The 230,686-nt window shown below is 59.9% G+C and carries 166 protein-coding genes, 1 tRNA gene and 13 pseudogenes (2 of these 180 cut by a window edge); 109 read left to right on the forward strand and 71 right to left on the reverse strand.

Features of this window, described 5'->3' with window-relative positions; genetic code table 11:
- Positions 1 to 143: the 5' end (the start) of an SDR family oxidoreductase gene (locus H045_RS08675; protein WP_003230670.1), read on the reverse strand. It extends 715 nt beyond the left edge of the window; the window shows 143 of its 858 coding nt (coding positions 1-143); the start codon lies at positions 141 to 143; its stop codon lies beyond the left edge, outside the window.
- A gap of 267 nt (positions 144 to 410) precedes the next feature.
- Between H045_RS08675 and H045_RS25765 the strand changes: the two are divergent.
- The 5 genes and pseudogenes from H045_RS25765 to H045_RS08695 form a co-directional block, all read left to right on the forward strand.
- Positions 411 to 1,058, forward strand: a pseudogene (locus H045_RS25765) (MCP four helix bundle domain-containing protein); the annotation flags it as partial.
- A gap of 309 nt (positions 1,059 to 1,367) precedes the next feature.
- Positions 1,368 to 1,964, forward strand: a pseudogene (locus H045_RS25770) (methyl-accepting chemotaxis protein); the annotation flags it as partial.
- A 161-nt stretch (positions 1,965 to 2,125) separates the two neighbouring features.
- Positions 2,126 to 3,046: a ribokinase gene (gene rbsK / locus H045_RS08685; protein WP_015372084.1), complete on the forward strand. Its 921-nt coding sequence runs from the start codon at positions 2,126 to 2,128 to the stop codon at positions 3,044 to 3,046.
- Positions 3,047 to 3,074: 28 nt separating this feature from the next.
- Entirely contained in the window at positions 3,075 to 4,406 is a 1,332-nt protein-coding gene (fucP, locus tag H045_RS08690) for an L-fucose:H+ symporter permease (protein ID WP_003230664.1), read from the forward strand.
- Positions 4,403 to 5,449 carry an aldose 1-epimerase family protein gene (locus H045_RS08695; protein WP_041931471.1) on the forward strand — a complete coding sequence of 349 codons (1,047 nt, stop codon included), beginning with the start codon at positions 4,403 to 4,405 and terminating at the stop codon, positions 5,447 to 5,449. Before fucP ends, H045_RS08695 begins: the two co-directional genes overlap by 4 nt.
- Here the strand turns inward: H045_RS08695 and deoR are convergent.
- Entirely contained in the window at positions 5,446 to 6,204 is a 759-nt protein-coding gene (gene deoR, locus H045_RS08700; RefSeq protein WP_015372086.1) for a DNA-binding transcriptional repressor DeoR, read from the reverse strand. The genes H045_RS08695 and deoR overlap by 4 nt on opposite strands.
- Before the next feature lie 126 nt (positions 6,205 to 6,330).
- Here deoR and deoC point away from each other — a divergent pair, with 126 nt between their 5' ends.
- The 8 genes and pseudogenes from deoC to H045_RS08735 all read left to right on the forward strand — a co-directional run bounded on the left by deoC (position 6,331) and on the right by H045_RS08735 (position 17,066).
- Positions 6,331 to 7,014 carry a deoxyribose-phosphate aldolase gene (gene deoC, locus H045_RS08705; RefSeq protein ID WP_015372087.1) on the forward strand — a complete coding sequence of 228 codons (684 nt, stop codon included), beginning with the start codon at positions 6,331 to 6,333 and terminating at the stop codon, positions 7,012 to 7,014.
- A 762-nt stretch (positions 7,015 to 7,776) separates the two neighbouring features.
- Positions 7,777 to 9,030, forward strand: a complete 1,254-nt coding sequence (locus H045_RS08710) for a tyrosine-type recombinase/integrase (protein WP_015372088.1) — start codon at positions 7,777 to 7,779, stop codon at positions 9,028 to 9,030.
- 11 nt (positions 9,031 to 9,041) lie between these two features.
- Positions 9,042 to 10,562, forward strand: a complete 1,521-nt coding sequence (locus H045_RS25355) for a tyrosine-type recombinase/integrase (RefSeq protein WP_016980312.1) — start codon at positions 9,042 to 9,044, stop codon at positions 10,560 to 10,562.
- On the forward strand, positions 10,549 to 12,663 hold the full coding sequence (locus H045_RS08720) for a hypothetical protein (protein ID WP_015372090.1): 2,115 nt from the start codon (positions 10,549 to 10,551) through the stop codon (positions 12,661 to 12,663). Before H045_RS25355 ends, H045_RS08720 begins: the two co-directional genes overlap by 14 nt.
- A gap of 881 nt (positions 12,664 to 13,544) precedes the next feature.
- Positions 13,545 to 13,877 carry an IS66-like element accessory protein TnpA gene (gene tnpA, locus H045_RS24440; RefSeq protein WP_015372091.1) on the forward strand — a complete coding sequence of 111 codons (333 nt, stop codon included), beginning with the start codon at positions 13,545 to 13,547 and terminating at the stop codon, positions 13,875 to 13,877.
- Positions 13,874 to 14,197 carry an IS66 family insertion sequence element accessory protein TnpB gene (gene tnpB / locus H045_RS08725; RefSeq protein ID WP_015372092.1) on the forward strand — a complete coding sequence of 108 codons (324 nt, stop codon included), beginning with the start codon at positions 13,874 to 13,876 and terminating at the stop codon, positions 14,195 to 14,197. Before tnpA ends, tnpB begins: the two co-directional genes overlap by 4 nt.
- Before the next feature lie 111 nt (positions 14,198 to 14,308).
- Positions 14,309 to 14,773, forward strand: a pseudogene (locus H045_RS08730) (GNAT family N-acetyltransferase); the annotation flags it as partial.
- Positions 14,774 to 15,149: 376 nt separating this feature from the next.
- Positions 15,150 to 17,066 (forward strand): methyl-accepting chemotaxis protein, encoded by a 1,917-nt coding sequence (locus tag H045_RS08735; protein WP_015372094.1) that lies wholly within the window; start codon positions 15,150 to 15,152, stop codon positions 17,064 to 17,066.
- A 308-nt stretch (positions 17,067 to 17,374) separates the two neighbouring features.
- On the opposite strand, the gene H045_RS08740 is transcribed toward H045_RS08735, so the two are convergent.
- The 3 genes from H045_RS08740 to H045_RS24445 all read right to left on the reverse strand — a co-directional run bounded on the left by H045_RS08740 (position 17,375) and on the right by H045_RS24445 (position 20,751).
- Complete coding sequence (locus H045_RS08740; RefSeq protein ID WP_235594039.1) at positions 17,375 to 18,415, reverse strand: bifunctional transcriptional activator/DNA repair enzyme AdaA; 1,041 nt, start codon at positions 18,413 to 18,415, stop codon at positions 17,375 to 17,377.
- Between the two features lie 160 nt (positions 18,416 to 18,575).
- The gene (locus H045_RS08745) at positions 18,576 to 19,388 is read right to left on the reverse strand and encodes an isocitrate lyase/PEP mutase family protein (RefSeq protein ID WP_015372096.1); all 813 of its coding nucleotides are present in this window, start codon (positions 19,386 to 19,388) and stop codon (positions 18,576 to 18,578) included.
- Between the two features lie 143 nt (positions 19,389 to 19,531).
- Positions 19,532 to 20,751, reverse strand: a protein-coding gene (locus H045_RS24445) for an IS3 family transposase (protein WP_422394203.1) whose coding sequence is annotated in 2 segments (ribosomal slippage) — positions 19,532 to 20,406 and positions 20,406 to 20,751 — 1,221 coding nt in all. Because the reading frame shifts where the segments join, the coding sequence is not laid out codon by codon here.
- A gap of 758 nt (positions 20,752 to 21,509) precedes the next feature.
- Between H045_RS24445 and H045_RS25665 the strand changes: the two genes are divergently transcribed.
- Positions 21,510 to 21,809, forward strand: a complete 300-nt coding sequence (locus H045_RS25665; protein WP_305117495.1) for a BPSL0761 family protein — start codon at positions 21,510 to 21,512, stop codon at positions 21,807 to 21,809.
- Positions 21,810 to 21,949: 140 nt separating this feature from the next.
- Here H045_RS25665 and H045_RS08760 read toward each other — a convergent pair.
- From H045_RS08760 to H045_RS08775, 4 genes and pseudogenes are all read right to left on the reverse strand, one after another.
- Positions 21,950 to 22,537: pseudogene (locus H045_RS08760) on the reverse strand (Na+/H+ antiporter NhaA); the annotation flags it as partial.
- 314 nt (positions 22,538 to 22,851) lie between these two features.
- Positions 22,852 to 23,781 (reverse strand): catechol 1,2-dioxygenase, encoded by a 930-nt coding sequence (gene catA, locus H045_RS08765; RefSeq protein WP_015372100.1) that lies wholly within the window; start codon positions 23,779 to 23,781, stop codon positions 22,852 to 22,854.
- Positions 23,782 to 23,822: 41 nt separating this feature from the next.
- Positions 23,823 to 24,113 (reverse strand): muconolactone Delta-isomerase, encoded by a 291-nt coding sequence (gene catC, locus H045_RS08770; RefSeq protein ID WP_015372101.1) that lies wholly within the window; start codon positions 24,111 to 24,113, stop codon positions 23,823 to 23,825.
- A gap of 12 nt (positions 24,114 to 24,125) precedes the next feature.
- Positions 24,126 to 25,253, reverse strand: coding sequence for a muconate cycloisomerase family protein (locus H045_RS08775; protein ID WP_015372102.1), 1,128 nt, complete (start codon positions 25,251 to 25,253; stop codon positions 24,126 to 24,128).
- 114 nt (positions 25,254 to 25,367) lie between these two features.
- Between H045_RS08775 and H045_RS08780 the strand changes: the two genes are divergently transcribed.
- The gene (locus H045_RS08780; protein ID WP_015372103.1) at positions 25,368 to 26,243 is read left to right on the forward strand and encodes a LysR family transcriptional regulator; all 876 of its coding nucleotides are present in this window, start codon (positions 25,368 to 25,370) and stop codon (positions 26,241 to 26,243) included.
- Positions 26,244 to 26,303: 60 nt separating this feature from the next.
- Here H045_RS08780 and H045_RS08785 read toward each other — a convergent pair whose 3' ends face one another.
- The 10 genes from H045_RS08785 to H045_RS08830 form a co-directional block, all read right to left on the reverse strand.
- Entirely contained in the window at positions 26,304 to 26,801 is a 498-nt protein-coding gene (locus tag H045_RS08785) for a flavin reductase (RefSeq protein ID WP_003232688.1), read from the reverse strand.
- Between the two features lie 11 nt (positions 26,802 to 26,812).
- Positions 26,813 to 27,772, reverse strand: a complete 960-nt coding sequence (locus H045_RS08790) for a PDR/VanB family oxidoreductase (RefSeq protein ID WP_015372104.1) — start codon at positions 27,770 to 27,772, stop codon at positions 26,813 to 26,815.
- Between the two features lie 50 nt (positions 27,773 to 27,822).
- On the reverse strand, positions 27,823 to 28,563 hold the full coding sequence (locus tag H045_RS08795) for an SDR family NAD(P)-dependent oxidoreductase (protein WP_015372105.1): 741 nt from the start codon (positions 28,561 to 28,563) through the stop codon (positions 27,823 to 27,825).
- Positions 28,564 to 28,574: 11 nt separating this feature from the next.
- Positions 28,575 to 29,051: an aromatic-ring-hydroxylating dioxygenase subunit beta gene (locus H045_RS08800; protein ID WP_015372106.1), complete on the reverse strand. Its 477-nt coding sequence runs from the start codon at positions 29,049 to 29,051 to the stop codon at positions 28,575 to 28,577.
- 15 nt (positions 29,052 to 29,066) lie between these two features.
- The gene (locus H045_RS08805) at positions 29,067 to 30,341 is read right to left on the reverse strand and encodes an aromatic ring-hydroxylating oxygenase subunit alpha (RefSeq protein WP_015372107.1); all 1,275 of its coding nucleotides are present in this window, start codon (positions 30,339 to 30,341) and stop codon (positions 29,067 to 29,069) included.
- Between the two features lie 19 nt (positions 30,342 to 30,360).
- Positions 30,361 to 30,723 (reverse strand): hypothetical protein, encoded by a 363-nt coding sequence (locus tag H045_RS08810; protein ID WP_015372108.1) that lies wholly within the window; start codon positions 30,721 to 30,723, stop codon positions 30,361 to 30,363.
- 16 nt (positions 30,724 to 30,739) lie between these two features.
- The gene (gene iacA / locus H045_RS08815) at positions 30,740 to 31,912 is read right to left on the reverse strand and encodes an indole-3-acetate monooxygenase (RefSeq protein ID WP_015372109.1); all 1,173 of its coding nucleotides are present in this window, start codon (positions 31,910 to 31,912) and stop codon (positions 30,740 to 30,742) included.
- Between the two features lie 416 nt (positions 31,913 to 32,328).
- Entirely contained in the window at positions 32,329 to 32,952 is a 624-nt protein-coding gene (locus H045_RS08820; RefSeq protein ID WP_015372110.1) for an NIPSNAP family protein, read from the reverse strand.
- Positions 32,953 to 33,023: 71 nt separating this feature from the next.
- Positions 33,024 to 33,575: a nuclear transport factor 2 family protein gene (locus H045_RS08825; RefSeq protein WP_041931473.1), complete on the reverse strand. Its 552-nt coding sequence runs from the start codon at positions 33,573 to 33,575 to the stop codon at positions 33,024 to 33,026.
- A 1-nt stretch (position 33,576) separates the two neighbouring features.
- Positions 33,577 to 34,701 (reverse strand): amidase, encoded by a 1,125-nt coding sequence (locus H045_RS08830; protein WP_015372112.1) that lies wholly within the window; start codon positions 34,699 to 34,701, stop codon positions 33,577 to 33,579.
- A gap of 193 nt (positions 34,702 to 34,894) precedes the next feature.
- On the opposite strand from H045_RS08830, the gene H045_RS08835 reads away from it, so the two are divergent.
- Together H045_RS08835 and H045_RS08840 are read left to right on the forward strand one after the other, a co-directional pair.
- Entirely contained in the window at positions 34,895 to 35,371 is a 477-nt protein-coding gene (locus tag H045_RS08835; protein WP_015372113.1) for a MarR family winged helix-turn-helix transcriptional regulator, read from the forward strand.
- Between the two features lie 138 nt (positions 35,372 to 35,509).
- Positions 35,510 to 36,994: an aldehyde dehydrogenase family protein gene (locus H045_RS08840; RefSeq protein ID WP_015372114.1), complete on the forward strand. Its 1,485-nt coding sequence runs from the start codon at positions 35,510 to 35,512 to the stop codon at positions 36,992 to 36,994.
- Between the two features lie 65 nt (positions 36,995 to 37,059).
- On the opposite strand, the gene H045_RS08845 is transcribed toward H045_RS08840, so the two are convergent.
- The 12 genes and pseudogenes from H045_RS08845 to H045_RS08900 form a co-directional block, all read right to left on the reverse strand.
- The gene (locus H045_RS08845) at positions 37,060 to 37,479 is read right to left on the reverse strand and encodes a hypothetical protein (protein WP_015372115.1); all 420 of its coding nucleotides are present in this window, start codon (positions 37,477 to 37,479) and stop codon (positions 37,060 to 37,062) included.
- Between the two features lie 217 nt (positions 37,480 to 37,696).
- On the reverse strand, positions 37,697 to 38,596 hold the full coding sequence (feaR, locus tag H045_RS08850) for a transcriptional regulator FeaR (protein WP_015372116.1): 900 nt from the start codon (positions 38,594 to 38,596) through the stop codon (positions 37,697 to 37,699).
- A gap of 428 nt (positions 38,597 to 39,024) precedes the next feature.
- Positions 39,025 to 40,320, reverse strand: coding sequence for an MFS transporter (locus tag H045_RS08855; protein ID WP_244159690.1), 1,296 nt, complete (start codon positions 40,318 to 40,320; stop codon positions 39,025 to 39,027).
- A complete protein-coding gene (locus H045_RS08860) occupies positions 40,263 to 41,570 on the reverse strand; it encodes an NAD(P)/FAD-dependent oxidoreductase (RefSeq protein ID WP_015372118.1) in 1,308 nt (435 codons plus the stop codon). The genes H045_RS08855 and H045_RS08860 overlap by 58 nt, the downstream gene beginning before the upstream one ends.
- A 122-nt stretch (positions 41,571 to 41,692) precedes the next feature.
- Positions 41,693 to 42,889 carry a multidrug effflux MFS transporter gene (locus tag H045_RS08865; RefSeq protein WP_015372119.1) on the reverse strand — a complete coding sequence of 399 codons (1,197 nt, stop codon included), beginning with the start codon at positions 42,887 to 42,889 and terminating at the stop codon, positions 41,693 to 41,695.
- A pseudogene (locus H045_RS08870) lies at positions 42,886 to 43,056 on the reverse strand (alpha/beta fold hydrolase); the annotation flags it as partial. The gene H045_RS08865 and the pseudogene H045_RS08870, both read right to left, overlap by 4 nt.
- A 732-nt stretch (positions 43,057 to 43,788) precedes the next feature.
- A complete protein-coding gene (locus H045_RS08875; protein WP_041931474.1) occupies positions 43,789 to 45,114 on the reverse strand; it encodes an alginate export family protein in 1,326 nt (441 codons plus the stop codon).
- Between the two features lie 503 nt (positions 45,115 to 45,617).
- A complete protein-coding gene (locus H045_RS08880; protein ID WP_015372122.1) occupies positions 45,618 to 46,094 on the reverse strand; it encodes an aromatic-ring-hydroxylating dioxygenase subunit beta in 477 nt (158 codons plus the stop codon).
- Positions 46,095 to 47,378, reverse strand: coding sequence for an aromatic ring-hydroxylating oxygenase subunit alpha (locus H045_RS08885; protein WP_015372123.1), 1,284 nt, complete (start codon positions 47,376 to 47,378; stop codon positions 46,095 to 46,097).
- Positions 47,379 to 47,543: 165 nt separating this feature from the next.
- Positions 47,544 to 48,968: an APC family permease gene (locus H045_RS08890; RefSeq protein ID WP_015372124.1), complete on the reverse strand. Its 1,425-nt coding sequence runs from the start codon at positions 48,966 to 48,968 to the stop codon at positions 47,544 to 47,546.
- Positions 48,969 to 49,558: 590 nt separating this feature from the next.
- Positions 49,559 to 50,659: an amidase gene (locus tag H045_RS08895; RefSeq protein WP_041931475.1), complete on the reverse strand. Its 1,101-nt coding sequence runs from the start codon at positions 50,657 to 50,659 to the stop codon at positions 49,559 to 49,561.
- A complete protein-coding gene (locus H045_RS08900) occupies positions 50,656 to 51,162 on the reverse strand; it encodes a nuclear transport factor 2 family protein (protein WP_015372126.1) in 507 nt (168 codons plus the stop codon). The genes H045_RS08895 and H045_RS08900 overlap by 4 nt, the downstream gene beginning before the upstream one ends.
- A 483-nt stretch (positions 51,163 to 51,645) precedes the next feature.
- Between H045_RS08900 and H045_RS08905 the strand changes: the two genes are divergently transcribed.
- From H045_RS08905 to H045_RS08920, 4 genes are all read left to right on the forward strand, one after another.
- Positions 51,646 to 52,785 (forward strand): ornithine cyclodeaminase family protein, encoded by a 1,140-nt coding sequence (locus H045_RS08905; protein ID WP_015372127.1) that lies wholly within the window; start codon positions 51,646 to 51,648, stop codon positions 52,783 to 52,785.
- A 53-nt stretch (positions 52,786 to 52,838) separates the two neighbouring features.
- On the forward strand, positions 52,839 to 53,279 hold the full coding sequence (locus H045_RS08910; RefSeq protein ID WP_003232737.1) for a Rid family hydrolase: 441 nt from the start codon (positions 52,839 to 52,841) through the stop codon (positions 53,277 to 53,279).
- A gap of 71 nt (positions 53,280 to 53,350) precedes the next feature.
- Positions 53,351 to 54,655, forward strand: a complete 1,305-nt coding sequence (locus H045_RS08915) for an NAD(P)/FAD-dependent oxidoreductase (RefSeq protein WP_015372128.1) — start codon at positions 53,351 to 53,353, stop codon at positions 54,653 to 54,655.
- 236 nt (positions 54,656 to 54,891) lie between these two features.
- The gene (locus H045_RS08920) at positions 54,892 to 55,890 is read left to right on the forward strand and encodes a LysR family transcriptional regulator (RefSeq protein ID WP_236277690.1); all 999 of its coding nucleotides are present in this window, start codon (positions 54,892 to 54,894) and stop codon (positions 55,888 to 55,890) included.
- On the opposite strand, the gene H045_RS08925 is transcribed toward H045_RS08920, so the two are convergent.
- A complete protein-coding gene (locus H045_RS08925) occupies positions 55,874 to 56,506 on the reverse strand; it encodes a TetR/AcrR family transcriptional regulator (protein WP_015372130.1) in 633 nt (210 codons plus the stop codon). The two genes, H045_RS08920 and H045_RS08925, sit on opposite strands and share 17 nt — an antisense overlap.
- 383 nt (positions 56,507 to 56,889) lie before the next feature.
- Between H045_RS08925 and H045_RS08930 the strand changes: the two genes are divergently transcribed.
- From H045_RS08930 to H045_RS08950, 5 genes are all read left to right on the forward strand, one after another.
- Positions 56,890 to 58,410 (forward strand): aldehyde dehydrogenase family protein, encoded by a 1,521-nt coding sequence (locus H045_RS08930; protein WP_015372131.1) that lies wholly within the window; start codon positions 56,890 to 56,892, stop codon positions 58,408 to 58,410.
- A 66-nt stretch (positions 58,411 to 58,476) separates the two neighbouring features.
- Positions 58,477 to 59,430, forward strand: coding sequence for a PDR/VanB family oxidoreductase (locus H045_RS08935; RefSeq protein ID WP_015372132.1), 954 nt, complete (start codon positions 58,477 to 58,479; stop codon positions 59,428 to 59,430).
- A gap of 260 nt (positions 59,431 to 59,690) precedes the next feature.
- On the forward strand, positions 59,691 to 60,767 hold the full coding sequence (locus H045_RS08940; protein WP_041931476.1) for a catalase family peroxidase: 1,077 nt from the start codon (positions 59,691 to 59,693) through the stop codon (positions 60,765 to 60,767).
- The gene (locus H045_RS08945; protein ID WP_003232751.1) at positions 60,767 to 61,324 is read left to right on the forward strand and encodes a cytochrome b; all 558 of its coding nucleotides are present in this window, start codon (positions 60,767 to 60,769) and stop codon (positions 61,322 to 61,324) included. Before H045_RS08940 ends, H045_RS08945 begins: the two co-directional genes overlap by 1 nt.
- Positions 61,325 to 62,266, forward strand: coding sequence for a LysR family transcriptional regulator (locus tag H045_RS08950; protein WP_015372134.1), 942 nt, complete (start codon positions 61,325 to 61,327; stop codon positions 62,264 to 62,266). It begins immediately after the preceding gene.
- A 56-nt stretch (positions 62,267 to 62,322) separates the two neighbouring features.
- Here the strand turns inward: H045_RS08950 and H045_RS08955 are convergent, their stop codons facing one another.
- Positions 62,323 to 62,850 (reverse strand): flavin reductase, encoded by a 528-nt coding sequence (locus H045_RS08955; protein ID WP_041931477.1) that lies wholly within the window; start codon positions 62,848 to 62,850, stop codon positions 62,323 to 62,325.
- A gap of 259 nt (positions 62,851 to 63,109) precedes the next feature.
- Between H045_RS08955 and H045_RS08960 the strand changes: the two genes are divergently transcribed.
- The 5 genes and pseudogenes from H045_RS08960 to H045_RS08975 all read left to right on the forward strand — a co-directional run bounded on the left by H045_RS08960 (position 63,110) and on the right by H045_RS08975 (position 68,635).
- Positions 63,110 to 64,300: an acyl-CoA dehydrogenase family protein gene (locus tag H045_RS08960; protein WP_015372136.1), complete on the forward strand. Its 1,191-nt coding sequence runs from the start codon at positions 63,110 to 63,112 to the stop codon at positions 64,298 to 64,300.
- Between the two features lie 324 nt (positions 64,301 to 64,624).
- The gene (locus tag H045_RS25980) at positions 64,625 to 66,250 is read left to right on the forward strand and encodes a methyl-accepting chemotaxis protein (RefSeq protein ID WP_015372137.1); all 1,626 of its coding nucleotides are present in this window, start codon (positions 64,625 to 64,627) and stop codon (positions 66,248 to 66,250) included.
- Positions 66,251 to 66,469: 219 nt separating this feature from the next.
- Positions 66,470 to 66,574: pseudogene (locus H045_RS25475) on the forward strand (transcriptional regulator FeaR); the annotation flags it as partial.
- A gap of 217 nt (positions 66,575 to 66,791) precedes the next feature.
- Complete coding sequence (locus H045_RS08970; protein WP_015372138.1) at positions 66,792 to 68,012, forward strand: multidrug effflux MFS transporter; 1,221 nt, start codon at positions 66,792 to 66,794, stop codon at positions 68,010 to 68,012.
- A 17-nt stretch (positions 68,013 to 68,029) separates the two neighbouring features.
- Complete coding sequence (locus H045_RS08975; protein WP_015372139.1) at positions 68,030 to 68,635, forward strand: TetR/AcrR family transcriptional regulator; 606 nt, start codon at positions 68,030 to 68,032, stop codon at positions 68,633 to 68,635.
- A 392-nt stretch (positions 68,636 to 69,027) separates the two neighbouring features.
- On the opposite strand, the gene H045_RS24460 is transcribed toward H045_RS08975, so the two are convergent.
- Positions 69,028 to 69,438, reverse strand: a complete 411-nt coding sequence (locus H045_RS24460) for an NUDIX hydrolase (protein WP_015372140.1) — start codon at positions 69,436 to 69,438, stop codon at positions 69,028 to 69,030.
- A 127-nt stretch (positions 69,439 to 69,565) separates the two neighbouring features.
- Here H045_RS24460 and H045_RS24465 point away from each other — a divergent pair.
- A pseudogene (locus H045_RS24465) lies at positions 69,566 to 69,673 on the forward strand (transposase domain-containing protein); the annotation flags it as partial.
- 12 nt (positions 69,674 to 69,685) lie between these two features.
- Here the strand turns inward: H045_RS24465 and H045_RS24470 are convergent.
- The 3 genes from H045_RS24470 to H045_RS08985 form a co-directional block, all read right to left on the reverse strand.
- Entirely contained in the window at positions 69,686 to 70,426 is a 741-nt protein-coding gene (locus H045_RS24470) for a histidine phosphatase family protein (protein WP_015372141.1), read from the reverse strand.
- Between the two features lie 83 nt (positions 70,427 to 70,509).
- Positions 70,510 to 70,878 (reverse strand): hypothetical protein, encoded by a 369-nt coding sequence (locus tag H045_RS08980; protein ID WP_003230657.1) that lies wholly within the window; start codon positions 70,876 to 70,878, stop codon positions 70,510 to 70,512.
- 217 nt (positions 70,879 to 71,095) lie between these two features.
- Positions 71,096 to 71,479 carry a hypothetical protein gene (locus tag H045_RS08985; RefSeq protein WP_015372142.1) on the reverse strand — a complete coding sequence of 128 codons (384 nt, stop codon included), beginning with the start codon at positions 71,477 to 71,479 and terminating at the stop codon, positions 71,096 to 71,098.
- Positions 71,480 to 71,663: 184 nt separating this feature from the next.
- On the opposite strand from H045_RS08985, the gene H045_RS08990 reads away from it, so the two are divergent.
- Both H045_RS08990 and H045_RS08995 read left to right on the forward strand, forming a co-directional pair.
- Entirely contained in the window at positions 71,664 to 72,476 is an 813-nt protein-coding gene (locus H045_RS08990; RefSeq protein WP_015372143.1) for a DUF1206 domain-containing protein, read from the forward strand.
- Between the two features lie 55 nt (positions 72,477 to 72,531).
- The gene (locus tag H045_RS08995) at positions 72,532 to 73,110 is read left to right on the forward strand and encodes a DUF1349 domain-containing protein (RefSeq protein WP_050557251.1); all 579 of its coding nucleotides are present in this window, start codon (positions 72,532 to 72,534) and stop codon (positions 73,108 to 73,110) included.
- 8 nt (positions 73,111 to 73,118) lie between these two features.
- Here H045_RS08995 and H045_RS09000 read toward each other — a convergent pair whose 3' ends face one another.
- Positions 73,119 to 73,433, reverse strand: coding sequence for a hypothetical protein (locus tag H045_RS09000; protein WP_003230651.1), 315 nt, complete (start codon positions 73,431 to 73,433; stop codon positions 73,119 to 73,121).
- A 423-nt stretch (positions 73,434 to 73,856) separates the two neighbouring features.
- Here H045_RS09000 and cyoA point away from each other — a divergent pair, with 423 nt between their 5' ends.
- From cyoA to cyoD, 4 genes are read left to right on the forward strand one after another with little or no spacing between them, the layout of a single operon-like run.
- Positions 73,857 to 74,801 (forward strand): ubiquinol oxidase subunit II, encoded by a 945-nt coding sequence (cyoA, locus tag H045_RS09005; protein WP_032869773.1) that lies wholly within the window; start codon positions 73,857 to 73,859, stop codon positions 74,799 to 74,801.
- 2 nt (positions 74,802 to 74,803) lie between these two features.
- Positions 74,804 to 76,777, forward strand: a complete 1,974-nt coding sequence (cyoB, locus tag H045_RS09010; protein ID WP_015372145.1) for a cytochrome o ubiquinol oxidase subunit I — start codon at positions 74,804 to 74,806, stop codon at positions 76,775 to 76,777.
- Positions 76,778 to 76,780: 3 nt separating this feature from the next.
- Positions 76,781 to 77,395 (forward strand): cytochrome o ubiquinol oxidase subunit III, encoded by a 615-nt coding sequence (locus tag H045_RS09015; RefSeq protein ID WP_015372146.1) that lies wholly within the window; start codon positions 76,781 to 76,783, stop codon positions 77,393 to 77,395.
- Between the two features lies 1 nt (position 77,396).
- The gene (gene cyoD / locus H045_RS09020) at positions 77,397 to 77,735 is read left to right on the forward strand and encodes a cytochrome o ubiquinol oxidase subunit IV (protein WP_015372147.1); all 339 of its coding nucleotides are present in this window, start codon (positions 77,397 to 77,399) and stop codon (positions 77,733 to 77,735) included.
- Positions 77,736 to 77,813: 78 nt separating this feature from the next.
- Here the strand turns inward: cyoD and H045_RS09025 are convergent, their stop codons facing one another.
- Complete coding sequence (locus H045_RS09025; protein ID WP_015372148.1) at positions 77,814 to 78,740, reverse strand: NADP-dependent oxidoreductase; 927 nt, start codon at positions 78,738 to 78,740, stop codon at positions 77,814 to 77,816.
- 324 nt (positions 78,741 to 79,064) lie between these two features.
- Here H045_RS09025 and H045_RS09030 point away from each other — a divergent pair, with 324 nt between their 5' ends.
- Complete coding sequence (locus tag H045_RS09030) at positions 79,065 to 80,237, forward strand: zinc-dependent alcohol dehydrogenase (protein ID WP_015372149.1); 1,173 nt, start codon at positions 79,065 to 79,067, stop codon at positions 80,235 to 80,237.
- A 23-nt stretch (positions 80,238 to 80,260) separates the two neighbouring features.
- On the forward strand, positions 80,261 to 80,485 hold the full coding sequence (locus H045_RS09035) for a hypothetical protein (RefSeq protein ID WP_003230636.1): 225 nt from the start codon (positions 80,261 to 80,263) through the stop codon (positions 80,483 to 80,485).
- A 150-nt stretch (positions 80,486 to 80,635) separates the two neighbouring features.
- Here the strand turns inward: H045_RS09035 and H045_RS09040 are convergent, their stop codons facing one another.
- Positions 80,636 to 80,884, reverse strand: coding sequence for a CsbD family protein (locus tag H045_RS09040; protein WP_003230634.1), 249 nt, complete (start codon positions 80,882 to 80,884; stop codon positions 80,636 to 80,638).
- A gap of 327 nt (positions 80,885 to 81,211) precedes the next feature.
- On the opposite strand from H045_RS09040, the gene H045_RS09045 reads away from it, so the two are divergent.
- From H045_RS09045 to H045_RS09065, 5 genes are all read left to right on the forward strand, one after another.
- Positions 81,212 to 81,862, forward strand: a complete 651-nt coding sequence (locus tag H045_RS09045) for a response regulator (protein ID WP_003230632.1) — start codon at positions 81,212 to 81,214, stop codon at positions 81,860 to 81,862.
- Entirely contained in the window at positions 81,859 to 85,569 is a 3,711-nt protein-coding gene (locus H045_RS09050) for an ATP-binding protein (protein ID WP_015372150.1), read from the forward strand. The genes H045_RS09045 and H045_RS09050 overlap by 4 nt, the downstream gene beginning before the upstream one ends.
- A 177-nt stretch (positions 85,570 to 85,746) precedes the next feature.
- The gene (locus tag H045_RS09055) at positions 85,747 to 86,442 is read left to right on the forward strand and encodes a DUF1120 domain-containing protein (protein ID WP_169794336.1); all 696 of its coding nucleotides are present in this window, start codon (positions 85,747 to 85,749) and stop codon (positions 86,440 to 86,442) included.
- A 52-nt stretch (positions 86,443 to 86,494) separates the two neighbouring features.
- Positions 86,495 to 88,897, forward strand: a complete 2,403-nt coding sequence (locus tag H045_RS09060) for a fimbria/pilus outer membrane usher protein (RefSeq protein ID WP_015372151.1) — start codon at positions 86,495 to 86,497, stop codon at positions 88,895 to 88,897.
- On the forward strand, positions 88,833 to 89,543 hold the full coding sequence (locus H045_RS09065; RefSeq protein ID WP_003230626.1) for a fimbria/pilus periplasmic chaperone: 711 nt from the start codon (positions 88,833 to 88,835) through the stop codon (positions 89,541 to 89,543). The genes H045_RS09060 and H045_RS09065 overlap by 65 nt, the downstream gene beginning before the upstream one ends.
- Before the next feature lie 3 nt (positions 89,544 to 89,546).
- Here H045_RS09065 and H045_RS09070 read toward each other — a convergent pair whose 3' ends face one another.
- Both H045_RS09070 and H045_RS09075 read right to left on the reverse strand, forming a co-directional pair.
- On the reverse strand, positions 89,547 to 90,950 hold the full coding sequence (locus H045_RS09070; protein ID WP_015372152.1) for a diaminobutyrate--2-oxoglutarate transaminase: 1,404 nt from the start codon (positions 90,948 to 90,950) through the stop codon (positions 89,547 to 89,549).
- A gap of 87 nt (positions 90,951 to 91,037) precedes the next feature.
- Entirely contained in the window at positions 91,038 to 93,098 is a 2,061-nt protein-coding gene (locus tag H045_RS09075) for a TonB-dependent receptor (RefSeq protein WP_015372153.1), read from the reverse strand.
- A 254-nt stretch (positions 93,099 to 93,352) separates the two neighbouring features.
- On the opposite strand from H045_RS09075, the gene H045_RS09080 reads away from it, so the two are divergent.
- Genes H045_RS09080 through H045_RS09115 form a run of 8 tightly spaced genes read left to right on the forward strand, consistent with a single transcriptional unit; the run spans position 93,353 to position 131,171 of the window.
- Positions 93,353 to 94,327 (forward strand): TauD/TfdA family dioxygenase, encoded by a 975-nt coding sequence (locus H045_RS09080; RefSeq protein ID WP_015372154.1) that lies wholly within the window; start codon positions 93,353 to 93,355, stop codon positions 94,325 to 94,327.
- Positions 94,328 to 94,335: 8 nt separating this feature from the next.
- Positions 94,336 to 97,707 carry a condensation domain-containing protein gene (locus tag H045_RS09085; RefSeq protein WP_015372155.1) on the forward strand — a complete coding sequence of 1,124 codons (3,372 nt, stop codon included), beginning with the start codon at positions 94,336 to 94,338 and terminating at the stop codon, positions 97,705 to 97,707.
- A gap of 17 nt (positions 97,708 to 97,724) precedes the next feature.
- Positions 97,725 to 98,771: a TauD/TfdA family dioxygenase gene (locus H045_RS09090; RefSeq protein WP_015372156.1), complete on the forward strand. Its 1,047-nt coding sequence runs from the start codon at positions 97,725 to 97,727 to the stop codon at positions 98,769 to 98,771.
- Between the two features lie 34 nt (positions 98,772 to 98,805).
- Positions 98,806 to 101,796 (forward strand): non-ribosomal peptide synthetase, encoded by a 2,991-nt coding sequence (locus H045_RS09095; RefSeq protein WP_015372157.1) that lies wholly within the window; start codon positions 98,806 to 98,808, stop codon positions 101,794 to 101,796.
- 34 nt (positions 101,797 to 101,830) lie between these two features.
- Positions 101,831 to 115,720, forward strand: coding sequence for a non-ribosomal peptide synthase/polyketide synthase (locus tag H045_RS09100; protein ID WP_015372158.1), 13,890 nt, complete (start codon positions 101,831 to 101,833; stop codon positions 115,718 to 115,720).
- Between the two features lie 47 nt (positions 115,721 to 115,767).
- A complete protein-coding gene (locus tag H045_RS09105) occupies positions 115,768 to 125,808 on the forward strand; it encodes a non-ribosomal peptide synthetase (RefSeq protein ID WP_015372159.1) in 10,041 nt (3,346 codons plus the stop codon).
- Entirely contained in the window at positions 125,805 to 129,530 is a 3,726-nt protein-coding gene (locus tag H045_RS09110) for a non-ribosomal peptide synthetase (RefSeq protein ID WP_015372160.1), read from the forward strand. Before H045_RS09105 ends, H045_RS09110 begins: the two co-directional genes overlap by 4 nt.
- Entirely contained in the window at positions 129,531 to 131,171 is a 1,641-nt protein-coding gene (locus H045_RS09115) for a cyclic peptide export ABC transporter (RefSeq protein ID WP_015372161.1), read from the forward strand.
- Here the strand turns inward: H045_RS09115 and fhuF are convergent.
- On the reverse strand, positions 131,162 to 131,818 hold the full coding sequence (gene fhuF, locus H045_RS09120; RefSeq protein WP_015372162.1) for a siderophore-iron reductase FhuF: 657 nt from the start codon (positions 131,816 to 131,818) through the stop codon (positions 131,162 to 131,164). The two genes, H045_RS09115 and fhuF, sit on opposite strands and share 10 nt — an antisense overlap.
- A gap of 226 nt (positions 131,819 to 132,044) precedes the next feature.
- On the opposite strand from fhuF, the gene H045_RS09125 reads away from it, so the two are divergent.
- Entirely contained in the window at positions 132,045 to 133,748 is a 1,704-nt protein-coding gene (locus H045_RS09125; RefSeq protein ID WP_015372163.1) for an ABC transporter ATP-binding protein/permease, read from the forward strand.
- 22 nt (positions 133,749 to 133,770) lie between these two features.
- On the opposite strand, the gene H045_RS09130 is transcribed toward H045_RS09125, so the two are convergent.
- Positions 133,771 to 135,126 (reverse strand): methyl-accepting chemotaxis protein, encoded by a 1,356-nt coding sequence (locus tag H045_RS09130; protein WP_003230606.1) that lies wholly within the window; start codon positions 135,124 to 135,126, stop codon positions 133,771 to 133,773.
- Between the two features lie 191 nt (positions 135,127 to 135,317).
- On the opposite strand from H045_RS09130, the gene H045_RS09135 reads away from it, so the two are divergent.
- The 3 genes from H045_RS09135 to H045_RS09145 all read left to right on the forward strand — a co-directional run bounded on the left by H045_RS09135 (position 135,318) and on the right by H045_RS09145 (position 138,567).
- The gene (locus H045_RS09135) at positions 135,318 to 135,698 is read left to right on the forward strand and encodes a RidA family protein (RefSeq protein WP_015372164.1); all 381 of its coding nucleotides are present in this window, start codon (positions 135,318 to 135,320) and stop codon (positions 135,696 to 135,698) included.
- Between the two features lie 80 nt (positions 135,699 to 135,778).
- On the forward strand, positions 135,779 to 137,758 hold the full coding sequence (locus tag H045_RS09140; RefSeq protein WP_015372165.1) for a peptidase U32 family protein: 1,980 nt from the start codon (positions 135,779 to 135,781) through the stop codon (positions 137,756 to 137,758).
- 350 nt (positions 137,759 to 138,108) lie between these two features.
- The gene (locus H045_RS09145; protein ID WP_015372166.1) at positions 138,109 to 138,567 is read left to right on the forward strand and encodes an REP-associated tyrosine transposase; all 459 of its coding nucleotides are present in this window, start codon (positions 138,109 to 138,111) and stop codon (positions 138,565 to 138,567) included.
- Positions 138,568 to 138,786: 219 nt separating this feature from the next.
- Here the strand turns inward: H045_RS09145 and xylB are convergent, their stop codons facing one another.
- Genes xylB through H045_RS09170 form a run of 5 tightly spaced genes read right to left on the reverse strand, consistent with a single transcriptional unit; the run spans position 138,787 to position 144,774 of the window.
- Positions 138,787 to 140,271, reverse strand: a complete 1,485-nt coding sequence (xylB, locus tag H045_RS09150; protein ID WP_015372167.1) for a xylulokinase — start codon at positions 140,269 to 140,271, stop codon at positions 138,787 to 138,789.
- 16 nt (positions 140,272 to 140,287) lie between these two features.
- Entirely contained in the window at positions 140,288 to 141,280 is a 993-nt protein-coding gene (locus H045_RS09155; RefSeq protein ID WP_015372168.1) for a LacI family DNA-binding transcriptional regulator, read from the reverse strand.
- 21 nt (positions 141,281 to 141,301) lie between these two features.
- Positions 141,302 to 142,234: an ABC transporter substrate-binding protein gene (locus tag H045_RS09160; RefSeq protein WP_003230593.1), complete on the reverse strand. Its 933-nt coding sequence runs from the start codon at positions 142,232 to 142,234 to the stop codon at positions 141,302 to 141,304.
- Positions 142,235 to 142,268: 34 nt separating this feature from the next.
- Complete coding sequence (locus tag H045_RS09165; protein WP_003230590.1) at positions 142,269 to 143,249, reverse strand: ABC transporter permease subunit; 981 nt, start codon at positions 143,247 to 143,249, stop codon at positions 142,269 to 142,271.
- On the reverse strand, positions 143,242 to 144,774 hold the full coding sequence (locus H045_RS09170; RefSeq protein WP_015372169.1) for a sugar ABC transporter ATP-binding protein: 1,533 nt from the start codon (positions 144,772 to 144,774) through the stop codon (positions 143,242 to 143,244). Before H045_RS09170 ends, H045_RS09165 begins: the two co-directional genes overlap by 8 nt.
- A 292-nt stretch (positions 144,775 to 145,066) precedes the next feature.
- Here H045_RS09170 and H045_RS09175 point away from each other — a divergent pair, with 292 nt between their 5' ends.
- The gene (locus H045_RS09175; RefSeq protein WP_015372170.1) at positions 145,067 to 146,365 is read left to right on the forward strand and encodes an acyltransferase family protein; all 1,299 of its coding nucleotides are present in this window, start codon (positions 145,067 to 145,069) and stop codon (positions 146,363 to 146,365) included.
- 104 nt (positions 146,366 to 146,469) lie between these two features.
- Here H045_RS09175 and H045_RS25065 read toward each other — a convergent pair.
- Positions 146,470 to 146,764 (reverse strand): annotated as a pseudogene (locus tag H045_RS25065) (D-xylose ABC transporter ATP-binding protein); the annotation flags it as partial.
- A gap of 180 nt (positions 146,765 to 146,944) precedes the next feature.
- Here H045_RS25065 and H045_RS09180 point away from each other — a divergent pair.
- Entirely contained in the window at positions 146,945 to 148,501 is a 1,557-nt protein-coding gene (locus H045_RS09180; protein ID WP_422394101.1) for a methyl-accepting chemotaxis protein, read from the forward strand.
- 143 nt (positions 148,502 to 148,644) lie between these two features.
- Here the strand turns inward: H045_RS09180 and H045_RS09185 are convergent.
- Positions 148,645 to 148,718: transfer RNA gene (locus H045_RS09185), tRNA-Cys, on the reverse strand.
- Positions 148,719 to 148,958: 240 nt separating this feature from the next.
- Complete coding sequence (pvdQ, locus tag H045_RS09190; RefSeq protein ID WP_041931482.1) at positions 148,959 to 151,238, reverse strand: bifunctional acylase PvdQ; 2,280 nt, start codon at positions 151,236 to 151,238, stop codon at positions 148,959 to 148,961.
- Between the two features lie 237 nt (positions 151,239 to 151,475).
- On the opposite strand from pvdQ, the gene H045_RS09195 reads away from it, so the two are divergent.
- Positions 151,476 to 151,856: a hypothetical protein gene (locus H045_RS09195; RefSeq protein ID WP_003230583.1), complete on the forward strand. Its 381-nt coding sequence runs from the start codon at positions 151,476 to 151,478 to the stop codon at positions 151,854 to 151,856.
- Between the two features lie 6 nt (positions 151,857 to 151,862).
- Here the strand turns inward: H045_RS09195 and H045_RS09200 are convergent, their stop codons facing one another.
- The gene (locus H045_RS09200) at positions 151,863 to 152,057 is read right to left on the reverse strand and encodes a hypothetical protein (protein ID WP_003230581.1); all 195 of its coding nucleotides are present in this window, start codon (positions 152,055 to 152,057) and stop codon (positions 151,863 to 151,865) included.
- Positions 152,058 to 152,290: 233 nt separating this feature from the next.
- Between H045_RS09200 and H045_RS09205 the strand changes: the two genes are divergently transcribed.
- From H045_RS09205 to H045_RS09300, 20 genes are all read left to right on the forward strand, one after another.
- The gene (locus tag H045_RS09205; RefSeq protein WP_015372173.1) at positions 152,291 to 154,285 is read left to right on the forward strand and encodes a methyl-accepting chemotaxis protein; all 1,995 of its coding nucleotides are present in this window, start codon (positions 152,291 to 152,293) and stop codon (positions 154,283 to 154,285) included.
- Positions 154,286 to 154,369: 84 nt separating this feature from the next.
- Positions 154,370 to 154,819 (forward strand): SRPBCC family protein, encoded by a 450-nt coding sequence (locus tag H045_RS09210; RefSeq protein WP_015372174.1) that lies wholly within the window; start codon positions 154,370 to 154,372, stop codon positions 154,817 to 154,819.
- A 38-nt stretch (positions 154,820 to 154,857) separates the two neighbouring features.
- A complete protein-coding gene (locus H045_RS09215; RefSeq protein ID WP_032869791.1) occupies positions 154,858 to 155,295 on the forward strand; it encodes a YqaA family protein in 438 nt (145 codons plus the stop codon).
- Positions 155,296 to 155,340: 45 nt separating this feature from the next.
- Complete coding sequence (locus tag H045_RS09220; RefSeq protein ID WP_003230573.1) at positions 155,341 to 156,342, forward strand: alpha/beta fold hydrolase; 1,002 nt, start codon at positions 155,341 to 155,343, stop codon at positions 156,340 to 156,342.
- 24 nt (positions 156,343 to 156,366) lie between these two features.
- Positions 156,367 to 157,320, forward strand: a complete 954-nt coding sequence (locus tag H045_RS09225) for a D-2-hydroxyacid dehydrogenase family protein (RefSeq protein WP_015372175.1) — start codon at positions 156,367 to 156,369, stop codon at positions 157,318 to 157,320.
- Between the two features lie 650 nt (positions 157,321 to 157,970).
- The gene (gene glgA, locus H045_RS09230) at positions 157,971 to 159,527 is read left to right on the forward strand and encodes a glycogen synthase GlgA (protein ID WP_080627492.1); all 1,557 of its coding nucleotides are present in this window, start codon (positions 157,971 to 157,973) and stop codon (positions 159,525 to 159,527) included.
- A gap of 20 nt (positions 159,528 to 159,547) precedes the next feature.
- Positions 159,548 to 161,293, forward strand: a complete 1,746-nt coding sequence (treZ, locus tag H045_RS09235; protein ID WP_015372177.1) for a malto-oligosyltrehalose trehalohydrolase — start codon at positions 159,548 to 159,550, stop codon at positions 161,291 to 161,293.
- Positions 161,290 to 163,374, forward strand: a complete 2,085-nt coding sequence (gene malQ, locus H045_RS09240; protein WP_015372178.1) for a 4-alpha-glucanotransferase — start codon at positions 161,290 to 161,292, stop codon at positions 163,372 to 163,374. Before treZ ends, malQ begins: the two co-directional genes overlap by 4 nt.
- Positions 163,371 to 166,121 carry a malto-oligosyltrehalose synthase gene (locus H045_RS09245; protein WP_015372179.1) on the forward strand — a complete coding sequence of 917 codons (2,751 nt, stop codon included), beginning with the start codon at positions 163,371 to 163,373 and terminating at the stop codon, positions 166,119 to 166,121. The genes malQ and H045_RS09245 overlap by 4 nt, the downstream gene beginning before the upstream one ends.
- 23 nt (positions 166,122 to 166,144) lie before the next feature.
- Positions 166,145 to 166,432 (forward strand): DUF2934 domain-containing protein, encoded by a 288-nt coding sequence (locus tag H045_RS09250; RefSeq protein WP_003230559.1) that lies wholly within the window; start codon positions 166,145 to 166,147, stop codon positions 166,430 to 166,432.
- A gap of 119 nt (positions 166,433 to 166,551) precedes the next feature.
- Positions 166,552 to 168,711, forward strand: a complete 2,160-nt coding sequence (glgX, locus tag H045_RS09255; protein ID WP_015372180.1) for a glycogen debranching protein GlgX — start codon at positions 166,552 to 166,554, stop codon at positions 168,709 to 168,711.
- A gap of 1 nt (position 168,712) precedes the next feature.
- Positions 168,713 to 169,711, forward strand: coding sequence for an acyl-CoA dehydrogenase family protein (locus tag H045_RS09260; RefSeq protein WP_015372181.1), 999 nt, complete (start codon positions 168,713 to 168,715; stop codon positions 169,709 to 169,711).
- Positions 169,708 to 170,466: a PIG-L deacetylase family protein gene (locus tag H045_RS09265; protein ID WP_003230552.1), complete on the forward strand. Its 759-nt coding sequence runs from the start codon at positions 169,708 to 169,710 to the stop codon at positions 170,464 to 170,466. Before H045_RS09260 ends, H045_RS09265 begins: the two co-directional genes overlap by 4 nt.
- Positions 170,463 to 171,062: an SAM-dependent methyltransferase gene (locus H045_RS09270; protein ID WP_003230550.1), complete on the forward strand. Its 600-nt coding sequence runs from the start codon at positions 170,463 to 170,465 to the stop codon at positions 171,060 to 171,062. The genes H045_RS09265 and H045_RS09270 overlap by 4 nt, the downstream gene beginning before the upstream one ends.
- A gap of 191 nt (positions 171,063 to 171,253) precedes the next feature.
- The gene (locus H045_RS09275; protein ID WP_015372182.1) at positions 171,254 to 172,015 is read left to right on the forward strand and encodes a PIG-L deacetylase family protein; all 762 of its coding nucleotides are present in this window, start codon (positions 171,254 to 171,256) and stop codon (positions 172,013 to 172,015) included.
- A gap of 351 nt (positions 172,016 to 172,366) precedes the next feature.
- Complete coding sequence (locus H045_RS09280; RefSeq protein ID WP_015372183.1) at positions 172,367 to 174,526, forward strand: TonB-dependent siderophore receptor; 2,160 nt, start codon at positions 172,367 to 172,369, stop codon at positions 174,524 to 174,526.
- Positions 174,527 to 175,498: 972 nt separating this feature from the next.
- Positions 175,499 to 176,191 carry a methyl-accepting chemotaxis protein gene (locus H045_RS25985; RefSeq protein ID WP_262377442.1) on the forward strand — a complete coding sequence of 231 codons (693 nt, stop codon included), beginning with the start codon at positions 175,499 to 175,501 and terminating at the stop codon, positions 176,189 to 176,191.
- Positions 176,192 to 176,338: 147 nt separating this feature from the next.
- A complete protein-coding gene (locus tag H045_RS09290; RefSeq protein WP_015372185.1) occupies positions 176,339 to 177,484 on the forward strand; it encodes a sensor histidine kinase in 1,146 nt (381 codons plus the stop codon).
- Between the two features lie 266 nt (positions 177,485 to 177,750).
- On the forward strand, positions 177,751 to 178,425 hold the full coding sequence (locus H045_RS09295) for a hypothetical protein (RefSeq protein WP_015372186.1): 675 nt from the start codon (positions 177,751 to 177,753) through the stop codon (positions 178,423 to 178,425).
- A gap of 15 nt (positions 178,426 to 178,440) precedes the next feature.
- Positions 178,441 to 179,127, forward strand: coding sequence for a tetratricopeptide repeat protein (locus H045_RS09300; protein WP_041931483.1), 687 nt, complete (start codon positions 178,441 to 178,443; stop codon positions 179,125 to 179,127).
- A gap of 399 nt (positions 179,128 to 179,526) precedes the next feature.
- On the opposite strand, the gene H045_RS09305 is transcribed toward H045_RS09300, so the two are convergent.
- From H045_RS09305 to H045_RS09325, 6 genes and pseudogenes are all read right to left on the reverse strand, one after another.
- Positions 179,527 to 183,543, reverse strand: coding sequence for an NACHT domain-containing protein (locus H045_RS09305; RefSeq protein WP_041931620.1), 4,017 nt, complete (start codon positions 183,541 to 183,543; stop codon positions 179,527 to 179,529).
- A gap of 310 nt (positions 183,544 to 183,853) precedes the next feature.
- On the reverse strand, positions 183,854 to 184,096 hold the full coding sequence (locus H045_RS25785) for a transposase (RefSeq protein WP_141687557.1): 243 nt from the start codon (positions 184,094 to 184,096) through the stop codon (positions 183,854 to 183,856).
- Positions 184,020 to 184,515: pseudogene (locus H045_RS09310) on the reverse strand (transposase); the annotation flags it as partial. The gene H045_RS25785 and the pseudogene H045_RS09310, both read right to left, overlap by 77 nt.
- A gap of 166 nt (positions 184,516 to 184,681) precedes the next feature.
- Entirely contained in the window at positions 184,682 to 185,149 is a 468-nt protein-coding gene (locus H045_RS09315; RefSeq protein WP_015372189.1) for a DUF1203 domain-containing protein, read from the reverse strand.
- Positions 185,150 to 185,289: 140 nt separating this feature from the next.
- Positions 185,290 to 185,772: a GNAT family N-acetyltransferase gene (locus tag H045_RS09320; RefSeq protein WP_015372190.1), complete on the reverse strand. Its 483-nt coding sequence runs from the start codon at positions 185,770 to 185,772 to the stop codon at positions 185,290 to 185,292.
- A 236-nt stretch (positions 185,773 to 186,008) separates the two neighbouring features.
- The gene (locus H045_RS09325; RefSeq protein ID WP_015372191.1) at positions 186,009 to 186,557 is read right to left on the reverse strand and encodes a GNAT family N-acetyltransferase; all 549 of its coding nucleotides are present in this window, start codon (positions 186,555 to 186,557) and stop codon (positions 186,009 to 186,011) included.
- A 152-nt stretch (positions 186,558 to 186,709) separates the two neighbouring features.
- On the opposite strand from H045_RS09325, the gene H045_RS09330 reads away from it, so the two are divergent.
- The 4 genes and pseudogenes from H045_RS09330 (at position 186,710) to H045_RS09340 (ending at position 190,747) form a co-directional block, all read left to right on the forward strand.
- Positions 186,710 to 187,330, forward strand: a complete 621-nt coding sequence (locus H045_RS09330) for a LysE family translocator (RefSeq protein ID WP_015372192.1) — start codon at positions 186,710 to 186,712, stop codon at positions 187,328 to 187,330.
- A gap of 237 nt (positions 187,331 to 187,567) precedes the next feature.
- Positions 187,568 to 188,075: pseudogene (locus H045_RS25480) on the forward strand (hypothetical protein).
- A gap of 132 nt (positions 188,076 to 188,207) precedes the next feature.
- Positions 188,208 to 189,584: a pyridoxal-phosphate dependent enzyme gene (locus H045_RS09335; protein ID WP_015372193.1), complete on the forward strand. Its 1,377-nt coding sequence runs from the start codon at positions 188,208 to 188,210 to the stop codon at positions 189,582 to 189,584.
- Positions 189,581 to 190,747: a cystathionine gamma-synthase gene (locus H045_RS09340; protein WP_015372194.1), complete on the forward strand. Its 1,167-nt coding sequence runs from the start codon at positions 189,581 to 189,583 to the stop codon at positions 190,745 to 190,747. The genes H045_RS09335 and H045_RS09340 overlap by 4 nt, the downstream gene beginning before the upstream one ends.
- A gap of 53 nt (positions 190,748 to 190,800) precedes the next feature.
- Here the strand turns inward: H045_RS09340 and H045_RS09345 are convergent, their stop codons facing one another.
- Entirely contained in the window at positions 190,801 to 192,999 is a 2,199-nt protein-coding gene (locus tag H045_RS09345) for an OsmC domain/YcaO domain-containing protein (RefSeq protein ID WP_015372195.1), read from the reverse strand.
- 194 nt (positions 193,000 to 193,193) lie between these two features.
- Here H045_RS09345 and H045_RS09350 point away from each other — a divergent pair, with 194 nt between their 5' ends.
- From H045_RS09350 to H045_RS09360, 4 genes and pseudogenes are all read left to right on the forward strand, one after another.
- Complete coding sequence (locus H045_RS09350; RefSeq protein WP_003239222.1) at positions 193,194 to 193,868, forward strand: HAD family hydrolase; 675 nt, start codon at positions 193,194 to 193,196, stop codon at positions 193,866 to 193,868.
- A 175-nt stretch (positions 193,869 to 194,043) separates the two neighbouring features.
- Positions 194,044 to 194,232, forward strand: a pseudogene (locus H045_RS25790) (PAS domain-containing protein); the annotation flags it as partial.
- Positions 194,233 to 194,427: 195 nt separating this feature from the next.
- The gene (locus tag H045_RS09355) at positions 194,428 to 195,525 is read left to right on the forward strand and encodes a methyl-accepting chemotaxis protein (protein ID WP_413469472.1); all 1,098 of its coding nucleotides are present in this window, start codon (positions 194,428 to 194,430) and stop codon (positions 195,523 to 195,525) included.
- Positions 195,526 to 195,806: 281 nt separating this feature from the next.
- Complete coding sequence (locus H045_RS09360) at positions 195,807 to 196,391, forward strand: cysteine hydrolase family protein (RefSeq protein ID WP_015372196.1); 585 nt, start codon at positions 195,807 to 195,809, stop codon at positions 196,389 to 196,391.
- A 56-nt stretch (positions 196,392 to 196,447) separates the two neighbouring features.
- Here H045_RS09360 and H045_RS24480 read toward each other — a convergent pair.
- Positions 196,448 to 197,096: pseudogene (locus H045_RS24480) on the reverse strand (glutathione S-transferase).
- 172 nt (positions 197,097 to 197,268) lie between these two features.
- Between H045_RS24480 and H045_RS09370 the strand changes: the two are divergent.
- From H045_RS09370 to H045_RS25800, 3 genes and pseudogenes are all read left to right on the forward strand, one after another.
- On the forward strand, positions 197,269 to 197,832 hold the full coding sequence (locus H045_RS09370; protein ID WP_015372198.1) for a TetR/AcrR family transcriptional regulator: 564 nt from the start codon (positions 197,269 to 197,271) through the stop codon (positions 197,830 to 197,832).
- Between the two features lie 342 nt (positions 197,833 to 198,174).
- Positions 198,175 to 199,011: pseudogene (locus H045_RS25795) on the forward strand (cache domain-containing protein); the annotation flags it as partial.
- A gap of 201 nt (positions 199,012 to 199,212) precedes the next feature.
- Positions 199,213 to 199,917, forward strand: a complete 705-nt coding sequence (locus H045_RS25800) for a methyl-accepting chemotaxis protein (protein WP_422394102.1) — start codon at positions 199,213 to 199,215, stop codon at positions 199,915 to 199,917.
- A gap of 246 nt (positions 199,918 to 200,163) precedes the next feature.
- On the opposite strand, the gene H045_RS09380 is transcribed toward H045_RS25800, so the two are convergent.
- Positions 200,164 to 201,201: an apurinic/apyrimidinic endonuclease family protein gene (locus tag H045_RS09380; protein WP_003236499.1), complete on the reverse strand. Its 1,038-nt coding sequence runs from the start codon at positions 201,199 to 201,201 to the stop codon at positions 200,164 to 200,166.
- A 175-nt stretch (positions 201,202 to 201,376) separates the two neighbouring features.
- Between H045_RS09380 and H045_RS09385 the strand changes: the two genes are divergently transcribed.
- Positions 201,377 to 201,793: a DUF2231 domain-containing protein gene (locus H045_RS09385; protein WP_015372200.1), complete on the forward strand. Its 417-nt coding sequence runs from the start codon at positions 201,377 to 201,379 to the stop codon at positions 201,791 to 201,793.
- A complete protein-coding gene (locus tag H045_RS09390) occupies positions 201,790 to 203,082 on the forward strand; it encodes a PQQ-dependent sugar dehydrogenase (protein ID WP_003236495.1) in 1,293 nt (430 codons plus the stop codon). The genes H045_RS09385 and H045_RS09390 overlap by 4 nt, the downstream gene beginning before the upstream one ends.
- Positions 203,083 to 203,212: 130 nt before the next feature.
- Here H045_RS09390 and H045_RS09395 read toward each other — a convergent pair whose 3' ends face one another.
- On the reverse strand, positions 203,213 to 204,616 hold the full coding sequence (locus H045_RS09395; protein WP_015372201.1) for an MFS transporter: 1,404 nt from the start codon (positions 204,614 to 204,616) through the stop codon (positions 203,213 to 203,215).
- Between the two features lie 326 nt (positions 204,617 to 204,942).
- On the opposite strand from H045_RS09395, the gene proP reads away from it, so the two are divergent.
- From proP to H045_RS09415, 4 genes are all read left to right on the forward strand, one after another.
- On the forward strand, positions 204,943 to 206,445 hold the full coding sequence (gene proP / locus H045_RS09400) for a glycine betaine/L-proline transporter ProP (RefSeq protein WP_003236491.1): 1,503 nt from the start codon (positions 204,943 to 204,945) through the stop codon (positions 206,443 to 206,445).
- A 51-nt stretch (positions 206,446 to 206,496) separates the two neighbouring features.
- Positions 206,497 to 207,003: a GAF domain-containing protein gene (locus H045_RS09405; protein ID WP_003236489.1), complete on the forward strand. Its 507-nt coding sequence runs from the start codon at positions 206,497 to 206,499 to the stop codon at positions 207,001 to 207,003.
- Between the two features lie 96 nt (positions 207,004 to 207,099).
- Positions 207,100 to 208,311: an MFS transporter gene (locus H045_RS09410; RefSeq protein WP_041931485.1), complete on the forward strand. Its 1,212-nt coding sequence runs from the start codon at positions 207,100 to 207,102 to the stop codon at positions 208,309 to 208,311.
- A gap of 110 nt (positions 208,312 to 208,421) precedes the next feature.
- Positions 208,422 to 209,588 carry a GGDEF domain-containing protein gene (locus H045_RS09415; RefSeq protein ID WP_003236485.1) on the forward strand — a complete coding sequence of 389 codons (1,167 nt, stop codon included), beginning with the start codon at positions 208,422 to 208,424 and terminating at the stop codon, positions 209,586 to 209,588.
- Here H045_RS09415 and H045_RS09420 read toward each other — a convergent pair.
- A complete protein-coding gene (locus H045_RS09420; protein WP_003236482.1) occupies positions 209,585 to 209,890 on the reverse strand; it encodes a DUF2834 domain-containing protein in 306 nt (101 codons plus the stop codon). The two genes, H045_RS09415 and H045_RS09420, sit on opposite strands and share 4 nt — an antisense overlap.
- A 116-nt stretch (positions 209,891 to 210,006) precedes the next feature.
- Here H045_RS09420 and H045_RS09425 point away from each other — a divergent pair, with 116 nt between their 5' ends.
- Entirely contained in the window at positions 210,007 to 211,716 is a 1,710-nt protein-coding gene (locus H045_RS09425; RefSeq protein WP_015372203.1) for an amidase, read from the forward strand.
- 365 nt (positions 211,717 to 212,081) lie between these two features.
- Here H045_RS09425 and H045_RS09430 read toward each other — a convergent pair whose 3' ends face one another.
- Positions 212,082 to 212,294: a DUF6434 domain-containing protein gene (locus H045_RS09430; RefSeq protein WP_015372204.1), complete on the reverse strand. Its 213-nt coding sequence runs from the start codon at positions 212,292 to 212,294 to the stop codon at positions 212,082 to 212,084.
- A 152-nt stretch (positions 212,295 to 212,446) separates the two neighbouring features.
- On the opposite strand from H045_RS09430, the gene H045_RS09435 reads away from it, so the two are divergent.
- Both H045_RS09435 and yghX read left to right on the forward strand, forming a co-directional pair.
- Positions 212,447 to 212,878, forward strand: coding sequence for a nuclear transport factor 2 family protein (locus tag H045_RS09435; protein ID WP_015372205.1), 432 nt, complete (start codon positions 212,447 to 212,449; stop codon positions 212,876 to 212,878).
- Between the two features lie 51 nt (positions 212,879 to 212,929).
- A complete protein-coding gene (gene yghX, locus H045_RS09440; protein WP_015372206.1) occupies positions 212,930 to 213,817 on the forward strand; it encodes a YghX family hydrolase in 888 nt (295 codons plus the stop codon).
- Here the strand turns inward: yghX and H045_RS09445 are convergent, their stop codons facing one another.
- Positions 213,818 to 215,002 (reverse strand): DUF2252 family protein, encoded by a 1,185-nt coding sequence (locus H045_RS09445; RefSeq protein ID WP_015372207.1) that lies wholly within the window; start codon positions 215,000 to 215,002, stop codon positions 213,818 to 213,820.
- 148 nt (positions 215,003 to 215,150) lie between these two features.
- On the opposite strand from H045_RS09445, the gene ampC reads away from it, so the two are divergent.
- The gene (ampC, locus tag H045_RS09450) at positions 215,151 to 216,293 is read left to right on the forward strand and encodes a class C beta-lactamase (protein ID WP_015372208.1); all 1,143 of its coding nucleotides are present in this window, start codon (positions 215,151 to 215,153) and stop codon (positions 216,291 to 216,293) included.
- 17 nt (positions 216,294 to 216,310) lie between these two features.
- On the opposite strand, the gene H045_RS09455 is transcribed toward ampC, so the two are convergent.
- A complete protein-coding gene (locus tag H045_RS09455) occupies positions 216,311 to 216,913 on the reverse strand; it encodes a MiaE family protein (RefSeq protein WP_015372209.1) in 603 nt (200 codons plus the stop codon).
- A 148-nt stretch (positions 216,914 to 217,061) separates the two neighbouring features.
- On the opposite strand from H045_RS09455, the gene H045_RS09460 reads away from it, so the two are divergent.
- Positions 217,062 to 217,925, forward strand: coding sequence for a universal stress protein (locus H045_RS09460; protein ID WP_003236468.1), 864 nt, complete (start codon positions 217,062 to 217,064; stop codon positions 217,923 to 217,925).
- A gap of 699 nt (positions 217,926 to 218,624) precedes the next feature.
- A complete protein-coding gene (gene acnB / locus H045_RS09465) occupies positions 218,625 to 221,234 on the forward strand; it encodes a bifunctional aconitate hydratase 2/2-methylisocitrate dehydratase (RefSeq protein WP_003236466.1) in 2,610 nt (869 codons plus the stop codon).
- 153 nt (positions 221,235 to 221,387) lie between these two features.
- On the opposite strand, the gene H045_RS09470 is transcribed toward acnB, so the two are convergent.
- The gene (locus H045_RS09470; protein WP_015372210.1) at positions 221,388 to 222,665 is read right to left on the reverse strand and encodes a serine/threonine transporter; all 1,278 of its coding nucleotides are present in this window, start codon (positions 222,663 to 222,665) and stop codon (positions 221,388 to 221,390) included.
- Between the two features lie 201 nt (positions 222,666 to 222,866).
- Positions 222,867 to 223,199, reverse strand: a complete 333-nt coding sequence (locus tag H045_RS09475) for a hypothetical protein (RefSeq protein WP_015372211.1) — start codon at positions 223,197 to 223,199, stop codon at positions 222,867 to 222,869.
- 512 nt (positions 223,200 to 223,711) lie between these two features.
- Between H045_RS09475 and H045_RS09480 the strand changes: the two genes are divergently transcribed.
- The 3 genes from H045_RS09480 to H045_RS09490 all read left to right on the forward strand — a co-directional run bounded on the left by H045_RS09480 (position 223,712) and on the right by H045_RS09490 (position 226,652).
- Positions 223,712 to 224,665, forward strand: a complete 954-nt coding sequence (locus H045_RS09480) for a 2-hydroxyacid dehydrogenase (protein WP_015372212.1) — start codon at positions 223,712 to 223,714, stop codon at positions 224,663 to 224,665.
- A gap of 129 nt (positions 224,666 to 224,794) precedes the next feature.
- A complete protein-coding gene (locus H045_RS09485; protein WP_015372213.1) occupies positions 224,795 to 225,862 on the forward strand; it encodes a phosphotransferase family protein in 1,068 nt (355 codons plus the stop codon).
- 22 nt (positions 225,863 to 225,884) lie between these two features.
- Positions 225,885 to 226,652, forward strand: coding sequence for an SDR family oxidoreductase (locus tag H045_RS09490; protein ID WP_015372214.1), 768 nt, complete (start codon positions 225,885 to 225,887; stop codon positions 226,650 to 226,652).
- 79 nt (positions 226,653 to 226,731) lie between these two features.
- On the opposite strand, the gene H045_RS09495 is transcribed toward H045_RS09490, so the two are convergent.
- Positions 226,732 to 227,361 (reverse strand): DNA-3-methyladenine glycosylase I, encoded by a 630-nt coding sequence (locus H045_RS09495; RefSeq protein ID WP_003236456.1) that lies wholly within the window; start codon positions 227,359 to 227,361, stop codon positions 226,732 to 226,734.
- 231 nt (positions 227,362 to 227,592) lie between these two features.
- Between H045_RS09495 and H045_RS09500 the strand changes: the two genes are divergently transcribed.
- The 3 genes from H045_RS09500 to H045_RS09510 all read left to right on the forward strand — a co-directional run bounded on the left by H045_RS09500 (position 227,593) and on the right by H045_RS09510 (position 230,376).
- A complete protein-coding gene (locus tag H045_RS09500; protein WP_003236454.1) occupies positions 227,593 to 228,903 on the forward strand; it encodes a C4-dicarboxylate transporter DctA in 1,311 nt (436 codons plus the stop codon).
- Positions 228,904 to 228,971: 68 nt separating this feature from the next.
- Positions 228,972 to 229,673 (forward strand): FadR/GntR family transcriptional regulator, encoded by a 702-nt coding sequence (locus H045_RS09505; RefSeq protein WP_015372215.1) that lies wholly within the window; start codon positions 228,972 to 228,974, stop codon positions 229,671 to 229,673.
- A gap of 16 nt (positions 229,674 to 229,689) precedes the next feature.
- Entirely contained in the window at positions 229,690 to 230,376 is a 687-nt protein-coding gene (locus tag H045_RS09510) for a GntR family transcriptional regulator (protein ID WP_015372216.1), read from the forward strand.
- A 136-nt stretch (positions 230,377 to 230,512) separates the two neighbouring features.
- Here the strand turns inward: H045_RS09510 and H045_RS09515 are convergent, their stop codons facing one another.
- Positions 230,513 to 230,686: the 3' portion of an NAD-glutamate dehydrogenase gene (locus H045_RS09515; protein WP_015372217.1), read on the reverse strand. Its footprint extends 4,695 nt past the window's final position; 174 of the gene's 4,869 nt are visible here — the last part of the coding sequence; the start codon falls outside the window, past its right edge; the stop codon is at positions 230,513 to 230,515.

The following is a 230,686-nucleotide window of genomic DNA, read 5'->3' on the forward strand; positions in this document are numbered from 1 at the left end:
GTAATCAGCGCGATCTTGTTGGCCAGCCGACCGGAGCCTTTGTAGCTCTGTTCGCCACAGTCAGGGTACGGATCCATCTTCTTTTGAGTGCCTGGCACGGCTTGGGTTTGTGGGGCGAAGGGAGGGCGTGGGTAATCAGTCATGACAATCTCCATAGATTTCCAAGGGTGCTATGGGATTAGTAGTTTGGGCCGCGGCGATAGTTGTGATGGATGCGGCGCAGGCCCGACGAATGGTTGGCGTTCAGGCCACGGCGCGGCGCTGAAATTAACCTAAAAATCCGCTCATGGCGGCCGATAACGCTACTAGCGGTAGGACCGCCAATCGGCGGTTCGGAAAGGGGATAAGGCATGACGATCAGACTACGCTTGATGCTGTTGATTGCGACCGGACTGCTTGCGGCGTTGGTCATGAGCCTGACCGGTTACGTGGGCAACACCCGGATGGGGGATGCCGTGGCCGATAACGCGGTGAGCATGACCGTGCTGCGCAACCACATGGAAGCCGACATGATGCACGATGCCCTGCGCGCCGATGTGCTGTCGGCAATGCTGGTGGGCCTGGGCAAAAGCACCAGCACCAAGGCCGAGGTCACCCAGTCGCTGAAAGAACATGCCGAGCACTTTCGCCAGGTGCTGGGCGATAACCTCAAGCTGCCGCTGGACGACACGCTCAAGACCAGCCTGGAAAAACTCAAGCCCACCCTGGACACCTATATCAGCGCGGGCGAGCGCATCGTCGCCCTGGCGCTGGATAATCCCGAGGCCGCTCGCGGCGAGCTGAATACTTTCAACAGCGCGTTCAGTCATCTGGAAGACCAGATGGCGGCCCTGAGCGAGGTGATCGAAAGCAAAACCGAACAGAGCGGCGCAAGCACCCGGCAAACCCTCAGCAATGCCAACCTGACCCTGGGCGCAGTGTTGATTGTCAGCCTGTTGCTGCTGCTGGCGCAGGGCCGCTGGGTGATCCTCAGCATCATGGGGCCGTTGCAGGCCGCGAGCAGGATTGCCGCGAGCATCGCCAGGGGCAACTTGAGCGAGACGATCACTGAGCCGCGGCGCAAGGACGAAGCGGGCATGCTGATCACCAGCCTGGCAACGATGCAGCGCGACTTGCGCGGCATGATCGAGGTAGTGCGCAGCAACGCCCATGAGGTCAACCACATGAGCGAACAACTGAGCCATGGCTGCCATGAAGTTGCCAACAGCAGCCAGCAGCAAAGCGGCGCGGCCAGCACAATGGCGGCTGCCGCCAGCGAAATGACCGCCAGCATCGAGGAAATCACCCGGCATGCCGGGCGTGCACTGGACATGGCTAATCAGGCCGAAGCCCTGGCCAAGGACGGTGGTCGAGTGATTCACCAAGTGGTCAACGATATGGGCGGCATTGCCCGCTCGGCGCAGCAATCGGCCCAGGTCATCCGCACCCTGGATAAAGAGTCCGAGGCGATCTACAGCATTATCCAGGTGATCAAGGGCATCGCCGACCAGACGAACTTGCTGGCGCTGAATGCCGCAATCGAGGCCGCCCGTGCCGGTGAGCAAGGGCGTGGTTTCGCGGTGGTGGCTGATGAAGTGCGCAGCCTCGCAGGGCGCACCAGCGCGTCGACCCAGGAAATTGCCAACATGGTAGAGCGCATCCAACAGAGCACGCGCGAGGCGGTGACCAGCATGGAGGAGGGCGTCGCCCAAGTGGACAAAGGCATGGCCGTGACCGCCGAGGTCGAGCGGGCCATCCGCGAAATCCTGCAGGCCACCCTGAGCACCACCGAGCTGGTCAACGATATTACGCGCACCATCGGCGAGCAGAGCCTGGCCAGCAATGAAATCTCCCATCAGGTCGAGATGATCGCCGGCATGTCGCAAAACAACAGCCGGGTGATCGACGAAACCGCCTCCACTACCGACCATTTGTCCGGGCTGGCTGGCAAGCTCTCGCAATCGGTGGATCGGTTCAGCTTGTAGCGCCCGCTGCGCAACCCGCCGGCCCACAATGGGCCGGCTTTTTTTGTGCGGACTCAATGCCAGATCGCAAAAAAAGATTGAATATTCACACCATATGTTATTTAAATAACAAAAAAAGCGGTATGACCTGCCTGGCCGTGCCGCAACAAGGTGGAATAGCAATGAGCAAGATCGCAGTCATCGGCAGCAACATGGTGGATTTGATTACCTATATCGACCGCATGCCGGCCCAGGGCGAAACCCTGGAAGCGCCGGACTTCGCCCTCGGTTGCGGTGGCAAGGGCGCCAACCAGGCGGTGGCGGCTGCCAAGCTCGGGTCCCGGGTGTTGATGTTGAGCAAGGTTGGCGACGACATGTTTGCCGACAACACCCTGGCCAATTTCCAGCGCTTTGGTATCGACACCCGTTATGTGCAGCGGGTGCCTAACGTTTCCAGTGGTGTAGCGCCGATTTTTGTGCGCTCCGATTCCCACAACAGCATTCTCATCGTCAAGGGCGCCAACGCGCATCTGGCGCCGGCAGACATTGATGCGGCCGCAGCCGAGTTGCGTGAGTGCGCGCTGATCGTGCTGCAACTGGAAATCCGACTGGAGACGGTCTACTACGCCATCGAATTCGCGCGCCGGCACGGCATTGCGGTGCTGCTCAACCCGGCACCGGCCCTGGCGGGCTTGAGCCCTGAGCATCTGGCGCAACTGGATTTTCTGATCCCCAACGAATCGGAGCTGGCGCTGATCACCGGGCAGGTGGTGGACTCGCCGGCTGCCGCTCAAACCGCTGCGCGCACATTGGTTGCCAGCGGCATTCGCCACGTCATTGTCACCCTGGGCGAACAGGGTGCGCTGTACGTGGGCGAGGAGGGCGAGTTCCGCGTGCCAGGCCGCCAGGTTGCGGCCCGTGACACCACCGGCGCCGGTGATGCCTTCATCGGTTGCTTCATTCACCACTGGAACCGCGACGGCAATATTCAGCAGGCCATGGAGCAGGCAGTGGCGTACTCGGCATGCTCGGTCATGGCGCTGGGCACGCAGTCTTCCTATCCCAACAGCGAAGCGTTCGCGCGCTTCCAGCAACAGCCGTAACACCCTCAACCCAGCCCGGAGAACAATAATGAACAAACCTGCGCTGCAACAGACACCCGACGGTTTCTACCTGAACCGTACACCCTGGTTCGCCTTTATCCTGCTGTGCAGCATTTTTGCACTGTGGGCCGCTGCGGCGAGCATGAATGACGTGCTGATCGCGCACTTCAAGAAAGCGTTTTTGCTCAGTGATTTCCAGACCGCGTTCGTCCAGTCGGCGTTTTACCTGGGCTACTTTTTCGTGGCCATTCCGGCTGCGATGGTGGTGCGACGCTTCAGCTACAAGAGCACGATTCTGATCGGCCTGCTGTTGTACATGCTCGGCTGCCTGCTGTTTTTTCCGGCGGCGTCCATGGCCAAGTACGGTATGTTCCTGCTGGCGCTGTTTGTGATTGCTGCGGGCCTGTCGTTCCTGGAAACCGCCTGCAACACCTACTCGACGCTGATGGGCCCACGGGAAACCGGGACACGGCGCCTGAATATCTCGCAGACCTTCCACCCCTTTGGTGCAATGACTGGGGTGTATGTGGGCAGCTTTGTGATGTTCAAGTCCACTGACGCCACGACCGAACAGCTCGCGCAAATGAGCGCCACCGAGGCGGCGGTGCAGCAGTTGCAGATGATCCAGTCCACCTTGTTGCCCTACAAGTGGATGATTGCCGTGCTGGTGCTGATGTTTATCCTTGTCGCCATCACCCGGTTTCCCGCCTGCAAGGGCAATAAACCTGCCGATAGCAAGCCGGGCAGCCTGCGTCAGAGCCTCGGTCGCCTGTGGCGTAACCCGCGTTTTACCTTTGGCGTGCTGGCGCAGTTTCTGTATGTGGGGGCCCAGGTCGGCGTTTGGAGCTTCACCATTCGCCTGGCCATGCAAATGGGCGGCATGAACGAGCGCAGTGCTTCATGGTTTTTGATGACCACCTTTGCCGCCTATTTTGTCGGCAAGATGATCGCCAACCTGTTGATGCGACGTCTGCATCCTGCCAAGGTTCTGGCGATCTACGGGGTGCTGTGCATCGTGCTGCTGGCCTACACCATCCTGGTGCCGAATATCTCGGCGGTGTATGCGGCGGTCGGCGTGAGCATTTTCCTGGGGCCTTGCTGGCCGACCATTTATGGCCTGACCATCGATGGCCTGGGTGAAGACACCGGCGTCGGCGGCTCGCTGCTGGTGATGAGCATCGTCGGCGGCGGCGTCATCCCGATCTTTCAGGGCCTGCTGTCCGACGCCAGCGGCGGCAATATGCAACTGGCCTACAGCGTGCCGTTGCTGTGCTTTATCGTGATCGTCATCTACGCGCTCAAGTGCATGCGTCAGCCTGGCCGCGAGCCGTTGACGGCAGCCGGGGCGGTGGCCTCATGAGTACTCGTGTGCCGCTGTACCCTGCGCTGTTCGGCGAGCAGGAGAAAATCATCCTGCAGTCGCAGGCCTTCAAGGTCAGTGCCTGGACCTATCCATCCGGCGTGCAGGCCCTGAGCCTGGAGAACAGCCGTGGTCGCCTGGTGCTGCTGCCTTATCAGGGCCAGATGATCTGGTCCGCCGTCTTCGACGATTGCGACCTGACCATGCGCAACCTGTTCACGCAACCCCGGCCCAGCCCGACCATCATCGAGACTTACGGCTGCTTCATGTTTCACAGCGGCCTGCTGCGCAATGGCTGCCCGGCGCCGCAGGACACCCATGCGCTGCACGGCGAAATGCCCTGTGCGCCGATGGACACGGCCTGGCTGGAACTGGGTGAAAACCACGTGAGTGTGCACGGGTCGTACGAATACGCCAAAGGCTTCGGCGATCGCTATCGGGCGTGCCCCAGTGTGACGCTGCGTGCCGATTCGGCCCTGTTCGATATCGCTATGGCAGTGACCAACCTGGCCGGCAAGCCCATGGACCTGATGTACATGGCCCATATGAACTACGCCTATGTAGAGGGCGCGCGATTCGTCGAGCCGCTGGGCATGCAACGCCAACGCCTGCGCATGAGCGTGCCGGACCACGTCAAACCGACTCCGGCCTGGAGCGCCTACATGGCGCAACTGGAAGAAGATCCGGCGCAATTGGCCAGTCTCGATCAGCCGTCGCTGTACGACCCGGAAGTCGTGTTTTTCTTCGACGGAGTGGGCACGGACGCCGCAGGCCAGGCGCATTTTCTGCTGGATCATCCTGACGGTGCCGCGTTTTACACCCGTTATCGTCCCGAACAGTTCGAGCATGCCGTGCGTTGGATTCTCTACACGCCGGATCAACAGGTGGCGGCGTTCGTGCTGCCGTCCACCTGCGAACCCGAGGGTTATAACGCGGAAAAAGCCAAGGGCAACGTCCGGGTACTGGCCGCCGGCGCCAGCGCTTCGTTCAGCCTGACCACCGGCTACCTGAGTGCACAGGAGCGGCAAGCGCTGCGGGCTTAAACCAGCAATTGCGCGCCGCTGGCGAGGATGGATTCTGTGTAGCTGCGGGGGATTTTCTTGTCGCTGATCACGTACTGAAAATCTTCCAGGGTGGCGAAGTGAGCGGTGCGCACCGTGTCGAACTTGCTGAAGTCGGCAAGCAGCACCCGTTGCTGGGCCTGGCGTATGACCTTTTGCTTGACCTCGACTTCATTGAAGTTGAAGCAGGTCACACCGAATGCCTGGCTGACGCCGGCGGCGGTCACGAAGGCCCATGTCAGGCGCACGCTGTCGAGGATGCTGCTTTCGGCGCTGCTTTCGAAGACCTGGTTCTTGCGGTGAAAGGTGCCGCCACACAACACGATGTGGCAATTGGGCTTGTTCTGCAGCTTGAGCAGCACGTTCAGCGAACTGCACACCGCCGTGAATTCCAGCTGATCGGGGATGAAATCAATCACAAACGGCGAGGTGGTGCCGCAGTCGAAAAACACCGTGTCACCAGACTGGATCAACTGCGCGGCGAGCTTGCCGATGCGGCGTTTTTCCTCCACATGGCGGGTGTCCTGATCGGCCACGCGGTAATCACCGACCTCGTTTCCTACCCGGGTTATATAGCCGCCCAGCAGGCGCACGTGGTCGGTGAAGTGGGCGAGATCGCGACGCAGGGTCATCTCGGAAACGTCCAACAGGGCCGCCATTTCCCTCAAGTGAATGGCGTTCTGGTCCTGCAGGGCTTGCTGGATAAGCTTGAGTCGCTCGGCTTTTCTACTGTCCACGCGTGTTCCAGGGCTTGATTGTTGATGTTAAATAAGAAACATTTTATGTTAGTATTTTAACGTATTATGTGAGCACTGTGACAGCGCTGCACACTTATTGGAAACATACAGGCAAGGGGCCATTAAATGAACAGTCTTCCACCCGCCGCATTGGCCAAGTACATCGATCACACATTGCTGGCTCCCGACGCCTGCGTTGATCAGATCAAGACCCTGTGCGACGAAGCGCGGGAACATGGCTTTTATTCGGTATGCGTCAATTCCGGGCAGGTGCCCTACGTGGCTTCGTGCCTGACCGACAAGAGCGTGGTTATCTGCGCGGTAGTTGGCTTCCCCCTCGGCGCCGGCCTGAGCGACAGCAAGGCCTTCGAAGCGGAACGAGCCATTGCCGCCGGGGCAGGGGAGATCGACATGGTGCTCAACATCGGCTGGCTGAAGGACGGACTGCTGGACGCCGTGCGCGACGATATTGCACAGGTCCAAAAAGCCTGTGGCGCCGTGCCATTGAAAGTCATCCTGGAAACCTGCCTGCTCAATGACGCACAGAAGGTTCAGGCATGCGAGATCTGTCGCGACCTGGGCGTGGCATTCGTCAAGACATCCACCGGGTTCAGTCGCAGCGGCGCTACCGCTGAAGACGTGGCCCTGATGCGCAAGACCGTGGGCGCCGACATTGGGGTAAAGGCATCCGGTGGTGTGCGCGATTATCCGACCGCCGTGAAGATGATCGAGGCTGGGGCGACAAGGTTGGGCAGCAGCTCGGGGATTGCGATCGTAGGTGGAGCGGTGACGGCAGCGAGTGGCTACTGAGGGCTTTTTTGGTTCTGAATGTGACTTAACTCTACTAAATAGTCATTTAGTTGAGTTGGGACTAAGAGCTGAGGATTCAGGGCAGGGAAAGAGCAAGCGTCGGTGTTCACTGACGCTCGACTGTCTATGTATGTTCCATGCGTGGTACGCCATTAAGGCGGTCTCATCTTCCCTCAACAGGCAGAGCCTCACCAGGCTCCTAGCCTGATCGGTCGTCGAGCCAGCGTCCAGCCACAGGGCGCTGTGTCAAGCCGGCAGGCGCGGTACCGAGTCTTCAGCCGCTGCAATGGTGCTGGATGCTGAATCTCAAATGCACGTATGAGTCAGTATAGTTTTCACTTGGCTGGATATCGATATGCGGGCTGAGTGAGCGCGACGAGTAATCGGGGTCAGGACGACATCGACAGGAACGATATTGGTGAAGCAGCTGCTACTGGAACGAGTCGGCAGGTAATGACTGCAGCATTGTTCCTAGCGATGGATGAAGAGCTGCTTCATGAGATGGAACGAGATAATCGTGATGCAGGGCTTGCCATGGTTTGAAACGTAGAGGGGGTTTTGTGTTGTAAACCGATGTGGAACGGCCCTGATTACGTAACATGGTATTACGCATAATGTATATTATGTTAAATCAGGTGCTATGTCAGATATGTTCATAAGACACGTAAGTCATTGATTCGACGAATTCGTATTTGACGTCTACTCTCTCAACGGGCCATGTCCATAGTGTTCATGACGATTCCTTGAATGAGGTGGCTGTCGATGAAACTGATCCAGTGCAGGTTCTCTTCAGGTCAACGACTACCGCTGCTTGTACAAACTGGTGATGCGACGCCGTTGCCCATACTCATTCCGTTCATCTACGTCCAACTCAAACTCAGGCACCGGGCTTACAACACGGCTGCGGCGCACCTGCGCGCGATCCAGGCTTTCTACGCCTATGCCAAAAGCCGAGATCTGGATATCGATGAGGCCATCTTGGCCTGCCACTTTGAGGCGATTCTGGCTTTGCTGGACGGTTACGCTATTTGGCTCCAAAGTGGCCGTCATGCCGATAATCTGATCGCCCGAATCGGCAAAGCTGGCACTGTACTTTTTCAGCAGATCAGTTCACGAACACGTGACCAGTACCTGCGCCTGCTGAAGAAATACCTGTCTTGGTGCGTCACCCGTTACATCCCGCGCGCCCGTCAGAGTTCAGCCACACAGGCTGACATCAACGTGGTATTTGCCGATGTTGCCGACGTCATTGAGCGGCGCTTTGAGAGCCATATCATCAATGCTCGTCCCGATCGCACTCGTTACCGCAGCCTGACAGATACGCAACTACAGATCGTTCGCACACTGATTCGCCCTGGCGCTGTGGAGAATCCGTTCCCGGAACGTTTGCAACTGCGTAATTGGCTAATGATCGAATTGCTCTTGGAGACCGGCATCCGTCGCGGAGAGCTTCTGAAGCTCTACTCCACGGATATCAATAAAGGGTCTCAGCATGCCTATGTCAGCATCAATGATCGAGAACATGATCCCCGCGATCCGCGCGTTGAAGAGCCTGCGCTCAAAACACATGGGCGAACCGTAGGTATCTCCGCACAGTTGTATGAGGTCTACGAACGCTATATCCAGAGCGATCGGCGCCCTTTGCGTGACGGCAAACCGATGAAATTGCTGTATCGCTATTTGTTCATCTCGGATCGGGGCCGCCCGCTGTCGATCCGCGCGTTGTCTAACGTTCTTGACCGGCTGTTTCTGACCATTGAGCTGGCTCATCCAGGATTGTTGCCTACACTTTCTGCGCATGACTTTCGCCACACCTTTGCAGACCACTTTTTGGCTTACCTGGTCGAAAAGCGTGGGCATGACCTCGAGCGGGCCACGGACGAACTACGGCGAGTCTGCGGTTGGTCTGAGACCTCGACTATGCCACGTCGTTACGCAGGTCGTTATCTAGCCGAGTCGGCCAACCTCCACAATGCCCAGCGCACCTCGGCAGCCTGGAGCCGACTTGACAGTTAAGGAGATTCGCCGTGACCAAATCAGCCGCTCAAGAACACGCGTCACCGCCCTCCTCTTTGCCAGCTTACGTGTTCAGGGGGCCCGCTTACGTTACGATTCGGACTCGCACTAATGACCAACCAAAGTATGTCGATACTCGATTGAACGTCTGGACGTGGTACGACGGCGGAACGGCAATGAATATTGATTGGTCTGGTCTAAAGTTGAGCTCGGAGTTTGTCGAAATAGCAAAGGCATTTATGGCCCATATGTTAGAGAAATACTCCCCTTCAACTGCATATAGGGCCGCCAGAATGCTCCATCGGGTTTCGGAAAGTGATATTTCCTTGAAATTCCCTTGGGCAGCCGAGGAAATTATTAGTGCATTCAATAGTTGGAACAGCTCAAGAGAGTACGTAGTCGTCTTTCGCACGCTTTATCGCTGGGTAATGGATAGAGGAATTGCCGGATTTAGTAACGATATTTATCTAAAGATCAAGGACTTCAAAACCGAACGCTCATCTCCCTACTCTCGAATTTTTCTCTCTCAGTCAGGCTTGGAGCTCGACGAGGAAATTCTATTGCTTAAACGCATTGAACGACAATCTTTGACTGACTCTTGGGAGGATGTCCAGTTTAATATCGTACTTCACTTAGGTTTCGAACTCGCACCTCGATCGATTCAATTTCATTCGCTAGACATTGCTGATTTTGAGTTTATTGAAAGCGCTGATCACGAGAAGTACTACACCCTATGGCTACCCATGGCCAAAAAAGTTGGCCAACGCAAACCTGAGCGGCGCCCTCGTAAAATAACCTCGCGCCTGGGGGTGAAAATCTCACGCCACATTTTAGAAATTCAACACCGTTTTGGTAGCGGCTGTGAACCATTATTTGTCAACCCTTGTGGAAGGCGTCTCTCGGTTAGCGAAATCGGTTCAGGTCTCAAACACGAGCTGGGTGAAGCTGGTATAGATAGGCCGAATCAGGTATCCATATTGTTGCGACATCACCTCGGGCAAAGCCTGGCGGATCAGGGTACTCCGGCAGACATGATTGCCGAACTGCTCGGACACAACAGCACGGTTGCGGCGCGTGCTTACGTAACTGCCACCCCAAACATTGCCCGGATCAAAGAGAAAGCTCTGGGTAAGAGCCCGGCCTATCAACGCATCATGCGCAGCTTATTAACTGGGAAAATCGTCAAACGCCGCGATACGGCTCCTGAAGCAGCCGTCCGCGGCGTCATTGATACGCAGTACATAGGCGATATTGGTGCCTGCGCCCTGCCCGTCCATACCCACTGCCCCTACAACCCTATATACGCGTGCTACACCTGCAAGAAGTTCCACCCCTTTGCTGACGGCCGCCATGAGCAGGTAAAGGATGCGCTCCAGCGGGAGGCCCAACGGTTCATTGATATGGCAGAACAAGCCGGTGATCTCAGTCAAAATCGGCCCCTCGCCCAGCATCAGATAACCATCCTGGCAGTAAGCACTACGATCGAACGCTGCCGGCAGCACACGGAGGGTGCCGCAGATGACGCTGTCTAGGGCAAGGCAGAGCCTCGAAGGTTTCATTAAACAGGAAAAAGTGATTTTTCAGTCTTTATCGATTCCAACTCCTTGGGAGTCAGCGCTATGGTCGGTCCAGCATTGGTTACCTCAGCGCTTAAAGCAGCAGACTATAACCTTTGAAACTCAACGACAATCACTTGAAAAGAATGGCTATTCTGTTCCTCCTAAAGCTGCTCTTCCCTTGGATTTCCAGGATTTTTGCAAGGCATTAATCGTATATCTACAACGCACCCGAAGCCTGAAGTTTTCGATGGTCGCCGCCTACAATATTGCGGTACGCCGGCTTTACAATCCGTTGTTTGAACGACGTGTATCCGACCCTACACAGTTGACGCGGGGCGATTTTGACCGTGTCGTAGAATTTCTCAGAGGGAGTGGCTACAAGAACCTTTACGACGCGATATCTCATCTTCAGGTAATTGCGGATACGATCGATAAACTACAATTAACCGACACCGCCATCCACTTTACACATGATGCAAAACCAGAGAAAAGCCGCCACGAGTTCATCTCATTGCACGATCCTGATCGTGCGGTAAAACAGCGTAAATCTGATGAGAGATTACCTTCTCGTGAGGCGATGGAGGCATATGCCATATGTTCGAACAACCCACTCAGTGACGGCGAAGAAATTTTGCTGCGAGTGATCGACTTATTGATAGCGACTGGGCAACGAGGTAACGAAATAGCAGTAATACCTTATGATTGTTGGGTCGAAAGGCCGATCAAAGGGACGACAGGAGAAGTGGTTGTCGATGCCCATGACAAGCCTCTCGTCGAATGCGGAATTAGGTACTTCGCGGAAAAGCAATTTCAATCCCGTGTTCATTGGCTGGCTGAAAGCGACATTCCTCTAGCCAGGCGCGCAGTAGAGCGATTAAAAACGCTAACCAATGAACAACGAGAAATTGCCGCCTGGCAAGAACTCCACCCAGGACGTATTTGGAGCTACCCCCCTCAGTCAGTGATCTCCGATGCAAAGGTCTTGGACTGGCTAGGTTTTAGCGAAGCAAGAAGCGCAAGCAGAAATCTATACCTTTTCCTCACTCGCAACGGTGTCCATCCATTTGACGATGAACCGGATGAAAAGCAAGGAAGGTCGTTAAAGCGACGTTACGTCGCCGGGGAGATTGAGCGACTGATCGTCCCGAGAATCCGTGGGCACGCGGCATTGACAGAAAATGTCGGTGGACAAGTTCGTATCGTACTTAGAACCAGCGAAACGCTTGCGATCGCTTTCGACGGCCAATTTCGTTTCGGTGGACGTGAGGCGAATGTGTTTCGTGCGGTCCCGCGTCGGGTCACCCTCGGGGATATCAATCACGCATTAGGTGACAATGAAAAATATACGTCCATTTTTTCGCGTCGTTCATTAACCGAATCCGATGGAACTCCGATTAGGCTAACAAGCCACCAACCTAGACACTGGCGGAACACAATTTACCACTTGACCGGTATGAGCGATGTTCAGCAAGCATTGGCTCTGGGGCGAAAACGCCTCGACCAGAATGTTTATTACCAACACACGAGCATTGAAGAAAACACCGCTGCCCATCATGAGTTTCTGGCGTTCAATAGCTATCACGAGCGCCTCGACTTTCTACATACAGCCATAAGAGATAAGCGCATTCATGGCGCTTTGACCGATAGTTACCATGCTTTGCTATCAGATAAAGGTACAACAACTGCGGAAGCATTCCTCACGGTACACGCCACGGCGCTGCATGTGACCCCTTTCGGAGGTTGTATCCACGATTTCTCCCAGGCCCCCTGCCCTAAGCATCTTCAATGCTGGAATGGCTGCTCGCATCTACATCTGATGGGCACTTCATCGGAGCGGCTCAACCTTGAAAAACAAGCTAAGAATCTGACGAAGGCAATATCCATCATGCGCGACGCAGGCACCGGAGAGGCAGGCAGCGATGTATGGCTAGCAGACCAGGAAAACAAGCTCAAGAATTTAAAATCTGTCCTTGCACGCGATACCAATGGAGGTGTGCAACGCGTGTTTCCAAACGGGCGTCCAATCACGGTTGTCGACTCGGACAAACGACACAGTTCGGTATCAGATGACTAGGGGCAACTATGGCACGACGACAGACATTGAGGGGCGGCACTCTTGACGAAGCAATAGACGCTCTCCTCGCCCAGATGATTAGCTCAGGAGTGGAGTTCGCTCCTATTTCCCGACCGGAGGTGCAGCGCCGGCTGGGCCTGACAAGCCGAGCTACGCTAGGAGGTGACCGTGGAGGCAGAATTGAGGCCGCCCGTATTGTTCAAATGAGGGAAAGCGGGAGAGATCCGGATGGTGCCCGCCGGCGCAGAAGTCTCGAAGAGCGTATTGCAAGTCTTCAAGCGGAGAACGCTGCGTTGGCAAGACAGCGAGACAAGCTTTTCGAGGCTCTGTCAGTGATAGCACACAACTGCCTTATGAACGGTTTGGACGTAGAGTCAGTTATGGCACCGTTGAGAAACACCCAATAGATCAGATCAGTAGTCTTCGTATCGACTACAGATTACGGCATGGTGACCTGCCCACAGTGCTAGACAGGACCGTTTCAGCTCTAACGACTACACATTACGGTACACATCCCCTGTCTACTTTTATCCCAGAAGCCAAGCGTTGACATGGGCCTCTACCGCTCGTAGAGTTTGGCGGGTCGCCCTTGAGGCACTTGAGCTTTATCTCCCCTTGAGGGATCTGCAAAGCCCGGTAACGACCGGGCTTTCGCCTTTCTGCTGTGTTGCTCTGAACGTCTCATAAGACGTTCCCTCGTATTCTCCCTTTTATCGCCGTTGTGTTTTAAGCCAGACTCGGATTGCTAAGGGCCCTCGTACTCGCCCTCAGTTTAATCGTATGCGTCCGGCCAAGTCATCTACCCAGCCCCGCTAAGCCAAGACATGGTGTGCACTTAAATTTAAGTGGGCACCAGTTCTAGCCTTTTAATCGGGTATTTCATGCAGCCAACACGCCGTTCTTATTCCAAGTCCTTCAAAGCCCAAGTCATTCAAGAGTGTGCTCAGCCCGGTGCTTCGATTGCCAGCATCGCACTCAGCCATAACCTCAACGCAAACCTCGTCCACAAATGGATTCGGCTGCAATCGCAGAAAAGCACAGCGCTGCAACCTGCATTTATTCCATTACCCGTGTCGCTGGCTGGGGCAAAATCCCATCCGTCATCATCGAACATCTGCGTTGAAATACAGCACCCGCGTGGCACCGTCAAAGTGAACTGGCCCACTGAAAATGCTGCTGCCTGCGCGACCTTTCTTCGAGACCTCCTGCGATGATTCGCATCGACTCCGTCTGGCTCGCCACCGAGCCGATGGACATGCGCGCCGGTACCGAGACGGCATTAGCCAGGGTGATCGCCGTGTTCGGTGCGGCGCAGCCGCACTGTGCTTATCTGTTCGCCAACCGCCGCGCCAATCGCATGAAAGTGCTGGTGCATGACGGCTTCGGAATATGGCTAGCGGCGCGCCGATTAAACCAAGGCAAGTTCCACTGGCCAGGCATTCGCCACGGTTCTGAGATGGAGCTGGATACCGAGCAACTTCAGGCATTAGTGCTGGCCACCGCCTTCTTGATCGTTTCGACCTCGACATCCTAGGCTGCGCAGTGACCTACCTTCTGGTCGGCTTCAGCGCTGAATCGGTGCTCAAGGCGCGGCCGCGTGCGTCGACGTTCGTCAGCCATTTTTAAGGCAGTGTGATGATCCTGCTATCGCCCTGGCCTGATCGGTCGTATGGCCGAAATGCACGCTAGCTTTTACTCTCGCCATTCAGGCTTTGGTCAGTTTTTCGAGAGTCAGGTTGCAACTGGCGTTGCGGAGTTTGCGGGACGACTGAACAATACGCGTAACGCCATCTGGGTCGCTGAGAGCGCTGGCCGGATTGTGGGATCGCTGGCTATTGACGGAGAGGATCTCGGAAACGATGAAGCCCACCTGCGCTGGTTCATCCTTGACGATGGCTGCCGTGGTGGCGGTATAGGTCGTCACCTTCTCACCGAGGCATTAGATTTCTGCGACCGGCAGAATTTCTCAGCTATACAACTTTGGACATTCAAAGGGTTGGAAGCTGCCCGGCGCCTCTACGAATCCTTGGGTTTCGAGCTAACTCATGAAGAGCAAGGCAATCAATGGGGTACGGCGGTCACTGAGCAACAGTTCACGCGTAAACGCTGAGCAGCATTCTATGAAGAGTCTGCAAACTCGCACAAAAGGCTAGAACTGGTGACCACTTAAATTTAAGTGCACACCATGTCTTGGCTTTGCGGAACTGGGTAGATGACTTGGCCGGACGGTTACAAAGATCCCACCTACTCGGTACCTAGGCCCCTATCGATACACGGGTACAGGTAAAGCTTTGCTGGTTTCAGCCGAAACATTCCGAACGGAGAAAAAACTGGCTACGGCAGGCTACTACTGAACCATCCTGGGCTCTATCAGACGTCGACTTCATAGAACGTTCGCCTTGGATAGCTTTAAACAACATCTTCAAGCCCTGAGGCCTGCCATGCTTAGAAATGCTCCTTTGAGTACAAAGCTACTGCTTATTTTGATGTTTCCCCTGTTGGGCTTTCTGGTCTTCGCCGGGATTTTTGTAGCTGACAAACGAGAGACACTGAGCGAGATGAACCGAGCGGTCACCGCTACCGGCACCGCGCAGAAACTCAGTGACGTAGTAACCACTATCCAGCGTGAGCGCGGCGCAAGCGGCGTGTTTCTGGGCAGCGGTGGTAAGACGATGCAGGACAAGTTGAAAGTCTTACGCCAAGAAACCGACCGTGCGGTGAGCGCGATGCATGCGCAATCGACCGAGGGTCTTATCGCGCCTGACAAGATGCTGCGCGCAATTGATGGTTTGGCCGGACTGCGTCAGCAGGTGGACACGCTCGCAATCAATAACGGCGAGTCCGGCACCCGATTCACCGATCTTATCAAAAATTTGATCGGCTTCTCTTACTCACTGGAAACCAGCATTGAGGATCCGGAAATCCTGCGTGGGCTGAGTTCACTCAATCAGTTCGTAGACATGAAAGAGCGCTCTGGTCGAGAGCGTGTACTGCTTGGCCTGGCATTCAACCAAAACCGTTTTGATGCGCCGCTGTTGTCAGGTTTCAGCCGCAACATGGGCGAGTTCTCCGGCTATTTCGAGGCCTTTCAACGCTGGGCTCCTGCCGTGTTCAAAAATAAGCTGGATGCGGTTCTACAACAGCCCGCATCCGTCGATGTAGCTCGCCTGCAAAAACTCGGATTTGATACGCCTCTAGGCGATCCGCTTAATATCAAACCCGAAGACTGGTTCAACCTTTCCACCAGCCGTATCGACATGATGGCTCAGGTCGAGGCTGAACTGGGCCAGACGGTCGTGAGCCTAGCCAATGTCGCGCGTACCGATGCCCAGCGCAGTCTGTATGTCGCAATAGCCACCGTCATTCTGATGTTGATTGCGGTGCTGTGGCTCGCTTCGGTGATTATTCGCAATATCAAAATCGCTGTGGTCGACGTGAACCGCACCCTTATTTCGCTATCCACGCGTGACCTAACTGCCAGAACCCGTTACACCGGCAGAGACGAGTTTGGCGAGATCTCGCGTAACCTGGATAACATGGCCATACAGATCGGTGAAGTGATCCGTGAGATCGGGAGTGCCACGGCGCAGGTCGCGACCGCCGCCGAGCAGTCTTCGGCTGTGGCCCTGCAAACTAGCAATAACGTCGTCCAGCAGCGTCAAGGCACCGATCAGGTGGTCACTGCCATCAGCGAGATGAGCGCCACGGTCAAAGACGTGGCGCGCAGCACTACCGACGCCGCAGAGATGTCGCAGCGCGTTAATGCCAGCACTATGCAGGGCAAGGCTGAAATCGAGAACACCATCAGCTTGATCAAAGGGCTTGAGGTTCAGGCCGAACAAACATCCCGAATCATTGAGGAGCTCAAGGGTGAAAGCTATTCCATCTCCTCGGTTTTGGATGTGATTCGTGGTGTAGCAGAGCAAACCAATCTGCTAGCTTTGAACGCTGCCATTGAGGCTGCCCGTGCCGGTGAGCAGGGTCGTGGATTTGCCGTGGTCGCCGATGAGGTGCGGAATCTGGCCAAAAAGACTCAGGATTCCACCGTCAGTATCCAGAAGATGATCGCCAATCTGCAATCCGGCTCCGACCGTGCCGCCACTTCCATGCAGGAAACTCTAGGGAAGGCTCAAGAAGGCGCGAGCAACGTAGTGCGCGCAGGGGAGTTGCTAGAAGAAATAGCCGAGGGCATCGCGACCATCAGCGACAGCAACATACAGGTCGCCTCGGCGGCAGAACAACAGAGTCAGGTTGCCGAGGAGATCCACCGCAACGTAAACGACATCAACACTCTGGTTATCCAGGTCAGCGCCGGTGCTGAACAAACCGCCGTCACCAGCCGCGAGTTAGCCCGCTTGGCCGAGCAACAGCAGGGGCTGGTGGGACGGTTCAAGGTGAACTGAGTTACAAGTTTTTTTACCGGATGCTCAAATGCCCGAGAGAATGACTTTCGGGTATTTGAGGATTGTTAGGTGAGAGGGTGACGCGCCTATAAGGGCTACTTTGCTCAACGCGATAAACGAGGCTTTTCATGACGCCGGATGAGGTCAGGCCATGGATTATCAGCCGTCCTACGGCTTTCTGAAGGACTGCTTATACCGTTCTGAGTCATACAAGGTGACTTTGGCAGACGCTTACCCAATAAGTGCCCACGGATCTTTAAAAAGGACGCGCTGAGAGTCGTTGTGTCTGCGTATATTTTTATTAGCAACTAATTCAACAGAAATTCGTTCTGTTGAGTCATTTGCAAAGCAGTCTTCTCCAAACGCAGTAAAAACTCTTTCCGGGGCTGTCCTCCGCCATATCCGGCGAGTGAACCATTTGTCGCTATGACACGGTGACAGGGGACAACAATAGATAAGCGATTGTGTCCATTTGCATTGCCCACTGCTTGGCTTGCACCTGGCTTACCAATGCCCCTAGCGATGGCACCGTAGGTTGAAATGGTTCCATAGTCGATTTTTAGAAGCTCTGCCCACACAAGCCTGTCAAAAGAGCTGCCTGGCATATGGAGCGGTACTGAAAACCTTTTTAGCTTTCCATCAAAATAAAGTTTTAGTTGAACTTCGATCTGCTTGATGAAGAGATGCTCGCCAGGCGCGATTGAATACCCATGCCGCCCACGCAATTCGTTTAATTCAGCGGTTAGGGCCGGGCGGTCAAGAAATTCGAGGAGTACCAAACCTCGTTCCTCTGCCATGGCAATCATTGGGCCCAACGGTGTAGTCAGATGGCGATAAAGCAGGAGCGACGTTTCAGCTGCCTTACCAGGGGGAATTTGAAATGTTTTTTTGAAAGCATCTCTAAAGCCACTCAATGACTCGTACCCTAAGTCAAATGCTGTGTTATCCAGCGTTTCGCCCGAAGAGATCCGGCCTAGGGCGACACCGAGCCTTCTAGAACGCATCCATGCATGAAAAGTCATGCCAAAATTTTGTTTGAACCACCTGCGTAAGCGGAGTGGATCGATACCACGCGTAGTTAGTTCAGCATCACTCCAGCGAGCGTCAGGTGATGCAGATATAGAAGCTAGCAGCCCCTTGACCCAATCTGGCGCGGAAGCCGCTAGATCCAATGGCTTGCATCGCAAGCAAGGCCGATAACCTGCTGCCATCGCTTCGTCGGCCTGCGAAAAAAACTCTACATTTTCGGGCTTTGGCTTACGTGCACTACATGTAGGTCGGCAAAAAATACCTGTAGTTTTGACAGCAGTGAAAAAAACGCCCTCATAGGCGGTGTCGCTGCATAGCATCGCATTCACCATCTCGCTTCTGGGCGGAAGAGAGTGATTGTAAGATCTCATAGACCGTAGCCTCGTCCTCGAATGGGAGTGAAAATCGCTTTCGAGGTGCGGGAAACAGCGGCGATTTTCATGCGAATCACAGATTGATAGAGCGAAGATTACTTTTCGCCTAGGTGGTTTTTTTTGCTGCCATAAGGCTATTCAGGTCGCTGTAGGTATATGCGTCCAATGGATACTCGAAAAGCTTCCCCGTTCGCAAGAAGCTCGTTGCTATCGCCTTGTTGGCACCGTATAGGAACTCAGCGATGCTGGATCCGGCGCTTAGCCGGTTGACGCCTAGACTCTTCAATTGATCCATACTGGGCTGGCCGTTCCAGGCAAGCAGGTTGACGGGTAGCCGCGTTGCCTCGCACAGTGTAGCAATGTCGTTTTCCTCAACCATTCCAGCTGCAAAAATGCCGTCTGCACCTGCTTGCTCGAACAGCGATGCACGGAAGAGGGTCTCTGCCAATTGTCGCGCTGGTTCTACCAAACATCGCAGATAAACGTCAGTTCGTACGTTCACGAACAGGTCGATTCCATGCTTGTTTGCTACCTTCTTTGCCATTTCGATTTTTCGCAAAATCAGATCGGTGCTGCCTGTTCCGTCCTCAATGTTTATTCCTACAGCTCCAGTGCTAACTACGCAGTCAATAACTTTAGCAACCGACTCAAGGTCATCGGAATAGCCCCCTTCGACATCGACCGTGAGGGGGACTGTAAGCACTCGAACCATTGACTCAACTGTAGTAGTCAGCAATTTTAGGGGAAGTTGATTGCCATCTTGGTAGCCATGTGCCCAAGCAACGGCGGCGCTGCTGGTCGCGACAGCCTTACTCCCTACGCTCTCGACAATACGTGCGCTGCCAGCATCGCTCACGTTGGCGAGTACCAACAAATTATCTTGGTGAAGGTTGCGAAAAACCGCACTTAGTGGCGTCATTCAGTGGTACCCCGGTGAGAAAAGACAGATGCAGAGCGCGCTATCGTAAGCTGACTACACCGACGTCTCCACCGAGAAATCGACAGTGATTTAAGAGCTAGCGAATTGGACTTGCCCCTACAAAACCGGACACCAACTCCCCGTCAAATTGATGCTGCTACCAAGCGCCTGAACTCCCTCGGTGAGCGATAGTTCAAGGCGCTGTGCGGATGCTGCTCGTTGTAATGCTCGAAGGCAATTGCCAGGTTGCGCAGCGCCGTTTCTCGATCCGGCTTGGGCATGTGCGCAACGTAGTCACGTTTGATCGTCTTCACGAAGCTCTCGGCCATGCCGTTGCTCTGCGGGCTGCGCACCGGGGTGGTCACCGGCTGCAAACCGATCTGTCGAGCAAACAGGCGTGTCTGTTCGGCGGTGTACGCCGAGCCGTTGTCGCTTAGCCATTGAACCGGCGTTGCAGGCAGTTGATCACCGAAGCGTTTCTCTACGCTCTCCAGCATCAAGTCGCGGATGTCATCGCCGCTGTACCCGGTCGGACTCGCGACCCAGCCGATGGCTTCGCGGTCACAGCAATCCAGGGCGAAGGTCACGCTCAGTTTGGCGCCGTCCTCACAGCGGAACTCAAAGCCGTCCGAGCACCAACGCGTATCACTGGTTTGCACCGCAATACGACCCTCGTGCCGACGCGGCACGCCGGGCTGTTTGATGCGCCGCGCCAACAGCAGGTCGTGATCGCGCATGACCCGGTAAACCCGTTTCACATTGATCGCCGGCAGCGACTGGGTTTCACGGGCACGACGCAGCAATCCCCAAACACGACGGTAGCCATAGCTGGGCAGTTCGCTGATCTGTTGCTGGATTTCAACCACCAGATCAGCATCGTCCACAGGCCTGCGGCGCCGTACTTTGAGCGATACCGATTGCTTGATTCGAACCGTTAATTGCGAGCGCGCCACACCGAGACATTCGCTGACCAGCTTCACTGGTCGTCCCCCGGCAACAAAGGTGAGTGCGCAATCCATTTTCGCGACCGGGCGATCTCCACGGCCTCTTTGAGGATTTCTGCTTCCATCGTTTTCTTGCCCAGCATCCGTTGCAGTTCACGGATCTGCTTGAGCGCATCGCTCAGCTCCGAGGCGGGCACAACGGATTCACCGGCACTGACCGCCGACAGACTGCCGTCCTGATATAACTTGCGCCATAGGAACAGCTGGTTGGCATTGATGCCGTTGCGTCGAGCGACCACCGAAACGCTTTGCCCTGGCTCAAGACTCTCGCGAACCATGGCCAGTTTTTGCTCCGGGCTCCAGCGGCGCCGCCGCTCCTGGCCCAAAAGCTCCCCACTCTTGTCGTTGCTATTAGTCATAAACATAACCGTTTGCCTATCCCTTATCGTAAGGGGGAAACGGTGTCCTGTCTTTCATGGGGCTCGTTCACGAATATAGTTTTTGCGGGCTAGGGAGGGCTGAATACCTTCTCAAAAGCCTGCTGAAAGACGTTGCCGTACACATTCAGCCATCGCAGGGATCGGGTAGATGACTTCCCCGGACGCTTACGTTTAATCCAACGAGGTATCTACGAAATCCGGGGCGATTCAAAAGACACTCAAGTGGAAAATGAAAGCAGATTTTGAAGAGCATGCTCAGGGCTTGCTTCGGAACAGATCTGATAAACAGAACAGGTTTCTGGACCGGGCCCTGTTAGGCGGATGCGAACTGGAACCGGGTTGAAGGCTCGCCGGCTGATCCACGCATCTAGGGATAACGTTTCAGTAAGAAATACCATAGATCTTTTGAACCCTCACCAAGTCAATGGATGTTTTCAAACACGCAACCAAGGACTGCTGATGGTGGGCGATGTTGGCTATTTGTCGGGGTTTGGTGGCTTCACTTCGGGCAGGGCTAACGTGTTCTGCACAGGAATCCGTTGCGCAGCATAACGCCGATTGATTTCGTCCAAGCACTCACGCATGGGGGCCTTAGCCTAAGGAACCTAGTAGCATGTTCTCTGTGTGGCCGATACGGCACGTCAACTAACTGTAGGTCAAGACATCATAGGAAGCACTCGCCAAGCGTGAGCACCTAATTGCGGCAGCACGATGACCAAGAGGGCTTAAACATGACCATGCCGATTGAACGTACCCGGGCAGTCATCCAAACGGGGGCGTTTCTGCTCGAGCTCTCCCGAGACTTATCGATGCCAGAAAGGGTACGCCGTGACGCCAAATTCCTCCTGCGTCACTATCCATCTCAGTTTCAGGTGCTTCTGGCAGGACGGATTGAAGAAGCGTCAGATACTGACGTGTCCCCGATGGGCCCAGTCTTCAGCTCCGCAATCGATAGCAGCTACCACACCCCGTTCGTTTGCTCTGCAGCCGACAAAGCTTCCAGAGGACATGCTGGGATCGCGCCATCAAAGCCGTGACTGACGCTCGAAAGGTTGTGTTTTTTACCGGCGCCGGCATGTCTGCTGAACGTGGAGTTCCGACTTTCCGTGACAAACTCACAGGCCTTTGAGAAAGGTACGATCCTGAGCGGTTGGGAACGGCAAAGTTTAGCCTTCAAAAGAACAGCAACACCGAGGACAGCGGAAAGAATGGAGCCCATTAGCACCCCAACCTTCACCTCATCGACCAAATGTAGGTTATCCGGGAAAGCCAGCGCCCCGATGAACAGGCTCATTGTGAAACCAATTCCGCACAGCAGCGCTACACCGTACAGCTGAGACCAATCACATTTCTCAGGCAGCTTGGCCAGCCCTGCGCGAATAGCCAGCGCAGCCAAACCAAACACGCCAATTTGCTTGCCTAGCAATAGCCCAAGCGTTACTCCCAGAGGTACCGGGTCGATCAGGTTATTGGGCGAGATACCGGCAAGAGAGACATCCGCATTGGCAAAACCGAAGATGGGTACAACGGCGAAAGCGACCCACGTGGGCATCACCAGGAACACAATAACGCTCAGTGAGGCCAGCAACATGCTGACCGACAAGCCGCTGGTGTAAAACAGGGCGATGATCAGTACAGAACCAAGGTCATCAAGAATCGCCAGCGCGGACAGAAAGATTCTCAACGAAATGGGCACACGTTTACCGAGCAGCGACAGTACGCCCAAGGCAAACGCGATACCGGTCGCTGCAGGAATAGCCGACCCTTGGCGAACAGTGCACGGTACTCAGCCGCGAAATGGCTGAGCGTCGTCTTGATGGTGATGCCAGGCTGGTTCATGTGGCTGGCAATTTTTTCTTATCAGCTAACACGTAACAGGAAGTCTAAAACCGTAGTTGAATATGCAGATCAATTCGGCTGAGTTTCTCCAAAAAAGCCTCTGCGCCAAGCCTGGCCAGCATCCGCTGACCAGGCAATGCAACTAAAGTCTGCTTGCGCCCCCGTTGCGATCTATCGGTCGATAGACTGGCCGACACACCGTAATCCCGAACAGTCAGGTACTCACCTGCCCTACCGCGCTCAATCCTCGAGCGCACGAACGCGCTGCATGCGCTTCTGCTCTACCGGTGCAGCGGCCACCTGCAGCTCAAAGTCGAAATCAATCCGCGCAAAGCGCCCTTGCACGCCTAACTCCCGCGCCAGTTGCTGATCGTCGCTGAAGCGGATTTCGGCGATCAGTTCATCGCGTGTGGCATACGCAAAATCGTCGTGCAAGTACGGGTCATCCGACAGGTTGATCTGTGTGGTCAGGTGCCGGTAACCCGGTGCCGAAATAAAGAAATGGATATGCGCCGGCCGCTGCCCGTGGCGCCCGAGTTGATCAAGCAACTGTTGGGTCGGCCCGGTCGGCGGGCAGCCATAACCCGACGGCACGATGCTGCGGAAACGATAGTTGCCCTGGGCATCGGTTTCGATGCGTCGACGCAGGTTGAACTCCGATTGCGTCGGGTCAAACCACGAATACGTGCCGCCGGTATTAGCTTGCCACACATCGACAATCGCGCCGGCTAGTGGATTGCCGTCGGTATCGCGCACCTGACCACGCATGAACAGCGGCGCGGCGGCATCGGTCCCATCATCCAGCCGCGCTTCGTACTTGGACAACGGCGCACCGGCCACGTAAAGCGGGCCTTCGATGGTACGCGGGGTGCCACCGGTCTTGCCGGCCTCGACATCGGCGGCGTCCATCAACATGTCCAGGTAATGCTCCAGCCCCAGCCCCGCGACGAGCAGCCCGGCTTCCTGGTTCTTGCCCAGTTCGTTGAGGTAGTTGACCGCCTTCCAGAATTCTTCGGGGGTCACCTCCAGGTCTTCGATGATGTTCACGGTGTCGCGCAGAATTCGGTACACCAACGCTTTGGTGCGCGGGTTGCCGCCATCGTTAAGGTTGCCGCTGGCCTCTTCAAGAAACTGTTGAGCGTGGTCGGTCTGTGACAGTCGGGTGGACATAGTGCATTCCTCATCTTGTAATTATTGGGTGAATGACAGGCTTAGCGGTCATCTTCATGGATCGACGAAGGGTGCCGGCACAAGGCGTTCACTTCGATGGCCATATAAGGGAAGAGCGGCAGTTGCATCAGCAGGTCGTGAAGGTCTTGCACGCTGTCGACATCAAACACGCTGTAGTTGGCGTAATGTCCGGCGATACGCCACAGGTGGCGCCATTTTCCTTCCTGTTGCAGACGCTGCGCCAGGGCCTTCTCATCGACCTTGAGGCTGGCCGCGCGCTCGGGGTTCATGTCCAGGGGCAGGTTCACGGTCATTTTCACATGGAACAACATGGCAGGTGCCTCTCAGTGTTTGTCACGACGAAAGAACGCCAGGCGCTCCTCATCGATGGCCAGGCCCAGGCCCGGTGCGGTGGAGACATGCAGGTGGAAATCACGGTACACCAGCGGCTCCGTGAGGATGTCCTCGGTCAGTAGCAGTGGGCCGAACAGTTCGGTGTCCCACGCCAGTTTGTTCAGCGTGAGGAATGCATGCGCCGACGCCAGGGTGCCGATACCGCCCTCGAGCATGGTGCCGCCGTACAGGCCGATGCCCGCCGCCTCGGCGATTGCCGCCGTGCGCAACACCGCGCGGGGGCCGCCGTTCTTGGCGATCTTGAGGGCGAACACCGACGCCGCGCCTTCGCGGGCCAGGTTGAAGGCGTCCTCCACAGATTCGATGGATTCATCCGCCATGATCGGTGCCGGGCTCGACAGGTTGAGCCGCGCCATACCACCGCGGTTATTGCGGGTAATCGGTTGCTCGATCAGGTCGATACCGTTGTCGCCAAGCACCTTGCACGCGCGCAATGCCACCGCCTCGTCCCACGCCTGGTTAACGTCCACGCGCACACTGGCGCGGTCGCCCAGGGCCTTTTTGATTGCGATCACGTGGGCCAGGTCGTGGTCGACCTCACCGGCGCCGATCTTCAATTTGAAGATGCGGTGGCGGCGCAGGTCGAGCATTTTCTCGGCCTCGGCAATGTCCTTTTCGGTGTCGCCGCTGGCCAGGGTCCAGGCCACCGGCAACGCATCGCGCACGCGGCCGCCGAGCAGTTCGCTGACCGGCAGGTTCAAGCGTTTGCCCAGCGCATCGAGCAAGGCGCTTTCGACGCCGGACTTGGCAAAGGTGTTGCCCCGAATACTGCGCTCCAGGCGCAACATGGCCGCATTGATATTGCTGGCGTCCTGGCCGATCAGCAGCGGCGCAAAATGGCGATCGATGTTGACCTTGATGCTGTCGGGGCTTTCATTGCCGTAGCTCAGGCCGCCAATGGTGGTGGATTCGCCGATGCCCTCGATGCCGTCGGCGCAGCGCACGCGGATGATCACCAAGATCTGGTTCTGCATCGTGTGCATCGCCAGCTTGTGCGGGCGAATGGTGGGCAGGTCGACGATGATGGTCTCGATCGACTCTATGGCGCAAATGGGCATGGCGATACCTGTTGAGTTCTTTTTAGATTTGATCCGATTCTGTTCCCTATTCTTCAGGGCATCCAATATAGAATGAGTCTCGAACAATACCCTTAGGGTATGGAGGGAGTGATCATGGAACTACGTCACCTGCGTTATTTCCAAGCGCTGGGGGCAACCCTTAACTTCACCCGCGCCGCCGAACGCCTGCACATCGCACAACCGCCCTTGAGCCGGCAGATCCAGCAACTGGAGGATGAGCTGGGGGTTGTTCTGCTCGAACGCGGCCGGCCGCTGCGGCTGACCGAGGCCGGACGGTTTTTTTATGAGCATGCCAATGTGCTGCTGGAACAGCTGAACACGGTGTGCGCCAACACGCGGCGCATCGGCCAGGGAGAGAAGACTTGGCTGGGCATCGGCTTTGCGCCGTCGACCCTGTATGGCGTGTTGCCGGAACTGATTCGCATGCTGCGCACCCACGAGGCGCTGGAGCTGGAATTGGGGCTGTCGGAGATGACCACCTTACAACAGGTCGAAGCGCTCAAGGCCGGGCGGATCGATGTGGGTTTCGGGCGAATCCGCATCGACGACTCGGCCATCGTCCAGCGCGTACTGGTGGAAGATCGACTAGTCGCCGTATTGCCCGCCCGCCACCCGTTGCTGGCCGCACCAGCCACCCTCGCCCAGTTGGCCGCAGAGCCTTTTGTGCTGTACCCCGGCAATCCGCGTCCCAGTTATGCAGACCATGTGATCGCGCTGTTCGACGCCCATGGCCTGAGCCTCAAGGTGGCGCAATGGACCAACGAATTGCAGACCGCCATCGGCCTGGTCGGCGCGGGCATGGGTGTGACGTTGGTACCGGCTTCGGTGCAGGTGCTGCACCGCGCGGACATCGGCTACACGCCTGTTGTGGAAACCACTGCGACCTCGCCGATCATTCTGAGCCGGCGGATGAATGACCAGTCGCCGGGGCTTACACATTGCCTGCAGTTGGTGGAAGAATTGATCTGAGTTCCTCCGGCCGGGTTTGTCTGAACCCGGCTACCGTTCGCTCTCCAGCGAACGTGGCATTCAGCAAGCCTTGGAGGCTTCACCCAGGCGGTGATAGGCGCGGTTGAAATATACCAGGCCCTCGTCCGCACCGCTCTGGCGAATGGTCTGCACCTCGCAGTAGAAAATACTGTGGGAACCCACTTCGTGGACCTGCGCGATCCGGCAGTCGAAGTTCACCAGCGCTTCGAGCATCACCGGCGCGCCGCTTTCCAGGGTGGTCCACCCCGTCACAGCAAAGCGCTCATCCATGCTCAGCGTGCGGTCGGCGAAAGCACCGGACAGGTGCTGATGATCGCCGCATAGGGTGTTAACACACACCACGCCATTGCGCTTGAAATGCTCGTTGGAATGAGAGGAACGGTTCATGCACACCAACAGCGTGGGCGGTGAGTCGGTCACGCTGCAGACCGCCGACGCTGTAAAGCCGAACCGTCCTGCGGCGCCATCGGTGGTGATGACCGACACGGCACCGCCCAGCATGGCCATTGCATTGCGAAAGCTGCCTACATCTATCATGGTCGTTCCCCTTAGATATCCAGCACGAGTTTTTTGGATTTGGCTCGTGAACAGCACACTAGAATTTGGTCATTGCCGGCCTTTTCATCGTCCGTGAGGTACACGTCGCGATGGTCCGGCTCTCCTTCGAGCACGTCGCACAGGCAGGTCCCGCACACCCCCTGCTCGCAGGAAATCTCGATCTTGACGCCCACCTGCGCCAGCGCGGCGAGAATGCTCTGCCCTTCGGCCACCTGCACGGTCTTGCCGCTGCGTGCGGCCACCACTTCAAAACTGCCACCCGAGTTGTCCACTTCCACCTGGAAATATTCCTTGTGGATGTGCGACTCGCTGTAGCCCTGCTTGCGCGCGCCCTGGATCACCCAGTCCATGAACCCTGCGGGGCCGCAGGTATACATGTGCACGCCGGCCTCGCCCTTGCCCAGCACCTTGGCCAGATAGAGCTTCTGCTCGGGCCCTTCGTCATCGAAGTGGGTGAACACCTGCGCGGCAAACGGTGCGCTGGCCAGTTCCGCGAGGAACGCACTGCGCTTACGCTCACGCCCGCAGTAGTGCAGTTCGAAAGTTTGGCCGGCCGCGTGCAACGCATAGGCCATGGCAATGATCGGCGTGACACCGATACCGCCACCCAACAGCACTGAACGCCGCGCATCGGCCGCCAGCGCAAACAGGTTGCGCGGCAGGCTTATCTGCACCTCGTGACCTTCGAGCAGGATGTCATGCACCCCGACCGAACCACCGCGCGAGGCCGGATCCCTGAGCACACCCAGGCGATACAGGCTCGGGTCGGCAGGGTTGCTGCACAACGAGTACTGGCGCACCAGCCCCGGCCCGATATGGATATCGACGTGCGCACCGGCATCGAACATCGGCAGCGGCGCGCCGTCACGGCGGGTCAGGTCCAGGACGACAACACCGTCCCCTTGCAGCTCGCGCTTGCGCACGACTACGTCCAACAGTTCTTCAGTCATGGCCATTATTCCATGGAGTTCGCAAAGGCCGCCGTAGCGGCCGGTATCAGTCAGCGCATGAACAGGCCGCCATTCACATCCCAAGTGGCTCCGGTAGCGAAATACGCCTCGGGGCGTGCCAACTGCACAATCAAGTCACCGAGAAAATCCGCATCGCCCAGGCGCTGCACCGGAATATTGGCCATCAGGCCCGGCAAGCGTTCGGCCGGAATCGCCGCGCGCACCGCCGCCGATTCGATAGGGCCTGGGGCAATCGCGTTGACCGTCACCCCGCGCGCGGCAAATTCCTTGGCGAAGATCTTGGTCAGCGTCACGATGCCGCCCTTGCTCGCGGCATAATGCGCGCCGGTCGCGGTGCCGCCGTTTTGCCCGGCCAGGGAGGCCATGTTGATGATGCGTCCATAGCCGGTTTCGGCCATGTGCGCGCCCAGCACCTGGCAGCCAAGGAACACACTGCGCAGGTTCAGGCCGACCACGGCGTCGAATTCCTCGGGGCTGATCTGCATCAGCGGCGTGGTCTTAGTGACGGCCGCGTTATTGACCACCACGTGCAGCGCGCCGAAACGCGCCAGCACCTGCTCCAGGCCCGCTTCGAAATCGGCCTTGCTGCCGGCGTCCAGTTGCAGCGCAAGCGTGTGCTCGCCGGCGGGATCCAACTGTTTGGCGCAGGCTTGCGCGGCGTCAAGGTTGAGGTCGGTAATGACCACCGAGTACCCGGCCCGCAGCAGGCTCGCGCAGAAATGCTGCCCCAGGCCCTGACCCGCGCCCGTCACCAATGCGATCTGGCTCATTTCGGCGCTCCTTAAAGGATGTAGCCGATACCGGCAAGGGCATCGTCACTGTTGATCAGGCTGACCACTTTGCGCTGGATCTTGAAACCACCCTCGCTGCGGATCAGTTGGTAGGTGAGGTCGGCGCTGTAGAACTTCAGGCTTTCCTTGCGGAACTCACGGATGTTCTGCGCGCAGCGCACCGTCACCTGCACGCCGTCATCGGCCAACACCCGAAACCGCGACTGCATGCGCACCGTGCGCGGTTGCGGGCTAGTGGAAATCGATTCGCCGCCGGTCAGGCGTTGCACCCGCAGCTCACGCATATGATGGTCGTCGTAGGCGTAGTTGAGGGTGTTCTCGAAGTCGGTTTCCAGAGGATCGATGGGTATGATGTAGGTGCCCTTCTCGGTCCACATCTTCAACCAGCCGTCGTATTCCCCGTGGTCGAGCATGTCGCCTTCCTGCCAGATGAAAGCGGTCACTTCGTGCAGTAATTGCAGGTTCATAAGGTTCTCCACGGGTCAGGCCGACATCATCTTTTTCCACTGCTGATAGGCCGCGCGCATGCCGGTTTCGGCACTCACATCGGATACCAGCCCGTCTGCACTGGCCTGCTCGCCGGGCAAGCCGCGGTTGAGCATGATCCACAGGCGTTCACCGGCGCTGGCGCCCTTCTGGACCCGTTCCCAGGCCTCGGAATCGTCCGGGGTGCCGAAGCCCATCGGGCCCTGGAAGTGCTCATGCAGACGCAGGCGATAACGGTTGGCCACGGCCGGGCCGCCGTCCATGGTGATCACCGAGTGGTGGATTTCGGTCTCGGTCACCGAGATCGGTTGCAGCACCCGGAAGAACGCCATCGAGCAAGCGACATTGGGGAACAGGTTGAGGTTGAAGCAGGTGCCGCCGACCGCACGCACGATCCGGCGCACCTGTTGCTCTTCGATACCTCCGTCACGCAGCTCGGCCGCGAGGCCTTCGAAGCGCTCGGGGATCGGTTTGTCCAGGTCGGCTTCGAGGTCGATCAGGTCGGGAATCATCACCATCACGCTGTGGCCGTTGCCCAGGTCCTCGACGTAGCCGGGGCCCTTGACGAAGTCGAACAGCGCCAGGGTCTGCTCGTCCACCGACGACAGAAAGCTCTTGTGCACCAACGGGAAGTGGTAGGCGTCGGTGGTGTTTTCCAGCTGGATCTTCCAGTTGCCGGGGAAACGGAAGCGGTGTTCGCCCGGAACCTTGATGCCATAGCCTGCGCCCTGTTTCATGAACAGGTCCATCCATTTTTTCGCCGCGCCGAGGTAGTCCTCCAGCGGCTCGATGTCGTCCTTGAACGTGGCGAAGATCATGCCGGCATAGCTTTCGGTGCGCAGGCTGACCAGCGGCAGCTCGGCCTTGTCGATGCAATCGCCGTAGCTTTCCGGGTGCGGAATACCGCGCAGCGAGCCATCGAGCGCGTAGCCCCAGCCGTGGTACGGGCAGACGAAGCTGTTGGTCTTGCCTTTCTTGTGTTCGCATACGGTGGCGCCACGGTGACGGCAGCGGTTGAGCAGCACGTGCACGTCTTTCTTGCGGTCACGCACCACGATCACCGGCTGCTTGCCGATATAGGTGGTCTTGTAGCTGCCGTTGTCGGGGATCTCGCTTGCGTGGGCAACCCAGATCCAGGTGCTGTAGAAAATCTTCTCCAGCTCGGCGTCGAACAGTTGCGCGTCGGTGTACATCGAGGTGTGGACGCGGTCGGCCTGCACCAGGTCGGCGGGGTCGACGTCAAGGTTTACTGCGGGAATCAGCTTGCTCATGGGAGTGTCCTCGTCGGCATCAAGTACGCTGAATGATCAGCTCGCGCCCAACCCGGGCTTCGATCTTGGTGTAGCGCCACAGCTTGTACGGGCCATCTCCCACGGGTGTTGTGCGAAACAGGTTGCAGGCGGCATGCACGGTATCGATGTCCGGCACGTCGGCCAGCAGGTAGGTGGTCCAGGGGAAGCCATCGGAAGGCCCGACCATGCTCTGGTCGTCATCCATGTTGCCCAGCACCTTGACGCCGGCGAGGTCGTGAATGCCGTTCCACATTGCACTGAACGCTGCCCACACCTGCAATTGCTCGTCGCGCGCGGCATCGAAAAAATTCTGGTTGATGCCCATGCAGAACAGCACGCGCAAGGTCTTTTTATCGCTCATTTTATTTCCTCGACGGTTAGAGGTAGCCAGGCAAAGGCTGTTTGCCGAAGAACATGGCTCCGGCGTTTTGATAGGTGATGTCGCCCATGAAGGCGTGCTGGGTCACCACTTGGGCGTCGTTGACGCAGCGGGCCAGCGGGCTGTCGTTGTACACGCCGCTCATGCCCGAGAGCATTTGCGCGGTACGCGCCACATCGGCGGCGACGCGGGTGGCATGGGTCGACGACAGCCGCAGCAGGTTAGTCGCGGTCACGGGTACCGCGTCGCCGGCCAGGACGTAGTCCCAGGCGCGGTCGATGGATTCGTAGAAAAACGCCCGTGCGGCACGCAACTCGGCTTCGGCACGGGCAATGTCGACCTGGGCCAGGGGCCGATCGGCAATCGCCGGGGCGCCAGTGACCGAGACCCGCCCACTGGCCATGTCGGCCAGGGCATCGAGTGCCGCACGGGCAACGCCCAAGCTGACCACCGAGAGCACCTGGGTGGCGAATGACAGCGATGGGTAGCGGAAGAACGGCTCGTCCAGATTCGGCAAGCCGCCACGCACGAACGTCCACTCTTCGCAGACCCGCACATGTTCGGCGACCAGGTCATGGCTACCGGTACCGAGCAGGCCGACGGTGTCCCAGGTTTCGTCGATGCGGATCGCGCTGCGCGGCATTACCGCAATGCGTGGCAGGCCGAAAGTGTCGCCGTTTTTCGGGGCGATGCCGACGCCGACAATGTCGGAGCCCAGGGAGCCGCTGGAATATTTCCAACGACCATTGACCACAAAACCGCCTTCGACCACTTCCGCCGGTTGCGGCGGGAAGATGCCACCGGCGAACACCACGTCCGGACCGTTGGCATACACCTTGGCGATGCTCTCCAGCGGCAGCGCCGCGAGGTACACCGGGCTCATGCCGAAGCTGGCAACCCAACCGGCGGAACCATCGGCCTGGGCAATACGCTCGATCACCTGGCAGAACTCGGCCGGCGAACACTCCAGGCCACCAAAGCGCTTGGGCACCAGTGCCCGGTAAACGCCGTGCTGCTTGAAGGCCTCGATCACGTCCTGGGAAATGTGGCGCTGGCAGTCGAACTCGCCGGCTCGGGCACGTTCACGCACATCGACCAGCAAGGCTTCGAAGGCGGGGCCACTGGCAAGCGAGCTCACCGTATCAACCGCTGGTTTTTTAAGCGAATGCATAGATTGACTCCGTTTTCAGGAACGGTATTGGGCTGGGCGGGAATTCAGCGTCGAGCGGGGACGCGGGGCGTAACGAGGGCGATGGATCGGCATAGTGGTTACCTTTGTTTTTGTGGGTGCCGTTGGGGTGAATTTGAGCTTGGTTACGTGAATTGTCAATTGATTTATCACGCTTAAAAACAATACTAATCACGTAATATTTTGCGTAAATATTGGATGAAATAAGTATTACTCATTGTTTTAAATGGGATTATCGTTAATAAATTAAAAATTTATTTTTAAAAAATATAAAAATTTAGGAGCGAGCTTGCCCGCTAAAAACCTCAACGATGACGTGTACCACCTGGATAAACGCGGTGTCTGAGAGTTCTTCGCTAGCAAGCTCGCTCCTACAGGGGGTGCTCTGTGCAATTTTTTCAGCGCAGCGGCGAGAACGGCGCCGGCAGATAGACCGTGGAGTGCATCTGCAACAGTTGCGGCGCGGAATTTTCCGGCGGCCAGGCGCCTTCGGCCACGGCGCGAGTGCGCACTTCAAGGCGCTGTTCCAGCGAGCTGTAGGGCCAGATGTGCAAGTAGCGCGGAATCTGCCCACTGGTGGCATAGAACGCGGCATACACCTGGGAATAGTCCGGTCCGGTGCGCCGCTCCACGGCCTTGACCCAACCACGCAACGTCGGTGCCAGCCCGCTGGGCACGAGGTTGTATTCGCGCAATTCATAGAACGGGCCATGAGCCCCGGGAGGCAGCGGTTCGACAAAATCGAAGGCGCTGTAATCATCCACTTGCTGTTCAAGCAGAAATTCGCCGATCGCAAAGCCATCGGACGCCAGCAGATAGCGCTCGCGTTCGCGTTCACGACAGCCGCCATCGTCGAACCCGCGCAGCACCGCGATAAGATTCTGCGAGCCGATTTCCGATACCCAGCAGCCCATCAAATGCACGCCCTCGCCCGCCTCGCGCAAACTCTGCTCCAGGCGTGGCAAGGCTTGCGGCACGGTGCGTACACGCAAGGTGAAGGTCAACAGTTCGAACAGTTTCAAAGCAATCTCCAGGCGCCACGCGCACAGCGCGCCCGCCGTTATCGGCAGTCGCGGAATATGAAAGTCAGGGGTTATTCGTGAGCGCTATCGCTCACCTGTGCGGCAGGCTTGGGCACCGGCAGCTCGGCGTCGCTGCTCCACGCCTGTACCGGGCGGCTGAACAGGTTTTCGGTCTGGAAATGCGCCATGCGCCACTGCCCGTCTTCCTCGGCAAAGCGCACGCTCAGACGCGCGGCGTTGAGGTGGGAGGCGCCGCTGGCGAAGGTGGACGTCTGCAACATCACCCAACTGCCGACCACGGCGGCGTCCCGCGCCTCGATAAGCTCGCTGGCGAGGAAGTGCACGTTGAGGGCAAAGTGCGCCGGGGTTTTCATGTAGCCGGCGAACATCGCGGCAATGGCTGCGCGCCCGCGATAGCCGCCGAAGCTCTGGACGTACTTGGCGCCCTTGCCCTCCCACACCGCATCTTCGGTGAACAAGCCGGCCAGTTCGTCGAGCGGCGTTTGTGCGTCGAGGGCGTCACACAACACCATGTAGCGGTTCATGCAGGCGCGGACGCTGTCCTGGATCTCAAAGCGACGCAGGCGTTGTTCCAAGTCTGCGCGGGGAATGCTTGTGCTCATTTCAGCCACCATGCCCAGCGTACAGGCTTTCAAGCAGGCGACCGGCGATGGCCAGCAGTTGCTCATCCGCGCCCTTGGCGGCCACCAGTTGCAGGCCAACCGGCAGGCCCTCGGCACTGGCTAGCGGGATGCTCAGCGCCGGATGCCCCGACAGGTTGAACGGGCGGACGAAGGCGGTCATGCCCAGCACCGCCTGGGTGTCGGTCGCCTCGGCCAGGGTCAAGGGGAAGTCCGGCATGGTTGGCAGCACCAGCACGTCGACCTGTTGCAGCGCCGCATCGACTTCGGCGGTGAAGCGCAGGCGCACCTGCTCGGCCTCGGCCAGCGCAGTGGCCGTGGTGTTGTCGGCGGCCGCCAGGCGCGCGGCGATGTCGGCGCCGACCTTGCCGGTGTCCAGCAAATGTCCGCAGGCATCGAAGGTCTCGCGGTTGATCACCACCATGCCGGCGTCATAGGCCGCCTTGAGGCTGGGCAGCGTGAGGGGTTCATTGGGCAATTGGCTGCCGGCGATGGCAGCGTCGATCACGCGCTGTACTTCCTTGCTGGCCTGCACCGTCACAATCCCCAGGCGCGGCGCGGCAGGTGTCGGCACGGGCTTGAAGGTCGTGTCGATCGCCTGCATGGCCGTGACCAGCATCGGCAGGCTCGCGGCAAACGGGCCGACACAGTCGAGGCTGCTGTGCGTCGGCATCACGCCACGGCGGCTGACCCGTCCGAACGTCGGCTTAAAACCGAACACACCACAGCAACACGCGGGGATGCGCACCGAACCGCCGGTATCCGTACCCAGGGAGAAATCCGCCAGCCCCGCAGCCACGGCAGCTGCCGAGCCGCTGGAGGAACCGCCTGGAATACGCCCCGGAAAACGCGGGTTCGGCGCGGTGCCGGCCCAGTGATTGATGCCCGTGGTGCCGAACGCCAGCTCGTGCAGACTGGTTTTCGCCGCCAGGCGACAGCCCTTGTCCAGCAAGGCCTGCACCACATCGGCGTGGGCGGTGGCCGGCGCGGCATCCGCCAGGGCCTGGCTCGACGCACGCGTTGACAGGCCGGCGATATCGATAGTGTCCTTGACCATCACGGTCGGACCATCGCCGCCAAGGGAAAGCTGTTCAATCACCAGGGTCATGTCACGTCACCTTCAGTACGAATTACGGAATACGGACGCCCGATGCGCCCTTTCCTTTTTTTCACACTCACCGAATATTACGTGAATTGTCAATTATATTTATGATTGTCGACCCAGACCGCACGGCTCAATAACCGTGCCCAATTCACGAGAAAAGTCTATGATTACTCGCCTCCTCTGACATGAGCACGCCATGACTTCTGTAAAAAAAACCGCAAACCGCTACGACCCCGGCAGCGAAAACTTTCACAAGGAAGACTTTCCGTTCTACTGGCTGGCCATGGTGCATGGCCGCTACAGCCAGTACATGGAAAAGGCGTTGAAGAAAATCGGCCTGGATATCCCGCGCTGGCGCGTGCTGCTGATCCTCAAGGAGAACGGCCAGTCGAGCATTTCTGAGATTTCCACCCACGCGATCGCCAAGCTGTCTACCATCACCAAGACGGTCTATCGCATGAAGGAAGATGGCCTGGTCGATACCGCGCCCTGCGAGGACGACGGCCGCGTCACCCAGGTGCGAATCACCCCCGAGGGCCGCGCGGCGATCGAACGCATCCAGGTGGCGACCCGCGATGTATTCAAACGCAGCTTCACCGGCATGACTGAAGCGCAGATCCAGCGCCTGAGCCGCCTGCTCGAAACGGTGTTCGACAACCTCGGCGAGCCCTAGGCCAGCCGCGACATAGCCTGTCGCGCATAGTCAACTTCCTGGCAGGCTTGAACAAGCAGCCAGGCGCGTATCGGCTTTTAATGCAGAGGTCTTTCGAGCGCCCAACGGGCGCGACGAACCTTTCACTGGAGCCCCGCCATGCACATTGCCTTATTGCCCTCAGTCGTTGCTTTCCTGGGTCGCGATCATTCCAACTTCATCGATGGCGCCGTGCACACCAGCGCGTCAGCGCAGCGCATCGGCGTGATCGACCCCGGCACCGGCGAGACCGTTGCGCAGTTGCGTGATGCGCAGGCCGAAGATGTGAACCTGGCCGTCGACAGCGCGGCTACCGCCTTCAAGGGCGCTTGGGCACAGGTCACGCCTTACCAGCGCGGCGTCCTGCTCAACCGCCTGGCAGATCTGATAGAAGCCAACGGCGAAGAACTGGCGCAATTGGAAACCCTGAGTTCCGGCAAATCGATCAACCTGTCGCGGCATATCGAAGTGGGCCAGAGCGCGGTGTTCCTGCGCTACTTCGCCGGCTGGGCGAGCAAGATCGGCGGCCAGACAATGACCCCGTCGTTTCCGGCCATGGACGGCGAGCAGTACAGCGCCTACACCCTGCGCGAACCGGTGGGCGTGGTGGCGGCCATCGTGCCGTGGAACTTCTCGTTGATGATCGGCGTATGGAAGCTCGGCGCCGCGCTGACTACCGGCTGCACCGTCGTGCTCAAACCCAGCGAATACACGCCGCTGTCTCTGCTACGCCTGGCAGAACTGGCGATTGAGGTCGGGATTCCGGCGGGCGTGATCAACGTGGTCAACGGCCGTGGCCAGGTCGGTCAGCAGTTGATCGCACACCCGCAGGTGCGCAAGGTGTCGTTCACCGGCTCGGTGCCCACCGGCATTGCCGTGGGCAAGGCCGCCATGGCCGCCGACCTGACCCGCGTCACTCTGGAACTGGGCGGCAAGAACGCGGCGGCACTACTGGCCGATGCCAATGTCGATGACGCCGTGGCGCGCTTCGTGCAGTCGGCCTATGTGCATCAGGGTCAAGTGTGCGCCTCACCGGAGCGCTTGTTCGTGCACTGCTCCCTCGTCGAGCAAGTGACGCAGAAGATGGCCGCGATGCTGTCGCAGATGGTCATCGGTTCGCCCCTGGACGAACACGCCCAGTTCGGCCCGCTGTCGAACAAGCCGCACTTCGACAAAATCCTCGGCTTTTTCGACCGCGCCCTGCAGGGCAACCAGGTGGTGTGCGGCGCACGTGCAGTGGACCGCGCCGGTTACTACGTGGAACCGACGCTGATCGTGGCCACCGGCAAGGACGACCCACTGCTGCACGAAGAAACCTTCGGCCCGGTGGTGTGCGTGCTGGGGTTCGACGATGAAGAAGAACTGGTCGAGCTAATGAACGACAGCCCGTTCGGCCTTACCGCCAGCATCTGGACCAACGACCTGTCCAAGGCCTTGCGTCTGATCCCGCGAATCGAAGCGGGCACGGTGTGGGTCAACATGCACACCTTCGTCGACCCCAGCGTGCCGTTTGGCGGGATGAAAGCGTCGGGTGTCGGGCGTGAGTTCGGCAGTGCGTTTATCGACGATTATACCGAGCTGAAATCGGTGATCATCCGCTACTGACACGAAGGAACTTGAGGGCAGATCAAAAGCAGATCTCTATCTACCTGATAGGTAGAGATCCAACATTATTTGTGAACGAGTACGGCAGACACGCATCGCCCCGCCGTACTCAACTGCTCCTCGTTGCCGGCCGGAGTCACGTCCCACGTCACCCAGGTGTAGGCCGACTCATCGTTGAGTTGCACCAACCGGTTGAGATGGATGACGGTGCTCCTGGAGCCCGCCATCAGGTGCTGAACCAGGCCGGTAAGCTGCGCCTTGCCCTGATAACGCTCCGCTACCCCTTCGCCGGTGATCTGGGTCTGCTCGGTGTAGACCTGCTCGACAACTGTCCTGGCGTCTTTCTTCGGCCGGCTGGCGGCAATACCGTTCAGCTTGTTCTCAATGGTGCTCTGCAACGGTTCGGAGGATTGCGCCTGCGCGTGTGGAAAGCCGCAGGCCAGTGCAGCCAGAAGCACAAGGGAAGACGATACTTTCTTGGTCATGAAGCACCCGTTTCAATGAATGAATGGATCAGATCGCTGTGGGCCGGTTTCTAAGCTGGTACACAGAAATTCTGATGCAGTCGGGCGCCGATTGATTGGACATGCTGGACAGCATTTTGCAAATTATTGTCAGGTTGCGCTCAAATCGCGGACAACAAAAAGCCGCGCGGATGCGACACGAAAGCAGTCATATCCGCACGGTTCGCTGAACCCGGACTCAGCGCCCGCGACTTCTGTAGGTGCTCGGTGTCAGCCCCGTCTGCTTTTTGAACGTCTTGGAAAAATGCGCCGAGTCGGCAAACCCCCAATAGCTGGCGATCTCGGTGATCGAGCGATGCGAGCAAACGGGGTCGCGCAAATCCTGCGCCGCCTTCAACAGCCGCTCACGCATAATGTACCGGCAAACACTGTCGCCACTGGCCTCGAACAGCCGGTAGAGCTGGCGGCTGGAAATGCCAAGTTCCTCGGACAACGACGCCGGCGACAGCCGCGGTGAGTCGAGCCGCTGCTGGATGACCGATTGCACTTCATGCAACTGCCACCCCGGCGAGTGGTCGCTGGCGCGGTACTCCATCACCGACTCAAGCAAGGCAACCAAGGCTCGTTGCACGCCGTCGCCATCCTGCGGGCAAGACCACTGAGCCAGCTCGCCTCCAGCGACCTGACGCACCAGCGTGCCAAGCAGTTGACCACAACCCCCCGTAGTCGACAGTTTGCCGAAGCGGGCGCGCTCCAGGTCCTTGAACAGCTCACGCGGCAGAGGGATCGACACATGGGAAAACAACCCCTGGGGGATCATTCTTACCCCCTCGGAAAAGTCGAGCAAAGCAAGGTCACCCGCCCGCAGGTCAACCACCCGGTCCCCCAGTTCAATGGCCATTGAACCCTGCTGTTGTAACACAAGGAAACACCGGCCCACTGAATCGCGCCCGCTTGACCGACTATCCATGGCAATCACATGGGCATTGCTGCGGATGTGAGCAACAGCCGTGCTGCCTATCAGTGTTTGTTTCATTTCCCCGATGAAAAGGCTCTGGCAATGGTCATAGCGCGTTTCGAAACGACCGCAAGCCGCGTTCACACTTTCGTTCCATGCCGACAACGCTTGACCATTCATCATATTCTCCCAGGGACACGCCCACTATTAGTGCGCTTTTCACGTGATTCAGGTAACAAAAAAATCTTACTTTTAATGATTAAGCACAGAGCGCGCCAACTCGCAAAAAAATCAACTGGAAGGCCGTGGTTTGCCTGCTGTTGCCAAACCTTTGTGCAAGGGCGCCAGCCCATATAGTTCGCAGACCAGGCCCGATAGCCTGTGGTGTCGACCACGCGCTGCGAAATCCAACTTCAGCGCATGACTCAAAGGCCAGTCGGCGGCGTTGTACTACTGGCTGGCGCCCAAGCGCATGATCAAGACCATGGCGCAGGCCACCGGGGAGTCTTACAAAGAGCTGAATGCCGATGCCAGCGAACGCCTGGCGGCGTTCGTCGAGGCTCAGCGCAGCAGCGCAGTGCGCGCTGAATAACAGGTGGTCGCCTGCTTCACAGTCTGGACATGACTGCGGTGTCTGAATCCCTGGCGCGATTGAACGCCAACCGAGCTCTCAACACCGCAGCACCATAGATGGCCAGGACCGCAACCGAACAGGCGCCAGAGAACACGAATACCGCTGAGTAGCCAAACGCCTCGATCAGGAACCCACCGATAGCTGGCCCGAATGCCGCACCGAGAGACAGGCACAGTGCGCCCAACGCGACAAGCTTGCCCGACAGGTCGAACTCGGCCATGACGCCAAAGGTGTAAGCCAGCACGAAGCTGATCGAAAACAGGAAGCAAATGACCCCTACGACATAGGTCGTCAGAGAGGAAAACTGCGCCAGCGCCACCAGGCCCAGCAACTCCGCGAGTATGATAACCGCCACCGGCATGAAGCGCCCCACCTTCAGGCCGATTGCCGACGCGATGAAACCACCGCCTGCATTGATCAAAAAGCCCAGGGCCAGCACCATCCCGATGGTATCGGAGCTCAGTCCGGTCTTTTTCCCCATCAGTTCGAGAAACGCCCACACCGACATGATGCCGGTCAGGAACACCAGACTCAACCACACGATGGCGCGACTCTCAGTACTGGCAATCTGGACAGCAGCATCGGACGCATCCAATTGGCGCTCGCTGCGACGCGGCACCCAAGGCAGCGGCAGAATGCCCATCACCACCATGGCAAGGGCGATGGTGATCAACATGCCTTCAAAGCCCCACACCGGCGCCACCGCCACTGGCAGCAGGATGAGCAGGAAGGCGCCCGGTACCGTCTCGATACCCAGCTTGAAACCAAACGCACGTTCGGGCCGAGAGCTGTCACCGAAAATCGTCATGGCCAGGGCATACAAGGCGCCTGTCCCGGCACCCGCCAAGGCCATGATCACCTGCAGCATTTCATAGGAAGGCTCGCGCAAAACAAACAACACCGCGCCCACCACCAGCGCCGACGACAACGCCGAAATAACCCGCCAGCTGAGCCGGTGAATCCACAGCAATGACGCCAGCCCGAACGCGCCGAATCCCAGGTTCATCGCCATGGCGAGGTTACCCAGTTGGTGCTCGCCCAGCCCGAATCGCTCGGCAAACGCTCCAAACAGGACCGGCAGCACGTTCAATAATAGTGCGCCCGCCCCCGAGACCAGCCCTGCACACAAGTAAACGGAAGTTTTATCGATCGGATTTTTTTTGTAATTTTCATTGAGGTATCCCGGCTTGATGAACAGAAGTCCACGTTTGCTTAACGACGGCCTACACGGTAGGCATTGAGTTGGCGAGAAACCTTGCCCAGAGAGCACAGCACTGCCCTGAAACGATCCTTGCCGAAAATACGCTTGCGCGGAATTGAACTCATCGCGTCCCAGGCGGGCGAGCCACCGCTCATGCCGTCGGCGATGACTCTGGCGATCACCTGGCTGGGTGTGACCCCGAACCCGGAATATCCCTGCACATAGAACACATTCGGATGCTCATCCAACGTGCCGACCTGCGGGAAGAGGTTCAACGAGCAATCCATCGGGCCGCCCCAGGCCAAATCGATTTTGGTGGTGGCAAGGTAGGGAAACAGTCTCAGCATCTTTTTATGGTTCCACGCCTTCAGGTCCAGCGGGACATACTCGAGCAGCATGCCGGCGGTGCCGTACATCAGCCGGTTATCCGCGGTGATCCGGTAATAATCAATGATCGGCGTGATATCGCTGAAGGCGCCACGGATCGGGCTGATGCGCTCGATCATTTCATTGGTCAGCGGCTCGGTGACCGTATTGATTGCGTAGACGTTGATGGTGGAGTTGTCGAGCGAGCGGTCCAGCTTGTTGAGAAAGGCCCCGCACGCAAACAGCAGTTTGTCGGCCTTGACCGACCCTTTTGCGGTTCGCGCGGGGACTTGAGTCCCATAGTTCACCTCAAGCACAGGAGACTGCTCGAAAATCCTGCTGCCATGGATTTCAGTGAATGCCTGAGCCTGCCCCGGCAGCAGGTTCAGCGAATGGATATGCCCATTGCCCATATGCTTGAGCGCGCAGGTGTAGATATCGGACCCGACGATGCTGCGCACTTCGTAACCTTCCAGGTAAGTGATTTCTTGATCCGGATTCAGGCTCTGGAAACCCTTGGCCCAGGACTGCAACAGCTTCCCCTGGCGCTTATTGAAGCCCAGGTAACCATAACCGTGCCGAAAATCTGCCTGGATGTCATACCGCGCGATGTGTTGCTTGATCAGGCTTGCACCCAGGTCGCTGATCTCGAACATTGCCTTGAGCCCCTCGGGGCCGACGTCCTTTTCGATATTCTCCAGATCATGGCCGATGCCCGCCATCTCGTGGCCGCCGTTGCGCCCCGAACCGCCGAAGCCCAAGTAATTGGCTTCCAGCATCACCACGTTGGTGATACCCCGCTCGGCCTGCTCCAGCGCCGTGTTGATACCCGAAAAACCGCCCCTGATAATCACAACCTCTGCCTCGATATCCCCTTCGAGATCCCGATAATACAGATCGTATTTACGGGTCATGGTGTAGTACGAAGAAGGGTTTTCCAGAGACAACGACATACCAGACTACCTTTTTATTATCAGGGCCTATCACGCCTACAGTGTGTAGCGGATTTGCCTGGCTGGCATGTCCAGTATTGCCGAATTCTTGGTCAGGGCTGACAACTCAACTGCCACCGGACTCAAGCTTGCATTGCGACCGCCCGAGCAGGCAGGCGACGGCTCACCGCATAAGCGACGAGACTACCCAACCCGCAACACCCCACCACCAGGCACATCGGCCACGCGGTGCCATCAGCCAACTCGCTGACCCACACACTGGCTAGCGCGCCAGTGGCAAATTGCACCGAAATCCCCAACGCCACGCTCGCGCCGGCCCGGCGTGGAAACAGCGTCATCAGGCTGGCCATGCAATTGGCGCCGATCAACCCGGTCACACCCATGTACAGCGCCATGCAACACACGATACTCGCCAGTCCACCCCATTCGGTATAGCCGACCAGCATCAGCCCCAGCCCTGCCCCGCTGACCAGCACCGCGCCCACGCCGAGCATGCGTTGTGGCCCATAACGGCCGACCCAGCGCGCATTGATGAAGGTCACCAGGATGATGCCGAGGATGTTCAAGGCGAACAATGCGCTGAATACACGAGGCGAGGCACCGAAATACACCACGTACACGAAAGGCGAAGCGGTGATAAAGGCGAACATGCCGCCAAAGCCCAAGGCCATGCACAGGATCAGTGCCACCGCCCTGGGCTGGCGGGCAATGGCAAGGTAGGCCGCGAAAGCCGCCGCCACGGACGCGCCGCGATCCTGTATCGGCAGGCTTTCCTTAAGCGTCAGGGTAACCAGCAACAGGCACAGGCTGGACAGGATGAACAAGGTCGCGAAGATCGTGCGCCAACCCTGGATCAGCACCAGCCTGGTGCCGATCATCGGCGCGACCAGTGTCGCCATCATCGTCAACACGTGCATCCACGACAGCACTTTGGCGGCCTCCACCAGGCCGACCATGTCCCTGGCAACGGCGCGCGCCAGTACCAGCGCGCCCGCGCCACCGAGCGCCTGGAAAAAGCGCCAGGCAATCAATTGTTCGACGCTGCCGGCAAACAGGCAACCCAGGGTCGCTGCCGCGTACAGCACCAGGCTGCCAAGCAGCAGAGGGCGTCGGCCATAGCGGTCGGACAACGGGCCGTAGCACAACATGCCCAGGCACAGCCCGGCGAGAAACGCGCTGATGGTGTGTTGCACCTGCGCAGTGCTGGTCGACAGGTCCTCGGCGATTTGCGGGAAGCTGGGCAGGTAAGTGTCAATCGAAAACGGCCCGAAGGCCGTCAATGATGAGAGCAATACAATCAGGCGTGCCCGCGGGTTCATCGACCGGAAATCGCGAGTCTGTGAAGAAACTCGATGACCAGGCGGTTGAGGCCCGCGCCCTGGTCGTCGTGCACATAATGGCTGGCGTCCGCGACTTCGGCGGTGCGCACCTGCGCATTGCAGTCGCGCATGGCTTGCAGGGTCGCCGCCGGCAGAAAGTCCGAGCGCAGGACATGCAGGTTCAGGCCTGCTCGAGTGGTGAAGAAACTGCTGGCTGAGTGCATAGCTTCGCTCCGCTAATCTGCGTAGGAGCGAGCAACCTCGCTCCTACAGTGGCATGAGGTTTGGGTCAAATCAGAAACGATCGAAGCGATACGCGCTCGGACAAGTAGATGAAGTCTATGTTTGTGGTAGTGGACATTATTATTCTCGACTGAAGGAGGTATCGACTGCTCCCACGCTATCGAGGTCGAGTATCGGCGTGCGGTTGGTGACGGTATTGTAAATTTCGGACATCAAGCTTCAAGCCGGCCCTCGGCGTTGGCGCGAAATGATGCTCGATGTCGCGGCGACGCTGTCAGGAAAGTCGATGGGGCTAAAATCGTGAGTGCTCCAGACGAAATAGTCTTGGGAAACGCAACGCCAGAATAAAGCGGCCAAGAACCGCTCAAAAAGAGTGGCTGTCTAAAAAGGGTGCCCTCGGGAACGAGGGCACCTCCACCAAGGAGCAAAAGTGGAAACTATTCCAGGCGCACGGATGAAACGCTCTGCCGGTTTCTAGTGCTGACTGCGTTATTTACGTCATGCTTTTCTTTGATCAAGCTAGATCTCGCAAGAAGTACAGAACGTTTGCCAGGCAAAACTCGGCGATCCGACGGTGAGCTATGGCGTGTGCAGGGATACAACTTTATCTAAACGGCGAGGAACAAAAACAGGTTACATCAGTCACCTGCCAGGTATCAAAATGTCGTAGAAAACACCAACTGGGTGTACACATTTGTATCGTTGTTACCCAACTGCGTCCCCCCCTTCTCTGCGCTCTTGTCTGGCTGGTAGATGCCTAACAACGGCAAAACGGTCAAGTGCTGATTAACGCGCCATTCGGCATACAAGTCGATTTCATGACCATCGGTGTTACTCACGTTACGATCGATGGTGTCGTAATTAAAGTACATGGCTCCGAGGGTCAGGCTTTCCAAAGGATTGACCTTGAACGTAACATTCTGGATACGAGCGTTATTGTTGAAGGGGCCGGCATAGTTACTGGCCACTTCACCCTGGAACCATGTGCCGTAGCCACGACCCGTCCCATAAAACAAGGTGTCATAACCTTCTGAAAAGCGGCTGTAGCGATAGCTGGCGCTCGGCCTCCACGGAGCATCAGCAAAGGTCCACCCTGCTTCCAGATACCAAGCGTCCTCATTCGCCGCATTCGGTTTGTTTTGCCTGGCGTATTCACCCGACAAAAACAGGTTTTCCACGCCAGCATTACCCACTGCGCGCACGCTGTAGGTCTTCATGCCTTCACGCTCAAGCTGCAGGGGCGAAGCGTACTGTTCAGCGATTTTCGTGGTGTTGATGTACGTCAGGCCAACCGTACCGGCTGCAGCCACGTGTTCCAGCGTACCGACGTACATCTCGGTATTGGCCTGAGAGGGGTTATCGGATTTAAGCCACATCAGATCGCCACGCCAGCCCTCTTTACCGCCAATGCGCAACACGGCTGTCTTATCGAACGCTTTGCGGGCAGCCACGTAGAAAGCACCTCCACGATTGTACTGTCCGTCGCCGAGGCCGCGACCTGCACTGAAGGCATCGCCCTGAATAAGGAAGCCGTCGCCCACTGCAATATTCTGTCGACCGAATGAAAAGTCGATGCCGTCTTTGCCAAGGACTTCAACCAGGTTGCCCGAGCGCCATCCCAAATAAGCATCTTCAATCTTGGTGGTGCGCTCAGATCCATCAGTGTAGCCAGCAGCGTCCCCGTCCCCCCAAGTGGCCGAACTGACCAGTGAGAAGGCACCATAGGCCGTCCCTGCGCCTCGCAATCCCTGATCGCCGCTCACGCCGTACTTGATGTAGCCCTCTCGCCATGAGGACGCCCCCTGTGTTAACCGGCCAGAGGCTGGATAACTTTCACGACTGTGGAAAACGCCAAAAACCGCATCCAAGTTAGCATTGAGATGGGTGTCATCTCGGGAAAAAAGCTCATAAGCGCCCGCGGGAGTTGTTGCATTGAACAGTGCAGCGAGGGTACAAAAGTGAAGCAGGGAATATCGACGCATGGTTGCATTTCCATTTTTTTTATTGGGTTAAGCGATACATTAAATGGGCTATTCCTCACCTGCATTTAAATGCCGCCAGGATTCTGCAGTCGTTGGGGTAGTCAATGCGAGCTACCGATTAATAGTTGCGCAGTCTATGCTTTAAACATCTGTTGCGTTTTTTTAAATCTTCACCTCCTCGCGATATCTTGCTTGAATACCTCTCTAGCAGGCCTAACATGAGCATTATTATCTGTACAACAATCGAGTCTGACGTGCTTTTTCTGTAGAGCCTGCGCCACGTATAAGAAGGGCTAAAAATTTGAGTATGCTGACCCGACAGAAAACACCCGCCTCTACAGAGACTGATATTTAAATCTATAACCGACACCCTCAGTAGACCCTGTTCAACCCCGACAAAGTGCCTTCCGATCAAAACGCTTGGCGAGTGTCAGAAGGCACCACTGTTATAGTCGGCAGAAACAGTTCGGACACTCCTCGTCTTCGGCACCCGAACTGTTAACTTAAAGTATATAACCTATCCCAGCGAGCGCGTCGTCAGCGTTGATCAAACGAATCAACTTACGCTGAATCTTGAAAGTGTCACTGACGCGTTCAAGCTCGTAGACGATGTCCGCGCTGTAATGTTTGAGCGAGTCCTTACGGAACTCGCGCACGTTTTGCGCGCAACGGACCGTCACTTTTTCATCGCTTTCGAACAGCACACGAAAACGTGACAGGGTGCGCACGGTACGCGGCTGCGGGCTGGTGGAAATCGAATCACCTCCGGTCAGACGCTGGATTCGTAACTGACGCATGTGATGATTGTCATAGGCGTAGTTGAGGGTGTTTTCGAAGTCTTCTTCCTTGGGATTGATCGGGATAATGTAAGTACCCTTTTCGTTCCACAGGCTCAACCAGGTGTCGAATTCGCCATGGTCGAGCATGTCGCCTTCAGCCCAGATAAAAGCGGTGACTTGGTTCAGTAATTGCAGGTTCATTTACTTAGTCTCTGCCGTCATCATCTTTTTCCACTGCTGGTAAGCAGCGCGCATGCCGGTCTCGGCGCTTACGTCGCTGACCAGCCCGTCTTCGGTCGGTTTCTCACCCGGCAGGCCACGGTTCAACATGATCCACAGGTCTTCGCCAGCACTGGCGCCTTTCTGCACACGCTCCCAGGCTTCGGAATCGTCCGGAGTACCAAAGCCCATCGGACCCTGGAAGTGCTCATGCAAACGCAGGCGGTAGCGGTTGGCTATAGCAGGGCCGCCGTCCATGGTGATTACCGAGTGATGAATTTCTGTTTCTGTCACCGATATCGGTTGCAGCGCGCGGAAAAACGCCATGGAACAGGCAACGTTGGGGAACAGGTTAAGATTGAAACCCGAGCCACCGACAGCACGAACAATACGGCGCACTTGCTGCTCTTCGATACCGTCTTCGCGCAATTGCGCAGCAAGCTCCTCGAAGCGCTCCGGAATCGGTTTGTCGAGATCGGCTTCAAGATCCACCAGGTCGGGGATCATCACCATTACGCTGTGCCCGTTACCAAGGTCTTCGACGTAACCCGGCCCTTCAACGAAGTCGAACAGTTTGAGGGTTTGCTCATCAACCGATGCCAGGAATGACTTGTGCACCAGAGGGAAGTGGTAAGCGTCTGTGGTATTTTCCAGCTGGATTTTCCAGTTGCCCGGAAAGCGAAAACGGTGCTCGCCTGGGACCTTGATCGGGTAACCGGCGCCCTGCTTCATGAAAAGGTCGATCCATTTCTTGGCAGGCCCGAGGAAGTCGACCAGTGGTTCGATGTCATCCTTGAGCGTGGCAAACAGCATGCCCGCGTATTCTTCAACACGCAGGCTGACCAGAGGCAGCTCGCCCTTATCCAGGCAATCACCGTAGCTTTCAGGGCTCGGCACACCACGCAGTGAACCATCCAGCGCGTAACTCCAGCCGTGATATGGGCAGACAAAGCTGTTGGTCTTGCCCTTCTTGTGTTCGCATACCGTAGCGCCGCGATGGCGGCAGCGGTTGAGGTGCACATGGACCTGTTTCTTGCGGTCGCGCACCACGATCACCGGCTGCTTGCCGATGTAGGTGCTTTTGTAGCTGCCCGCCTCCGGGATCTCGCTGACGTGCGCGACCCAGACCCAGGTACTGTAGAAAATCTTTTCCAGTTCCATGTCAAACAGCTTGGCGTCGGTGTACAACGAGGTGTGCACGCGGTCGTGCTTGACCAAGCTTGCGGGCTCCATATCAAACCCGACAACGTTAATTAAATCGCTCACAATTAATTACCTTTCTATCGCAATGTGACGAGAGTCATTTTTAAATAACCTTAAGCCCGCACCCACAGCTCATCAACCGCCGACCGCGAGAGGTTTATTGTTTTAAAGACAACAAGCGTAAGCCCACCTGGATCAAGCTTAACGGCGGTTTAGGTAAGGCCTATATCATTTGATCCCGGAGGAGTCAGCTTTCCTGAAGCGCCCCTTGATTATCCCGTAGAGAAACAAGACAACCAGAAGTAATGGAGTGCCATTGACCCAGGCAGATTCACTGCCCGTTAGCATGCCGTAATTATCGTAGATAAGATAAACGGCAGTACTAAGACCCGCCAGTGCGATGAGTGGGCAGAGTAATGTTTTAAAATACCGTTTATCGTTGGCTTTTTTGAAGTGAACGACGACCCCCAATGTGACAAATGTCTGAAGCCCTATCAATCCAAGCGTCGACAATGCCACCGTTACGGGAAACAAAAATACAAAGGCGTCATAGCCCAGGGAGGAAGAGACGATAATGGTCAGCGCAACGAGCACGGTTACAAGAAGACTAGCATTGGCTGGAGATTTTTTCGTTTCATGAACATGTGAAAGCACATTCGGCAAGTGTCTGTCTTTGGCCAAAACTTGAACATAGCGCGTCGCAGCATTATGCAGTGACAACAAACAGCAAAAGTTGCTGGTGCAGAGCATGAGGGAAACAATCGTCGCCATCGTGCTACCCAGACGAGTCGTGAACAGATTAATGACCAACCCGCCCTTCGCTATTGCTGCCTCGTCCTTGATGGAGTCAAACCCAACCTCACCGATGATCAGCCAGATAATGATCAAGTAGGCGACGCCTACCAAAACGACCGCCAAACGAGTGGCATGCGGAATGGTTTTTGCTGGCTTCCTGGCTTCCATCGCATAAAGCGCGGCGGACTCGACACCGAGGAATGATGCCAGCGCCACCATGAGCCCAACCCCCAGCCCCGGCAACATTATTGCGTCTACCGAGATGGCTTGAACCGGGAAGGCGTTAAGACCTTTATCCAAGAATATGGAAATACCCAGTAGAAAAAGCACAAAGAACTCTGCAAGCACCAAAGGCACGAGGATCTTTGCGGCAAAATCAATATTCGCCCGACCCAGGTAACAGATCGCCCCCACATATAAGACGGTCCATGCTGCCCAGCCGATATCAATACCAAACCCTTGCAGGGTCATATTCGTGTAATACCCGGACGCCACAGCAATCGCCGTGGTAATCGCCAGATAAGAGGCTAAGGCAACCCATGCCGCCCCCGCTCCTACGCCCCGTCCAAAGATCACCGTGAGGTATTTGTAAAATGCGCCGGCCCCCGGGATCGCCCGGATTAATTCGCCATACCCTATCGAGAAAAAAATCATCAGAATTCCTGCCAGCAGGAATGCTCCGGCAAGGCCAGCGCCATTACCGTGCTCAAAAGCAATAGGGGCTGCGGTGAGAACCGCCCCTAACGGTCCTGCGGCTGCAATCACCAATAACGCGATTTTATAAGCACTTAGATTACCTTCTAATTGCTGGCCGCCTGCAGGCACATCTGCAGATAGGGGCTCGGATAGCTCTGTCATCCCAATTCTCCACTCTAATTATTTTATGAATAACGGAAATAAATCGATGCAGCAGCATCCTTGCGGACCAACGCGAGCGCTCCTCAAGCGCAAGCAATACCTGCGCGCTGCCCCTGAAAACCGCAGCCTGGCTATTCTTTATATCGCTCTCCACTCGTTGCCAAGTTCACCAAACGCTTATCTTGCCAAAAGGCGGGTACTCAGGAACTTGTCTTCGATGACACGATTCATGACGCCTATTCAATGAGGCATCAATGTGCAGTGTATATTCCTGGCCGTGGCAATCGGATTGAATCTGGTTCAAGCGTATCCTTCTAATTGTCGGCGCGATGTAGATTGCGCATCACATGTCGCCGGCTTCATAGCGGTGTACGGCCTACCGGTATCCTTGCAGTACTTCGCCGCGGAAACGATGACACCGTAAGCGACATTCGTTGTACAGATTGCAACGCTGCAACCTTTTGGGTGACATCCCTGATCAGGTCCTTGGTCGCCCGAGAAGGAACTGAGTCACTTTTTGCTTGCACCGCCTGCTGATTGCACCGCCTGACCCGCGTGCTTGCTGCGCTCGATGACGAACGCTGATTTATTCAAAGGAACGCACCAGCAATGGCACACAGACGTGCATCGTCACCCTTTGCTCCGATGAGTTGCAGGCCGGTTTTAATGGAGGAACCCGGATAGGGAATTGGCACACTCAATGCAGGGTGCCCGCTCAAGTTGAACGGCCTGAGGAAGCGCGTCAGATCGATCACCGATTCACCCTTGCACACATCGACCAATAGCGGTGGCAGACGAGGCAAACTCGGAAGGACGAGTGTATCGAAGCGTTCCAGCAAATGGTCTACCTGTTCGCTGAATGCCATGCGCACCGCATTCGCTGCTTGTACGGCCACGGAATCAGTGTCGGCCGCACGCAGTAACCTCGCCTCAATATCGGCACCCAGTAAAGCCTGGCCGGTGTAATGACTATAAGCAGCCCACGTTTCAGCATTAATGACGGTCAATGCAGCTTCGAATGCCTGATCAAGAAGCGGCAGCGTGACGACTTCCCAGGCCCAGCCGCGACGATTCATCTCGTTCCGTATGGCTTGCTCAATCGCAGGATCGCAAGAGACATTGACTAAACCTACCCGAAATTTCCCGAGAGGCTTATGCGCCGAGAAAGTTGAGTCCATTGAAGTCATCGCGGCCACGAGCGTCTCGAGATCACGAGCCATGGGTCCTACAACATCAAGAGAACTGGAGGCCGGATACACACCGTGACGACTCAAACGACCGAACGATGGCTTGAGACCCAAGACCCCACAGCAAGCAGCCGGCATGCGCACAGAACCTCCTGTATCAGTACCCAATGCCACATCCACATTTCCCTGAGCAACGATGACCGCTGAGCCACTGGAAGAGCCACCAGGTATCCGATCTGGTGCCTGTGGATTAACTGGCGTTCCAGCCCACTCGTTGATACCGGTCACACCGAAAGCCAGCTCATGCAGCACAGTCTTGCCAATGATTTGCCAACCATCGTCGAGAAGCGCCTTCACAACAGTTGCATGGTTTTGGGCTGGCGGGGCGTGTTCGAAAGCACGACTCCCACACCGTGTTGGCCAACCTGCCACATCCAAAGAATCCTTGATGGCGACCGTCCGACCTGGCCCCCCGATGCAACCTTCAATGACCAGCGGGCTCACAGTGACGCCCCCTGGACATTCTCGAGACGAAAGGCATCAACGCGTTCAGTTGAAAAAGAGGAGATGCGCCAGGCGTCTGCCTCCCAGAGAAATTCCACGCTGAGGGCGGCGACAATTGATCCTGATTGGCCAGACTCGTAGCGACTGAGTTGCTGCATTATCCATCGGCCTTTGGCTTGAAAACCATCGACAGATATCTGCTCACCGGAAAGAAAGTGCATATTTGACAGAAAGTGTGGAGCCGGCGGCAGGTAACTCATGAGCATCGCCACTATCGCTTTGCGTCCGCCTACACGACCAAACTTAAGGGCATACCGAGAACCGACCCCCTGCCAAACTGCGTCCTGGCAGAACAATTGGCCCAGCTCGCTTTCACGTGTTTCAGGCCCGGGAACGTCGCACAAAAACATATACCGATTCAGTAAATGGCGAACCGCAGATTCGGCCTCAAGTACCCGAATACGCTCTTCCAGCAGGGAAATGTCAGAAATGGGGGAAATCATGAAAAGGCTCCTGTCGAATCTGCAAAAACAAGACAAGGAAATTACTGACATAGAAATCGGGCCACAATCACAGCAACCAGGGATCATGTTGCTTTTTAGGCAATGATGTTGATCGGTGCTTGACCGGAATAGCCGCTATACCCTGCTAGCGCAAGCGTTGTCATTACCACAACAAGTGTCGCCTCGAATGTCATCGAGTTCAAAAAAACGAACTGTAGGATAAGCGTGGTCTGTTACCTAGTTTAGCTTGAGCGCCAGAACTCATGCCGAATGCTCCAAGGCTGATTTGGAGCAGTTAAGCGCCGAAAAAAGCGCATAACCGTCATGGCTCACCCGATTATTCGAAGGCCCTGCGATTTGGACCGTTCGATTCAGAATGACAACGGCGTTGAAGGTTAGAGCGCAACCGGTCAGATCACGTCCCCGCTGAGAAAGGTTCGTATCAGCGGCAAGAGCAGTATTTCAAAATGAGCATCAACGACTATGCACAACTTACCAAATATTGATTTCATTTACCTCTCCGAACCGGACATGATTCAGGCGGGCGTCACCAATATGGCAGCCTGCGTTGACACGATGGAAGAAATGTTTTCCCTGATGTACCACGGCGACTACAGGATGGCAGGTCCCAATAACAACTCCCACGGATCTGTGGTGGTATTTCCCGAAGACTCACCTTTTCCGGACATGCCCAAACCTACCCCCGATCGACGCTTCATGGCGATGCCTGCGTACCTTGGCGGTCAATTTCGAACAGCCGGGATGAAATGGTACGGATCCAACATCGCGAATAGAGAGAAGGGCCTCCCTCGCTCCATCCTTCTGTTCGTACTCAACGATGCCGATACGGGCGCTCCTCTGGCAATCATGTCAGCGAATCTTCTTTCTGCTTATCGAACAGGCGCCGTGCCTGGCGTAGGCGCCCGCCATCTGGCCAAAAAGAATTCGAAGGTGGTTGGCATCCTGGGTCCAGGTGTGATGGCGAAGACCTCACTTTCGGCATTCGTTGCCGAATGTCCTGAGATTGACACAGTTAAAGTCAAAGGACGCGGCCAAAAAAATATCGATGCGTTTACATCGTGGGTTCGTGAGACTTTTCCGCAGATTGTCAACATTCATGTGGTTGACACCAACGAAGCTGTGGTACGCGACTGTGACATCGTCACATTCTGCAATTCCGGAGCAATTGGCGATGCCTCTGCCTATCCTGTGGTGAAGCGTGAATGGTTAAGCCCTGGTACGTTTCTGTCCATGCCCGCCTTGACGAGTATCGATGAAGGCATGCAGTCACCCGACATCCGCAAGGTTCTGGACAATCCTTCTCTCTACCAGGCATGGCATGAAGAAAATCCCAAGCCAGTGCACAACATCGTGCCAGTAGTGGGCATCCAATTCCTGGATCTGATAGACGAAGGAAAAATGTCACCTGACCAGCTCGAGGATCTGGGCAAGATTGTTGTCGGTGAAGCACCTGGCCGCAAAAACGACGATGAAATCATCATCATGTCCGTCGGCGGTATGCCGGTAGAAGACGTTGCGTGGGGCACCGTGATTTATCGCAATGCCTGCGAAAAAGGCATAGGCGTCAAACTTAATCTCTGGGAAACCCCAACGCTAAGTTGATCCCGCACGGCCACCGCGCCTTCTGAGTTTTCATTGAATACCGGACACTCCACATGAAAGAAGTTATCGACGTTATTAAAGTTAAAACCGGATCCAAGTTTGAGGAGCTGGGTAGCTATTCGCGCCTCATCGCCGTCGGCGATCTGATTTTCGTATCCAATACCGCCGGCCGCAATCCCGCCACAAAGGAAATGCCCGAAGACCCGGCTGAGCAGACCCTTCAAGTCTTGGCCAATATAGAACATGCCCTTTCGGCCGTTGACGCTTCGCTTGGCGATATCGTTGCCGCGCGCGTGTTCATACCGTTTGCGAAGGACATAGATATCGTAATGGCCACCTACGCAGAAAAAATGCGCGGTATTAATCCAACGCTGACGCTGACCAGCCCTCCTCTGGGATCTGAGATATACAAAGTTGAAATTGAAGTCACCGCCTATCGCGGGGTCTCAAAGGCCAATGTCAAAGAAATCACGATTACTCATAACAATACGTGACACTTAGCAGCCTCAGGGCGTAGCGATTCAGTGCACTTTCGATAACGTATACAGTATCAAGGACAAGAAACTTGGCCCCCTCTATCTCTCCCGTTCAGACTTCTGTCGTTCTTCCTGCCGCCACGACAGTGGTGGTGATCGGAGGGGGCATTATCGGACTCACTGCGGCATTGTCGCTGGCAGAACGTGGCATCCCCGTCACAGTACTTGAAAAGGGCCGAATTGCTGGCGAACAATCCTCGCGAAATCTGGGGTGGATCAGGAAAATGGGGCGGGCCAAACTGGACCTCCCTCTTTCAATCGCCGCAGAAAAACTATGGAGCACCATGGCACAACGGCTCAATGCCGATGTTGGCTACAGACAGACGGGTATTTTGTATACCGCCAGCTCAGCCGGGGAAATGGCTTCACATCAAGAATGGTTGAACTCAGTCGCTGATGCCTCGCTCGACTCACGCCTGGTCACGGCGAGAGAAATCGTTGATATTTCTCCAGGGTGCACCGTCGATTGGGCAGGCGGAATTTACACAGCCTCTGATGGCCGAGCAGAACCTACTCTTGCCAGCAGTGCCATCGCACGGGCGGCTATCGCTAAAGGCGTTATCATCGTGGAGAACTGCGCGGTGCGAACGCTATCCATGTCGGCAGGCAGAGTAAGCGGTGTTGTAACCGAGCGGGGGGAAGTGCGTTGCGATAACGTAATCCTTTCCGGCGGCATGTGGTCAAGACGCTTCCTGGCTACCTGCGGTGTTCCCCTGTTGACGTTACCGGTAGTCGCCTCAGTCCTTCGAACGGCTCCTCTGACGATAGAGGGCATGACTGAAGTCGCAGTAGGCACTCCAGATATCTCTTTTCGCAAACACCAGGACGGCGGATACATCATCACGAACCGGGGAGCTTTCATGGTGCCGATCGTACCTGACAGCTTGCTGATCGGGCATCACTACTTTTCCACACTGCGTTCCCAATGGAAAAACATGAATCTTTCCCTGGGACGAGATTTCATGACAGAACTGGCCCTGTCGCGACGCAATTCTGACCAAGGTACCTCTGCTTTCGAGCAGAGACGGACAATAGACCCAAAGGTCAATCACGGACTGAATCGGGCTGCATTACGCAATCTCACTGAAGCTTGGCCCGCTTTTAAAAAAGCCACCATAGAGCTCGAATGGGCTGGCATGATCGATGTAACGCCGGACGGCCTCCCAGTGATATCCCCCGTGGATAAAATCCCGGGCTTGACGCTTGCTTCCGGATTCTCAGGGCATGGTTTTGGCACCTCTCCAGCAGCCGGACAACTGGTCGCTGATCTCGTCACTGGCGACACACCCATAGTTAATCCCGCACCGTATCACCTCAAGCGCCAGCACAGCTGATCAAGCCAGGAAATCAGGGGTACCTCCGCAATCAAGAGCTCCATAGAACGTTAAACGTGCAACCTGGAACCGCAAATTTCGGCGCAGACAGAAACGCCCCTTAGATCAAAAAGCTATAAAAGTATTGTAGGTCACTGACCAAAAAAACTAGCCCGCAGTATTGCTTCCCGGCATTCACTAGCATAGATTCGTCAGCATAATAAAAAACTTGATGATGCGAACCGTGCGAGGCACCCATGATGAATTCCCAAACTGAGCTTCAAGATCAACGCTTCAAGTATCTGTATTTGAGCTCCAGACTGGGAACCATGCGCGCGGCGGCCGAAGAGCTGGAGCTCGCCGTCTCCTCCATCAGTCGACAGATTGCGAAACTGGAGTCCGATCTAGGTATTCAGCTCATACAAGAAGGTACTCACAGGATCTGCCTGACCGCCGCTGGTCAGGCTGCAGTTGATTATTATGTTGAGCGTATGGGTCATCACAATCAACTTTTGAAAAAACTTGGCCAACTCAAAGAAGGATATTTAAATAGAACCAGCATTGCGGTGGGCGAAGGATTACTCAGTACTCAGGCCATAGGTGAGCTTTATCAATTTTTCAAAGCTAACCGACAATCGCACACTGAGCTGTTGATTGCGCCCTCTCACGAAGTTGAGCGAATGGTCGCTGAAGACGAAGCAGACATAGGATTGGTGTTTTCCCCGACCAAGACCACCAACATCAATAGGCTCCATTCTTTCGATCAACCCATGAGAGCTATTGTCCACCCCGACCATCCGCTGGCGGGCAGATCGATACTCAGTCTTCAAGACCTGGCTGAGGAAGATATTGTTCTACCCCCGCCTGAGTACCGGATCAGAGGAATTATTGATCAGTTGCAAAGTGAAAGCAGCGCTCACTTCCAGCCTTACATTACTTCAAACTCACTGAAGATAATGTTGGACCTCACGCGCAATGGCATAGCCTCGACAATACTCAGTGACTTTCCCGTCATTGATGAGTTATGCAACGGTACATTAAAAGCTATTCCTATCGATTATCACGCATTGAATGTAACACAAGTACAAATTATTTCGCGCCAATCCAGGAAGCTGTCCCCTCTTTCGCGTGATTTGGTGCATTACTTGGCAATGGCGATAAACGCACAGATTCGGCGCATCCGTGACTGCACCAGCAGAAATCCCAATAAGATTTTCTTGGTTCGGAAAAATGCCATAGCTACGGCAGTTGACTAGCCTCTTTTTTCTGAGCGATGTTTTCCATGATTCTCCATATGATGGATTTAGCGTCTTGAACTATTCGCTCATAATTCTGCGCATCCGGCCAATCCACCATGTAAAGCACCATAATGCCATCGATGTGTAACAGCACCTGGGTTGCGACCCGCTTGATGGTCTCACGCGATGCATCAGGGTAAACCCTGGTAAGGATTGTCGAAAATTTTCGCCTATTGACTCTGTACAGTTTACGCTGAAAAAGGCGCGCCTCTACATCCCGGAGTGCCATCCCCCAGAGCTCGACGAAGATAGCTGTAACATCCAGTCGCATGAGATCGCTAAACAAATAATCCAACACAGCACACATCTGTTGTTCGGGACTATTATAGGACTCCATCATGATGAGTTTATAATTTTTCAGATAGTCATTTACGGTATACCTGACCATCTCCAAAAATAGTTGATCTTTGGTCGGAAAAAAATATTGAAGATGACTCAGCGACATATCGACTTTTTTAGCCACGCTTCTCATACTGAATCCAGCATTTCCCGAGTCGAGAAATACCATCCTTGCCTCGACCAAAATAGCCGTACGTTTCTCTTCAGTCTTTTGATTGTTTTTAGCAACCCTCATTGAGAATTTCCTTTTTACCTAAAAATTGCAGAAATTATACAACACTCTTAATTCGCCTTAAAGACCATACTTGCTTGTATTCCATACAGGCTAGATATACCTGCCCGGTCAGATGCACTACTGTTTTACCCGATATCGTCATCGTCTCAGCTTAGTGCAGTCGTGGTCCACGACCTAGGGCACGATCAGCAAAAACCAATCCGCCCTAAACGCAAGTGAGACATTGGACGCACCACCTGGATGATTCGCCTTTGTTGCAGCAAGGGCAACAATAGGTACCTCTGCTGTCATTGTCCAACTCGTGACGGTGCGGGATATTAATTTCCTTTATATTCCGCTAGTACGATAGCGGCCCCTGAAACAATAACAATGGGCATTCGATCATGACATTGGCAAATAACTACGAACACCTCACCGCTGGGGCTAAATCCAAGATAGGCAAACGTACCCAAATCTTCATTAATGGTGAGTTCAGGGACCCGCATTCAGAAAAATACTTTTCTATCGCCGATCCTAGTAACGGTCTTGAATTAGGTCAAATCGCACAGGCAGACCAATTTGACGTCGACCTGGCAGTGGCCGCTGCACGCAAGGCATTTGAAGACAGCGCCTGGTCCAGAATGAGACCCTATCAACGTGAAGCTTTGATGCTGCGGCTCGCTGATCTGATTGCGGAAAATGCTCAGGAGCTTTCTGAACTCGAGACGCTCAGCAGTGGCCGCCTTATTCGAAACACTCGCGCATTCGATGCGGACCTGTCGGTTTATACGCTGCGTTATATGGCCGGGTGGTCCACCAAAATCTCTGGAAAAACCCTGGATCTGTCCGTTCCTTACCTGCCGGATCAAAAATTCTTTGGTTTCACAAAACGATCGCCACTGGGTGTCGTCGCAGCAATTACCCCGTGGAACGTTCCGCTTTGCCAAGCGGTCTGGAAATTGGCACCTGTTCTTGCAACGGGGTGCACTGTTGTTCTCAAGCCCGCTGAGCAAACCCCTTTCACTACTTTGCGCCTGGCGGAGCTGTGTAATGAAGCTGGCATTCCACCTGGAGTTGTCAATGTCATTACCGGCCTAGGTCATGAAGTAGGTGCGGCGCTTGTTGAGCACCCTGGCGTGGACAAGATAAGTTTTACAGGCTCGACTGAGACAGGGAAACGAATCGCCGCAATAGCAGCGCCCCTGATGAAAAAATACACGCTTGAACTCGGCGGTAAGTCACCGGTCGTCATCGCCGAAGATGCCGATCTGAACATCGCTATTCCCGGCGCTGCCTGGGCTATTTTCGGCAATCATGGTCAAAACTGCTGCGCAGGTTCTCGGCTGTACGTCCACGAACGCCACTACGCCGAAGTCACTGCGGGAGTCGCTGAAATCGCACGGACCATCAAAATTGGCCCGGGTCTGGATTTAAGTTCGCAGATGGGTCCACTCGTTCATCACGCCCACCGCGACAAGGTGATGAGCATGATCCACCAGGGCCTTGAGTCCGGTGCAGAATTACTGTGTGGGGGCGAAACGATCAACAGCCCTGGCGCTTATATTCAGCCTACCATTTTGACCGACCTTACAAACAACAGCATCACATCCCAAAAGGAGATTTTTGGGCCGGTGCTAACAGCCTTTTCCTTCAAGGACGACCGTGAGGTTATCCAGCGCGCCAATGCGACCTCATTTGGTTTGGGGGCCAGTATCTGGACCAAAAACGTTGATCGGATCACGAGCTTCTTCGGCGGCGTGAAGGCAGGCACTATCTGGATCAATAACCACAATGTGCTGGATCTCAGTCTCCCCTTCGGCGGCATGAAGGATTCAGGCGCAGGTCATGAATTGGGTGAAGAAGGCTTACTCGCTCACACGTCACTCAAGGCCGGTGTTATGCGTGTTTTTGATCAGTCTGAATGAAGATTGGCGAGCTTTTTTAAACCATCAATATGAATTGTCTTCCCGCGTGCGTACAGGTATTACCCGATGAATGAACTCCTAAACGTAGTCGTGCTTAAACGAGTGCTGCAAGGTGATGATGTGGTCGTCATCGAGCTGGCGCGGGCAGACCGCGGCAATTTACCGACCTTTGAGGCCGGTGCCCATATTGATGTGCACCTACCCTCAAATGTGATCCGCCAATATTCGTTGTGCGGCGATCCCGCTGACGCAGGCATTTATCGCCTTGGGGTATTGAGAGATCCTCAATCCAGGGGTGGGTCCATTGCAGTCCATCAGGAATTACTTGAAGGCGTAAAGGTAAACATAAGCCTGCCTCGTAACCATTTCCCGCTGGACTTGAATGCCGAACGTTCAATCCTGCTCGGAGGGGGTATTGGCATCACACCGATGCTGGCCATGGCCTATGCGCTTGAAGCCAGGGGAAAGGCGTTTGAGATGCATTATTGCGCACGCTCACGTAGCCGAAGTGCGTTTCTTGAAGAGTTGGAGCTCTCCGGATTTTCCCAAGCTGTCCAGCTGCACTTCGACGATGAACCTGAAAGCCAACTGGACCTCAAACGCGTATTAGGAGGCAGCCAGGACACGGCTCACATCTATACATGTGGACCGGGAGGTTTTATGAAGTGGGTTATCAATAATGCTCTCGAACTCGGCTACCCTGATGCACACATTCACCGCGAATACTTTCAGGCCGACATTGATACCAATGGGTCTGGTTTTGAGGTTGTGGCGGCGCGCAGCGGTAAAACCGTCAATGTCATGACCGGGCAGACCATTTATCAAGCACTGGCTGAAGTAGGTATTGATATCGAAATATCCTGCGAGCAGGGTGTTTGTGGCACATGCCTCTGTGATGTTTTAGAGGGTGAACCAGACCATCGCGATGTGTATCTCACTGCTGATGAAAAAGCGGCGAACGATACGATATTGGTATGCTGTTCACGATCAAAGTCTCCACGATTGGTGCTGGACATATAACGTCAAAAGCGGTGCATCGCCGGCGTCATTTGCCTTGGCCGTCCTCAGCAATGTGATGACACACAGGCTATGGCGCAGGGATTGTCATGCGTTGCCGCTCAAGCAAACCCATTGAGCCCACCGGGATTTTTTCTTGCCGTATCGGCGGTTCAAATCCCCCTGTCTTACACATGACTACTGCTTTGCGCCGGTTAGTGTTGGCGCTAGCCATTCGGCAGTTTCAATCCAGCGCTGCCTGACAACGTGCAGCTGAGAATTTTATGCTTAAGAATAACCTTCAGGGTTTATGGAAATATCGAGTGCCGTTGTTGGGCATATTCAGTATCGCGACTGCTCTTGTGCTGGCTTTTGCCTGGGCAGGAGGATTCTTAGGCACCGGCGTTACCACAAAAGAGTTTCTGGGTGACTCCCTGGATAATTTTCCACCAGGCTATCGACGGGCCCACGGTAAGGGTATGTGTTTCAGTGGGACTTTTCATGCGAGCGGCGAGGCCGTCCCTCTGTCGACCTCACGTATTTTTCTACCGGCCAACATCCCAGCCGTCGGGCGTTTTTCAATCGGCACCGTGGACCCGCATGCGGCGGACAATTCGACGGCGACCGTCAGCATGGCACTCATGCTGGTAGGCGACGACAAGTCACAGTGGCGAATGAAGCTCAACAACGAACCCTACTTCGCGACTCGGGATGCCGAGGGTTTCCTGGCGCAGGTCGAGGCCTTTGAACCGGTGGCTGCCACTGGACAACCAGCCCCGGACAAGGTGGCCGCGTTTTTTCAAAAATATCCAGAGGCTCGCAAGTCTGTAGAGCGAGAGGCGAACGCGACTTGGCCGGCCAGTTTTGCAGGAACCGAATATAATTCCATCAACGCCTTCGTACTCATTGCAGCGGATGGAAAGCGTCAACCTGTGCGCTGGTCCATGCGCCCTCATGCGGCGGTAGAGATGTTGAGCAAAGAGGCTCATGCGCAAGCCAGTCATGACTTCCTGTTTGATGAAATAACTCAGCGTGTGGGTGTAGCACCCTTGTACTGGGATCTGGTATTCCAACTGGCCGAGGCGGGAGATCCGGTGAACGACCCTTCTCAACCATGGCCGAGCAACCGCAAGGAGGTAATCGCTGGGACGTTAGAGGTCAACCAGGTGGTAGAGCAAACTCATGGGGCATGTCGTGACATTAACTTTGACCCGACGCTTGTACCTTCAGGAATAGCGCTTTCAGACGATCCGGTGCTTGCAGCCCGTGCGGGTATTTACTCCCAGTCCTATAACGCCCGATTACGAGAAATAGGTTTTGGTAAAGCCACTGACGCGGTTGGCAAAAAGGAAATCAAATAATGCATACCCAGCAGAAGCACACCGGTGTGCAAAGTTTCAACTTCGCGGCACGGCTTCTCCATTGGCTCATGGCTGTCCTTATCCTGGCTATGCTATTTATAGGTGTAGGCATGATGTCTTCTCTGAGCCTGCGTCCCTGGCTCATTGATCTTCATAGGCCTCTGGGAATCGCCATTCTTCTTTTGGCTATCCTGCGTCTAGGCAATCGGCTTTTAAGCACCACGCCGCCATTGCCTGCCAGCGTACCGTACTGGCAGGCAATGGCGGCGCATGTTTCGCATCTATTGCTCTACTTGCTGATGCTCTGCCTGCCACTGCTCGGTTGGGCCACGCTCTCTGCCGGAAATTGGCCTGTCACCATGTTCGCGGGCTGGAACCTTCCACCCATTGCTCCTGTCAGCTCCGCGCTTTACGCTTGGTTTCGGGCCGCACATGGGTTATTCGCCTGGGTTCTGTTTCTGCTTGTGTTAGGACATCTTTGCGCAGCGCTGATACATGCTTGGATATACCGCGACGGCGTCTTTTCCAGCATCACGCGTAAGGCTCGTGGTAAATAAATGACGCACATCAACATGGCCACGATCGATCTGAATCTTCTCAGGACTTTTGTGGCTATTTGGGAATACCGCAGCCTGACAATCGCGGCCGAACGCCTACACCTCAGCCAGCCCGCCGTCAGTCACGCACTGCGTCGACTACGCGATGTGTTTGACGATCCGCTGTTCGTACGAACAGCAACGTCGATGGAGCCGACTGACGCAGCTATTCGCCTGCACGGCCCCATTGAACATGCGCTGATTATTATTCAAAGCGCATTAATGATGTTTTCGAACTTTGAACCGAAAACAGCGGATCGTACTTTTCGCATCTCCATGTCGGATATGTCGCAACTTTATGTGCTACCGACGGTGATGGAAGTGCTAGCGCGCGAGGCGCCGAAAGTACGCCTGGATGTGCGTCAAATGCCTATAGAGCAACTGGCTATGGCATTGCGCAAAGGTGATATAGATATCGCGATAGGCTATCTGGTAGAGCTTGGTGAAGAGTGCATCCACGAAAACTTGCTAGACGACGAATTCATTTGTCTGTTGCGCGACGGCCATCCTTTTCAGGAAGATGAATTGAGCGTTCAGGACATACTCGCCCTGCGCTATGTTGACGTTTCGAGCAATATTACCGGCCATGGCGTAACCGCCGATGCAGCATTCGGAAAGGCCGGCATTGCGCGCGAAATCGCTCTGAAAGTGCCTAACTTCACGATTGCCCCGAAAATCGTTGCCAACACTGATCTGGCATTGATTCTGCCGCGTGCCATTGCCATGCAGCTAAACCACGACCAGCGCTATCGGCTGCTGAGTCTGCCCATCGAATTGCCACCTATCTCGGTGGGACTTTATTGCCATAGCCGTTTCCTATCGGATGCCGGGATAACCTGGCTGCGCCGGTTAATCATTAGTCTGTTTGCCTCCGGCAGCCATACTGGAGTTCATATGAAATGAGGCGTGCGAGCATTCTTTATAAACCCTGTAACCCACGAATGGGGAACTGCAATTATTCAGGATGCCGACGTCTGTACGTTGACGGCTGCAGCCCGCCCCAGACGGTGAAAGTTTCTCCCAAAGTAAATCAGACTCTCCCCCTCTTCACGGACCTGAATTTGGTTAATTTCTACAAATAATACCGAATGCGATCCGACTTCCTTGATATCTACTATGTTTCCTTCGAGGCTTGCTAGGGCGTCGTTCAACACCGGTAGGCCCGAGGAGCCTGTCCGCCAATCCTGGCCGGCAAAACGTTCAGCAGGCGGCAGGTCGGTCATACCAGCAAACTTTCGCGCAACACCCTCCAGATCACCGGTCAGTATATTTACGCACAACGCCCTGTTGCCCAGCAACGCTTCATGAATTGAACTGTTACGGTTGATGCAAACCAATAATGTTGGGGGCGTATCAGTGACCGAACAGACCGCACTCGCAGTTAATCCGAAGCGACCATGGGGGCCATCGGTAGTAATGATATTCACCGCCGCAGACAACAATGACAGCGCTTGCCGGAAATTTTGTTTTGATTGATCGCTAACCATAACCTTCACCTGTTAATTATTGACTTGGTGAATCCATGTTGAGAGGGATTGTTCATTCGGTCAAATTCGCTTTACTCATACGCACTATTGACAGCAGGAATAGCCATCGCACTTAAACGCCCTCCCCTTTAGAGGCGCATGGCACGACAGTTAATTCCCACGGATTATTTACCTTATTCATATTTCGAATTTGATTTTTTCTTATCAGCCCACGCATTCTGAACGTGTATGCAATCACCCTAGCCAGAGAACAATAAACATGAACAGCAAAAACAATTTCGATTATCGTGACACACGTAAAGGCGCTCCAATCAGCATCAAGGCGGTTTCCCTGGATGATGTGATTGCGGAGATTGCCGAGCGTCGCAGCGAGTTTAACCAACGCTCCCATGTCCCTTTAGACATGATCGAAAAAATGAAAGCAGTGGGTATCTTCCGCGCCAGTACTCCCAAATGTTTCGGTGGCGATGCGCTGCCTCCAGCCGAGTTCCTACGCATCGTAGAGCGGGTTTCCGAAGCCGACGGTTCGGTCGGTTGGGTGACCGCGTTCGGCTCAGCCAACATCTACCTGGCGGCACTCCCCCCGGCAACCCAAGCGTTGATTTATGCCAACGGGCCAGACCAGGTCTATGCTGGCGGCCTTTACCCTCTACAACCCGCCAAAGAGACTGAAAATGGCTGGGAAGTCAGCGGGCACTGGCGGTTTGCTAGTGGGTGCAAAGGCGCCAACTGGATTGGTGTAGGCATAGGTGGCACATCGGCCAACGGTGGAGGACCGACGGCAGGCAAACCGCTGACCGCTGTGTTCCCGGCAAGCGAAGTGCAGATCGTCGACAACTGGAATGTTGTCGGGATGCAAGGGACGGGGAGCCATGACCTCAAATTGCACCAAAAGAACATCCAACGCGAGTGGACTTTCGTGCGGGGCAGTGCCTCCACAATTGACGAGCCCCTCTATCATTACCCGTCCGTTTCCTACCAGGCGCAAGTTCACGCCGCCGTTAACCTTGGGCTGGCACGCGCAGCACTGGACTTGGTGATCGCAATGTCGGGCAGCACCAAGACTGTCACCGGTGCCCCGCGCTTGGGTGATCGAGCTTATTATCGCAGCGAACTGGGTAAGGCAGAGGCGATGCTGCGAAGCGCCCAGGCGTTTTTCTACGAATCCGCCGAAGCTGTATGGGCTTCGCTCATCGCCGGTAATGCGGTGACCCTGCAGCAGACTAACTTATTACGCCTCAGCGCCACCCATGCCGCTCATACCGGAGCGGACGTAGTCATGAAGGCTTATCGACTGGCGGGGACTGCAGCCATCTTCAATGACAATCGTCTGCAATGGATCGTACGCGACTCCATGGTGGTGACACAGCATGCTTTCCTCGGCGAAGCGACTTACGACGGCGCTGGCGCGGTGTTCGCCGGCATCGAACCGACCATTCCCTATCCTTGAGTACCATTATGCACAGCATCTTCTACCACGCTGCTGCAGCCTCTAGAACTGATTCTGCAAGAGAAATATGCAACCTTGTTAGCGCGTCTCTACCAACTGAACGAACGTCGCGTCCAGGTCGTTTGGGTTGAAGATTGTCGCCATCGGGCTGCATCGGGCCACCATCAGTCGATGTCTGCAAGTTGGTGAGTGGGCAATATCAGTTTTAATATGCGGCACACAGCTGTTTTCGCTCAAGTGTGTCATCAAGCGACCGATAAAAACTTATGCGCTGGGCCATCCGCCGCTGCTTGCGGGGAGCACATTCCACGATCTGGGAAAACCATGACAATAAGAACAATGAACATTGCTCCGCGCGCATTTCTGGGGTTCTCCCTGATAGGCGCGCTCATGTTGATTCTCGGCCTCTTCGCCTTGTCTCAGATGAGCAAGATCCGAGCAGCTGGCGACGATATCGCGATAAATGGCGTCCCTAGCTTTCAGACCCTGAATGCTCTCACGGTGACGGGCGTCCGTATGCGGGTTTTATCGCATCGGCTGTTGACTGATCGCGAACCGAATATTCAGAACAGGACCATCGAATTACTTAAGGAACAAAACCAACAACTTAACAAGTCGCAGGCAGCATACGCCAAACTGATTTCATCTCCTGTAGAGCAATCCGACTACAACGACTATATGCGGCTGATGGGTGAATATCGCAAAATTGAAACGCGCCTTGTTACCCTCAGTCGGGCTGGCGATCTGCAGGAGCTAACGCGCGTGCTGAACGCCGAATCTGCGGCTAACGCTGAGCAGATCAACGTAGCGTTGAATAAGCTTACTGACTTCAATAACGCCCAGCTGGCTATCATCAATCAATCCGCTGCTGACCAGTACAGCTCTGCGTTCAACTGGGTTGTCGGCCTCCTCATTATTGCCTCGCTACTGACTATGCTGTTTGCCCGGATGCTGACCAAGAGCATCACCCAACCGATAGCGTTGGCACTTGAAGCGGCTGAAACCATCGCCGAAGGTAATCTGACCCGACCGATAAAGGTTGATGGCACTGACGAAGCGGGCCGGTTGCTGCTCGCCATGCAAAAGATGCAAGAGAAACTGCGCGATACCTTGATGCGTATTTCCGGATCCGCAACACAACTGGCTTCCGCTGCCGAGGAGCTGAACGCAGTTACCGATGAAAGCGCCCGTGGCCTTGCGCAGCAGGACAACGAAATAGAGCAAGCTGCGACTGCAGTCAACGAAATGACCAGCGCCGTCGAAGAAGTGGCGCGTAACGCAGTGAGCACTTCCGAGGCGTCAAAAAACGCGACGGCGTCAGCAGGCGATGGCCGGGATCTGGTTCACGAAACCGTCAACGCTATCGAACGCATGAGCGGGGATGTGCAAAGCACCGCCGATCTGATTGGTAATCTTGCGGAAGAGTCCCGCGACATCGGCAAGGTTCTGGACGTGATTCGTGGCTTGGCGGATCAGACCAACCTGCTGGCGCTGAACGCAGCTATCGAAGCGGCCAGGGCCGGTGAAGCCGGTCGCGGCTTCGCGGTTGTCGCCGATGAAGTACGCGCTTTGGCCCATCGCACCCAACAGTCCACCAGCGAAATTGAACGCATGGTTGGCAGCATTCAAGGCGGTACCCAAAAAGCAGTCAGTTCAATGCGTAACAGCACTGACCGTGCTGAATCTACCCTGAACATCGCGAAAGGCGCAGGCCTGGCGTTGGAAACCATCAACACCGCAGTGATCGAGATCAACGAGCGTAACCTGGTCATCGCCGCCGCTGCGGAAGAACAGGCTGCAGTCGCCCGTGAAGTGGACCGCAACTTGGTCAACATCCGGGACCTGTCGACGCAATCTTCCAACGGCGCCGCCCAGACGAGCGCCGCCAGCGGCGAGTTGACCCGCCTGGCGGTAGACCTGAACAGCATGGTGTCGAGGTTTCGCTTGTAAGAGGTATTGGGGGCCATCTGTTGGAGCAGGCTTGCCCGCGAGAGCGATGACGCGGTTTGCCTGATATACCAAGGCGCCTAGTTCGCAGGCAAGTCTGGCTCTCACGGAGTTCAATTTGAACCCTGATTCCGTCCACACAGTTACGGCCATTGGCGCTAAGTGTTCCGTTGGCGTGCGGGCCAACATGGCCACCCTCTCAGCTTTCCCATCGCTGGTGCGCAAGGTGACAGCGTCTGTCGATACATCCAGCGCACCAGGCTCGAACGCAGCGTGATCGATTTGGCCAACCCGTTTCTGCGAACTGAGTCGCTTACCTTGATCGCTTAAAAATAATGTTTCAGAAATCCCGCTCATTTTCAGCCGCTTTTTGAAAAAAACACTTTGAACTGAAGCCTAAAACACTTACGTGCGCATGCCTTGCGCGGAGCGCTGGCGATGATGCCTGGCCCCTAAGAAAATTACGGCTTGACCTTGCCTCTGGGTTCTCGTTAACTTCTCGCTACCTCCTACCTTCCGATAGGAAGCCAATCATGAGTTTGTTATGGAAAAGAGTCATTTCGGCAATCCTTCACTAAAGTTTGCCATTGCCTTGGGCGCCATCGCCGCACTGGGGCCCTCAGCCGTCGATATGTATTTGCCAAGCCTGCCCGAAATGGCGGTTGATTATTCGACCAGTGTTGCCAGCATTCAGCTGACGCTCACGGTCTTTTTGTTGGCAATGGGGCTTGGGCAATTGCTGTTCGGGCCGGTAGTTGACGCCTTTGGCCGTCGACGTCCACTGATAGCAGGCTTGTTGCTGTTCAGTTTGAGTGCGCTGGCTGCAGGAGCGGCACCAACCCTTGAGTGGCTACTCGTGGCACGATTTGCCCAAGGGATAGGCAGTGCTTTGACGTTGGTAGTCATCATGAGCATGGTGCGTGACGTCACTCAGGGTGTTCAGGCAGCAAAACTTTTTGGCCTGCTGCTGACCATTCAAGGTGTTGCTCCCATCATCGCCCCGGGGTTGGGTGGTTACATTGAGACGCATTTCGGATGGCGGGCCGTCATGCTGGTACTGGCTGTTCTCGGTGCGCTGGTGGCGGTGAATTCGATGGCTGTTTTGCCTGAAACACTACCAATGCAAAAGCGCGAGCCATTGAATATGCGACTGGCGATACGCACGTATGCGCGCATCGCAAAAGACGGTCGTTTTCTAAGGCCCGCCTTAGCGCTGTCAGCAGTGTTCTTCTTTCTCTTTGCCTATGTGGGCGGCGCTACATTTGTTTATCAGAAGGAGTACGGACTGCCTGCTGCCCAGTTCGGTACGCTGTTTGGCGCAACCGGCATCGCGATTCTCATAGGGGCGGTCGTGGCGACCAGACTGGTGGGCAAGTACGGTTTGGCCCGCATGGCAACGGCTGGAGCTTTTTGCATCTTCGCAGGTTCTGTCATGGCATACGGCGCAGCAGTATCTGGTTCTAGTTTGTACTGGCTGGCTGCCGGTGTCGCGGTAGCACTGCTTGGATTGGGGATTGCAGAAACCTCACTGATGACGCTGGTGATGTCTTCGCAAACCACTGCCCTGGGTTCAACGGCTGCATTGCTCGGCGCGTTTCAGCTTGGCATCTCGGCCTTCGCCACACCGTTGACCGGTTGGGCGAGCAGCTATGGCGCCACTGCCTGGTGCGCATTCCTGATAGTCTGCGCCGTTATGGTGGGTGCGCTGACCTGGGGCAGTGTGCGCGAAGGCAGAGCCGAGCACATCACCGCGTTAAATCATTGAATTAAAAGGTCATCCCGATGAAAGTGCTGAGCCCTTCGGCAAGCAGAATCTGTGATATCGCTCTGGTGCATTTCGCTGAGCGGGGATACGACGCCTCGTCGCTCAATGAAATCGCTGTCGTGGCAGGTATGCGCAAGCCCTCGTTATACGCGCACTTCAAGAGCAAGGATGATCTGTTCAACGCCGTGCTGAATCTGGCGCTGGCGACGGAGAGGCACTATATCGAAGAGATGTTTGCAAGCGTCCCGGCGAATGATGACGAGCCTGGCAAGCTGTACACGGACAATCTTTCAAACCGCTACGAGTCTTCCGCAGCTCTGCGTTTCCTGCTGCGCACGGCATTCTTTCCGCCTTCGGAGTTAAAGGCATCGGTTGCAAGTGGCTTTGAAGCCTATCTGGATCGTCTTCGCGAACGCTTTGGCGCAAGCCTTGAGAACAGGTATCCAGCACTGTCGGCGAACGAGATTTCGATGTTTCAGGATGCTTATATCGCGGTTATCGACAGTCTTCATGTCGAGTTGATTTACTGTAGTGAAGGCACCTACTGTCGGCGTCTTACCGCTTTGTGGCGCATTCTTGGTGATTCGCTGTCTCTGGCTGTGGGGAACGTGGCGCATGAGTAACTTATCCATGCATACGTTAGACAAAAGGGCCGCCGTTCAGGTCCTCGCCGCCAGCCACCGCTTAAGTAGTTGCCAAAGGTCGGATCGGCCAGACGAGCGGAAAACCTCGTCCATGAACATTAATCGATGAACAAGCACATTCATTTTGAGCGCATTGAGCCCAGCGAAGTGGGCTTACGAGCAGCTTGTGAACATCTGACATCGCCCACTTGTAAAATCATGTTTCACGCTGAGATGCGTCACTTCCGCTAACCCCCTGTCAGCCCCCAACTGGACACTTTTTCAAGGCCCACCATGGTGCCAGTTGTGACGGTGATTCCTTCGAATAAATCGACAAGAACGGTTTGGAAGCGCGAGATTCTCTGCGTCTTATTCGGGCTGTCACTCGATGATTAGGCTTCAGTGAGTTTTTTCCGAAGAAAGCTCAAAGCATCCTTGAAAACCTGATGCCAATTCTCAGAGGGCTCGCTCACGAGCGGATGCCAAAAGAATCTGAATTCATGGCCTCCATCATCTTCTGCAAAATGCATCCAAGTTTCTGGAAGGTTTTGGGCAGCATGACATTCATGAAATGCCCATGTGTGTCCAGTTACGATGCATCGCCGCTGCCCCAAATGTCGCCCAACTGTCGACTGAATCCCTGCTTCTTCTTTCAGCTCTCGAACCGCAGCCCGGTCGCTTGACTCACCTGGTTCGACAGTGCCTTTGACCAGCTGAAAGCCTGCTAATGGATGCTCGAACGCTAAGATTTCCAGCGTTTCTCTGCCTCGCAGAACTACAGGACAAGATTTATCTGCTTCCATGCCGTCACACCTACTCCGATCCTTACGCGTGAGTCGGGAAGCATAAGCGAAGCAAGCTGCCATCAGAACCGGGGAGGACGAGATATTCACAAGGTGTGTTTACCGTCCGCTTACGCCGCAAGGTGGGTCGGCACGTATGAATGGGCATGATCCGTATGCGTATTTGAAGGACGTGCTGACTCGTCTACCGACGCAGCGGGCAAGTGAGATTACGGAGTTGCTGCCGCAAAGCTAGCAGCAGCCCACATCACGCTATGGGTAGAGAGCGTCTCAGGGTTTCAATATCTTGTATAGGTATATTGAAGCTTTGCAAAAACAGCATGTTACCATTTGAAAGTTGCCATTCGTAAAAGTCTGAAAAGTCTCCTACGGCCAGTGCTCGGACTACTTTTGCAACAAAGCCGTGTGCTACAAGCAAAATAGTTTTGGAGGGGTATTTCGATTCCAGCTCAGCTAAACCGTCTCGCACTCGTTTCACAACGTCAGAGATCGACTCACCATCGGTCGGCCCAGCATCCCAAAGTCGAGTGATGTTCCGCGACCAGAGTTGCGGATAGCGCTTCTTGGCATCGCCTTGGGTCAACCCCTCGAAAACGCCGACATCCCGCTCTCTGAAGCAGTCCATTATTTCAGGTGAGAGCTTCAGGCGTTCGTTCAGAATACTCGCTGTTTGTACTGCCCTGAGGCGTGGAGAAACGACAAGTACATCAAGGTTTGCGGGCAATTTCTCGCAAAGCGTTTGAGCTTGCCGGCGGCCCAGCGCGGTAAGTTCTGGATCAAGAGATCCAAGGTATCGATGTTCGGCATTAGCCCAGGTTTCACCATGCCGCACGATGTATAAATGCATGAAATCCATCCCGGCGAAATAAGGGATAGATTGTACCTTTCCATCGCGGGTGGACGCACCAAGACCAGGTTTTGGGATCTGCTCGACCGCGCTCCTCTGCCACCAGACCAGCGGTAAACCCGCCAGTTGTTCAGCCAGCAATTGTGCTAGCTTTTGAAATAAAAGCGCTGTCAGCGTTAGATTCTGACGATGGCAGCGAAGCTCTACCGGCGCAACGCGCTATCTCAGTTGGTTGCTGTTGTAGTGCCGGGTGCAGGGCCTTCGCTAAATGTGTAGTTAATTACCACATCGTTGCGGATGAGCACGTCGAGTGTCTTCTGGGTGCCTGTTGTCGTGACCTTCATCGTCACCACGTAGTTCTGCGCATGCGCTGAACCGCTGGTGTAGGTGTAGATCCACTTCTCGTCTGTCTCGCTGACAGCACTCTTAGCATAGGGCTCGCCGAAGAGCGACTTCAGTTCGGATGTCGTCGTCTTGCTCTTAGTGATGCTGGCCACATTGGCCGACGAGAAATCCCGGCCTGCGGTGTAGTGCGAAGTGGCGCAACCACCGAGTACAAAACACATACCGATTACAGCGATGAGCTTTTTCATAATCGTCCTTGATGAAAGAGGAGTTAGCAGCTTAACGGCAATCAGTGTCAAAAGTCATTACGGTTACATCCAAGTACGGAAAGCCTGAACGGGTTTTCTAGGATTCTCAGCACTCATCTTCTTATCGAGTCTGGTAGGAAAACCACCACTGTAAATACCCGCCCATTCCCCAAACGCTTGTGACCTAACCCCCCTCAACTCCGAATAAACAACGCCGCTACCCCCCAGCAGCCATCCGCCGACAGATAACGCAAGCAACCCAGGACAACATCACTGCCGGGATCGAAAGCAAAATCGAATACAAAATGCCGACTGCCAGCAACGGCCCTGCCTCAGAGCTGATCATCACACACGGAATCTGCCCGAACATTACGATGGGGCCCGCCAGCCATCTGCGTTTTTGAAACAGCAGACCAAGCACCAATGTCAGTGCCAGGGACGCAGGATACAGAACAGTCAAATAACATTGCGCGTCCCACGGCTCATTCACGTCGGCGGACCATGACGCCGCCAGCCAAAAGCTCACACTGATGACGAGAGTTACGATTGTCGCCAGCCATATATTTTTCAATGACGTTCTCTCTTTTAAGCTGAGCTGCATATTCCTCATCCGGCTCGCACATGAACCTACCCTGCCCTGCACCGTTTGAGCTTCGCCGGCCGTAGAGCCCGTTACCGTACTGCACGCCGATCGCGCCATTGCCAATCAGCCTGAAAAGCAAGGAATTAGAACCCCAATCAGCATGAGGGGTCTGCTCCTGTATCACATCTCTGGAATGCATCGAATGTACACGCACCATAGCCTGGTAATACTGGCCCGGGGAGGCTACGCCGCTCGGGGACTGCTTTATTTGATCATCGGTATCTTCGCCCTGCTGGCAGCGCAGGATGCGACGAAGCCCAAGGACAGTCACAAAAGCCTGGAAGCATTGCTAAGCCAACCCTTTGGCTATTTTCTAATCGGAGTTGTGGTGGCCGGGCTGCTCGCATTTGCTGCCTGGCGCGTGCTCCAGGCTACGCGTGATGTCGATCATCACGGCAAAGCGTTCAAAGGCCTGGTCATTCGCGCGGGTCTGTTGGCCGGCGGTATGGTCAACGGCGCTTTAGCATTTTTTGCATTGGGCCTGCTCGTTAGCGGCATCAGGAGTTCGGGCGATTCCAGGGGGCAGACCAAAGACTGGCTCGCGCATTTTTTGTCCTGGGATCACTCGAATCTGTTGGTGTACCTGATCGCGCTGGTTCCTTTTGGTGTCGGTGTTGCTCATATCATCAAGGGGTGGAAGGCGTCGTTCGAGAAATACTTTGAGGCCGACGAAGACGTCATGCGGTACGTCCGCCCGGTATCTCGATTCGGACTGATTGCCCGGGGCGTCGTGTTTTTGGAAATTTCGGTGCTGCTGGCAATCAGTGGTTCTGCGTATCAGGCCATGGACCCACCGGGTATGAAGGAAGCCCTGGACGCGCTCCAGAATCTCCCAGCTGGATGGCTGATTTTGATAGTGATGGCATTGGGGCTGATTGCGTTCTCGGTTTACAGCTTCTCTGAAGCCTTCTGGCGCAGGATCAATATGGACTTGCCGGGAGTAGCGAAACATTGAGGGTAACGTAGTGGATAAAAAACAGGAAACAGTCAGCCAGAACATTGAAGGGTCAATGTGGCAAGCCGCTAAGTGGCTGAACAAACCGAGCCTTTGCCAACGCTTGGCTGACCACTCATTAGAGATTTTTACTGACTCTCAAACCGACTTTTGGCGTGAAACCCATTATGGGTTCATTCGAGACAGTGGGCATTTTCTGGGGTTCGATACCACGGGAGACTTTACCGCTCAAGTCAGAGTCAACGCCGATTTTCGCGAGCTCTATGACCAGGCGGGCATCATGGTCAGGCTCAATGAGCAGACCTGGCTCAAGGCAGGGATTGAATATAACGATGGAATGCCAATGATCAGCAGCGTGCTGACACAGGGCACGTCGGATTGGGCGCCGAGCTGTTTTTCTGGCGACCCAACCGATTTCTGGCTTCGTGTGACCGTTTCCGATGGCGTGCTGCGCTTGCAGTACTCCACAAACGGCATCACTTGGCCACTGCTCAGGCTTGCTCCATTTCCACGCGCGGAACGCTATACGGTTGGCCCTATGTGCTGCACACCGCAGCGGCAAGGGTTGAGGGTAAAGTTTTCTGAATGGTCGTTGAGCCAGCCTCTCGCGCGAGACCTGCACGACTTGAGCTAGACAGCCCGTCAATCATCGTCACGCACGTGCGCGTCAGCACAGGGCAAGCGCCCCGACTCCCCGCCGGCAATTCGTTCCGCCTGATCGATGCCGCGCTTTAGCGCGTCGTGCACGGTCCATTGCGCGCCGGGCAACTGACTGACGCGCTCGCCGACACAGTCCCCCGTGGCGGTATAGACGCAGACCAGCACTTCAATATCGTCGTCTTTGCGCTCACGGGCCCTGACTTCGATATGGCAGCCGTTTTCCACTTCCTGGGTAAAGCACTCTTCCTCGAGTGCCTTTTCGGCCCAGGCCTTGTAGGTAGTACCACGAATAAACATAACTGCTCTCCCCCGGCCGTTAGTTAGTAAGTTGGCCTTCAAGTAAGACCTGAATGATTCAGCAGGAATTCCACCTTTTTTCCAATACCGGTTACAGCACGTGCTCCCACCAGGCGAGTACCGTTTCGCTTGTTAAACCGTTCGTCAGGGGAAGTTACAAATTGTTAAACCAACCCCGGGACGTCTATTCAAAATTGTTCGGGAACGCGGTGCAGCGCGCCCCGCAGAGCGGCAGTGAAAGCCAGTAGATCCGTGCAGTGGATGCCGTTTATCCGCTGGAGGCGGCGTATTGCCTGGCGTTAAGCCGCCGACTGCACCCGCACTAACAAGCGCAGCGCCAGCGTTTCGCTTAAATAACTTTCGAACACTGGCACTACCGTGTCGGCACCGCAATAACGGACGTTTTCACTACAGGAGCACGGCATGAAACGAGCAATGGGTTATTGCCTGGTATCTATCGCCAATCTTTTCTTGTTAACCGGCTGCAACCTCGTTGTGTTCAACCCCAAGGGGCAAGTTGCGACGGATGAACGCGACCTGATTATTCTCGCCACCGGTTTGATGCTGCTGGTGGTCGTTCCGGTCATCGTGCTGACGTTCGTTTTTGCCTACCGCTACCGCGCCACCAATAAAAAGGCGCGTTACTCGCCACGCTGGGCCAGCTCGTACCCCATCGAAGCGGTGGTCTGGGGCGTGCCGCTGCTCATCATCATCGCCCTGGGATGGGTGACATGGGAAACCACCCACGCACTTGACCCTTATCGCCCGCTCGAGTCAGAGACGCCACCGATCAATGTGCAGGTGGTGGCCACTGACTGGAAATGGTTGTTCATCTACCCGGACCTGGGCATCGCCAGCGTCAATGAGCTGGCCTTGCCGGTGCATACGCCGGTGAGTTTCACCATCACCTCCGACGCGGCCATGACGTCATTCTTCATTCCTGCTCTGGGCGGGCAGATTTACGCCATGGCCGGCATGCAGACCAAATTGCACCTGATCGCCAATGAGACCGGCGAGTTCAGAGGGATCGCGGCCAACTACAACGGCGCCGGTTTTTCCGACATGCATTTCGCCACGCTGTCCCTCAGCCCTGCCGACTTCAAGACGTGGGTAACCAAGGTCAAAGGCGCCGCAACGCCCCTCGACCAGGCTCGCTACGCACAACTGGCCAAGCCCACCATCCGGCATCCGGTGACCTATTACTCGACCGTGCAGGAGCGGCTGTTTCTGGACATCGTCGATCAATACGAAGGCATGAACAAGGCCAGGAAGCCCAAGCGCGACCAGGCCCCATTGAACGGTGCTCAATCGAGCGTCACCGGCACGCGCACCGATCAACACCCCAGTCTGCTGGCCGAGGAGCAATAACCATGTTTGGAAAACTGTCATGGGACGCGATTCCAACCACTGAGCCCATTGTGATGTACACGCTGGCGGTCGTCGGGCTGATTGGCGTGGCGATGCTGGGCACGATTACCTGGAAACGCAAATGGGGCTATCTGTGGCGCGAGTGGTTCACCTCGGTGGACCACAAAAAGATCGGCTGCATGTACATCATCGTCGCGCTGGTGATGCTGCTGCGCGGTTTTTCCGATGCGATCATGATGCGCACCCAGCAAGCCATGGCCGCCAGTGGCGGGCCGGGTTATCTGCCACCGGAACACTACGACCAGATCTTCACCGCCCACGGCGTGATCATGATTTTTTTCATGGCCATGCCTTTCGTGGTCGGCTTGATGAACATCGTGGTGCCGCTGCAGATCGGCGCGCGCGATGTGGCCTACCCGTTTCTCAACGCGCTGAGCTTCTGGCTGTTCGTGGTCGGCGCCGCGCTGGTGAACATTTCACTGGGGGTCGGTGAGTTCGCGCGCACCGGTTGGGTTGCCTATCCGCCGTTATCCGGGCTGGCCTACAGCCCGGGAGTCGGGGTGGATTATTACATCTGGTCACTGCAGATATCCGGCATAGGCACGTTACTGACGGGGGTAAACTTCTTCGTCACGATCCTGAAGATGCGCACCGAAGGGATGACCCTGTTCAAGATGCCGGTGTTCACCTGGAACGCGCTGTGCACCTCGGTGCTGATCCTGGCGGCGTTTCCGATTCTCACCGCCACCCTGCTCATGCTGAGCCTGGACCGTTATCTGGGCATGCACTTCTTTACCAACGAAGCCGGCGGCAACCCGATGATGTATGTCAACCTCATCTGGGCCTGGGGGCACCCGGAGGTGTACATCCTGATCCTGCCGGCGTTCGGGGTGTTTTCCGAGATTGCCGCGACGTTCAGCAGTAAACGGCTGTTCGGCTACGTGTCGCTGGTGTGGGCAACGATCTCGATTACCGTGTTGTCGTTCATTGTGTGGCTGCATCACTTTTTCACCATGGGGGCCGGAGGCAACGTCAACGCGTTCTTCGGCATCATGACGATGATCATTGCGGTGCCGACCGGTGTGAAAATCTTCACCTGGCTGTTCACCATGTTCCGCGGGCGGGTGCGCTTCGAAACGCCGATGCTGTGGACCTTGGGCTTTATCGTGACCTTCAGCATCGGCGGCATGACCGGGGTACTGCTGGCAGTCCCTGGCGCCGACTTCCTGCTGCACAACAGCCTGTTCCTGATCGCGCACTTTCACAACGTGATCATCGGCGGCGCCCTCTTTGGTTACATGGCCGGCCTGACCTACTGGTTCCCCAAGGCCTTCGGCTTCCGGCTGAATGACCGATTGGGCCGCATCGCTTTCTGGTGCTGGCTGACCGGCTTTTATTTCGCCTTCATGCCGTCGTACGTGCTGGGCTTCATGGGCATGACGCGGCGGCTCAACCATTTCGACAACCCGCAATGGCGGCCCTGGCTCCTGCTTGAGCTGCTCGGCGTGGCAATCATTCTCTGCGGCGTGGCGGCCCAGGCACTGCAACTGTTTGTCAGTATCCGCAGGCGTCACCGGTATCGCGACCTCACCGGCGACCCGTGGGACGGACGCACGCTGGAATGGGCCACCTCCTCGCCGCCACCGCTGTACAACTTCGCCGAGCAACCCAAAGTCAGCGACCTGGACGCCTATTGGGGCATGAAGGAGCGCGGTGTGAGCACCCTCAGCCACACCGACTATCGAAGCATCCACATGCCGTGCAACACCGCCTCGGGCCTGGTGATCAGCCTGTTCACACTGATCTGCGGCTTCGCTCTGGTCTGGCACATCTGGTGGATGGCGGCGTTCGGCCTGGTGGCCTCGGTGGTCACGTTCGTGGTGCGCAGTTACGACGAAGACACGGATTACTTCGTGCCGGCGCAAGAGGTCGCGCGCATCGAAGCGACCCGTCTCAAAGACCTGGCAGAGGCTTGATCCATGTCCAACACCGTGATTGAAAAAGACGTCGCTCATACCCAGGAACATGGCCACGAGGACGCGGGCTCACTCAGCGTTTTCGGGTTCTGGATCTACCTGATGACTGACTGCATCCTGTTCGCCACGTTGTTCGCCGGCTATGCGGTGTTGCGCGACAGCGTGGCGGGCGGCCCATCGGGCGTGGACGTTTTCGAACTGCCCTATGTCCTCGCTGAAACCATGCTGCTGTTGTTGAGCAGCCTCACCTACGGCTACGCGATGCTCGCGATGAACCGTGGCCAGCAACGCCAGGTACTGCGCTGGCTGGGTATTACATTTGTACTGGGTGCCGGCTTCATCGCCATGGAAATCAATGAGTTTCACCATCTGATCGCTGAAGGCCACGGACCGGACCGCAGTGCGTTTCTCACCGCGTTCTTCACGCTGGTCGGCACCCATGGCGCGCACGTGCTGACGGGATTGATCTGGATGGCGGTGCTGATGGTCCAGGTTCATCAAAAAGGCCTCACCAGCACCAATGCCACGCGGCTCAGTTGCCTTAGCCTGTTCTGGCACTTCCTGGATGTGGTGTGGATCTGTGTGTTTACCGTGGTCTATCTGTTGGGAGTGGTGTGATATGTACAAGCAAAGCTCGCTTCACAGCAGCGCCGGAACACGCCATGGCAGCCGCCGCGCCTACCTGGTCGGATTCCTGCTTTCGGTCGCGCTGACCCTGATCCCGTTCGCCCTGGTGATATTCCCCGCGCTGCCACGTACCGGCACTGCCTGGCTGGTGGTGGCGCTGGGGGCTATCCAGGTCCTGGTCCACCTCAGGTTCTTCCTGCATCTGGATACGGCCGAGGAACAACGCTGGAACCTGGTTGCGCTGATTTTCTCGGCGGTCGTCATTCTTCTGCTGGTAGGACTCTCGCTCTGGATCATGGACAGTATTCATCACAACATGCTGGCGCACTGAGGCACTGGCTGTTGAGTGGATTGCGCCGACCAGGCGGCGGCGCAATCGTCCATGGGCTTTATGTCGAGCCTCGCGTCCTCATTCGCTGACGCGCAACACCACTTTACCGTGCACATGTTCCCCGGCCAGAAAATCCAGCGCCTGCTCGGCCTCGTTCAGCTCAAATACCTTGGCGATAAAGACCTGCACATTGCCCGCCTCGATCAAACCTGCGATCTCGGCCAATTCGTCCCCTCGGGGGACGGCGGTGAATCGTGTCCCGGTCTTGCCTGCCGCCTGCGGATGGTGAGCGTCCGGCATCGTCAGGGTGGACACCAGCCGGCCACCCTCCCCCAGTACCTGCCAGGAACGCGCCTGGGTGTCACCGCCGATCAAGTCGATCACCAGATCAAAGTCCTTGCAGATCGCCTCGAATCGCTCAGTTTTGTAATCGATCGCCCGGTCCACGCCCAGCTCGTTCAAGAACGGCAAGCTCTCGGTTGACGCCGTCGCATAGACCTCGGCGCCCTTGACCTTGGCAAATTGCACAGCGAAGTGACCAACACCTCCCGTGCCTCCGTGGATCAGCACCTTTTGCCCGTGTTCGATCCGACCATGCTCCACCAACGCCTGCCAGGCCGTGTGCCCGGCCAGTGGCACACCCGCTGCGTGAGGCCAATCGAGGCCCGCAGGTATGCGTGCCAGATGCTCAACCGGCACGCAGGAATACTCGGCGTAGGCGCCATCAGCGCCCAACATCGCAAACACCCGGTCGCCTTTCTTGAAATCACTCACGCCTTGACCGACCTCTTCGATCAGCCCGGCAACTTCCCTGCCCAACGTCAGCGGCAATTCATCGGTTGTCACTTGCGGGTATTGGCCCTCGCGAATCTTGTAATCCACCGGATTGATGCCGACGAAAAAATTCTTCACCAGCACCTCGCCCGGCTTGGGCTCCGGCACTTGCACCTGCGTCAACTGCATGACCTGCGGGCCACCGAACTGCTTGATCCTGATCGCTTTCATGCTAGGCACCTCGTTTGTCTTTTCAACACTATTTCAAAGCCCCCTTTCAGGGCGCTCATCTCAGAACACTCAGGTGTGTGGAGGACCGTCAACGTTCGCGGGTTCACTGGATATTGAGCGCCACAGACAGACGGCATCTTCCGTTCGCCATCGACCGTTCATCGAACGTTTCAGGATTTCGCAAAACATTTTCGAAAGCGTCGTTATCGCAATAGGTGTCTGCTGCATCGATGTTCGAACGTGCAGCCTGCTGCAAAACGCGAGTGGGTGTGTTCACTTCCAGGCGGCTTGACTCATCCCTCCCCTGACCACGCGAGGTGCAACATGAAAGCTATTGTGTTCCACGGTGTCGGCGACATCCGGCTGGATGACGTTGCCGAGCCCACGCTGCAAGCTCCCAACGACGCGATCATCCGCATAACGGCCTCGGCCATCTGCGGCACCGACCTTCACTTCATTCGTGGCAGTGCGCCGGATATGCAACCCGGCACGATTCTGGGCCATGAAGCCGTCGGTATCGTGGAGGCATTGGGTGATGATGTGCGCAACCTGAGGATCGGCGACCGTGTACTGGTGCCGTCGACTATCGCGTGCGGCAATTGCGCTTACTGCCGCGCCGGTTATTTTGCGCAGTGTGACGTTGCCAACCCCAACGGCAAGACTGCTGGCACATCCTTTTTTGGTGGCCCCAAGGCCACAGGCCCGTTCAATGGGCTGCAAGCGGAAAAGGCCCGAATCCCCTTCGCGAATATCGGCTTGATCAAACTGCCCGACGCCATTACTGACGACCAGGCGATTGCAATGTCGGATATTTTTCCCACCGCCTGGTTCGGCGCCAAAATGGCGGAAATAACGGACGGTGACACCGTTGCGGTGTTTGGCTGTGGGCCGGTAGGTCTGTTCGCGATCGTCAGCGCGAAGCTGCTGGGCGCCGGACGCATCTTTGCCGTCGATGGCCTGGACGACAGGTTGGAACGCGCGCGGGACCTTGGCGCTGAATGCATCAATTTCGAGAAGGAGGACCCCGTTGAGGCGCTGCATCGCCTCACGCATGATATTGGCGTGGACCGCGCGATTGATGCCGTAGGCGTCGACGCCAACCACGCTCACCACGGCCAGGCCTGCGACGGCGCGCAATGGCAACCGGGCGATAAGCCCTCACAAGCCTTGGAATGGGCCGTGCAAGGTTTGGCCAAGGCGGGCACGCTGTCGATAATTGGTGTCTATCCTGCAGGATTCGACCGTTTTCCCATCGGCGCCGCGATGAATAAAAACCTGCGAATGAACATGGGGAACTGCCATCACCGCAAGTACATCCCCAAGCTCATTGAGATGACGCTGGCAGGTCGGGTGGATCCCTCCAAAGTGCTGACACAGCATGAACCCATGGGGGACGCCATCAGCGCTTTTCAGAAGTTTGATCAGCACTTCCCGGGCTGGATCAAAGTCAAGCTGGAAACGGCCGCCAACCAACCTGGCACAACCGGCCTTGGTTGAGCACACCCTAAAGGACAGCCATCATGTTCGATAAGCCGCATTACCTTGTCAGTTTCATCCTCGACAACCAGCCGCAAAGCCGAACGCTGGAGCACGACGCTGAACACCTCGATTCCCGGCAGGCAGAAGCCCTGCTCAAACAAACGTTCAGCGAACTCAAGGACGCCCGTTTGAGTGACGTTCAGGTGCAGAAAAGAACGCGACACGAGCAAGGTAACAACATTCCCGGGCACTACCAGCAACCCTGAAGAGGCGCGGCCGCAGCCCAGGTTCTCCGAGGCTGCGAAGCGCTTGCAAACCCGCGACCCCAAAAAACAGCCAGCCCCGTGTGTTAAACGGGGCTGGCATCAGTGCGCTCGACGAGCGCTGCGGCTGTGGCGTTTATTGCTCACCCCGGTTCAGCGGCGCAGCAGACGGTCCAGCACCAGCAGCGCGACCGCACCAATTGCCAGAGCGGCAACCGGCTTCTCTTTAACGAACGTGGAAACGCTGTCAAGTGCATCACCGTAGGTCTGGGTCAGCTGACCCGCCGCCTGACGCCCGGCACCTTCAGCTTGCAGCTTCGAGTCGCCAAACAGCTTGCCGGCAGCGCTCTGAGCCTTGCCAGCGACTTTTTCTACAACACCTTCTACCTGTTCACTTTTCATAATCACAAAACCTTCGCGTGTAGTGGGCAACCCGGTGTCAATCCGGGCTGGCGGATAGCTGCACAGCGTTAGGGCGAATGACGCAGTGATTAGTTCAAGTTGAAGTACCGCACCGAGCGTTCCGATGGCAAAGGCCGGGCTGATTCAGCCACACCCCAGGGAACTGGAATTTTCCAGTCTCTTCAAACCTGCATGCCTGTATCGTTCACGTTTCTTTCGTTTCAACTAAACAGGCGCGCAGCACGGTACTCACGCTACACTTTTGCGTGCTGAGAAATCGGGCGACAGTGACGGGCCAATTTGTTCAGTTCCCCAGGAGCAGCGTTCATGATTCCTCGTATCATCATCGCCGACGATCACCCTGCCATCCTGCACGGTTGCCAGGTCGTACTGCTGAATGACAGCAGCTTCGCCAAAATCCAGGCGACCGCCACCAGCGTCCCGGAACTCTTCAGCGCGCTGGAAAGCCACGAGTGCGACGTGCTCATCGTGGACTATTCGATGCCCGGCGCGGATATGGACGGCCTGCACATGCTGGGTGTGCTCAACAGACGCTACCCGAACCTGCCCGTGCTGGTACTGACCGGTGAAGAGAACCTCGGCATTCTGCGGTTGATTCTGGAGGCGAAGGTCCGTGGCATCATTCAAAAAAACAGCGACATTCTCTGTCTGCCCAAGGCGGTGCGCACCGTGCTGCGCCGGGGCATCTACTTGAATGATTCATTGAAAAAAGCGCTGGCTGAATCGCCCCGCAGCACAGCAAAAGAAGCACAGCTGAGCCCCAGGGAGCTGGAGATCGTAAGACTGCTGGCGTCGGGCAAGTCACCCGAGGACATCGCAGAAATCCTGCATCGCAGCATCAAGACGGTGAGCTGGGGCAAGAACTCGGCCAAGCGCAAACTGGGCATACAGTCCGACGCGCAGCTGTATCAGTATTACGCCTCACTGGCCAAATCCACCGTCGAGCACACGGGGTGATCAACGCCCTGCGCAGGCTGTTATGGCTGACACTGCTGGTGTCGAGCCTGTGCGTGGCATCAACCGAAACAAACGTGGCTTCGGGCAACACTGTGGTGGTCGGTCTGCCTGTACAGACCACCCCTCCCCTGGGCTTCTGGGTGGGCGACAGCCCGGCCGGATTCAGCATCGACTACTTGCGCTACCTGGCAGACCAATTGAATCTGAAGCTGGAATTCCGCCAGTTCGCCACCTTCGAACAAGCCACCACAGCCCTGTGCGAAGGGCACATCGACATCGTGCCGGACTTGCAGACCAACGCCACGCGTCAGCGCTGCATGAACTTTTCCAGCCCATATCTGCTCTCCCCGCTGGTATTGGTTGTTCGGCACGGCAGCGCAGCGATTACGTCTGCCGAATTGACGTCACACTCATTCGTCGCCGAGCAAGGCTATACGACTGCCCAATGGCTGAGCCAACGCCTGCCGCCCGCGCAGCTGCACATCTACGCAGACACCCAGTCAGCCCTGAACGCCTTGCAGAAGGGCGAAGGTGACGCCTATCTGGGCGAGCCTTACCAGCTCGAAGCACTGTTCAGCAGCGGTCGCTACAAGTCCCTTGAGGTTCGCCAGCAGGACCTGTACGACAATGCAGGTCTGCACTTCGGCATCAGTACGCTTCGGGCCGACCTGCGCGACGCCCTTGCCGCAGAAATGGCCCGCACGCCGTCGGACTTCCTCAACGACCTGCAGTTGCGCTGGCTGGACAAGCACTCGCTCAAGCAACGCATGCAGCCCTCCTCCCACCTGACTTCCGCGCAGCGCCAATGGGTGGATGACTTGCCGATGCTGCGCGTGAGTTATGAAACCACTTTCCGTCCCATGTCGTTCCTCGACGAACACGGTCGCCCCAATGGGCTGAGCTACAGCTACCTGAAATACCTGGTGAATGCGCTGCGGCTCAAAGTGGTTGAGATCCCCGCGCGAAGCGGCACGGTGGCGTCGTCCGACGAGGCCGACCTGCGTATTCCGGTGGACCCGTCCACCGAACACCTGCCCGGCTGGCGCTACACACAGCCCTTCGTGAGGATTCCGAACGTGTTGGTGACACGGCTCGGAGAACCCGCCAAAACCGCCATCGAAGAACTCAACGGCGCGACCCTGGTCGTGCCGGACACACCGAAGTTCGCGCAACGCCTCCAGCAACGGGTGCCCGACAGCAAGCTGCTGCTGGTGACCGACCCGGCTGATGGCTTTGAGCTGGTGCGCACCGGCAAGGCCGATGGCTACGTGGGTAACCTGATAACAGTCGACCGTTTGCTGGAGAAAGGCTGGTCGGACAGCCTCAAGATTGCCGCGGCTACCGATCTGCCGCTGGAGCTGTCCATCGCGGTGACCGAGCGTCACGCTCAATTGGTGGCCCTGCTGGATCAGCTCATCCAGAGCATTCCGATAGAACAGCGCGACCTGTTTGCCCAGCAGTGGCTGCGCAATACCTATGAAGTCGGCGTCTCGCCGCAACGCCTGTGGCGCATCGTCGGCAGCATAGGGTCCGCCGCGCTGCTGATCATTGGCGTATTGCTCTATGCGCACCTGTCCCTCAAAGCCCGCCAGCGCGCCCTCAGGGAAGCGCAACAGCGCTTGTCAGCGCAATTGCGCTTCAGCCGCGAACTGCTTGAATCGTATCCGTACCCGGTCGCCATCAAAGACCGTCATCGCCGTTACCTGATGCTCAATAAAGCCTATGAGCGAACCTTCAACGTTGAAGCGGCCCAGATACTGGGGCGCTGCGTCGACGAAATCAGCTACTACCCCGCGCAGGTGCGCCAGCGCATCTCCAAGATGGTCGAACGGGCGCTGCGTGACGATGAGCGCCAACAAGGCGAGCATATTCTGGTGGGCGAGGATGGCAGCGATCAGCATTGGCTGTACATCGTTACCCCCTATCGTCTGGACGGCGACGAACCTCAGGGCGTGCTCACCACGTTCATCGACGTCACCAGCATTCGCGCCGCCGAACAACTCGCTGAACAGGCGGCCGAGGCCAAGGCGGCGTTTCTGGCCACCATGAGCCATGAAATTCGCACCCCCATGAATGGCATTCTCGGTTTGCTCGAACTGATGAGCGACCTGCACCTGCCCACGGACGCGCAGGAAATGCTGGCGATGGTCAATGAATCGACCCGCTCGCTCCTGCAGGTACTTGACGACACCCTGGATTTTTCACGCATCGACTCCGGCATGCTCGTTGTCGCGCCCGAGCCCACCGATCTGCGTCAACTGCTCGACGGCGTGCTGCGCCTGATCGGTCATCAGGCACACAGCAAAGACCTCGAGCTGCACAGTCTGATTGATCATCGCATTGCCGGGTTGCTGGAAGTCGACGGCAGCCGCCTGCGCCAAGTGCTGCTCAACCTGCTCAGCAACGCCACCAAGTTCACCCAAAGCGGGCATGTGCGCCTGGAACTGAGCGTCCAGCACGATGATGGCGAGCAGCACCTGGAGTTTCTGGTCGCGGACACCGGCATCGGCATCAGCCAGGAGCAGCAGGAGCGTCTGTTTCAACCCTTCATGCAGGCCGACAGCTCCATCACCCGGCGCTACGGGGGCTCGGGCCTGGGCCTGATGATCTCGCGTCGACTCGTGCAACTGATGGGCGGTGAGCTGTACCTGCACAGCCGCCTCAATGAAGGCACGCGCATCACCTTCACCCTGAGCCTGCCCGTGGTCGCCGCGCTTGAAAAACCGTTCACCGCGCACTCGGTGAGGCTCGCGTCCGATCTCGCGCCCTACCGAGAAGCCCTGGCAGAGCACCTGCTGGCGCTGGGGCTTCACTTCACGTCGGATCAGCAGGACCTGCTGATCACCGCCGATGAGGCATCTGCCGGCAAGCCCGGAACGCTGCTGATCACCACCGAGGCCCTGCCTGCCGGCTATGCCGTCGGCCCACCGGCCACCCGCCTGAGCGTCAACCCGCTGACCTGGGGCGGCTTGCAGGCAGCCCTTGAGCAACTGCTGCTGGGGCGCAACAGCTGCCGCCGAATTCCGTTGCCCCGTTCCAGCTACCCCAAGGGGCACAAGGTGCTCATCGTGGAAGATCACCCCACCAATCGATTGCTGCTCAAAAGGCAGATGGAACATCTGCACTGCGCCTTCGATCTGGTGGAAAACGGTCTGCAGGCACTCGAACGCCTGCAAACGCAGCAGTACACGCTGATCCTCACCGACTGCTATATGCCAGAACTGGACGGCTACGCCATGACGCGCCAGGTACGCGACTCAGCGCTCGACGCCGCGACGATCCCCATCATAGGCATGACGGCGAGCATTCACCCGCAGGAGCAGCAGCGCGCTCGAGCGGCCGGCATGGATGAACTCATCCTCAAGCCCATCGTCCTCAGTGCGTTGATTACCCTGTTCGAGCGTTACCTGTGCGCGCCGCCTGAAGACTCGGCAGTCACCAGCATGGGCGATCTGAAGGCCGTGATGTGGGACAGTTTTTGCGCAGAGAGTCGCAAGGACCTGCTGGCCATAGAGGCCGCACTGATCAGTGACGATGCCGAAACCCTCGGCCATTTGCTGCACAAACTCGCCGGAGCGTTGCAACTGGTCGAACTGACCGAACTGTCCCGTCAGGCGCAGCACTTGCACCGTGAGGCGCAGCGCCATTCAATCGTACACACAGCGATACGCGACTTCGTTGACCAACTTCGCGACGCCGGCATCTGACAGCTCGCACATAATCCACGTCTTGCTTGAACTGTCCTCGCTAACAGCAGAACTGGAATATTCCAGGCCAACACCACGTTTGACACTCCTATAATTTCGCCGCGCTTGAAAGAGGGTCGACTTCACCATCGACATTGCCCTTTCGAGCGTCTTTTAATTATTCATAGGAGTATGACCGTGAAACTTTTCAAACTGGGTGCCACGTTATCCATTGCCGGCTTCGCCACCCTCGCGCCCTTTATCGCCCACGCCGCCAGCGACATTAACGTTAAAGGTGTTATTACACCGAGCGCGTGTACGGTAAATATTCCAACTGGCAATGATCTGGACTGGGGCGAGATCCCTTGGGACTCACTGAACAAAACCGACTTCACCACACTCACCGCAAAGCCAGCCACGATCGTTATTAACTGCCCGGAAGGCACAACCACGAAAACCGCCATGTGGATTGTCGATGCGGACCCTTCCAGCGCTTTGGTCGGCAAGAATAGCGCCGGGCGCACCGACCATGGCGATTCGGGCCGTATCTTCGGTATCGGCATCGATCCGGTGACCAAGAACAAGATCGGCAACTTTGTGCTGAAGCCGGTCAGCACCACCGTCGACGGCGTCACCAACACCACCAACTTTGGTTATAACCGCGACGCGGCCAACCATATGTCTACGCCCAGCAGCCGGGCGTTGATGTCCAATTGGGCTTATTACACCGCAGAAGAATGGAGTCCTCTGGACGCCAGTAACAACCCTGCCAGCGGCACTTCGTTCACCTGGAACTTCGAGGTTGAACCGCAAATAAACAAGGCCAGCCAAATCACCGCGACCACGCAAGTTCCATGGAACGGAACGGCACAAGTCAACGTTCGTTACTACTAATTTAGTGTGAGTTCGCAAATGTCCTGCCTGACGGCGGGACATTTTTATTGCCATGAAACTTGTCCACTCCTTACTGCTGATATTTTTCATCTCGATGAACGCTCACGCACAACTCAAATTTGACAACAAGTTGCTCGGCATCAGTGGCATCAGTGACCAGCAAGTTGAGGACGCCCTTCACGACACAGAACTGTATGCTGGCGATAACGCGGTGCATCTCTACGTCAATGATCGCTTCATTGCCAAGACTGTGGTTTATCGCGCGCCCGGAGGACAAGCGGGCTATACGGCCCATGACCTTGAACGGTTCGGTCTGAAAAAAGACGCCTGGGGTAAGCGCATTCAAAACGGCGCTGCAACCTACGTGCTGCTGACTGATCGAATCAAGCCCACCTTCAGCCGAAGCGACCGCAGCCTGAAGCTCACGGTACCGCGCGCGCTGCTGGAAAACCCTGACTTCATTCAACGGCAAAAGGGTGGAACCGGCGCCTTCGTCAATTACAACACCTACTATTCGTCGTTTGACTCCGGCGGTTCGAGTAATGACTCACTGAGCGCAACCTATCAACTGGGCGCCAATGCAAACAACGCGTTACTGCGCGCCAACGGCACGTTCAGCAGCTTTACGTCCAGAACCCAGCGCTACAGCAAGAACAACGTCCAGTCGCTTTATCTGGATCGCGATTTCGACATTGGCCGCGTCAAAGCCGGCCGCCTGAACTCGCCCGATGGCGGCTTCGGCGTGGGCTACGTGGATGGCGTGGTCTACAACACCAAGGACTCGCCCTCAGGCATTGGCAGCGTTGCCTTCACCTACGACAGCGATGCGCCGGCGGTGATTGAGTTCTACCAGCGAGACCAGTTGGTCTACACCTTGAACGTCAACCGTGGCCACAACAACCTTGCCGCCATACCGGTGACTTCACTTACGTCGGATGTGGTGGTGGTGATCAAACGCGATGGCCAGGTCATCGATACCCGCCAGATTTCCCGTGCCCGCATCAGCCGCGCTACCACGCAAAGCAGTGGGCTCTACGCATTTGCCGGGCGCTCCAACACCGATACGCCCGCCGTGACAGCAGGCGCGGGTTACTCAAAACGCTACAGCGATGCCGTGAACCCCACCGTCGCGGTCGTCGCCCAACAGCGTTATCAGGGCGTCTCCGTCAGCAACACCCTCACTAAAGGCGGCCTGCAGATGACCACGTATGGCCTGTTATCGAGAAATGAGCGCAATAAATTGGGTGTCAACTTTAACGCCACGCTCAGTTACGGCGGCACCGACCTTACGTACCAGGCAATCAGCCGCAATTTCTCCTATGTCGGCCAGGTTCTTTATGATTACCAGGCCGATATAAAAAGTACCTGGGGCATCACGCACAGTTTTGTGGTGGGCGACAATAATGCGTTCAGCATCATGCTCAATCGGAATGACTTCTACAGCCGCGCCAGTTATTCGACCTGGTCGGCAGGCTATTCCACTAACTTCAAAAGAGCCTCACTCACGCTGAGTGCCGGGTCTATCCTGCAAGCGCCCGGTAATACCCAGCGCGACACAATGACGTTGAATGCCAGCCTGTCGATTCCATTCGACGTGGGCGGCCGCCATGTTTCTTACCGGTCGCAATACAACGCTTACAGTAACACCCAACGCCTGGACAACTATCTGACCACCCGGGTCAATAGCGATTACAGCGTCACGGCAGGCCATGTGCAACGCAGTGTCCAACGCACCGCCACCGCAGAAAACTATATAAGCAACGACTTCAATACACCGTACACCCATGCCGGCCTGACGGTTTCCAAGTCCGAAAGCGAGCGCCGCAGTGCAACGTCAAACAGCCTGAGCCTGTCGGGTTCAATCGCCGCCAATCACAAGGGCGTGGTGTTTACACCCGAACAACTCAAAGACACCTACGCCATTGTCGACACTCATCTCAAGGGTTTCGTCAAGGTCAGCAGCCAGCGCAGCTCGGCAAGAACAAACTATAACGGCAAAGTGGTGCTGGCCAATATCTCCGATAACAAGCCTGACTTCGTCAAAGTCAATCCCAAGGGGTTGGACGATGACGTGTACTTCCAAAACAACCAGGTGGACTTTATCAGCGACCGTGGCGCGGTTTCCTACTTCGACTTCGAGCCCACCCTTAACAACAACGTGTTGCTGCGTTGGACGAACAAGCCTGAAGCGCTCAGTTCTCGCACGGTCTTTTATGACCAGGACGGCAACTTGATCGCCAACTTCATTGACCAGAACGTGCTGCTGATCAAACAGGACAACATCAAGCAACTGCAAACGTCCGGCATGTTCAATGCGTCCGACAGCACCCAGATGTGCAAACTTCCCACTCAACTGGAGATCTCCAATGAACACATTATCGATACAACCTTTGACTGCTCTTGGCAAAAAATGCCTGTGGCTGGCCTGGCTGACAGCCCTGCCCCTGCTGGCTGAAGCCCAAGTGCAACCCAGCGCCTCTGCCGTGCTGATTCAAAAAGGGCAGAAAGAAGCCACTATCGACCTGAAAAACAACAGTGATGAGGCCGTGCTGCTCTACAGCAAAGTGAGCAAGTTGCCAGATGACGACCTCGACGGTGGCGTGCTTTATACCGTGCCGCAAACCGTGGTGGTCGCGCCCGGCAAAAACCAGACCGTGCGCGTGATCTACCGGGGCAACAAGCCTCTGGACAGGGAACACATTGCACGTGTGCTGTTTTCAGGGCTGCCCCCACAGGAGCAAGCGGCGGGAAAGGTGAAGTTCGTCATAGGCCAGGACCTGCCCGTGGTCATCGGCGTCGACCCCAATTCGTCCGAAGTCGATACCTGGAAGCAAATCAGCTTCAAGCAAGCGCAGGGCAAACTCTGCATGAGCAACCCGTCACGCAAGATCTTTCGGTTTGATCCGAACATGTCGAGCCCGCAGATCAAGGCAGGCATTACCTTCAACAAGGCTTACGTGTTACCGGGCGAAACGCTGTGCCAGGCGCTGACATCACCGCTGGCCGCCAACGCCTCGTTGACTTTCAACAGCGTGTCCAGCTTCAACTTCATGCTGCAAACCCATGTCATCCAGTTATCCGACCAGGCATCGAAGCCTTGATTATCAAACTGAACGCGCCGCCTCAAACAGGATCTGCGCCACAAAATCAATCTCCTGCTCAGTGATGATCAGCGGCGGCAGAAAACGCACCGTCGCGCCATGACGTCCGCCCAGCTCCACGATCAAACCGTGCCTGAGGCAGGCCTGCTGGAACGCCTTGGCGCGTACCGCATCGACGGGCGGATGCCCTTGCACGTCGACGACCCCCTGGGGATCGACGATTTCCATGCCCAGCATCAGGCCGCGTCCACGCACATCGCCGATCCAGGAGAATTCGCTCTGCAGTGCCTGCAACTGGTTGTGCAGGTGCGCGCCCACGGTCTCGGCGTGGGCCACCAGGTGATTGTCGCGAATAAAGCGCAAGGTCGCGGTGCCGGCCGCCATGGCCAGCTGGTTGCCACGGAATGTGCCCGCATGGGCGCCGGGCTGCCACACGTCCAGCGAATCGTTGTAGACCATCACCGACAACGGCAAGCCGCCACCGATGGCCTTGGACAAGGTGATCACGTCCGGGGTGATGCCCGACTGTTCGAAGCCGAACATGCGGCCGCTGCGCCCGATGCCGCACTGGATTTCGTCGACGATCAAGGGAATGCCGTGGGCGGCAGTCAGGCGTCGCAGCTCCTGTAACCAGCGGTCCGGCGCGGCGATCACCCCGCCCTCCCCCTGGATCGGTTCCAGAATCATCGCGCCCGGCAACGTCACGCCGCTTTCGGGGTCGTTGAGCAGGTGCTCCAGGTAACGCAGGTTGAGGGTGACGCCTTGCTCGCCGGCGACGCCGAACGGGCAACGGTAATCATGGGGGAACGGCAGGCGCTGCACGCCCGGCATCAGGGCGCCGAGGGCATTTTTGGGTGACAGGTTGCCGCTGATGGCCAGCGTCCCCAGGGTCATGCCGTGGTAGGCACCCTCGAACGCCAGCACCGAATGACGCCCAGTGGCGGTGCGGGTCAGTTTGAGCGCGGCTTCCACCGCGTCCGCCCCACTGGGGCCGCAAAACTGGATGCGCGCGTTGCGGGCGAAATCCGTCGGCAGGCAGCCGAAGATTTCCTGCACGAAGGCATCCTTGACCGGTGTCATCAGGTCCAGGGTGTGCATTGGCACGCCGGCGGTCATCAATTGCGTGATCGCTTCAATGATCACCGGGTGGTTGTGGCCCAGCGCCAGAGTGCCGGCGCCGGCCAGACAATCGACAAACACCTGGCCGCGACTGTCCTGTACGTAGATGCCGTGGGCCCGTTCGAGTACCAATGGAATACGCCGTGGGTAGCTGCGCGCATTCGACTCCTGCTGTTGCTGGCGCTCGAGCATCGGCGTCAGATCCAGGCAATAAGGCTGGGACAACCCGGTGTGCGACAGGCGTAGCTGTGCTGCACCGCCCGTGGTGGCATTCGAAACGGCGTTCATGAAGTGCTCCAGGTAGGCTGGGTTTGAAAGCGGAGTGCGCCAGGCAAAACCAGACGCCGGGAACCTGGGTCCCCGGCGTCCGGCGATTTACATGTCGTAACGCAGCACCAGGCCGAACGTGCGGGGCGCACCCACATCGATGATGTCGCCGATGCGGTTGCTGGTGACGTATTCCTTGCCGAACGCGTTTTTCAGGTAACCGGACACCGCGACGTTCTTGGTGACCTTGTATTCGGTGCTGAAGTTGGTCAGCACATAGTTGTCACTGCGACGCACCTTGCTCACATTGCCGTTGGCGTCGAACTCGAAGTCGGACGGTGCGGTGCTCTGGTAGGTCAGGTCGGTGTTGAGGGTCAGGCGCTCGTTCCAGCGGTAGGTGCCGCCCACCGACATCTTGTATTTGGGCGAGTAGAGGAACGGCTGGCCACTGCGATCGTTACCGTCACCGGTGTTGAATTCCTTGTACTTGGAATCAGTGATCGCGCCGCCGACGTTCAGGGTGAATTGCTCGCCAAAGTCTTTTTCGACGGACACTTCCAGGCCTTTTATGTCGCTGCGACCGGCGTTGTAGACCAGGAAGAAATTACCCGTTGGGTCGAGCACGCTGACCTGCTGGTCTTTCCAGTCGGTGTAGTAGAGGTTGGCGCGTGCGCGCAGGCTCTTCTCGAGGAACGACCCGCGATACGACAGCTCGTAGTTGGTGGTGTATTCCGGATCGTAGGCAACGTGACCGCCACCGGCTCGCACGTTGACACCACCGCCGCGATAGCCTTTCTGCACCATGAACCCGACGTACTGGTCTGGCATGAATTGATAGTCAACGCCAACCTTCGGCAGGAACGCGTTAAACGTCTTTTTCGCCTTGGACGGGCTGGAGAAGTCGTCCTGCTTGATATCGGTATCGTTGGTCTCGTAGTCGTAGCGCAGGCCGGTGATCAGCGTCCAGTCAGGCGCAAAGTCCCAGTTCACTTCACCAAACATCGCCGCGTTGTTGATATCCACATCGCCCTTGGCGGCGCCGCGCTGCACGTTGTTGAACAACAAGCGGTCGTGGAAGCTGTTGGTGGTATGGCCGAAATACACCCCGGCGAAGCTGCGCACCGTGTCGGACTGATAACCCAGACGCAGTTCCTGGCTGAACATGTCGCCGTTCTGCTCGCGCAGGATGACGTTGTTGGCCGTGGCGGTCTGGTCGAAGTCCTTGCGCGCTGTGTAGCCCGAGTGCGTGTAGCTGGTCATGTTGGTCAGCGTCCAGGCATCGTTGAGGCGCCAGTCGATCTTCGCGCTCAGGGTGTCCTGGTTCAGGTTGTCGTAGGCCTTGGTGTTGGACGCGATCTTGTAGTACTGCACCTTGTCGCCGATGCGGGTGATTGAGTTGTCGCCCTGGCGGTGTTCGTTGTGCGCGTAGGTCAACAGCACATCGGTATCGTCGTTCGGCGTGATCAATAGCTTGCCGCGATAGTTGCTGGTGCGGTGTGGGTTGGCGTCGTCGTTATTGGTGGTGTTGCGGATATAGCCGTCGCCGTCCTGAGTATCGATGGCGATCCGGCCGGCGACCTTGTCGTCGATGATCGAGCCACCGCCGGCCACGGCCACGCCGTGTTCACCGTAGTTGCCGATGTTGGTCTGGGCGGAGAAGGTGGGTTCGAACGTGGGGTTGCGGGTGGTGATCACCACCGCACCGGCCAGGGAGTTGCGCCCTTGCGTGGTGGACTGCGGGCCGAGGAGTACTTCGACCTGTTCGGTATCCCACAGGCCAACCGGGCTCAGCGTCAGCGCGCGGTTGGGTTGCTGGGCGCCATCTACATACACCGAAATTGCACCGTTGAGGGTTGCCGGGCCCTGGTCATCGAAACCGGACACCGGCACGCCACGAATACCCCAGTTCTCGTTGCCGGACTGGTTGTACACGCCAGGTGTGCGGGCAAACACGTCGATCAGGTTGTGATCGGCCTTGTCACGCAGTTGCTGCTCCGTGATCACGGCCACACTCGACTGGGTCTTATCCAGCGAGCGGTTCATCTTTTCGCCTGTGACGGTGACTGGAGCGATCTCCAGCGCCGCTGGCTGATCATCAGCCCATGCAGTGTTCATCAGGCAGACGGCTGATGCTACCGCCAACGCCAGTGTGTTGATTTTGTAGTTCACGCCCCGCTCCCCTACCGCAAATATTCGAATTTTTATACGTTGGCAAACGCTGTTTTTCCCCAGCGAAACGGAGTCTAAGCCAAAAAAAATATTAAAGGAATACTATTGATAATCCCTCTCATTAACACCTAGTATGCCCTTCGTACCGAGATAAACACATTTTGTTAAACGTTTTGTGAAGGCCTCTGCCCGGTTTTCAAGGCCTGCTGTCACGTTGCTGAAAAGCCAAAAGCATAAACAGGATGTGCAAGACAATGACCTCCATCGAACACCAGGACGGACGTTTCAAGCTCATGTCGATCACGGATGAAACACCCGGCGCCACCCTGCCCCGGTGCGTGCAGGCCAAGCCCGGCCAATCGATCCATGCGCTCGAGCAGTCCGTACGCGACAGCCTCGACGCCAGCTTGCGCACCGTCGGCGGCGTGCTGTTTCGCGGCTTCACGGTCGCCACCCCCATCGACTTCAAGCGCTTTGCCGCCAGCTTCGGCGCACCACTGGCCAGCTACGAGTTCGGCTCGACGCCGCGCAGCAAAGTGTTCGCCGGGGTCTACAGCTCCACCGAATACCCGGCGCACCAGTTCATCCCCTTGCACAACGAGCAGGCCTACACCCGGCCCTGGCCTTCGCGCATCTGGTTCCACTGCATCAAAGCCAGCGAAACCGGCGGCGAAACGCCGATCTGCGACAGCCGCCTGATCTACCAGCGCATGCCCGCCGACATCCGCGAGCTGTTCGCCAGCCGCGAGTTGCTCTACGTGCGCAACTACAGCGGCGCCCTCGACCTGCCCTGGCAAAAAGTGTTCAACACCGAAGACCGTGCGCAGGTCGAGCGCTACTGCCAGGACAATGGCATCGAGTGGGAATGGAAAGCCGACGGTGACCTGCGCACCCGCCAGCGCTGCCCCGCCGTGCTGCAGCACCCGGAAACCGGCGAGTGGGTCTGGTTCAACCAGGCGCACCTGTTTCACGTCTCGGCGATCGAGCCCGCCGTGCGCGCCAGCCTGCTGGCGGCCGTGGGTGAAGAAAACCTGCCGCGTCATGTGTACTTCGGCGACGGCTCGGCCATTCCCGACGCCCTGCTCGACAGCGTGCGCGCCGTGTACGACCACACCGCCGTGAGCTTCCCCTGGCAGGCCGGTGACATCATGATGCTCGACAACCGACTGGTCGCCCACGGGCGCAATCCTTATACCGGTGACCGCAAAGTCATCGTCGCCATGGCATGAACCCCACCATGTTCGCATTCAATCATTGGATAGACGTGCTGGAGGCCAACGCCCTGCACTTCCCGCAACGTGCCGCGTTGCATTTTCTGCCCGACGGCGTCGAAGTCGGCGAAACGCTCACCTTTGCCCAACTGCACGAAGAGTCCCGCTCCCTGGCCGCTGCCCTGCAAGCGCGCTACAGGCCGGGCGAGCGCGTGCTGTTGATGCTGCCCAGCAGCCTCGACTACGTGCGCACGTTCTGCGCCTGCCTGTACGCTGGCCTGATCGCCGTGCCCTTGTTCCCGCCACCGTCGCGCAAGCCACGGCATCTGGACCGCGTGCGCAACGTGGTGGTCGATGCGCAGCCGGCGCTGATCCTCGCGCCCGTCGAACATTGCGAGGCCCTGCGCGAACTGGTGGACAACCGCGTCGACGTATTGACCGTGCACGACCTCGGTACGCCGCCTGCCGGCCACTGGCAGCGTCCGTCTATCGACGCGGCCACGGTGGCATTCCTGCAATACACCTCGGGCTCCACCGGCACGCCCAAAGGCGTAGAAGTGCGCCAGCGCAACCTGATCGCCAACGTCGAGCTGATGCGCCAGGCCTACGGCTTCGATGAACATGGCGCCATGGTCAACTGGCTGCCGCTGTATCACGACATGGGCCTGATCGGCGGCGTGCTGGCGCCCCTCTACAGCGGCATGCCGTGCTACCTGATGGCGTCGCAGACCTTCGTCAATGCGCCCTCCACCTGGCTGCAGGCGCTGAGTCGCTACCGCGCCACCGCCAGTTTCGCGCCCAACTTCGCCTACGCCCTGTGCAACCGCGTGGTCAGCGACAGCCTGATCGCCCAGCTCGACCTCAGCGCCTGGCAACACGCAATCAACGGCGCCGAGCCGATCCACCCCGGCACCCTTGACGCCTTTGCCCAGCGCTTCGCCGCCTGTGGCCTCAACCCGTTGGCCATCAGTCCAGGTTACGGCCAGGCCGAAGCCACCCTGTGCGTCAGCGCCACCCCGGCCGACGCGCTGCCGGTGGTGCTGCGCCTGGACAAACAGGTGCTGGAAACCGGTCGCGTGGCCCTGGCCAGCGGTGACGCGCCAGCGGTGGAGTTCGTCGCCTGTGGCTATCCCCAGGCCCATCACAGCATCGCCATCGCCAATCCGGATACCTTCGAGCGCTGTGCTGCCGACCGTATCGGCGAAGTGTGGCTGCAAGGCCCGAGCAACGCCGAAGCCTACTGGCAGAACCCCGAGGCCAGTCGCATCGCCTTCCAGGCGCAAATCGTCGGCGAGCCCGGCCATTACCTGCGCTCAGGCGACCTGGGCTTCATGCACCAGGGCCAAGTGGTGATCTGCGGGCGCCTCAAGGACCTGCTGATTCTCAACGGTCGCAACCTCTATCCTCACGATATCGAGTTTGCGATCACCGACAGTGAGCCCGGCATCCGCACCGGGCGCATTGCCGCCTTCTCGGAAATGGACCCGGTGCTGGGCCGCGAAAAACTGGTGATCGTGGCCGAGCCGCAACGCAAGTTCGTCGACGCGATCCATCACCCGGCACTGTTCGCATCGATGCAAAACGCCGTGCGCGAAGCGGCTGACTGCGGCATCGATCAGATCGTGCTGGTGCAGGCCGGCACCATCCCCATGACCACCAGCGGCAAGATTGCCCGCCAGGGCGCCCGCACCCAGCTGGCGGCCGGCACCTTGAGCATCATCGCCCAGAGCGGCGCCACGGCCGCCGCGCCCGCAGAGCGCCTTGAAGTAACGCAATTGCGCGAGCAGCCCGACCTCGCCGCCTGCCATCAATGGCTGGCGCAGACCCTGCTCGAACTCAACCCCTACCTCACCGTGAATAGCGAACTCAGCCTGATCGGCCTGGGCCTGGACTCCATCGGCCTGGCCGATTTCGCCGCGCGTCTGCAGCGCGACCTTGGCTGGGAATTGGACACACAAAGCCTGTTCGGCGAACAGAACCTGGGGCACTGGGCACAGGCGCTGCTGATCTACCTCGGCACCCCTGCCCCATTCGTCAACCCCGCGCCCGAGGCCGACCGCAGTCACAGCCAGCAATCCTTCGCCCAACGCCGTCTGTGGTTCCTGCACCAGCTCAACCCGCAGGACACCCAGCACAACCTCGTGCTGCACCTGACGCTGCACGGCGCGCTGGACACCCAAGCCCTGTCCCGGCGGCTCGACGCGCTCGTTGACCGTCACAGCGTGCTGCGCACGGTTTACCACGACGGCGTCGACGGCCCGCAACAGCGCGTAGTGCCTGCCAGCGCTGTGCAATTGATCGTGCAGAACAACCTGCAGGATTGCCTGGCCCGGGAACACGCCACTCCCGTCGACCTGCAACACGGCCCGCTGCTGCGCGCGCATCTGATCAGTCAGGGCGAGCGGCACGACCTGCTGCTGACCGTGCATCACATCGCCTTCGACGGTCGCTCCGCGCAACTGTTGCTGGCCGAACTGGCTGCGGATACGTCGCCTCAACGCCCCCCGCAGTATCTGGATTTTGCGCGCTGGGAAGCGGCGCACTGGACACCTCAGCGCATCGCCGCGCAGCAGGACTTCTGGCGCGAGCACCTGGCCGACATCCCGCAAACCCTGGCATTGGGCGGCAACGGCACGGCGCCAGGGCAACACCGCCTGGACTTCAGCCTGCCTCAATCGCGCTGCGATGCGCTGGCCGGCCTCGCCCGTGAACAGGGCATGACCCTGTTCATGCTGCTGCTGGCCTGCTACCAACTGGTGCTCAAGCAGTTGGGTGGTCAACAGCGCTTTTTGCTCGGCACCGACGTCAGCGGCCGTCCACTGGCGGCGCATAACGAGGTGATCGGCTTCTTCGTCAACCAACTCACCCTGCGCTGCGAGGTCGAGGGCGAGTCGAGCCTCGGCGAATTTTTCCAACAGGTGCGTGAGCAGGCGCAACACGCCTACGCCCATCAGGACCTGCCATTCGACCTGGTGGTCGCCGCGCTGGCCCCCGCACGACGCCCGGGCCATGCACCACTGTTCCAGGTCAAGCTCAACTATCAACCGTCACGTTCAGCGCCGACTCTGATTGCCGACGCGCAACTGCACAGCCTGGAGGTGGCCCAGCCACCGGGGGATTTCCACCTGGTGCTGGACCTGGTGCACGGCAGCCATGGCATCGACGCCACGCTGAAATACCGTGGCGAGCACTTCGATCAGGCCCGTGCCCTGCGCCTGCAACACCTGTGGACGCGTCTGCTGGACGAGGCCGGCGAACGGCTGAGCGAGTCGCTGCCCGCACTGGGTGCGCAGCTCGACACCTGGGACCAGGCCTTCCAGCGCGAAAGTCAGCAAACCCAGGCCAGCGCCGGGCGCAGCCAGTTGTTGCACGCCAAACGACGCTCACTGACCCTTTGACAGAGGTGGATGCCTGTATGCCAGACCTACCCCCAACGCCGCGCACCCTCGGCGGCGTACGCCGCAAAGCGATGAACGTCGCCCCAAGGCAACTGGTCAGCGAACGCCTGCTCAGCGCCGACCATGCCCTGCCGCTGGTGCTCGAACCGGCCGTCGAGGGTGTCGACCTCGCGGCGTGGGCCGCCAGTGAGCGCGACGCCCTGGAACAGAAACTGCTGCAACACGGCGCCCTGCTGTTTCGTGGCTTTGGCGTCAACTCCGTGGAGCATTTCGATCAGGTCATCGCCGCGCTGTCTCCCGGCGCCCTGGAATACATGTTCCGCGCCTCGCCGCGCACCCGGGTGGGCGGCAATATCTACACCTCGACCGACTACCCGGCCGACCAGATGATCTTCCCCCACAACGAGCATTCCTACTCGCCACGGTTTCCGCTGCGGCTGTTCTTCTACTGCCAGTTGCCTTCCGAGACCGGCGGCGAAACCCCGATTGGCTCCACCCGCAGCGTCAAGTCACGTATCAGCAGCGACATCCAGGCGCGCTTTCGCGAAAAAGGCGTGCTCTACGTGCGCAACTACGGCGACGGCTTCGGCCTGCCATGGCAGAGCGTGTTCCAGTCCAGCGAACGCAGCGATGTCGAAGCCTACTGCGCCAGCGTCGGTATCGAGGTCGAGTGGAAGGCAAACAACCGCCTGCGCACCCGCCAACGCGGCCCGGCCGTGGTGCGCCATCCGCGTACCGGCGAAGAAGTCTGGTTCAACCACGCGACGTTCTTTCACATCAGCACCCTGCCGGCCGCCATCCGCGATTCGCTGCAAGGCAACTTCAGCGACCTCGACCTGCCCACCAACACCTTTTACGGCGATGGCACCCCCATCGAGCCCCAGGTGCTGGACGCCCTGCGCGCCGCCTACCTCGATTCGCTGGTGCGCTTCACCTGGCAACAGGGCGACGTGCTGTTTATCGACAACATGCTCGCGGTCCACGGCCGCGAACCCTTTACCGGCAAGCGCGCAATCATGACCGGCATGGCCGAAGCCCTGCTGTCCAGCGACGTCGCCGTGTGAGCGCTCTCCCCCCTATTCTGCAGTTGAGTTGAACATGAACGGACTTCAAGGCTTTCGCATCTCGCCGCAACAGGCTTCCCTTTACCCACATCTCAACGGCGGCAACCGCCACCCGTTCTGTTGCCAGCTGCAATGGACCGTGACCCGGCCGGTCGACGCCGACACCCTCACACAGCGCTTGCAGGCGCTGGCGGGCGGCAGCGAAATCCTGCGCACCCAGCTCACTCCGGTGCCCGGTTTGCGCCACCCGGTGCAGGTGATCCATGACACCTGCGCGCTGCGCGTCAACGTGGCGCAGCAGATCCCGTCGCTCCCCCAGGACTGGACACAGCCTCTGACGGTCACCCTCGTGCAACAGCCCGACGGCCAAGTGCTGCACTTGGCTGCCGCCGGCAGTCATCTGGACCTCGCCAGCCTCAAGCTGCTGGCGACTGCCCTGCTGCAAGACACCCCGCCGGACCTGGCCGACACCCTGCAATACGCCGATTACGCCGAATGGCGCTGGAGCCTGGTCGAAGACGCACCGGAGCATCCTGGCGCGCTGTTCTGGCACCCTGCGGCCGAGCACGAACGGCATGCCTTGCAACTGTCGCTGGAAACACCCCGTGACGGTGGATTTGCCCCGGCATGCCTCGATATCAACCTGCCCAACCACCCGTCTTTCACCGCCCATCTGATGCTGACCGCCTGGGCTGTGCTGCTCGGGCGCCTGTCCGGGCAGCAGCAAGTGCCCATCACCCTGATTCACCCCAGCCGTGGGCCAGAACTCGACAGCGCCGTGGGCCTGTTCGAGCAGCGCCTGCCCCTGCGCATCGACCTGCAGGCGCAGGCCACCTTGCTGGAACAGAGCGACCACATCGGCACCCTGGTAGATCATGCCGCCGGCTGGCAGGACTACTACACCGGCGACTTCAGCGGCGGTTATGCCTTCGCCTGGCGCGCCAGCGACCCGCGCGAACGCGCAGCCAGTGCGGTGATGAGCCCGGCCAAGGCGTGCCTGCAGGTTCATCAGGGCACCGAGCGGCTCAGCGCTCAGTTGGTCTACGACGGCACGGTATTGAGCGCCGACGCGGCGGCCTGCCTGGCCGAGCAATGGACGCAACTGCTGCAGGCGGCACTGGCCGACCCACAGCGAGCCTGGGCGCAACTGCCCATCAGCGGCCCGCAGCAAGCGCAGATCATCGCCGCACCGACACAGCAACCGGTGATCGAAGCGGTGACACTGGTGGATCTGATCACCCGCCAGGTGCAGCGCCAGCCCGATGCCGTTGCCCTCAGCGATCAACAGGGTGACCTGACATACGCGCAACTGGACGCGAGCGCCACCCAACTGGCGCACCAACTGGTGGACGCGGGCATCGCTGCCAACGTGCCGGTGGGCATTCTGTTCCCGCGCGGCAACGCCGCCATCGTCGCCATGCTCGCCGTGATGAAGGCCGGTGGCGCCTATGTGCCGGTAGACCCCACTTACCCCCAGGATCGGCGCGCCTACATGCTCGCCGACAGCGCCATCGCGCACATCGTCGTCAGCCCCGAGCTGGCCGACAGCGTCCCGGCCGGCCTGCACTGCATTGTGCTGGCGGACCTGCACGCCGCCAGCGCCTTACCGCCCCTGCCCCTGCCCCTGCCCCACAGCGACGACCTGGCCTACCTGATTTACACCTCCGGCTCCACCGGCGCGCCCAAGGCCGTGGAAATCAGCCACGGTGCCCTGAGCCATTCCACTCAGGTGCGCATGGCCGCGTATGAGGCGCCCGTGAGCGCCTACCTGCTGCTGTCATCATTTGCCTTCGACAGCTCGGTGGCCGGGATCTTCTGGACCCTGGCCCAGGGCGGCCGCCTGGCCTTGCCGGCGCCCGGCGAAGAACTGGACACGCCACGCCTGGCCCAGCTGATCGCGCACCACCGGGTCAGCCATGGCCTGTCGCTGCCGTCGCTGTACCAGGCGCTGCTGGATCAATTGGGTGGCGCCGACAGCCTGCGCTGCTGGATCGTTGCCGGTGAGGCCTGCCCGCCGTCGCTGATTGCCCAGCACCGCAACGCCCTGCCCGGCGCCTTGCTGGTCAACGAATACGGTCCCACCGAAGCCACCGTGTGGGCCACTTACGACGTGCTCGACACCGACCGCGCCCTGACCATCGGCCGCCCTATCGCCGGCATGGACCTGCGCGTACTCAATGAACACGACGTCGCCAGCGGCATCGGCGAACCCGGCGAGATCATCCTTGCCGGCCCGACCCTGGCCAGGGGTTACCGCCACAAACCCGAAGAAACCGCCAAAGCCTTCGTCACCCTCGCCGATGGCACCCGCGCCTACCGTACCGGCGACCTCGCCTGCTGGCTGGCCGACGGGCGCCTGGCGTTCCTGGGGCGCAAGGACCATCAGGTCAAGTTGCGCGGTTACCGCATCGAGCTCGGCGAGATCGAGCGCCAACTGTGCAGCCACAGTGACGTGCGCGAAGCGGCAGTGATCGTGCAGGATCAACCCGCCGGCAAACGCCTGCTCGCCTACGTGCTTGCCGCCCATGGCTATGCGCCGGATTCCGAAGCACTCAAGCGTTACCTCGGCGAACGCTTGCCGTCCTACATGGTGCCCACCCGCGTCCTCACCCTCAGCGCCTTCCCGCGCACGCCCAATGGCAAGCTCGATCTCCAGCAGTTGCCCGACCCGGACTCGCTCGACCAAAGCAGCCACGTGGCCCCGCGCACGCCAATGGAAACCACGTTGCACGCCATCGTTGCCAAGGTGCTGAAACTGCCTCGGGTGAGTGTCACCGAGAGTTTCTTCGCCATCGGCGGCGACTCGATTCTCAGCCTGCAAGTGGTGGCCCAGGCCCACGAACAAGGCATCGCGCTGTCAGCCAAGCACGTGTTCGAGCACCAGAGCATCGCCGCCATGGCCAGCGTCGCCCAGCCGCTGGACGCCAGCCCTGCACAGGCGCAAAGCGCCGAGTTCAGCGCCTCCGGGCTGTCGGATGACGAACTCAACGCGCTGATGGCCGAGCTCAACGACGCCGACCTGTAATCGCCGCCGCCCCTATTTCTGCAGGACGTTTTGAATGACCACCGACCAGACCACGCGCAATCCGATCGAAGATGTCTACCCGCTGTCACCGCTGCAACAAGGGATGTTGTTCCACTCCCTGCTGCACGAGGACTCCGGGGTGTACCTGATGCAGGATCGCTACCGAATCGGTGGGGCCATTGACGAGACCGCGTTTCTTGAAGCGTGGCGTCAGGTGGTGGCGCTGCACCCGTCACTGCGGGCCAGCTTCCAGTGGAAAACCCAGAAGCAGCCGGTGCAGGTGATCCACCGCGAGGTCAAGGTGCCCCTCGATACCCTCGACCTGCGCGAGCTGGCGCCCCACGAGCAGCAGGCGCGCATTCGTGCGCTGCTGGAAGAAGAGCAGAAAGTCGGCTTCAACCTGTCCAAGCCGCCGCTGATTCGCTTTCGCCTGGTGCGCCTGGCCGATGAGGCCTATGAGTTCATCCGCAGCTTCCACCATATCCTGATGGATGCCTGGTGCATTTCCCTGGTGACCGTGGACTTTCTCAAAGTCTACGAGGCGCTGTGCAACCAGCGCACGCCGCAGATCAGCAGCCCCCGACCGTTTCGCGACTACATCCAGTGGCTGCAACGCCAGGACGCGGGCAAGGCCGAGCAGTTCTGGCGCGACCAGTTGCAGGGGCTCAACGCGCCGACGCCGCTGACCGTGGACAACGGCGTGACGCGCGATCGCTATACCGATGCGGTGCTGGTGGACGACCAACTGATCCATCTGGACGCACAGCACACCCAGGCGCTGGCCAGCTTCTGCCGCAGCCGCCGAATCACGCCCAACACCTTCTTCCAGGGCGTGTGGTCGCTGCTGCTGGCGCGCTACAGCGGGCAGCGCGACGTGGTGTTCGGCGTCACTGTGGCCGGGCGACCGGCCGAACTCACCGGCGTTGCCGAGATGATCGGCCTGTTCATCAACACCCTGCCCTTGCGCGTCAACGTCGATCCCGAAGCGCGGCTGGGCGACTGGCTGAGTGACTTGCAGGCACTCAACGTGCAGATGCGCCACTTCGAGCACACGCCGCTTACCGATATCCAGGGCTGGAGCGACTTTCCCCGTGGCGAAACCCTGTTCGACAGCATCCTGGTGTTCGAGAACGCTCCCATCGATGAGCAGATTCTCGACGGTGGCTTTCAGTTCAGCCTCGATGGCATGGACCACAGCGTGCACACCCACTATGGCTTGACCGTGGTGATCCTGCCTGGCGAGCAACTGGGCATCCGCGTGTCGTACGACCGTGAGCGGTTCACCGCCGAGACAGTGCAGCGTCTGCTCGGCCACCTGGCCAGCCTGGTGCACGGCATGCTCGCCGCACCGGAAGCCCCGCTGGGCAGTTTCGACCTGCTGGCCGCCGATGAACGCAACCAATTGCTCGGCGACTGGGCGCTCAACCCTCACGATTTCCCGCTGGATAAAAGCTACGCCGAACTGTTTGCCGCCCAGGTCGCCGAGCGCGGCGATCAGGTGGCCGCGATCTGCGACGGCCAGTCCCTGACTTACGCCGAACTGGACCTGCGCGCCACGCGCCTGGCCCATGCCCTGCGCGCGGCCGGTGCCGCCGAGGACCAACTGGTGGCGCTGCTGGCTCCCCGTGGCCTGGCGCTGTTGACCGCGATGATCGCGGTGTTCAAGGCCGGCGCGGCGATGCTGCCGCTGGAGGTCAACCACCCGCCGGAGCGCCTGCGCGAGATCCTCAGTTTGTCCCGCGCGCCTTTGCTGGTGGCGAGCGAAGACTGCAGCGGCCTGCTCGATCAGTTGCTCAGCGGTCTGGATCACGCGCCCCAGGCGCTGTTCGCCGAAGCGGCCTGGAACATCGCCAACGATGCACCGCTGGCACCGGCCGGCACCCCGCGCAGTCTGGCCTACGTGCTGTTCACCTCGGGCTCGACCGGTACGCCCAAGGGCGTGATGATCGAACAACGCGGCATGCTCAATAACATCTTCGGCAAAGTCCCGGCCCTGGGCCTGAAGGCCGCCGACCGTATCCCCCAGACCGCTTCGGTGGCCTTCGATATCAGCGTGTGGCAATTCCTCGCCGCACCGGTACTCGGCGCCACCGTGCACATCCTGCCGGACGAGGTCGCCCACGACCCGCAACGGCTGTTGCAGGTACTCGCCAGCGAGCGTCTGAATGTGCTGGAAATCGTCCCGAGCCTGATGCGCACCCTGCTTGCGCTGTGCCCGTGCGACCTGCAACTGCCCGACCTGCGCTGGGTGCTGCCCACCGGCGAAGCGCTGCCGCCCACCGTGGCCCGCGACTGGTTTGCGCGGTTCCCCGCTATCGCCCTGATGAACGCCTACGGTCCGGCCGAATGCGCCGACGACGTGGCGTTCCAGCCGATTACCGAAGCGCCGCACGCCAGCATCAGCCACATGCCCATCGGCCGGCCCACCGCCAACAACCGCCTGTACGTGCTCGATGAAGCGCTGCGCCCGGTGCCCATCGGCGTGGTCGGGGAAATCTGCGTCGGGGGTGTCGGCGTGGGTCGCGGTTATCTGCACGACCCGCAGCGCAGCGCCGAAGCCTTCATCGAGCATGCGCAGATCGACGGTCGCCTGTACCGCACCGGCGACCTTGGCCGCTGGCGTGCCGACGGGGTGATCGAATACCTCGGCCGCCGCGACCAGCAGGTCAAGCTGCGCGGACATCGCATCGAACTGACCGAAATCGAACACCGCCTGGCCCAGCACCCGAACGTGCGCGAAGCGGCGGTGTTGCTGCGCGAAAACAGCGTGGGCGAAGCCTGGCTGGTGGCCTACTGGTCGGCCCATGACGAAAGCCTGGGCAACAGCGGCTTGAGCGAGCACCTGCGCGCGCAGTTGCCGCCCTATATGGTGCCGGCCGCCTTTGAATGCCTGGACCGCCTGCCGCTGAACAACAACGGCAAGGTTGACCGCAAGGCCCTGGCCGCGCTGCAACTGACCTGGCAGGCCGACGCCCGCGAAAGCCTCGCGCCGCGTAACGAACACGAAGCCGCCATTGCCGCCATCTGGGCCCAAGTGCTGGGCCGCGACAGCGTGGGCGTGGAAGACAACTTCTTCACCCTCGGCGGTCATTCACTGCTGGCCACCCAGATCGTCGCGCGCCTGCGCAGCACATTCAAACTCGAACTCCCGCTGCGGGTACTGTTCGAACAGCCCACCGTCGCCCTGCTGGCCGTGGCCATCGCCGCGCGTGAGGCGCAAGCCGCCGCACCGCAAGCCGCCGCCGTCAATGCGCCGCACGCCAAGCCACGCCCAGCCCTGCTGCCGCTGTCGTTCTCCCAGCAACGCCTGTGGTTTATCGAGCAACTGACGCCGGGCACCACGCTGTTCAATATCCCGTTTGCCCTGCGCCTCAGCGGGCAGCTCGACGTGGCAGCCCTGCACGCCAGCCTGAACGACCTGCTGGCGCGCCATGAAATCCTGCGCACCGGCATCCGCAGCGTGGACGGCGTGCCGAGCCAGCACATCAGCGCCGCGCTGAGCATTGAGCTGCCATTCGAAGACCTGTCGAACCTGGCCGCCACCGCCCGTGAAGGCGCGCAGTTCAACGCCCTGCAAGCCACCTTCGAACAACCCTTCGACCTGACGGCGCCACCGCTGCTGCGCGCGTGCCTGCTCAAAGTGGCGCCGGACGAACACGTGCTGGGGATTGCCCTGCATCACCTGGTGTCGGACGCCTGGTCGGCCACCATCGCCCTGCGCGAGCTGGCGCAAGGGTACGAAGCCCGATGTCACGGCAGCGCCGTGCAATTGCCGGCCCTGCCTCTGCAATACGCCGACTTCGCCCTGTGGCAGCGTGAGCACCTGCAAGGCGCTGAACTTGCGCGCCAACTCGATTACTGGACGCGCACCCTTGACCGTCGCGATCAGGATGCCAGCCCCCTGCTGGCCTTGCCCACCGACCATCCACGGCCGTCGGTGCAGAGCTATCGCGCGGGGCTGGTGCAACGCGAACTCAGCGCCGACCTCAGCGGTCGCGTGCAGGCACTCGCCAGTCGCCTGGGCACCACGCCCTTCAGCGTGCTGTTCGCAGGCTTTGCGGTGTTGATGCACCGCTTGAGCGGCGACGCCACCGTACTGATCGGCACGCCGGTCACCCACCGTGAACAACCGGGCACCGAAGGCCTGCTGGGGATCCTGCTGAACAATTTAGCGATCCGCGCCGACTTCAGCGCCCAGGCCGATTTCAGTGCAGTGGTCAGCCAGGTTGCCACGCGTTTGCGCGAAGGCCTGCAGCATCAGGACTTGCCGTTCGAACAACTGGTGGACAGCCTGCAACTGCCGCGCAGCCTCAGCCACGCGCCGTTGTATCAGGTGATGGTTGCGCAGCAATTGGGCATGGAATCGCGCCTGCAGTTTCCGGGGCTTACCTACGAAGCGCTCGACACGCCGCTTAAACAATCCGAATGCGACCTCGACCTGCACGTGCTGTGCCCGGCCGATGCGCCGATTCAGCTCGAATTGATGTTCGCCCTCGACCTCTTCACCCAGGACAGCGCGCGGCAAACCCTGGCGCGCCTGGAACACCTGCTGGAACAGCTGCTCGCCGAGCCGCAACGCGCGGTCGCCACCCTGCCCTTGCTGATGCCCGCCGAGTGGCAGCGCACGGTGGTGGAGTGGAACCGCACCGAGATGGCCGTGCCGCTGCACCTGACCTTCGCCCAACTGTTCGAGCAGCAGGCCGAGCGCACACCTGAGCGTGACGCGCTGTGCTTCGAAGGCCAATGCCTGAGCTACGCCGAACTGAACCGCCGCGCCAATCAGGTGGCCCATTACCTGCGTGGCCAGGGCGTGGTGGCCAACAGTCCGGTGGCGTTGTGCGTGGAGCGTTCGCTGGAGTTGCTGATTGGTTTGCTGGGCATTCTCAAGGCCGGTGGTGCCTATGTGCCGCTGGACCCAAGCTACCCGGCCGAGCGCCTGGCCTACATGCTCGACGACGCGCAACCGCTGTTGTTTGTCGGTCAGCACGGCCTGCTCGACTCGTTGGGCAGCCACCTGCCACGCCTGCGTCTGGACGCCGATACTGCGCTGCTCGTTTCCCAACCCGAGAGCAACCCCGCAGCGCTGGCCGGCCCCGATGACCTGGCCTACATCATGTACACCTCCGGCTCCACCGGTAAGCCCAAGGGCACGCTGGTCACCAACCAGTCGGTGGTCAACCTGGCCTGGGCGCGCATTCACGGTCTGTACCGCCGCTACACCGACCAGCCGATGCGCACCAGCTTCAACTACTCGTTCGCTTTCGACAGTTCGGTGGCCGAACTCATCCTGCTGCTCGACGGCCACAGCCTGTACCTCACCCCGGAAGACGTGCGCTACGACCCGGCGGCCCTGGCGCAGTTCTTCAAGGACACGCGCCTGGACGCCTTCGAATGCACCCCGGCGCAGCTCAAGAACCTGCTCGACACCGACGGCGTGCGCCGTGGCCAGACCTACCTGCCGCGCTTCGTGCTGTTTGGCGGCGATGCGGTGGACGCGCAGCTCTGGCAACGCCTGCCGTCCATCGCCGGCAGCCGCTTCTTCAACACCTACGGCCCCACCGAATGCACCGTGGACGCCACCGGCTGCGCGGTGGATGACTTCCCGCAACGTCCGATCATTGGCCGGCCGATTGCCAACGTGCGCACTTATGTGCTCGATGCGTTCCTCAACCCGTTGCCGGTGGGCGTGCCCGGCGAGCTGCATATCGGCGGTGCCGGGGTGACCCGTGGTTACCTCAACCGCGCCGAGCAAACGGCCAGCGTGTTCATAAACGATCCTTTCTCGCCGCTGCCAGGTGCACGGATGTACAAGTCCGGCGACCTGGTGCGCTGGCTGCCCGGTGGCCAGCTCGAATACCTGGGCCGCATGGACCATCAAGTGAAAATCCGTGGTTTTCGCGTGGAGCTGGGCGAAATCGAAGCCCTGATCGGCGCGCAACCCGGCGTGCGTCAGGCGGTGGTGCTGGCCCGTGAAGACGTGCCCGGCGACAAGCGCCTGGTGGCCTACGTCAGCTGCGACCAGCCCGACCTGAGCGCGTGGCGCAACGCCCTCGGCGCCGCGCTGCCCGACTACATGGTGCCGTCGGCCTTTGTGGTGCTGGAACAGTTGCCCCTCACCGATAACGGCAAACTCAACCGCAAGGCCCTGCCAGCGCCGCACGCACAGCCCGAGCCGGACGCCACGGACCTGCCGCGTACCGACGCCGAGCGCCAGCTCGCCGCCCTGTGGGCCGAGCTGCTGCACCTGCCGCTGAGCGCAATCGGGCGTGACAGCCAGTTCTTTTACCTGGGCGGTCATTCGCTGCTGGCGGCCGTGCTGTTTGCGCGCCTGCGCCAGCAATTTGCCACGGTGCCACCGCTGCGTGCGGTGTTCGAACACCCCACCTTGCACGCCTTGGCGGCGTTGCTCGCGCAGCCGCTGCAAACACCCCGCGACACCTTCGTGCCCGCTGCGCGGCCGGCACGCCTGCCGCTGTCATTCGAACAGCAGCGCCTGTGGTTCCTCGAACAACTGAGCGGCGCCAGTGAGTACAACGTGGTCAGCGCGGTGCAGTTCGACGGCGAGTTGCAGGTGCCGGCGCTGCAAACGGCGCTGAACAGCGTGATCCAACGCCACGAAATCCTGCGCAGCCGCATCGTGCGTGAGCCGGCCGGTGAACTGGTGCTGGTGATCGAGCCCCCTGTCGACCTGACCCTGGCCGTTACACACTGGGACGCCGTCACCGATGCGCACTGGCAGCAACTGAGCGAAGACGCGATCGAGGCCGCCACCGCGCAGCGCTTTGATCTGGCCCGTGAAGCGCCGATACGCGCCCAATTGCTCAAACGCAATACGCAGGCATTGCTGGTGCTGACCCTGCATCACTGCGTGACCGACGACGCCTCCACGCAAAATCTGCTTGACGAACTGGCCCGCTGCTACAAAGGCGAGCAGCACAGCCTGCCGACGCTGGCTCTGCAATACCCGGACTACGCGCTGTGGCAACGCGAGGCGGCGCAGCAGGCGCGATTCGACAGCCAGTTGGCCTACTGGCGAACGCAACTGGAGGATGGCAGCTACCACCTGGAATTGCCCACCGACCAGCCACGCCCGCACCTGCTCGACCCGCGTGCCGGTTCGGTGCAGCTGCAATTGCCTGCCGAGCTGACCGCACGCTTGCGTCATTTCGCCCAGCAGCGCAGCGCGACCCTGTACATGCTGCTGCTCAGCGCTGCGCAACTGCTGCTGGGGCGTTATGCCAACCAGCGCGATGTGCGCGTCGGCAGCCCAGTGGCGCAACGGCCACTGGCCGAGTTGCAACCGCTGATCGGTTGCTTCGTCAACACCCTGGTGATGCGCGCCGACCTGGCACCGGGCCTGGACTTCGCCGGCCTGCTCGACCAGGTGCGCAACACCGTGCTCGATGCCCAGCAGCATCAGGACGTGCCGTTCGATCAACTGGTCGAACACCTCGCGCCGGAACGCAGCCTCGGCCAGACGCCGTTGTTCCAAGTGCTGTTCGTCATGCAGAACGGCACTGACGACGCCAACCAGTGGCCGCACTTGCAGGTGCGTGAACGGGCAGTGACGGCCGCAGCCACCAAGTTCGACCTGAACTGGGAAGTGCATGACGGTGAGGTGCTGTCGGTGTTGCTGGAATACCGCAGCGCGCTGTTCAGCCAGGCCACCGCCCGGCGCTGGCTGACGCAATGGCAGGCACTGTTGGAAAACATGCTCGATGCACCGCAGACGCTGATCGGCCAATGGTCGCCGCTGACCGACGCCGAGCGGCTGCAACAGCAGGCGTGGAACGCCACCCAACGGCATTACCCAGGCCCGACCGATCTGCACACGGCCCTGAGCCAACAGGCTGCACTCACGCCGGATGCGCCGGCCCTGGTGTTCGGGAATCAGCGCCTGAGCTACGCCGAGCTGGACCAACGCGCCCAACATGTCGCCCGTGCGCTGCGTGCAAGCGGCATTGGCCGCGAATCGATTGTGCCGGTGTGCATGGAGCGCTCGGTGGAGATGGTCGTCGCCTTGCTCGGCATCGTGCATGCCGGCGCCGCCTGGCTGCCGCTCGATCCCGAGTTGCCGGCCGCGCGCCTGGCGTTCCTGATTGAGGATGCGGATGCCCGGGTCACCCTGACCCAGCCCCAGTGGCTGTCGCGCCTGCCGGCAGGCCACAACGCCTGGACCCTGGACTCACTGCCCGCCCACAGCGACGCTGAACCGTTGAGCGTGCAGCCCAATGACCTTGCTTACGTGCTTTACACCTCCGGTTCCACCGGCCAGCCCAAGGGCGTGATGAACGAACACGGCGCGCTGATGAACCGTCTGCACTGGATGCAGGATGCATGTCCAATTGGCCCCAATGACCGCGTGCTGCAAAAGACCCCTTACAGCTTCGACGTATCGGTGTGGGAATTTTTCTGGCCGTTGATCACCGGCGCCACCCTGGTAGTGGCCCGTCCGGACGGCCATCGTGACCCGGCCTACCTCAGCCAGTTGATCCAACAGGAACAGGTCACCACCCTGCACTTCGTGCCGTCGATGCTGCGCGCGTTTGCCGAAGAGCCGAGCCTGGCTGACTGCATCAGCCTGCGTCAGGTATTTGCCAGCGGCGAAGCCCTGCCTGTGGATCTGGTGCAGCGTTTCATGGGCCGGCACCCGGCCGCGCTGGTCAACCTGTATGGCCCGACCGAAGCGGCGATTGACGTGTCGGTATGGCGTTGTTCGGTGGATGACGCGGTGGTGCCGATCGGCAAGCCCATCGCCAACCTGCAACTGCATATTCTTGATGACCAGCAGCAGCCGTTGCCCATCGGTACGGCCGGCGAGCTGTATATCGGTGGCGTCGGTGTTGCGCGCGGCTACCTGAAGCGCGACGACCTCACCGCCGAACGCTTCCTGACAGTCAACGGCGAAAGGCTGTACCGCACCGGGGACCGCTGCCGCTTCCTCGCCGACGGCAATATCGAGTACCTCGGTCGCCTCGACCATCAGGTCAAGCTGCGCGGCCAGCGCATCGAACTCGGTGAAATCGACGCCGCCCTGCTGGCCCAGGCGCAGGTTCGCGAGGCTGCCACGCTGCTGATCGACCAACGCCTGGTGAGCTTCTGGAGCGGTGACGCCCACGAAGCCGACCTGCGCGCAGCACTCGCCCGCCAACTGCCGTCCCACCTGCTGCCAGGCCTGCTGGTGCAGCTCGATCACCTGCCGCTCAACCCCAACGGCAAGCTCGACCGCAAGGCCCTCGCCGCCATCCGCCTGCCGGAGGCAAACCGCGAGCAGCCGCACCGCGCCCCGCGCAACGCCAACGAAACACTGCTGTGCGAGCTGTTCAGCGAAGTGCTGCACTGCCCGCAGGTGGGCATTGACGACCATTTCTTCCAACTGGGCGGCCATTCCCTGCTGGCCACGCAGCTGGTCGCCCGGGTACGCGAACGCCTGGGCGTGACCTTGCCGTTGGCGCGGGTGTTTGCCCAGCCGACGGTCGCGGCCCTCGCCGCGCAACTGAGTCAGGCCTTGCCGGGTGAACAGATCACGCCTCAGCCACGTCCGGCAGTCTTGCCATTGGGCCTGGCGCAGCAGCGGTTCTGGATGCTCAGCCGACTGGTGCCGCAATCGCGCGAATATCACATGCCCTTCGCGCTGACCTTGACCGGCGCGCTGAACGTGCCCGCCTTGCGCGCAGCCTTTGACCAGCTCAGCGAGCGCCATCTGGTGCTGCGCAGCCGCATCAAGGAGATGGCCGGCCAGGCGCAGTTGCTGATTGATCCGCAAGGCCCGGCGCTGCAAGTGACTTCGGTTGCCGAGAGCGACTGGAACAGCGCGTGCAGCCGCGCGCAGACCGACTTGATGGCGCCCTTCGACCTGGCAAACGCCGCCCCATGGCGCGCGCATTTATTGCAGCGTCAGGGCAGCGACGAGCATCTGCTGCTGGTGTGCCTGCACCACAGCGCCACCGATGGCTGGGCGATGCGCCTGTTGATCGACGAGCTGGCCCAGGCCTACCGCGCCGGCCTGCATGGGCAGGCGCCCGAGTGGACGGCCCTGCCCATCGACTACGTCGACTTCAGCCTGTGGCAACAGCACCCGCACACCCAGGCCCTTCGCGAGGCCAGCCTGGCGTACTGGAAAAACCATCTGGGCCCGGACGACTACCGCCTCGAACTGCCCCTGGACCAGCCACGCGCCGCCGAAGCGGATCGGCGTGCCGGTCAACTGAATCTCAGCCTGGGCCGCGAACGTTCGGCTGCGATTCGCCACTTCGCGCAGCAGCGCGGCACCACGCCGTATGTGGTGCTCGCCAGCGCCTTGAGCGCCCTGTTGGCGCGCTACAGCGGCCAGCGCGAGATTCGTCTGGGCACCCCGGCGGACCAGCGCGACCAGCCGCAAACCCAGACCCTGCTGGCCTGCCTGGTCAACACCCTGGTGATCCGCAGCGAGGTCGACCCACAGGCGCCGGGCGCTGCCCTGCTGGACGCGGTGGAAGCCGATCTGCGCGCCGCCCAGGCCCATGCCGACCTGCCGTTCGCCAGCCTGGTCAGCGCCGTGACCCAGCGCCGCGACCTCAACCGCACGCCGCTGTTCCAGGTGCTGTTCTCCCTCAACCACGGCCATATGGACAGCCGTCAATGGCCGGGACTGGCCCTCCAAGAGCGCACCCTGCCGGCCATCGACGCCAAGTTCGAACAAAGCTGGGAGGTGCACGACGACGGCAGCGACATGACCCTGGCGCTGGAATACCAGGCCGCGCTGTTCAACGCCACGACGATGCAACGCTGGAGCGCGCAATGGTGTGCGCTGCTCGATGCCCTGGTCGCAACGCCGGAACGCGCACTGGTCGAGCTGTTCCCGCAGCAGCAGGATCAGGCGCAACTGGCGCAATGGAACGCCACCGAACGGCATTACCCCGGCCCGACCGACCTGCACACGGCCCTGAACCAACAGGCCGCACTTACGCCGAATGCGCCAGCCTTGGTGTTCGAAGGCCAGCGCCTGAGCTACGCCGAACTGGACCGGCGCGCCCACACCGTCGCCCGCGCCCTGCGCGGGGCCGGCATTGGCCGTGAGTCGATCGTGCCGGTGTGCATGGAGCGCTCGGTGGAGATGGTCGTCGCCTTGCTCGGCATCGTGCATGCCGGCGCCGCCTGGCTGCCACTCGATCCCGAGTTGCCGGCCGCGCGTCTGGCGTTTTTGATTGCCGACGCCGACGCGCCCGTGACCTTGACCCAACCCCAGTGGCTGTCGCGCCTGCCGGCAGGCCACAATGCCTGGACGCTGGAAACCCTGCCCAGCGCTGAAAATGGCGAACCGCTGAACGTGCAGGCCAGTGATCTGGCTTACGTGCTCTACACCTCCGGCTCCACCGGTCAGCCCAAGGGCGTGATGAACGAACACGGCGCGCTGATGAACCGCCTGCACTGGATGCAGGACGCGTTCCCGATTGGGCCCAATGACCGTGTATTGCAAAAGACCCCGTACAGCTTCGACGTATCGGTGTGGGAATTCTTCTGGCCGCTGATCACCGGCGCCACGCTGTTGGTGGCACGTCCCGATGGGCACCGTGACCCGGCTTACCTCAGCCAGTTGATCCAGCAGGAACAGGTCACCACCCTGCACTTCGTGCCGTCGATGCTGCGCGCATTTGCCGAAGAGCCGAGCCTGGCCGCTTGCCGCAGCCTGCGTCAGGTGTTCGCCAGCGGCGAAGCCCTGCCAGCGGATCTGGTGCAGCGTTTCATGAGTCGCCACCCGGCGGCGCTGGTCAACCTGTACGGCCCGACCGAAGCGGCGATTGACGTGTCGGTGTGGCGTTGTTCGGTGGATGACGCCGTGGTGCCGATCGGCAAGCCCATCGCCAACCTGCGCCTGCACATTCTTGATGATCAGCAGCAACCGTTGCCGATTGGCAGCATCGGCGAGTTGTACATCGCAGGTGTGGGCGTTGCCCGGGGTTACCTCAAGCGTGACGACCTTACCGCTGAGCGCTTTTTAACCATCAACGGTGAGCGAATGTATCGCACCGGTGACCGCTGCCGCTTCCTGCCGGACGGCAATATCGACTACCTCGGCCGCCTCGACCATCAGGTCAAGCTACGCGGCCAGCGTATCGAGCTGGGCGAAATCGACGCAGCGCTGCTCGGGCAGCCCGGCATCAGCGGCGCCTGCACGCTGGTGATCGACAATCGGCTGGTGGCGTTCTACAGCGGCGCTGCCGCCGAGGCGGACCTGAGCAGTGCACTCAGCGCTCAACTGCCTGCTTATATGGTGCCTGCCGTTTGGGTGCCACTGCCAAGCCTGCCACTGACCACCAATGGCAAGCTCGACCGCAAAGCGCTGACGGCGCTGCCTCTGCCGCAGCGCCAAGAGGAAGCGGTTGCGCCCCGTAATGCGCTGGAAGGCCTGGTGTGTCAGCTGTTCAGCGACCTGCTCGGCGACAGCCTCACCGGCGGCCGTGCGGTCAGCACTGCGGACAGTTTCTTTGCCCTGGGCGGTGATTCGATCCTCGGCCTCAAGCTGATTTCGCAGCTGCGCGACCAGGGTTACGCCCTCACGCCCAAAGACCTGTTCCGCGCCCAGACCCCGGCGGGCCTGGCGCAGCTGATCACGCCCCTGCGGGCCGTGGCCGAGCAAGGCGACATCAGCGGTGCGATGCCGTTGATGCCCTTGCACCAGTGGTTCTTCGACCAACAGCAACCGCAGCCTGCCTACTGGAACCAATCGGTGCTGGCTGACAGCGCGCGTCCACTGCAACCGGCGCTGGTGCAGCAAACGCTGGATAAACTGATCGCTCATCACGACGCATTGCGCCTGCGTTTCAGCGAAGTGGACGGCCAATGGCAGGCGGTTATTGCCACGGTGGAACCGGCCCGGTTAACCCTTGCAACTCAAGCGCGGCAACTGCAAGAAGTCGCGCAGAGCCTGGACCTGCAACACGGTCCGCTGTTCGCCGCAGCGCTGCTGGAAGGCACGCCGCAGCGCCTGTACCTGGTGGCCCATCACCTGGTGATCGACGCCGTGTCCTGGGGGCCGTTGCTGGAAGACTTCCAGCAGGTGTATGCCGCCCTGGAAAGCGGCGCGCCGGTGGTCATGCCGGCAAAAACCACGGCTTACCGCCAATGGGCCGAGCAGCTGCACGCCCGCGCTGCCAGCCCCGAACAGCCGTACTGGAGCCGCCAACTCGGCGTCAACCCAATGCCGCAGGCCACGGTGGCCGAGCGCCAGACCCTGTCGGCACGCTGGGATGCCACGCGCACCCAGCAATGGCTGACCGAGTCCCACGCGGCCTACCGCACCCAGCCGGAAGAACTGCTGATCGCCGCGCTGGTGGCGACCCTTGCCGAAGTCGATCAGCGCCAGGAGGTCGTGGTTGACCTGGAACGCTATGGCCGCGACGCAGGCTTTGAAGGGCTGGATGTCAGCCGCACCGTGGGTTGGTTTACCACCCTGTTCCCGCTGCGGGTGAACGCCCGAGGCAGCGTGGGCGACTGGGCGCGCCAGGCCAAGGAAGCCTTGCGCGCGGTGCCCAGTCAGGGCCTGGGCTATGGCTTGCTGCGCCTGCGCGGCGAATTGCCGGCGGGCAGCGGTGACGTGCTGTTCAATTACCTGGGCCACGAGCAACCGCCCGCCGGCTGGCTGCGCGCCAGCACCCTGGCGGCGCCGGCGGAGGTCGCGCCCGCCAACCGTGTGAGTCATGCCCGAGAAGTGGTGGCGTGGCTGGAGGACGGCGTGCTGCACCTGCATTGGCACAGCGTCAGCGCCGAGGTCGACCGCGACCTGCCCGCGCGCCTGCTGACGCACCTGCAAGCATTGCTCGAACACTGCCTCGATCCCACGGCTGGCGCGCTGATGCCGTCCGACTTTCCGTTGGCCAAGGCACTGAATCAGAAGTCCCTCGACACGCTGCTGGGCAAGCTCAAGAGCAAACCGAATTCCTGAGAACGGCGCGCCGTTCTCTCCAAGCATTTGAAATGGATCGCACAACCATGAACAACATCGAAGACATCTACTCCCTGTCGCCGACCCAGCACGGTTTGCTGTTTCACAGCGTGGTCGAGCCCGATTCGCGGGTGTACTACCAGCAACTGAGCCTGGAGATGAACGGCCCGCTACAACTGCCAGCGTTTCGCGCCGCCTGGCAGGCCCTGATGCAACGCCACGCGGTATTGCGCAGCGCGTTTCTGTGGGAAGACCTCGACGATGCTTATCAAGTGGTGCAGTCCGAGCTGAGCCTGCCCTTGAGCGAACTCGACTGGCAGGGCCGCAGCGACAGCGACACCGCGCTGCAGCAACTGGCCCTCGATCAACGCGCCGAACCGCTGGAACTGAACGACGCGCCGCTGATGCGCGTGGCCCTGGTGCGCCTCGAACCGCAGCGCTGGCACCTGATCTGGACCTTTCATCACATCATCATGGACGGCTGGAGCGTGGGCATCGCGATTCAGGAATGGCAGGCGCTCTACTACGAGCACGCCCATGGTCGTCCGGCCAATCTGCCGCCGACGCGCGCCTACCGCGACTACATTGCCTGGCTGGCCGAGCAGGACATGGCCGCCACCGAAAGTTTCTGGCGCGGGCAGTTGCAGGATGTCAGCGAACCCACCCCGCTGCCCGACTTCGGCCTGCGCCTGACAGCGCCTGCCGACGCACCCTGCGCCGAACGCGAACACCGCCTGAGCATCGAGGAAACCGAACAACTGGCGCAGTTCGCCCGTCGCCATCACCTGACCCTCAACACCCTGATCCAGGGCGCCTGGGCGCTGCTGCTGGGCCAACACGCCGGGCGCGATGACGTGATCTACGGTGTCACCGTGGCCGGTCGCCCGGAAAACCTGGCTGCCATCGACAGCACCGTCGGCCTGTTCATCAACACCCTGCCCCTGCGCGTGCAGTGGTCCGAAGGGCCGGCGCTGGTGGACTGGCTGCAACAGTTGCAGCAAGCCAACAGCGACCTGCGCCACCACGCGTATCTGCCGCTGGGCAAGCTCAAGTCGATGAGCCGCATCGCGGCCGAGCAGGCGCTGTTCGACTCGATCCTGGTGTTCGAAAACTTCCCGGTCACCGATGCGCTCAACCAGGACGCCGGTGGCCTGAGCTTCGCCGACCCGAACCGCGAGCACTCAAGCGATGGCCTGACCCTGACCCAGGGGCGCAACCATTTCCCGTTGTCGCTGATTGTGGTGCCGGGCGAGCAGCTGCATTACCTGTTCAGCTATAACCGCAGCCGTTTCAGCGACGAGGAAATCGCCCTGCTGTCGGCGCAATTGCGCACGGTGCTGCTGGCCATGGCCGCGCTGCCGCAGTGCCGGATTGCGGATATCGACTGGCTGGGCGCGCAGGAGCGCGAGCAGTTGCAAGCACTCGGTCGCGGTGCGGCGCTCGCGGTGCCGCACCTGGGCCTGCATCAGCGCTTTGAGCAACAGGTCGCCGCTGCACCGGAGCAACCGGCGCTGCGCGACCGCGACGGTGTACTGAGTTACGGCGAACTCGACCAGCGCGCCAATCGTCTCAGCCAGCACCTGTGTGCCCAGGGCATCGGCCGGCACAGCCAGGTGGCGCTGGGCCTGGAGCGCAGTGCCGATTTTGTGATCGCCCTGCTCGCCACCCTCAAAGCCGGCGCCGCCTACCTGCCGCTGGACCTCAAACAACCCGTCGGACGCCTGGCCGACGTGCTGCAGGACAGCCGCGCCGCGCTGTTGATCGGCGCCACGGCAACGCCCCTGCTGACACGCTTGGGTGAACACACACCGTTGCTGTGCCTGGACGCCCAGGCCGCAGCGATTGCCGCCCGGCCCGCCACCGCGCCGGTGGTCGAACACAGCCTGGATGACGCGGCCTACGTGATCTACACCTCCGGCTCCACCGGCACGCCGAAGGGCGTGGTGGTCGAACACCGCGCCATCGTCGATTACCTGAGCGCGGTGCACAGCGTGCTGCAGCCGCCCGCCGCCGCGCGTTATGGCCTGTTGTCGAGCATCGCCGCTGATTTGGGCCACACCCAGCTGTTCGGCGCGCTGTGCAGCGGCGCCAGCCTGTTGCTGGTGGATGACGAGAGCGCCTTCAGCCCGCTGGCCCTGGCGCAGTTGTTCAGCGAGTTCCCGGTGGACGTGCTGAAAATCACCCCGAGCCACCTCAGCGGCCTGTTGCAGGCCCTGCCGGATGCGCGGTTACTGCCCACGGCCCTGCTGGTGTTTGGCGGCGACGCCCTGAGCCCGGCGCTGCTGGCTCAGGTAAACACGCTGGCGCCCGGCCTGCGGGTGTTCAACCACTATGGGCCGAGCGAGGCGACGGTGGGCGCGATTGCCACCGAACTCACAGCGGGCCAGCCCCGCATTGCCCTTGGCCGGCCGCTGCCGAACCGCCAACTGCGCGTAGTCGACGCCCAGGATCGCGACGTGGCCACCGGCATCAGCGGCGAACTGCTGATCAGCGGCGCTCTGGCCCGTGGCTACCTGCACCGCAACGACCTGACGGCGGAACGCTTCCACCTGGATGAGCGGCAACAGCGCTGGTACCGCACGGGTGACCGCGTGCGCTGGCTGGTGGACGGGCAACTGGCGTTCCTCGGCCGCGTCGACAGCCAGGTGAAGATTCGTGGTAATCGCCTGGAATTGGGCGAAGTTGAAGCGCAGATCCGCCGCCTGTCGCCGCTGATCGAACAGGTGGTGGTGCGCGCACTCGATCTGGAGGGCAGCCTGCGTCTGGTCGCCTATCTGGTGGCCAGCCAGTCACTGTCGGCGCTCAAGCTGCGCAACGACCTGGGCAGCCGCGTGCCGGACTACATGGTGCCGGCGCACTTCATCACCCTGGATGAACTGCCCCTGACCCGCAACGGCAAGGTCGATGTGCAACGCCTGCCGTTGCCCCACGCCACCCGCGACGACAGCGCCGATTATGTGGCCCCGCGCAACGACGTCGAACGCCTGCTGGCGGCGATCTGGCAGGACGTGCTCAAGCGCGAACAGGTTGGCGTCAACGACAATTTCTTCGCCATCGGTGGCGATTCGATTCTGAACCTGCAAATCATCGCGCGGGCCAACCAGCAAGGGCTCAAGCTCACCCCACGGCAACTGTTCGAGAACCGCACCGTCGCCGATATCGCCCGCGTGCTCGGCGCCGATGCCAGCCAGGCGGTGGCGCAGCAGCAAGCCGAAGGTTATGGGTTGCCGCTTGGCGCGGGCCAGCGCGCGCGTCCGGAACAAGGCCCGCTGACCGCCACCTGGCGTTGCGTGGCCCTGGCGCAGCCGCTGGACAGCGGGTTGCTCGGCCAGGCCCTTGCCGCCTTGCAGCACCATCATCAGGCCCTGCGTCTGGGGTTCGACGCGGACTGGCAACAGCGCGTGCTGGCCGCGCCCAAGGCGGCCGCGATCAGCAGCGGCGAATACCTGCCACACCAATTGCAGGCGCTGGCCCAGGCCGCGGTCGATGAGCTGGACCTGCACGCCGGGCAAACGCTGCACGCCAGCCTGCTGGGCGACGGGCACCTGCTGCTGGCCGCGCATCCGCTGTGTGTGGACGACGCCTCGTGGCCGTTGCTGCTCACCGACCTCAACCTGGCGCTGAGCCAGTTGCGCCTGCAACGGCCGGTGCGGCTGTCCTATCACGGCGGCAACTTCACCCCCTGGGCGCGCCATCAGCAAGACCACGCCCACAGCGATGCCCTCGATGATGCGTGGGAACACTGGCTGCAATTTGCCGCGATGGACACGCTGCAACTGCCCGCCAGCGGGCAACCGAGCCAGGTAGTCGAGCACAGCCTGAGCGACGAGACTTCCGGCGCCTTGAAACGCCTGGCCGAAGTGCTGCACCTGGACTGGAACAGCCTGCTGGCCACCGCCGTGGCCGAACAGTGCGGCCACGGCCTGCTGGCGCTGGACATGTACGCCGCACGCCCGGCCGCCGAGCGCTTGCCGGTGCAGTCGCCCATCGCCTTTGCCGACCTGGAGCCGCAACGCATCATCGGCGCGCTGGACCTGCCGGTGCCGGTGTTCCTGCACACCGACGCCGGCACCGCGCTGCAACGCCTGCACGTCGTGGCCGCACAACTGCGTGCCTACCCGCAACACGGCGCCGACTATGGCGTGCTGCGCTACCTGTCGGACAACACCTACCTGCAGGAACCGTTGCTCGACTTGCCCAAGGCCGACATCGCGATCCACTGGCGCGGCGACCTCGACAGCCACCGCGAACCCCATGGCGCCCTGGCGCAGGTCACCGCCGCCGACCTGCCCGTGGCCACGGCCCATGCCTTGCACATCCAGGCCCACTGGCAGGACGGCCAACTGCACCTGCGCTGCGAAGGCCCGCTGGCCGGCCACTGGACACTGCAACTGGCCGAGCGCCTGGCAAGCCTGGCGGCGTTGGCGGCCGCGCCGGATCTGCGCCCCGACAGCGCCGCCTTCCCGCTGTGCCACAGGCAAGCCGCGACCCTCGCCGCCGAGCCGCTGGACTGGTCGAACCTGGAAGACGTGTACCCGTTGTCGTCGATGCAACAGGGCATGCTGCTGCACACCCTGCTGCAACCCCACAGCGGCATCTATCTGATGCAGCAGCGCTACAGCTGGGACGGCGTGCTGCAACGCCCGGCGATGGAAATGGCCTGGCAGGTGTTTCTCGACCGCCACCCAATGATGCGCACCGCGTTCCGCTGGCAGGATGACCACGAGCCGCTGCAATGCGTGTACCGCCACACCGCGCCGGCATTCGACTGGCAGGACCTGCGTCATCTGGATGACGCGCAGCAACGCAAGGCCATGGACCAGGCGCTGGAAGCCCAGCGCGTGCAGGGTTTCGACATGGCGGTTGCGCCGCTGACCCACCTGCGCGTGTTCCAGCTCGCTGAACGCCGATTCGCCGTGGTGCGCAGCTTCCACCATATCCTCACCGATGCCTGGTGCTTCGGCCTGCTGATGGAGGACCTGCTGGCGATCTATCAGGCGGTTGTGCATCAGGAACCGGTGGCGCGCCCGCGTTTTCGTTCGTTCCGCGGCTATATGAGCTGGCTGGAACGCCAGGACATGGCCGCTGCCCACGCCTTCTGGCAAGCGGACCTGGCCGGTTTCAGCGAGCCGACGCCGTTGCATCTGGACGGTGCCCCCGCCCGCGCGGAACAGGCGCCGGAGGCGGTCGGCGACCTCGACCAGACCCTGAGCATCAGCCAGACCCAACGCTTGCAGCAGCTGTGCCAGCACTACCAGTTGACGCCCAACACCTGGATCCAGGGCGCCTGGGCCTTGCTGTTGTCGCGCTACAGCGGCAATCGCGACGTGCTGTTCGGCGTCACCGTGGCCGGTCGCCCGACCGAGCTTGCCGGGGTCGAGGAAATGGTCGGCCTGTTTATCAACAGCCTGCCGCTGCGCCTCGACGTCGACCCCGAAGCACCGGTTGCCGGCTGGTTGCAGGCGTTGCTGTCGCATAATGCGCGACTGCGCGAACACGAAAGTGCCTCGTTGGTGGATATCCAGCGCAGCAGCGGCGTACCGCGCGGGCAACAACTGTTCGACAGCCTGGTGGTGTTCGAAAACGCGCCGCTGGACATCAGCAGCGTGCAACTGGACGCCTTCAGCATCGACATCTATGAAGACCGCGTGCACACCAACTTCCCGATGACCGTGGTGCTGTACCCCGGCGACCGCCTGGGCATTCGCCTGTCCTATGACAGCCAGCGGTTCAGCGCCGACAGCGTGCAGCGCATGCTCGGGCATCTTGTGCAATTGCTGTCGAGCATGCTGGAGGCTCCCGAGGCAACGCTGGGCAGCCTGCACATGCTGGCGCCCGCCGAGCGTCAGCAGTTGCAGGTGGAATGGAACCGCAGCGCGGTGGATTTCCCGCTGACCCAGGGTTACGCCGCGCTGTTCGCCGAGCAGGTACGTCGCCGACCGCAGCAGATCGCCGCCGTGCACCTGCAGGATTCCCTGACCTACGCAGAACTGGACCGCCGCGCCAACGCCGTCGCCCATGCCCTGCACCGCGCGGGTGCCGGCCCGGAAACCCTGGTGGCACTGTTTGCCGAGCGCGGCCTGACCTTGCTGACCCTGATGCTGGGCACGCTCAAGGCCGGTGCCGCGTTCCAGGCGCTGGATATCCAGCAGCCGGCCGCGCGCCTGGCCGAGCTGCTGAACCTGGGTGAAGCGCCGCTGTTGCTGGTGTGCGACAGCGCCAGCGGTGTGCTGGAAGGCGTACTGCCGCAGTTGCTCAAGCAGCCGACTTGCCTGGTCGCGCAGGCACTGTGGCAAGGCGAGGCCCGCCCCGCCGTGACCTACACGCACAACCCCGAGCAGTTGGCCTATGTGATTTTCACCTCCGGTTCCACCGGTACGCCCAAGGGCGTGATGGTGGAACAGCGCGGCATGCTCAATAACATCTTCGGCAAGGTACCGGCCCTGGGCCTGGGCGAACACGACCGCATCGCCCAGACCGCCTCCGCCGCCTTCGATATTTGCGTGTGGCAGTTCCTCGCCGCGCCGCTGGTGGGTGCCACCGTGCATATCCTGCCGGACGCCGAGGCCCATGACCCGCTGGCTTTGCTCGAGGCGGTGCAAACGCAGCAACTGACCCTGCTGGAAACCGTGCCCGCGCTGATTCGCGGCCTGTTGCAGGAGGCCCGCGACGAGCACCGTTTGCCCACCCTGCGCTGGCTGCTGCCCACCGGCGAGGCGTTGCCGCCGGCGTTGGCCCGAGACTGGTTTGCACGCTTCCCGACCATCCCGTTGATGAACGCTTACGGCCCTGCCGAGTGTTCGGATGACGTGGCGTTCTACCCGATCACCCAGGCACCGGACGCTGACTGCCTGCACATGCCGATTGGCCGGCCGACCGCGAACAACCAGGTGTTTGTGCTCGACAGCGCGCTGCGCAGCGTGCCCATCGGCGTGCCGGGCGAACTGTGCATCGGTGGCGCCGGCGTGGGCCGTGGCTACCTGCGCGACCCGCAGCGCACCCGCGAAGCCTTCGTCGATCATCCGTTCGAGCCAGGCGCGCGCCTGTACCGCAGCGGCGATATCGGCCGTCTGCGCGCCGATGGCGTGATCGAATACCTGGGCCGACGCGATCAGCAGGTGAAGATTCGTGGCCATCGCATCGAACTGGGCGAGATCGAAAACCGCCTGATGCAGCACCCAGCCGTGCAGAGCGCCGCAGTGCTGGCCCTGCCGGATGCCCGTGGCGCCCTGCAACTGGTGGCGTTCCCTGTGCTCGACAGCGCCTTCGACGGCGATGCGCAGTCGGTGCTGAGCGCCCATCTGGCCGCGCAACTGGCCAGCTACATGGTGCCGGCGCGCTGGGTGGCACTGGCGCAGTTGCCGTTGAATGCCAATGGCAAGGTCGACCGCCGGGCTCTCGCCGCGCTGGATATGCCCCAGGCCGCAGCGGCCGACGGCGTGTCGATTGCCCCGCGCACGCCGACGGAAAAAGTCTTGGCCGAGTTGTGGCAGGCGATTCTCGGCGTGCCCAGTGTCAGCGTGCACGATGACTTCTTCGCCATTGGCGGCCACTCGCTGCTGGCCACGCAAATGCTCTCGCGCATTCGCCGACGCTTGAACGTCAGCCTGCCGCTGCGCGTGCTGTTCGAAGGCGGCACCCTGGAGCAACTGGCGCAGGTGGTGGATCAACAGGCCCAAGTGGCCGACGAGGACGAGATCGTGCCGGTGCCCCGCAACCGTACGCTGGCGTTGTCCTACGCCCAGCAACGGCTGTGGTTCCTCGACCGTTTCGAAGGGCCGAACGCGGCCTATAACATGTCCAGCGTGGTGCGCCTGCGTGGCGCGCTGGATATCGCCGCCCTGCAGCAGGCGTTGCAGCACGTGTTGCAACGGCACGAATCGCTGCGCACCAGCTTTCATCTGGACGGCGAGCAGCCGTGCCAGGTGATTCATCCGGCGCCGACGCTCGACCTCACGCCGCTCACGGTGCAGGCGGATGCCCTGCAAACCGTGATCGATCAACAGTCCGCCCAGCCGTTTAATCTGCAACAGCCGCCGATGCTGCGCGCGCAGTTGCTGCACCTGGGCGCGGATGACCATGTGCTGCAACTGGTGCTGCACCATATCGCCACGGACGCCTGGTCCATGGGCATCCTGATTCAGGAGTTGATCACCGGCTACCAGGCCTATACCGGCGGCACCACCCCGGTGCTTGCCGCGCTGCCTATCCAGTACGCCGATTACGCGCAGTGGCAACGCAGCGAAGCGCAACAACGCCATTTGGCGCGTGCCATCGACTATTGGCGGCGCCAGCTCGACGGCGCGCCGATGCTGATCCCGTTGCCGCTGGATGCGCCGCGCCCGACGCAGCCGGACTATCAGGGCGCGTCATTGATCCAGCATTTCAACCCGGCCCAGACCCAGGTGCTCAAGGCGTATGCCCAGGCACACAAGGCGACGCTGTTCATGCTGTTGCTCAATGCGTTCAACAGCCTGTTGCAGCGGGCCACCGGCGCCCATGACTTTATCGTCGGCACCGACCTGGCCAACCGCGAGCAGGCGGCGCTGGAAAACCTGATCGGCTTCTTCGTCAACGTGCTGCCGATTCGTGCACGGCTTGATGCCAACGACACCTTCGACAGCCGCCTGCAACGCCTGCGCGAGGACTGCCTGGCCGCGTTCCAGCACCAGCAGGTGCCGTTCGACAAACTGGTGGAGACGCTGCAACCGCCGCGTATTGCGGGAGTGAACCCGTTGGTGCAGGTATTGTTCGTGATGCAGAACACGCCGCAGGGCACCGCCAGCCTGGCGGACCTGGCGGTGGAACACCTGGAACCGCAACAGCAGACCAGCAAGTTCGACCTTGCCGTGTTTGTCGAGGAAGACGACAGCGGCCTGCAGGTGCGCTGGGTCTATCGCACCAGCGTGTTGCAGGCGCAGACTGTTGAACGCCTGGAGCAAGGCTTTGCGCAACTGCTCGACAGCCTGACGTTGCAGGACTGGACCTGGCGCCTGCACGCGGATGCCCCGGCGGCCATCGATGAGACGCAAGCGCGCAGCGAGCGCAAGCAGTCGAAGATGAGCAAGCTGAAGAACACCCGCGCCACCGCCGTCAGCCAACTGGCCCACGAGCAGGTGCGCACCCGCACCCTGGGCGAGGCGCAACCGCTGCCGCTGGTGATCGAACCGTTGCTGACGGACCTGGACCCGGTGCATTGGGCGGTGCAGGCGCGCGAGTGGATCAACGCGCAGTTGCGCACCCACGGCGGCCTGCTGTTTCGCGGGTTCAACCTGCCGGATGCCGCCGCTTTCGAGCAGTTCGCCCAGGCCATCGAACCGGACCTGTACGGCACCTACGGTGACCTGCCGAAGAATAAATCCGGCAAGAATATCTACCACTCCACGCCGTACCCGGAACAGCACATGATCCTGTTCCACAACGAGAGCTCGCACATGGCGCAATGGCCGCGCAAGCAGTGGTTCTTCTGCGAGATCCCGGCGCCACGGGGCGGTTGCACGCCGATTGTCGACTGCCGCCAGGTGCTGGCGCAGTTGCCGCCGGACATCGTCGCGCGGTTCAAGGCCCTGGGCCTTTTGTATGTGCGGCACTTCACCGACAAGCTGGACGTGCGCTGGCAGGACTTCTTCAAGACCGAGCAGCGTGAAGAGGTGGAGCGTCAGTGCCGACAGTCGGGCATGCAGTGGGAGTGGCTGGGCACGGACAACCTGAAGATCGCCCAGCAGTGCCCGGCGATTGTGGCGCACCCGGACACCGGCGAGGCCTCGTTTTTCAACCAGGTGCAGTTGCACCACAGCGCCTGCCTGGAACCGGAGGTGCGCAGCAACCTGATCAACCTGTTCGGCGCCGGCAACTTGCCGCGCAACGTGTATTACGGCGACGGCAGCGTGATCGAAGACGCGGTAATGGCGGTGATCGGCGCCGCCTACGAGGCCTGCGCGGTGCGCTTTGCCTGGCACAAGGGCGACATGGTGATGCTCGACAATATGCTGGTGGCCCATGCCCGCGACCCGTTTGAAGGCGAGCGCAAAATCTGCGTGGCCATGGGGCAGATGATGAACCGCGAACAACTGGGGGAACAGCCATGAGCAACCACGAGGCAGCGTTCGCCCTGTCGCCACAGCAACGCAGCCAATGGCTGGCGAACGCGCCGGCGGCCCGCCTGGTGCTGCAAGTGCATGGCGCCACCGCGCTGGCGCAGCTGCGTGAACGGCTCGCGGCGCTGGCGCAGGTGCATGACGCACTGCGCCTGCACACCCGGCCGGAGCCGGGCATGCAGGTGCCGTTGCAACGCGTCGGCGCCGACAGCGTGGTCAGCATCGATGTGCAGGCGCTGGACGCCGAGGTGCAACGGGTGACCGTGCAGTTGCCCGCGCTGGCGGCCGACCGTGGCACGCTGCTGCGCCTGGTGCAGGCGCTGGGTGCGGCGCAACCGCCGCAGGCTGACGCCGAAGCAATGACCTACACCCAATACAGCGCCTGGATCCACGACCTGCAGGCCGATGAGGATGCAGCGCAGGGACGCCAGTACTGGGCCGACCTGGCCGTGGGTCAACAGGCCGGCACCGAACTGTTGTACCGCGAAGCACGCAACGACAGGGCCGACACGCCGTTGACCACCTGCGTGAAGCTTGATCCCGTGTTGAGCGCTGCGTTGCAGGCCCACGCCGCACCGGCCGAACACCTGCTGATGGCCGCCTGGGGCGTGCTGTTGCAGCGGTTGAGCGCCACAGACAGTCCGGCCCTCACCCTCAATTGGGTGCATGACTGCCGTGACGACTATGAAGAGCTGGCCGATTGCTGGGGATTGTTCGCCAAGGCGCTGCCGCTGCCGTGGCAAGCGGCGCTGGAGCGTCCGTTCGGCGAGGCCCTGGCAACGATGCAAACACAGTGTGAGGACGTGGGCGAATGGCAGGAATACTCGCCGGCCGATGCCTCATCGCCTTATGGCTTTCAGTGGAGTCCTGCGCTTGATGCTGGCGCCAGCCCGTTCAAGGTGCTGGAAGTGGCGGCCATCCCGGCCGGCATGGAGCTGCTGCTGATCGCCGAAGATCACCGCCTGACGCTCTGCCATCAGGCCAGTCGTTACAGCACCCGAGCCGCTGAAACCCTGCTGGAACAACTGCAATCGCTGCTGCGGGACGCCCTCGCCCACCCCGCCAGGCCGCTGGCTGAACTGTCGCTGGCGGCGCCGGGGTTTGCGGCGACACTCGCGGCGCGCCATCAGGGCGTCACGCCGCCCTTCGCCAGTGTGCCGGCGCGCTTCAACGCCTGCGCCCCGGGTTTTGCCGAACACCTGGCCCTGCGCGATTCAAACCAGCACCTGAGCTACGCCGAACTGCATGCGCGCAGTAATCAACTGGCGCATTACCTGCGCGGCCAGGGCATCGGTCGTGAGGACCGCGTGGCGCTGTACCTGGACCGCTCGGCGCCGATGGTGCTGGCCATGCTTGCCGTGCTCAAGAGCGGCGCGGCCTTTGTGCCGCTGGACGTGCACCAGCCTGCGCAACGCTCCCTGGCGATCCTGCAACAGGCGCAGCCGCGCTTTGTGCTGACCGGGGCCGCTGGCGGCGCGCCGCTGCTGGCGTCGATGGGCAGCCTCGATCTGCGCGACACCGCCCTGTGGCAACAGGCGCCCATGACCGACCTGGGCGATGACGTGCTGCCCTCGGATGCGGCCTATGTGCTGTTCACCTCGGGCAGTACCGGCGTACCCAAGGGCGTGATCGTCGAACACGCGCAACTGGCCAGCTATGTGTCCAGCGTGTCCACGCGCCTGCAGCTGCAAGCCGGTGAGCGCAGCGCCGTGGTCACCTCCCTGGCCGCCGACCTGGGTTACACCCTGCTGTTTCCCGCCTTGCTCAGCGGCGGTGAACTGCACCTGCTGGACAAGATCACCGCGATGGACGCCCAGGCCTGGGCCGCCTGGCAGGCGCACTACCCGGTCGACCATCTGAAAATCGTGCCGTCGCTGCTCGATGCCTGGCTGATGCACGCGCAAAGCGCCGCCGTGCTGCCACGCAGGCAATTGATCCTTGGCGGCGAGAGCTGTTCGCAGCGCCTGCTGCAGTCGATCCGCCAGTTCGCCCCGGGGCTGACGCTCTTCAATCACTACGGGCCGACGGAAACCACCGTGGGCGTTGCCATGCACAGGCTCGACCCGGCCTGTGACTACCGGCGTCTGCCCCTGGATGATCGGCTCGACGGCATGCGTCTGTACCTGCTGGATGAACAGCAGCGGCTGGCGACGCCGGGGCAGCATGCCGAGCTGTATATCGCCGGGCCGCAACTGGCGCGCGGCTACCTGGACACGCCACATACCGCCGAACGTTTTATCGAGCGCGACGGCGAGCGGCTGTACCGCACCGGTGACCGTGCGCGCTATCGCCACGACGCCAGCCTGGACATCACCGGCCGGAGCGATCGCCAGGTCAAGGTGCGCGGCTTTCGCATCGAGCTTGACGAGATCCAGGCGCAGCTCGCCGGCCTGCCGGGCGTGGCCCAGGCGGCGGTGGAGTGCCTGCCCAAGGGTGAACTGGGCCAGCAACTGTTTGCCTTCGTGACCCTGGCGCCCGGACAGTCTATGAGCGTGGCGCAACTGCACGGTCAGGCCCAGGATCGCCTGCCGGATTACATGCTGCCGAGCCTGCGCATCGTCGAGGCATTGCCGCTGATGGGCAACGGCAAGCTCGACCGCAAGACCCTGCAGGAATGGGCTGACCAGGTGCAGGGCGGCGTCGGCGGGGCGTTGCCGCGCACACCGCTGGAGGCGCTGCTGGCCCAGACCTGGGCGCAGGTGCTGGGCCTGGAACGGGTGGGCATCGAGGATGATTTCTTTGCCCTGGGCGGGCATTCGCTGGCGGCGGTGAGCCTGGCCAGCCGCCTGCAGACCGTGCTGGCGGCGCCGGTCACGGTGAACGCGGTATTCAATGCGCCGAGCGTGGCGGCCTTTGCTGCGCTGGTGCAGGCCGAATTCAAGCTGTCGCCACTGGCACGGCTGTCGGCGCCGGGCGCAGGGGCGAATCTGTTCTGCTTTCACCCTTCCACCGGGCATGTGCAGGATTACCGCCCACTGCTGCCCCATCTGCCGCACTGGCAACTGTGGGGGTTGCAAAAACTGGGTGATGACGACACGGTGGGCGACGGCGATATCGACGGGCTCGCGGCGCGCTATGTCGAGCACCTGCGTGCTCAACAGCCGCACGGCCCTTATCACTTGCTGGGCTTTTCCCTCGGTGGTCTGCTGGCGATCACCGCTGCGGCGCAGTTGGAGCGCTGCGGTGAACAGGTGGCGTTTCTCGGCATCCTCGACTCGCAATACGCGCGCAGCGCAGATGAAGACAGCATCGAGACCTTGCTGGCCGACGCCGCGCAGGCGCTCACGGCAAACAGTCAGGCGGTGCTGCGCGGTTTACCGGCGCAGGCGATGGCCGAGTTGACCGCGCAACTGGCTGCCCTGCCCGCCGCGCAGCGCTTGCCTGCCCTGGCGCAATGGGCGCAGCAGCAAGGCCTGCAGCTCGATGGCGACAGCTGGGAACACCTGCACACGCGGCTTGGCCATCAGCAGCAAACCCGGCAGTTGCTCGCCAGCTTCCAGCCGCCACGGCTGCGCTGCCCGGTGCAGGTATGGTGGGCGGACGCCACGCTGGGCGAGGCGGATTTTGCCGACCCGCAGTGGCAACAGTTGAGCAGCGGTGCTTACACCTGTGAGGTGGTGCAAGCGCAGCACTTGAACATCCTTGCGCAACCCTCGGTGCATCAACAGCTGGCGGCCGGCCTTGCGGCCCTGGCGACAGACGGAGCAGTTTGAATGGATTTGCTGATACTCATGGCCAAGCGCTCGTGGCGCGCCCTGCTGGTGGCGACACTCACCGGGTTGGCCTGTGGGCTCGCGGCGGCCGGGTTGATCGCGATGATCAACCACAGCCTCACGGTGTTCGACCAACTGCGCCCGATTGACGGCCTGTACTTCGGCGCGCTGGTGCTGCTGGTGGCGGTGTCACGGATCATTTCCGACATTAGCCTGCTGCGCCTGGGCCAGGCGGCGGTCAACGATATGCGCCTGCACCTGAGCGCCAAACTGATCGACACGCCCTACGCGCAATTGCAGCGCCTGGGCAAGCACCGACTGCTGGCGGTGTTGACCGACGACACGCAAACCATCAGCCAGGCGGTGGAGCTGGTGCCGGTGCTGCTGGTCAACGGCGGGATCATCCTCGCCTGCCTCGGTTACCTGGGTTGGCTGAGCCTGCCGTTGCTGGGCCTCACGGTGTTGCTGATCGTGCTCGGCAGCCTGAGTTTCAACTGGCCGCAGCGCAAGGCACTGACGTCGATCTCGCGCGCGCGCGAACTCAAGGATCAGTTGTTCGAGCACTATCGCCTGCTCACCGACGGCAGCAAGGAGCTGCAACTGAACCACCCGCGCCGCCAGCACTTTTTCAGCAGGCTGCTGCTGCCGACCAGTCAGCAATACCGACGGGACTTCGTGCGTGGCATGAGCATTTACGCGGTGGTGCTCAACTGGGGCAACGCGGTGTTTTATCTGCTGATCGGCGTGGTGCTGTTCGTGGCGCCGCGCTTTATCGACCTCAGCGTGAGCCTGGTGACGGGCTATATCCTCGCGATCCTGTACATGATCACGCCGCTCTCGGAACTGATGCACGCGGTGCCGACCCTGGGCCGCGCCAGCGTCGCGCTGAACAAGATCCGCGCGCTGGAAGGCCAGATGCACAGCGCCGACGAGACCCTGGAAACCTTCGCGCCGACGCAGGTACGCAGCCTGGTGTGCCGTGACGTCACCCACACCTACTACCGCGAGCGCGAGGACGGGCATTTCACCCTGGGGCCGATCAGCGTCACCTTGAAGGCCGGCGAAGTGGTGTTCATCGCCGGCGGCAATGGCAGCGGCAAGACCACCCTGGCGCTGCTGCTGACCGGCCTGTATCGCCCGGAGGGCGGTGACGTGATGCTTGACGAGCAAGTGTCTTCCAGCGCTGACAACCACCATTTCCGCCAGCACTTCTCGGCGATCTTCACTGACTTCTGCCTGTTCGAAAACCTGTTCGACGGCGACAACCCGAAGCTGGTGCAGCAGGCGCAGGACTACCTGGTGCACCTGCAACTGGATCACAAGGTGCAGATCGAACAGGGCCGCCTGACCACGCTGGCGCTGTCCACCGGGCAACGCAAACGCCTGGCGTTGCTCAGTGCCTACCTGGATGACCGGCCGTGCTACCTGTTCGATGAGTGGGCGGCGGATCAGGATCCGGTGTTCAAGCACTTTTTCTACACGCGGATCCTGGCCGACCTGCGCGCGCGCGGCAAACTGGTGATCGTGATTTCCCATGATGACGCGTATTTCGGCCTGGCCGACCGCCTGCTGCGCATCGAGCATGGGCGCCTGAGTGAGGCGCCGCTGGCAGCCGGCGTGGCGCTGGAAGCTCAGTCGTAGAGCGAGTGCAGGTAACCGACCTGCTCGGCCAGCGGCAGGCGGTGCAGTTTGGGGCAGGACTCGCAAAGCACCAGCGGCTCACCCTCCACCAGCGGGTGAAGTTGGTAGTGCAGGCAACAATGCCGGCGCAACGGCAGTTGCGGGCAAATCTCGGGGGCGGGCGACGCCACCTGGCGTTGCAGGCCGCGCAATTTCAGGCGGCCTTGGTTGACGGTGACCGGCTCCAGCCAGCGGTGCGCTTCGGCAAAGCCCGGGCGGGACAGATCCGGGTCGAGCCGCGCGAACGCACCGTCCCAGATCGCGACAAAATTGCCCCACAGAATCTTCGGCGCCAGCCCCCCGGCCAGCGCCAGGGTGGCGAACAAGGGCGCGAGGTGCTCGTGCACCCAGCGCGAAAAGTAGTCGGCCCGCTCGGCGGCGGCAAGGGCTGGCAAGGGCCCGGCAAAATGCAACGCCAGCGGCTGACCGGCGTCCAGGCGCAGCACACTGTCGTCGCGCCAGAAGTCGATGGCCTGATCGCGGGTGAGCACGCAGGCCAAGGTGGCCGGCACCACGATGCTCATGTAGTTCATCGACCACTGCGACACCACCGCCGCATTGTTGACGCCCGGGTAGCGCAAGGCAAACTCGGCCAGCACCGGCCGCAACAGCGCAGGCTCGGCGACGCGGCTCAGTGCGAGAAAAGGCTGGTCGTTCGCATCAAGCTGGATGACCCGCTGGATTGGCGGCCAGGCCTGCTTGAGCCATTCTGGAAATTCGATACCGATGCTCCTGTGGCTTTCCCTTATGAATGCAAGCGATTAGCATTGGCGGATCCTATCCTCCCTCCCCTGCAAACTCAACGTCGCCAACGACCGGACATCTTCAGCCCTCATGCATACACTTCGCAATTTCTGGCGCCTGGCACGGCCGTTCTGGACCTCGGAACAGAAATACCCGGCCCTGTTGTTGCTGCTGGGCACGGTGCTGATGAACCTGTGCCTGGTGGGCGTCAATATTCTCAACAACTTCTGGAACCTGCATTTTTATAACGCACTGCAGGCCAAGGATTACCCGGGCTTCATGCTCGGTACGGGGCAGTTCATCCTGCTGCAGGTGGGCCTCGCCGTATTCACCGTGGGCGCGTTTCACTTCCAGCAGAAGCTGACCATCGTGTGGCGACGCTGGGCCACGCGCAACATGCTCGATCAGTGGCTGGGCAGCCAGCGCTACCAGAAACTGAAAATGAGCGAAACCGAGGTCGACAACCCCGACCAGCGCATCGCCGAAGACATCGACCTGTTCATCATCAAGTCGCTCAAGCTCAGCCTGGGACTGCTGACGGCGGTGGTGTCGCTGTTTTCGTTCCTCAATATCCTCTGGCAGGCCTCGGACCTGATCCGCATTCCGCTGGGCGATGGCGGCCTGGTGATCCCCGGGCTGTTGGTGTGGGTGGCGCTGGTGTATGCGCTGGCCGGCACCGGTTTCGCCTTCTGGCTTGGTCGCGCCCTGCCGCACCTGAATTTCATGCAGCAACGGCGCGAGGCCGATTTTCGTTTTTCGTTGATGCGCCTGCGCGAAAACGCCGATTCGGTGGCGCAATACCGTGGCGAGGCGGTGGAAAACCAGCGCTTCAAACAGCGCCTCGAAGCCGCCCTGCAGAACTTCTGGGTGCTGGTGAAAAAGCAGAAGCTGATCATGGGTTATTCGACGTTCTACCTGCGCAGCGCCACGGTGATTCCGATGTTTATCATGGCGCCGCAGTTTTTTGCCGGGGTCTTCACCCTCGGCCGTCTGACCCAGATCAGTGCCGCCTTTGGCGAAGTGCATGCGGCCGTGGCTTACCTGGTGGGCGTGTTCCCGGAGTTGGCCGAATGGAAGTCGGTGATCGACCGGCTGCATGGGTTCCAGAAGCGTCTGGACAACGTCAAGGTCGATTCTGCTGTGGTGCTGACGCAACAGCGTGACGGCTTGCACGTGCGCAACCTGGACATCTGGCTGCCGGACGGCTGCCGCCTGTTCAGCGGCTTCAACCTTGCGCTAAAGCCTGGCGAGAGCCTGCTGATCCGCGCGCCGTCGGGGTATGGCAAGTCCACCCTGATTCGCGCCCTTACCGGGCTCTGGCACCATGCCTCGGGGTCGGTCGCCTATGACCGTGAGCGCGCCCTCACCCTTTCGCAAAAAAACTATCTGCCACTGGGCAGCCTGCGCGAAACCCTCTGGTACCCCAACCCCGCGCCTGCCGGGCAGGACGCGGTGGTACAGCGGCTGCTGGACCAGCTTGGCCTGGCGCACCTGGGGGCGCAACTGGACGAGGAACGCGACTGGGCACAGACCCTGAGCATCGGCGAGCAACAGCGCTGCGCCTTTGTGCGTGCGCTGCTGGCGCGCCCGGCGGTGCTGTTTCTCGACGAGAGCAGCGCGGCGATGGACGCGGCCAACGAAGCGCGTTGCTACCAGTTGCTCAAGGACACGCTGCCACAGACCATCCTCATCAGCGTTGGCCACAATGCCGCACTGGAGCGGTTTCATGGGCAGGTGCTGGAGCTGCGTGACGAGGTGGACTGGGTGCGCCGTGCGGTGAGGCAGCCGGTATAGACGACCTCACTGGCGCACGGTGTCAGCCCATCCAGCCAACGGCGGTCTTCGGAATCACTTCCGACTCATCCAGTTTCGAGGCAAACATGCTCACCGCCTGCACCGCGTCGCTGGTGCTGGTGCGGATTTGCAGGATCACCGAGCCGGCCTGGTCGGCCAGGTTGACGCCGCGTTGCGCGCCTTCCTGAGTGGCATTCATGCTGGAGACCGCGTCGCGGGTTTCCGAGAGGATCATGCCGATCATCTCGGCAATTTCGGCGGTGGAACGGCTGGTGCGCCCGGCCAGTTGCCGGACCTCGTCGGCCACCACTGCGAACCCACGACCCTGGTCGCCCGCCCTTGCAGCCTCGATGGCCGCGTTGAGCGCCAGCAGGTTGGTCTGGTCGGCAATCCCGCGAATGGTGTTGACGATGGCGGTGATCTGCTCGGAGCGCTCGCCCAACTGCCCCACCAGCTTGGCCGAGGCGCCGATGTTTTCGGCGATCCTCCGCATTTCCGTGGCGGTGTCGTGAATCACCTGGGTGCCGTGCTCGGCGAAGCGTTCGGTTTCGGACGAGATGTGGTAGGCCCGGGAGGCGCCGCGAGAGTCTTCCTCGAACTTCTCCACGCGCTCGGTGATGTCACTGGCGAACTTGACGATCTTGATCAGTTTGCCGTCGCTGTCGAACACCGGGTTGTAGCTGGCTTCCAGCCAGACGACGCGGCCATGTTTGCCCAGTCGCTTGAACTGCCCGGTGAAGAACTCGCCGTTGTTCAAGCGGCGCCAAAAGTCGGTGTACTCGTTGCTGTTGATCAACGCCGGTTCGCAGAACAGGCGGTGGTGCTTGCCCTTGAGCTCGGCCAGTGAGTAGCCCATCACGTTGAGAAAGTTCGGGTTGGCGTCCAGCACCTGCCCGCTGAGGTCGAACTCGATCACCGCCATGGCGCGGTCCAGCGCCACCAGTTTGCTGCGGGTGGCGGCTTCCTGCTCGACATTGGCGGTGACGTCCAGGGCGTATTTGACCACTTTGAGCACTTGGCCGCGTTCATCCAGCACCGGGTTGTAGCTCGCCTCCAGCCAGATCACCTTGCCGTTGGCATCCACGCGCTTGAAGGTGCCCGACACGAACTTGCCGGCCCTGAGGTCTTGCCAGAACGTGGCATAGGCCGGGCTGCCGGTGAGCGCCGGCAGGCAGAAATCACGGTGAGTCTTGCCGGCCAGTTGCGCAGCGCTGTAACCCAGGGTCTTGAGGAAGTTGTCGTTGGCGCGCAGCACCTTGCCGTTGAGGTCGAATTCGACCACGGCCATGGAGCGTTCGAGCGCAGCAATCAGTCCTTTGTACTCGGTGACTTCGGCCGTCCTGGCCGCCAGTTCTGTCTTGAGTGATTTGTTGAACATGACGTGCCCTCAGCGCGCGGATAATCAGTTATATCAATGCCGCTATCGGCCGCGGAATACGGGACTTTAAGCGGCAAAAATGTTTATTTATTGACGTCAAATTCCGCGCTTTTGCCGGTTGCTCAGGTTTGCCCCGGCGGCGCTTTTCAGGGACCATGGCGCCTCTGTTTTTTTGCCATCAAGAGGCGCCCATGGCCAATCACGACCTGACCTTCACCCCTGATCCCGACGCCGACTCGATTTCTTCCGACGTTATCGGCTTCAACGGCATCCTGATGTCCACCCAGATCCCGACCCACGCCGATGGCAGCCTGGAACTGGGCGACATCACCCTGCAAAGCGAATGCACGCTGCAAGCGCTGAAAGTCGCGCTGGAGAAAGCCGGCAGCTCGATGGACCGGGTGATGCACCTGACCATCTACCTTACCGACATGGCCGACCGCGCCGCCTTCAATGCGGTGTACACGCGTTTTTTTGCCAAACCGTGGCCGGTGCGTGCGGCGGTCGGCGTGGCTGAACTGGCCGTCAAAGGCATGCGCGTGGAAGTCACCGCGATGGCCGCCAAGGCCTGACAGCCCTGCGGTAGATGCCGGTCAGGCATTTCACGGCTACAATGCGCGCCTCAACCGTGACAAGCCTGACTAAAAAAACTATGTCCTTGCCCAAGCATCACCTTGAATTGCTCAGCCCGGCCCGCGATGTCGCCATCGCCCGCGAGGCTATCCTACATGGCGCCGACGCCATCTACATCGGCGGGCCAAGCTTCGGCGCCCGCCATAACGCCTGTAACGAGGTGAGCGATATCGCTCAATTGGTGGAGTTCGCCCATCGTTACCACGCGCGCGTCTTCACCACGATCAACACCATCCTGCATGACAACGAACTGGAACCTGCGCGCAAGCTGATCCATCAGCTCTACGATGCCGGCGTCGATGCGTTGATCGTGCAGGACCTGGGCGTCATGGAGCTGGACATCCCGCCCATCGAGCTGCACGCCAGTACCCAGACCGATATCCGCACGCTGGCCCGCGCCAAATTTCTCGATCAGGCCGGTTTCTCGCAACTGGTGCTGGCCCGCGAGCTGAACCTGCAGGAAATCCGCGCGATTGCCGACGAGACCGAAGCGGCCGTCGAGTTCTTCATCCACGGCGCCCTGTGCGTGGCATTCTCCGGGCAGTGCAATATCTCCCACGCGCAGAACGGCCGCAGCGCCAACCGTGGCGACTGCTCCCAGGCCTGCCGCCTGCCGTACACCTTGAAGGACGACCAGGGCCGCGTCGTGGCCTTTGAAAAGCACCTGCTGTCGATGAAAGACAACAACCAGAGCGCGAACATCCGCGCCCTGGTCGAAGCCGGCGTGCGCTCGTTCAAGATCGAAGGCCGCTACAAGGACATGGGCTACGTGAAGAACATCACCGCCTATTACCGCCAGCGCCTGGACGACGTGCTCGAAGACCGCACCGACCTGGCGCGCGCTTCCAGCGGGCGTACCGCGCATTTCTTCCTGCCCGATCCGGAAAAGACCTTTCACCGGGGCAGCACCGATTACTTTGTCAGCGACCGCAAGATCGACATCGGCGCCTTCGACACCCCGACCTTTACCGGCCTGCCAGTGGGCACGGTGGAAAAAGCCGGCAAGCGCGACTTGCAGGTAGTGACCCACGAGCCACTGTCCAACGGCGACGGGCTCAACGTGCTGATCAAACGTGAAGTGGTGGGGTTTCGCGCCAACATTGCCGAGCCCAAGGGCGAGTTCGAGGAAGACGGGCAGAAGCGCTACCGCTATCGCGTGGAGCCGAATGAAATGCCGGCCGGCCTGCATCAACTGCGCCCGCATCACCCGCTGAACCGCAACCTCGATCACAACTGGCAACAGGCTCTGCTCAAGACCTCGGCCGAACGCCGCATCGGCCTGGCCTGGGTCGCCCGCCTGCGCGAAGAGCAGCTTGAAGTCACGGCTACCAGTGAAGAAGGCATCAGCGCCAGCATCACCCTGCCCGGCCCGTTTGGCGTGGCCAACAAGCCGGAACAGGCGCTGGACACCCTGCGTGACCTGCTCGGCCAGCTTGGCACCACCGAGTACCACGCCACCGATATCGCGCTGGATGCACCGCAGGCGTTCTTCATCCCCAATTCGCAGCTCAAGGCGTTGCGCCGCGAAGTGATCGAAGCCCTGACGGCTGCCCGCGTTGCGGCGCACCCGCGCGGTGGGCGCAAGGCCGAGACCTCGCCGCCGCCGGTGTACCCGGATGCGCACTTGTCGTTCCTGGCTAACGTCTACAACCAGAAGGCTCGCGACTTCTATCACCGTCACGGCGTGAAGCTGATCGACGCCGCCTTTGAAGCCCATGAAGAAACCGGCGAAGTGCCCGTGATGATCACCAAGCACTGCCTGCGGTTCTCGTTCAACCTGTGCCCTAAACAGGCCAAGGGGGTGACGGGCGTGAAGACCAAGGTGGCGCCGATGCAGTTGATCCATGGTGATGAAGTGCTGACCTTGAAGTTCGACTGCAAACCGTGCGAGATGCATGTGGTGGGCAAGATCAAGGGGCACATCCTGGGGTTGCCGCAACCGGGCAGCGTGGTGGGGCATTTCAACCCGGAAAATATTATTTTCCAGGGTACTCACTAGCCAAAACGCTAACGCGCGGGCTTCTGTGGCGAGTGGGCTTGTTGTGGCGAGCGGGCTTGTCCCGCGTTGGGCTGCGCAGCAGCCCCAATAAAAACACCGAGGTCTGCCTGACAGATCGCGGTGTTTGGGTTTAGGGCCGCTTCGCGCCCCAACGCGGGGCAAGCCCGCTCGCCACAGGAAGCCCTCTCACCACAACAAGCCCTCTCACCACAGAAGTTCTCTCACCACAGGTAGCCCGCTCGCCACAAGGGTCTGGGTGTGGGTTGAAATATAGGGACACGGTAGTCAACGTCGTCGCTTCGAATGCGCTGCTAGCGTGGAGGTTTCTTATCCATGCAAGGAGCAACGGATTGTCTCTCCAACCAAACTCACACCTGCTGCGTCGCGGTCGCTACTCGGAGCCCGGACGTGCTTATCTTGTCACCGCCGTGGTGCATCAGCGCCTGCCTCTGTTTCGGAACTTTCGGTTGGGCCTGTTATTGGTTAACGAATTCAAAAGAGCCCATGAAACGGGCCGCGTTAATTCGTTGGCGTGGGTGGTCATGCCGGATCACTTTCATTGGCTGTTCAACCTCAACGACTCAACGCTTGCCGATGTAATGCGAGCGACGAAGTCTCGCAGCACCTTGAGTATTAATCGAGCCCGCTGCAGCCGGGAACGGTTCTGGCAACGTGGTTACCACGATAGAGCGGTAAGAGCGGAGGAAGATATTCGCAGAATGGCGCGCTACATCATTGCCAACCCTTTACGGGCGGGGCTGGTTGAGCATATTGGTGATTATTCGTTATGGGATGCTGCCTGGTTGTGACACACGGTATCTGTGGGGCAGGACATTTCTGTGGCGAGCGGCCGTTCAGTTAAGCGCAGATTCCCTGTGGCGAGCAGGCTTGTCCTGCGTTGGGCTGCGTAGCAGCCCCAAAACCAGGCGCTGAGCCGGATCAGGTACACCGCGTTTTGCTGGATTGGGGGCGCTTCGCACCCCAACGCGGGGCAAGCCCGCTCGCCACAATAAGCCCACACATTCTCCTTAACTGAACGGCATTGGGGCAAGCCCGCTCGCCACAGATTTGGCTGCGGCCAGCAGGCCCTGAAATTTGGCATGGCGCGCTTCAAGCACCGGTTGCTGTGCCGGGTCGGGCGAGTAGCGCGCCTTGACCGGCATCCCCGCCGCCAGCAACTGCGCACCCTGCCCCATCGCCAGGAAGCCCAGCTTCGCCGCGCCGATGCAGGCGCTCAGTTCGCTGCCGTGCAGGGTGAACACCTCGCGCTGGAGGATGTTGGCCAGCAACTGCGCCCAATATTCGCTGCGTGCGCCCCCGCCGACCAGCGCAAAGGCGGTGACCTTGGCACCGCTCGACTGCACCGCGCGCCAGGCGTCGAGCAGGCCGAAGCCCACGCCTTCCATCACTGCGTAGCCGAGCATGGCAGGCGTGCAATCATGCCCCAGGCCCATGAAACCACCGCGCAGCAGCGGGTCGTTGTGGGGGGTGCGCTCACCGGCGAGGTACGGCAAAAATAACGGTGTGCTCAGCGGCACAGTTTGTGAAATGGGCAGTTGCGCCTGCACCAGGTCCAGCAACGTGTGCTCATCGGCGGTGCCCGTGAGCCGTGTGACCCAGCGCAAACAACTGGCTCCCGCGAGCATCGCGCCCATGGTGTACCAGCGGTTGGGCAGTGCATGGCAAAAGCTGTGCACGGCGCTGGCCGGGTTGCCGGCGGCGTGGTCGGTGATGGCGACGATCGCCGCGCTGGTGCCCAGAGTGATGAAACCGTCACCGGCGTTGATCGCACCGATGCCCACCGCGGCCACCGGGTTGTCGCCGCCGCCGCCCGCGATTACCACACTGGCGGACAAGCCCAGCCCTTGCGCGGTCAGTAAGGCGCTCGCCGCGCCGCCCTCCACCAGCCGGGGCATTTGTTCAGGCGCAAGGCCCGTGGCGTGCAGCATGGGGCTGAACCATTCGCGCTGCGCCACGTCCAGCCACAGCGTACCGGCGGCGTCGGACATCTCGCTGATGCGCTCGCCACACAGGCACAGGCGCAGGTAATCCTTGGGCGACAGCACGCAATCAATCGCCTTGAACACCTCGGGTTCGTGGCGTTGCAGCCACAGCAGTTTCGGCGCAGTGAGCCCGGCCATCGGCAGGCTGCCGGTGATGTCGGCAAAGCTGGCGCCCAGTTGCTCGGCCTCGGCCACGGCACGCGAATCGTCCCACAGGATCGCCGGGTACAACACGCGGTTGTCGTCCCCCAGCAAGACCGCGCCGTGCATCTGCCCCGACAGGCCGATGCAGGCCACGCGGCTGTATGCCTCATGGGCGCGCAAGCTGGCCAGCGCCTGCAAGCAGGCCTGCCACCAGTCTTGCGGGGCCTGCTCGGACCAGCCGCTATAACGCCGCGACACGCTCAAGCGCACGCCTGTTTGAGCCAGCACGTTGCCCACTGCGTCCATGAGGACGGCTTTGAGTTCCGATGTACCCAGGTCGATACCGAGAGAAACAGGACTGCTCATACGCGTGTGATTCCAATCAATGACAGCCACATGAATTGCGCACCTGCAGGTTCGGCGTCAGGCGCACGCTTTGCGCCGGCGCGCCTGGCGTGGCCATGCGTTGCAGCAACAGGTTGACCGCGCGCGTGCCCAGCGCCTGCACGGGCTGGGCGATCAAGGTCAGGCGCGGCACGAAAAAATCCGCCCAGTCAAAATCGTCGAAGCCCACCAGCGCCATTTGCGTCGGCACTTCCAGCCCGGCGTCACGCAGGGCATGCATGGCGCCCAGGGTCATCAGGTTATTGCCGGCCATGATGGCCGTGGGCGGTGCGTCCAGAGCGAGCAGTTGCACGGTCGCCCGCCGCGCCGGCTCGGTGTTCGAGCCGCCGTTGACCAGCAGTTGCGGATCAAATGGCAACCCCGCTGCCTGCAAGGCCGCCTTGTAGCCTTCGACACGTTCATCGGTGGTGCTGAATCCCGGACGCCCGGCGATAAAGCCGATGCGACGGTGGCCGTGTTCGATCAAGTGGGCAATCAGCCCCTGGGTGGCCTCGGTGTTTTCCACGCCGATCTGGTCAAACTGACCGCTCATCATGCGGTCCACCAGCACCGCCGGAATCCGATTGGCACTCAGGTACTCCAGGGCCATCGAGCCGTTCGAGGGCGCCAGCACAATGCCGTCGACCCGTCGATGGTGCAACGCCGTGATCACCCGCAGCTCCTGCTCCGGGTCATCGTGGGTGTCGACGAACAGCATCATGAAGCCATGCTTGGCGCACTCGGTTTCAATCGCGTGCACCGTTTCGCTGAAGTAATGGTTGGACAGCGCCGAAATCGCCACACCGATGGTGCTGGTGCTCGACCGCGCGAGGGAGCGCGCCAGGGTGTTGGGAATGTAGCCCAACGCCTGGATCGCCCGCTGCACGGCCAGCACCGTGGCCGGGCTGACCTTGCGGGTGCCGTTGAGCACATGGGAAACGGTCGAGGTCGACACGCCTGCCTTGCTTGCGACGTCATCCATGGTGACCACGGCGCGGCTCCCCTCAACCGATCAACGTTTGCTCGACCAGCCGCTGTAGCTGCCGACATTGTCACGGGTGATCAACTTGGGCGTGAGCTGGGTGATCGCTTCGGCCGGGGCTTTGTCGTTGAGCAGGTCATTGCCCACGTTCACGGCGGTTTGCGCCATGGCCCACGGGTCCTGGCTCGCAGACGCCTGAATCTGGGTGTCGGTCTTCAGTGCGTTCTCGATATCGGGCGCGCCGTCCACCGAGGTAATCACGATGCCGCTGCGTTTGAGCTGTTTGGCCGCCAGGTCACTGCCGATGGCTTGCGGGTCGTTGATCGCGAACAGGCCGTCGATTTTAGGGAAGCGCGTGAGGTAGCCCTGCATCGCGTTCAGCCCGCCTTCGCGCGAGCCCTTGCCGTCCTGGTCGTCGGACAGCACCTTCATGTCCGGCGCGCCGGCCAGTGCCGCTTTGCAGCCTTTGACACGGTCAGTCACGGCGGTGACCTGCGGGCCGTTCTGGATGATCACGTTGCCCTTGCCGCCGAGCTTGTCCACTAGGAACTGGCAGGCCAGCTTGCCGGCTTCGACGTTGTCGGTCTGCACCGTGGCGTTCACGCCCTTGGCGTCCACATCCACCGCCACCACCACGATCCCGGCGTCACGTGCTTTTTTGATCGCCGAGGCCATGGCGGAAGGGTCGACCGCATTGATCAGGATCAGGTCGACCTTGGATGAAATGAAATTGTCGATCTGCGAAAACTGTTTGCTCAGGTCATAGTCCGCCGACACCGAGGTGACCTTGACGTTGGGGTTGAGCTCCTTGGCGCGCGCGGTAGCGCCATCGGCCAGGGTCACGAAATACGGGTTGCCCAGCGAGCCCATGCTGATGCCGAGCGCTTTGAGCTCACGGGCTTCGACGGCTTGGGACATGAGGGCCGCCAGGGCCATAACGGGAAACAGGCGTTTGAGGTTCATACGGGTCTCTCTTGTGATTGTTGTGTGAGGAAACTCAGGTGCGCGCACCGGATTGGCGATAACGGTCCAGCGCGACCGCGCCGATGATCACGATGCCCTTGATGATGTACTGCCAGATGTCCGAGACCCCCAGCAATACCAAGCCGTTGGTCAACACGGCGATGATCAGCGCACCGATCAGAGTGCCGCCGATGGTGCCGACACCGCCGGTAAAGCTGGTGCCACCGAGGATCACTGCAGCAATCGCGTCCAGTTCATAGGATTGCCCCAGTTGCAGGCCGTTGGCGGCAAACAGGCGCGAGGCGCTCATCACCGCGCCGAGCCCGGCCAGTGCGCCGGACATGGCGTAGACGAACAGCAGCACCTTCCACACCTTGATCCCCGACAGCCGCGCCGCTTCAGGGTTGCCGCCCACCGAATAGATCTGCACGCCCATCACCGTGCGACGCAGGATGAACCACGACAACGCGACCACCGCGACGGCGATCACCACCAGCCAGGGCACGCCGAGGATTGAATCGTTGCCGATAAAAGCGAACGGCAGGTCCGGGTTGAACACGGTCTTGTCATCCGCCAGCAGGCGCGCCAGGCCACGCATGGCGGTGAGCGCGCCAAGGGTGACGATAAACGGCGGCAGACGCATGAAGGCGATCAACCCGCCGTTGACCAGGCCCAGCAGCAGGCCAAAGCCTACGCCTGCAGCGATACCGAACATGCCGAACTGCGGCGACATTGAGGCCTGCAAGGCCACCACGGCGGACGCCGCGAGGATCGCGCCCACCGACAGGTCGATGCCCGCCGTGAGGATCACAAAGGTCATGCCCGCCGCCAGCACCACGTTGACCGAAGCCTGCTGGGTGATGATCGAGAGATTCTGCATGGTCAGAAAGTTTTCGCTGGCCAGGGCAAAGCCCACCAGCAGCAGGACCAGCACCGGCAGCATGCCGACGGTGCGCATCAGTTCGCGAACCCGTTCTGCCTTGCCTGTTGTTGTCGCGACATTCACTTCAGCCATGGGCCACCACCTGATCGCCACCGGTGGCGAGGTCAATAATACGTTCCTGGGAGATGGCGTGGCCGGAGGCCCCGCCGACTTCAGCCACCAACTGGCCTTCGCGCATGATCAGCACGCGGTCGCAGGTGCCGATGATTTCCGGCAATTCGCTGGAAATGACCACGATGCCGACGCCGGCCTGGGCCAGTTGATTGATGATGCGGTAGATCTCGGACTTGGAGCCGATGTCGACGCCTCGGGTGGGTTCGTCGAGGATCAGCACATGGGGCTTGACCTCCAGCAGCCGTGCCAGCAGCACCTTTTGCTGGTTGCCGCCGGACAGCGAGCCCACGCTGACCTTGCCCGACGCCACGCGAATCGACAGCGATTTGATCGCGTCATTCGCGCGTTGCGAGGCGTGCGTACGGTCGAGTACGCCGCCGGCATGGGCATCCGGCACGCAGGCGCACACGTTGATGTTGTCGGCCACGCTCATGTCCAGGAACAGGCCCTGAGCCTTGCGGTCCTCGGTGAGGTAGACCACGCCTGCGCGAATCGCGTCCGCCGGATTGCGCAGCTGGGTGACGGTCTTGCCCACCACTTCCAGGGTGCCGCTGGTGCGCGGGTCGGCGGCGAAGATCAGCCGCGCCAGCTCGGTGCGCCCTGCCCCCACCAGCCCGGCGATGCCCAGCACTTCGCCGGCGTGCAGGTCGAAACTGCACTGGCGCACACGCTTGCCATCAGCCATGTCACGCACGCGCATCACCACGTTGCCAGGGTTGTAGGCCGCGTGTTCCTTCTTGTAGAAGCCGGACAAATCGCGGCCCACCATCATCTTCACCAGCACCTCGGCCGACAGCGCGTCGCGGGTCAGCTCGCCGATGTACTGACCGTCGCGCAGCACCGAGACGCGGTCCGACAGCTCGTAGATCTCGGCCATGCGATGGCTGATATAGATGATCGCCAAGCCCTGGCTGCGCAGATGCTTGATCAACGCAAACAGGCGGTCAGTCTCGCGGGACGATAACGGCGTGGTGGGCTCGTCCATCACCAGGATCCTGGCATGGGCATGCAGCGCCCGGGCGATCTCCACCAACTGACGCTCGGCAATCGACAGGCTGCTGACCGGCGTGGCTGGCGTGAACTCGGCACCCAGGCGCTGCAGCACGTCGACACAGCCGGCCTGCATGCCTTTGCGGTCAATGGTCCAGCCACGGCGCAGTTCACGGCCCAGGTAAATGTTCTCGGCCACGCTCAGGTTCGGGCACAGGCTCAGTTCCTGATAGATCACAGCAATGCCGAGGGCTTTGGCGGTGGCGGGGGTAAAGGTGGGGACGGACTGGCCGTCGATGCGGATTTCACCGCCGGGATCGGCCTGATAAGCGCCGGAAAGGATCTTCATCAAGGTGGATTTGCCGGCGCCGTTCTCACCCATCAAGGCATGAATTTCGCCGGGGAAGACCTTCAGGCCGACACTTTTGAGCACGCGCAAACCGTTGAAGGTTTTGCTGATGCCCTGCATCTCAAGCAAGGGTTCAAGGCTCATTGATGAGCTCCTGGATTTATTATTTTTGTAATCAAGTGAGACCGACTGTAGTCAGATACATTTGCTTACGCAAGCGCTTGCGTGTGCATTTTGTCGGGAGGTTAAACGTTTCATCAGCGAGGTTTTGCTTGTTTTTGATCCGTTGAATTCAGTTCTGACCACTGGATCTGGATTCGGATTCGTCTCGGCTGTTTCGATGGCTGCGATTGCAATACCTCTATACACTGCCGGGCTACGCAAGGCGGGCCCTGGAACGATTCCAGTCTGGATACCACAGGACGAAAACAGCGAAATGATCGCACAGAATAAAAGTCAGTATATTTCAATTCAAATGGTGCGCGGCATTGCCGCTTTACTTGTTGTTCTGTTTCACTCTCACATCGCAATAGACATGATGCCGGCCGGGTACAAAGTTGATATACCCTTCGTCTACACCCGTGGGCATTGGGCGATTTATCTATTCTTTGTAGTCAGCGGCTTTATTATTACTCACGTCACATCCGGAGAAAAATTCAAGCTCTTTCCGTTTTTAGGCAAGCGAATTATCAGAATCTATCCTATATGGTGGCTTTCCTTTGTTTTTGCGTTAATAGGTGTATATGTATTTAACGTCTCTTTTTCATACGGAACCCCACTTGATACAGCATCTTATATCAATTCGCTATTATTATTACCCAGCACAATAAAACCCATAAATTCAGTGGGCTGGACGCTAATTTTTGAAATGTTGTTCTACTTCGTCTCGGCCTTGGTTCTGATTCGCTACAGCCACAGGATGTTGATGCTGACCCTTCTGCTGCTGTTCGGTATCGGCGCCGTCCTGTATTCCATTTCTCCAAACCATCCCTGGCTCATCAACGCAGTGGGGCACCATTTGTTTTCGCCGTTTCAACTGCTATTTGCGGCAGGAATAGCGCTCTACCTTTATCAACAAAAGCTGGCATGGATTCATCCAGCAGCAGGTTTCGCTCTTTCAGTTGCCACGGTCGCAGGAATCATTAATGCGCCATCAGCAACACTGGGCTCGGGTGAACTGTACTTTATTGTTCTCGGTGTTGCGCTGGCATCCAGCCTCTTGATAGTTGCTTTATTGAATGCTGAAAGACGCGGCTGGTTGCACAGTACAAACAAAGGCATTGCAATCCCGGTGTCCATGCTGAACAGCGCGGGTAACTGCTCATTCAGCCTCTACCTGTTCCACTGGGGGATTTTTACTATAGTAGGCTCTAAAGCCACCCAAGCCTATCTGCAGCTACCGGCATGGACTGCAGAGCTGTGGCGATTTGGCTGGATCGCCATTTCCATTGCTGTAGCAATGTTCATGTACCGATTCTTCGAAGCGCCGATTTCTCGCCATGGTGGTCGGGTTATCCGCCGCCTCAGCGCACCGCAGGGCCCAGCCCTTCCCGCCGACCCCAGGGAATGGACGACTCAGCACAAGGTGGCGCTTGTGATTGAGATTCTGAGTCAGAAGATAACGATTAAACAGGCTTGTGAAACTTTCAACCTGGAGCTCAAGCAAGTTGAGCAATGGCTGGGCGCAGCCCAAAAAGGCATGGAGGGGGCTTTTCAGCCGATCCCACTGGATTAGTCATCTCGAGAATAAGTGGACCTGAGTATTTGGCGGCGTACCGTAACCGGACGCCGCGCTCTTTTTTGTGATCGTATTGCCCCCCCCCCCCCCCTCCACGCGCTGCTGGTGCGCGGGTCCGCAGCGCAGATCAGCCGCGTTAGCTCGGTGTGCCCTGCCCACGCTAACCCAGCGGTGCCCACCACTTCACCAGCGCCAGGCCGACAGCGCCTCGCGGGTCAACTCACCGGTGTACTGGCTGTCGCGCAGCACCGACATGCGGTCCGACAGCTCGTGGAGCTCGGCCATGCGATGGCTGATATAGATGATCACCAGGCACTGGCTGCGCAGTTACTTGATTAACACAAACAGAAGGTCGCTCCCGCGGGAGGATGAAGGCGTGGCTAAACAACTCATCACATAGCGTTGAAGCGAACATGCCGTGCGGAAGTCACCTTTTCCGGATAGGAGGTTTAAAGTTTCCAACTTTGAGTCGATAGCCTTTTGACATCCATTATTTGAAAGCAGGACTCTCGCATGCGCCTTAGAAATATTAATTTAGCTCCACGAGCTGCCCTGTTTTTTGCTTCGATCATCTGTCTGGTTTTCGTGCTTGGCGTATTCGCAGTCCAGCAAATGGGAAAGCTGAGGGACTCTGAAAAAGATGTCGAACTCAATTGGATGGCGAGCATTCGACAAACGTCATTGATGAACGCCACCGCACTTCGCCTCAGGCTGGAAACACAACGAGGCCTGGCTGACCCTCAATCCATTCAAAAGAACATTGAAAGCTTCGCCGGTTACCGTAAGGCGTTCAACGATGCGGTGGCCAATTACGAGCCACTCGTGGCGAGTGACAAGGAGCGCTCGTTTTACACACCGGTCACGAAAAGCGCCGAGGCCTACTCCCAACAGCTGGATATCCTGGAACCGCTGATGAGGAAAGGGGATATACCGGCCGCGATCAGCCTGGTGAGCAACAACATTCGCCCTCTGACGAATGCCATGGAAGGACAGATCAAAGACTTGACGACGTTCAACGACGAGGGCGCAGCGCAGGCCGGGCAAACCGCGACCGATCTGTATAACGACGGCCTGTGGTTGGTGATTGGCCTTATCACGGGCGTGGTTCTCTTGACGGTTGCGTTGGCATTATTGCTGACGAAAAGCATCACCTCGCCGATTAGCGCTGCCTTGTCCGTTGCAGAACGTATCGCAGCCAGTGACCTCTCCAGGGAAGTATCGGTCAGCGGGACTGATGAAGCCGGGCGACTGTTGAAGGCACTCGCGCAGATGCAGACGAACCTGCGCGCCACGATCATTCAGATATCCGATTCGTCCACTCAACTGGCGTCAGCTGCCGAGGAGATGACGGTGGTTACCGAGGAGTCGAGTCGAGGCCTGGTCGCTCAGAACGACGAGGTCAACCAGGCTGCAACCGCAGTCACGGAAATGAGCGCAGCTGTAGATGAGGTGGCGCGTAACGCGGAGTCAGCTTCCGAAGAGTCAAAGCGTACCCAAGGCTACACTGAGGTGGGTTTGGCACGGGTGGCTCAGACATTGAAGTCAATTCAAAAGCTCAATGGCAACGTTGAAAACACGAGCGCACAGATTCAAGGGTTGTCGGATCGTGCGCAAAGCATCACCAAGGTTGTCGAGGTGATTCGGGCGATTGCAGAGCAAACCAACCTGCTGGCATTGAACGCCGCTATTGAGGCCGCACGCGCTGGCGAACAAGGTCGCGGGTTTGCGGTCGTGGCTGACGAAGTAAGAGCCCTGGCCCATCGTACTCAAGTGTCGACTCAAGAAATCGAGCAAATGATCGCTGCCATTCAGGGCGATTCCGATCTCGCTGTGAAGGCGATGAACACGAGCAGAGATTTGGCGAACGAGTCACTTGGCGTCGCTCAGGAGGCCAGCACCTCGCTGGACCAGATATCACACGCCATTATTCAAATTAACGAACGCAACCTCATGATCGCAACCGCCTCTGAAGAGCAGTCCCATGTGGCGCGCGAGGTTGATCGAAATCTGGTCAGCATTCGCGAACTTGCAACGCAAAGCGCGGCAGGCGCCTCTCAAACAGCAAGTGCGTGTGGTGAAATGTCGAAGTTGGCGGTTAACCTCAATCAGCTGGTTAACCGGTTCGCGGTGTAAATAAACGGTTTTTGGGTGAGCTGACGGTTAGCTTCGCACGCTCAGCTCGCCCATGAACCGCACTCTCGACGTTTCTTGAATCACGCACTTTTCTGAGCCCAATAAAAAACCCCGTAGACGCTAATCTACGGGGTTTTCAAGAGTGGAGGCCGAGGTCGGAATCGAACCGGCGTAGGCGGATTTGCAATCCGCTGCATAACCATTTTGCTACTCGGCCTCAAACGATCAATGCCTCTACCACCGACATTCACCGCATAAAAACTTGAGTGGGCTGTAAGGGCCTGCCTCTACTCGAACAACTGTAACTCTCTACAACTTACTGTAACTCATTGAATACATTGAGGTTTTTAACGCCTCGTTGCGTTCGATGGGCGCCATTATGTACCGATTTACCCATGCCTGCAACCCCTTGATTTGGAAAATATTTCGCAGCGCATCAAGGGGTTGCGCGCCTGCCCTACTCCTTGATGCGCTGCGTTTGATACTGCGGGTCGGCCTGGATCTGGGCTTGGGTGAACGGCAGTGGGCGCAGTGTTTTCTCGGAGAAGGCTTGAGTCTGATCCGTTGAATACTCTGAGGCTGGGTTGCTCGACTCGGAAGGCGCCAGCACGCCGATCGCCTGCGGGCCGTGGTCGTCGAACGTGACGATTTGCAGGTAGCTGGTGCCGCTGACCACTTCGCGCTTGCCGTCGGCGCGGGGCACGGTTTGCATGGCGTTGTAGATGCCGAGTTCCTGCGGGCCGCCGTGCATCGGGGTTTGGCCGGAGACCTGGACGTCGCCCCAACGGGCCGCGCCGAGTGTGCCGACGGCTGCGGTCGAGGCCAGCATGGCTTCGCGCAGGGCCTTGGCCACCGGCTCGCGGTCGATGGCTACGCCAAGCGGTGTGGTCAGGGGGTTGGCGGGGTCGAAGGCGACACGCCAGGCGTCGGGGATTTGCTGCAGGTGTTCCATCAGATTGATGAAGTGCAGCAGGCCCAGGCCGCTGTCGAGGTTGGCGTGCTGGTCCCAGGTTTTGAGGCTGCTGCACAGCGATTGCAGGGCGTCGGCGTCGGTGCCCAGCTGTTTGGCGCAGAACGCCAGCAGGTCGGGCATGACTTGGCCCGCCAGGTACACCTCGTTGTCCATCACCAGGCTTTGCAGGTCGGCGACGCTGATGGGGTGTTTCTCGAGGGCGTGCAGGCGCTGGAGGGCGAAGCGCGCGCGCGGGCCGAGGCCGATGTGGTCCTGGCTGATCACCGGGGAGAAGCCGGTCAACGGTGCTTGGGGGTTGGCCATCCAGGCGGAATCATTGGAGTGCTGCACGTAGTCGGTGCGCTGCAACTGCGGCAACTGGTGCGCCGGGAAAATGCCCGTCTGCGCCGCGTGCGGGTCGATGTCCCAGGCGCAGGCGCTGTGGGTGCCGTCGAGAATGATCATTTGCAGGCCGGCGCGGGGATCGCTGCACTGGGCCAGTTTGGCGGCGCTGACATTGGGCACCACCGACAGGTTCATGTACAGGCTCTGGCCCTGGTCATCGGCGGCAATCGTGTTCACCCACGGGATGCCTTGCAGCGTGTGCACCGAAGTTTGCAGGGCCTTGAGGCTGTCGGCGCGGTTCATGGCGTACCACTGTTGCAGCACACGGTCGTTATCCAGGTTGGCGTCGCGCAGGCTGAAGGCGTACTGATTGTCCCAATCGAGTTTGCCGGGCCACTGCACCACCGGGCCGAACTTTGAGCTGTAGACGGGGTGGCTCACCGCCTTGAGACTGCCATCCGGCTGCTTGACCTGCACGGTGACCGACGTTTTCGCCAGAGGCACGGATTTGCCGTCGAGCAGGTAGCGCGTGGCGTCCTTGGGGTCGAGCGTCAGCCGGTACAGGGTGAAATGCTTGGACGTGTCCACCGTGTGCGTCCACGCCACGTGCTGGTTGAAACCGATATTCACCACCGGCAGGCCCGGCAAGGCGGCGCCCATCACATCCAACTGGCCAGGGATGGTGAGGTGCATCTCATAGAAACGCATGCCGCCCACCCACGGAAAATGCGGGTTGGCCAGCAGCATGCCACGGCCGTTGAATGAGCGATCACGGCCCACAGCGACGGCATTACTGCCCCGGTCCAGACTGAAACGCTGTTGATTGGCCGCGGCCACTGCAAACGCCTTGGCGCCGGGCTGCACGGATGCGGTGGCCTGCGGTGGCGTTGCACCGACCAGCGCTTCGGCGAATTGACCGACGCCGCCTTCCACCAGCAGCCTGCGGGTCAACTTCACCAGGTCTTCGGCTGCCAGCGGGCGTACCCATGCGCCCTGGCACTGCGCCGGCGCGCCCTGCTCTTGCAGATAACGGTTATAGCCGGCCACGTAGCCGTCGATACGCTGTTTGATCTCGGGGCTCTGGGCTTTCCAGAACGCGGCAACGGTTTGCGGCGTGTTCAGCCAGTTGAAGAACACATCGCTGGCCAGGTTGTTGCGCTCCTCCAGGGTTGCCTGATCGGGACCGAAGAACCTTGCGCGCTGACCATTGACCGTGACCACTTCGTTGGCCAGCAGGCACAGATTGTCCTGTGCGTAGGCATAGCCGATACCGAAACCCAGGCCGCGCTCGTCAGTGGCGCGAATGTGCGGCACGCCGTAGGTGGTGCGGCGGATATCAGCCGACGCCGGTGTCACCTGCTCCCGTGCCGAGGCGGCCAGGCTCACCCCCATCAACAGCCCCGCCATGCACACACTGGACAACCCGTTGGTAATAATCACGCAGACTCCACAGTCAAATTGAACACCCTCACCGGGGGTAACCACCCCACCGTAAGAACGCAAAAGACCGTGCACAATTTAGCCGCCGGAGTGCTTTATTCCGTGTGTTTGCCTTGTGACGAAACCGATACCGACAAAATTTCTACATTCGCCACTTCATGATTTTGCTCGCTCGTTCGTCTTATTAACCAAGAGCGCCATCATTTTCCTGATCAGGCTCTGATAAGGAGTTTTTGCATGTACAACCCGCCAGTGACCACGGATGGACATTCATCGGCCGCCGATGCCCAGTTCGGCAGCGGCACCCAAGCGTTCGGTAAAACCCCCGAACAGCAAGGCAACCAGCGTATTCGCCATTTGCTCAAATGTTTTGGCCTGCGTACCAGCCTGATTCGGCTGAAGGTCATCGACGCCCTGCTCACCGCCGCCGACAACCAGCGCACCCTGGGCGTGCGCGGGGTGCACGGCCACTTACTGGAGCTGGGCATCCCGCTGTCGTTTCTCAGCGTGCGCGAGGTGCTCAAGCGCCTGTGCAGCGAGGGCGTGATCACCCTGAATGCCGACAAGAGCTACAGCCTCCATGAAGAGGCTGCCAAAGTGCTCGAAGGCCGCGCCTGAGCCCACTCAGAAGTTGGGTTTGACCTTGCGCCGCATGATGCCGTTGATCACCACCACAACCACTGCGATGGCAATGGCGATGTACTGAAAGGTTTTTTCGCTGATCACACCAGTGTTCTGCAGGTAGGACAGGCCGAACATCGAGCTCAGTACCACCAAAGAGATCAGAATCGAGTATTTCAAGCGTTGCTTTTGAGTCATGACGGGTTCCTGAAGCGTTAAGAATGTGCCACCGGGGCCTGATATTACAGGCGCTGAAAAACTTTGGCTTGTCTGACTGACACACTGACCGTGACTCGGCAGGCGCCTCACCCTCCGAAGCTGTACGAATTTTCTTGCACCATCGTACCTAAAGCTCCTACAGCTCAAGCCGATAGCCCTACGAAGCTCCAAAAAAGCCGCGTCGACAATAAACGCTTCGTAAGGACGACCCCATGCCCGCACTGCGCTCCATCCAAGCCCGCTATACCCTGTTTCTGCTGCTGTTTGTTCTGGTGTTGATCGTGCTGACGGTGGTCGGTATCGGCCAGTTGGTCGCGCCCACGTTGCGCCACACCGAGGAACAGGTAGTGCTCAACCGCGTCGCGCAAGTGGCCGAACGTATCCAGGGCGAACTGAACAAGGTGCAGGCCCAGCAACGCAGCATCACCCAGACCATTCCCCTGCTCGACAGCGATGCCATCGACAAGGTTCTGCCCGGTCTGGTGGACCAGTACGGCGAGCTGAAGGTGTTTGGCGGCGGGATCTGGCCGCTGCCCAACCAGCGCACACCGGGGCGCAACAAACACAGTACGTTCTGGCACCGCGATGCGTCGGGCAAGCTGGCGGTCAATACGTTCTGGAACAGCGACCCTGCGCCCAATTATTACGATCAGAGCTGGTACAAGGGCGGCCTCGCCTCGCCGCCCGGCCAGTGCGCCTGGGCTGCGGCTTACAAGGACGACGCCAGCCAGGAGCCGCGCACCAACTGCGCCATGGCGATCCAGCGTGACGGCGCCGCCTATGGCGTGTCCACCATCGACGTGACCCTGGGCTTTTTCAATGACCTGGTGGCCGCCAAGGAAAAAGACATCGGCGGGCAGATGCTGATCGTCGAAGCCGACGGCAAGATCATCAGCAACAGCACCCGTTTCAGCAGCCCGGTGGTGTTGAAGAACATCAGTGAACTGACGGGCACCTCGGCGTTTGCCGCCCAGGTCAGCAAGGCCCTGGCCCAGCGCGAGCAGGGCCTGCAGCGCAGCGAGTTCGACAACGGCGGCGTGGCCAGCACCTTCTATATGCGCCCGATCGAGGGCACGCCGTGGTTCCTCGCGACCGCCCTGCCCACCTCGCTGATCACCGCACAGCGCGATGACGTGCTCGGCAGCCTGGCCCTGCTGCAAATCCCCATGGTGTTGCTGTTGGTGCTGCTGGCTGCCTATGCGATCCGCCAACTGGTGCAGCGCATGAAGTCGCTCACGTCCAACATCGACGCGTTGTCCGCTGGCGATGCCGACCTCACGCGACGCATCACCATCCGCGCCGAAGACGAAATGGGCGCCATCGGCCACTCGGTGAACCGCTTTATCGTCTACCTGCAAAACATGATCGGCGAAGTGACCCAGGCCACCGGCGCCATGTCGTCGGGCCTTGAGCAATTGCAGCGGACCTCGGCCCACACCAACCAGATCCTGGTGCGCCATGCCAGCGAGACCGACCAGACGGTTACCGCCATCACCGAAATGAGTTCCACCGCCGACACCGTCGCGCAAAACGCCGCCGAAACGGCGGCCTTCACCCAGCGTGCCAACGAGCACGCCGACCGTTCCCGCGTGGTGGTGGGCGAAGCGTCGACCAGCGTCGGCGCCTTGATCGGTGAAGTGTCCAGCGCCACCCACAGCGTGGAAAACATGCGCCAGGACGCGGCGCGCATCACCGAAACCCTCGGTGTGATCGGCGCCATCGCCGGCCAGACCAACCTGCTGGCGCTCAACGCGGCCATTGAGGCAGCGCGCGCGGGTGAGCAAGGCCGTGGTTTTGCGGTGGTGGCGGACGAAGTGCGGGCGCTGGCCGCTCGGACCCAGGCCAGCACCTCGCAGATCAATGAAATGCTCGCGCGCCTGACCGCGGGCGTGAGCTCCTCGGTGGCGGCCATGGAAAACACCCAGGCCAGTTGCCAGTCGGCGGCGGATGCCACGGCGCGGGTGAATACCGGGCTGGATGAGATGGCCGGTTCCGTGGCGCATATCAACAACCTCAGCACCCAGATCGCCACGGCCGCCGAGCAGCAGAGCGCGGTGACCGAAGAGATCAACCGCAGCATGGTGCAGATCCGACAGATGGTCGAGGAGCTGGTGGAAAGTGGTCATGCCACCGAAACCAATACCCAAAGCCTGCTGGAGGCCAATGGCCGAGTGATCAGCCTGATGGGGCGTTTCAAGGTGCAGTGATAAATTCATGAAACACTCCCGTGCAAGACACGGGAGTGGGACTATTCTGACAGTTCCGGGATTTCGCCACACAGGAGGTGTGCCATGCGCACTGCCGAGCACGCGGTCCGCCTGGAGCGGATCAGTCAGGAACGCTTTATCCAGGCCCCTATCGACGCCGTCTACGACTACGTGACCCAGCCGGACCGCTGGCACGAATGGCACCCCACCTCCCTCAGCGCCGACACCGGCACGCGTGGTTCTCTCGCCACCGGTGCGCGTTTTTGCGAAATGATCGACCTCCTGGGTGTACGCGTGCCCCTCAGTTACCGCGTGCAAATCGCCCAGCCTCCCGACGAATTCAAGGCTGCGTTCACGTCGGTGGCCATCGACGGCTCCATCCACTATTTCCTGCAGCCCTATCGCGATGGCACGCTGTTCAAGCGCGTACTCATGTACGAAACCGAGTTGCAACTGGCCACTTTGCAGGCACGCATGGTCGAGCTGTCGGCGGTTGCGCTGGACCGTCTCAAGCAACGGCTGGAGAATGCCTGACCCCCTGACAGTGATCTCACGATGAATCCTTGCACTTGATCGGCTATCTCGGCCTGTTCCTCGCGGCCTTTGGCGCCGCCACGCTGTTGCCGCTGCAATCGGAAGCCGTGCTGGTGGGGCTGCTGCTCAGTGGCGATTACCAGTGGGCATGGCTGCTGAGCGTCGCCACCCTGGGCAATGTGCTGGGCTCGGTGGTCAATTGGCTGCTGGGGCGTTGGGTGGACCACTTCAAGGACCGGCGCTGGTTCCCGGTCAAGGCCAGGCAGTTGGAAAAAGCACGTAACAATTACCAGCGCTGGGGCCATTGGACGTTACTGCTCAGTTGGGTGCCGATCATCGGCGACCCGCTGACCCTCGTCGCCGGCGTGATGCGCGAGCCGCTGTGGCGATTCCTGTTGCTGGTCACTCTCGCCAAAAGCCTTCGGTATGGCGTACTCGTCGCAGTGACACTGCACTGGGTATTAATTCCTGCTTAATCCGCTATAAACAGCATCCGGACTGTTTTCTCTGGAGTAATGCTTATGCCTCTGATCCGCGACGTTTTCATCACGGGCCTGCTCGCCACCAGTGCCGCCTCTGCCTTCGCCGCTACCTACGGGCCTGAATTACAAGGTTTCCAATACCCTTATCCGCTCAAGCACTTCGAGTTCCAATCCCAGGGCGAATCCCTGCAAATGGGCTATATGGACGTCCCCGCCAACGGCACGCCCAACGGCCGCAGCGTGGTGCTGATGCACGGCAAGAATTTCTGCGGCGCCACCTGGGAAGGCTCGATCAAGGCCCTGAGCGACGCCGGTTACCGGGTCATCGCGCCGGACCAGATCGGCTTCTGCACTTCCAGCAAGCCCGAACACTATCAATACAGTTTTCAGCAATTGGCCAGCAATACCCATCAACTGCTGGAAAAGCTCGGCGTTAAAAAGGCCACGATCATTGGCCACTCCACCGGCGGCATGCTCGCCACCCGTTATGCACTGATGTACCCGGCACAGACCGAACAACTGGCGATGGTCAATCCGATTGGCCTGGAAGACTGGAAAGCCCTGGGTGTGCCCTATATCAGCGTTGACCAGTGGTACGCGCGTGAATTGAAAGTCAGCGCCGAGGGGATTCGCAAGTACCAGCTCAACACCTATTACGTGGGGCGCTGGAAGCCGGAATACGAGCGTTGGGTGGACATGTACGCGGGTTTGAGCAACGGCCCGGGGCACAAGCAGGTGGCATGGAACTCGGCGTTGATTTACGACATGATCCTTACCCAGCCGGTGTACTACGAGTTCAAGGACTTGAAGATGCCCACCCTGTTGCTGATCGGCACGTCTGATAACACCGCCATCGGCAAAGACGTGGCGCCGCCCGAGGTCAAGGCAAAACTGGGCGACTACACGGTGTTGGGCAAGCAGGCGGCCAAACTGATTCCCAAGGCAACGCTGGTGGAATTCCCGGGCCTGGGCCATGCGCCGCAAATGGAAGAACCTGCGCAGTTTCACAAGGCGCTGTTGCAGGGGTTGAACAGCCTTTAATCCAACTTTTTGAGGCACTCGTGAATGTCGGTACAGATCGCAGTCATTGATGATTGGCAGGACGTGGCCAGTGGCGTGGTGGATTGGTCGGCCCTGGCGAAGGTCGGGCAGGTGCACTTTCTGCACGGCTACCCGGCGGACACGGCGGTGATGATCGAGCGGCTGAAGGCATTCGAGGTGATTTGCCTGATGCGTGAACGCACCACGTTCGACCAGCCACTGCTGCAAGGCCTGCCCAACCTCAAACTGCTGGTAACCGGCGGCATGCGCAATGCCGCCATCGACCTTCCCGCCGCCAAGGCCCTGGGCATCCAGGTATGCGGCACCGACAGCTATAAACATGCGGCACCGGAACTGACCTGGGCGCTGATCATGGCCTCGGCGCGCAACCTGCTTGCCGAGGCCGCTTCGCTGCGGGCCGGTCACTGGCAGGTGGGCCTGGGCGGCGACCTGCACGGCAAGACCCTGGGCATCCTCGGCCTGGGCAGCATTGGCCAGAAGGTCGCAAAATTCGCCCAGGTGTTCGGCATGCGCGTGATTGCCTGGAGCGAAAACCTCACGCCCGAGCGCGCGGCCGAAGCCGGGGTAGCCTGGGTGAGCAAGCGCGAGCTGTTCGAGCAGGCCGATATTCTCACCGTGCACCTGGTGCTGAGTGCCCGCAGCCGTGGGCTGGTGGACGCCGAGGCGCTGGGCTGGATGAAACCGACTGCCAGGCTGGTGAACACCGCTCGCGGGCCGATCGTGGATGAGCAGGCATTGGTCGAGGCCCTGAGTACCGGGCGACTGGCCGGGGCGGCGCTGGATGTGTATGGCGAGGAACCGTTGCCGGTCGATCATCCCTTCCGGCACTTGCCCAATGTGCTGGCGACGCCCCATGTTGGGTATGTGAGTGAGCAGAATTACCGGCAGTTCTATCAGCAGATGGTCGAAGACATCCTGGCCTGGGCTGAAGGCGCGCCCGTTCGCGTGCTGGGCTAACCGCCCGCCGCACCATTGCAGGGCAGCTCTGTTGTGGCAAGCCTTAATGCCGTTCAGTTAAGGAAAATGTGTAGGCTTATCGTAGCGAGCGGGCTTGCCCCGCGTTGGGGTGCGAAGCGCCCCCAATCCAGCAAAACGCGGTGTACCTGATACGGCTCAGGGCCTGGCTTTGGGGCTGCTGCGCAGCCCAACGCAGGACAAGCCTGCTCGCCACAGGGGAATCTGCGTTTAACTGAACGGCATTGGGGCTTGCCTGCTCACCACATTGGCCAATTTGCACAGCATCGGCCCTACCGGCCGTCGGCTTATACCGGTCCGATATCCTGTTACAAGTTTTTCGTCCTACAAAATCGTCCTAAAGTCCCTACAGCGTCTGAGTTATGTCCTAGACTCGTGACCGATGGGTCTCTTTCCGAATAAAAACCCCGCAAAAAATCGAAACTTTCAAACTCGGCCATAGGTCAAGTTTCAGGTAGGGCGTGTTCAGCGGTTCCCGCCAGATGCCGTCCATCCAATCTTTTCGAGTTAACCGTACAACTGGCATACGCCTTGCCAGTTTGTATAGCGCTTGTGCGCCTGGCCGCAGGGAGCGGTCAATTTGAGCTAGTGGCAGCGGGCCATTAGCCGACTAACACCAAGGGGAGTGCATTATGATCAGTGCCGCAGTTGTAACTCAGGGAGAGCGTTTTAGTCAGCCGGTAGGGGGGCCCACTTCATTGGCCGACCTGCCCAACACTGTGCGGCCGATCGTGAGTAAAAATCCAAATCGAAAGAAAGTCCTGTTCGTGACTTCCGAGTTCGCCGATCTGGTGAAGACCGGCGGCCTGGGCGACGTCTCTGCCGCCCTGCCCCGCGCCATGGCACATTTGCACGATGTGCGCGTGCTGATCCCCGGCTACCCGCAGGTGATGGAAAGCGACAACCCCATTCACATCGTCGGTGAGCTGGGTGGCCATGCCGCGCTGCCACCGTGCAAGATCGGGCGCATGGACCTCAAGGATGGCCTGGTCATCTATGTGCTGATCTGCCCCGAATTGTACGAACGTGAAGGCACACCCTACGGCGCCAACAACGGCCGCGACTGGCCGGACAACCATATTCGCTTCGCCCGCCTGGGCCTGGCCGCCGCCGACATGGCCGCCAACCTCGCGCAGATTCACTGGTGCCCGGACCTGGTGCATGCCCACGACTGGCCTGCAGGCCTGGCCCCGGCCTACATGCACTGGCGCGGCTCGCGCACGCCGACCCTCTTCACTATCCACAACCTGGCCTATCAAGGCGTGGTCAGCCTGGCCTCGACGCCAGAGCTGGGCATTCCGCCCCACGCCCTGCAACAGGAGGGCATGGAGTTCTACGGCAAGATGTCGTTTCTCAAGGCCGGCATGGCGTACTCCAGCCATATCACCACCGTGAGCGCCACCTACGCCGAAGAAATCACCACCCCCGAATTCGGCTGCGGCCTTGATGGCTTTTTGGCCAGCAAGACCCAGCAAGGCTTGCTCAGCGGCATTCCCAACGGGATTGAAGACAGCTGGGAAACCTCCACCGACCCGCACCTGACCCACAACTTCAACATTGGCGACTGGGAAGGCAAAGCAGTCAACGCCAGGCAAGTGCGCGACCTGTTCGGCCTGAGCGAGTCGAGCGGCCCGCTGTTTGCGGTGGTCTCGCGTCTGGTGTTCCAGAAAGGCCTGGACCTCACGGAGGCCGTTGCCAGCTTTATCGTCGAGCAAGGTGGGCAAATTGCGATCATCGGGCGCGGCGAGCCGGAAGAAGAGAACGCCATGCGCGAACTGGCGCTGCGCTTCCCGGGCCAGATCGGCGTGCGCATCGGCTTCAACGAGACCGACGCGCGCCGCATGTTCGCCGGCAGCGATTTCCTGCTGATGCCGTCGCGCTACGAGCCCTGCGGCCTGAGCCAGATGTATGCCCAGCGTTTCGGTTCGCTGCCGGTAGCCCGCAACACCGGCGGCCTGGCCGACACCATCGAAAACGGCGTGACCGGCTTCTTGTTCAATGAATCAACAGTCGACAGCTACAAGGAAGCCCTGAGCCGCGCGTTCAAGGTATTTGCTTTCCCTGACCTGCTCAACGCCATGCGTTGCCGGGCCATGACACGGCCGTTCAACTGGAGCCAGGCGGTGGAACCCTACGCCGAACTCTATGAGCAACTGGTGGCTAAAGCACTGGGGAAATCCGCTAAATAATCAAAGGGAGGTTTTTGTAGATGCCGTTACGGACTCTGGAAACCTGGCCCCACGGCGCAATCATGCTGGACGCGCAACACACGCGTTTTGCCCTGTGGGCGCCAGACGCGTTTTATGTCAGCGTTGAATTGGAACACGGTAAATCCATCGCCATGCTGCCCCAGGCAGACGGCTGGTTCGAGACAGAAGTGGCGTGCCCCGCGGGGACACGCTATCGCTTCAACATCGATGGGGAAATGGACGTGCCCGACCCCGCCTCGAGGGCTCAGGCCGACGATGTACACGGCTGGAGCCTGGTAGTCGACCCGCTCGCCTATGAGTGGCGACACAGCCAGTGGCAAGGCCGCCCGTGGCACGAGGCGGTGATCTACGAACTGCACGTGGGCGCACTTGGCGGCTACGCGGCGGTTGAGCAACACTTGCCGCGCCTGGCCGCGCTGGGCGTCACGGCGATCGAACTGATGCCGTTGGCGCAATTTCCCGGCGAGCGCAATTGGGGCTACGACGGGGTTCTGCCCTACGCACCGCAATCCTCCTACGGCTCACCCGAGCAGCTCAAGCACCTGATCGACAGCGCCCACGAACACGGCCTGGCCGTGATCCTCGATGTGGTTTACAACCACTTCGGCCCGGACGGCAACTACCTGGGCCAGTACGCGGCAGGCTTCTTTCAGGAAGAAGTGCATACCCCCTGGGGCGCGGGCATCGATTTCAATCGCCGCGAAGTGCGCGACTTCTTTCTCGATAACGCGTTGATGTGGCTGCTGGAATACCGTTTCGACGGCCTGCGCCTGGACGCGGTGCACGCCATCGACAACCCCGATTTCCTCCAGGAGCTGGCGCAACGCGTGCGTCAGCAGGTAGACACCGGGCGTCATGTGTGGCTGATGCTGGAAAACGAACTCAACCAGGCCAGCCTGTTGCGGCAGGATTTCGATGCGCAGTGGAATGACGACTTCCACAACGTACTGCACGTGTTGCTCACGGGCGAAACCGACGCCTACTACAGCGACTTTGCACAGGACGCGACAGCCAAACTGGCGCGCTGCCTGGGCGAAGGTTTTATCTACCAGGGCCACACCACGCGTCACGGACATGCCCGTGGCGAGCCCAGCGCAGATCTGCCACCCACCGCCTTCGTTGCGTTTTTGCAGAACCATGACCAGATCGGCAACCGCGCCCTGGGCGAGCGCCTGCACCAGCTCTGCTCACCGCAGGCACTGAACGCGGCCACGGCCCTGTTGCTGCTGTCGCCGATGATTCCGCTGATGTTCATGGGCGACGAAGTCAACGCAAGCGAGCCGTTCCTGTTCTTTACCGACCACCATGGCGACCTGGCCGAAGCCGTGCGCGAAGGCCGGCGCAACGAGTTTGCCGACTTCGCCGCCTTCCAGGATCCCGAACGGCGCGAACACATTCCCGACCCGAACGCGCTGTCGACCTTCACCCGTTCGGCCCCCACCTTTGCCGAAAACGAACAGGCCGCGCTGTATCGACACCTGCTGAAGCTGCGCCACCAGCACATCGTGCCGCACCTGCCTGGCGCCGTCGCCCTCGGCGCTCAAGTAGTGGCTGACGCGGCCGTCACGGCGCGCTGGCGCCTGGGCGATGGCAGCATCCTGCAAATCGACCTGAACCTGGGCGCCACGGCGCTGGACTGTGCCGCATCAGGCGCGGTTATTTTTCAAACGCCGGCCAGCCAGGATGGGCAACTGCCGCCCTGCAGCGCACGCGTCACCTTATCCCCTGCTGGAGATCACCTTTGAGCGAAGCGAACCTGGAAATCCTCGCCAGCCGCGCGGGCCTGGCCGTCGATTGGATCGACGCAAACGGCCGTCCGCAACGTGTGAGCGCCGACGCCCTGCGTGCCGTGTTGAAAGGCCTCGGCCACCCGGCCGACAACGATGCCGAGATCGACGCCAGCCTGCATGAACTGGAACAGGCGCAACACGACAAACACCTGCCGCCCCTACTGACTGTCGAAAGCGGCGACGGCCTCGACCTGGCGCGCTTCTTTGCCCCTGACACGCCCTGCCGAGTGAACCTGGAACAAGGTGAAACCCTTGAGCTGCGCCTGGACGACAACGCGGTGCTGCCAGGGGTGATCGCGCTCGGGTATCACCAGGTGCGTATCGCTGACCAAGCGTTCACGCTCGCCGTGGCGCCCCGCCATTGCTACAGCGTGGCCGAAGCGGTCGATACCCACCCTGCCCGCGCCTGGGGCCTCAGTGCCCAGCTGTATTCGCTGCGGCGTCTCGGCGATGGCGGTTTCGGCGATACCCAGGCCCTGGAAAACCTGGTGCGCGCCGCTGCCGAACGCGGCGCCGATGCGTTGGCGATCAGCCCGATGCACGCGATGTTCAGCGCCAACACCGGCAGCTACAGCCCCTACTCGCCGTCCAGCCGCCTGTTTCTCAACAGCCTTTACGCCTCGCCCGCCAGCATCCTTGGCGAACGGGAAGTGCGTGACGCCATTGAGGCCCTGGGCCTGGACGAAGAACTGCACCGGCTCGAACAGGACACGCTGATCGACTGGCCGGCCGCGGCCAACGCCAAACAGCGCCTGCTGCGCGCACTGTATGAAGACTTTCGCCACGGCCATCACCCACAGCACGCCGACTTCCTGAGCTTTCGCCAGGCCGGTGGCGAAGCCCTGGAAAACCATTGCCGTTTTGAGGCCGTACAAGCGATGCGCGCCGCTGCCGGGGAAGACCTCGACTGGCGCCACTGGCCCGAGGACTGGCGCACGCCGCAGAGCCCGGCACTGGCGCAATTTGCCGAGGATAACCGCGACGAAATCGGCTTCTACGCCTTCAGCCAATGGCTGATCGCGCGCTGCCTGGCACGTGCGCAACAAGCCGCACGCGGCAGCGGCATGGGCGTGGGCCTGATCGCCGACCTGGCCGTGGGCGCCGACGGCGGTGGCAGCCAGGCCTGGAGCCGCCAGGATGAACTGCTCGCCGACCTCACCGTGGGCGCGCCGCCGGATATTCTCAACCGTGCAGGCCAGGGCTGGGGCATTTCCGCGTTCTCTCCGGAAGGCCTCAAGCGCAACGGCTTTCGTGCCTTCATCGAGATGCTGCGCGCCAATTTCGCCCATGCCGGTGGCCTGCGCATCGACCATGTGATGGGCCTGCAGCGTCTGTGGGTAATCCCCATGAACGCCTCGCCGCGCGAAGGGGCTTATCTGTATTTTCCGGTGGACGACATGCTGCGTCTGCTGGCGCTGGAGTCGCACCGCCACCAGGCCATCGTGCTGGGCGAAGACCTCGGCACCGTTCCCGACGGCTTGCGGGAAAAACTGAGCAGCCGCTCCATCCTCGGCATGCGCGTGCTGTTGTTCGAACAGAACCATGAGGGCCGGTTCACGCCGATTCTCGACTGGCCGGACAACGCCCTGGCGACCACCAGTACCCACGATCTGCCCACCCTCAATGGTTGGTGGCACAGCCGCGATATCGACTGGAACGTCCAGCTCGGCCTGATCGACGCCCCCACCGTGGAGCAATGGAGCGAGCACCGCCTGCGCGAACGCCAGGCGCTGCGCCAGGCCCTCAGCCAGGACCCGCAGAACTTCGTCGACGAGATCCGCAACGAAACCGATCACATGATCGACGCTAGCGTGCGTTACCTGGGCCACACCCGTGCGCCGCTGGTGTTGCTGCCGCTGGAAGATGCGCTGGGCATCGAAGAACAACCCAACCTGCCCGGCACCACCGATACCCATCCCAATTGGCGCCGCCGTCTGCCGGGCGAGGCCGCGAGCCTGCTCGACAATGCCGGCGCCGCGCGTCGCCTGGAACTGCTGGCCGTGGCGCGCAACCAAGCCTATGAGCGTGACCGATGAAAGCACTGCCTCTGCGCGCTACCCAGCGCCTGCAATTCCATAAAGGCTTTACCCTCGATGACGCGGTGCCGCTGGTGCCGTACTTCGCCAGGCTGGGCATCAGCCACTTGTACGCCTCGCCGCTGCTGAGTGCGCGCGCCGGTTCCATGCACGGCTATGACGTGGTCGACCCGACCAGCGTCAACCCGGAACTGGGCGGCGAAGCGGCCCTGCGCCGGCTGGTCGCGGCCCTGCGCGAGCACGATATGGGGCTGATCCTCGATATCGTCTCCAACCACATGGCCGTTGGCGGTGCCGATAACCCCTGGTGGCTGGACCTGCTGGAATGGGGTCGCCTGAGCCCCTACAGCGAATTCTTCGACATTCAGTGGCACTCGCCGGACCCGCTGCTCAAGGGCCAGTTGCTGATGCCGTTTCTGGGCAGCGACTACGGCGAAGCCCTGCAGACCGGCACCCTTAAATTGTTGTTTGACGCCCGGCACGGTGCGTTCTACGTCGAGCATTACGAGCACCGCTTCCCGATCTGCCCGCGCGACTACGCGATGATCCTGGGCACTGACGAGCCACTCAAACCGCTCGCCGAGCGCTTCAGCGCCCTCGCCCATCAGGACGACGCCTATGCAGAAGCCGCCTGGCTCAAGCAGGCGCTGGCCGAGCGTGCCACCGAGGTGCTGCCGGCCATCGAGCAGCGCCTGGCGGCGTTCGACAGCCGTGAACCGGCGGGCTTCAAGCGCCTGCACCAATTGCTCGAACAACAGGCCTACCGCCTGGCCAGCTGGCGCACGGCGGCGGACGATATCAACTGGCGGCGCTTCTTCGACGTCAACGAGCTGGGCGGCCTGCGGGTGGAACGAGCGGCGGTGTTCGAAGCCACCCATGGCAAGATTTTCGAGCTGATCAGCGAAGGGCTGGTGGACGGCCTGCGCATCGACCACATCGACGGCCTGGCCGACCCGCGCGGTTACTGCCGCAAGCTGCGCCGCCGGGTGGACTCGCTGGCGCCGGACCGGCACTTGCCGATCTTTGTCGAGAAGATCCTTGGCGAAGGCGAAACCCTGCGCGAAGACTGGCAAGTGGACGGCACCACCGGCTACGAATTCATGAACCAGCTATCGCTGCTGCAACACGACCCGCAAGGCTTTGCGCCGCTGGCCGAGCTGTGGACGCGTCACAGCGAGCGGCCTTCGGCGTTTATCGAGGAAGCCCGACTGGCGCGCCAGCAAATTCTCAATGGTTCCCTGGGCGGTGACTTCGAAAGCGTCGCCCAGGCGCTGCTGCAGGTGGCGCGCGACGACGTGATGACCCGCGACCTGACCCTGGGCGCCATTCGCCGGGCCTTGCAGGAACTGATCGTGCACTTCCCGGTGTACCGCACTTACATCAGCGCCCGTGGCCGCAGCGCCGCTGACGACGAAATCTTCCAACAGGCCATGGACGGTGCGCGCAGCACCTTGAACGAAAACGACTGGCCCGTGCTCGACCACCTCGAACAGTGGCTCGGCGGCCAGCCGTGGCGCAATCGCCCGGTGGGCCGCGAACGCAAGATCCTCAAGCATGCCTGCGTGCGTTTCCAGCAGCTGACGTCGCCCGCCGCCGCCAAGGCCGTGGAAGACACCGCGTTCTATCGCTCGGTGGTGCTGCTGTCGCGCAACGATGTGGGTTTCAGTACCGAGCAGTTCAGCGCGTCGCTCGACGCCTTCCATACCGTCAACCAACAACGTTTGCAGGCTTTTCCGGATAACCTGCTGGCCACCGCCACCCACGATCACAAGCGCGGCGAAGACACCCGCGCGCGCCTGGCGGTGCTCAGCGAGTGCGCGCCGTGGTATGTCGAGCAGGTGGAACACTGGCGCACCCTTGCCGCGCCCTTGCGCAGCGAGGCCGACATACCCAGCGCCGGCGACGAGTTGATCCTGTACCAGGTGCTGCTGGGCAGTTGGCCGCTGGACATGGGCTCGGACTTTACCGACTACCAGCAACGCCTGTGGCAATGGCAACAGAAGGCCTTGCGTGAAGCCAAATTGCAAAGCAGCTGGAGCGCGCCCAACGAAGCTTACGAACAAGGCGTGGAAGCGTTTCTCTCGCGCCTGTTGCTCAGCGACGAGGGCCGCGCACTGCGCGATGCCATCGGCAGCGCCGCCCAGGCCATCGCACCGGCCGGGGCTCTGAATGGCCTGGCGCAAACCTTGCTTCGCGTCACTGTGCCGGGTGTGCCGGACCTGTACCAGGGCGCCGAGTTCTGGGATTTCAGCCTGGTGGACCCGGATAACCGTCGCCCGGTGGATTTCAGCGCACGGCAACTCTCGCTGGACACGCCGCCGGATCCTGGTGAGCTGTTGTTCCACTGGCGTGACGGACGGATCAAGCAGGCGTTGATCGCCCAGGTGCTGGCCTTGCGCAAGGCCCATCCCGAGGTGTTCCGCAGCGGCAGCTACACGCCGCTGGAAGTGGTTGGGCAACACGCCGACCATGTGGTTGCATTCTGCCGCGAGCACGCCGGAACACAGGTGCTGGTGGTGGTGCCACGCTGGCCGCAGCGCCTGCTTGAAAACGGTGTGCATCCCACCATCACTGCGCAGGTTTGGGGCGATACGCGGGTGAAATTACCGTTCAACGCGCCAACGCAAAACTGGAAGGGACTTTTTCATACAGGCGCAGTCACACCAGACAAGGAGCTGTTGATCAGCACTGCCCTGGGGGATTTCCCGGTCAATGTCTTTATCAATCCTGGTATTCAAGAAAGCTGAACATTTTCTGTGAGGAGTGTGTGATGAGTAATGAAGACAAACGCATTCGCGAATTGGCGCATCAGATCTGGGAATCCGAAGGCAAGCCCCATGGTGACGACGCTCGCCACTGGGAGATGGCACGCAAGCTGGCCGAAGCCGAGGCGTTGACGCCGAGCAAGAGCAAGCCTGCGGACAAAGACAAACCCAAAGCCGGGCCAAAGGCCGCGCCTAAAGCTGCGCCCAAGCCCAAGCCGGCACCCGCTGCGGCCGGCAAACCGGCTGCCCCGGCGGCGAAAAAGCCGCCGGCGCCGAAAAAACCAAAGCCTTGACCTCCACACCGCTTGTCGACACGGTCGCCAAGCGGTGTTTTTACCTTCCAGACCGTCAGCTGAATTTTCGTCAGAATGGCCGCGTTCGGCCTGAAAAAGACCATTGCAGGAGCAACACCATGAGCAAGCCCGACAAAAACCCTCCGACGCAGAGCCACGAGCCGTCGAGGATCCGTGAAGGTTTGCCCTTCCCGCTCGGCGCCACCTGGGATGGCCTGGGGGTCAACTTTGCACTGTTTTCGGCCAATGCCACCAAAGTGGAGCTGTGCCTGTTCGATGACAGCGGCGAAGTAGAGCTTGAGCGTATCGAGCTGCCGGAATACACCGACGAGATTTTCCACGGCTACCTGCCTGACGCCCATCCAGGGCTGATCTACGGCTATCGCGTGTACGGTGCCTACGACCCGGCCAACGGTCATCGCTTCAACCACAACAAACTGTTGATCGACCCCTATGCCAAGCAGTTGGTGGGTGAATTGAAATGGTCCGAGGCGCTGTTCGGCTACACCATCGGCCACCCGGACGACGACCTCAGCTTTGACGAACGTGACAGCGCGCCTTTCGTGCCCAAGTGCAAGGTCATCGACCCGGCGCACACCTGGGGCAACGACCAGCCGGTGCGTGTGCCGTGGGACCGTACGATCATTTATGAAACCCACCTGCGCGGCATCAGCATGCGCCACCCCTCGGTCGAGGAATCGGTACGCGGCACCTGCGCCGGCCTGATGGAAGATGATGTGCTCAAGCACATTCGCCAGCTGGGCGTCTCTTCGGTCGAATTGTTGCCCGTGCATGCCTTCGTCAATGACCAGCATCTGCTGGAAAAAGGCATGACCAACTACTGGGGCTACAACAGCATCGCGTTTTTCGCCCCCGACCCGCGCTACCTCGCCAGCGGCAAGATTGCCGAGTTCAAGGAGATGGTTGCGCACCTGCATGAGCAGAAGCTCGAAGTGATCCTCGACGTGGTCTACAACCACACCGCCGAGGGCAACGAGCGCGGCCCTACCCTGTCGATGCGCGGTATCGACAACGCCTCCTACTATCGCCTGATGCCCGACGACAAGCGCTACTACATCAACGATTCCGGCACCGGCAACACCCTGGACCTGAGCCACCCGTGCGTGCTGCAAATGGTCACCGACTCGCTGCGCTACTGGGCCACCGAAATGCACGTCGACGGCTTCCGCTTCGACCTGGCGACCATTCTGGGCCGCTACCGTGACGGCTTCGACGAGCGCCACAGTTTCCTGGTGGCCTGCCGTCAGGACCCGATCCTGCGCCAGTTGAAAATGATCGCCGAGCCTTGGGATTGCGGCCCCGGCGGCTATCAGGTGGGCAACTTCCCGCCGGGCTGGGTGGAATGGAACGACCGCTTCCGCGACACCGTGCGCGCGTTCTGGAAAGGCGACGACGCGCAACTGGCTGACTTTGCCGGACGCATGACCGCTTCGGGCGAGATGTTCAACCACCGTGGTCGGCGTCCGTACAGTTCGGTGAACTTCATCACCGCTCACGACGGTTTCACCCTGCACGACCTGGTGTCGTACAACGACAAGCACAACGAAGCCAACGACGAGAACAACCAGGACGGCAGCAACAACAACCTGTCTTGGAACCACGGCGTCGAAGGTCCGACCGAAGACCCGGAAATCAACGCACTGCGCCTGCGCCAGATGCGCAATTTCTTCGCCACACTGCTGCTGGCCCAAGGCACACCGATGATCGTTGCCGGCGATGAATTTGCCCGCACCCAGCACGGCAACAACAATGCCTATTGCCAGGACAGCGAAATCGGTTGGGTCAACTGGGACCTGGACGAAGACGGCAAGGCCCTGCTCAAGTTCGTCAAGCGCCTGATCAAGCTGCGCCTGGCCTACCCGATCCTGCGTCGCGGGCGTTTCCTGGTCGGCGACTACAACGAGGACATCGGCGTCAAGGACGTGACCTGGCTTGCGCCGGATGGCAACGAAATGAGCACCGAACAATGGCAGGACGCCAACGGCCGTTGCCTGGGCATGCTGATGGATGGTCGCGCCCAGGAAACCGGCATTCGTCGTGCCGGCGCCGATGCGACCTTGCTGCTGGTGGTGAACGCTCACCACGACCTGGTCAATTTCCGCCTGCCTCACGTGCCCGAAGGTCAGTTCTGGACCTGCATGCTGGACACCAACGAGCCGGCGGTGCGCGGTCAGGAACGCTTTGACTTTGAACACGAGTACGCCGTGACCGGCCGCTCGCTGCTATTGTTCGAACTTCAGCGAGACGATGAGGTGTGAGATGGCTTTGCACGGATTCCTTCGCGGCTACCGGGGCTATGCGGACACGCAGGCCCTGGGTGATGCCCTGAAGGCACTTCAGGAAGAAGGACTCGATCAACTCCCGCTGCCCGGCAGCGGGCAGACCCTGGAGCGGTTCAGCCGCCTGGCGCAGGTGGCCGGGCATGACCTGCGCCTGTGCAAGTTGTTCGAGGGCCACACCGACGCGTTGGCGATCATGGCCGAGTTGCGCTGCCCGCTGCCGCCGTTGGGCAGCACATGGGGCATGTGGGCCGCCGAACCGCCCGATGCGAAAGTGCGGGTGCGCAAGGCGGGCCAGCGTCTGCTGCTGGAGGGGCGCAAGGCGTGGTGTTCGGGCGCGGCGGTGGTCAGCCATGGATTGCTCACCGCCTGGGATGAAGAGGATCGCCAGCAACTGGTGGCGGTGGAGATGCACCAGCCCGGCGTCACGGTGACCGATCAAGGCTGGAACGCGGTGGGCATGGCGGCCACCGGCAGTGTCGAGGTGGTTTTCAATGAGGCTTGGGGCATTGCCATCGGCCAACCTGGAGATTATCTCGCGCGGCCGGGCTTCTGGCATGGCGGCGTCGGTATTGCCGCGTGCTGGTACGGTGGCGCGCAGCGTCTGGCCGAAGTGCTGCGCGAGCAGTGCGGCAAGCGCCCTGAACCCCATGCCCTGGCGCACCTGGGTGCAATCGACAGTGCGTTGAACAGCGCCGCCTGTGTGCTGCGCGCCAGTGCCTGGCAAATCGACCAGGCACCTCTGGCTGACGCGCGCATATTGGCGCAGCAGGCGCGCGCCAGCATCGAGGACATGACCGAACAGGTGATCCAGCATGTCGGCCGTGCCGTCGGCGCCGGGCCTTATTGCAAGGATCCGCATTTTGCCCAGTTGATGGCAGACCTGCCGGTGTACGTGCGCCAAAGCCATGCCGAACGTGACCTCGCCGCGCTCGGCGAGCTGGTGGCGGGCGAGCCGTCCGGGAGGTGGCAGTTATGAAACCCAACCCGATCGTCGGCCAGGGCACGCCCTTGCACCAATGGCAGAACTCACCTCACATGGCCGGATTGCCCCAGATCAGCGTCGAACAACTGGTGCCGGAAGGGTGTCGCGCCGTGATCATCGCGCCGCACCCGGACGATGAAGTGCTCGGCACGGGCGGTCTGCTGCAAGGCCTGGCCGCGTTGGGCCGGCCGATCCAGCTGATTTCGGTCACGGACGGCAGCGCCAGTCATCCGGGTTCGCAACGCTGGCCGGTGGAGCGTTTGAGTGTGGTGCGCCCGCAAGAGTCGGCCCAGGCCCTGCATCGCCTGGGGGTGCCGCTGCATAGTCTTAAATGGCTGCGCGCAGGCTTTACCGACAGCAAGGTCGCCGCCCGCGAAGCGCAGTTGGTGGCGTTCATCCAGCGCTACCTCAAGCCTGATGATGTGGTGTTCGCCACCTGGCGCGAAGATGGGCATTGCGACCATGAAGCGGTCGGTCGCGCCAGCGCCAAGGCTGCCGAGCATGTCGGCGCTACGCTCTACGAACTGCCGGTGTGGACCTGGCACTGGGCGACCCCGGAGGACAGCCAGGTGCCCTGGCACCGCGCACGCAAGATCCCGTTAAGCCCCGAAGCGGTGGCCCGCAAGCGCCACGCGATCCATGCGTTTGCCAGCCAACTGGAGGGTGATGCGCAGATCGGCCTGGCGCCGGTTCTGGCGCCCCATGTGGTCGAACGGCTGCTGCAACCTTTTGAAGTGGTGTTCGTATGAGTGTCGCCACGCCCTATTTCGATCAACTATTCGACGGCAACGATGACCCCTGGGCGTTCCGCCAACGCTGGTACGAGCAACGCAAACGTGCGCTGACCCTGGCGGTCTTGACCCGCCCGCACTACGCCTCGATCTTCGAACCCGGCTGTGCCAACGGCGAGCTGAGCGCTGCGCTGGCGCCACGCTGTGACCGGCTGTTGTGCTGCGACACCGCCTCGGCGGCGGTGGCCCTGGCGAGAACCCGTCTGCAGGACTTCCCCCACGCGCGGGTGCAGCAAAGTCGGCTGCCGCAGGACTGGCCCGAGGGCCGGTTTGAACTGATTGTATTGAGCGAATGGTGTTACTACTTGGATGCCGATGACCTTGGCCGCTTGATCGACCACGCCCTCGGGTCGCTCACCGCCAACGGCCAACTGCTGGCCTGCCATTGGCGCCCGGCCATTGAAGGCTGCCCGCAGACCGCCGAACAGGTGCATGCCCTGCTCGACCAGCGCCTGGCGATGCCGCGCGTGCTGATGCACCATGAAGCGGATTTTATCCTCGACCTGTGGAGCCGCGACGGCACCTCGGTCGCCGCTCAAGAAGGACTGTGCTGATCAGAGACGCTTCGAAAAATCGTCGTCACACCATGTAAAAACTCCAGATCCTTGTCTATGCTGACAACGCCTGACTGACATTCCAGGGTTGGAACGCCAGGCACTCGTCGCAATGGAGTCTGCGGCGGCTACCCCCAGTGTCCTGCCGCAAGCGGTGGCGACCGAGCTCACTCGACAAGGATGTGTCACCCATGAATCCCGCTTCCCTGCGTGACGGCCGCCGTGGTCCCGCGCAAGTCTGGAACAGTGCGCCGCAATTGGCGCAGATCCCCGTCATTCATCCCAACGCCCTGGTGCCGCCAGGTGCGCGCATGGTGGTGGTCGCGCCGCACCCGGGCGATGAAGTACTGGCCTGCGGTGGTCTGTTGCAGCGCTTGACCCTGCTGGACCATCCGCTGCAATTGATTTCCATCACCGACGGCAGTGCCAGCCATCCGGGTTCGCGGGTATGGCCGGCCAGCCGGTTGAGCGTGGTGCGGCCCCAGGAAAGCGTGGAAGCGTTGCGCCGTCTGGGTATGCCGCTGCACAGCCTTAAATGGATTCGCGGCGGTTTCCGTGACGGCGGCCTGGCCGCTGATGAACACGCGGTGAGCCAATTTATCGCGCGTTATCTGCAACCCGGTGACGTGGTTTTCACCACCTGGCGCCACGACGGCACGCCCGATCACGAGGCAGCCGGGCGGGCCTGCGCAATAGCCTGCAACCTGGTCGGCGCGCGTTTGTACGAATTGCCGGTGTGGGCCTGGCACAGTCCGGTGCGTGAAGGCTCGACAATGCCCTGGCTGCGCGCGCGCAAGGTGCGCCTGGACACCTGGAGCGTTGCACGCAAACTGCACGCCGCCCACGCCTTCGCCAGCCAACTGGCTGGCGACCCCGCCATCGGCCTGCCGCCGCTGCTCGCCCATGACCTGCTCGAACGCATGCGCGAACCGTTCGAGATCGTGTTCGTTTAGCTCCCTGGCCCCAGTCCCGCTCAGTTAAGCGAACGCAATGCTAGAAGCAATGAAGATCAACTGTGGGAGCGGGCTTGCCCGCGAAGGCGTCGGCCCAGCAAACATTGATGCTCGCTGACACACCGCTTTCGCGGGCAAGTCGCCCCGCCGCTCCCATGGGGGAATCTGCACTTAACTCAACCGCATTGGCCCTCGCCCCTGGCATTTTAAACGTCAGACCAATGTGAAAAATTCGTTAACCAATTCTGCGCAAAGGCTTTTTTGCCCGTACACCTTCTGTCACACTGATGCGAATAATTATCAACCGTTTTATTATTCGCCAGGGAAGGCGCATCGGGGAGAGTTTGTTCCATGTCTGTGCAACAACAAGGCACCACTGTTTTCGCACCCACTTTGATCGCGCTGGCCATCTGTCTTGCCAGCTCACACGCGGCCTTTGCCGCCGATGTCGAGCCCTCCTCCGGCCCTATCGAACTGGGCGCCACGCAAGTCTCCGGCGAGGGGCAACTGGGCGAAACCACCGAGGGCACGCAGTCCTACACCACCGGCGCGATGAAAACCGCGACCAAGCTGCCACTGACCCTGCGTGAAACCCCGCAGGCCGTCACCGTTGTCACCCGTCAACGCATGGACGACCAGGCGATGACCAGCATCAATGACGTGGTCGCCGCCACGCCGGGGCTGTTCCTGAATTTCTCCAACGGCCCTGGCCGGCAGTCGTACACCGCGCGCGGCTTCGACATCGACAACCTGATGTACGACGGCATCCCGAGCGGCTACAACGGCGTCAACGTGGGTGCCCAGCCGAACCTGGCGATGTTCGACCGCGTCGAGGTGGTGCGTGGTGCTACAGGCCTGGTCACCGGCGCGGGTAACCCGTCAGCCGCCATCAACCTGATCCGCAAGCGGCCGCTGGATGAGCAGAAAGTCACGCTCACTGGCGCGGCCGGCACCTGGGACAACTACCGTGGCGAATTGGACGCCTCGAGCCCGCTCAATGACAGCGGCACCTGGCGCGGCCGGGTGGTGACCTCCTACCGCGACGCCAACAGCTTCATCGACAATGTCGGGGATTATCACGGGCTGTTCTATGCAGTCACCGAAGCGGACTTAAGCGAAAACACCAGCCTGACCCTGGGTTTCTCCAACCAGAAGGACAAGACCAACTACTTCTGGGGCTCGTCGATGGTGGGCCAGGACGGTCACCACTTGAACCTGTCGCGCGCCTACAACCCCGGTACACGCTGGGAGAACAAGGACCAGGAAATCAACACGGTTTTTGCCGAATTGCGCCAGCAACTGGCCAACGACTGGAAACTGCAGGTCAATGCCAACTACGCCGAACAGAACGCCCTGTTCTCCGGCTCCTATCAATCCCGTTGGACCAACAACACCTTGGCCCGCACCGTTTACCAGTCTGCTGCGGATGAAAACCAGGCGGGCCTCGACGCCTTTGTCAGTGGCCCCTTCCAGGCGCTGGGGCGCAGCCATGAGTTGGTGATGGGTGCCAGCCGTCGCATCTACGACCTGACCACCCACAGCTACTCGCCGTTCGACATGAACTGGCCGCTCAACGCGGGCAAGCCGGACTTCGTCCACACGTCCAACGGTCGTGAAGTCACCACCCAGGACGGCGTCTACGTGACCACGCGCCTGAGCCTGGCCGACCCGTTGAAGCTGATCCTCGGCGCGCGCCTGGACTGGTACGACTACGACAACCATGATGGCGACGGCGATTACAAGGTCACCCGCAACCTCACCCGCTACGCCGGCTTGATCTATGACCTGGACGACCATCATTCGGTGTATGCCAGCTACAGCGACATCTTCACCCCGCAGACGGCCAAGGACACGTCCGGCACGCCGGTCAGGCCCATCATCGGCAAGAACTACGAGGTGGGCATCAAGGGTGAATACCTGGGTGGCGCGCTGAACGGGAGCGTGGCGCTGTTCCGCGTCGACCAGCAGAACCGCGCCGTCGACGTGGTGGTGCCGAACTGCCCGCAGGCCTCCTGCGCTGAGGCCTCGGGCGAAATTCGCAGTCAGGGTATCGACTTCGAACTGCAAGGCGCCCTCACCGAACACTGGCAGGTGGGCGGTGGCTACACCTATGCGCGTACCCACGTCATCAAGGACCAGGCCAACCCGCAGACCGTGAACAAGCAGTTCGACACCGACACTCCGGAACACCTGTTCAAGCTCACCACGCGCTACAACTTTCAGGGCCCGCTGGAAAAACTCCGCGTGGGCGGCAACATCTCCTGGCAGAGCCGCATGTACAACGACCTCACTGTGGCGGATGGCAGCAGCTACCGCCTCAAACAGGGCGCCTATGCCGTCACCGACCTCATGGCCGGCTACCAGGTCAATCAACATCTGGACCTGCAGCTCAACGCCAACAACATCTTCGACCGCAAGTACTACGAGACCATCGCCAACTCCGTCGACTATGGCGGCGATTCCTATGGTGCCCCTCGCAACATGATGCTGACCGCCAAGTACAGCTTCTGACCCTCCTTCGGCTGCCCGCCCGGGCAGCCGTTGCTGGCTTAAAGTCCCGCCCGGGCTGGCCGATAACGCCCCTGAAGCGCAAAAAGACAACGATTCGCTTCACTCAGCAGGCGGCCCTTGCTGGCACGCCCCATGCTTTGTTCCTGGCCAAACCACAAGGAGTAAACGTGAATGCCCGTCCCCAGCCCCTTTTTGGAGCACTACCGCAAGGCAGACCGCATCATGCTGGCGCTTATCTGGCTGATGTTCCTGTTCTCCCTGGGCCTGGCGTTCTGGCATGACACCCTGATACAGGCACTGACGGTCGGCGGCGGCACCGGTTTGGTGCTCACCGTGTTGTACCGCGCCATCGGTGGCAGCCGGCTGATGCGCTGCGCTTTGGGGGCCGGCCTGATGGTGATGGCCGCGCTGCACATCAACCAGGCCCAGGGCGTGATCGAATCGCACTTCGGGATCTTTGCGCTGTTGGCCGTGCTGACCTTTTACCGAGACTGGCTGCCAATCCTGGTGGCTGCGGCGACCATCGCCGTGCATCACGTGGTGTTCCACGCCCTGCAGCATCAGGGCTTCCCGGTGTTCGTGATGGAGCATCATGGCGGCTGGACGATGGTCTTCGTGCACGCGTTCTATGTGGTCATGGAAACGGTCGCGCTGCTCTACCTCGCGGTGCACAGTCACACCGACGCGGTCGAGAGTCAGGAAATGCTCGAGAAGATGCTCGCAGTGACCTCCCAGTTCAGCGCCGAGAGCGCCCACGCCGAAGGCAAGGTGCACGTGTCCCTGGCCAAACGGTTCGACCACTTCCTGCAACAGCTCACCCTTCTGATCGACGGCGTCGCCCGCGATTCCCATGGCCTGGGGCAGCTCGGCCAGGAACTGGCCAGCGCCAGCGGCACCCTGGAAAAAGGCGCTCGGCATCAACTGGCCGAGATCACCGAGATGACCGGTTCGATGCAGCGCATGGAAGACGCCATGGGCCACATCACGGTGCAGGTCGAACAGGCCGTAGAGCATGCCGGTCAGGCCAGCCGCCAGATCGTGCGTGGTCAAGAGAGCGTCAGCCGTGCCCGGCATGAGATCAACCAGCTGGCGTCCCACATCAACGGCACCGAATCCACCGTGCAATCCCTGGCCGGCCAGGCCGAACAGATCGGCTCGGTGCTGGAGGTGATCAGCAGCATTGCCAACCAGACCAACCTGCTCGCCCTCAACGCCGCCATCGAAGCCGCCCGGGCCGGCGAGCAAGGCCGCGGCTTTGCGGTGGTGGCCGATGAAGTGCGCAGCCTGGCCCAGCGCACCGCCCTCTCCACCCAGGAAATCAAGACCATCATCGAAGGCCTGCAACACGGCAGCCGCCAGGCCGTCGCCGCCATGCACAATAGCCGCGAAGGCGTGGAACGCTGCGTGGAAGACAGCCGGCTGGCCGTCGAGATGTTGCAGGCGGTGGGTCAGGACATCGCCCACATCGACGCGCTCAATGGGCGCATCGTCAGCACCACCCGCGACCAGTCCTCGGCGAATCTTGAGATCGTCGGACGCCTGCAGTCGGTGCAGAGCATTGCGCAAAGCACGGCTGATGACGTGGAAACTCTGGCCCGCAGCAGCGAGCGCCTGCCACCGATTGCCGTGCGCCTGGATGCGCTGGGGCGCAGGTTTCACCCCTGACGGTCAACCTGTGGAAGGGTGCTTGCTCCTGATTGCGGTGGGCCAGCCCGTACATCTTTGGCTGATACACCGCAATCGGAGGCAAGCGCTCTCTCCACATGGGTTACTCTGCGCGCCTCTGCATCGCCTCCCATCAGGATTCAAGACATGCGCCTGCCCGATTTCATCCTCGAAAACCTCGAGCCGATTCTGCAGGCCTGGGAAAATTTCGCCAGAACCATCAAGACGCCCGGCGCCGAACTCGACAGCATTGCGCTGCGTGACCATGCCGAACAGATGCTGCGGGCCATCGTGACGGACCTGCGCACCCGACAATCACACCGCGAGCAAACGGCCAAAGCCCAGGGGCATGGCCCGGTGGATGAGCAGGAAACCGCCGCCGAAACCCACGCCATCACGCGACTGATGGCGGGCTTCACCATTGACCAGATGGTCTCGGAATACCGTGCCCTCAGAACCAGTGTGGTCAGCCAGTGGATGCGTCAGGTCAAGGACGGCACGCCGATCAACGTGGACGACATGACCCGCTTCCACGAGGCCATCGATCAGGCGCTCGCCGAGTCCATCGCCAGCTACTCGCGCGCGGTCGAGGCCTCGTGCAACGTGTTCCTGGGCATACTCGGCCACGACCTGCGCACCCCACTTGGCGCAATCATGCTGGGAGCCGACGTCCTCAGGCGCACGGAAGGCGCCGACGCCCGCTCGACCAAAGTCGCCAATCAGATCTACACCAGCGTGCGCCGCGCGAGCCAGATTGTCGGCGACCTGCTTGACCTCACCCGCTGCCAGATGGGACCGGGCATCCCCGTCAGAACCGCAGCGGTCGACCTCGCGCCGCTCTGCGGTCGTGTCGTTGAGGAAATCCAGGCATTTCATCCCGAGGCCAGGATCGTGCTCGACATACCGTCACCGGTCGCCGGGCGGTTCGATGGTGCAAGGATGGAACAGGTCTTCTCGAACATCATCAGCAACGCGGTGCAGCACGGCGACACCGCCCGCCCCATCAAGGTCGAGCTGACGACTCAAGAGGACTGCGCCGTGTTCTCGGTGCACAACCGTGGCGCGGCGATACCCGAGGACGTGCTGCCGTTCATCTTCAACCCGATGGGCCGGTTCTCCCAGCGTACGGCGATTGATCACGGCCCCACGGAAGGCTTGGGCCTGGGCCTGTTTATCGCGTCGGAAATCGTGGCGTCACATGGTGGCTCGATCGAGGTCAGCTCCGACACGGATCAGGGCACGGTGTTTCGGGTGAAGCTGCCGCTCGATAAAGGCGGCTCCACCATTGCCTGAGGCCGCGTGACGGCCAATATGTCTTCAAACGCGACAGCACCTCGCCGGCACAAGGATTGCCCAACGCCTGGACACGTTCATGGTTACGCGCAAACAGCAGCATTTGCCCGGTGAAGTCGCTGCTGCGCAGACCGATCTGAGCTCGCCGACGCTTGGCATTCCGATATTCTGCTTGGGGTTGCTTCGTTTTGTTCGCAGTTCCGTTTTGCTAAAGTTCGCGACGTGTAAGCCGACAGCTTTTGTTCCTACTTCACGGATGATTTCAAATGTTCCGATCCGTTTTTTCTGGCGTTGCTTTACTAGCCGTCACCGCCGCCTGTAATGCCGCCCAGACTCAGGTCGTCACCACACCCGAACAGCTCCTGACCGAATTCTCCCGCTGCGATGCGCATTTCTTCGAGAGCCTGCGCGACGCCCGCCTGCCGGCAGATACCTTACGCCTGAGTCAGTACGGCTCGGTCAAGGCGCCGACCATCCTGAACCCGTTGCAGGAAGGTGGCACCTATCAACGGTTCGAAAAACCCCTGATCGTTAACGGCGTGCCTATGATCGGATACTACAACCAGGCCCAAACCATGAATAACGTGGGCAATTTTCTGTTCTGGGGTTTTGTAGCCGATGGTCTGCCGCAAGAAGTGGCCGAAAAAATCAAGCCGCTGATTGTCGATAACACACGCTTTATCAGCGAGGGAAAAGCCATTGCTCGCGCCGAAATTCGCCGCGTCGGTGACCCGATTGGCCAATGGCGCACCCAAGGATTGACCGGCCCTGGCGTCGCCACGCCGTTTGGTTTCGTAGACCGCGTGTTCATGGTCGACAAGGGCGACGCGACACCGCCGCTCACGGGGCACACCACTGTGTTCTGCTCGCTGCAAGGCACTGTGACCGCTCCGCTTTTGCAGGTCTATCGCCCAGACCTCAACGCTCGGCTGTTCGACTGACAAGGAAGTTTTTTCATGACTATTCGCTGGCCCGCACTCATCGCATGCGTCTTCATCCTCACCGGATGTGCCGGAATGCAGAACCCGCAAAAAGCCAACCTTGCGCACTGCGCAACTCAGTTCAAGGCCTACAAAGCCGAGAACTACCCTCTGGTGCTGCAGGAAGGTGACTTGTGCCTGCAAAAAAATACCCTGCCCGCCTCACTGCAAAGTCTGGTTTACGCGTTGCAGGCGGACGCCCACAGCAACCTCAAACATTTCCCCCAAGCCGTTACAGCCAAGGAAAAATCCCTGCAATTGGCGACCAAGCCTGATCCACGCGACAACCTGGACTTGAGTGCCATGTATCGCGACGCTGGCAATCCGAAAAAAGCCCTTGAACTGGTGCAGTACAACCTGGACAACGGCTTGGGAGAAGCCGGAAAAGGCTCAGGCTTTCACATGCCGACCTACTATCACCTGGGCCTTGCACTGACAGACCTGGGTCAGTACCGAGAAGCCGCTGAAGCATTCAGCACCGGCCTTCAACGCCAGCCGGATTTTGCCTGGGCTTACTATGCGCGCGGGATCGCTTACGACCATTTGGGAGACAGGGAAAGCGCGAAGGCTGACTTCCTGAAGTTCTCGCAGATCGTTAAAAAGAAATACGTGGAGGAGAAGCACAGGGCCAAGCTTGCTGAGTATGGGATATCGGTGCTGTAACAGGAGAGTGGTTATTGGCTGATTGCTGGCTTTTATGAAGGGCTGCAAATCGGCCGATTCTGTTGAAAAAGTCGACCTTGGTTTCCACAGCAGAAAAGTATACATCTGAGATTGAAATCCTTACTTTTGGCTGAGGCTTCCGGGTTCAGATTTCACGTAGCAGCGTGCAAAAATGGCATTTCCCCCCGCTCAATTTCCGGGCAGTTTGAGCGGAGCGACTTTTTCAACACAATCGGCCAAAAGCGGACAGTGATAGAAAAATAAATCAGTCCCCTTTTCGGAAAGAAAATGGCCGAGGTTGTCGGATGTAATTGAAAAACTCGGTGATGCGGAGTTGTGTTTTTCGTGTCTCCTAGGCCTGCTGCATATAGTCTTCGGCTCCGCGTTCCAGGCATAATTTTAGGATCCGAAAACGTCCAGGACGAACACATCAATTAGCCCAACTAGCTCTGGCGGGAGCGTCTGTTCGATGCTGGTCTTCAGTTCCGGAGCGGAGTTTATTGTTGTATTTTTTTTGTTTGCGACCAGTTCATCGCCGCCAAACCAGATCACAAGATAAACGCCCTGTTGCTCTGCGTCGGGGTGTATGGAGTATCGGTCATATAATTGCGCAGATGCGGCTGTGTATAGTTCTTTATGCCACTGACCTTTTACCTCGACCACAAGCAACCTTCTTTTCCCACCAATGATCTTGGTCGCAGTGAAATCGGTGCGGTTTTCACTTTTCATTTGTTGCTCAGACGTTATCACGATACCTAATGGTCCGAGTCTGAGACTTAGACGCTCAGCAATGACCTCGGTGGCCTTGACTTCGCCCAAACGCTTACCACCATTGTAAAAGCGGTCAGCTGGATTGAACTCTCCACCGTCTATATCTTTCTGAAAATCTTGAAGCTCTTGGAGGACGAGTTTGCGTAAGCCCTCGACGTTCACAACAGTGTCGCGATCCAGCAGTTCGATGACTTCTTGAGGAGAAGGCGGTTCAAAATCTCTCAGCGCTTGTTGTCTGACTTTACTGGCTAATAAGCTCTTAAGGTCGTTGTGCATATCTATAAAACGCGCATCGCCTAAAAGTCGATTTAAGACAAGGATGGCCTCGTTAGCATCATCTGAATTTATCAACCAGACTATATCGGTCAAAAAACGATATGCGACCTCCCCGCTAGGACTCCCCGTTCCCCAGTGGCTCGGCAGATGAACTTTAGGCCATTTATCGATAAAAGCGTCGAGAACGGCCTCCACTTTATTTGCCGTAAGTATTGGCCAATAAGACTTTTCGCTGTGATTGAAGCGTCCGGAACGAACATTAAGTGAAAATACTGTATCCCTATCAGACTTGAGCCAGCCCCAATATATGACACAAATATCTTTTATAAAATAAAATTCTCGAACGAGCCAGAATATGCGTTTTCTCTCTATGTATTCATCATCTGTGGGCTCGGGCCAGTCGGACATTATATTTCCGCAACGCTCTGCGATTATCTTTTGAAGATCACTACGATTACCACACTGCGCCGCAATCTCAAAAAGCGTTTCTAAAGTTCCAATGTCTAACTCAGAGAAACGCGAAAGCCACTCTATTGAAAGCTCCGCCCGTAGATGGCTGAAAATCTCGTCACTGCTTAAAAGCCAAATATCCGGTTGGCTGCAGCCTTTCTGTGCCAGCTGGGGCTCTAGGTAATGACGGAGATAGCGCTCTGCGCTGGATGAGTCTGCAAAAACAAGACGATCAATTTCAGACTTCAGAGCGTTGCGTTCTTCTTCGATAACTGAACTGTAGGATCGATTAATACTGGTCCGCAGCGCGATCAATAACCGCAAATCAACATTATCTAAATTACCATCAACACGCATGATCACTAGGCAAGCTGCTAGTAGGACCATTTCTGCATGCAATATTTTCCCTGAACGCTGTAGCTGTGAAAACTCTAATAGATCGGGAATTTTCAGCGCGATAAAATCTATACAGTTTTTTAGAGCAGTACAAACTAATGGCGCGTCACCAACGCGCTCATCAATCTGATCGGGATGCATGAGAACCAATTCTGCAAAGTAGACAAGGCATTGCCAATGTCCACCGCTTTCTATTAGCGCTCGATTGGTCTGGTAATACTGAATATTTGCTGCACGCCTCTCGTATCGTTGCCGCTGACGGCGTTTCGCCTTGCGATTCAGGCGCGGCACTCGCGTGTTCTTTGACAATTGCGAGTAAGCTCTGTTAGATCGCACCCATTCAACCATGAATTGTGGCTTTTCTAAAGACTGTACGCGCATGTGTCTTCTTAAGTAGTTAGGTCCTACTTCTGTTTTGTGGCGATAGCGCTGATGTGTGGCGATAAAATTAGCCCAAAGCTTCGGATTTTCGAGTTCAAATGCGAGATTCACTATAAACTCATAATCTTTGGATTGGAATTGAAGACCTGAGTGAGAATATAGCTCAAATTTTTCTATTTTGGTCTTAAAGATTTTCTCTCTGTCAGTAACAGTTCTGAAAACGTGAGCGATAATCCCTTGGCGCAGGTTATCGTCGCTTTGAAGTATTTTTACAGAGGTACTATGGCTAGCTGCTTGCTGATGGTGGTAGTTTAAGTTTTCGAGCCAACACCATACTTTCTCAGGATCAAAGGGCGCGGACGCTAGTTCAAAATACCTATCTAGCATCAATCCAATAATTTTGCTTATACCATCTCGACAGTAGCAAGCGTAACGCTCTTTACCGCAAACGCAGGTCACGCTTTTAGATAATCCATCCAATAGAGGATTGATCAAATTTAAAGCTAAGCTGCCCAAAAGTTTTTTGATAAAGTAGCGATTGCCAACTGTCCGCTCTAAACGTTCTTCAGAGGCAGGATATAGTTCCGTACAGGTGCGAAGAAAATTTGACAGGTAAGAAATATCGAATTTTTCAGGACCTATGGTTGTTAAGATGTCAGCTACAATCTTAAGCGAAGTTTCGCTAGCCTCAGCAACTAGAATCGAGACATTGGCGTGATGATCATGTTCGATCAAATCGAGTAGGCATCTGTTGGCCAAAAATCGAGAGTGTTCGCTTTGGCTCGGGCCCAATACGATCTGACGTAATTCATTTGTCAAATGCGTGATCGCTGGTGATCCCGCCAAAAGCTCGAGGATCAGATCGCGTAAGTGCCCATCGTTTCCAGATGCGAGGAGAGGCTTGATTTCCTTCATGACGTCTTGGGTGAAGAAGCCTGCAGCACTGAACCGGCGCCAAGAATCTCCCCGTCGGAAATACGGATCTCTCTTTTCCACATCTTTTAAGCGTCTTATGAGCAAGCGCTTTGAGGACTGTTCAAGTTGAGAAGGATCGCCGTTCGCTAGTACTGCATAGGGGTCAAGTTCGATTGCAGATTCCTGAATATACTTGTTGCCTAACGCGGCCAACCAACCGAGCAGCCCTCGTAGTTCGTCCCGTACAATGGTGTTTGGAGCGATTATGGGTAGGCATTTATGGGTCGTAAGATGGTCCGTCGGATCAGCTATTCGCTTGGCTAGGTAATCCGCCGCGCAGTATTCGGCGACGATCTTATGGACCGGTCGATGCTGATCTGCGCTGTCGCCGGGCTTGAAAAGTCTAGTCGCGAGGATGCCTTCAGCTGCGGTGGTATTTTCGAACAGCGACGCTAGTAGTGGATAAATTCGGTCTGCCGTAGCTTCGCTCGTTCCGATACCATCTGCACCTGAAAGCAAAAGCTTGGCGAATACTTCAGACGACAGGTCAACCTTTCTTGCGATGGAAAGGGTATGGCCGGTCTGCGCCACGGTGGCATTAGCCTCCTTGGCTAGGCGCTCGACCGCTTGGGAAAATATGCTTCGTTTGTCTGTGAAATGTCTGCCGCTTTCGATGTAAGCGTCCGCGAACATCTTTAAGAACTGGGGATTAGGTAATAGTGCTTCTAAATCGAATCGAGTGACTTCCGCTTGGAATCTTTCGAAATCCTCACCCTGCACATGGTGATTAAAAATTTGCCGCTGTTCTTTCTCCTCAAACTCGACCAGCCTCACCAGGAACGGTGAGCATCCGAAGTACTCTTCGAATGCGCTTGTGGCTGCGGTCCCCCATTCGCTGGATCGGCTCGAGATGATCACGTGCGTTGGCTTTGCTTTACTCGCATTAGCCAGGAGGTCATGAATACCGATTTGATCGATTTTGGCCAACTCGTCAAACGCATCAATCACGAGCGGAGAGTTATCAGCGTCTGGGCCTATACGTTTGAATTTGTTCGCTGTAACGCTAGAAGTGCCCAGCTTCCGGGCCAAACTACGCATTAACTCAGTTTTTCCACCACCTGGTTCGGCCAGAACAACGACGTAAGTTGACGTAACTAGAAGCTCATCTTCAGTGTAAGCAACGCCATTGCTGGATATTTTGCGCGGTAAATAAAGAATAGAGCTCATGGGCAGGAGTCTGACGATGGCGTGTTGAAAGCACCAAAAATTTGGCGCCATTTATTTGAGGGCGAGTCCTTTCAAATGACACATCCTGCTCAGGATATTACGTTATTTTATAGGGGTAAGCCTTTCGGTCTGTGAGCGACCGCTCCTGGCCGATTCTGTTGAAAAAGTCGGATTTTCAAATGGCCTGAACTCAGGCACGACCACCACCGGAGAACCTACTCACCACATTGAGTGGTTTTTCGGCCCTTCGGTGACCTTTGCTGCTCTGTTATTGGGTTAATTTGAGGTTTTTTGCTTGGTGCAGGCGCACCTATCCCGTAACTGGTGGCCCTTGAGATGAAAATTTGGCCAGCCGTCGCAGGTTCTGCACCGCAGCGGCCAGCGTGAATTCATCCGTCGCGCCACTCCTTCCACGGAGCCGCAGGCGATCCAATTTCAGGATGCGCTTGAGGTGGGCAAACAACAATTCGACCTTTTTTGATAATGCTGGCGTCCACGGCAAAGCCTTCGCCCTTGACCAGATCGGCGTCCATGCAGCGACGCAGCACTTCATTGAACAACCAGCGAAACAGATCACTGTCACGAAAATGGCCGCGTCGATTTTTGGAAAACGTCGAGTGATTGGGTACTTCATCTTCAAGGCTCAACCAGCAGAACCAGCGATACGCCAGGTTCAAAATGGGCCTCTTCGCACAACCGCCGTTCGGAGCGGATGCCGTAGCAGTAGCCGTAGCCGTAGCCGTAGCCGTAGCCGTAGCCGTAGCCGTAGCCGACGATCAGCATGCGGATCATCAGTTCAGGATCAATCGACGGACGTCCAATCGGGCTATAGAAATCGGAGAGGTAATGGCGCAGGTCGCTCAGATCGAGACACCGATCAATGCTGCGCAGAAGGTGATTGGCGGGGATGTGGTCTTCAAGGCTGAACGAGTAAAACAGTCGCTCCTGCCCACTCGATAACTGTCCCATCATGCTGTGTGATCCCCTCCGGCCAATGCGGAGATTTTGCCGGAGGCCAGCCAGGGGAGCTACTTTTTCAACAGAATCGGCCGATTTCTGCCGTTCGCGGCGGGCAGCAACCAGCGCGTCGCTGCCCAGCAAAGCCAAAAGAAGAACCAACCACCAACACCTGCGTCGACTACGCCCGATCTATCCGCCCGGAGTAACAACCCTGCTTGGCATGGTGCACGTGAATGTAACCAACCTCTGGATTGGCAAACATCCGAATAACGACCGTTTCCATTGCTACGCCATCAGCGATGTCGGCGTCGAGCATGATTCCATCATCAGTGAAAGCGCGAAGGGATAGCAGGCGGATTCGCATAGACTCGGGTACCTCATCGACTGCGTCATAAGCCCGGGTGGCCCATTCCCGTATGAAGATCGCGTGTGAGGCGCGGTATGGCGTGTTGGCGGGCTGGCTGACATGGTTGAGTAAAAGCACGCTCTGACCTGGCTGCGCATCCTTCATTTCGATACGGTCAGGAAAGCCTGGGTGGCTGTCGACGATGTAACGCTTTATCCCGAGCGATGCGAGATCTTTGTCGGGCAGTCCAAACAGTGACTGGAATGGCTCGGGGGAAAGGCCAGTGATACGAAACGCCATGATCGAATTCCTGTGGGCTTGAAGTTTTATCAGACTGGAATTCGTACCGTACCTGCTATCCGATTCTTGCTGCTTTATTCAAACTGCCGCGACCGGCTGTTCAGGCCGTCGCTAACCGCGTCGAGGTGCATCATATCGAGCTAGCAAGATGGGCCAATCGCCGGAACATTCTGACGAACATAATAATTGTCGAATTCACTGCTTTCGATGAATTGGAAGCCATGGCGGATATAAAAGCGATTCGAAGCGCTTCCTATGAGAGCGCCAACTTTAATGGGGAGCGCAGCGGCATCCGCCTCTTTGAAAATCTGAGTGAGAACAGCTGACCCTACACCTGATCCTTGCGCGCTCGGTCTCACATACAAGTGGTCGAGCAAGAGTTCATTGTGGTGATGCTTGACCACTACAAAACCAACTTTCTCTTCAGATACCTCAATGTAGCGCGTGTTGCGAGCTTCAAAGCCGCCAAGAAATCGCTCGCGCGCACGCACGGGATCGAATCGCCCAACACGTTCCAGACTTTCGCGCATGGCTTCAATTCGAATAGCCACTAGATTGTCCAAGTCGTTTTGTTGAGCCAGGACCAAAATGATGAGGGGATTTTGATTGAATATGACGGGCATATTTGGCGCTCTACCTACCGTCCAGGGATAACCAGTATAGAGAGCCTGATGTTGGGTTCCTAGTTTGGCTTCACTACCGGGCACAGTGCCACTCGGCTGAAAGAGAATCGCCGTCGCGTACAAGCTCGGCGATCCAGTCAGCGATGCGCGTACGGCCGGCGAGAGAAAACGCTGGAGACATTTGCGCCGCTTGAATCTGCCCGGTTAAGAGCCAGGAGAAGATTCCGTAGCGGCACTTAAAAACAGTCCAGCGGATTGATCAAAGATCTCAGCGTGTGATCCTCCCACACCCCTGCAATCTTCAGATAGGCACGCGCACAGCCTTCCCTTTCAAACCCCAGTGATTCTAGAAGACGCTCACTTCGGGTATTGCTGGGCAAGTGATTGGCCATGATTCGGTGAAGCCCCATCTGCTCGAAACAATAACGGTTAGTGATCTGAAGTGTCTTTCTCATTAAACCCCGGCCTTGCGCAGATACGGCTAATGAAAAACCGAGATTACACGCCTGAAAAACGCCCCTCACAATATTCGTGTAGTTACATCGACCGAGAAGCTCTCCGCTCTCGGTATCAAGCAACAGGAAAAACATGGACGCTGCGGCTTCCATGCTTTCCACCTGCTGTTCGATTCTGGCCCTGGCGTTGTCAATGGTGAAATACTGTTCGTCCCTCAGGGGTTCCCAGGGCTGCAGATGCGCACGGTTCGCTTTTTCGTAACGGCTGATCAATTCGAAATCGTTACGTTCCAATGTTCGAAGGCAGTTGCCTTCCACCGAGTATTTCATAACCTCTCCTGGTTCATTGATAGCCAAGTTTGATTGAGTAGAACCGAGAAAGGTTAAGTTGCTGACTGCTCATCTCCACGGCTGGCCGATTGCCCGAACGCCTTAACGCACCTTATCCTGATCCCTCTCAGTCTCACGAGCCCGGAGCCACCATGGACCTCTCCACCCTCGCTCTCTTCCTCCCCGCGTGCTTCGCCCTGAACATGGCGCCCGGCCCTAACAACCTGCTCTCCGTGAGCAACTCCACCCGATACGGCTACCGCATTTCCTGCCTGGCCGGTGTCGGCCGCCTGGTGGCCTTCGCCGGTATGATCGCTCTCGCCTCGGCCGGGTTGGCGGTGGTGCTGCAAACCTCGGAATTGTTGTTCTACGCGATAAAGATTCTCGGGGCAGCGTATCTGCTTTACCTGGCGCTCCAGCTGTGGCGCGCAAACCCGTTGGCCGATGCGCAAACGCAGGTCAATAAGGCAGGTCTATGGGCATTGGCGCGTCAGGAGTTTCTGGTAGCGGCGGGCAATCCGAAAGCGATCCTGATCTTCACTGCATTCCTTCCGCAATTCGTGGCCCCCGACCAACCTGTCACGCCGCAATTTGCCTTGCTGGGTGCGATGTTCCTGGTCATGGAATGCATCGCCATCAGCGCTTACGCCTACATGGGCCTGCACATGCGGCGCTGGTTCGCAGCGCCACGCGGCAAGCGGATATTCAATCGGTGCTGTGCCGCGTTGTTGTCGGCGGCTGCAACGGTATTGTTGATGGCGCGCCGGGCTTGAGCCTAATCTCCGGTCACCTGGTTGATGGGGCAACTGACACGGAAATTGATCGCCCGCTGTAAGTCGAAGTTAGTCAGCGTGCGATGGAAAGTTTTCGACCCAAAGCGGGTTTCGAAAGCCCTGAAGCATTTTCCAGAGCGTTCAGGCGGAGTTCGGCATAACGCCGAGTGCATTCAGAAAACTGCGGTCCGTTACCAGTCGCCGCAGGCTGTCGATCCGCTCAACATGAAGAAGCCAATGTTCAGTTCACTTCTATCAAATGGTCAACCCCTGACGCCTGCCCTTTCAGAACTGATGGTCCCCTGGTGGAGCTTCACGAAGACAGTCCTGGCTGCGACAGCCCTGTTATTGGTACGTGACGGGATGATCGGGTTGGACGAACGCCTTCCTGATCGGCCCGATTTCGCAGGCCGCGTTATTTCTGGATCAACTCTTCTGCGCAGGCCTCCTCTCCACGCGCTTGCTTGAGGAAATGCAAACCGCACGAACCCTGGGTGGTCCGATTCCCGGACGCCCCTGGCTCACGCCGGGCTATGGCCTTGGCGTGATGCAGGGGAAGATTGAAGGCGGATATTCCCTGTGTGGACACACAGGCGGCGGGCCAGGCAGTGTCATTGCTGTCTACCGTCTCTGCGATGGCGAAAAATCAGTGTGTTGTGCTGCTTTTGAAACGGGTGCCAGCGAAGGTGCCGTCGAAGCCTACGTTGTTGAGCAACTGAAGCGGGCTCTGCGTCAGGGTGGCTGAAGACACCCTGCTGCGCCATGCGCCAAAAAAAGACATCCACCCGACCGCCCGTTTGCGACCGGCGCGATCTCGACCTATGGTCCAAGGCATGTTTTGCATTTGCTGTCCCCCCTTCCGTACTCAGGTGACGACATGCCCACACTCTCCCGCCCCGCCGTGCTCGAGCTGATCGGCAATACGCCGCTGGTTCGCGTCAGCCGTTTCGATACCGGCCCCTGCACGCTGTTTCTCAAGCTCGAATCACAAAACCCCGGCGGTTCCATCAAGGACCGTATCGGTCTGGCAATGATCGACGCAGCCGAGCGCGACGGCCGTCTGCGTCCTGGCGGCACCATTATCGAAGCCACTGCCGGCAACACCGGGCTGGGCCTGGCGCTGGTCGGCCGGGCCAAGGGCTATCGGGTGGTGCTGGTGGTGCCCGACAAGATGTCCACGGAAAAAGTGCTGCACCTCAAGGCCATGGGCGCCGAGGTGCATATCACCCGTTCGGACGTGGGCAAGGGCCATCCCGAGTACTACCAGGACGTGGCTGCGCGCATGGCCAGGGATATTCCCGGCTCGTTTTTTGCCGACCAGTTCAACAACCCGGCCAACCCGCTGGCCCACGAGACCAGCACCGCGCCGGAGATCTGGGCGCAAACCCAGCACGACCTCGACGCGATTGTGGTGGGCGTAGGTTCAGCGGGCACCCTCACCGGGCTTACGCGGTTTTTCAAGCGCGTGCAGCCGGGGCTGGCAATGGTGCTCGCCGATCCGGTGGGTTCGGTAATGGCCGAGTACAGCCGCAGCGGCCGGATGGAAACGCCTGGTTCGTGGGCGGTGGAAGGCATCGGCGAGGACTTCATCCCGTCGATTGCCGACCTCTCCAGCGTGCGCCACGCCTACTCCATCAGCGATGAGGAAAGCTTCGCCCACGCACGCCAGTTGCTCAAGGCGGAGGGCATTCTCGGCGGCTCGTCCACTGGCACCCTGCTCGCCGCCGCGCTGCGCTATTGCCGCGAGCAGACCGAGCCCAAACGCGTGGTGACCTTTGTGTGCGACACCGGCACGCGCTATCTGTCGAAGGTCTACAACGACCAATGGATGACCGACGCCGGCCTGTTGCAGTACAAACATTACGGCGACCTGCGCGACTTGATCGCCCGCCGTTTCGAGGACGGCCGCGTCATCAGCGTGGGCCCGGACGACACCTTGCTCACCGCCTTCCAGCGCATGCGCCTGGCCGACGTGTCACAGCTGCCGGTGCTGGTGGACGGCAAGACACTGGTGGGTGTGATCGACGAGTCCGACATCCTGCTGGGCCTGCACCATGACGCCGCGGATTTTTCCATGACCGTGGCCAGCGCCATGGCAGAAACCCCGCACACCCTCGCCCCTGGCGCCAGCCTGGCCGAACTGCAGGCCGAGCTGGATCGCGGCCTCGTCGCCATCATTGCCGACGCGTCGGGCTTCCATGGCCTGATCACCCGCGTCGATCTGCTCAACCATTTACGGAGATCCCTTGCATGAGCCAGCCTGACAAAAGCGCATTCGCCACCCGTGTGATCCACGCCGGGCAATCGCCAGACCCGAGCACCGGCGCGCTGATGCCGCCCATCTACGCCAACTCCACCTACCTGCAGGACAGCCCCGGCGTGCACAAGGGCTTTGACTATGGCCGCTCGCACAACCCGACCCGCTTTGCCCTGGAGCGCTGCGTGGCGGACCTGGAAGGCGGCAGCCAGGCGTTTGCCTTCGCTTCCGGCCTCGCGGCGATCTCCACCGTGCTGGAATTGCTCGATGCGGGCGCGCATATCGTCTCCGGCAATGACCTGTACGGCGGCACCTTCCGCCTGTTCGACAAGGTGCGCCAACGCAGCGCCGGGCATCGGTTCAGTTATGTCGACTTGAGCGATGTGGCGGCGTTTGAAACGTCGTTGCAGGACGACACGCGCATGGTCTGGGTCGAAACCCCGAGCAACCCGCTGCTGAGCCTCACCGACCTGCGCGCGGTGGCGCGTATCTGCCGTGCGCGCGGCATCATTTGCGTGGCCGACAACACCTTCGCCAGCCCATGGATCCAGCGCCCACTGGAGCTGGGGTTTGATGTGGTCGTGCACTCCACCACCAAGTACCTCAACGGTCACTCGGATGTGATTGGTGGCATCGCGGTTGTCGGCGACAACCCGGAGCTGGCCGAGCGTCTGGGCTTTCTGCAGAATTCGATCGGCGCCATTGCCGGTCCCTTCGATGCATTCCTGACGCTGCGTGGCGTGAAGACCCTGGCCCTGCGCATGGAGCGCCATTGCAGCAACGCCCTGCAACTGGCGACGTGGCTGGAGCAGCAGCCGCAGGTGACACGGGTGCACTACCCCGGCCTTAAGTCGCACCCACAGCACGACCTGGCGCAACAGCAGATGCACGGCTTTGGCGGGATGATTTCCGTGGACCTGAACACTGACCTGGCCGGTGCAAGACGCTTCCTGGAGAACGTCAACCTGTTCGCCCTGGCGGAAAGCCTGGGCGGTGTGGAAAGTTTGATCGAACACCCGGCGATCATGACCCATGCCAGCATCCCGGCAGCTACGCGGGCCACGCTGGGGATTGGCGATGGGTTGGTGCGCCTGTCGGTAGGGGTTGAAGATGTAGAAGACCTGCGCGCCGACCTGGCCCAGGCCCTGGCTCACATCTAAATAGCCCAGGCAGCAAGGATCAACTGTGGGAGGGAGCAAGCCCCCTCCCACACTCAGGCTGAGGTAACCCCGGCCCGCGCGCTGTGCAGCTTTTTGTAGCTGTCGATCAGACGCAAATGCCGATCCAGCCCTTCGAGCTTCATGCTGGTCGGCGTCAGGCCGTAAAACCGCACGCTGCCGTCCACCGAGCCGATCACCGCATCCATGCGCTCGGTGCCGAACATGCGGCGAAAATTCGCTTCGTAGTCTGCCAACTCCAGGTCGTCATCCAGCTCCATCTCCAGCACCGCGTTCAGCGCCTGATAGAACAAGCCGCGTTCGGCGGTGTTGTCGTTGTACTGCAGGAACATCTCCACGCATTCCTTGGCCTCTTCATACTGCTTGAGGGCGAGGAAGATCAGCAGCTTCAACTCCAGGATGGTCAACTGGCCCCAGGCGGTGTTGTCGTCGAATTCGATGCCGATCAGGGTGGTGATATCGGTGTAGTCGTCCAGCTCGCTTTCGATCAGGCGTTCGACCAGCGCGTGCAGCTGCGCGTCATCCAGGCGATGCAGGTTGAGGATGTCTTCACGAAAGAAAAGCGCTTTGTTGGTGTTGTCCCAGATCAGGTCGTCCACCGGGTAGATTTCCGAGTAGTCGGGCACCAGGATCCGGCAGGCAGTGGCGCCCAGGTGTTCGTACACCGCCATGTACGACTCTTTGCCCATGCCTTCGAGAATGCCGAACAACGTTGCCGCTTCCTCGGCGTTGGAGTCTTCGCCCTGGCCGGAGAAGTCCCACTCGACGAATTCGTAATCCGATTGCGCGCTGAAAAAGCGCCACGACACCACGCCGCTGGAGTCGATGAAGTGCTCGACGAAGTTGTTCGGTTCGGTGACCGCCTGGGCCTCGAAGGTCGGCTGCGGCAAATCGTTCAGGCCTTCGAAACTGCGGCCTTGCAGCAGCTCGGTGAGGCTGCGCTCCAGCGCCACTTCCAGGCTTGGGTGCGCGCCGAACGAGGCAAATACGCCGCCGGTACGCGGGTTCATCAGGGTCACGCACATCACCGGAAACTCGCCGCCCAACGACGCATCCTTGACCAGCACCGGGAAGCCCTGGGCTTCCAGGCCCTGGATGCCCGCCAAAATGCCGGGATACTTGGCCAGCACTTCAGCTGGCACGTCCGGCAAGGCGAATTCGCCTTCGATGATTTCGCGTTTTACCGCGCGCTCGAAAATCTCCGACAGGCACTGCACCTGGGCTTCAGCGAGGGTGTTGCCCGCGCTCATGCCGTTGCTGAGGTAGAGATTCTCGATCAGGTTGGACGGGAAATACACCACCTCGCCATCGGACTGGCGCACAAACGGCAGCGAAACGATACCGCGCGCCTCGTTACCGGAGTTGGTGTCGAACAGGTGCGAACCGCGCAGCTCGCCGTCGCGGTTGTAGACCTTCAGGCAATACGCGTCGAGGATTTCCCCCGGCAGTTCATCGTTGGGGCCAGGCTGGAACCAGCGCTCATCCGGGTAGTGCACGAACGGCGCATTGGCCAGTTCCTCGCCCCAGAATTGATCGTTATAGAAAAAGTTGCAGTTGAGCCGCTCGATAAACTCACCCAAAGCCGACGCCAGCGCGCCTTCCTTGGTGGCGCCCTTGCCATTGGTAAAGCACATCGGCGACTGCGCATCGCGAATATGCAATGACCACACGTTGGGCACGATATTGCGCCATGAGGCGATCTCGATCTTCATGCCAAGCCCGGCGAGGATAGCGGACATGTTGGCGATGGTTTCCTCCAGCGGCAGGTCCTTGCCGGCAATGCGCGTGCCCGCGCCTGCTGTCGAGGCGGGCATCAGCAAGGCCTGGGCATCGGCGTCGAGGTTCTCGACTTCTTCGATCACGAACTCGGGACCGGCCTGCACCACTTTCTTCACGGTGCAGCGGTCGATGGAGCGCAGGATGCCCTGGCGGTCCTTGTCGGAGATATCCGCGGGCAACTCAACCTGGATCTTGAAGATCTGGTTGTAGCGGTTTTCCGGGTCGACGATGTTGTTCTGCGACAGGCGAATATTGTCCGTGGGGATATTGCGCGTCTGGCAATACAGCTTCACGAAGTACGCCGCGCACAGCGCCGATGACGCGAGGAAATAATCAAAGGGCCCCGGCGCCGAACCGTCGCCCTTGTAGCGAATCGGCTGGTCGGCAATCACCGTGAAGTCATCGAACTTGGCTTCAAGTCGGAGGTTGTCGAGAAAGTTGACCTTGATTTCCATGGGGCACACCAGAATAACGGCTGAACAAAAATGGCCGCCATTATGAGGTTTTTCCCCGGAAAGTTTCAGGGTTTTGCGCAAAGCCTGCCCGAATGAGCGAAAAATCGAACGGCAAAACACCATGGCACTCCAAGCCCCGTGATGTCACTGAAGCTGATGTCCCGTCACCCTTTTTCTGATCGGAGAACAGCCCCATGCGACCTCAAACCTCCTTTATCTTCGACCTCGACGGCACTCTTACGGACAGCGTTTACCAGAACGTGGCCGCCTGGAAAGAGGCCCTCGACGCCGAAGGCATTTCGCTGGCGATGTGGCGCATCCACCGCAAAATCGGCATGAGCGGCGGCCTGATGCTCAAGTCGTTGTCCCGCGAAACCGGGCTCGACATCAGCGAGCCGCAAGCCGAACGCCTGAGCCAGCTGCATGCCGAGGCGTATGCGCGTTTGCAGGGGCAGATCATCGCCTTGCCCGGTGCGGTCGAGCTGCTCGATCACCTCAGCCACGCCGGTCTTGCCTGGTGCATCGCCACCAGCGGTGGCCTGGACACCGCAAAGATCAACCTCAAGGCGCTGCAACTGGATATTGACGAGGTCAACATCATCACCCGTGACGATGTGAAGTACGGCAAGCCCGACCCGGACCTTTTCCTGGCCGCTGCCCTGCACATGAAAGTGCCGATCGACGAGTGCCTGGTGATCGGCGATGCCGTATGGGACATGCTCGCCGCGCGGCGCGCCAAGGCCACCGGGATCGGCCTGCTGTCAGGCGGTTATGACATCGGCGAGCTGGAGCGAGCGGGCGCACTGAGGGTTTACGAAGACCCGCAGGACTTGCTCGATCACCTCGATGAGGTCGCCTCTCGCCCCTGAATGCCGCCCCCCGAATGCCTGGCAGAAAATCGGCTATCAACTTATTCGAGGTGATGCCGATGACCTGTCTGGCATTTCAGGGAGCAGCACAATGCGCAACAACCAGCCCGTAACACAGCGTGAGATTTCCCTCGCGCCGTCGCAGAAACTCATTTCCGCCACTGACACCCAGGGGATGATCACCTACTGCAACGACGCGTTCGTTGATATCAGCGGTTTTGACCGCGCCGACCTGATCGGCGCGCCGCAGAACATCGTGCGTCACCCAGATGTCCCGCCGGCGGTGTTTGCGCACATGTGGCGCGCGCTCAAGCAGGGCCAGCCATGGATGGGCATCGTCAAGAACCGCTCGAAAAACGGCGATCACTATTGGGTCAATGCTTACGTCACGCCGATTTACGATGGCAGCCGCGTCGTCGGTTTCGAGTCGGTACGGGTCAAACCCACCGCCGATGAGATTCGCCGCGCGCAGGCGCTGTACCAGCGGATCAGCCGAGGCAAACCCGGCGTGCCGCGCCAGGATGCCTGGCTGCCGACGGCCGTGGCGTGCGTGCCGTACATGGCCACGGGCCTGGTCGGCAGCGTGGCCGGAATGTTTCTCGGCGCGCCGGTGGCGATTGCCGTTGCGCTGGCCGTGGCCGTGCCGGTGGGTGTCCTCTGCGCACGCTGGCGCCAAGGCAGTACGCTGCGCCTGCTGGCGGGTGTCGAGCCATCGACGTCGGATGCGTTGATCGCGCAGATGTACAGCGACGCGCGCGGGCCTCAGGCACGCTTGGAAACCGCGTTCCTCAGCCAGACCGCGCGCCTGAAAACCTGCCTGACACGCCTGCAGGACAGCGCCGAGCAGCTCAGCGCCCTCGCCGGCCAGTCCGACCAGTTGGCTACCGCCAGCGCCCAGGGTCTGGACCGCCAGCGTGTCGAGACCGAACAGGTCTCGGCGGCCGTGAACCAGATGGCCGCCACCACCCAGGAAGTCGCCAGCCACGTGCAACGCACCGCCGACGCCACCCAGCAAGCCAATGTGCTCACCGGTCGCGGTCGCGAAGTGGCGCGCGATACCCGTGAGGCCATCGAGCGGTTGTCCGCCGTGGTCGGCGAAACCGGCGCCACCGTGGCGCAACTGGCCCGCGACAGCGACGAAATCGGCAGCGTGGTCGATGTGATCAAAGGCATCGCCGACCAGACCAACCTGCTGGCCCTCAACGCTGCCATCGAAGCGGCGCGCGCCGGCGAGCAAGGGCGCGGCTTTGCCGTGGTGGCCGACGAAGTCCGTCAGCTGGCGCAACGCACCTCGCAATCGACCACGCAGATCCACGCGCTGATCACCCAGCTTCAAGCCTCGTCCAATAACGCGGTCAACAGCATGCAGAACGGCCATCGCCAGGCCGAGGAAGGCGTGGCCCGGGTGCTCGAAGCCGACCAGGCGCTGGTCGGCATCAGCGAAGCGGTGGCCAATATCACCAACATGACCACCCAGATCGCCGCCGCCACCGAAGAACAAAGCGCGGTCGCCGAAGAGATCAGCCGCAACATCACCACCATCGCCGAACTGGCCGACCAGACCTCGCTGCAGGCCCATCAATCCACCGGGCTGAGCAAGGAGTTGACCAACACTGCGGCCACACAGTACGCGCTGGTTGAGCGTTTCAATCGCTGAGGCATGACTGAGGAGCAGGTCAGCGAGCCCATCTCCCGTGGCGAGCAGGCTTGTCCTGCGTTGGGCTGCGCAGCAGCCCCAAAACCAGGCGCTGAGCCGTATCAGCTACACCGCGTTTTGCTGGATGGGGGGGTGCTTTGCCCCCCAACGCGGGGCAAGCCCGCTCGCCACAACAAGCTCGCTTGCCATGGAGTAGCCAGTTTGTCAGGCAAATCTTTTAATCCACCACAACTCGACATTGCTGAGCTATGTTTCGCGACTGACACGCCAAGGAATGTGCCATGGACCCGTTAGCCACCAACGCAGCATTGGTCATCATCGACATGCAGCAAGGCATGCACTCGCCAGCGCTCGGACGACGCAACAACCCCGACGCAGAATCAAACATCCTGCGCCTGTTAAGCGCCTGGCGGCAGTCGGGCCGGCCTGTCGTGCATGTACGGCACATCTCCCGCTCACCCACTTCGGTATTCTGGCCGGGTCAGGCTGGCTGCGAGTTCCAGCCCGCCCTGCAACCGCTGGCCCTTGAACATGTGCTGGAAAAAAACGTGCCGGATGCATTCACCCATACCGGTCTTGAACGCTGGCTGCATACGCGCTCGATCAGGCAATTGGTGATTGTCGGCGTGATCACCAACAACTCCGTCGAGGCCACCGCCCGCTCGGGCGGTAACCTGGGGTTCGACGTGACCGTGGTTTCGGATGGCTGTTACACCTTTGACCAGACCGATTTATCCGGACGCCTCTGGCCCGCCGAAGACGTGCATGCCCTGTCGCTCAGCAATCTGGCGATGGACTACGCCACTATTGTGGCAACCGGTGAGATTCTGGCCGGAAGTCATACGGCATTTCGCCAAGACCTCTAATAGATCCGGTAACACCGCACTGTGGCGAGCGGGCTTGCCAGAGCCGGATGATTGCGCTACTGCGGCTGCGCCACCATCGCGCGCCAGGCCTGAACGCTGGGGCGCTCGTTGACCCTGGCCATGCCAGGCCAGCAGCGCCTCGCATTCCTCCGGGACGGGCAAGTCCACCAGGCCGGCGAAGATCATGCCGCCCAACACGGCGATGTCGGCCATGGAAAACTCATCACCGGCGACAAACGGGCGAGTCTTCAGCAGGCCGTCGAAATAGCGCATGCCCCTGATCGCCTTCTCACCCATGCGGTTGCCCCACTCGGCGTTTTGATACAACTCAACCTCCGGCCCAAGCCCGGGTGTGGCGTGGTGGAAGTACACGCTGACCGCATCCATGAATTCGATTTCGGCGCGCTTGGTCATCATGTGGATCAGGCCCTGCTCGGTCGGCGTCTTGCCGGTGAGCGTCGGATGGCCGTCCAGCGTATCCAGGTATTGCGTGATGGCCGTGCATTCGGCGATAAGCGTGCCGTCGTCCAGCTCCAGCAAGGGCAAAGTGCCGGAGTAGTTGAGCGCCAGGAAGGCAGGCTGCTTGTGCTCACCCTTCCACAAATTGACCGAAACGAATTCGATGCCGGGCAGCAAGCCCTTTTCGGCCAATGCAATACGTACACGTGCGGGATAAGGGCCGTTGTACCAGTCATAAATTTTCATGGGTGATAGCTCGCGCAAAGGTTGTTGAAGGCTTGACCGGCGATTCTACCTGCCAAGTGGTAGGCAAAGATTGGGCGCCTTCGCTGACCCTGTCAAGCACTACCTACCAGTTGGCAGGCAAACGCTTCTCGACGTACAATCACACCCTATCCCTCAACCAAGGAATCGACCCGTGAGCGCAAACGCACGCGAAGCCATCCTCGAAGCCGCCAGGATTTCGGCCCAGCACTACGGCTACAACGGCATCAACTTTCGCAGCATTGGCGAAACGGTGGGGATCAAGAACGCCAGCATCTACTACCACTTTCCCAGCAAGGCTGACCTCGGCGCCGCCGTGGCCAGACGTTACTGGGAGGACACCGCAGCGGTTCTCGACACCCTGCGCAGCGATCATCCGCAGCCACTGGACTGCCTGCAGCATTACCCGAACATCTTTCGCAAGACCCTCGAAGACGGCAACCGCCTGTGCCTCTCCAGCTTCATGGCGGCTGAGTATCAGGATTTGCCGCAAGCCGTGAAGCAGGAGGTGCTGACGTTTGCCGACATCAATGTCGCCTGGCTTGCGGATGTGCTCGCACAACTGGGCACTGGCGATACCGACGCGTGCCAGCGCCGCGCACGTGCCATCTATACCGCTATTGCCGGCGCGCAATTGATCGCTCGCACCCGTACCGACATCGACCTGTACGACGAGCTGGTGCAAACCTACCGGGACACGGGGTTGATCCCGGTCTAGCGAATGCGCTTGAGCGAGGAAAAGTTGTACACAAAATAGCGCTAAAGTTTTGCCACCATCGAGCCGAAACAGTCAGTGAAATCAAATCGCCGTGTCCGCCCCGGGCAGACGATTTGGCCGCCCTCCCCGCTGATGGTCGTCTCCATGAAAATAAAGAACAAGCTGGTGCTCGCGTTTGTCTGCGTCGCGTTTATCCCGGTCAGTCTGGTCGCGGTGATCTCTGTCATGAACACACGGACCGAGGCGGTCGATCAGTTCATTGATGGCAGCACCCGAGAAATTCGCCAGATCGATGGCAATATCCGGCAGTTCTTCGACGGTACGGTGCAGAACGTCGAACAAATGGCCGCCGATCCTGTATACACTTCTGTCGACACGCTAAAGAACTACCAGCCCGCCGATGCGGCCAGCCAACCCATGCCGCCCCAGGCGCAGCAGGTGATCGATCAGTTTGCGCGCTTTGGCAAGACTCATCCCTCGGCGGCCATTTTGTCTATCGGCCTCGAAGACGGCACCTACGTCAAATGGCCTGACGACCCCCAACTGGCCAAATACGACCCGCGCGCCCGCCCGTGGTACAAGGCCGCCATGGCCAGCCCCGGCAAGACCGTGCGCACCCCGGCTTATTATTACGACAAGGATGACGTGGCCCTGGTGGGCACCGCACGCACCTTGCTGGATAACGCCGGCAAGCCCAAGGGCGTGTTCGTGGTGAGTGTGTCGCTGAAGAACCTCACCGAGTTGCTCAAAAGCATCAAGCTGGGCGACAGCGGCTACGTGATGCTGATCGAAGACGGTGTGGTGCTGGTGGACCCGCGCGACGCCGCGCACAACTTCAAGCCGCTCAAGGACCTTGGCGCACCTTACGCGCAACTGGCCAACACCGCTCAGGGCTCCACCGAGGTGGTGATCGATGGCGTGCGCTACATGGCCAACATCTGGACCTCACCCGGCCTGGGCTGGCGTTATGTGGGGCTGATCGAATACAACGAAGTGATGGCGGCCGCAACCCGCATGACCTACATCACCGCCGTGATCGTGGTGGTGCTGGTGCTGATCTTCGGGCTGCTCGCGGCGGCGTTTTCCAAGGTGATCGTCAAACCGATCGGCCAGGTCAGCAGCGGCTTGCAGTCGATCGCCGAGGGTGAAGGCGACCTGCGCCATGACCTGCAGGTCCTGGGCAAGGATGAAACCGCCGAACTGGCCGGCTGGTTCAACAAGTTTCTCGCCGCGATTCGCCATCTGATTCAGCGCATCGGGTCGGCGTCGACCAATTTGCAGGACGCCTCACGGGTCAACAGCGAAGTGGCGCACAACATGAACGAAGCGGCTGGACGCCAGCGCGAGGCTGTGGAGCTGGTGTCGACCGCGTTCAATGAAATGGTCGCCACTGCCAACGAGGTGGCGCGCTCCTGCAGCGGCGCGGCCGAGTCGGCCGAAAACGGCCACCGCCGGGTCGCCGAGGGCAAGCAGCAGATCGAAGTGACCACCGACAACGTCAACCGCCTGGGCCGGCGCCTGAGCGAATCGTCCCAGGCCATGGTCGAGCTGGAAGCCGGCAGCCGCAGCATCAACCAGATCCTCGGCACCATCCGCGCGATTGCCGAACAGACCAACCTGCTGGCGCTCAACGCCGCCATCGAAGCCGCCCGGGCCGGCGACCAGGGCCGTGGCTTTGCGGTGGTGGCCGATGAAGTGCGCGCCCTGGCCAAACGCACCTCCGACTCCACCGGCGAAATCGAACACCTGCTGGGCTCCCTCGGCAGCAAGACCGAGGAAGTCACGCAGAAAATGAACAGTTGCATGGACTTGTCGCGTGCCAGTGTGTCGTCCATCGAAAGTGCGCGCGACAGCTTCGAAGGCATCCAGACGTCGGTCAACGAAATCCGCGACCAGAACCTGCAGATCTCCGCCGCCGCCGAGGAACAACACAGTGTGGCCGAAGAGATCAACCGGCATATCCAGCAGATCTACGACGAAGCACGGCTGGTGGAAAGCCTGGCCCATTCGGCGCAGGACGACTCGGGGCGGCTGTCACAACTGTCGGATGAGTTGAATGGGTTGGTGGGACGGTTCAAGTCCTAGGCACTGATTAACCGTTTGTATGAGCGAACCCTTGTGGCGAGCAGGCTTGCCCTGCGTTGGGGTGCGAAGCGCCCCCAATCCAGCAAAGTGCGGTGTATCTGATACGGCTCAGCGCCTGGTTTTGGGGCTGCTGCGCAGCCCAACGCAGGACAAGCCTGCTCGCCACAGGGAATCTGCGCTTTAACTGAATGGCATTAGGGCAAGCCCGCTAGCCACAACAGGCCCGCTCATCATGGAAGACTAGTGTCAGCTGGAGGCCGCTGAGCTTTTTTTGAAATGCTCATAAAACGCCAGCGCCGCCACGTTTTTGTCCTTGGCTTCGAGCATGATGTCGAAACGATCAAAAAACTGCAGCGCGTAATCGTTGGTCCAGCGGTTCCACATTTGCGCGCTGTGGCCATACAGGTCGCGCTTGGAGACCACCTTCAACAAGGCGTCCATCTCCAGTTTGTGCTCGGCGTCAAAACCCATTTCCTGCAATACCTCCTGGGGCTGGGAGTAATGCATGGTCGGGCGCACGCCGCGCCAGCTTTCGATCACACGGGCAACCCGTGGCGAGTCGGGGTCGATGTAGTCGTTTTCGTTGATCCAGCAGTGGTGAATATCCAGCACCACCGGCGCCAGGTCGGCCACTTGCAGGCAGTGATCGAGGCCGTAGGTCTTTTCGTCGTTTTCGAACGTAATGCAGTTGCGCGCCACCTCCGATAAACGCCGCCATACCGCACGCGTGCCCTCCACGCCCAGGCGACCGGCGATGTGCACGTTGCACTTGAGGTCCTGGAAACGCCGGCCATAGCCCATCATGCGGATCATGTCAGCGTGGTATTCGAATTCGGCCAGGCTGTTTTCCACCACGCCTGGGTTTTCCGAGCCGAGCACGCAGTACTGGCCGGGGTGGAATGACAGGCGAATGTCCGACGCGCGCGCAAGGTCGCCAATGGCGGCGAAGCCTTCGAGCAATTGGCTGGCAATGGCCGGGTCCTGGTAGACGGCAGCGACTTTAGGGTGGCTGTAGAACGGCAGCAGATCGCTGCTCAAACGCAGCATGCGCAGGGTCGGCGGCAGTTCGGCGACGTAGGCCAGCAAACGCAGTTGGGCCGCCAGGTTGTGGGTGACCACCTCGACCAGCCTGGCGCGAGCGACCTCGGGGGCTACGCTGTCCATCCAGCGCAACGTGGTGGTACGCGGGTTGTACGGGCCCTCGATCAGCTTGAGAGCGCTGGTGGAGAGCAGCCGTTCGGGGTGCTTGTACTGGCACGCGAAACCGATACGAGGGTGGGTCATGGAGGGGCCTGGCATGGAAGTATTGAGCAGGATTGTACGGCGTTAGGTGGGCGGCGGGCCTTGCGGTTCATAATATTTAGACACGAGACGCGCTGAACTTTCTGACAAACGCTGCGCTCCTTTCCTATGCGCTGCCCCGAACCTGGGGCGTTGTACAACAAGGAGCCGCTCCCCCATGACTACCCTTCCCGCGTATCGACGCATCACTCCCGGGCCGCTGCACGCGACCTTGCTCGCCGGCACCGTGCCGCTGTTTCTCGGCGCCCTGCTCAGTGACATCGCCTACACCCAGACCTTCCAGATTCAGTGGGCCAACTTCGCCTCCTGGCTGATCGCCGGTGCGCTGGTGTTCTGCGGTTTGGCGCTGTTGTGTGCGCTGGTCAACCTGGTGCGCGCCGAGCGCAAGGCCGGGGCACCGGCGCTGTACGTATTGCTGTTGCTGGTCACCTGGATCCTGGGACTGGTCAATGCCTTCCAACACGCCAAGGACGCCTACGCCGCCATGCCCGCCGGCCTGGTGCTGTCAGCCATCGTGCTGCTGCTGACCCTGGCGGCAACCTGGATTGGCCTGCGTGCCGGAGGTGGCAAATGAAAACTTCCCACACCCTCACCGTGTTGAGCGCTGCACTGCTGCTGGCAGCCTGTGGCGGCGAAGGCGACAAGACCCAGGCCCGTGGCCCGGATCCCAAGTTGCCGGAACAGCAAAGCAGCCTGCTGCCGAGCATGAAGATTGCCGAGCCGACCCCCTGGGGCGACCAGAAGCCCACCGTGCCCGAAGGCTTCAGCGTGACCGCCATCGCCACGGATCTGGCGATCCCGCGCCAGACCCTGGTGCTGCCCAACGGTGACATTCTTGTCGCTGAAGGTCGCGGCGGCAGCGCGGCCAAGCTCAAGCCCAAGGACGTGATCGCCAGCCTGATCAAGGCCGAAGGCAACACCAAGGTCAAGAGCGGCAACCGCATCACCCTGCTGCGCGATGCGGACGGTGACGGCAAATACGAACTCAAAACCGTGTTTGCCGATAACCTCAACGCGCCCTACGGCCTGGCCTTCGCCAACGGCAAGGTGTACGTGGCCAATCAGGATGCGCTGGTGAGCTTCGACTATGCCGATGGTCAGACCAAAGCCAGCGGCGCCCCGACCAAACTCACCGACCTGCCGGCGCAGATCAATCATCACTGGACCAAGTCCCTGGCCGTGAGCGAGGACGGACGCCAGCTCTACGTGGGCATCGGCTCCAACAGCAACGTGACCGAAAGGGGCATGGAAGTGGAGATCGACCGGGCGATGGTCTGGCAGATAGACGCCACCACCGGCGCGCACAAGCCTTACGCCACGGGCCTGCGCAACCCGACCGCGCTGACCATTCAACCGGGTTCCGGGCAGTTGTGGACGGTGGTCAACGAACGCGACGAACTGGGCCCGGATCTGGTGCCGGACTACCTGACCTCGGTGCGAGAAGGCGCCTTCTACGGCTGGCCTTACAGCTACTGGGGGCAAAACGTAGACCCTCGCGCGCAACCGCAGAACCCGGCCAAGGTGGCGGCGGCGATCAAGCCGGATTACAGCCTCGGCTCTCACGTGGCGGCGCTGGGCGTGGACTTTTCCATCCCTGCCATGGGCGAAAAATTTGCCAACGGCGCATTCGTGGGCGAACACGGCAGCTGGAACCGTCCCAACCCGGTGGGCTACAAGGTGATCTTCGTGCCGTTCAGCAATGGTAAGCCGGCTGGTGAGCCGATTGACTTTGCCACCGGTTTTCGCGGTGATGACGGCAAGACCCGCGGTCGCCCGGTGGGGGTGACGGTCGACCCCAAAGGCGCGCTGATCATTGCCGATGACCTGGCCAATACCGTTTGGCGAGTCACGCGTAACCCGTAACCCGGTGATCTCCCTCTCATAAGCGGAGATCAAACATGTGGGAGGGGGCTTGCTCCCGATGGCAGTGTTTCAGTCAATTATCAGTTGACTGGCCCACCGCTATCGGGAGCAAGCCCCCTCTTACATTCGTTTAAAGGTCAGTGATTTCCTTGTGACGCGGCACCAGCGTCTTCATCACGCTCCACGCCACCAGATACGCCAGCGCACAGATGGCGAACATGATCATGTAGCCGGTGTGGATGTCATTGATCGACTTGTAATAGTCGAACACCCAGCCGCCGATCTTGGTCATCACCACACCGCCCAGCCCGCCAGCCATGCCGCCGATGCCGACCACCGAGGCCACGGTTTTCTGCGGGAACATGTCGGACACGGTAGTGAAGATGTTGCACGACCACGCCTGGTGCGCCGAGGCCCCCACGCCAATCAGCAATACCGGCACCCAGAAGCTGATATAGCCCAGCGGCTGCGCGAGCAATACCACCAGCGGAAACAGCGCGATCACCAGCATGGCTTTCATGCGGCCGTCGTAAGGCGCATCGCCGCGGGCCATGAAGTAGCTGGGGAACCAGCCGCCGCCGATGCTGCCGACCATGGTCATGCTGTACAGCACCGCCAGTGGCATCACGATATCCGCGCCTTTCATGCCGTATTGCGCAGACAGGTAGGTGGGCAGCCAGAACAGGAAGAACCACCACACGCCGTCGGTCATGAACTTGCCGAAGGCAAAGGCCCAGGTCTGGCGGTAAGTGAGCAATTTGAACCAGGAGACTTTCTTCGTAACGCTGCCGACCGGTTCCGCCGTGAAGGGCTGTACGGTCTGGTCACTGCGGATGTAGGCCAGTTCTTCGGCCGACAGGCGTTTTTGCTGGTCCGGCTTTTCATACACGGCGGCCCAGATTGCCACCCACACGAAGCCGAGCATACCGATCACCATGAAGGCCGCTTCCCAGCCCCACAGACCGGCAATCAGCGGCACGCAGATCGGCGCCAGGATCGCGCCCACGTTGGCACCCGAGTTGAAGATACCGGTGGCAAACGAGCGTTCCTTTTTCGGGAAGTATTCGGCGGTGGCCTTGATGGCAATCGGGAAGTTACCCGCCTCGCCAATCGCCAGCACCGCACGCGCCAGCATGAAACCGGCAATCGACACCGGGATCACCGCCAGGCCGATTGCGCCGCTGACCGCCGCAATCCCCTCACCCATCGGCACCGCGAACGCATGCAGGATGGCGCCGCTGGACCAGATGCCGATGGCGATGACGTAAGCCGCCTTGGTGCCGATCTTGTCGACAAAGCGCCCGGCAAACAGCATGGAAATCGCATAGACAAACTGGAACACCGCCGCAATGTTGGCGTAGTCGGTGTTGCTCCAGCCAAATTGCGTCGACAACTGCGGCGCCAGCAGGCTGAGCACCTGACGGTCGAGGTAGTTGACGGTGGTGGCGAAGAACAGCATCGCGCAGATGGTCCAGCGATAGTTGCCGACCGCCTGGCCGACACGATGGGCACTGATGGGCTCGTTGAGATTCATGGCATCACTTTTTTATTTTTTTAGGTAGGACATATGTAACGTCATATGTCGTCGTACAACTGTGAGTTTTATATCGGGACGGCTACGGGGTGTCAATCTGAAAGATGGCTTATCAGCAAGGATTTAAAGGGGCGTGAAACATGCCACCCTCGGCAGGTTGTAGGATGACAGCCGCGCAGAACTCGATTGCGTTTGCGCCTGCAGGCGGAAAAGACAAAAAAATATGAAACAAGGTGAATTATTTCGTGTCCGCGTGTATCTGAACCAGCACAGCGGTGCCATTGCAACGATGGCATCCCCCCTGTTCTGTTTTTAGAGTGGCCCGCATGAAATTACGTAAGAAAAGCGTCAAACCCATCGGTTTGAAAGACATCACCATTGTCGACGATGCCAAGATGCGCAAGGCGATCACCGCTGCCGCACTGGGTAACGCCATGGAATGGTTCGACTTTGGCGTCTATGGGTTCGTCGCCTATGTGCTCGGCAAGGTGTTCTTCCCGGACGCCTCCCCCAGCGTGCAAATGATCGCGGCCCTGGCCACTTTTTCCGTGCCCTTCCTGATTCGTCCGCTGGGCGGCCTGTTCTTCGGTGCGCTGGGGGACAAATACGGACGACAGAAAGTCCTCGCCGCCACCATCGTGATCATGTCCCTGAGCACGTTCGCTATCGGCCTGATCCCCGGCTACGCCTCCATCGGCATCTGGGCGCCGATCCTGCTGCTGCTGTGCAAAATGGCCCAGGGTTTCTCGGTGGGCGGTGAATACACCGGCGCATCGATCTTCGTCGCCGAATATGCTCCGGACCGCAAGCGCGGCTTCCTGGGCAGTTGGCTGGACTTCGGCTCGATCGCCGGTTTCGTACTGGGCGCGGGCGTGGTGGTGCTGATCTCCACCGTACTGGGTGAGGCGGACTTCGAAGCTTGGGGCTGGCGCCTGCCGTTCTTCCTGGCCCTGCCCCTGGGCATGATCGGCCTGTACCTGCGCCATGCACTGGAAGAGACCCCGGCCTTTCAACAGCACGTCGACAAGCTCGAACAGGGCGACCGCGAAGGCCTGACCCACGGCCCCAAGGTGTCGTTCAAGGAGATCGCCACCAAGCACTGGCGCAGCCTGCTGACCTGCATCGGTATCGTCGCGGCCACCAACGTGACGTACTACATGCTGCTCACCTACATGCCCAGTTACCTGTCGCATAACCTGCACTACGCCGAAAACAGCGGCGTGCTGATCATCATCGCGATCATGGTGGGCATGCTTTTCGTGCAGCCGTTCATCGGCTTTGTCAGCGACAAGATCGGCCGCAAGCCCTTCATCATCGCCGGCAGCATTGGCCTGCTATTCCTGTCGATCCCGGCGTTCATGCTGATCACCAGCGGCAAGACCGGCCTGATCTTCGCTGGCCTGTTGATCCTTGCGGTGGTGCTGAACTTCTTTATCGGCGTGATGGCTTCGACATTGCCGGCGATGTTCCCCACTCACCTGCGCTACAGCGCCCTGGCCAGCGCGTTCAACGTGTCGGTACTGATCGCCGGCGTCACCCCGACGGCAGTGGCCTGGCTGGTGGAAAGCACCAACAACCTGTTTATGCCGGCCTACTACCTGATGGTGTTCGCGGTGATTGGCCTGATCACCGGCCTGACCATGAAGGAAACCGCCAACAGGCCGCTGCGCGGCGCGGCGCCGGCTGCGTCGGACATGGAAGAAGCCAAGGAACTGTTGCAGGAGCATCACGATAATATCGAGCAGAAGATCGAAGATATCGATGCGGAAATTGCCGCACTGGAAGCCAAGCGTAACAATCTGGTACAACAGCATCCACGCATCAACTAGTACCTGACTGTACGAGGTGGCTCCGGCCACCTCGTTTCTGGAGTGTTCCGCATGGTTCCAAGCGTCATCGCCCCACAATCATTGCTCAGCGCGGACGAACGCGCTGCCATTGCCGAAATCGAGGCCACCACCAGCATCCTGCAACTGGTCACACGCCTGACCGGCATGCGCTTTGCCGGGATCGCCAAATTCACCGACGTCGAGTGGGTCGTCTGCTCGGTCTATGACCCTTCGGGCATGGGCATCAATGCCAACGACGTGCTGGACCTGGAAACCACCCTGTGCAGCGAGTTCTGCATCAACCCCACTGCCCTGTTCATTCCGCAAGTGAGCAAAAGCGGGCGGTTCGCGGTGCGCCCGGTGGTCAAGCAATTCGACATCGAAAGCTACGCCGGCGCGCCGATCTTCCTCCCCGATGGCCGTCTCTATGGCGCCCTGTGCGCCCTGGATTCACGCGCGATGTTGTTTGACGACCCCAACCTGCCGGAAACCCTGAGCCTGTTCGCTCGGTTGATCGGCTGCATCTTCTACGCAAACCTGTCGGTGTCCGAGCAATAGCGTCATTCCCGCAGCACAGGCCTCGAAACAATTAGAAATGAGCTGCCAGCTGAAGTACTGTCAGCCCCTGTTAGCTGCCTTGTATGGAATGCCTGCATGTCGACCGTCACCGCCACACCCTCCGCTGCCACGGCTGCGCCCCAAATAAGTCCGTTGGTCATGCGCGTTTTGGGCGCCTGCGCCCTGGCGCACCTGATCAACGACCTGATCCAGGCCGTGCTGCCGTCGATCTACCCGATGCTCAAGGCCAATTATGGGCTGAGCTTCACCCAGGTCGGCCTGATTACCCTTACGTTCCAGCTCACGGCTTCGTTGCTGCAACCCTGGATCGGCTACCACACCGACCGTCACCCCAAGCCCTGGCTGCTGCCGGCTGGCATGGTGTGCACTCTGGTCGGCATTCTGATGCTGGCGTTCGTCGGCAATTTCCCGGCCATTCTGATGGCGGCGGCGCTGGTGGGCGTGGGCTCGTCGACCTTCCACCCGGAAACCTCGCGGGTCGCACGCCTGGCCTCGGGCGGACGCTACGGCTTGGCGCAATCGACCTTCCAGGTGGGCGGCAACACCGGCAGTGCCTTCGGCCCGTTGCTGGCGGCGGCGATCATCATTCCCTACGGCCAGACCCATATCGCCTGGTTCGGCCTGTTTGCCGTATTCGCCATTCTGGTGCTGTACGGCCTGAGCCGCTGGTACCGCCACCACCTCAACCTGTTCAAACTCAAACAGGGCGGCAAGGCCACCCACGGTTTGTCCAAAGGCCGGGTGACCTTTGCTCTGGTGGTGCTGGCAACACTGGTGTTTTCCAAATACTTCTACATGACCAGCCTCACCAGCTACTTCACCTTTTACCTCATCGAAAAATTCCAGCTGTCGGTGTCCAGCTCGCAGATGTACCTGTTCCTGTTCCTTGGCGCCGTGGCTGTGGGTACCTTTGCAGGCGGCCCGATTGGCGACCGGATCGGCCGCAAGAAAGTCATCTGGTTCTCGATCCTCGGCGCGGCGCCGTTCACTCTCGCCCTGCCCTACGTCGACCTGTTCTGGACCGCCGTGCTCAGCGTGGTGATCGGTTTCGTCCTCGCCTCGGCATTCTCGGCCATCGTGGTGTTCGCTCAGGAGCTGGTTCCGGGCAACGTGGGGATGATCGCCGGGGTGTTCTTCGGGCTGATGTTCGGTTTCAGCGGCATCGGCGCGGCGCTGCTGGGCCTGCTCGCAGACAATCACGGTATCGAGCACGTGTACAAGATCTGCTCGTTCCTGCCATTGGTGGGTATCCTGACGATCTTGCTGCCGTCGACCAAAGGCGTGTGATCAACCGGCCATCTGATATCACTGCGCCACCACCCTGAAAGCTCCGAAAAACCTGCGTGTGCGCTTACAATCGCGTTTTTAAACGCACACCCAGGCAATCCGGCACCAACATGACGCTCGACCCCCCTACGATTCTGGCACTGACCGTTGCCCTGGCAGCCGCTGCCGCCCTTTACCTTGCGATTGAATGGCACAGCGTGCGTGAACCGTCGCTGTTGTTCTGGGCCAGCGGTTTCGCCACCATCGGCATCGGCTCCACCCTGGCCTTGCTGCGCATCAACGGCTTTTTAATGATCGGCATCTGGCTGGCCAATGGCTTGCTGGTGAGCGCACACGTGCTGTTTCTGCTCGGCGTTGCACGGTTTACCCAAGTAAAGCTCTCGCGAGCCTGGTTGCTGATGCTTGCCGTGTGGTTCGGCATGCTGGCGCTGCCGGCCGATCTGCCATGGTCCAAGGCCATGCTGGGCGTGCAGTCGTTGCTGGTGGCGTTGCCGACGCTGCGGGCGAGTTATCTGCTGCGGCCCCACGGCAGCTCGCTGAGCATCGGCGCGGTGCAGCTGCGCTACGTGTTGCGCTTTCATGGGGGTTTTTATGTGGTCAAGGCGCTGTCGGTATTGATACCGGGCGCGCTGATCGACCTGGCCTCGTTCAAGGGCGAAATCATCCAGATTTCCCTGGTGGAGGGCGCCATGGCGATCATGCTGATTGCGCTGTCGATGACCGGCTCCGAGCGCCATCGCCGCGAACAGCAGATCGCCCGACTGGCCGCCCGCGACCCGCTGACCGCCCTCTACAACCGCCGCGCCCTGGAACTGCGGGCACCGCGCCTGCTGGCCAAGGTGTCGTCAACGCAAGCCGGGGCGCTGTTGCTGATCGACATCGACAACTTCAAGCTGGTCAACGACCTCTACGGCCATAACGCCGGCGACCGCCTGCTGATCGGCCTCAGCGAACTGATCCGCAGCACGACGCCCCAGGGCGCGCTGTCGGCCCGCCTGGGCGGCGATGAGTTCGTGATCCTGCTGGGCAACACCTCAAGGCAGCAGATCATCGAACTGGGCAGCCACCTGCGCGAGCAATTCCAGCATCTGGCCGCGCAAGCGTTCACCACGCCGGCGCCGGTCACCCTGAGCATCGGCGCCAACCTGTTCGACCAACCGCCCGCCTCATTGGCCGCGGTGATCGAACTGGGCGACACCGCGCTCTACGAAACCAAACGTGGCGGGCGCGACAGCCTGCAACTGGTGGACCGCACCGGGGCGGGAGGCTTGCGCTAGCGTCGCGCGAATCCATTCACGACGATATACAGCAGCGGCCCCACCGACACGAATACCGCCGTCAGCAAAAAGTACGGCAGCAGTGAGACAACCGACCGCCCTCTCGCCTTGGCATCGCGGTACATCCACACACAGGCCAGCGCCGCCATCAGGTACAGGTCGATCACCACCTGGGCGGTGTCCGGGCGCGCCATCAACTCGCGTCCGAAGGCCAGCAGCGATTGCTCGGCGGTTAACATCGTCGCCACGGTGTACAACGAAAACCCGATCAGAGCGATCAGGGCAATATAGGGTCTTGGCATCTTCTCCTCCCTGGAGCGTGAATCTTCAAAGCGCTCACCTTAGCAGTAAGCTGGCACTGTGAAATATCTGTACGTAGACTGCCGCCATACCCCCACTTGAAGGCGGCGAAAAGAACGTGATGCAAGTTACCGAAGTCTCGATTGCCCAATTGCGCGCTGCGCTTGAATCTGGCCAGACCACCGCCGTTGAACTGGTCAAGGCGTATCTGGCGCGGATCGATGCCTATGACGGCCCGCACACCGCTACCGCGTTGAACGCCGTGGTGGTGCGCAACCCTGATGCGTTGAAAGAGGCCGAGGCGTCCGATGCGCGCCGGGCCAAAGGTGAAACGCTCGGGCCGCTGGATGGCATTCCGTATACCGCCAAAGACAGTTATCTGGTCAAGGGCCTCACCGCTGCATCCGGCAGCCCGGCGTTTGCCAGGCTGGTCGCACAGCGTGATGCGTTCACCATTGAACGGCTGCGTGGCGGTGGCGCCATCTGCCTGGGCAAGACCAACATGCCGCCGATGGCCAATGGCGGCATGCAGCGCGGCGTGTATGGCCGGGCCGAGAGCCCCTATAACGCCGATTACCTGACCGCGCCCTTTGCGTCCGGCTCGTCCAACGGCGCCGGCACGGCCACGGCGGCGAGTTTTGCGGCGTTCGGGCTGGCCGAGGAAACCTGGTCGAGCGGGCGAGGCCCGGCGTCGAATAACGGCCTGTGCGCCTACACCCCGTCACGCGGAGTGATTTCGGTGCGCGGCAACTGGCCGCTGACCCCGACCATGGACGTGGTGGTGCCGTTCGCGCGCACCATGGCCGACCTGCTGGAAGTGCTCGACGTGGTGGTGGCCGAAGACCCCGACACCCGAGGCGACCTGTGGCGCCTGCAGCCGTGGGTGCCGCTCCCAAGCGTTACGTCGGTGCGTCCGGCGTCCTACGCAGCACTCGCGACCGGCAGCGCCGCCCTCGTCGGCAAACGCTTTGGCGTGCCGCGCATGTACATCAATGCCGACCCCGAGGCCGGCACCAGCGAAAAGCCCGGCATCGGCGGCCCCACCGGGCAGAAAATCAACACCCGCGCGACGGTGATCGACCTGTGGCAGGCCGCACGCCAGGCGCTCGAAGCAGCGGGAGCCGAAGTGATCGAAGTGGATTTCCCGCTGGTGTCCAACTGCGAAGGCGACCGCCCCGGCGCGCCGACCGTGTTTACCCGTGGCTTGGTATCCAAAGAGTTCCTGCACGATGAATTGTGGGAACTCTCAGCCTGGGCTTTCGATGACTTCCTGCGCGCCAACGGCGATCCGGCGCTTAACCGCCTGGCCGATGTGGACGGCCCGCAGATCTTCCCCCACGACCCCGGCACCCTGCCCAACCGCGAAGACGATCTGGCCGCCGGCATGGACGAATACGTGCGCATGGCCCAGCGCGGTATCACGCCGTGGAACGAAATCGCCACCCTGGCCGAAGGCCTGCGCGGCCTGGAACACACGCGCCGCGTCGACCTGGAAGACTGGATGGACGCACGCGGACTTGACGCCGTGCTGTTCCCCACCGTGGCCGACGTGGGCCCGGCCGATGCGGACGTGAACGAAGCGTCCGCCGACATCGCCTGGAGCAACGGTGTGTGGGTGGCCAATGGCAACCTCGCCATCCGCCATCTGGGCGTGCCTACCGTCACCGTGCCGATGGGCGTGATGGCGGACATCGGCATGCCGGTCGGCCTGACCTTCGCCGGCCGAGCCTACGATGACTCGGCGCTGCTGGGCTTTGCTGCGGCGTATGAAGCTACTGGCAGCCAGCGCCTGGTGCCGCCGCGCACGCCGCCGCTGGCGACTGAATGACAAGCTGAATACAAATTAGAGGATCGCGAAACGCCCCGTGGCGAGCGGGCTGGCCCCGCGTTGGGGTGCGAAGCGCCCCCAATCCAGCAAAGCGCGGTGTACCTGATACGGCTCAGCGCCTGGTATTGGGGCTGCTACGCATCCCAACGCAGGACAAGCCTGCTCGCCACATTGTGTACAGGGTTCGGCAGACAATCTCGGTCGGCTATAAGGCCGCCGCGCTCTTGATCTTGATCTGAGGCGCCCCGTCAAACACGCTGGCCGAACGCAGGCTTTGGGGTCTTTCCAAAAGTGAGCCGCCGCAAGAGCGGAACCTTAAGTCACCGTTACCGCAGCAACAGATATGTACACCGAAAAACAGAGGTTTAAACGCCGGCCTGCCGGCGTTGCCACTCGTCCACCGCATCCCCCAGCGTCTTGGGCGCGCCGTCGCGGATCCAGGCCATGAATGGACGATCGAACCTGAACGCCGCACCACAGTGTTCAAGCATGAATCGGCGTACGTTCTGGGTGTTCTTGTAGCTTGAGGTGACAGGCGTGGCGCGGGTCAGGCTGTCGCTGTGCCAGTTGAATTCCATTCTCTCGCTCGCAGGTATCGGGTGATTGGGTATCAGCATAGTCCTTTCAAGATATTTCAAAAATTCACTTTCCTTCCCTTCCGAATCTATTGCATGGTTGTACGACGACTCACCTAATGAGTGTGCACCCCCCACAACAATAAGGAATCCCCATGCAAACCTTCAAAGTGCTGATCGGTTTTCTGTGCCTGTTCACCGGCTACGTCGTCGCTGCGCCTGCCCCTGCCGAAAAAGAAGTTGCCCAGGCCGTCGACCAACTGACCCAGGCCATGCTGCACCTGGACCTCAAGCAGCTCAACGCACTCACATCCGACACCCTCACCTACGGTCACTCCAGCGGCAAGGTGCAGAATAAAGCGCAATTTATCGCCGACCTGGAAAACCACGTCAGCGCGTTCAAGACCCTCGAAATGCAGAACCAGACCATCACCCTTAACGGTGACACCGCCCTGGTGCGCAATCACTTTCACGCCCTGGCGGTAAACAGCGGCGTCGAGGTGCCGACCGATATCGACAACTTCCAGGTCTGGCAGAAGCAAAAAGGCAAGTGGCTGCTGATCGGTCGTCAGGCTTACAAGTACTGATTCGGCTTAGTGGTCTACAGTGTCTGCCACCGCCAATCGAGGAGTGCACCGATGACTCGTCTCACTGCCAAAGACTTCGCCCCCGAACTGCTGGAGCTCTACGACGGCTACGCCCATGGCAAGCTCAACCGCCGCGAATTTCTCGATCGTGCCGCGCTGTTCACCTTCGGCGGCCTGACCGCGTCGGCGCTGCTCGCGGCGCTGAGCCCCAACTATGCGCTGGCCGAGCAGGTGAAGTTCACCGATCCGGATATCGTGGCCGACTACATCACCTACCCCTCGCCCAAGGGCAACGGCACAGTGCGCGGCTATCAGGTACGCCCTGCAAAAGCGGCAGGCAAGCTGCCGGCGGTGGTGGTGGTCCACGAAAACCGTGGCCTTAACCCCTACATCGAAGACGTCGCCCGACGCCTGGCCAAGGCCGGTTTCATTGCCCTGGCGCCCGATGGCCTGACCTCGGTGGGCGGCTATCCCGGCAACGATGAAAAAGGCGTTGCGCTGCAACAAACCGTCGATCCGACCAAGCTGATGAACGACTTCTTCGCCGCCATCGAATGGCTGATGCACCACGACGAGAGCACCGGCAAAGTCGGCATCACTGGTTTTTGCTACGGCGGCGGCGTGACCAATGCGGCGGCAGTGGCCTATCCGGAACTGGGCGCGGCCGTGTCGTTCTACGGCCGCCAGCCCGAGGCGAGGGATGTGCCGCGCATCAAGGCGCCGCTCATGCTGCATTACGGCGAGCTGGACACGCGGATCAACGAAGGCTGGCCGGCCTATGAACAGGCGCTGAAAGCGGCTGGTACGCACTATGAGGCGTTCATCTACAAGGGCGCCAACCATGGCTTTCACAACGACTCGACACCAAGGTACGACGAGGCGGCGGCGAACCTGGCGTGGGAACGCACCCTGGGCTGGTTCAATAAGTACCTGGTCTGATCAGTGTTCCAGCGCATACCGCCGGCAATGGTCAAGGTAGCCCTGCTCGTGGCTGCCCACCAGTTGCACCACGCTGGTCCATAGCCAGGACGGTGCGTCCAGCTGCCGTGAGCGGTTTTCCTGCAACATGGCCATCCAATCCCTGCGCGTCGCCCGATCCATTTGCCGGGCATGGGCGATGCCAACCACACGGGCCAGGTAACCGGCGGCGTGCATGGCGTCGATCTCACTCAACTCGTCCAGCTCCAGCTTCATGTCCTGGGGCAACAGCTCGCGGATGAAAAAACCGTGATCCAGAAAACGCGTCGCCAGCATGCGCTCACCCAGGCCCGGTGACAGCTGGCGGGCGCCTTCCACCACACGCCGGCCGTTGTCCCGTGGCATTTTTGCGCGTGCCGCACGCGGAGCCGCTGCACCGACGGCTTCCTTGATGTCGATCAGGCAGTATTCCTCATCTTCCTTGTCGCCCACGCGCAGCAATGCCGCGTAACGCAGCAGACCGAGCGAGCTGCACCCCTTGACCCAATAAGCCGAGTCCATCAGTTCGACGCTGGCGTCCTTGGGGCGCCCCTTGAGCGAGGTCACCAGGTGGTGAAGCTCATCGGAGCCGCACAAGGTCTGCAACGCGCTTTTTTCCGCGCGGGACAATGCCCAGAAATGCTTGCCCAGAGGGATGGTCGGACGTGCGTCATCAATGCGCTCGCGGGCCAGGTGCTTCCAGGTGCGTTCCACCGCGCTGCGCATCCCGGCCTTGACCTGGGACGGCCGTGGCGGCACTTCATCCGGCCTGTCCTTGAAGGCCTGCGCGTAGCCCAGCATCATTTCTTCGAGCATGCGGGCCGTGGTCACTCCGGGCAGGTCCGAGCCCCGCGCGGCGGTGGCCAGGGATAACGCCAGGCGCACCAGGTCATGGGCCGGGTTGCCGATCACGGTCTGGTCGAGGTCGCGGATATGCATGTCGATGCGACCGTTGTTGTCGCCGGTCGGCCCCAGGTTACCCGCGTGGCAATCGCCACAGATCCAGATCGGCGGCCCGCTGGGCAGACGTCGACCGGGCAGGCTGTGCAGCCATTCGTAGAATTGGACGGTACTGCCGCGCACGTAGGCATGGGCCGAACGGGCCATCTTGAGATTACGCAGTTGGGTCAGGTGCGGTATGCGGGCGGAGGGACGCGGCGTTTTCATTGACGGACTCTATACGGGTGTAGCGATAGAGCTTCGCGGGCGAGCAAATGTTTCATTATGTTTCGTAAAAGGTTTACCGAAGGGCTGGGGTAAACCGCCGGTATTTGCGAAACTTGCCCACCCTCTTTATCTGCCATGGAAGCGACCCATGCCTCGATTCATCCCGTCTGTCACGGCCCTTGCGCTGTTTATTGGCGCAAGCCACTGCCTGGCCGCGACCGACCTGCGCGCCGTGGTGGACGCCAGCGTCAAGTCGCTGATGCAACAGCAAGCCATCCCCGGTTTGGTCGTTGGGGTGCTGCAGGACGGCAAAGCGCAGTACTTCAGCTACGGCGTGGCGGACAAGCAAAGCGGGCAATCCGTCAGTGAGAACACCCTGTTCGAAGTCGGCTCGGTGAGCAAAACGTTCACCGCCACCCTCGCAGGCTATGCCGTGGCCACCGGCAAACTGACCCTCGATCAGCCTGCCAGCCACTACCTGCCGGCACTCAAGGGCGGCCGGTTCGATCACATCAGCGTGCTCAACCTGGGCACCTACACCGCTGGCGGCCTGCCGCTGCAATTTCCCCAGGAGGCGGATGCCAGCCAGCGCATGATCGGCTATTTCCAGCAGTGGCAACCCGCGTTTGCCCCTGGCACCCAGCGGCTGTATTCCAACCCAAGCCTGGGCCTGTTTGGTTATCTGGCGGCGCAAAGCCTGGGGCAGCCATTCGATCAATTGATGGAAAAGACCTTGCTGCCCAGGCTTGGGCTGAAGCACACCTTCCTGAAAGTCCCTCTAAACAAGATGAGCTTGTACGCCCAAGGCTATGACAGCAAAGGAAAACCTGTACGCGTTGGCGCAGGCGCAATGGACAGTGAAGCCTATGGCATCAAGACCAGCGCGGCGGACCTGCTGCACTACGTGGACGTCAACATTAACCCCGCTGGCCAGGCAAAACTCGTTCAGCAGGCCATTGCGCTTACCCATACCGGCTACTACACCGTCAATGGCATGACGCAGGGCCTGGGCTGGGAAATGTACCCATACCCGATCGCGCTGGACGCCCTGATTGATGGCAACTCCACACAAATGGCCGTGGAGCCGCACAAGGTCGAGTGGCTGACACCTGCGCGCGCGCCCCATGCGGACACGCTGGTGAACAAGACCGGTTCCACCAATGGTTTCGGCGCGTATGTGGCCTATGTGCCGAGCAAGCGCTTGGGCGTGGTCATCCTGGCGAACAGTAACTACCCGAACAGCGAGCGCGTAAAGGTGGCCCATGGGATCCTGAAGGCGCTGGCCCCTTGATCACCTCGCTGATCACCTCAGGCAGGTACGCCACTGTGAAAGCGGAACTCGACATCGGCTGACTCGATCAGCTCCTGTTCGGCCGCCCTCACCCGCTCGATGACCTGGGCGATGTCAGCCGCATCGCCATACTGATACGCGAGTTTCAAATAACCCTGGAAATGCCGCGCCTCGCTTTTCAGCAAACCGAAGTAGAACCTGCCGAGTTCTTCGTCCAGATGCGGCACCAGGGCTTCGAAGCGCTCGCAACTGCGCGCTTCGATAAAGGCGCCGACCACCAGTGTATCCACCAGTTTGACCGGCTCGTGGTTGCGCACCACCTTGCGCAACGCCGAGGCGTAGCGGCCGGCCGACAACTGGCGCAGCTCGACCTTGCGCTTTTTGATAAGGCGCATCACCTGTTCGTGGTGCACCAGTTCTTCGCGGGCCAGGCGCGACATCATGTTGATCAGGTCGACATGGCCGTGGTACTTGGCGATCAGGCTGAGGGCGGTACTGGCCGCCTTGAATTCGCAGTTCTTGTGGTCGATCAGCAGGGTGTCCTGATCGGCCAGCGCGGCCTGAACCCAGGCATCGGGGGTGCGGCAGCCGAGGAATTGGTGGATGTCGGGCAGGTTCATCAGGCTCACGGGCAAAGGATCACAAAAGGGCGCCGATTATACCGAGCGCGCCGCAGACCACCAGCCGCCAACCTTGACGTGTATCAAGATGACGAATGCCGGGCAGCAACTATAGTTGTTGCAGTCCACGTTCATGGAGGTGCCGACCATGCAAGCCATCCGCAGCATCCTGGTGATTATCGAGCCCGAACAGGCCGACAGCCTGGCCCTCAGGCGCGCCAGGCTGATCGCCGGCGTGACCGGCGCGCACCTGCACTTGCTGGTGTGCGACAGGCGGCACGAGCACTCGGCGCTGCTGAGCCAGCTCAAGGCCGGCTTGCGGGAGGACGGCTACAGCGTCACCACCGAACAGGCATGGAATGACAGCCTGCATGAAACCATCATCGACGTGCAGCAGGCCGAGGGTTGCGGCCTGGTGATCAAGCAGCACATGCCCGACAGCCCGCTGAAAAAGGCCCTGCTGACCCCGGCGGACTGGAAACTGCTGCGCTACTGCCCGACGCCGGTGCTGCTGGTGAAGACCTCTACGCCGTGGAGCGGTGGCGTGATCCTCGCCGCGATCGATGTGGGCAATACCGACAGCGAACATCGCGCGCTGCACGACTCGATCATCGACCATGGCTTCGAAATTGCCAGCCTGGCCAAGGCGCAACTGCATGTGATCAGCGCCCACCCATCGCCAATGCTGGCGGCGGCCGATCCGACGTTCCAGCTCAGGGAAACCATCGCGGCGCGTTATCGCGAGCAGTGCAAGGCGTTCCAGGCGCAATTCGATGTGGACGACGCGCATCTGCATATCGAGGAAGGCCCGGCCGATGTACTGATCCCGTTTGCGGCGCACAAATGGCAGGCGGCGGTGACGATCATCGGCACCGTGGCGCGCACCGGGATTTCCGGAGCGTTGATTGGTAATACGGCGGAGGTGGTGCTCGATGCGGTGGAGAGCGATGTGCTGGTGCTGAAACCGCAGACCCTGATGGATCACCTTGAAGAGCTGGCCATCAACTCCTGAGACGATGAAGATTAACGGTGGGCGGCGGCACCAAGTCGTCGACTGAGCGCTGTCGTCCGCCAAACGGAAGCTTCTGTGGTGAGCGGGCTTGCCCAAATGCCGTTCAGTTAAGCGCAGATTCCCCTGTGGCGAGCAGGCTTGTCCTGCGTTGGGCTGCGCAGCAGCCCCAATACCAGGCGCTGAGCCGTATCAGGTACACCGCGCTTTGCTGGATTGGGGGCGCTTCGCACCCCAACGCGGGGCAAGCCCGCTCGCCACAGGGATGTGGTTGTGTGAAACCTCAGATCCTGACGTCATCTGATGAGAGGGCACTACACGAACCAGCGAAACAGTCGGCCATGTTAGCCCTATGTCTAAGCCCGATCACCCGGCAAACTTGGCCAGGCAACTTACCTTTAGATTTTTTTTGCCGTAGAATCACCCGGCCTTGTAAGGCGCCAATAATCCGCTGGAAGCTGTTTTCAAAGCGTCACGAGCACAGTCGTTCCTTCAGAACGGTGTTGGCGATGGTCAATGACTCGGTAGGTCAAGCCCTCGCCAACCCTCATCAGTTTCGTTCTGCAGGCGTAAAACTTTGAAAGCAGCTTCTGTGAGAGATGCCGGCAGCGCTGGCTTTGCGGCCCAAAAAGCCCCCGAGCGCATGCGTGCCGATCATTTCTGGATGAGCGTCCCGTGGGACCACTGATGAGGGTAATAACTGTGCTTGAAGCCTACCGCAAACATATCGAAGAGCGTGCAGCCCTGGGTATTGTTCCCCAGCCGCTTAACGCCGAACAAACCGCAGGCCTGGTCGAGCTGCTGAAAAATCCTCCTGCCGGCGAAGAAGCATTCCTCGTTGACCTGATCACCAACCGCATTCCACCAGGCGTTGACGAAGCTGCCTACGTCAAGGCCGGTTTCCTTTCCGCCCTGGCCAAGGGCGAAGCCACTTCCCCCCTGATCGACAAGAAACGCGCCGTTGAACTGCTTGGCACCATGCAAGGCGGCTATAACATCGTGACGTTGGTCGAGCTGCTGGACGACGCCACGCTGGCGCCTGTCGCGGCCGCCCAGCTCAAGCACACCCTGCTGATGTTCGACGCGTTCCACGACGTGGCTGAAAAAGCCAAGAACGGCAATGAGCATGCCAAAGGCGTGCTCCAGTCCTGGGCTGACGGCGAATGGTTCCGCAACCGCCCTACCCTGGCCGACAAGATCAGCCTGCGCGTGTTCAAGGTCACTGGCGAAACCAACACCGACGACCTGTCGCCGGCACCAGACGCCTGGTCGCGCCCTGACATCCCGCTGCACGCCCTTGCAATGCTGAAAATGGCCCGCGAAGGCATCGTGCCGGACGAGCAAGGCAAAACCGGCCCGATGAAGCAGATCGAAGAGATGCGCGGCCAGGGCTTCCCGATCGCCTACGTCGGTGACGTGGTCGGTACCGGTTCGTCGCGCAAATCGGCCACCAACTCGGTGCTGTGGTTCTTCGGCGACGACGTGCCTTACGTGCCGAACAAGCGCGCCGGCGGCTTCTGCTTCGGCAGCAAGATTGCGCCGATCTTCTACAACACCATGGAAGATGCTGGCGCTCTGCCGATCGAGTTCGACGTCAGCAACATCAACATGGGCGACGTGATCGACCTGTACCCGCACGCTGGCAAAGTCTGCAAGCACGGGACCGACGAGGTCATCACCACCTTCGAAATGAAGACCCCGGTGCTGTTGGACGAAGTCCGTGCCGGCGGCCGTATCCCTCTGATCATCGGCCGTGGCCTGACCGACAAGGCACGCGCTGAACTGGGCCTGGGCCCTACCGACCTGTTCAAGCTGCCTGAAGCCCCAGTCGACACCGGCAAGGGTTTCACCCTGGCGCAGAAGATGGTCGGCAAGGCCTGCGGCCTGCCGGAAGGCAAAGGCGTGCGTCCCGGCACCTACTGCGAACCGAAGATGACCACCGTCGGTTCTCAGGACACCACCGGTCCAATGACCCGTGACGAACTCAAAGACCTGGCGTGCCTGGGCTTCTCGACCGATCTGGTGATGCAGTCCTTCTGCCACACCGCGGCTTATCCAAAGCCGATCGACGTGACCACCCACCACACCCTGCCTGACTTCATCATGACCCGTGGCGGCGTATCGCTGCGTCCAGGCGACGGCATCATCCACAGCTGGCTGAACCGCATGCTGCTGCCGGACACCGTCGGCACCGGTGGCGACTCCCACACCCGTTTCCCGATGGGCATCTCGTTCCCGGCCGGTTCCGGTCTGGTCGCGTTCGCCGCAGCCACTGGCGTCATGCCGCTGGACATGCCGGAATCGATCCTGGTGCGCTTCAAAGGCAAGATGAAGCCTGGCATCACCCTGCGCGACCTGGTGCACGCCATTCCTTACTACGCGATCCAGTCCGGCTTGCTGACCGTAGAAAAGAAAGGCAAGAAAAACGCCTTCTCCGGCCGCATCCTGGAAATCGAAGGCCTGAACGACCTGACGCTGGAGCAGGCGTTCGAGCTGTCCGACGCCTCTGCCGAACGTTCAGCTGCCGGTTGCACCATCAAGCTGTCCAAAGAGTCGGTCACCGAGTACCTGAACTCCAACATCACCCTGCTGCGCTGGATGATCGGTGAAGGCTACGGCGACCCGCGCACCCTGGAACGTCGTGCCCAAGCGATGGAAGCCTGGGTTGCCAACCCTGAGCTGATGGAAGCCGATGCCGACGCCGAATACGCTGAAATCATCGAGATCGACCTGTCGGAAATCAACGAGCCGATCCTCTGCGCGCCTAACGACCCGGACGATGCCCGTCTGTTGTCCAGCGTTGCCGGTGAGAAGATCGACGAAGTGTTCATCGGTTCGTGCATGACCAACATCGGTCACTTCCGCGCTGCCGGCAAGTTGCTGGAGCAGGTCAAGGGCCAGCTGCCAACCCGTCTGTGGCTGTCGCCGCCGACCAAGATGGACGCTCACCAACTGACCGAAGAAGGCTACTACGGCATCTACGGCAAGGCTGGCGCACGCATGGAAATGCCGGGCTGCTCGCTGTGCATGGGTAACCAGGCACGGGTTGAGCCGAACTCGACGGTTGTCTCCACGTCGACCCGTAACTTCCCGAACCGTCTGGGTGACGGCGCTAACGTCTACCTGGCTTCGGCTGAGCTGGCGGCAGTGGCCTCTACCCTGGGTCGCCTGCCGACTGTCGAAGAGTACATGGGCTACGCAGCGAAACTGGACACCATGGCCAGTGACGTCTACCGCTACCTCAACTTCGACCAGATTGCTGAGTTCCGCAAGATCGCAGCAAGCGCCAACATCCCGGTGATTCAAGCCTAAGGTGTTGATGTGAAAAAACGCCGCGTATCGCAAGGTACGCGGCGTTTTTTTATGCCTGGAATCCAGTATCAGCACCACCACAAAACAAATGTGGGAGGGGCTTGCTCCTCCCACATTTCAGATGTTGAGCAGCCCTGAAAGCTGTGTCAAACCTCAAGCAATAAACGAATACACCAACGCCGTAATCGCCACCACACCCACCGCCGTGACAAACACATTGGACGCCTGCCCACGGTATTTGGCCATCGCGGGCACCTTGCGGATGGCATACATCGGCATCAAAAACAGGATCGATGCAATCACTGGCCCGCCCAGGGTTTCGATCATGCCGAGAATGCTTGGGTTAAGCGTTGCGACCAGCCAGCACACCACCAGCATGAAGGCCGCAGTCATGCGGTCCAGGGTCTTGGGCGCCGGGCGGCGGCCAGTTTTGACGATCAGGCCCTTGAGACCTTCGCTGGCGCCGATGTAGTGGCCCAGGAATGACTTGGCAATCGCCACAAACGCAATCAGCGGGGCGGCGAAGGCGATGGTCGGATTATCGAAGTGGTTGGCCAGGTACGACAGAATCGACAGGTTCTGCGCCTTCGCCTCAGCCAGTTGCGCCGGCGACAGGGTCAGCACGCAGCTGAACACGAAGAACAGCACCATCACCACCATCAACACATGGGCGCGGCACAGAATCTGCGAACTGCGCTCATCGGCGTGGGCGCCGTACTGGCGCTTCTGGTCCACCGCGAAGGCCGAGATGATCGGCGAATGGTTGAACGAAAACACCATCACTGGAATCGCCAGCCACAGGGTGTTGAGCAACGCAGACGGCGCCGGGACCACACTGGCGGTGCTGAGAATGCCGCCAGTCCAGTGCGGCACCAGGTACACCGCGAGGAACAGCAGTGCGACGATAAACGGATACACCATCAGGCTCATGGCTTTGACGATCACCTGTTCACCGCAACGCACAACGGCCAGCAGGCCCAGAATCAGCACGAACGACAGGATCGCCCGTGGCGGCGGCATGATGTGCAGTTGATGCTCCATGAAGCTGCCGACCGTGTTGGTCAGCGCAACGCTGTAGATCAGCAAAATCGGGAAGATCGCAAAGAAGTACAACAGCGTGATCAACGCACCGGCCTTGATACCGAAGTGCTCTTCGACCACGTCGGTGATGTCCGAGCCCTCACGCCCGGACAGCACAAAACGGGTCAGGCCACGGTGCGCAAAGAACGTCATCGGGAACGCCAGCAGTGCCAAAATCACCAGCGGCCAGAAACCGCCGAGGCCCGCGTTGATCGGCAGAAACAGGGTGCCGGCGCCAATCGCCGTGCCGAACAGGCCCAGCATCCAGGTAGTGTCCTGGCGGCTCCAGCTTGAGAGGGTTGCAGGTGTCGTTGCATAGCGTTCGTCGACGCTATTGGCCTGATCATTCATCCGGTCGGATCTCCGCATTGACACGGCCGGGACGAGTCAGAAAACCTGACAGGCAGCGCCCCGACCATGGAAGGGGCTGGATTGTCCGGGATTCTCTTGAAGAAGCAAAGACTTAGCTGAGGAACGGTGAGCGATGCAGGTACCTCAGAATCGCTGCAAGCGCCGAATTCAGGGCGCCGGAGTGCGTACTCGTGCCTGAGACTACAACGCTGAACTTTCCAGGTTTGAATGGCGCAGCTGGTCCTTGATGACGTGCTGTGCAATGTCCAGTTTTTCGATCAGGTCGGCCGTCTCGTGGGCGGTCAATGCCATGACGGGACGATCCCAGTCATGATTTTTTATGACATTTATACGAAAGTCTCCAGCGGCATCAAACTCCGGGTACCACCCTACATCCAGTAAAAAACCTCCAGCGAATTCGACCTGGAGCATGTCCTCCTTCAATAAATCGGTTTGCTTCGCCACAGCGACATGTCGCAATCGCGAGAGATCGTCGTGGGTGATCGTGCCATCGGTAAAGTTTAGTCGGATCAATTTGTTAACCTCCTGAATTCCAGTTCAGAAATCGGATGACCATGGATAGCGCCGCCGCTCAGCTCTACCCGAACCCAACGACTGAGCTTGCCATGGCTGGCACCTATGCAGTGCCGGTACTCCATCACCTTCCAGGGCTTTCCCTTGGTCGTCGGCGTACCAGTTTTATAGGCGTCCCTTTCAAGCTTTCAATAGCAACTCCAGGTCGGTATTTAGCTGGCCCAACCAGCGTACTTGCGATTACCGCTCGCCAGGGAATGAGCGCTGAAGGGCAATGTTTGTATCCATAAGGCGTCCATTCGACATCAACCGGTGTGGCAGGAACAAGCATCCGTGTCGTCTCTGCTGGAAAGAAAGATGACGAAGACTGGCTCAATGAAGCGACGCTGGACGAATGGTCAATAAATTCAGATCCGCCCTACGAAAAAAGAAATTTTTCCACTCCGACAAAACGATCCACCTCACAAATCCCGCATACTCATTCGCTCAAACCCCTCAACAAGAGCGTTGCGATGACCACCACTGTTCTGGTCCTGGTTGAGACCATCAACGAATACCTGCACATCATCGAGAGCAATGACTTTCATGTGATCCTCGCGCCGACACCGGCCGAACGTGACCAGGCGATCAAGGCCCACGGTGCGCAGATCAAGGCTGTGCTGACCCGTGGCCCGCTCGGTCTGTATGCCGAAGAAATCGCCGCGTTGCCGGCGCTGGAAATCATCTGCGTGATCGGCGCCGGTTATGAACACGTGGATCTGCAGGCCGCCAGCAATCGCGGGATCGTCGTGACCAACGGCGCCGGGGTGAATGCGCCGTCGGTGGCAGACCATGCCATGGCGCTGCTGCTGTCACTGGTGCGCGGCATCCCGCAGAACGACGCCGCCGTGCGTCGCGGTGAATGGCCCAAGGTGATGCGCCCTTCCCTGGGCGGCAAACAACTGGGCATTCTCGGGCTCGGCGCGGTAGGCCTGGAGATTGCCAGGCGCGCAGCCCTCGGGTTCGGCATGCAGATCAGCTACCACAACCGCCAGCCCCGCGATGACGTGGACTACACCTACTGCGCCACGGCGGTGGAACTGGCGCGCACGGCGGATTTCCTGATCCTTGCCACCCCCGGCGGCGCCAGCACTCGTCACTTGATCGACCGCCGCGTTCTGGACGCGCTCGGCCCCAATGGCTACCTGGTCAATATCGGCCGTGGCAGCGTGGTGGTCACCGCCGACCTGATCGCCGCCCTTGAGCAACGCCGCATCGGCGGCGCGGCGCTGGATGTGTTCGATGACGAACCCAAGGTGCCCGACACGCTGAAGAAACTCGGCAACACCGTGCTGACCTCCCACGTCGCCGGCCTGTCTCCGGAAGCCGCCCACGACACCGTGCAACGCGTGGCCGACAACCTCACGGAATATTTTGCCGGGCGCCCGGTACTCACGCCCGTCGCTTTGCCAGCGCCCACTAAATGACCGATCAGGCACGTTGATCATCCTCCAACACGCTAACCTATTAAGCCGCCCCGACCTTGTCGCTGGGCGGCGCGGCGCATTAGATTAGCCAATAGTCCAAGGCCTCAAGAATAAGCAGAAGGGATAAGCATGGCGCTGAACGACCAATCAACAACGATTCGCCCAGGCGAAGAACTGGATGCCAGCCTGATCGATCCCTACCTCAAGGCGCACATTCCGGGCCTGAGTGGCGCGGTCACCATCAGCCAATTCCCAGGCGGTGCGTCCAACCTCACGTACCTGCTGGAATACCCGGATCAGGAATTCGTCCTGCGGCGCCCGCCCTTCGGCCACAAGGCCAAGTCCGCCCACGACATGGGCCGCGAGTTCCGCATTCTCAACCAGCTCAAGGACGGCTTCCCCTACTGCCCCAAGGCTTACGTGCACTGCACCGACGAATCGGTGATCGGCGCCGAGTTCTATGTGATGGAGCGCGTCAACGGCATCATTCTACGTTCCGACCTGCCGCCCGAACTGGGCCTGGACGCCTCCCGCACCGAAGCGCTGTGCAAAAGCTTCATCGACAAGTTCGTCGAGTTGCACCGGGTCGACTACAGAGCCTGCGGCCTCGCAGACCTGGGCAAGCCTGAAGGTTACGTGCAACGCCAGATTCGCGGCTGGAGCGAGCGCTATGAAAAAGCGCTGACCCCCGATGCGCCAACGTGGGAAGCCGTACGCGCCTGGCTCAATGACAAGATGCCGGCCGACCACCCTGCCTCCAGCATCGTGCACAACGACTACCGCTTCGATAACGTGATACTCGACCCGCGCAACCCGATGCAAATCATCGGCGTGCTGGACTGGGAACTGACCACGCTGGGCGATCCGCTGATGGACCTGGGCAACACCCTCGCCTACTGGATCGAAGCCGCCGACCCTGCGCCGGTGCAACTGATGCGTCGCCAGCCGAGCAACGCGCCGGGCATGCTCACCCGACGCGAGTTTGTCGACTACTACGCCGAACGCGCCGGCATCCAGATCGACAATTTCGATTTCTACTACACCTACGGCCTGTTCCGCCTGGCCGGCATCGTGCAGCAGATCTACTACCGCTTCTTCCATGGCCAGACCCAGGACAAACGCTTTGCGCAGTTCATTCAGATGAACAAGCTGCTGGAGCAGATGAGCCTGAATGTCATCGGTAAATCCGCGCTCTGATCGTTCACAACAAGGAACCCTCATGTCCAAGACCCAACTGTTCGACCTTGACGGCAAGATCGCCTTTGTCTCCGGTGCCAGCCGCGGTATCGGTGAGGCCATCGCCAGGTTGCTGGCCCAGCAAGGCGCCCATGTGATCGTTTCCAGCCGCAAGCTTGAAGGCTGCCAGCACGTGGCCGACGCAATCATCGCCGACGGCGGCAAGGCCACCGCAGTGGCCTGCCATATCGGCGAAATAGAGCAGATTACCCAGGTGTTTGCCGGTATTCGCGAGCAGTTCGGTCGCCTGGATATCCTGGTCAACAATGCCGCGACCAACCCGCAGTTCTGCAACGTGCTGGACACCGACCTCGGCGCCTTCCAGAAGACCGTCGACGTGAACATTCGCGGCTATTTCTTCATGTCGGTGGAAGCCGGCAAACTGATGCGCGACAACGGTGGCGGCAGCATCATCAACGTGGCGTCGATCAACGGCATCTCGCCAGGCGTGTTCCAGGGCATCTACTCGGTGACCAAGGCCGCCGTGATCAACATGACCAAGGTGTTCGCCAAGGAATGCGCCGAGTTCGGCATCCGTTGCAACGCCCTGCTGCCGGGCCTCACCGACACCAAATTCGCCTCGGCGCTGGTCAAGAACGATGCCATCCTGAAAATGGCCCTGGCGCAGATCCCGCTCAAGCGCGTGGCCGACCCGAGCGAGATGGCCGGCGCGGTGCTGTTCCTGGCCAGCGATGCGTCGAGCTACACCACCGGGGTCTCGCTGAATGTGGACGGCGGCTTCCTCTCCTGACCTTGTCTGAAACCTACACAAAACCCTGTGTGGGGGGCTTGCTCCCTCCCACAGTTTTGACCGAGTTCAAGCTGTAAACTCAACGCCGTTTGAACTGGCGCCGCAGCGCTTCGACGTGCTCGCGGCAGGCACACCCTTCCAGATGATCGTTGACCATCCCCATCGCCTGCATCAACGCGTACATCGTGGTCGGCCCCACGTAGCTCCAGCCGCGTTTCTTCAAGGCTTTGGACAGCCGCACCGACGCAGGCGATGTCGGGTTGGCGGTCCAGTAAGCCATGTCCACCCGTGCCGGACGCTCGTCCGGACCAGGCTCGAACGCCCATAGCCAGCGCGCCAGCGAGCCGGTCTCATCCACCAGCTCGCAGGCCCTGCGCGCATTGTTGATGGTGGACACGATTTTCGCGCGATTACGCACAATGCCGGGGTCGTGCATCAGCCGCTCGATATCCGCCTCGCCGTACTGCGCCACGCGGCGAAAATCAAAGCCATCGAACGCTGCCCGGAACTGCTCGCGCTTGCGCAGGATCGTGATCCACGCCAGCCCCGCCTGGAACCCCTCCAGGCAGATCTTCTCGTACAGGCGAATATCATCCGCCACCGGTACGCCCCATTCATGGTCGTGGTAACGCAGGTACTCCGGCGCGGCCGTACGCCATGTGCACCAACTGCGCCCGGTCTCGTCCATTGTCAGTCCTGCCGGATCCATGCATCACCTCGCGCGTCGAGCGCGGATCATAAGCGAAAACTTTTCTACCCCGCCAACCGCTCAAGCATCCCCCTTACCGACCGACTGGTCTGACCGGGACCTGTCAACCGCTAAATATTTGCTTGTGATTTCAAAAATACCTGGCCTAGACTGGCCACGCACTGGACTTACCGGTATGACCACAACAATTAAGCCCTGGAACCACCAGGGCACCGAATAGGGATTTCTCCCATGCTCAGATGGTGCTCGCGTTCGATCTTCCTGCAAGTCGTGATTGGCCTGATGCTCGGCATCGCCTGCGGCCTGGCCCTTCCCGAATTCTCCACGCAACTTAAACCCCTGGGTGACGGTTTCATCAAGTTGATCAAAATGCTGATCGGCCTGATCGTGTTCTGCGTGGTGGTCAGCGGCATTTCCGGCGCCGGCGACTTGAAAAAAGTCGGGCGCATCGGCCTCAAGTCGGTGATCTACTTTGAAGTGCTGACCACCGTCGCCCTGGTGATCGGCCTGATCATGGCGTTCAGCACCGGTATCGGCCAGGGTGCCAATATTCATCTGGACCAGCTCTCCTCGGCAGGCCTCAATGAACTGGCGAACAAGGGCCAGCACCTCAAGGGCACAGGCCAGTTTCTGATGGACCTGATCCCCAACTCGGTGATCGGCGCCTTTGCCGACAACAACGTGCTGCAAGTGCTGCTGTTCTCGGTGCTGTTCGGCAGCGCGCTGAACCTGGTGGGCGAAGCGGCCTCGGGCATCTCACGGCTGATCAACGAACTGAGCCATGTGATTTTCCGCATCATGGGCATGATCGTGCGCCTGGCGCCGATCGGCGTGTTCGGTGCCATCGCATTCACCACCAGCACCTATGGCCTGGATTCGCTGCAGCACCTGGGCAGCCTGGTGGGCCTGTTTTACCTGACCTGCTTTGCCTTCGTCGCGCTGATCCTCGGCCTGGTGATGCGCCTGTCGGGCCTGCGCATGTTGCCGTTGCTCAAGTACCTGCGCGAGGAACTGCTGATCGTGATGGGCACCGCCTCCTCCGACGCCGTATTGCCGCAAGTGATGCGCAAACTCGAGCACCTGGGCATCGGCAGCTCCACCGTGGGCCTGGTGATTCCCACCGGCTATTCATTCAATCTCGACGGGTTTTCAATCTACCTGACCCTGGCCATCGTGTTTATCGCCAACGCCACCGGCACGCCGCTGTCGATGACCGACCTGATGACCATCCTGCTGGTCTCGCTGATCACCTCCAAGGGTGCCCACGGCATACCCGGTTCCGCGCTGGTGATCCTGGCGGCGACCCTCACCGCCATCCCGGCGATCCCCGTGGTGGGCCTGGTGCTGGTGCTGGCGGTGGACTGGTTCATGGGCATCGGCCGCGCGCTGACCAACCTGATCGGCAACTGCGTTGCCACCGTGGCCATCGCGCGCTGGGAAAAAGACATTGATATCCAACGCGCCAACAAGGTGCTGGACGGCGAGCAAGGTTATGCCTTCCAGACAAAGAAGCCGGTGCTGCCGGCGCATCAGGAGTTCTAACCCGCTCTCAGGCACCACACCGATCCACTGTGGGCATTGTGTTCGCAACACCTCAAGGAGGCATCGACGTGATCAGCACCTCAACCGTCGTCAATTCAGTCGTGGAAAAACTGCGCGCCGCACTCAAACGCGGCCAGTGGCGGCGCGGTGAAATGCTGCCCGGTCAGCGTGAACTGGCCGAGCAACTGGGCATCAGCCGGCCCAGCCTGCGCGAAGCGGTGATCGTGCTGGAAACCCTCGGCCTGGTGCGGTCCATGCCCGGCAAAGGGGTGGTGGTGCTGGAAAGCAGCGTCAGCCAGGCGCAACCGAGCGACGCCGTGGCCGATGCCAGCCTGGAAGATATCCTGCAACTGCGCTACACCCTCGAACCGTTCATTGTGGGCCTGGTGGCGCAATCGATCAGCAGCCAGGAAGTCGGCCAGTTGCGGCTGAACCTGATGGACATGCGCGAAGCCCTCGACGCGGGTGACGCCGAAGCAGGCATGAGCGCCTACATCGATTTTCATCAAGCGCTGTTCGCGCTCACCGCCAACCCGATTTTCCAGAACGTCGTGCAGCAAACCAGCAACGCGCTCAAGCAGAGCGCCCAGGTATTGCGCAACTCGCCGGAGCACCTGGCCGAACGCCTGCGGGAAAACGAAGCCGTGGTGCGCGCTATCCGCAACAAGAACAGCGCCCAGGCGAGTGCCGAAATGCGCCGCCATATCCTTCAAGAAGGCCTGCGCATGGGCATTGCCCTGACCATCCCGGACGATCATCCGGGCAGCTGATTTTTGGAGACCGGCCATGACCGCCCACGCCTTGCACTGCTACCCCAGCCAACCGGCACTGCAGCTGATCGCCGATAAAAAGCCCTCGGCAGACGACATCTACTCACGGCTGTTCGACGCCATCCTCGAACATCGCATTGTCCCGAGCAGCCGCTTTACCGAAGAGAGCCTGGCTGAAACCTTCGGCGTGAGCCGCAGCGTGATTCGTCGGGTGCTGACCAGGCTGTCCCATCAGCAGGTGATTGTCCTGCGTCCCAACCAGCGCGCCCAGGTCGCCGCGCCGGATGCGCAGCAGACGCGGCAGATTCTCGAAGCACGGCGACTGACCGAAGTGACCGTGGTGCAGTTGGCCTGCGCTCAGGCCACTCCGGTGCACATTGGCAAACTGCGCGGGTTGATTGCACGGGAACGTGAGTGCATTGAACGGGATCAGCGGGGGGCAGCGATTCGGTTGTCCGGGGAGTTCCATATGCAATTGGCGGTGATGGCAGGCAATGGCCCGTTGGTGCAGTTCCTCAACAGCCTGGTGCCGTTGACGTCGCTGGTGATTGCCCAATATAAAGCGCAGGCCTGCACAGATTGCGCGTGGCAGGACCATGAAGCGATGGTGAATGCCGTTGAACAGCGCGATTCAAACGCGGCCGTGAAGCTGATGACCCAGCACCTGGATTACCTCGAAAGCAAATTGCTCAAACGCCACTGAACCCCAGACAAATCGAGATCCACCTGAGGGAGGAGGCTTGCTCCCTCCCATATGGGTTCTCTGTTGTTTGATAAAGCGTGGCCCAACAAAAAGCCCCCGCATCTCACGATACGGGGGCTTTTGTCTTACTGCCTGATCAAACCGGCGGCAGCACCGACTGACCACTCAACGCCAGGTCCAGCAACTCACGGTTGGCCACCGCGTACATGGCGTAGTCCGTGCCGACCGCAGCACGAATTTCCACCATCATGGCGCGCCAGCGATCAGCCATGTCCTGATGTTGCTCAAGCCACAGCGCCACGCGGGCTTC

Source organism: Pseudomonas poae RE*1-1-14, from assembly GCF_000336465.1.
GTDB lineage: Bacteria > Pseudomonadota > Gammaproteobacteria > Pseudomonadales > Pseudomonadaceae > Aquipseudomonas > Aquipseudomonas poae.

Bases quoted from the DNA above. Each gene is read 5' to 3' on its own strand.
- rbsK (WP_015372084.1), top strand. From the start codon at position 2,126: ATGAGCAAGATCGCAGTCATCGGCAGCAACATGGTGGATTTGATTACC.
- fucP (WP_003230664.1), top strand. From the start codon at position 3,075: ATGAACAAACCTGCGCTGCAACAGACACCCGACGGTTTCTACCTGAAC.
- H045_RS08695 (WP_041931471.1), top strand. From the start codon at position 4,403: ATGAGTACTCGTGTGCCGCTGTACCCTGCGCTGTTCGGCGAGCAGGAG.
- deoC (WP_015372087.1), top strand. From the start codon at position 6,331: ATGAACAGTCTTCCACCCGCCGCATTGGCCAAGTACATCGATCACACA.
- H045_RS08710 (WP_015372088.1), top strand. From the start codon at position 7,777: ATGAAACTGATCCAGTGCAGGTTCTCTTCAGGTCAACGACTACCGCTG.
- H045_RS08720 (WP_015372090.1), top strand. From the start codon at position 10,549: ATGACGCTGTCTAGGGCAAGGCAGAGCCTCGAAGGTTTCATTAAACAG.
- tnpA (WP_015372091.1), top strand. From the start codon at position 13,545: ATGCAGCCAACACGCCGTTCTTATTCCAAGTCCTTCAAAGCCCAAGTC.
- tnpB (WP_015372092.1), top strand. From the start codon at position 13,874: ATGATTCGCATCGACTCCGTCTGGCTCGCCACCGAGCCGATGGACATG.
- H045_RS08735 (WP_015372094.1), top strand. From the start codon at position 15,150: ATGTTTCCCCTGTTGGGCTTTCTGGTCTTCGCCGGGATTTTTGTAGCT.
- H045_RS08740 (WP_235594039.1), bottom strand. From the start codon at position 18,415: ATGCTATGCAGCGACACCGCCTATGAGGGCGTTTTTTTCACTGCTGTC.
- H045_RS08745 (WP_015372096.1), bottom strand. From the start codon at position 19,388: ATGACGCCACTAAGTGCGGTTTTTCGCAACCTTCACCAAGATAATTTG.
- H045_RS25665 (WP_305117495.1), top strand. From the start codon at position 21,510: ATGCCGATTGAACGTACCCGGGCAGTCATCCAAACGGGGGCGTTTCTG.
- catA (WP_015372100.1), bottom strand. From the start codon at position 23,781: ATGTCCACCCGACTGTCACAGACCGACCACGCTCAACAGTTTCTTGAA.
- catC (WP_015372101.1), bottom strand. From the start codon at position 24,113: ATGTTGTTCCATGTGAAAATGACCGTGAACCTGCCCCTGGACATGAAC.
- H045_RS08775 (WP_015372102.1), bottom strand. From the start codon at position 25,253: ATGCCCATTTGCGCCATAGAGTCGATCGAGACCATCATCGTCGACCTG.
- H045_RS08780 (WP_015372103.1), top strand. From the start codon at position 25,368: ATGGAACTACGTCACCTGCGTTATTTCCAAGCGCTGGGGGCAACCCTT.
- H045_RS08785 (WP_003232688.1), bottom strand. From the start codon at position 26,801: ATGATAGATGTAGGCAGCTTTCGCAATGCAATGGCCATGCTGGGCGGT.
- H045_RS08790 (WP_015372104.1), bottom strand. From the start codon at position 27,772: ATGACTGAAGAACTGTTGGACGTAGTCGTGCGCAAGCGCGAGCTGCAA.
- H045_RS08795 (WP_015372105.1), bottom strand. From the start codon at position 28,563: ATGAGCCAGATCGCATTGGTGACGGGCGCGGGTCAGGGCCTGGGGCAG.
- H045_RS08800 (WP_015372106.1), bottom strand. From the start codon at position 29,051: ATGAACCTGCAATTACTGCACGAAGTGACCGCTTTCATCTGGCAGGAA.
- H045_RS08805 (WP_015372107.1), bottom strand. From the start codon at position 30,341: ATGAGCAAGCTGATTCCCGCAGTAAACCTTGACGTCGACCCCGCCGAC.
- H045_RS08810 (WP_015372108.1), bottom strand. From the start codon at position 30,723: ATGAGCGATAAAAAGACCTTGCGCGTGCTGTTCTGCATGGGCATCAAC.
- iacA (WP_015372109.1), bottom strand. From the start codon at position 31,912: ATGCATTCGCTTAAAAAACCAGCGGTTGATACGGTGAGCTCGCTTGCC.
- H045_RS08825 (WP_041931473.1), bottom strand. From the start codon at position 33,575: ATGAGCACAAGCATTCCCCGCGCAGACTTGGAACAACGCCTGCGTCGC.
- H045_RS08830 (WP_015372112.1), bottom strand. From the start codon at position 34,701: ATGACCCTGGTGATTGAACAGCTTTCCCTTGGCGGCGATGGTCCGACC.
- H045_RS08835 (WP_015372113.1), top strand. From the start codon at position 34,895: ATGACTTCTGTAAAAAAAACCGCAAACCGCTACGACCCCGGCAGCGAA.
- H045_RS08840 (WP_015372114.1), top strand. From the start codon at position 35,510: ATGCACATTGCCTTATTGCCCTCAGTCGTTGCTTTCCTGGGTCGCGAT.
- H045_RS08845 (WP_015372115.1), bottom strand. From the start codon at position 37,479: ATGACCAAGAAAGTATCGTCTTCCCTTGTGCTTCTGGCTGCACTGGCC.
- feaR (WP_015372116.1), bottom strand. From the start codon at position 38,596: ATGAATGGTCAAGCGTTGTCGGCATGGAACGAAAGTGTGAACGCGGCT.
- H045_RS08860 (WP_015372118.1), bottom strand. From the start codon at position 41,570: ATGTCGTTGTCTCTGGAAAACCCTTCTTCGTACTACACCATGACCCGT.
- H045_RS08865 (WP_015372119.1), bottom strand. From the start codon at position 42,889: ATGAACCCGCGGGCACGCCTGATTGTATTGCTCTCATCATTGACGGCC.
- H045_RS08875 (WP_041931474.1), bottom strand. From the start codon at position 45,114: ATGCGTCGATATTCCCTGCTTCACTTTTGTACCCTCGCTGCACTGTTC.
- H045_RS08880 (WP_015372122.1), bottom strand. From the start codon at position 46,094: ATGAACCTGCAATTACTGAACCAAGTCACCGCTTTTATCTGGGCTGAA.
- H045_RS08890 (WP_015372124.1), bottom strand. From the start codon at position 48,968: ATGACAGAGCTATCCGAGCCCCTATCTGCAGATGTGCCTGCAGGCGGC.
- H045_RS08900 (WP_015372126.1), bottom strand. From the start codon at position 51,162: ATGATTTCCCCCATTTCTGACATTTCCCTGCTGGAAGAGCGTATTCGG.
- H045_RS08905 (WP_015372127.1), top strand. From the start codon at position 51,646: ATGCACAACTTACCAAATATTGATTTCATTTACCTCTCCGAACCGGAC.
- H045_RS08910 (WP_003232737.1), top strand. From the start codon at position 52,839: ATGAAAGAAGTTATCGACGTTATTAAAGTTAAAACCGGATCCAAGTTT.
- H045_RS08920 (WP_236277690.1), top strand. From the start codon at position 54,892: ATGATGAATTCCCAAACTGAGCTTCAAGATCAACGCTTCAAGTATCTG.
- H045_RS08925 (WP_015372130.1), bottom strand. From the start codon at position 56,506: ATGAGGGTTGCTAAAAACAATCAAAAGACTGAAGAGAAACGTACGGCT.
- H045_RS08930 (WP_015372131.1), top strand. From the start codon at position 56,890: ATGACATTGGCAAATAACTACGAACACCTCACCGCTGGGGCTAAATCC.
- H045_RS08935 (WP_015372132.1), top strand. From the start codon at position 58,477: ATGAATGAACTCCTAAACGTAGTCGTGCTTAAACGAGTGCTGCAAGGT.
- H045_RS08940 (WP_041931476.1), top strand. From the start codon at position 59,691: ATGCTTAAGAATAACCTTCAGGGTTTATGGAAATATCGAGTGCCGTTG.
- H045_RS08945 (WP_003232751.1), top strand. From the start codon at position 60,767: ATGCATACCCAGCAGAAGCACACCGGTGTGCAAAGTTTCAACTTCGCG.
- H045_RS08950 (WP_015372134.1), top strand. From the start codon at position 61,325: ATGACGCACATCAACATGGCCACGATCGATCTGAATCTTCTCAGGACT.
- H045_RS08955 (WP_041931477.1), bottom strand. From the start codon at position 62,850: ATGGTTAGCGATCAATCAAAACAAAATTTCCGGCAAGCGCTGTCATTG.
- H045_RS08960 (WP_015372136.1), top strand. From the start codon at position 63,110: ATGAACAGCAAAAACAATTTCGATTATCGTGACACACGTAAAGGCGCT.
- H045_RS25980 (WP_015372137.1), top strand. From the start codon at position 64,625: ATGACAATAAGAACAATGAACATTGCTCCGCGCGCATTTCTGGGGTTC.
- H045_RS08970 (WP_015372138.1), top strand. From the start codon at position 66,792: ATGGAAAAGAGTCATTTCGGCAATCCTTCACTAAAGTTTGCCATTGCC.
- H045_RS08975 (WP_015372139.1), top strand. From the start codon at position 68,030: ATGAAAGTGCTGAGCCCTTCGGCAAGCAGAATCTGTGATATCGCTCTG.
- H045_RS24460 (WP_015372140.1), bottom strand. From the start codon at position 69,438: ATGGAAGCAGATAAATCTTGTCCTGTAGTTCTGCGAGGCAGAGAAACG.
- H045_RS08980 (WP_003230657.1), bottom strand. From the start codon at position 70,878: ATGAAAAAGCTCATCGCTGTAATCGGTATGTGTTTTGTACTCGGTGGT.
- H045_RS08985 (WP_015372142.1), bottom strand. From the start codon at position 71,479: ATGCAGCTCAGCTTAAAAGAGAGAACGTCATTGAAAAATATATGGCTG.
- H045_RS08990 (WP_015372143.1), top strand. From the start codon at position 71,664: ATGTACACGCACCATAGCCTGGTAATACTGGCCCGGGGAGGCTACGCC.
- H045_RS08995 (WP_050557251.1), top strand. From the start codon at position 72,532: ATGTGGCAAGCCGCTAAGTGGCTGAACAAACCGAGCCTTTGCCAACGC.
- H045_RS09000 (WP_003230651.1), bottom strand. From the start codon at position 73,433: ATGTTTATTCGTGGTACTACCTACAAGGCCTGGGCCGAAAAGGCACTC.
- cyoA (WP_032869773.1), top strand. From the start codon at position 73,857: ATGAAACGAGCAATGGGTTATTGCCTGGTATCTATCGCCAATCTTTTC.
- cyoB (WP_015372145.1), top strand. From the start codon at position 74,804: ATGTTTGGAAAACTGTCATGGGACGCGATTCCAACCACTGAGCCCATT.
- H045_RS09015 (WP_015372146.1), top strand. From the start codon at position 76,781: ATGTCCAACACCGTGATTGAAAAAGACGTCGCTCATACCCAGGAACAT.
- cyoD (WP_015372147.1), top strand. From the start codon at position 77,397: ATGTACAAGCAAAGCTCGCTTCACAGCAGCGCCGGAACACGCCATGGC.
- H045_RS09025 (WP_015372148.1), bottom strand. From the start codon at position 78,740: ATGAAAGCGATCAGGATCAAGCAGTTCGGTGGCCCGCAGGTCATGCAG.
- H045_RS09030 (WP_015372149.1), top strand. From the start codon at position 79,065: ATGAAAGCTATTGTGTTCCACGGTGTCGGCGACATCCGGCTGGATGAC.
- H045_RS09035 (WP_003230636.1), top strand. From the start codon at position 80,261: ATGTTCGATAAGCCGCATTACCTTGTCAGTTTCATCCTCGACAACCAG.
- H045_RS09040 (WP_003230634.1), bottom strand. From the start codon at position 80,884: ATGAAAAGTGAACAGGTAGAAGGTGTTGTAGAAAAAGTCGCTGGCAAG.
- H045_RS09045 (WP_003230632.1), top strand. From the start codon at position 81,212: ATGATTCCTCGTATCATCATCGCCGACGATCACCCTGCCATCCTGCAC.
- H045_RS09060 (WP_015372151.1), top strand. From the start codon at position 86,495: ATGAAACTTGTCCACTCCTTACTGCTGATATTTTTCATCTCGATGAAC.
- H045_RS09070 (WP_015372152.1), bottom strand. From the start codon at position 90,950: ATGAACGCCGTTTCGAATGCCACCACGGGCGGTGCAGCACAGCTACGC.
- H045_RS09080 (WP_015372154.1), top strand. From the start codon at position 93,353: ATGACCTCCATCGAACACCAGGACGGACGTTTCAAGCTCATGTCGATC.
- H045_RS09085 (WP_015372155.1), top strand. From the start codon at position 94,336: ATGTTCGCATTCAATCATTGGATAGACGTGCTGGAGGCCAACGCCCTG.
- H045_RS09090 (WP_015372156.1), top strand. From the start codon at position 97,725: ATGCCAGACCTACCCCCAACGCCGCGCACCCTCGGCGGCGTACGCCGC.
- H045_RS09095 (WP_015372157.1), top strand. From the start codon at position 98,806: ATGAACGGACTTCAAGGCTTTCGCATCTCGCCGCAACAGGCTTCCCTT.
- H045_RS09100 (WP_015372158.1), top strand. From the start codon at position 101,831: ATGACCACCGACCAGACCACGCGCAATCCGATCGAAGATGTCTACCCG.
- H045_RS09105 (WP_015372159.1), top strand. From the start codon at position 115,768: ATGAACAACATCGAAGACATCTACTCCCTGTCGCCGACCCAGCACGGT.
- H045_RS09110 (WP_015372160.1), top strand. From the start codon at position 125,805: ATGAGCAACCACGAGGCAGCGTTCGCCCTGTCGCCACAGCAACGCAGC.
- H045_RS09115 (WP_015372161.1), top strand. From the start codon at position 129,531: ATGGATTTGCTGATACTCATGGCCAAGCGCTCGTGGCGCGCCCTGCTG.
- H045_RS09125 (WP_015372163.1), top strand. From the start codon at position 132,045: ATGCATACACTTCGCAATTTCTGGCGCCTGGCACGGCCGTTCTGGACC.
- H045_RS09130 (WP_003230606.1), bottom strand. From the start codon at position 135,126: ATGTTCAACAAATCACTCAAGACAGAACTGGCGGCCAGGACGGCCGAA.
- H045_RS09135 (WP_015372164.1), top strand. From the start codon at position 135,318: ATGGCCAATCACGACCTGACCTTCACCCCTGATCCCGACGCCGACTCG.
- H045_RS09140 (WP_015372165.1), top strand. From the start codon at position 135,779: ATGTCCTTGCCCAAGCATCACCTTGAATTGCTCAGCCCGGCCCGCGAT.
- xylB (WP_015372167.1), bottom strand. From the start codon at position 140,271: ATGAGCAGTCCTGTTTCTCTCGGTATCGACCTGGGTACATCGGAACTC.
- H045_RS09160 (WP_003230593.1), bottom strand. From the start codon at position 142,234: ATGAACCTCAAACGCCTGTTTCCCGTTATGGCCCTGGCGGCCCTCATG.
- H045_RS09165 (WP_003230590.1), bottom strand. From the start codon at position 143,249: ATGGCTGAAGTGAATGTCGCGACAACAACAGGCAAGGCAGAACGGGTT.
- H045_RS09170 (WP_015372169.1), bottom strand. From the start codon at position 144,774: ATGAGCCTTGAACCCTTGCTTGAGATGCAGGGCATCAGCAAAACCTTC.
- H045_RS09175 (WP_015372170.1), top strand. From the start codon at position 145,067: ATGATCGCACAGAATAAAAGTCAGTATATTTCAATTCAAATGGTGCGC.
- H045_RS09195 (WP_003230583.1), top strand. From the start codon at position 151,476: ATGTACAACCCGCCAGTGACCACGGATGGACATTCATCGGCCGCCGAT.
- H045_RS09200 (WP_003230581.1), bottom strand. From the start codon at position 152,057: ATGACTCAAAAGCAACGCTTGAAATACTCGATTCTGATCTCTTTGGTG.
- H045_RS09205 (WP_015372173.1), top strand. From the start codon at position 152,291: ATGCCCGCACTGCGCTCCATCCAAGCCCGCTATACCCTGTTTCTGCTG.
- H045_RS09210 (WP_015372174.1), top strand. From the start codon at position 154,370: ATGCGCACTGCCGAGCACGCGGTCCGCCTGGAGCGGATCAGTCAGGAA.
- H045_RS09220 (WP_003230573.1), top strand. From the start codon at position 155,341: ATGCCTCTGATCCGCGACGTTTTCATCACGGGCCTGCTCGCCACCAGT.
- H045_RS09225 (WP_015372175.1), top strand. From the start codon at position 156,367: ATGTCGGTACAGATCGCAGTCATTGATGATTGGCAGGACGTGGCCAGT.
- glgA (WP_080627492.1), top strand. From the start codon at position 157,971: ATGATCAGTGCCGCAGTTGTAACTCAGGGAGAGCGTTTTAGTCAGCCG.
- treZ (WP_015372177.1), top strand. From the start codon at position 159,548: ATGCCGTTACGGACTCTGGAAACCTGGCCCCACGGCGCAATCATGCTG.
- H045_RS09245 (WP_015372179.1), top strand. From the start codon at position 163,371: ATGAAAGCACTGCCTCTGCGCGCTACCCAGCGCCTGCAATTCCATAAA.
- H045_RS09250 (WP_003230559.1), top strand. From the start codon at position 166,145: ATGAGTAATGAAGACAAACGCATTCGCGAATTGGCGCATCAGATCTGG.
- glgX (WP_015372180.1), top strand. From the start codon at position 166,552: ATGAGCAAGCCCGACAAAAACCCTCCGACGCAGAGCCACGAGCCGTCG.
- H045_RS09260 (WP_015372181.1), top strand. From the start codon at position 168,713: ATGGCTTTGCACGGATTCCTTCGCGGCTACCGGGGCTATGCGGACACG.
- H045_RS09265 (WP_003230552.1), top strand. From the start codon at position 169,708: ATGAAACCCAACCCGATCGTCGGCCAGGGCACGCCCTTGCACCAATGG.
- H045_RS09270 (WP_003230550.1), top strand. From the start codon at position 170,463: ATGAGTGTCGCCACGCCCTATTTCGATCAACTATTCGACGGCAACGAT.
- H045_RS09275 (WP_015372182.1), top strand. From the start codon at position 171,254: ATGAATCCCGCTTCCCTGCGTGACGGCCGCCGTGGTCCCGCGCAAGTC.
- H045_RS09280 (WP_015372183.1), top strand. From the start codon at position 172,367: ATGTCTGTGCAACAACAAGGCACCACTGTTTTCGCACCCACTTTGATC.
- H045_RS25985 (WP_262377442.1), top strand. From the start codon at position 175,499: ATGGGCCACATCACGGTGCAGGTCGAACAGGCCGTAGAGCATGCCGGT.
- H045_RS09290 (WP_015372185.1), top strand. From the start codon at position 176,339: ATGCGCCTGCCCGATTTCATCCTCGAAAACCTCGAGCCGATTCTGCAG.
- H045_RS09295 (WP_015372186.1), top strand. From the start codon at position 177,751: ATGTTCCGATCCGTTTTTTCTGGCGTTGCTTTACTAGCCGTCACCGCC.
- H045_RS09300 (WP_041931483.1), top strand. From the start codon at position 178,441: ATGACTATTCGCTGGCCCGCACTCATCGCATGCGTCTTCATCCTCACC.
- H045_RS09305 (WP_041931620.1), bottom strand. From the start codon at position 183,543: ATGAGCTCTATTCTTTATTTACCGCGCAAAATATCCAGCAATGGCGTT.
- H045_RS25785 (WP_141687557.1), bottom strand. From the start codon at position 184,096: ATGAAGTGCTGCGTCGCTGCATGGACGCCGATCTGGTCAAGGGCGAAG.
- H045_RS09315 (WP_015372189.1), bottom strand. From the start codon at position 185,149: ATGGCGTTTCGTATCACTGGCCTTTCCCCCGAGCCATTCCAGTCACTG.
- H045_RS09320 (WP_015372190.1), bottom strand. From the start codon at position 185,772: ATGCCCGTCATATTCAATCAAAATCCCCTCATCATTTTGGTCCTGGCT.
- H045_RS09325 (WP_015372191.1), bottom strand. From the start codon at position 186,557: ATGAAATACTCGGTGGAAGGCAACTGCCTTCGAACATTGGAACGTAAC.
- H045_RS09330 (WP_015372192.1), top strand. From the start codon at position 186,710: ATGGACCTCTCCACCCTCGCTCTCTTCCTCCCCGCGTGCTTCGCCCTG.
- H045_RS09335 (WP_015372193.1), top strand. From the start codon at position 188,208: ATGCCCACACTCTCCCGCCCCGCCGTGCTCGAGCTGATCGGCAATACG.
- H045_RS09340 (WP_015372194.1), top strand. From the start codon at position 189,581: ATGAGCCAGCCTGACAAAAGCGCATTCGCCACCCGTGTGATCCACGCC.
- H045_RS09345 (WP_015372195.1), bottom strand. From the start codon at position 192,999: ATGGAAATCAAGGTCAACTTTCTCGACAACCTCCGACTTGAAGCCAAG.
- H045_RS09350 (WP_003239222.1), top strand. From the start codon at position 193,194: ATGCGACCTCAAACCTCCTTTATCTTCGACCTCGACGGCACTCTTACG.
- H045_RS09355 (WP_413469472.1), top strand. From the start codon at position 194,428: ATGGCCACGGGCCTGGTCGGCAGCGTGGCCGGAATGTTTCTCGGCGCG.
- H045_RS09360 (WP_015372196.1), top strand. From the start codon at position 195,807: ATGGACCCGTTAGCCACCAACGCAGCATTGGTCATCATCGACATGCAG.
- H045_RS25800 (WP_422394102.1), top strand. From the start codon at position 199,213: ATGGTCGCCACTGCCAACGAGGTGGCGCGCTCCTGCAGCGGCGCGGCC.
- H045_RS09380 (WP_003236499.1), bottom strand. From the start codon at position 201,201: ATGACCCACCCTCGTATCGGTTTCGCGTGCCAGTACAAGCACCCCGAA.
- H045_RS09385 (WP_015372200.1), top strand. From the start codon at position 201,377: ATGACTACCCTTCCCGCGTATCGACGCATCACTCCCGGGCCGCTGCAC.
- H045_RS09390 (WP_003236495.1), top strand. From the start codon at position 201,790: ATGAAAACTTCCCACACCCTCACCGTGTTGAGCGCTGCACTGCTGCTG.
- H045_RS09395 (WP_015372201.1), bottom strand. From the start codon at position 204,616: ATGAATCTCAACGAGCCCATCAGTGCCCATCGTGTCGGCCAGGCGGTC.
- proP (WP_003236491.1), top strand. From the start codon at position 204,943: ATGAAATTACGTAAGAAAAGCGTCAAACCCATCGGTTTGAAAGACATC.
- H045_RS09405 (WP_003236489.1), top strand. From the start codon at position 206,497: ATGGTTCCAAGCGTCATCGCCCCACAATCATTGCTCAGCGCGGACGAA.
- H045_RS09410 (WP_041931485.1), top strand. From the start codon at position 207,100: ATGTCGACCGTCACCGCCACACCCTCCGCTGCCACGGCTGCGCCCCAA.
- H045_RS09415 (WP_003236485.1), top strand. From the start codon at position 208,422: ATGACGCTCGACCCCCCTACGATTCTGGCACTGACCGTTGCCCTGGCA.
- H045_RS09420 (WP_003236482.1), bottom strand. From the start codon at position 209,890: ATGCCAAGACCCTATATTGCCCTGATCGCTCTGATCGGGTTTTCGTTG.
- H045_RS09430 (WP_015372204.1), bottom strand. From the start codon at position 212,294: ATGGAATTCAACTGGCACAGCGACAGCCTGACCCGCGCCACGCCTGTC.
- H045_RS09435 (WP_015372205.1), top strand. From the start codon at position 212,447: ATGCAAACCTTCAAAGTGCTGATCGGTTTTCTGTGCCTGTTCACCGGC.
- yghX (WP_015372206.1), top strand. From the start codon at position 212,930: ATGACTCGTCTCACTGCCAAAGACTTCGCCCCCGAACTGCTGGAGCTC.
- H045_RS09445 (WP_015372207.1), bottom strand. From the start codon at position 215,002: ATGAAAACGCCGCGTCCCTCCGCCCGCATACCGCACCTGACCCAACTG.
- ampC (WP_015372208.1), top strand. From the start codon at position 215,151: ATGCCTCGATTCATCCCGTCTGTCACGGCCCTTGCGCTGTTTATTGGC.
- H045_RS09455 (WP_015372209.1), bottom strand. From the start codon at position 216,913: ATGAACCTGCCCGACATCCACCAATTCCTCGGCTGCCGCACCCCCGAT.
- H045_RS09460 (WP_003236468.1), top strand. From the start codon at position 217,062: ATGCAAGCCATCCGCAGCATCCTGGTGATTATCGAGCCCGAACAGGCC.
- H045_RS09470 (WP_015372210.1), bottom strand. From the start codon at position 222,665: ATGAATGATCAGGCCAATAGCGTCGACGAACGCTATGCAACGACACCT.
- H045_RS09480 (WP_015372212.1), top strand. From the start codon at position 223,712: ATGACCACCACTGTTCTGGTCCTGGTTGAGACCATCAACGAATACCTG.
- H045_RS09485 (WP_015372213.1), top strand. From the start codon at position 224,795: ATGGCGCTGAACGACCAATCAACAACGATTCGCCCAGGCGAAGAACTG.
- H045_RS09490 (WP_015372214.1), top strand. From the start codon at position 225,885: ATGTCCAAGACCCAACTGTTCGACCTTGACGGCAAGATCGCCTTTGTC.
- H045_RS09495 (WP_003236456.1), bottom strand. From the start codon at position 227,361: ATGGATCCGGCAGGACTGACAATGGACGAGACCGGGCGCAGTTGGTGC.
- H045_RS09500 (WP_003236454.1), top strand. From the start codon at position 227,593: ATGCTCAGATGGTGCTCGCGTTCGATCTTCCTGCAAGTCGTGATTGGC.
- H045_RS09510 (WP_015372216.1), top strand. From the start codon at position 229,690: ATGACCGCCCACGCCTTGCACTGCTACCCCAGCCAACCGGCACTGCAG.